This is a genomic window from Streptomyces ovatisporus, assembly GCF_042653885.1.
Lineage (GTDB): Bacteria > Actinomycetota > Actinomycetes > Streptomycetales > Streptomycetaceae > Streptomyces > Streptomyces ovatisporus.
This window is the reverse complement of record NZ_JBHSFH010000013.1, coordinates 229,938-451,655: the sequence shown is the minus strand read 5'-3', so window position 1 is coordinate 451,655 and position 221,718 is coordinate 229,938. Positions and strand designations below refer to the sequence as shown.

Sequence of the window (221,718 nt, the reverse complement as noted above, 5' to 3'; positions counted from 1 at the left end):
GCTAAGCCTTTCAGCGCCGATGGTACTGCATGCGGGAGCGTGTGGGAGAGTAGGACACCGCCGAACAATTCTTATGGGCCCGTGGCCCGCAGCGTGCATGCGCTGTGGGCCACGGGCTTTTTTGTTTTCAAGAGCGTCACTTGTGCGGGCGCGGCAGGATGAAGTGCTGTAACCGCAGACAGGAGTCACCCGATGTCCACCAATTCGCCTGACGATCGACCTGAGCGTCGTCCCAGCCAATCCGGTCCGCGTCGGGGCGACGACCGTCCTCGTGGTGGACGCCGGGACGACGGGGACGGACGCGGAGGCCGGAGCCGTGGCGAGGGTGCTCGTCGCGAAGGGAACGACCGGGACCGTCCGCGGAGCAACGACCGGGACCGGGACCGTCCGCGGAGTGGCAGCGGGCCGCGCCGGAGCGACGACCGGGGTGGCGGCTTCCGGCGGGGCCAGGGTGACCGGCCGCCGCGGGACCGGGACAGCCGTGACGACAGGGGAGAGCGTCGTGGCGGGGGGCGCGCGAGTGGCGGCCGCTTCGGCGACAAGCGTCCCGGCGATGCCCGGTCCGAGGGCAGGCGATTCGGCGGCGACAAGCGTCCCGACGACGGCCGGTCCGAGGGCAGGCGATTCGGCGGCGACAAGCGTCCCGACGACGGCCGGTCCGAGGGCAGGCGGTACGGCGGCGACAAGCGTGCGGAGGGCCGGCGGGACGACCCCCCACGGGGGCCTCGCAGGGGCGACGAGTCGGGTGGCGGCAGGCGTCCGTACGGACAGAGTGGTGGCCGAGGGCGGGACGAGCGGGACCGTGGCGGATTCCGCGGTCGGCGGGACGACAGCCGCGGTGCGCCGGGTCGCCGGCCCGGAGGTGAGCGCGGTGACCGGCGGGACGACCGCAGGGACGGCAGGCGCGACGATCGCCGGCAGGACCGGGAGCCGTTGAAGCGGCTGCCGATCGACGAGGACGTGACGGGAGCCGAGCTCGACAAGGACGTCCGGCAGGAGCTGATGAGCCTGCCCAAGACGCTTGCCGAAGACGTCGCCAAGAACCTGGTGATGGTGGCGAAGCTGCTCGACGAGGACCCCGAAGCGGCGTACGGCTACGCCAAGGTCGCGTTGAGGCTCGCGTCGCGCGTGCCGTCGGTGCGGGAGGCTGCGGGCTTCGCCGCGTACGCGGTGGAGAAGTACGCCGAGGCCCTGGCGGAGTTCAGGGCGGCCCGGCGGATGACCGGCCTGCAGCACCTGTGGCCCGTGATGGCCGACTGCGAGCGGGGGATGGGCCGTCCGGAGAAGGCACTGGCGATGGCCGGTGAGCCCGAGGTGCAGAAGCTGGACAAGGCCGGGCAGGTCGAGATGCGGCTCGTGGCGGCCGGCGCGCGGCGTGACATGGGGCAGGCCGAGGCGGCAGTCGTGACGCTGCAGAGTCCCGAGCTGGCTTCCCAGTCCCAGCAGCCGTGGACGGCTCGTCTTCGGTACGCCTACGCCGACGCGCTGCTGGAGGTGGGCCGTGAGGACGAGGCCCGCGAGTGGTTCGCGAAAGCGCTGGAGGCGGACCAGAACGGCGCCACCGACGCCTCCGACAGGCTGGCCGAGCTGGACGGGGTGGAGTTCGTCGATGCTCTCGATCCGGACGCCGAGGACGACGACGCTTCGGCGGAGGCCGTGGAGGCCGTGCGCGACGATGCCCCGGCTGTGGAGGCCGTGCGCGACGATGTCCCGGCCGTGGAGGGGACGTTCGGTCCCTCCGGCTCCGAGCACTGATACGGCCGAACCGGTCTGAGTACGCAAAGGGCGGGGCCCCGGAGAGGGGTCCCGCCCTTTCGTGGTCTCAGCCGGCGAAGCGCGCCAGCGGGTTCTCCAGGGTGCCGATCAGCTGGAGTGCGCCCGCGGGGTCCTGCAGGTCCACCATCTGCTGGTTGTTGCGCAGCTGGAGCCTGTTCAGGCAGGACAGCGCGAAGGACTCGGTGAAGAGGTCGTAGCGCTCGAAGCGGTCGGCGCGGTGCGGCGCGGACTTCTGGTAGTCGCGGACGCACTCGGCGACGGTCGACCAGAAGGTGTCCTCGTCGAGGGTGCCGCGGTCGGCGAGGATTCCGTTGAGGAAGCGCAGGAAGCAGTCGAAGACGTCGGTGAAGAGGGAGAGGATCTTCATCTCCTCGGGTACGTCGGCGCGGATGCGCTCGACCTCCGGAGGAAGCGGGGTGTCCTCGCTCATCACGGCGATCTCTTCGGCGATGTCCTTGAAGATCGCGCGCTTCGGAACGCCGTTCTCGTCGAGTACGAGGATGACGTTCTCGCCGTGCGGCATGAAGACGAGCTCGTACTCGTAGAAGCAGTGCAGGAGCGGCGTGAGATAGGTGTCGAGGTAGCGGCGCAGCCACGTCGCCGCGTCGAGTCCGGACTGCTCGATGAGGGCTGCCGCGAACGAGGAACCCTCACTGTCGACGTGAAGCAGCGACGCCATGGTGGCGAGCCGCTCGCCGGGCCCGAGGAGCGGGACCGGGCTCTCGCGCCAGAGGGCGGCGAGCATCTTCAGGTAGGGGGAGCCCTTGGGGGCGGCGGCCTCGTACGGGGCGGGGTGGTATCCGACGGCGGCACATTCGCGCAGGACGGCCAGACCGGAGCCGCGGAGCACCTCGTCCCCGGCGACGAGCTCGGCGAGCCAGTCGTTGATGGCGGGGGTCGCCTTCATGTAGGCGGCCGAAAGTCCCCGCACGAAGCCCATGTTGAGCACGGACAGCGCGGTCTTCACGTAGTGCTTCCGCGGGTCGGAGGCGTTGAAGAAGGTACGGATGGACTGCTGCGCCAGGTGTTCGTCGTCGCCGTGTCCGAGGCAGACGAGGTGCCGCTGGGCGATCTCGGCGGCGAAGGTGACCGAGAGCTTGTTCCACCACTGCCAGGGATGGACGGGTATGAGGAAGTAGTCGTCCAGGTCCAGGCCCGCCTCCGACATGGTGGCGGAGAAGCCCCGCAGGGTGCCTGCGGAGAGTTCGGACAGCAGCAGCTTGTCGTAGCCGAGGTCGGCGGAGGTGGTGAAGGTGGCGTGGCCGCGGTGCGCGGCGATCCAGATCAGCCGTACGGGTGCGCCTGCTTCGGGGGCGTACGCGCGGTACTCGGCGATGTCGAAGCCCAGGCGTCCGTTGTTCGCGACGAAGCACGGGTGACCTTCGGTCATGCCCGCTTCGATCTCCTGGAAGCCGCCGGAACGGGCGAGGCGGCCGGCGCTCACGTGCGGGCGTGTCAGCTTGAAGGCGGTGCTGGCCAGCGTCGAGCTGATCTCTTCCAGGTAGACGGGCAGGATCTCTTCGCCCAGTTGCAGGGACTCCCGCAGTTCGGTGATGAAAGCCAGTGCGTCCAGGGGGAGTTGAGCGCCCTCGCGGTGGCGGGTGATGCTGTCGGCGTCGATCTGCCAGTGGTCGAGGGACAACTTCCTCGCGGAGAAGCGGTATTCGGTGGCTCCGTCGTCACTGCGCACGGAGAAGCAGCCGCCGTCGCCTGCTTCTTCCCCGCGGATCGGCGTGGGGGACAGCAGCCGCTCGTGGGTGAACTCGGCGAGCGCCTTGCGTATCAGGAGCCGGCCGGCACGTTCCCAGTGCTCGGGGGTGAGGTGGGCCACGGCCTCGCGGGGCGTGAGGGCGGGTGGGGTGGTCATCGGCTTGTCTTCCCTCCTCGGGCCTCGCGTGCGGCCTCGAACTGGTCCCGTGTGCACATGCTCAGGTAGGCGTTCTTCTCGGGCTTGGCCAGAGTGCGTTCGATCCGGAAGCCGACGGCCTTGTTGAGGGCGTGCACGGCGGTGTTGCGTACGTCGGGTTCGACGACGACCCGCCGGGTGTGCGGATCGGCGAAGAGCATGTCCATCACCGTGGTGATGACCGCGAGCGTGAATCCGTGCACGGGCGTGTCGGTGGGGGCGCACAGGAAGTGCATGCCGACGTCGCCGGGCCGGGCTTCGTAGAGGCCCTTCAGCTCGACGTGTGCCGGGTCGTAGCGCTCCATGAGGAAGCTCGGCTCGCCCCGGTGCAGCCCGAGGAAGGCGTCGTGGTGCTCCGATGCGGCGATGCCCGTGAACTCCCGCTCCACGTCGGCCGGTCGAGCGTCCTGCAAGAGATAGAAAGCCGATTTGGGGTGGGTGACCCAGCGGTGCAGCAACTCCGTGTCGGCGACGGGGTCGACGAAGCGCAGGGCGAACTCGCCCAGGTCCGGGTCCGTACGGGTGTGCACGAAGTGCTGGTCGTACGTGCGGTGCGGGCCGGCGCTGCCGTTGCGGGCGCTGGTCATGCCGTCGGTACCTCCGTCCCGGGCGCCGAGGCGGTGTTCGTGTCCGCGTCCGTCACAGGAGCGGCGAAGTCCTGGAAGGCGATGGAGCGTTCGACGGGGTAGTACTCGCGGCCCAGCAGCTCGCGGATGATGCAGGAGTTGCGGTAGGCGGCCATGCCCAGGTCGGGAGTGACGAAGCCGTGGGTGTGCAGTTCGGCGTTCTGGACGAAGATCTCGTTGCCGGGCGAGGCTCCGCTGTCGATGCGGTAGTTGCGGCGGACGTCGAAGCGGCCCTGCTCGTCCCAGCCGATGAGGTCGGTGAGGGGCGAGAGGAATTCGGGCGTGCGGTAGCGGTAACCGGTGGCCAGGATGAGCCCTTCCGCCGTGAGGGAGAAGTCCTGCTTCTGCTCCTCCTGGCGCAGCCCGAGGGTGTACGAGCCGGACTCCGCGTCGTAAGAGGCGTCCGTGAGCGCCGTGTTGGTCATCAGCCGGGTCGGGCAGGGGCCGAGGCGGCTCTTCTGGTAGAGCAAGTCGAAGATGCCGTCGATCAGTTCGGTGTTGATGCCCTTGTAGAGGTTCTTCTGCGAGGCGTTGAGCCGGTCGCGGGTCTCCGAAGGGAGACCGTAGAAGTAGTCCACGTACTCGGGGGAGGTCATCTCCAGCGTGAGCTTGGTGTATTCGAGCGGGAAGAAGCGCGGGGAACGGGTGACCCACGTCAGTTCGTAGTCGTGGCCGTCGATGTCCTGCAGCAGGTCGTAGTAGATCTCCGCAGCGCTCTGGCCGCTCCCGACTACCGCGATCGAAGCCTTCTCCTGAAGCGCGGACTTGCTGTCCAGGTAACGGGAGTTGTGTATGAGGTCGCCGCCGAGGCCGCGGCACGGCTCCGGTATGTGGGGCGGGGTGCCGGTGCCGAGGATGAGTTTCCGCGCGCGGTACGTGCGCTGCGTGCCGTCCGCGCGGTCGTCGGCGTGCACGACGTAGGTCTTCTCTTGCTCGTCGAACTCGACGCGGGTGACGTGGTGGCTGAAGCGCACCGAGGTCAGTTTTCCGGCGGCCCAGCGGCAGTAGTCGTTGTACTCGGCGCGCAGGGGATAGAAGCTCTCGCGGATGTAGAACGCGTAGAGGCGGCCGATCTCCTTGAGGTAGTTCAGGAAGGAGAAGGGGGAGGTGGGGTCGGCCAGAGTGACCAGGTCGGACATGAACGGCGTCTGCAGGGTGCTGTCTTCGAGCAGCATCCCCGAGTGCCAGTCGAACTCCGGCTTGTCGTCCAGGAACAGGCCGTCGAGTTCGTCGACCGGCTCTGTGAGGCAGGCCAGCCCGAGGTTGAAGGGGCCGAGCCCGATGGCGACGAAGTCGTGGACGGTGGGGGTGTCTTGTGTGGACACGTCAGTCGGTCTCCGGATCTCCGGGTGCGGGCGGGTGGTCAGCCGGCGCGGCGGCTCAGTTCTGGGCCGCTCTGCGTGTGGCGCAGAGCAGCGCCGCCGGCCCGTCCGGCGGACTGGGCGGCTGACGGGTCGGTCCGGCCCGGCAGACCGTGCTGTTCGGTCAGGTGACGGCCGGCGTGTTCGGCGATGAGGTCGAGGACCGCGGCGATGTCGCTGAGGGAGGTCTCCGGGTTGAGCAGCGTGAACTTCAGGTAGTGGCTGCCGTCGACGACCGTCGATGCCACTACCGCCTCGCCCGAGGCGAACAGGGCTTCGCGGGCGTGCAGGTTGACCTCGTCGATGAGTGCCGTTCCCTCGGCCGGGTGCGGAACGTAGCGGAAGACGAGGGTGCTCAGCTGCGGCCGGGTGACCACCTCGAACCTCGGGTCCTCGCTGAGGAGCCGCCAGGCGTCGGCCGTCCGGTCCACGACCTCGTCGAAGAGTTCTCCGATGCCGTCGGCGCCCATGATGCGCAGCGTCAGCCACAGTTTGAGTGCGTCGAAGCGCCGTGTGGTCTGGATGGACTTGTCGACCTGGTTGGGAATGCTGTTCTCCGCAGCGCGCGCCGGGTTCAAGTAGTCGGCGTGGTAGGTGACATGACGCAGTGTGGTCTCGTCCCGGACCAGGACCGCACTCGAACTCACCGGCTGGAAGAAGGACTTGTGGTAGTCGACCGTCACCGAGTCGGCCCGCTCGATGCCGTCCAGCAGGTGGCGCCGCCGGGAGACGAGAAGTCCGCAGCCGTAGGCGGCGTCGACGTGCATCCACGTGCCGGCGCGCTCGCAGAGATCGGCGATCTCGGGCAGCGGGTCGATGCTGCCGAAGTCCGTGGTCCCGGCCGTGGCGACGACGGCCATCACGACCAGGTCCTCGCTCTCGCACCGTTCGAGTTCGGCCGCGAGAGCGGACGTACGCATCCTGCGGTTCCGGTCGCAGGGCACCGTGAGGACGGCCTCGGGACCGAGACCCAGCAGTGTGGCCGCCTTCTCGACGCTGAAGTGGCTGCACTCGGAGGTGAGGATGCGCAGCCTGGGCAGGATCTCCGGCTTGCGCAGGGGGGTGGTGGAGTTCTTCTCCGCCAGCCTGCACGCCTCGTCGCGGGCGAGCAGCAGTGCCTGGAGGTTGGACTGTGTGCCACCACTGGTGAAGATGCCGTCCGAGGCGCGTCCGAAACCGATGCGGTCCGTCGTCCACTTGATGAGGCGCCGTTCGATGAGGGTGCCGCCCGCGCTCTGATCCCAGGTGTCCAGCGAGGAGTTGACGGCGGAGAGCACCGCCTCGCCGAGAACTGCCGGGATGACGACAGGGCAGTTGAGGTGGGCGAGATAACGCGGGTGGTGGAAGTAGACGGCGTCGCGCAGGTAGACCTTCTCCAGTTCCTCCAGAGCAGCAGCCGGGTCGCCCAGGGGCTCCTCCAGGTTCACATCCGATACGACCGGGGCGAGTTGAGCCGGCGTGATACCGGTGAACGGCCGGTCGGCGCGGGCGATCCTCTGCGCCACTCTCTCGACACCGGCCGTGAGGGAGCGCCGGTAGGTCTCCGCCGTCCTGTCGTTGAGCAGGTGTGACCTGCTGCTCATGAACTGTCCTTCCTGACACGGACGTCAACTGCACCGCACGGGCCGCACGGTCAGGTAAGGGTAGCCTAACCGAAGTCGGATCAGGGGGGCACAGGGGTGGGTCCGTGCGTGATGAACATGACGTTTGCGTCCGGTGAACCGGGACCCCGGCGCTCCGGCGGGCGCAGCCACGGGAACCGCACGGGGCGGCGAGGACGCCTGCGCAAGCCCCGGTCAGGCGGCGCGGGCGGGCGAGCCGGCGGCGTGCGGGATCAGTGCGTCCCCTCGTCCAGAACGCGCAGCACGAGGCCGGTGGCGGGCTTGGGACCGAACGACGTGGACTTCCGGGGCATCGTGACGCCCTGCTCGGCCAGTTGACGCACGGTCTCCTCGCGTACCGGCCGCATCAGCACGGCGGTGCCGCCGAGTTGCGCTGCCTTGCCGACGGCGGCGGACGCGTCATGGATGTAACTGATGTCCTGCGGCCGGTCCGGGACGCGCCACACCGAGTCGAGCAGTACGGAGTGGAGCACGGCTGCGTCGAGCCGACGCCAGGAGGCGGGGTGCTGCGCGTCGAGCGCACTGTCCAGCAGACCCGGCGCGGGCCGGTCCAGGAGGTGGAGGGTGCCGCCGCCGTCCGCGAGCAGAAACGCGTTGCCGGGCGTGGAGTTGAGCGATTCGAGTGCCTGCGGCAGCGGAAGCGCGAGCGGAGTCACGCGGAAGGCCCGCTGCGCTTCGACGGCGTCCAGGGCCCGCTTCAGCGGCAGGCGGGGCAGCACGCGGTGGATCGCCTGGACGCGCAGCGGATAGCGCGCGGTGTCCACCAGAAGTACCAGGCCGTGGTTCCAGGGGGAGTCCTCGCCCGCGGCGGCGCTCCCGGAGTGTTCCCCCCGCAGGCGCAGATACGTCGCCCAGCGGTGGTGGCCGTCCGCGATCAGGGCCTGCTGCTGCGACAAGTCGGCGTCGATCTCGTCGAGTTCGGCCTGCTCCGTCACGGCCCACAGGCGGTGTGAGAAACCGTCCTCGGTGGTGGTGGACAGCAACGGGGGGCCGTGGACGGCCCGTTCGATGACGGCGGTGGCGCCCGTGGCGGTGCCGTCCCCGCGGTAGGAGAGCAGAAGCGGCTCCAGGTTCGCTCCCGTACCGCGCATCAGGGCGGCGCGGTCCTCGACCACCTCGTCTATCACGCCCTCGTGCGGCAGCACTCTGCCGTCCTCGGGCGGGGAGAGTTCCAGGGCGCCGATCAGGCCGCGTTGCAGCACGTCGCCGCGCCGCTGCTCGTAGACGTACAGAGCGGGCTGCGGGTCGAACGCCAGCACGCCCTCCGCCAGCCACCGCCGGAGCGTGCGGGCGGCCTTGGTCTGCCGGGCGGACTCGTCGTCGGCCTGCGGCAGGATCAGCCGGACGATGTTGTAGGGGTCGGCGGTCTCCAGGTCGCGTACTTCGTCGGGCCTGACCACGACGTCGTACGGCGGAGAGGTCACAGCGGCGAGACCGCTGACCTTCTCGGGGGCGTAGCGCAGCCCGCGGAAAGGGGAGAGCCGGAGGCCGTCACTGGTCATCCCTGCATGCTAAGCCGGGGCGAGGGAGGGGGCGGGAGAGGGTGCGGCCGGACGGGACGGGATGATCGGGGGAGGGACCACCGGCCCGGGGTCCTGGGGACGACCGGGCGGGGCGGCCGGGCCACCGGCCTGGGAGCAGGACCGTTGCGAGGAGAGCGAGAGATCATGCAGGGCACTGCGCGCACGCGCCCGTCCGGCAGCAGCCGGGCGCTGCGGGAGGCCTACGACACAGCGCTGCTCGACCTGGACGGGGTGGTGTACGTCGCCGGGGAGGCGGTGCCGCACGCCGTCCCGTCCCTGGAAGGCGCCCGCGCCGCCGGCATGCGGCTGGCGTTCGTGACCAACAACGCGGCCCGTACGCCCCGTTCGGTGGCAGACCACCTCAGCCGCCTCGGCGTGCCGGCCGAGGCGTCGGACGTGATCACCTCGGCGCAGGCCGTGGCCAGGCTGATCGCCGAGCAGCACCCGGCGGGGGCGCGGGTCCTGGCCATCGGCGGGGACGGGCTGAAGGAGGCGCTGCGCGAACGGGGCCTGGCCGTCGTGGAGTCGGCCGACGACGATCCGGCCGCCGTGGTCCAGGGCTACGGCGGGCCGGAGCTGCCCTGGGGCCGGCTGGGCGAGGCGGCGCTGGCGGTCGGCCGGGGAGCGGTGTGGTACGCGTCCAACGGCGACATGACGATCCCCGGCGACCGGGGCATACTGCCCGGCAACGGGGCGGCGGTGGAGGTCGTACGGGCGGCGACGCGGTGGATGCGGGATGCGCCCGAGCCGCAGATCGCGGGGAAGCCGCTGCCGCCCATGCACCGGGAGACGGTCCTGCGGACGGGCGCGCAGCGGCCACTGGTCGTCGGCGACCGGCTGGACACCGACATCGAGGGCGCCCACGTCGGCGGGGTCGACTCGCTGCTCGTGCTGACGGGTGTGACGGACGGTGCGCAGCTGCTGGCGGCACCGCCCGAACACCGGCCCGTCTACGTCGCCCGGGACCTGCGTGGACTGGCCGAGCCGCAGCCGGAGTTGACGGATCCGGAGGCGGGCGCGGGGACGAGGACGGCGAGCGGGACCCGCCCGCCTCATGTCGTCGGCTGCGGCGGCTGGCGCGCGTGGGCGGGCCCGGACGCGCTCGGACTCGAAGGTGAGGGCGAAGTGCTCGACGGGCTGCGGGCGTTGTGCGGTGCGGCCTGGAGCGCGGCCGGGGAGGGCAGGTGCCGGCTCGACGCCGGGCCCGCGCTGGCGCGGCTGGAGCTGTGAGGCCCGGCGGGCAGCCCGCCGGGCCGCTGTGCCCGCTCAGTCGCCGCCGGCTGCCGCCGCGCCCGAGACCGCTTCCTCGACGAGCTGCTCCTCCGTGGCGTCCGCCCGCCAGTAGCCGGTGAACTTGACGGTCCTGCGGTCGAACAGACGCTCCCGCACCAGGTGCCGCCGCAGCGCCTTGACCGTGCCGGCCTCGCCCGCGATCCAGGCGTAGGGAGTGCCTTCCGGGAGCCTCGCGGCGCTCAGGGAGCCGAGTACGAAGTCCGTACGGGGCAGAGCCGTGTTCTGCCTGACGAGCCAGGTGATGTCGGCGTCCGCCACCGTCGGAAGGTCCTGGATGTCGCCTGCCTGGGGCACTTCGATCCACACCTTCGCCGGAGTGCCGGGCGGCAGCCACTCGAGAATTCCGGCGACGGCGGGGAGAGCGGTCTCGTCCCCGCTGATGAGGACCCAGTCGGTGCCGGGCGGCGGCCTGAAGTCGACGCCGCCGTTGTCGTCCTCCACGGGGCCCAGGACGGTGACGCGGTCGCCGGGACGGGCGGTCGCGGCCCACCGCGACGCCGGGCCCGCCGGTACGAAGCCCGACTCGCCCGCGTCGGCGGGGTCGCCCACGCCGTGCAGTGCGAAGTCGACGTCCAGCTCCTCGCGGGGGAAGCGCCGCTGCTCGCGGACGGTGTAGGTGCGCATGATGCCGCGCACGTCCGGGTCCATGGCCCGCCAGACGGTGAACCAGGCGTCGCCCGCTTCGCTCGGCACGACCGGGGCGTCCTGGCCGGGATGCGGGAGGAAGAGTTTGATCCGCTGGTCGCGACCGCCCGAGGCGAACCTCCGCAGGGCGTCGCCGCCGAAGGTGATGCGCACCATCGAGGGGCTTGTGCGCCGGGCGGCGACCACGTGCACGTCGAAGAATTCGAACGGAACGGCGGGGGCGGGGGCTTCGGGGGCTGCGGTGCTCATGTTGCCGGCTCTCCTCCCGGAGTGCTGTACGGGTGCGGAAGCGGGTCCGTACGTTCTGGGCGGTTCGGGTGCCGTACGCGGGACCGGCGGCTGCGGTGTGGCTTCGCGCCGTGTGTGCGGTCCGCGCTCGGCGTCTGCGTCGTGGTGTTCGGTGGCGGGGCGGCCGGTGAGCGGCCGTCGGCTGATGCTGCCGGTCCGGCGGGCCGCGAACGGATCGCCGGACCGGCCTCGGGGGACGGGTCAGCGGACCTTCTTCGCTTCCTCGACGGCCTTCGCGAGCCCCTCCAGGAGAGGTGCGGCACCGGCGTAGGAGAAGCGCGGCTCGGCGTCCCACGTCGTCACCTGTCCCGCCTTGACCGCGGGCAGGTCGGACCAGGACGGCTTGGACTTCAGGGCGTCCGGCTGGAGTGCCTGCGTCCGGTTGTCGAGCATGATCACGTCTGCCTTGTACTTGTCGGCGTTCTCCCAGCTCAGCTCCTCGAAGAAGCCCTGCTTGCTGAGCTTCTCGGGGACGACGATGTCGACACCGAGCTCCTTGAAGTACTTCAGGTCCGCGTTGGCCGACGGGTCGGAGACGTACATGAGGTCCGGGGACCCGGAAGCGGCCATCACCTTCAGGCCGCTCGACTTGGCGGTCCTGCGCAGCTTCTCGGCCGCCTTCTCGAACCGCGCCTTGTCGTCGGCGACCTTCTTCGCCTTGAGGTCGGCGCCGAGCGCGCCGGCGAGTTCGGCGAAACGCTTGATGGACTCCAGCATCGAGGTCTCGGCGGTCCTGAGGGCCAGCGCGGGCGCCAGCTTGAGGATCTTCGACTTGCTCTCGTCCGGCACGTACCAGAGGGCGTCCTCGACGTACATGTTGGTGACGAGCAGCTGTGGCCGGGTCTTGGCGTACTTCTCGATGTCGAACTCGCCGTAGGCGTTGCCGATGATCTTGAGCTTGTCCACGTCCAGGTCGCCGGCGAGCACGTCCGGCTCGCCGTTCTTCTTCTTCGTCGGCCCGAAGACGCCGACGATCGCGTCCCCGGCGCCGAAGTCGTGCAGGGCCGCGGCGGTGCCGACGTAGGCGACGATGCGCTGCGGCTCGGCATCCAGGCTGATCTTCTTCTTCCGGTCGTCCGTGAAGGACCAGGCGCCGCCTTTCCCGGACCCGGAGCCCGAGCCGTCCTCGCCTCCGCAGGCGGTGAGCAGAGCGCCCAGGCCGACGGCGCCGCCGGCGGCCAGCAGGCCACGGCGGGAGAGGGTGGTGTACGCGGACGAGTTGGACATGACGCGCCTTCTCTTCTCGATGTCGTACGGGCGGCTGTGTGCCGAGATGCTGGTTAGGTTAACCTAACCAAAGTCCTAGTTGTCCAGTGGCCGGGGGTCCGCCCCTCCCGGCCCCGACCGGAGCCGGTACGTGACTCTCATCAAGTCCCGCCAGACGCACCGGGGTTCGGCCGCCCAACGGCCCGTGCCTCCCGGAACGCCCCCGGAACAGGGCCGGTTCGGCTCTCACGAGCAGCCCGGCGGTCCGGCCGGCAGCAACCGCCCGGCCCGGGAACGGAGTTCGGACAAGAAGGGCCCCGGCGCCTCTTACAGCGACCGCGGCCGTTCCGCCCTGCGTACCGCCGGACTGCTCGGCGCCGCTGCCCTCTTGGCGCTCGTGTGCGTCCTCAGCCTCGCCGTCGGTGCGAAGCAGCTGACGGCGGGTGAGGTGCTCGGCGGCCTGACCGACCCGGGCTCCTCCGCGTACACGGTCGTCCACGAGATGCGTCTGCCGCGGACCGTGCTGGGCCTGCTGGCCGGTACCGCACTCGGACTCGCGGGCGGTCTGATGCAGGCCCTCACCCGCAATCCCCTCGCCGATCCGGGCGTGCTGGGCATCAACGCCGGGGCGGCGGCGGCCGTCGTCACCGCGATCTCCCTCTTCGGCGTGACGGGTTACACCGGCTACATCGGCTTCGCCTTCCTCGGTGCCGCAGCGGTCTCGGTCGGCGTATACGCCGTCGGCGGCGGACGCGGAGCCACGCCGGCGCGGCTCGCACTCGTCGGCACGGCCCTCAACGCGGCGCTCGTCTCCTACGTCAACGCCGTGCAGCTCCTCGACACGGCCTCGCTCGACCGGATGCGCTTCTGGACGGTCGGCTCGCTCGCCAGGGCGCAGGACGACATCAACCTCAAGGCGCTGCCGTTCGTACTCACCGGCGTCGCGCTGGCACTGCTCCTCGCAAGGCCGCTGAACGCGCTCGCACTCGGCGAGGACGCCGCCCGTGCACTGGGCTCACGCCCCGAACTGACGCGCGGCGCCGTCATCGTCGCGGTGACGCTGCTGTGCGGTGCCGCGACCGCAGCGTGCGGGCCCATCGTCTTCGTCGGCCTGATGGTGCCGCACATGGTGCGTTCCCTGACCGGGCCGGACCTGCGCTGGATGCTGCCCTACTGCGCGCTGCTGGCGCCGGTGCTGATGCTCGGTGCGGACGTGCTGGGGCGGGTGCTGGGCAGGCCCGCGGAGCTTCAGGTCGGCATCGTCACGGTCGTGCTGGGCGGGCCGTTCTTCCTCTACTTCGTCCGTCGCCGGAGGGTGGCGCAGGCATGAGCGTCATACGGACGGCGAGCGGTCACTCCGTGGCGTTCCGGCCGCGGGCCCTGATCACGGGGACGGTGTGCGCGGCCCTCGCGTTCGCTGTGGCCGTCGTCGCGATCGGCAGCGGCGAATACCCCATGGGCCCGGTGGAGGTGCTGCGCACGCTCGCCGGCCGGGGCGACCCCGCCGACGCCTTCATCGTCAACGAACTCAGGCTGCCGCGCGCCGTCTCCGCTCTCGCGGTGGGCGCCGCCCTCGCGCTGGGCGGTGCCGTCTTCCAGGCGGTGGTGCGCAATCCGCTCGGCAGTCCGGACGTGCTCGGCTTCACCCACGGTGCGGCGACGGGCGCCCTGACCGCCATCGTGATCGTCGGCGGAGGCAGTGCGGCGCTCGCCGGCGGCGCGCTCCTGGGCGGGGTCCTCACCGGCATCCTCGTGTACGGACTGGCCTGGCGCCGTGGCATGCACGGCTACCGGCTGGTGCTCGTCGGGGTGGGCGTGGCCGCGATCCTCACCGGGGTCAACGGGTATCTGCTGACGCGAGCCCAGATCACCGAGGCCGGGCGGGCGGTGCTGTGGATGACCGGGAGCCTCAGCGGACGCGGCTGGGAGGACGTCGCGCCGCTGCTGGGCGGCATCGCCGTGCTCGTGCCCGTGGTGATGCTGGGGTGCGCCCGCGGACTGCGCATGATGGAAATGGGTGACGACGCCGCGTACGCCCTGGGAGTGCGGGTGGAGCGGGTCCGGCTGGCGCTGCTGGCCGCGGCCGTGCTGCTGGTGGGACTGGCTGCTGCCGCGGCGGGACCTGTCGCCTTCGTGGCCCTGACGGCACCGCAGTTGGCGAGGCGGCTGACCAAGTCGCCCGGCCCGAACCTGCTTCCGTCGATGTGCATGGGAGCCGCGCTGCTTGCCGCCGCCGACCTCGCCGCCCAACGGGCCTTCAGCGGGCACGAGTTGCCGGTGGGCGTGGTCACGGGCGTGCTGGGCGGCGGCTACCTGGTATGGCTGCTGGCGACCGAGCGCAGGGCGGGACGGATATGAGCGCGAGGGCGGATGCCTCCGCCACTGCCGGTACGGATGACGCCGGGCGGGCCGCGGAGGCCGGCGGGACGACGGATGCGACGAGCGCCAGTGCGGGTGCGAGGACCAGTGCCAGGACCAGTGCGAGGACCAGTGCGAGGACGACCGTGACGACACAGCAGAAACCGCAGACGGTGTCCGCGGAGGCAGAAGCAGAGGCGGCGGAGGAGACGGCGGCGGAGGCAGACGCGGCGGCGGAGGCAGATGCGGCGGCGGGGGCGGAGAAGGCGCATCCCGCGCCCTCCTGGGCACCGGACTCCGGGGCCGCCGCGAGGCTTTCGGGGGAGAAGCTCACCCTCGCCTACGACCGGCGGACCATCAGCGAAGGCCTGGACATCGCCGTGCCGGACAACTCCTTCACGGTCGTCGTCGGGCCCAACGCATGTGGGAAATCGACCCTGTTGAGGGCCCTCTCCCGGATGCTCAAGCCCGCCGCGGGCTCCGTCCTGCTGGACGGCGCCGACATCGGCGGCATGCCCGCGAAGAAGCTGGCACGCACGCTCGGTCTGCTTCCCCAGTCGTCCGTCGCCCCGGACGGGATCACCGTCGCCGACCTCGTGGCACGCGGCCGGTATCCGCACCAGGGGCTGCTGCGGCAGTGGTCGCGGGAGGACGAGCGCGTCGTACAGGAGTCGATGGCGGCGACGGCGGTCGAGGATCTGGCCGACCGCTTCGTCGACGAACTCTCCGGCGGGCAGCGGCAGCGCGTCTGGCTCGCGATGGCTCTGGCCCAGCAGACGCAGCTGCTGCTGCTCGACGAGCCGACGACGTACCTCGACATCGCCCACCAGATCGAGGTGCTGGACCTGTGCGCCGGACTCCACGAGGAGCAGGGCCGCACGCTCGTCGCGGTGCTGCACGACCTGAACCACGCGGCGCGCTACGCCACCCATCTCATCGCCATGCGCGGCGGCCAGGTCGTGGCGCAGGGCGCCCCCGGCGACATCGTCACCGCACAGCTGGTGGAGGAGGTCTTCGGCATGCCGTGCAGGGTGATCGAGGATCCGGAGACGGGAACGCCGCTCGTGGTGCCGGCCGCCCGGGAGCGTACGCGGGAGATGCGGACGGCGTGAGCCGCCCGGGTACGGGCGGGAGCCGGGGAGCGCACCGGAGGCGGTAGCGTCAGAGGCATGAGCGAGCCGATGCCGGGTCCGATTCCGGCGCAGTACGACGGGGGGCCCGCCGCCCCTGTGGAAGCAGCGGAGACCACGCAGCCGGCACCACCGGCACCGCCCCGGCAGGAAGTTCCGCTGCCGGCGGCCCCGGCCGCGGAGCACGCCGACGACCAGGCCGGGCCCGGAACCGCGGCGGAGGCCGGACCCGGGCCGGACGGGACCGAAGGACGGTACGACAGCCGGGAGGGGGACGAGAGCGGTGAGCCGGACGACGGCCCCCGCCCGCTCGGCCTGCGCACCGAGCCCACCGGACACTCACCGGTCGACGCCCGGTTGAGGCGTCTGGAGGACGCGGACCACCTGGCCGTCTCGGGGCATCTCGAGGTCTACGAGGACGTGCACCGCGGCCTGCGCGACACCCTCACGGCACTCGACCGTCCCGCTCCCGGACCCGCGCCCGCCCCCCGGGTTCCCGGGCACCCGCACCCGGGGAGCTGATCCGTGCCGCGACGCCGACTCGACGCGGAACTGGTGCGCCGCAAACTGGCCCGCTCCCGCGAGCACGCCGGCCGGCTCATCGCCGAGGGACGGGTGACCGTCGGCGGCAACGTCGCCGCCAAGAGCGCCACGCAGGTGGAGACGAGCGCCGCGGTCGTCGTCCGCGACGACGGGACCGACCCCGGCTACGTCTCCCGCGGAGGCCACAAACTCGCGGGCGCCCTCGGTGCGTTCGTGCCGCGCGGGCTGTACGTCCAGGGCCGCCGCGCCCTGGACGCCGGAGCATCGACCGGCGGCTTCACCGATGTGCTCCTGCGTGCGGGGGTCCGGGAGGTCGTCGCCGTGGACGTGGGCTACGGGCAGCTCGCCTGGTCGCTGCGGAGCGACGAGCGCGTCACCGTCAAGGACCGTACGAACGTACGGGAGTTGACGCTGGACGACGTGGACGGTGAACCGGTCGGTCTCGTCGTGGGCGACCTCTCCTTCATCCCTCTGGGACTCGTGCTCCCCGCCCTCGTACGGTGCGCCACCCCTGACGCCGATCTCGTGCTCATGGTCAAGCCGCAGTTCGAGGTCGGCAGGGAACGGCTCGGCAGCGGCGGTGTGGTGCGCAGCGCCGAACTGCGGGCCGGAGCAGTCAGTACGGTCGCCGCGCAGGCAGCCGCACTGGGCCTCGGGACGATGGGGGTGACGGCGAGTCCGCTGCCGGGGCCGTCCGGCAATGTCGAGTACTTTCTGTGGCTGCGCGCCGGTGCACCGGAGATCGACCCGGCCGCTGTCGAGCAAGCTGTGGCGGAGGGCCCGAAATGACGACATCGACCAGCGGACGCAGCGGCGCACAGGACGGCGAGGGCGGTGAAGGCGGCGGGGAACGCACCGTCTTCCTGCTCGCCCACACGGGCCGTCCCGCCGCCGTACGCAGCGCGGAACTCGTCGTACAGGGACTGCTCCGCAACGGGATCGGGGTGCGGGTCCTCGAGGCGGAGGCAAGTGATCTGCCGCTGCCGGACCCGGTGCGCAAGGTTCCCTCCACCTCCGACGCCGTCGAAGGCTGCGAACTGATCGTGGTTCTCGGCGGGGACGGGACGCTGCTGCGCGGTGCCGAGTTCGCGCGCGCCTCGGGCGTCCCGATGCTGGGGGTCAACCTCGGCCGCGTCGGTTTCCTCGCGGAGGCCGAGCGGGACGACCTCGACAAGGTGGTGCACCGGGTGGTCACCCGGGGTTACGAGGTCGAGGAACGCATGACGCTCGACGTGCTCGTACGCAACGACGGGCGCACCGTGCACCACGACTGGGCCATCAACGAGGCGTCGGTGGAGAAGGCGTCCCGCGAACGGATGCTGGAGGTCGTCACCGAGGTCGACAACCGGCCGGTGTCCCGCTTCGGCGGCGACGGGGTGGTCTGTGCCACACCGACCGGTTCCACGGCCTACGCCTTCTCGGCGGGCGGCCCGGTCGTGTGGCCGGAGGTGGAGGCGCTGCTCATGGTGCCGATCAGCGCGCACGCGCTGTTCGCCAGACCCCTGGTGACCGCGCCCGATTCGGTGCTCGCGGTGGAGGTGCAGCCGCAGACGCCCCACGGCGTCATGTGGTGCGACGGCCGGCGCAGCGTCGAACTCCCGGCGGGCGCACGTGTGGAGGTACGGCGAGGGTCCGTCCCGGTGCGCCTCGCGCGGTTGCACCACGCCTCGTTCACGGACCGCCTCGTCGCCAAGTTCGCGTTGCCCGTTGCCGGTTGGCGTGGAGCGCCGCACTGAGGGGTGAACTTCGCACTGCCCCGGGCGCGGTCCCGCCGGTCACGTTCCGCGCGCTCGTCCGCCTGTGAGCGAGGCGTCACGGTTCCCGCCGGGACGGGCCTGGGGTGGGGGTACCTCCGCGGACTGCGTATGGTCGTACCCGTGTTGGAGGAGATGCGGATCAGGTCCCTGGGCGTGATCGACGACGCCGTCGTCGAACTGTCCCCTGGTTTCACCGCGGTGACCGGTGAGACGGGTGCGGGCAAGACCATGGTCGTCACCAGCCTGGGCCTGCTGCTCGGCGGGCGCGCCGACGCCGCGCTCGTACGTGCCGGAGCGAAGGCCGCGTCCGTCGAGGGGCGGATAGTCGTGGCCCCGGCCTCGCCCCCGGCGCTGCGTGCGCGCGAGGCGGGCGCCGAGGTGGAGGACGGGGAGCTGCTCGTCAGCCGCACCGTCTCGGCCGAGGGCCGCTCCCGCGCCCACGTGGGCGGCCGTTCCGTGCCCGTCGGGCTGCTCGCGGAGCTCAGCGACGACCTCGTGGCCGTGCACGGCCAGACCGACCAGCAGGGCCTGCTGCGCCCCGCCCGGCAGCGGCAGGCGCTGGACCGCTTCGCCGGCGAGGCCGTCTCCGCACCCCTCGCCGCATGGACCGAGGCGTACCGGCGGCTGCGCAAGGTCAGCAGCGAACTCGACGAGATCACCACCCTCGCCCGCGAACGCGCGCAGGAGGCGGACATGCTCCGCTTCGGTCTGGAGGAGATCTCCGCCGCCGGACCCCAGGCGGGCGAGGATGCCGAACTCGCCGCCGAAGCCGAGCGGCTCGGCCACGCCGAAGCCCTCGCCTCCGCTGCCACCACCGCGCACGGCGCCCTGGCGGGCGATCCCGCCGACCCCGAGATCGTGGACGCCGGCGCGCTCGTCTCCGCAGCGCACCGCGCGCTGGAAGCCGTACGGGCGCACGACCCGGCGCTCGCCGCACTGGCCGACCGGCTGGGTGAGGTCTCGATCCTGATGGGCGACGTGGCGGGGGAGCTGGCCGGATATGCCGACAACCTGGACGCGGACCCGCTGCGGCTCGCCGCGGTCGAGGAGCGCCGGGCGGCGCTGACACAGCTCACCCGCAAGTACGGGGAGGACATCTCAGCCGTTCTCAGCTGGGCGGAGGTGAGCGCCGCACGCCTCACCGAACTCGAGGGCGACGACGAGCGCATCGGCGAACTCACAGCGGAACGCGACGCACTGCTCGCCGAACTGACCGTGCTCGCACAGCAGTTGACCGACGCTCGTACGGACGCGGCCAAACGGTTCGCCGACGCCGTCACCGAGGAGCTCTCCGAACTCGCCATGCCGCACGCCCGCGTGACGTTCGCTCTCCGGCGCGGCGACGCGGCAGAAGGCACCGAGGGCCTCCAGCTCGACGGCCGTGACGTCGCGTTCGGGCCGCACGGAACCGACGAGGTCGAGCTGCTGCTCGCGCCCCACCCCGGCTCCCGGCCCCGTCCGATCGCCAAGGGCGCCTCGGGCGGTGAGCTCTCCAGGGTGATGCTCGCCGTCGAGGTGGTCTTCGCCGGTTCCGACCCCGTGCCGACCTACCTCTTCGACGAGGTCGACGCGGGCGTCGGCGGAAAGGCAGCCGTCGAAGTCGGACGGCGTCTCGCACGGCTGGCCAGGTCCGCCCAGGTCGTGGTGGTCACACACCTCCCGCAGGTCGCCGCGTTCGCCGACAGGCACCTCGTGGTGGAGAAGACGGACGACGGGTCGGTCACGCACAGCGGCGTCAAGGCGATGGAGGGCGAGGACCGGGTGCGTGAGCTGTCCCGGATGCTCGCCGGCCAGGAGGACTCCCAGCTGGCGCGGGCGCACGCCGAGGAGCTGCTGGAGGCTGCCCGTACGGGCACCTGACCCGCACGCCGTGGCCGGACCCGGGGCGTCCGGCGTCGTGATCCGGCCAGTGGCCGCGTCCTCCGTGTGGGTGATAGCTGTACCGTGCAGACGCGTGGAGCCGCGCCGCCGGCGCAGGTATGGTCCGGGGGCCCCGCCACCGGCTGGCATGCTGGGCGCGGATCGGCCGTACGGGCGAGTCCCCGCCCTCCCGCCGTGCGTGCGCTCCCCGGCAGCAGCCGTGCAGTCCGTCCTCAGAAGTCGCTTTGGAGATCGACCAGTTGTGACCCGTCCCCCCACGCCTACTCCGCCGTCCCTGGGCCCGGCACCACCCCACGCCGTGCAGGTGGTCGACGGCGCCAGCGCGGGCACCGGCGCCCATGTGCGGTCCCTGGCCGAGGGGCTCGTGGCGCGCGGGCTTCGGGTCACCGTCTGTGCGCCGCCCGGCGCCGAACCCACGTACGGCTTCGAAGACATCGGCGCCCGCTTCGTGCCGCTCCCCGGCCGCAGCGAAGCGGAGGCGGCCGCGGCCCTGCGACGGGTCTGCGCCGACGCCGACCTGGTCCACGCGCACGGCGTCCGGGCCGCGCTGCCGGCCCTCTCCGCACTCGTCCTGACGGGGCGGCGGCGCGCGCCGTTCGTCGTCACCTGGCACCGCCGGGGTCACGCGTCGGGGGCGCGGGCCCACTGGAGACGGCTCATGGAGCGCAGGGTGGCCCGTGGCGCGACCGTCGTCCTGGCCGCGACGACGGACCTGGTCGACCGGGCACGGCGGCTGGGGGCGCGCGACGCGAGGCTCGCGCCGGTCGTGCTGCCGGGACGTGTCCGCCGGAGCGACGCCGCAGCGCCGGCGGAGCCGCACCGGTCGGCGGAGGAGCGGCGTCACCACAAGTCGCGTGCCGAAGTGGGCGCGGTGGGGCGCCCGTTGGTCTTCTCCGTGGGCCGCCTCGACGTCCACCACGGCTACGGCACCGTGCTGACGGCCGCACGCGCGTGGCGCGACCTCGACCCGCCGCCGCTGCTTGCCATCGCGGGGGAGGGGCCGCAGCGCGGGGAGCTGCAACGGCGCGTCGACGAGGAGGCGCTTCCGGTGCGGCTGCTGGGGCGGCGCGAGGACGCCTTCGAACTGCTGGCAGGAGCGGACGTCGCGGTGCTCACCGCCCGCTGGGAAGGCCGGTCCCTGCTGGCGGAGGAGGCGCTGCACGGCGGGGTGCCGCTGGTCGCCACCTCGGTCGGGGGCGTTCCCGAACTGGTCGGTGACGGCGCCCTGCTGGTGCCGTACGGAGACGCGGACGCGCTCGCCTCCGAGGTGCGCGGACTGCTGGCCGACCCCGTGAGGCGGGAACGGCTGGCCGCGGAGGGACGTGCGCGCGCCTCGGAGTGGCCGACCGAAGAGGCCACCGTGGCCCATGTGCTGAGCGTCTACGACGAGTTGACGAGCTGACGAGCTGACAGGCCGACGCGGGCAGGGCCCCGCTGACGGGCCGGTGCGCGGCGGACGGGCCGACCGGCAGGCGTGGCGGACCTCAGCTGGAGTCCCGCACGACCAGCGAGGCGGGCGTCACGACCGGTGCGGGCGGCGCCGCGTCGGGGATCAGGCCGATCCGCCCGAGAAGCAATTCGGCCATGATGCGGCCCATCCCTTCGACGTCCTGCCGCACCGTGGTGAGGGCGGGCTCCGACCATGCGGCGGGTTCCAGGTCGTCGTAGCCGACGACCGACACGTCCTGCGGCACCCGGCGCCCCTGGGCGCGGAGCGTACGGAGCGCCCCGGAGGCCATGAGGTCGTTCGCGGCGAAGACGGCGTCCAGGTCGGGTGCCGTGCGCAGCAGTTCGGCCATGGCGCGCTCGCCGCCGCCGGCGGTGAAGTCGCCCTGCGCCACGAGGGCCGGGTCCTTCTCGTGGACGCTGACGCCCAGGGCGTCGCAGTAGCCGTAGAGGCGGTCGAGTGCGGAGGTCTGGTCGAGGGGGCCGTTGATGAGAGCGATCCTGCTTCTGCCTCGCTCCTGCAAATGTGCAACGGCCTGGTGGGCCCCGCCCCGGTTGTCCGTGTCGACGTACAGCAGGTCCGGGTCGTCGTCCGCACCGGGCCAGCCGGGCCGGCCGCCGAAGACGGCGGGCAGCCCCGTGCGGGCGGCGATGTCAGGGAGGGGGTCGTCGCCGTGCAGCGAGAACATCAGGGCGCCGTCGACGTGCCCTGCCGACAGGTACCGTCCGATCCGTTCGTAGTCCTTGTGCTGTTCGAGCAGGATCAGCAGCAACTGCATGTCGTGCTCCGAGAGTTCGCGACTGATACCGCGCAACTGCTGGGCGAAGAACGGGTCTGCGAAGACGCGCCTCTCCGGTTCGGCGATGATCACGGCGATTGCTCCGGTGCGGCGGGTGACGAGGGTCCGGGCCGCGTTGTTGGGCACGTAGCCCAACTCCTCCACGGACTGCCGCACTTTCTCGCGGACCTCCGCCCGTACGCCCGCACCGCCGTTGACCACCCGCGACACCGTCGCACGCGAGACCCCGGCGTGGGCCGCCACGGCCTCCAGAGTCGGACGGGAATCGCGGAATGTGTGCACGGACAACTCCTTTTCTTTGCCTAGGTCTTGACCAATCACCAATCTATGGGCACCGTACAGGCCATGACGTGAGAGCGCTCTCACCCCCCACGAACGAGGAGCGTAAATCATGGTTTTGAAGAGCGACAGACGGCGCTGGGCACTCGCGGGTCTCGCGACGCTCGCCCTCTTCGGCGCCTGCATGGCGCCGAACGCGCAGGCGGACGAGGCGAATCCGGCGAAGGAGAAGGCCGCCGCCCTCCAGGAGGTCTGGCGTACGGACTTCGACGGCGCGGCGGGGTCACTGCCCTCCAGCGAGGACTGGATCATCGACAAGGGGCACAGTTACCCCGGCGGCCCCGCGAACTGGGGCACCGGCGAGATCCAGGAGTACACCGACAGCCCCGACAACCTTCAGCTCGACGGTGACGGGCACCTGAAGATCACGGCGTTGAAGAACGGCGACACCTGGACCTCGGCCCGTATCGAGACCCAGCGCACCGACTTCGCGGCCCCCGAGGGCGGCGTCATGCGGATCGAGGCGGGCATCAAGCTGCCCGAGCCCGCCGGGGAAGCCGCGCTCGGCTACTGGCCGGCGTTCTGGACCCTGGGCGAGGACTACCGCGGCAATTACCACAACTGGCCCGGGGTCGGCGAGTTCGACATCATGGAGAACGTCAACGGGCAGACCACCACCCACGGCGTGCTGCACTGCGGCGTCAACCCCGGAGGCCCGTGCAACGAGACCACGGGCATCGGCAAGGCCCACGAGTGCGCGGGCTCCTGCAAGACGGAGTTCAGCGAGTACGCGCTGGAGCTGGACCGCAGCGGTGAGACCGAGGAGCTGCGCTGGTACGCCGACGGCCAGCACTTCCACACCGTCAAGGAGACCGATGTGGACGCCCAGACCTGGGCGGACGCCACGCACCACGGTCATTTCATCCTGCTGAACCTCGCGATGGGCGGGGCCTTCCCCGACGGCGTCGCGGGCCGGCAGACCCCCACCGCCGCCACTCAGCCGGGCGGCTCCATGTCCGTGGACTACGTGTCCGTGGAAACCACCGGAGGTGCCGTCAAGTGATCAGCCGCAGGTCTCTCATCCGCGGTGCAGCCGCCGCAGCGATCGCCGCTCCGGCCACGGGCCTCCTCGTGACCGAGGCCGGAGGCGTCACCCGCAGGAAGACGGGCGGGAAAGCCGCAGCCATGCCGCTGAAGATCGTCAACAACAGCGGCGAGTACGGCAACGCCTCGATCCACGTCTACATCGTGGGCAACGACGGCACCAACCAGGTACGCGTCACCCCCGAGGGCGAGTTGAAGCCCGTAGCCATCGGCGACAACGGGTCCGACGGGTTCACCGACTACGCGATTCCGCTGGCGGGCAGCGGCGAGACGACTCTCCAACTGCCCGAGATGTCGGGCCGGATCTACTTCGCGCTCGGCGACAAGCTGAAGTTCAAAGCGGTCGAGGGAGGCGACGGCAAGGCCGCGCTGGCCTACCCGGCGGCATGGGTGGAGTCCGACCCCAACTTCGGGGTGCTGCACGACTGTGCGGAGTTCACCTACAAGGGCGGGGCCATGTACTGCAACACCACCATGGTCGACATGTTCAGCGTGCCGCTGTCCATCCAGCTCAAGGGCGACAAGGACCAGACGACCGGCACGCTCAAGGACGGTGCGCGGGCGAAGGTCTTCCAGGACCTCAAGGGCGCCGAGGCGTTCTCGAAGCTGGTCATCGACGACAAGCGCGTCATCGCCCCCGGCCACGGCATGGGTTCGGGCCTCTTCGCCGAGAACTACTTCGACGCGTACATCGACGAGGTGTGGAGCACCTACGCCGGCAAGGACCTGGTCGTCACCACGAACGCCGGCAAGTTCACCGGACGGGTCAGCGGCGACAAGCTCTCCTTCACCGGTCCGGCCGAGGTCTCCTTCGACAAGCCCAGCACGAAGGACGTCCTCTTCTGCGACGGCGCACTCGCCGCACCCAACGACGGGACCACCGGACCCGTCGCGGCGATCCTGGGTGCCGCGTTCAACCGCACCACGCTCGCCTCGGTCGCCGACCAGCCCACCACGGACCCCGCGGAGTTCTACAAGGGGGACTCGGCCCACCAGTACGTCAAGGCCATGCACGAGGCCACCGTCGACGGCAAGGCCTACGGCTTCGCCTTCGACGACGTCGCCGGGTTCGCGTCCTACATCGAGGACGGCGGCGCCAGCGAGATCACACTCACGCTGACCCCGTTCTGAGGGAGCCCCCGGCCGGGCACACCGCCCCGCTGGACTTCCCCCGCGCCGCCCCGCCAGGCGCGGGGGAAGCCGTCCCTCAACGCCACGCCCGCTGCCGGTGGTCCCCGGCAGCGGGCGTGGTTCCGTTCGTCCGCGCTCGACTCGCAGCTTCGCCGCTCCGCGGCTCAGGCGGCGGCGTCAGCCCCCGTACGCCCCCGAGGCCGTCAGGCGCAGGGCCGTGTCGATCAGCGGCACGTGGCTGAACGCCTGCGGGAAGTTGCCCACCTGGCGCTGCAGCTTGGAGTCCCACTCCTCGGCCAGCAGGCCCAGGTCGTTGCGGAGGGAGAGCAGCTTCTCGAAGAGCTTCCGCGCCTCCTCGACGCGCCCGATCATCGCCAGGTCGTCGGCGAGCCAGAACGAGCAGGCGAGGAACGCGCCCTCCTCGCCCTGGAGTCCGTCCACGTTGTCGCCGTCGAGCTGCGAGGTCGGGTAACGCAGCACGAAGCCGTCCTCCGTGGACAGCTCCCGCTGGATCGCCTCGACGGTACCGATGACGCGCTTGTCGTCGGGCGGCAGGAAGCCCATCTGCGGGATGAGCAGCAGGGAGGCGTCCAGTTCACGCGAACCGTAGGACTGCGTGAAGGTGTTGCGCTCCTTGTCGTACCCCTTCTCGCACACGTCGCGGTGGATCTCGTCCCGCAGGTCACGCCACCGCTCCAGCGGCCCGTCGACGTCACCGGACTCGATCAGCTTCACCGTACGGTCGACCGCGACCCAGGCCATCACCTTCGAGTGCACGAAGTGCCGCCTGGGGCCGCGGACCTCCCAGATGCCCTCGTCCGGCTCGTCCCAGTGGTCCTCCAGGTAGCCGATGAGCTTCAGCTGGAGCAGGGAGGCGTAGTCGTTGCGGGAGAGGCCCGTCATGTGGGCGAGGTGCAGCGCCTCGGTCACCTCGCCGTACACGTCCAGCTGGAGCTGGCCCGCCGCGCCGTTGCCGATACGGACGGGGACGGAGTTCTCGTACCCGGGAAGCCAGTTGAGCTCCGCCTCGCTCAACTCCCGTTCCCCGGCGATGCCGTACATGATCTGCAGATTCTCCGGGTCGCCCGCGACCGCGCGCAGCAGCCACTCGCGCCAGGCCAGCGCCTCCTGGTGGTAGCCGGTGCGCAGCAGCGAGGAGAGGGTGATCGCCGCGTCCCGCAGCCACGTGAAGCGGTAGTCCCAGTTGCGCATGCCGCCGATGCACTCGGGGAGCGAGGTCGTCGGCGCGGCGACGATGCCTCCCGTCGGCGCGTACGTCAGCGCCTTCAGCGTGATCAACGACCGTACGACCGCCTCGCGGTAGGGGCCGTGGTACGTGCAGTGGTCGACCCACTCACGCCAGAAGTTCTCGGTCGCCTCCAGCGCCGACTCGGAGTCCGGCTCGGCCGGCGGGCTCTTGTGCGAGGCCTGCCAGCTGATGGTGAACGCGACGCGCTCGCCCGGAGCGATTGTGAAGTCCGAGTAGGTCGTCAGGTCCTTCCCGTACGTGTCGGCCTCGGTGTCCAGCCACACCGAGTCGGGCCCCGCGACGGCGACCGTGCGGCCCTCGATCTGCTGCACCCACGGCACGACCCAGCCGTACGAGAAGCGCATGCGCAGCGCCGAACGCATCGGCACGCGGCCGCTCACCCCTTCCACGATCCGCACCAGCTGCGGCGCGTGCTGTTCGCGGGGCGGCATGAAGTCGATGACGCGGACCGTGCCGCGCGGGGTGTCCCACTCGGACTCCAGGATCAGTGAGTCGCCGCGGTAGCGCCTGCGGGCCGCCTTGGGCGGCTCATCCCCGTTGACCTGGGGGCCCACCCGCCAGAAGCCGTGCTCCTCCGTGCCGAGAAGACTCGCGAACACGGCATGGGAATCGAAGCGCGGAAGACAGTGCCAGTCCACCGACCCGTCCCTGCCGATCAGGGCGGCGGTCTGCATGTCCCCGATGAGTGCGTAATCTTCGATGCGCCCAGCCACGTGCATCTCCAGTCGAACTGTGGCTCGCCCCCGTGGGACGTGCGATGACCTGCGAATATCCGTACTGCTCAATCACATGTCCGATCGAGCGTCCGAGCAGGATACGACCTGGCGGAGCCTTGTGCCTCGCGCTCGCCACACTATGGATAAGCCGAAGAGGTGAGCTTGCGTCATACCCGCTCACAAGGCGCGACCGCACCCTCACGGTAGGGGACGGAAAGCCGGGTCCGAAGCCGCCCGCTCTGTGAGGCCGGACGCACTCCCGCACAGGCGAGGCACAGCCTCACGGCGTCGCTGATACCCTGGTGGCCCGTGGACCGGTGGGCGCGAGTTCCCGGATCCGTCCTCGGATTCCCGGCACGGAAGCCCCCCGAACCGCAGCGACGGTACCCCTGAGCATCTGCTGCGCACCGACTGCGTACGAAGTCAGGGCGCCGGTGCGCAGCCCACCTCGCGACCACGGGAGCACCTCTTGGCATTGCCGCCCACATCCATGACGACCAAGCACCTCTTCGTCACGGGGGGTGTGGCTTCCTCGCTCGGCAAGGGGCTCACCGCCTCCAGCCTGGGTGCGCTCCTCAAGGCGCGGGGCCTGCGCGTCACGATGCAGAAGCTCGACCCGTATCTGAACGTCGACCCCGGCACGATGAACCCCTTCCAGCACGGTGAGGTGTTCGTCACGAACGACGGCGCCGAGACCGACCTGGACATCGGCCACTACGAGCGCTTCCTCGACGTCGACCTCGACGGCTCGGCCAACGTCACCACCGGCCAGATCTACTCCTCCGTCATCGCCAAGGAGCGCCGCGGCGATTACCTGGGCGACACGGTGCAGGTCATCCCGCACATCACGAACGAGATCAAGCACCGCATCCGGCGCATGGCCACGGACGACGTCGACGTCGTCATCACCGAGGTCGGCGGCACCGTGGGCGACATCGAGTCGCTGCCGTTCCTCGAAGCCGTCCGCCAGGTCCGTCACGAGGTCGGCAGGGACAACGTCTTCGTCGTGCACATCTCGCTGCTGCCCTACATCGGGCCCTCGGGCGAACTGAAGACGAAACCCACCCAGCACTCCGTCGCGGCGCTGCGCAGCATCGGCATCCAGCCCGACGCGATCGTGCTGCGCGCCGACCGTGAAGTGCCGCGCTCCATCAAGCGCAAGATCTCACTCATGTGCGACGTGGACGACGCCGCCGTCATCGCCTGCAGGGACGCGCCCTCGATCTACGACATCCCGAAGGTCGTCCACGCCGAGGGCCTGGACGCCTACGTCGTACGGAAACTGGACCTGCCCTTCCGCGACGTGGACTGGACGCAGTGGGACGACCTGCTGCGCCGCGTTCACCAGCCCGACCACGAGGTGACGGTCGCCCTCGTCGGCAAGTACATCGACCTGCCCGACGCGTATCTGTCCGTCACGGAGGCGCTGCGTGCCGGCGGTTTCGCCAACAACGCCCGCGTGAAGGTCAAATGGGTCACCTCCGACGACTGCCGCACGGCGGAGGGCGCCCGCCGCCAGCTCGGGGACTGCGATGCGATCTGCATCCCGGGCGGCTTCGGCGAACGGGGCGTCGAGGGCAAGGTGTCCACCATCACCTACGCCCGCGAGAACGGCGTTCCGCTGCTCGGCCTCTGCCTCGGCCTGCAGTGCATCGTCATCGAGGCCGCCCGGCACCTGGCGGGCATCGAGGGCGCCAACTCCACCGAGTTCGAACAGGGAACGGCGCACCCCGTGGTCTCCACGATGGCCGAGCAGCTCGACATCGTCGCCGGCGACGGCGACATGGGCGGCACCATGCGGCTGGGCCTCTACCCGGCCAAGCTCGCCGAGGGCTCGATCGTGCGCGAGGTGTACGGCGGCGAGCCGTACGTCGAGGAACGCCACCGGCACCGCTACGAGGTCAACAACGCCTACCGGGGCGAGCTTGAGAAGAAGGCCGGCCTGGTCTTCTCCGGCACTTCGCCGGACAACAAGCTCGTGGAGTACCTGGAGTACCCGCGGGAGGTGCACCCGTACCTGGTCGCCACCCAGGCCCATCCCGAGCTCCGCTCGCGGCCGACGCGCCCGCACCCGCTCTTCGCGGGCCTGGTCGCGGCAGCGGTGGCCCGTCAGCAGAGCGGGGGCGGGGCATGACACAGCACGGGCCGAGGACGCGCACCGTCGGAAGCCGCATCGCCGACTCCCCGCAGGAATGGGAAGTCACCGCCACCGAGGTGCCGTTCGAGGGCAAGAAGACAAGCGTCCGCACCGACGACGTGGTCATGCCCGACGGTTCGGTCGTACGCCGCGACTACCAGGTCCACCCCGGTTCCGTGGCCGTCCTCGCCCTGGACGAGGAGGACCGGGTGCTGGTCCTCAGCCAGTACCGCCACCCGGTGCGCCAGAAGCTGTGGGAGATCCCCGCCGGACTGCTCGACGTCCCCGGCGAGAACCCGCTGCACGCGGCACAGCGTGAGCTGTACGAGGAAGCGCACGTGAAGGCAGGCGACTGGCGCGTCCTGACCGACGTGTACACCACTCCCGGCGGCTGCGACGAGGCCGTCCGCATCTTCCTCGCCCGTGACGTCTCCGTCGCCGAAGGCGAACGCTTCGAGGTCTCGGAGGAGGAGGCCGACATGGAGCACGCCAGGGTTCCGCTGCCCGAACTCGTACGGGGTGCGCTGGCGGGGGAGTTGCACAACAACTGCCTCGTGGTGGGCGCGCTGGCGCTGAGCGCCGCCCTGGCCGCACCGGGCGGCCCGGACGCGCTGCGCCCGGCCGACGCCCCTTGGCCCGCCCGTCCGTTCCGGCCGTAGCGGCGCCGCACACGGGGCCGCCGGACCTCCGGCGGTCCCCGCGGCGCGGCGCCGGCACGGTCCCGCCCCCCGGACGGCGGGCACGCGCCGCGCGCCACGCACCCGTCCGTCCGCGGTGAACTACGCTCTGTGCGTTCCCGCCCACTGTTGCGGCGGGCTCGTACAGGCGCAGGTGGACGGGAGCGTGGCCCGTGACGGAGCAAGCGGTGCAGCCCACAGGCGCGGACGCGTCCGACAGGCCGCCCACGCCGCGTACGGACCGGCCGCACTCCGCGGGAGGCCCGGCCCGTGGTGCCTCGGCGGATGGTGGCGAAGAGACCCCGCCGGGCGGCACGTTGCCGGGCCGCAGCCGCGAACTCGACGAGCTGCGGGCCGACATGGAACGTGCCGGACTGCACACTCTGTCCGGGCGCCCGGCCCCGCACAGCCGCGTGCTCCTGATCGCGGGGCGTCCCGGTTCGGGACGCACCGCTCTGGCCGAGGCCCTCGTCGCGCGGGCCGCGGGTGACTACGCGGACGGCGTGCTGCGTGCCCGGCTCACCGATCCCGGCGGCGCGCCCGTCCCCACGGAGCGCACCGTGCGCGACCTGCTCGCCGCCCTGGGGCCCGACCCCGTGCCCGCGGGCGCCGGGGACGACGAACTCACCGAGACGCTGCGGGCGGCGCTCGGCACGCGCCGCGTGCTGCTCTTCCTCGACGACGTGGCGAGCGCGGAGCAGGTGCTCGACCTGCTGCCCGACAACCGCGGCTGCCTCGTCCTCGCGGTGGCCTCCGGTCCGCTCACAGGCGTACCGGACGTCCGGCCGTGCACGCTCGGGGGGCTGGAGAGACCGGCGGCCGTCTCGCTCCTGGCATCCCGTGCCGGGGCGCCGCACCGTACGACGGTCGACCCGGGCAGCGCCGAACTCGTCGCCGAGGCGTGCGGGGACCTCCCCGCAGCGCTGGTGATGGTGGGCGGATGGCTCGCGGCGAGGCCGAAGCTCTCCGTGGCCGACGCCGCCAAGCAGCTCGGCCTCCTCCCGCACACCGACCCGCTGGAGCGGGCCTTCCGGCTCGTTGCCGACTCCCTCGCCAAGCCCCCCGCCCGCGTACTGCGGATGCTGGCCCTCGCGCCGGCCGGACTGGCGGACGCGCACACCGCCTCGTCCCTCGCCGGGTGCTCGGTCGCCACAGCGCAGAGCATCCTGGAGGAGTTCCTGCGGCTGGGAGTGGTGCACAAGAGCAAGCTCGCGCCCGGCTGTTACGAGGTGCCGCGCTGTCTCGACCCCCTGCTGCGAGCCGAACTCGCCGAGCGGGAAGGCCCGGAGGAGTCGATGCTCGCGCGGGCCCGCATGCTGGAGCGGACCGTACGGCAGCTGAGAGCCTGCCACGCGATCACCGAGCCCGAGGGCTCCGAGGCCCGCAAGAGGCTGGCGTTCCTGCCGCGTACGGTCCGTTTCGGGTCCCCGGCGGCGGCCCGGCAGTGGCTCGGGGAGCGCCGCCCGGCGATGATCGCCGCCGCCCGCCTCGCCGTCGACGAGGGCGAAGGCCGACTGGACGGCCTCGCCCGCCGGCTGATCTCCGCGCTCGCCCGCGCCTTCGACGCGCACCGCTCCCCGCAGGAGGCCGCCCCGGAGCTGTACCGGCTCCATGAACTGGTGCTCGACGTCGCCGAACGCGGCGGTCTGCAGCGCGAACGGGCGGCGGCACTGCTGAACTTGGGCGATCTGGACGCCCGTACGGGCAGGCACCCGCGCGCTCTCGCCCGGTACCGGGCGGCACTCGACGCCGCCCGCGACGGACGGACGGGACCCAGGGGCCGCAGGGTGCCGGACCACTTCGCGGCGGGGCGCGCCCTGGAGTCGATCGGCAGCACGTACGAGGACCTGAGCGACTGGGCACGCGCCGCCGACTGGTACGGCCGGGCTCTCGAACACCACCAGACGCGCGACGCGCAGGCAGCCGCGGCCCGTGTCCACGGCCGGCTGGGAGCCGTTCACACGTGCGCGGGACGGCTGGACGACGCGCTGCGCGAATGGCGCGCCGCAGCGGCCAACTTCCGCAGGCTCCAGGACGCCCGGGCGCACGCCCGCGCCTTGAGCGAGGTGGCGAGGGTGCAGGAGTACGCGGGCAGGCCGCAGGAGGCGGTACGCGCCTGCCGGCTCGCCATCCAGGCCGTCCGGCCCACCGGGGACGACAGGCTGCACGCCGCGCTGCTGCTGCGGCTGGCCGACGCCTGCGACCGGATCGGCGACGTGCGGGAGGGCCGCAGGCAGCGGCAGGCGGCCGATGAGCTGCTCCGATCGCACAATGGCGGGTATGACGCCGAGTCGGCCTGCGAAACCTATAGCTGATCCGGAAAAAATTGCTGCTTTGTAAGGCTGGACACGGAAGCATCCTTCATTAAACTGGCGGAGCCGTGGCTACCCGAGCAACATCCGGCATGCCTCACATCTGCCGCTGTAGTGGGATGTCGCCACGATCGCTTCCGTCGTCCACCGGCGCGGAAGGTTCCGAGAAAACCCAGAGTCAAGGACCGTGATCGACGTGAAGGTCGGCATCCCCCGCGAGGTCAAGAACAACGAGTTCCGCGTGGCCATCACCCCGGCCGGGGCGCACGAACTCGTACGCAACGGACACCAGGTCGTCATCGAGCGGGGTGCCGGCGTCGGCTCCTCCATCCCGGACGAGGAGTACGTCGCCGCGGGAGCCGGGATCCTCGGCTCCGCCGACGAGGTCTGGGCGACGTCCGACATGCTGCTGAAGGTCAAGGAGCCCGTCGCCGAGGAGTACGGGCGGCTGCGCAAGGACCAGACGCTCTTCACGTACCTGCACCTCGCGGCCTCCCGCGAGTGCACGGACGCCCTGCTGCAGTCCGGGACGACCGCCATCGCGTACGAGACCGTGGAGACGGGCGGGCGTTCGCTGCCGCTGCTGGCTCCGATGTCCGAGGTGGCGGGACGCATCGCACCGCAGGTCGGCGCGTACCACCTGATGCGTTCGGCCGGCGGCCGGGGCGTGCTCCCCGGCGGCGTGCCGGGTGTGCCCGCCGGGCGGGCGGTCGTCATCGGCGGCGGCGTCTCCGGCTGGAACGCCACGCAGATCGCCACCGGGCTGGGCTTCCACGTCACGCTGCTCGACAAGGACGTCAACAAGCTCCGCGAAGCCGACCGGATCTTCGGCACCAAGGTGCGCACGGTCACCTCCAACGCCTACGAGCTGGAGCGTGCCGTTCTCGACGCGGACCTCGTCGTCGGTGCCGTGCTGATCCCCGGTGCGAAGGCGCCGAAGCTCGTGAGCAACGAACTCGTCTCCCGCATGAAGCCGGGAAGTGTCCTTGTCGACATCGCGATCGACCAGGGCGGCTGCTTCGAGGACTCCCGGCCCACGACGCACGCCGAACCGACTTTCCAGGTCCACGATTCGGTCTTCTACTGCGTCGCCAACATGCCCGGCGCGGTGCCCAGCACGTCGACGTACGCCCTGACCAACGCCACGCTCCCGTACATCGTCGAACTCGCCAACCGCGGCTGGCGCGAGGCACTCCGGCAGGACGTGACGCTGGCCAAGGGCCTCAACGTCCATGAGGGAGAGGTCTATTACGGTCCCGTCGCCGAGGCGCACGGACTGCAGAGCCGCGAACTCGGCACGCTGCTGGGCTGATTCGGGACGTCGCACGGCAGAGTCAACCGCCGACGTCAATGCGGATGACCGCACGTCACCGGCCTGTTCCCGCACCCGGGGGGCAGGCCGGCGCCGTCGGATGGGCAGTGTGCCGGGGCGCTCAACTCGCCTTGCACGCAACCCTCTCGGCCGTTTCGCGCCGCACGCGGACGGGGTCCGTGGCGCTCATTGCCTCTTGACATCGGGGTGTTGGCTGCTCGACACATCGTGGCGTCTCCGGTGGATTGTGTTGCTGAGGACGCCCGACACGCCATAGAGTCGCCAAACGTCGGCATGGTGTCACGCTGACCTGTCTAGAAAGTTTCCTGGTCACCAAGGAGGTAGGACGACTTGTGAATGAGTCGACATTTTCTCCCGGGGGTGGTCGACCGGGAGCACCTGTGCGGGGCCAGGAGTCCTCGGGGTCCGAGGGTGTCGGCTCCGTCGCTGTCCGCACCTTCGCCGCCCACCGGAACGCAGCATCCACAACGACAGCCCACCAGAGCATGGACGGCCGCCAAGTGAACGCCATGGCCGGCAACTCCGCGGGCGACGAGTCCGCCGAACTCGCCGACTACAGTGACCCCCACCGCTTCGCCTACGGCGAGCTGCCCGAGGGGCACTTCTACGATCCGGACGCCGAGTACGAACCGGACCCCGAGTACGCGGCCACCCTCGCGCCCGACGCCGCACGGCAGCGCCGCGAACGCATCGGTCCCACCGGCCGCCCCCTTCCGTACTTCCCGATCCCCGGTCCGGTCAGCGAGCCCGGCCCGGCGAAGATCATCGCGATGTGCAACCAGAAGGGCGGCGTCGGCAAGACGACGTCGGCGATCAACCTGGGCGCGGCCCTGGCGGAGTACGGACGCCGTGTGCTGCTGGTCGACTTCGACCCGCAGGGCGCCCTTTCCGTGGGCCTCGGCGTCAACCCGATGGAGCTCGAACTCACGGTCTACAACCTGCTGATGGAGCGGGGGCTGGCACCCGACGAGGTGCTGCTGAAGACGGCGGTGGCGGGGATGGACCTGCTGCCGAGCAACATCGACCTGTCGGCCGCCGAGGTGCAGCTGGTCAGCGAGGTCGCACGCGAGTCGACACTTCAGCGCGCGCTCCAACCCCTGCAGAACGACTACGACTTCATCGTCATCGACTGCCAGCCGTCGCTCGGCCTGCTGACCGTCAACGCGCTCACCGCCGCACACAAGGTGATCGTGCCGCTGGAGTGTGAGTTCTTCGCCCTGCGCGGTGTCGCCCTGCTGACGGAGACCATCGAGAAGGTGCAGGAGCGGCTCAACCCCGAACTCGAGCTCGACGGCATCCTGGCGACGATGTACGACTCCCGTACGGTGCACAGCCGCGAAGTGCTGGCCCGCGTCGTCGAGGCGTTCGACGAGAACGTCTACCACACCGTCATCGGGCGCACGGTCCGCTTCCCGGAGACGACCGTCGCGGGCGAGCCGATCACGACCTACGCCTCCAACTCCGTCGGTGCCGCCGCATATCGCCAGCTCGCCAGGGAGGTGCTCGCCCGGTGCCACGCCGAGTGAGTCTCCCTGCAGCTGACGAACTGTTCCGCACGACCGGAGGGTCAGCCGTCCAGCCCTCGGCGCCCGCGTCCCAGCACACCGGCAACGGCGAAGACCCTGCCGGGAAGGAGACACCGGCGGCGGCACGCGTTCCCCCGCCGGCGTCGGAACTGGAGGAGGCGAACGCTGCCGGTGACACCGCCGAAGGCGCCGACCGGGCCGCCGCGGCGGCAGGCGACGACGACCGCGGCGAACACAGCGCCGTGGCCGAGGGGCAGGACCCCGGCAGCACGCAGGGCGGCACACCGCCGGGCGCGGACGGTCCCGCGGCTGGCGAGGGCGACGGAGAGCACTCGGGGCGGGAGAACACCGCACAGGGCAAGCAGACCGGCGGCCGGAGGCACACGGTGCCGGGTCAGAGCGGGCGCAGCCAGGGCGTACCGCAGAACGCGGGACGGGGCAGGGAGAACCCGGAAGGCGGCCAGGTCACGTCGGACGTGCCGCGCCTCGGCGGCCAGACGCAGGCCCAGCCGCTCCAGCCGGCCGCGGAGGTACGGGCGAAGGCACAGCCGAAGCCCAAGCCGGGCCGCGGCACCGAGCCGAGGACCCGGCAGGCCGCTGCACCTCGCCGCGGCCGTGGCGCGAACCGGCGCCCCAGCGGACGCGAACGTCACGACGAGAAGATCACCGTCTACGTCTCCGCGGAAGAGCTGATGGACCTGGAGCACGCGCGTCTCGTGCTGCGGGGCGAGCACGGACTCGCCGTGGACCGCGGCCGTATCGTGCGTGAGGCGGTGGCGGTCGTGCTCGCGGACCTGGAGTCGCGCGGCGAGGCGAGCATCCTCGTACGGCGGCTGCGGGGACGCTGACGGGTCCCGCGCCGGAAGGTGGCCGGGGTCGGCCGCGGCCCCGGGTCCCGGCGGACCACACGTGAAAGCACAGGCACATGAGTGAGCCGGAGCGCTTCCACAGGACCTTCCCCAGTACGCTGCCCGGCGATGCCCACTCCTGACCACGATGCCGACTCCGTACCCCGCGCCGCCCGCCGAAGCCTCGGGCGAGGGCCGGGGACTTCGTCGGCTCCGGGAGGCCCGGCCCCTGCTCCGCCGGCTGCGCCACACGAACCCGCAGCTCCTCCTCCGGAACATGTTCCGGAGGAGCAGGCTCCAGCGGAGTCGCTGCTCCCGGACGACGCCGCGGTGCCTGCCGGGCATCAGGAGCCCGAGGAGGCGGCGTCGGCTGTGGAGGCGGACGCCGGGCAGCCCCAGCCGGACGGCGACGCCCCACCGGACGCAGAGACCGGACCGGTCGAACCCGCCGAACCCGCCGAACAGAGCACACCCCCGCAGGGCGACGCTCCGCAGGAGGAGGAAGAGAAGGAGCAACAGGCCGCCGACGACGGGCGTTTCAAGGTCGTCCTCGACAATTTCGAAGGCCCCTTCGACCTCCTCCTGCAGTTGATCTCCAAGCACAAGCTCGACGTGACGGAGGTCGCACTCTCCAAGGTCACGGACGAGTTCATGGCCCACATCCGCGCCATGGGCCCGGACTGGGACCTCGACCAGACGACCGAATTCCTCGTCGTCGCCGCCACGTTGCTCGATCTGAAAGCCGCACGGCTGCTGCCCGCCGCCGAGGTCGAGGACGAGGCCGACCTGGCCCTGCTGGAGGCCCGCGACCTGCTCTTCGCCCGGCTGCTCCAGTACCGGGCGTACAAGGAGATCGCCGGAATCTTCGCCGGGCGCATGGCCGATGAGGCGCACCGTCATCCCCGTACCGTCGGACTGGAGCCGCACCACGCGGAGCTGCTGCCCGAGGTGGTCATCAGCATCGGTCCGGAGGGTTTCGCGCGCCTGGCGGTGAAGGCGATGCAGCCCAAGCCGAAGCCGCAGGTGTACGTCGAGCACATCCACGCGCCGCTGGTGAGCGTGCGGGAGCAGGCGGAAGTGGTGGTGGCGCGGCTGCGGGAGCTGGGAGAGGCCAGCTTCCTGCAGCTGACGGAGGACGCCGCGGACACCCTGACCGTCGTGGCCCGCTTCCTCGCCCTCCTGGAGCTCTACCGCGAGCGTGCCGTATCGCTGGACCAGGAGGAGGCGTTGGGGACGCTCACGGTCCGCTGGAGCGGCCCGGAGGACCTGGAGCCGCTGGTGACCGACGAGTTCGACCAGGAGCCCCCGCAGCCGGGAACGGAATCCGGAGCGGCGCCCGCCGCTGCTCCGGAGTCCGCGACCGGTCAGGACCCGGCGGGGTCCCCGGAGCCCGGAGAGGAGATCCGCGCATGAGCGAGGAGACGTACGAGGTCCAGGAAGCCCTCGAGGCGGACACCGCACGCGAGGCACCCGCGGAGCCGCAGGAGGACGGGAGCGGGCCGCAGGAGGGCGGCGTGGCGGAGCTGGAGCTCAAACCCGCCCTCGAGGCCGTGCTGATGGTCGTGGACGAGCCCGCCACGGAGGAACACCTGGCGAAGGTGCTCGGCCGCCGGCGCCGTCAGGTCTCGGACGCGCTCCGCGAACTGGCCGACGAATACGACCGGGAGCGGCGGGGCTTCGAGCTGCGCCTGGTGGCGGAGGGCTGGCGATTCTACACGCGGCCCGAATTCGCCGAAGCCGTCGAGAACTTCGTGCTCGACGGGCAGCAGGCGCGCCTCACGCAGGCCGCGCTGGAGACACTCGCCGTGGTCGCGTACCGCCAGCCCGTGAGCCGTTCAAGGGTCTCCGCCGTGCGCGGAGTCAACTGTGACGGCGTGATGCGTACGCTCCTCCAGCGCGGCCTGGTGGAGGAGGCGGGCGCGGAACCCGAGACAGGTGCGATCCTGTACAGGACGACGCATTACTTTCTGGAACGGCTGGGCCTCCGCGGTCTGGACGAGCTTCCGGAACTGGCGCCCTTCCTCCCTGAGGCCGAGGCCGTCGAGGGGGACTCCCAGGAAGGCATGCCGTCGTTCGACGTAGACGACAGCGGCGACGAAGTCCTTGACAGAACGCAGACGGATCATTGATGCGAAGCAGCGGCAGCAACACCGGCGGAAACCGACAGAACAGGGGCGGGGGCAAGAAGCCGTCACCCCGCGCAGCCGGAGGGGGCGCAGGAAAGCAGCAGCGGGCGGGACGCCCGCGGCCCGAGGAGCGCCGCTACGGAAAGGGCGAGGGGCAGGCGGAGGCCGGTGCGCGCAAGGCGGGCTCCCGGCCGGACGGGCGGGGGCAGCGGCCCGGGCAGGGCTCCCCGAAGAACTCCCCGAAGAGCTCTCCCAGGAACGCTCCGAAGGGCGCCCCCAAGGGGAGCGCGGGCAAGACCTCCGCGGGCGGTCCGAAGGGATCGGCGGCCAGGAGCGTCGCGGCGAGGAACGCCGCCAAGAGCGGTCCCGGGAAGGTGACGAAGTCCGGCGCTCCGAAGGCACGCGCCCGCAACGCCTCCGCTCCTGCCCGGCCCCGCGAGTACGACGCCCAGATCGAGGCACGCAACCGTGCCCGGCACAGCAGGCCGCCCCTGAAGCTGCCGAAGACCTTCGGCGAGCAGGAGGGCGAGCGGCTGCAGAAGGTCCTGGCCCGTTCCGGCATGGGCTCCCGGCGCGCCTGTGAGGACCTGATCGAGCAGGGGCGGGTCGAGATCAACGGAGCCGTGGTCGTCGAGCAGGGCGTCCGCGTCGATCCCGACAAGGACGAGATCAAGGTCGACGGACTGACCATCGCGTCCCAGTCCCACGTGTTCTTCGCGCTCAACAAGCCGGCGGGTGTGGTCGCGTCGATGGAGGACCCGGAGGGGCGCCAGTGCCTGGGCGACTACGTGCAGAACCGGGAGACCCGTCTCTTCCACGTCGGCCGGCTCGACACCGAGACCGAGGGCCTGATCCTGCTCACCAACCACGGTGAGCTGGCCCACCGCCTGACCCACCCCCGGTACGGGGTGAAGAAGACCTACCTCGCCGCGATACAGGGGCCCCTCCCGCGTGACCTGGGCAAACGGCTGAAGGAAGGCATCAAGCTCGACGACGGCTACGCGCGGGCCGACCACTTCAAGGTCGTCCAGAACACCGGCAAGAACTACCTCGTCGAGGTCTCCCTGCACGAGGGGCGCAAGCACATCGTGCGACGCATGCTCTCGGAGGCCGGTTTCCCGGTCGACAAGCTCGTCCGCACCCGCTTCGGGCCGATCGCGCTGGGCGACCAGAAGTCGGGGTGGCTGCGCCGCATGACGAATACGGAGGTCGGCATGCTGATGGACGAAGTCGGCCTCTGAACCGCCCCAGTCGGCGGGCCGGGGCGGTGCGGCCGACTTCAGGGTCCGTGTCCCGGGGCCGGGCCGCCCGCCCGGTCCTGAGCGGCGGCCCGTCCCCGCCGGTCGCGGCCGTCTCAGTGGGCGGTCCGCCCGTACGCGCGCACGGCGTGCGGATCTACGCTGGAGCGGGCAGCAGCACGTCGCACAGGGAGCGGAGCAGGCACGTGGCGGTACGAGCGGTGCGGGGAGCCGTCCAGCTGGAGCGGGACGAGGCCGGGCACATGCACGATCAGGTCTCGGCTCTCATGACGAGCGTGCTGGAACGCAACGGCCTCACTTCCGGCGACCTGATAAGCGTCTGGTTCACCGCCACCCCCGACCTGCACAGCGACTTTCCCGCGGCGGCCGCCCGCAAGCTCGGCATCGTCGACGTACCGCTCATCTGTGCCCAGGAGCTGGACGTCGCCGGAGCCATGCCGCGTGTGGTGCGCGTGCTCGCCCACATCGAGTCGGACCTGCCCAGGTCCGAGATCAACCACGTGTACCTCGGCGCCGCCGCCGCACTCCGCAAGGACATCGCCCAGTAATGCGTACAGCCCTCGTCGTCGGCACGGGCCTCATCGGCACCTCGGCGGCGCTCGCCATGACGGGCCGCGGCGTGCGGGTGCACCTCCGGGACAGCGACCCGCAGAGCATCCGTACGGCGGCGTCCCTCGGAGCCGGAACGGACAGCGAGCCGGAAGGCCCCGTCGACCTCGCGGTGGTGGCGGTGCCGCCCGCGCATGTGGCGCGCGTCGTCGTGGACGTGCAGCGCCGTGGCCTGGCACGCGGCTGCATCGACGTGGCCAGCGTGAAGGGCGGCCCGCGCCGGGAACTGCGCGAGCTGGGCGGCGATCACGCCGGCTACCTGGGCAGTCACCCCATGTCGGGCCGTGAGCAGAACGGCCCGCTCGCCGCCACCGCCGATCTCTTCGAGGGACGGCCGTGGGTGCTGACCCCGACGCCCGAGACGGACACCGAGGTGCTCAACCTCGCGCTGGAACTGATCGCGCTGTGCGGCGCCGTGCCCGTGGTGATGGACGCCGACGCCCACGACCGTGCCGTCGCGCTCGTCTCGCACACGCCGCAGCTGCTCTCCAGCATGATCGCGGCCCGCCTGGAATCGGCGGACGAGACGGCGGTACGCCTGTGCGGCCAGGGCATCCGGGACGTCACGCGCATCGCGGCGTCCGACCCGGGGATGTGGGTCGAGATCCTCGCCGCCAACCCCGGTCCCGTGGCGGACATCCTCGCCGAGGTCGCAGGCGACCTGGACGAGGCGGTACGGGCTCTCCGGGAGCTCGACTCGGCGGACGAGGAGAAGCGGGGCGCCGGCGTCGCCGGCATCGAGGACGTCCTGCGCCGCGGCAACACCGGCCGTGCCCGGGTACCCGGCAAGCACGGCCAGGCTCCCGCGGCCTACCGGACGGTGGCGGTGCTGATCAGCGACCGCCCGGGGGAGCTGGCGCGCATCTTCGCCGACGCCGGTGCCGCCGGCGTCAACATCGAGGACGTCCGGATCGAGCACGCCACCGGTCAGCAGGCCGGTCACGTACAGCTCATGGTGGAGCCGGGCGCCGCGGCGGTGCTGGAGTCGGCGCTGCGCGACCGGGGCTGGTCGCTGCGGCAGGTGTGAGGTCCGCACCGGCAGAACTGGGCGGTCCCGGCAGCCGGTAGCCTTGGCCCGTGGCCGTTCGGCCCACGCCTGCCCTGCCCGTGTAGAGAAAGGTCCTCCCCAGCGTGTCTGCAGTGATTGTCGCCATCGACGGCCCCTCCGGCACGGGCAAGTCCAGCACCTCGAAGGCGGTCGCAGCGGCGCTGGGGCTGAGCTACCTGGACACCGGCGCCCAGTACCGGGCGATCACCTGGTGGATGCTGACCAACGGCGTTCCCGTCGACGACGCGGAGGCGGTGGCGGCCGCCTCCGGCAAACCCGTGATCGTGTCCGGCACCGACCCGGCCGCGCCCGCCATCTCCGTGGACGGTGCGGACGCCTCGGGCCCGATCCGTACCCAGGAGGTCACCGCAGCGGTGAGCGCCGTCAGCGCGGTCCCCGAGGTGCGCACGCGCATCACCGGTCTCCAGCGTTCGATCGCGGCCGAAGCGGCGGGCGGCATCGTCGTCGAGGGCCGGGACATCGGCACCACGGTCCTTCCCGACGCCGACCTGAAGGTCTTCCTCACCGCTTCGCCGGAAGCACGCGCCTCCCGCCGCAGCGGCGAGCTGAAGGGCAAGGAGGCCACCGACCTCTCCACCACCCGCGAGGCGCTGATCAAGCGGGACGAGGCCGACTCCAGCCGCAAGGCGTCCCCGCTGAAGAAGGCGGACGACGCCGTCGAGGTGGACACCACGGAACTCACCCTGGACCAGGTCGTCGAGTGCGTGGTGACGCTCGTCGAGAAGGCGGCGGCGGAGAAGTCCCGCGGTGCCGGACCGGCCGAGGCGGCGACGGTGAACGAGAAGGCGGGGCAGATCTCCAAGTGACGTCGACCGGGGGAGCACCCGGCGCGCGGGGGGCCGCGACGGGGCGCCGTATCGGCCTCGGCCTGATGCACGGCCTGTGGCGTCCCCGCGTGCTCGGTGCCCGGCGTGTGCCGGCGAGCGGTCCCGTGATCCTCGCGGTCAACCACTCGCACATCATCGACGGGCCGATGCTGATGGGCATCGCACCCCGCCCCGTGCACTTCCTCATCAAGCGGGAGGCGTTCACCGGGCCGCTCGGCCCGTTCCTGCGGGGCATCGGGCAGATCGAGGTCGACCGCAGCACCGCCGACCGGGCAGCGGTCCTGCGGGCGCTGGCCGTGCTGGAGGGCGGCGGAGTGCTGGGCATATTTCCCGAAGGCACGCGCGGCCAGGGCGACTTCGCCTCGCTGCGCTCCGGGCTCGCCTACTTCGCCGTACGCTCGGGGGCGCCCGTCGTCCCGGTGGCGGTGCTGGGCAGCAACGACCGTCCCGGCAGGCTCGTCAAGGCACTTCCGGCGCTGCGCAGCCGGGTGGACGTGGTCTTCGGAGACCCCTTCGAGGCGGGAGACGGCAGCGGGCGGCGTACCCGAAAGGCGCTCGACGAGGCGACAGTACGCATCCAGCGGAGGCTGACGGAGCATCTGAAGGAAGCACGGCGGCAGACGGAACGCTGAGCCGACCCGGTGCCCGGCGGGCCACCGCACACAGCACCACGGGCCGTACGCCGGGGGAACGGCCGGCCCGGCAGACTTGCAGCAGCGAGCCGCGCGGAGACCTCCGGGCGGACGCGGATCACCTGAACAGGAACGACGAGGACGAGACGGCATGAACGACCAGAACCAGCACGGCGACGAGCCCGCGCACGAGCACGGTGAGCTCGGCGACGCCGAGTTCGCCCAGTTCATGGAACTCGCCGCAGAAGAAGGCTTCGAAGCCGAAGAGGTCGAGGGGGCCCTGGAGGAGGCCTCGCACGGTCCCCTGCCGGTGCTCGCCGTCGTCGGCCGCCCCAACGTCGGCAAGTCGACTCTTGTGAACCGCATCCTCGGCCGGCGCGAGGCCGTCGTCGAGGACCGTCCTGGCGTGACCCGGGACCGTGTCACCTACGAGGCCGAGTGGGCGGGCCGCCGTTTCAAGGTCGTCGACACCGGCGGCTGGGAGCAGGACGTGCTCGGCATGGAGGCGTCGGTGGCCGCCCAGGCCGAGTTCGCGGTCGAGGCAGCGGACGCCGTCGTCTTCGTGGTGGACGCCCAGGTCGGCGCGACGGACACCGACGAGGCCGTCGTACGGATGCTGCGCAAGGCCGGGAAGCCGGTCGTGCTCTGCGCCAACAAGGTCGACGGACCGACGGGTGAGGCCGACGCCGCCTACCTGTGGGGCCTCGGCCTCGGCGAACCGCACCCGGTGTCCGCCCTGCACGGACGCGGTACGGGCGACCTGCTCGACGTGGCGTTGGAGGCGCTGCCCGAGGCTCCGGAGCAGACCTTCGGGGCCGGCGGGGCCGGAGGCCCGCGGCGTGTGGCGCTCATCGGCCGTCCGAACGTCGGCAAGTCCTCTCTGCTGAACAAGGTCGCCAAGGAGGATCGCGTCGTCGTCAACGAGACGGCGGGCACCACCCGCGACCCGGTCGACGAGCTGATCGAACTGGCCGGCCGGACCTGGATGTTCGTCGACACCGCGGGTATCCGGCGCCGCGTGCACCTCCAGGAGGGCGCCGACTACTACGCCTCACTGCGCACCGCGGCGGCGCTGGAGAAGGCCGAGGTCGCGGTGGTGCTGATCGACGTGACGGAGTCGATCAGCGTCCAGGACCTGCGCATCATCACCATGGCCGTGGAGGCCGGGCGGGCACTCGTCATCGCCTACAACAAGTGGGACAGCATGGACGAGGAACGCCGGTTCTACCTGGAGCGGGAGATCGAGAGGGACCTCGTCCAGGTGCGCTGGGCGCCGCGGGTCAACATCTCGGCCCGTACCGGACGGCACATGGAGAAGCTCGTACCGGCCATCGAGACCGCGCTCGAAGGCTGGGAGACCCGCATCCCCACCGGGAAGCTCAACTCGTTCCTCGGTGAGATCGTCGCCGCCAACCCCCACCCCGTGCGGGGCGGCAAGCAGCCCCGCATCCTCTTCGGCACGCAGGCCGGTATCAGGCCGCCGCGGTTCGTGCTGTTCGCCTCGGGTTTCCTGGAGGCGGGCTACCGGCGCTTCATCGAGCGGCGGCTGCGCGAGGAGTTCGGCTTCGAGGGGACGCCCGTGCACATGTCGGTACGGGTGCGGGAGAAGCGCGGCAAGAAGAAGTAGCGGCCGTCACAGGCCGGTTCGGCGCCGCACTCGCAGTGGCGTGCGGCGCCCGGACGACGGCGGGGCCGTCGTCAGCGTCCGTACGTGTTTCCGTTGTGCTGGCCGGGAGGCAGCGCGGCAGGCTTGCTGCCGGTGCGCTTCGGCAGCAGCTCGTGAGGCCACTCGCCGCCGCTGCGCCAGCTGCCGCCGTCCAACTGGCGGGCGGCTGTGCCGTGCATCGTGCCGAAGCCCTCGAACCGCAGCTCCTCCTCGCCGGAACGGTCGCCGGGAAGCGTGCGGAAGAGCCTGCTGTACTCGGCGTACAGGGCGTCGTAGATGGGCGTGCCGGAGCCGGGTGAGGGCGATTCGCGGCTGTGGCGCATGCCGGGGATGAGTCCCTGGTCGCGGTACGGGTGGTGGGCTCGGGATGGTTCGTAAGGCTGCACGTCTGGCCAAACGACCGCGCCGCCCGGCGGATGCGGGGCGGCGCGGCGAATGACCTGTTCGCAGGGGTGGGTCAGGGGCGTACGTGCGAACGGGGCCCGCCCGGGACCGCCCGGCCTCCGGCCCGTCCGTCCGACTCGCCCGTCCGGCCCGTCCGGCCCGCCCGGCACGGCCCGGACGGACAGGGCGGTGCCGTCAGCCCTGGAGGGGCATCGCGGCGGCGACCAGCACTCCTCGCGCCGCGGCCTGAACCAGAGCCTCCCGCAGCAGGTCCTCGCGCGGCTGCCGGCCGATGGAGCCGGTGGGGGCGGCGTAGACGAGCACCGTCCCGTGCCGGTTCGCGGACTCCCGCCACTCCTCGGTGACGGGCAGTGCCTGGTGGGCCTGCCACCACGCCGTGGGCTGGAGGGCTCCGTCGGACGGCGGCTGGAGGATCGCGTGCAGCTGGCCCATGGCGACCAGCACCGACCAGCCGGCCACGGGTGCCGGCAGCTGTCTGAGGCCGGTGACCGGCTGGAAGCCCTGTTCGGCGAGGAGGGGGAGGAAGTCGTCGCCGGGGCCGCTCGCACCGGGGCGGGCGATGCGGGAGGTCGGTTCGACGACGACGGCGGCGTGGACGGTCTCCTCGATCAGGACCTGGCCGCAGGTCACGCTCAGCACGGCCCGCTCCGGGGTGGGAGGGCCGGTGCCGGCGGGCGCAGCAGGCCGGGGGGCCGCGCCGGTTGCGGCGGTGCCGCGCGCCATCCCGTGCGGGGCGGGAGCCGCCGGGCCGGCGGTGCCGGACGGGGCGGCGGCGTAGCCGGCAGGGGCCGGGACACCCGCGCTGTCCGGATAGCCGTACTCGGCGCCGTAGCCGCCTCCGTAGTGAGAACCCTGACCGGGACCTTGGGCGGGCCCTGGACCGGGACCCTGACCTGGGCCGGGGCTCTGACCGGGGCCGGACGCCCAGCCGTAGCCCCCGCCGTGGCCCGCGGCCGGCTCCGCGCCGTGACCGTGGCCGTAGCCGTACGCCGGGTCCGCGGAACCCGCCCCGGAAGGACCGGCGGACGCGGCCTCGGCGGTGATCGTGCGGACCGCCCCCTGCACCTGCTCCTCCGAGACCTTCACCACCTGCGAGGGGATGCAGACGGCGTGTGCGAAGGCGAGGACGGCGGTCTCCTCGCCCACGAACAGGACGGCAGTGGTGGGCACTTGACCGGTGTCGCCGGGAGTGCGGCACGAGGTGCAGTCGTAGGGGCCCGGGGCGTTCTCGCCGGCGAGCAGCCTGTCGGCTTCATCGTCGCCGATCTCGGCGCGTACGTCGTCGCTGACATCGAGCAAGGGGGACACGGGGGCTCCTGGCGTTCGGTTCTTGTCCCATGGACAACGGGAGATCCGTGGTCGCGGTCACGCGTAGGAGGAACCGGAATGCGCCGGGACGGGCACCGTGCCGTGATCGTGAGAATCATCAAACGGTGTAGTGGGCAGTCAAGTTCCAGGATCTTGTTCACAATGTCGGAACTGTTCTGGAACAGGTCCGTGATAGCACCCAACCATCACCGCCCCAATCGGGTCTAGCCATCGGCAGGCGGACAGCGGGGGACTGAACGCAACGAACGCGTGGGGGGCGGGGCAAATGCACATCGCGTTTCTGATCAACAGCGGGTACGGGATGGGCGGAACGATCCGCACCACCTACAACTTGGCGGCGAAGCTGGCGGAACAGCACGACGTGGAGGTCGTCTCCGTCTTCCGGTACCGGGACCGGCCCTTCTTCGACCCCGGCCCCGGGGTGCGGCTGCGGTCGCTCGTCGACATGCGGCGGCACAGCCCGCACTACGAGGGCCAGGACCCCGAACACGCCCTGCCCGCCCGCGTGTTCCCTGCCTGCGACGGCCGGTATCCGCAGTACAGCGCCCTGACCGACCGGCGCATCGGCGAGTATCTGGCGCGCACGGAGGCGGACGTCGTCATCGGAACCCGCCCCGGACTCAACGCACACATAGCGCGCCAGACACGTCGCGGACCCGCCCGGCTGGGCCAGGAACACCTCACCCTGGCAACGCACTCCGCGCGCCTGAAGCTGATGCTGCGGGACACCTACCCGCGGCTCGACGCGGTCACGACCGTCACCGAGGCCGACGCCCGCGACTACCGGCGGATCCTCCGTCTGCCGGGCGTACGCGTGGAGGCGCTGCCCAACAGCGTCCCCGAGCCCCACGTCTGCCCCTCGGACAGCAGCGGGAAGTGGGTCGTCGCCGCGGGGCGGCTCGCCCCGGCGAAACGCTACGACGTGCTGATCCGCGCCTTCGCCGGCGTCGTCACCGAACGCCCCGACTGGGGGCTGAGGATCTACGGGAACGGCAGGGAGCGGGACAAGCTGCGCGCTCTCATCGACCGACTCGGCCTGTACAACCACGTGTTCCTCATGGGACCGGCGCACCCCATCGAGGCCGAGTGGGCCAAGGGGGCCATCGGGGCCGTCACTTCGAGCCTGGAGTCGTTCGGCATGACCATCGTCGAAGCGATGCGGTGCGGCCTCCCGGTCGTGGCGACCGACTGTCCGCACGGTCCGGGCGAGATCATCCGCGACGGTTCCGACGGACTGCTCGTGCCGACGGGGGACGTACAGGCCGTCTCCGGTGCCCTGCTGCGGCTGATGAACGACGACGCCCTGAGGCAGCGCATGGGACAGGCCGCCCTCGTCTCGTCCGCACGGTTCGACCCCGCGCACGTGGCCGCGCGCTACGAGGACCTGCTGACGCAGCTCGTGAACCGCCGTGGAGCCACGGTCCACAGAGCGCGCGCCGCGCTGCTCGGCGGGGCGTACGCGGCCAAGGACGCGCTGCTGGCCGGCAGAATCGCATTGCAGGGAGGACAGGCATGACCACCCGAGTCACCGGCACACCGCGAGCGGCGGAACGCGGGGGAGAGGCAGCAGCAGGAGGTGGCCGCCTCCCGGCGAGAGGAGCCGGGGCGGACGGAACCGGAAGTGCGCCGGAGAGCCTGTCCGGCGCTGCCGGGGCAGCCGCGAGGGGAGGAGCCGGAGGCCGCCCCGCCCCGCTCGCATCCCCCGCCCCGGTTGCTTCCCCGGTCTCACCCGCCCCCGCGCACGCCCGTACGCCACTCCGGCAGCCGCTGCACGCACGGCCGCCGAAGACACCCAAGTCCCGTCGGCCGCAGGCCGATTGCACGGCGGACACCGCCGGCGGGGTCACCATCGACGTTCGCCTTCCCGACGAGCCGGCCGCCACCGCAGGCATGGCGCTCGCCGCAGCGGGGAGCGCGGCGCTGCTCCTGCGGCGCCGAGGGGGCGAAGGGCCGGCGGACACCGTCCGGCTGCCTCTCGGCCCAGCCGGGACGGAGAGCACGATGCGCGCCGTGCTGCCGAGCATCATGACGCTGCCCGAGGGCCGTTGGGACGCCTTCCTCGCCCTCGCCGAAGCGGAACCGCAACGGCTGCTGTCCGGACTGCACGACCTGCGTTCGCTCATCGACCGCGTACCGCGTCAGGGACGCACCTGGCTGGGCGTGCGCATCCCTTACGCCACCAAGTACGGGAATCTCACGGTGCGTTCGTGGCTGCGCTGGCCTCACGCGGAAGCGGGGCGGCTGTGTGTGGAGGACGGACGGGTGAGGCTGCGCGGAGAGCTCTTCGGCGCGCCGCTCGGCGGCACCGCCCGGATCGAGGTCCGTCCCCGCGACGCGGTGGACGCGCCCTCCGTGTTCCGGCCGGCGACCCGGGAGGTCCGTGTCCCCGGCCATCCCGGGAGCAGGGGCGCCCGGCAGTCCGAACCGGCCCCGGAATCGGCCACGGGTTTCACGGCCGAGCTGCCGCTGGCGGCCCTGACGCCCGAGCACCGGGTGTGGGACCTGTGGCTCCGTCCCGGAGCGGCCGCGGAGCCGGTCCGTATCGCGCGGATACTCGACGACGTACCCGACAAGAGGCAGATCTTCAGTTATCCGCCGCAGCGGGTGAGCGACGCCGCGGGGGACCGGACGGTGCGGCCGTACTACACGCTCGACAACGACCTGTCCGTACGGGTGTGCCCTTCGGAGGCGTAGAAGCAGGGAAGCTGGCAACTCGACGCCGTGGAGGTGTCGTTCACATGGTTCCTGTTCTGCTTGTACTGCTGCTGGCGCTGCTCCTCTTCGGAGCGGGTTTCGCGCTGAAGGCCCTGTGGTGGATCGCCGTCGCGGTCCTGGTGATCTGGTTGCTCGGCTTTCTGCTGCGCACCACCAACGCGGGTGGAGGCAAGGCGCGCTGGTACCGCTGGTAGGCGGCGACCGCGCCGGACGAGGAGGCAAGTGACTCCCAGCAACGCACTGTTACAGCAGCATACGGAGCAGGGGCCCGGCGGGAGCCGGGCCCCTGCGGACTGTGGCTGTCCGCAAGCGGTGGCAGACTCGGCAGCATGGTCGAGACCTCGGCACGGCTGCTGCGTCTGCTGTCCCTGCTGCAATCCACCCGCGAATGGTCCGGCGCCGAGCTCGCCGCGCGGCTCGGTGTCACGCCCCGCACCGTACGCAGGGACGTGGACCGGCTGCGCGGCCTCGGCTACCCAGTGCACTCCACCACAGGCACGGCGGGCGGCTACCAGCTGGGCGCCGGTGCCCAGCTGCCCCCGCTGCTGCTCGACGACGAGGAGGCCGTCGCCGTCGCAGTCGGTCTGCGCACCGCGGCGAACGGCGGCGTACAGGGCATCGAGGAGTCCTCGGAACGCGCACTGGCGAAGCTCGAACAGGTGCTCCCGCACCGTCTGCGGCGCAGGGTGAGCGCGCTCAACGCCTACACAGTGCCCATGATGTCGCCGCATCGTGGGCCGTCCGTCGAGGCGTCGGCCATCACCGAACTCGCCCACGCCTGCCGTGACCACCAACGGCTTCGCTTCGCCTACGAGGCACACGACGGGACGGCCACCCGCCGGGTGGTGGAACCCCACCGGCTGGTGAGCACGTACCGGCGCTGGTACCTGGTGGCCTGGGACGTGGACCGTGCCGACTGGCGCACCTTCCGCATCGACCGCATCACGCTCACGCCGCCCCACGGCCCGCGCTTCTCACCGCGAACGCCTCCGGCGGAGGACCTCGCCGCGTGGGTCTCGGAGGGCGTCTCCGTACGGGCGTACCCGGCGAGCGCCACGGTGCTGCTGCGAGTGCCGGTCGAGCGGGCCGCGGAGGTGGTCTCCCGTTCCTGGGGGACCCTGGAGGCGGTGGACGGGGAAAGCTGCCTCTTCCGTACCGCGGGGCCGTCGCTGGAGGTGCTCCTGCCGTACGTCCTCATGCTCGGCTTCGACTTCGAAGTGCGGGAGCCGGCAGGGCTGTTGCCGCTGGTCGAGACCTTGAGGGACCGGCTGGACCGGGCCCGGGGCGGAAGCTGACGGGACGGAAGCCGAGGTTCTGCTTCCGTTTTCGGGATCGGGCACTTGTCGCACCGGCAGTTAGGTGGTTCCGGTTTCAGGTGACGGTAATCGCATGATCAGTTACGCGCCGCGACTTCCTTCGAGCGGCAGGGTGCGTCGCGTTCGTTCCGCCGGGAAAGTTCGCGCGAGAGCATCGGTCTCGATTTCCCGCACGCCCGTGAGTTCGGCGAAATCCGGCCCCGGGGCGAATTCCCCTGAGGCACACGCTTTCTGACGGGGCGTCTGCGACGGAATTGAACGCGGAAAAGAGTGTGTTCCCCACCCCGGAAATTCAGTCCGCGTACATGCCTCGTACGAGTGACGTCGAGAAGCCCTGAGTTGCCGCGGACCGCTGTGACAAGAGTGTGACGAGGTGACGATACGTCCCGTACCTCCGGCGGTACGGTGGCGGCATGGCACCGGAATCCACCCCCCAGGGCACACCGCAGGACGAGCCGGAGAGCTACGTCGGACTCTCCGCCTCGGAGGCCGAGGAGCGCGCGTACGCACGTGGCTGGACCACGGTGCGGTCGCTGCCGCCGGACGCGATCATCACCATGGAGTACCTGAGCGGACGGCTGAATTTCTCCGTCGAGAAGGACACCGGGACAGTGGTGCGCTGCTGGCCGGGCTGACACCGCCGGACGCCGCGCGCGCCTGCGGCGAAGACGCGTGTGGCCCCGGAGCCCGAGAAGGGCTCCGGGGCCACACGCGTGCGGTGGGGCTGTGCGTACCGTCCGCTCGCCCGGCTGCCGGGCGGCTTCCTGCTCGGCAGCAGTGCCCGAGCCGGCCGCTCGTGCTTCCGTCAGTCCCGCCGTTGTCGTTCCCCCAGGGGCCCGCGGGAGTGCATCAGGGGGCTATTTCCCGCGGGGCCCGAGAGGTGCCGGGCGGGGCTGTGTGCGGTCCCCGTAGGGGCGCCGTGGCCCTGCGGGCGGCTGCGGGGTGACGGGCGCCCGCTCCGTACGCAACGGATGCTGCCGCCCCGGCGCATGGTGCAGCCGGGCCGCGCCCACGCCCGTGCCCGGGGAGGACGGGGCGGGCGCACGGCCGCCCACGACCGCGGTCTCGCTGTGCTGCGGCTCCTCCGCCGTCATCTCCTCGGCCGGGCGTGCCCTGCCCGACGGCAGCAGCGGCTGCCGCGTGACGGGGGAGAGCGGAGAGGGCGCCAGACCCGGGATCCGCGTGGTGCTCCTGCGGTCCCGCCAGGCGAGGACGTGTGCCTCCGCCGTGGCGATGGCCGGCTCGGCCCAGGGCAGCGCCAGCAGGATCAGCAGCCCCGCGGCCCAGCCGAGCAGCACGTCGCTCACCCAGTGCGTACCGAGATAGGCGGTCGTCGCGCCGACGCCGAGAGCGAAGAACGCGGCGACCACCGACAGCACGCGGCGGGCGCGCGGAGTGGTGGCGAGATAGGCGAGGATGCCCCAGGTCACGACGGCGTTGGCCGTGTGACCTGAGGGGAATATGTCGCCGCCGGCGAAGAGTTCGGCGGATCCGACCGAGGTCGCGTAGTGCGGACCGAGTCTGCCCAGGCCGATTTTCACGGCCCCCACAGTGATGTTGAGGGCGAGCAGGGACGTACCGAGCACCAGCAGAGGACGCAGGGTGCGCTGCCGCCAGGAGCGCCAGCCGAGCCAGGCCGCCACCAGCACGGCCGTGGGGCCGCGTTGGCCCAGCACGACGAAGTAGTCCAGGAACGCGTGCATTTCGGGCCACTGCTTGTACGGCCGGAAGAGCATGACCTGCCAGTCCAGCCGTACCAGATCCGTGCGGAACAGGACGGCTATGACAATCACCGCATAGAGCCCCGTTGTCGTGCCGAACAACAGCTTGCGGGTTCGGCTCATCCGCGGGACACCGCGGTTGCTCGGTCGCTCGGGCTCCTGTTCCAGCCGGGCGAGTAGTCGGTCGATACGCACCCAATCGACGTTACAACGGCTCTGAGAGATGCCTGCACACGTCAGGGGGTTCGTGATGACGATGTGATGTGGAGTGTGTCTCATGGTGGTGTTTGGCGGCATGAATTCCCGCAGCTTATCCGGGGTTTAGCTCGCGCATTACGGTTGCCCCTCGGGGGTTCCCGTACACCTTCGGGCCGAATTTCTGTTCACCGTCGGTTGCCAGGGAATTCCGCCGTGCTTTCCGGCTGTGTCCTCTTCCCGTTCCCCTTCCCGTTCCCCTCCGGATCCCCTCCCTGTTCCCGTTCCCCGCACGCCAGTTGACGACCCGACGGGCGCCGGTGCCGGTGCGCGTGGCGCTGCGGGGCTGCGTGCGACCGGTGCGCGGTGGTGACATGCGCCACGCGGTGCTCCGGCGGACTCGCGTACCCTGACGGCCACTCGCCCTTGTTGCTCCGGGCCCGACGACGTCCGTCTCCGCCGCGGCGGACAGCGGCCGTCGACCGCCGTCCGGCGCTGCCCCCACCGCCCAGGGCGAGCGCGAGAGGAGGTGTGCAGATGTCCGGGACGACCACGGCCGGCGCCGGAGAGCGAAAGGCGGAGGCTCCCGTGCAAAGGGCAGGACACCCTGCCGCTGCTGCCGCGTCCGGCGTGAACCGCTGGATCGTGCTCGTCGTCCTCTGCGCCAGTCTGCTGCTGGTCGCCATCGACGCCACTGTGCTGCACGTGGCCGTGCCGGCCGTCTCCGGCGACCTGCGGCCCGGGTCCGTCGAACTGCTGTGGATCGTGGACGCCTACCCGCTGGCCTGCGCCTCCCTGCTCATCCTCTTCGGCACGCTCGGGGACCGGGTCGGACGGCGCCGCGTCCTGCTCTTCGGTTACGCGCTCTTCGCGGTGGCCTCCGCCGTCGCCGCCTACGCACAGACACCGGGCGTACTCATAGCGGCGCGGGCCCTGCTCGGAGTCGGCGGCGCCATGATCATGCCCGCGACGCTGTCGATCCTGCGCCAGGTCTTCCCCGACCGGCGCGAGCGGGCGCTCGCCATCGGCATATGGAGTGCCGTCGCCGCTGTCGGCGCCGCCGTCGGTCCTCTCGTGGGCGGGGCGCTGCTGGAACACTTCTGGTGGGGCTCGGTCTTCATCGTCAACATCCCGCTGATGGCTGCGAGCCTGCCCGTCGGCCGCTGGCTGCTCCCGGAGTCCACGGGCAGCCGCGAGGGCCCGTGGGACGTACTCGGGGCGGCGATGGCCGCGGGAGGCCTCTTCGGCGTCATCCTCGGCGTCAAGGAAGCGGGCAGCGGGGACCCGCTCACGCCCCAGGCCGCCGTCCCGCTCCTCGCGGGCGCAGCGCTCCTCGCGCTCTTCGTACGGCGCCAGCGCCGGCGCACGTACCCCCTCATCGACGTCCGCGCAGTGGCACGCCGCGCATTCGGTACGGCGGTCGGCTGCATCGTCCTCACGGTCCTCGCGCTGGTCGGGCTGGCGCTGATCGCCGCCCAGTACCTCCAGCTCGTCCTCGGTCTGTCGCCCCTGGAGACCGGGCTGCGGCTGCTGCCCCTCTCGCTCGCGGCCATCGCCGCCGGTCTCGTCGGCTCGCGTCTGCTCGGGGTGCTGGGGCCGCGCACCATGGTCGGGCTCGGCTTCGTCCTCACCACACTCGCCGTGCTGCTCCTGACCGGAGTCGGCCAGAAGGACGAACCCGCGCTCCTCATAGGCGGGTTCGTGCTGCTGGGCTTCGGTCTGGAGACCACGCTCTTCGGCTGCTACGAATCCATGCTCAGCGAGGCGCCGGCCTCCAGGGCGGGTGGCGCGGCGGCGATCGGCGAGACGGCGTACCAGCTCGGGGCAGGCATGGGCATCGCTGTACTGGGGAGCGTGATGAATGCCGCCTACGCCCCCGGCGTACGCGAGGTCCCCGGCGTCTCCGGTGCGGCCAGTGCCAGTGCCGGACACTCGCTCGGTGAGGCGTACGGCATCGCCGCACGGCTGGGCGGGTCAGCCGGTGAGGCGCTCCGCTCGGCGGCTCGCGAAGCCTTCGTGCACGGCATGCACGTCACTCTGCTCGTCAGCGCGGGCCTGCTGCTCCTCGGTGCGCTCGCGGCCCTCAGGCTGCCGCGCACGATGGAGACGGGACGGGACGAGGCCGAGGAGAAGGCGGGCGGCGGTTCGGCGGAGGCCGCGGAGGCCGCCGTCGAGAACGACCCGGCGGAGGAGGACCGGCTGGAGGAGGACCGCGTCCGGCGTACCGGGGAGCAGGAGCCGGTCGCTCCGGCGGAGCTCGGCGCGGCAGGGTCGGCAGGTACGGCGGCAGGCAGGCTGCCGAGGCAGGCGGACCACCGTCGGAGCGCATCGTCCCCCGGCCCGGCCTCACCTCAGGCCGCCGACGGTGACGAAGCTCTGCTTCCGAGCGCCGGCACCCGGCCGTAGCGCCACGTCGCGGCGTCGGCCGCCGGCACCCGCGAGACCACCGACTCGCCCTGAGGCGGGGGCGGTCGGCGTCGCGGGGTCAGCTCTGGTTGAAGAAGCCCCCTTCGGCGGCGCGGCGGCTCTCGCCCCCCACGATCTTGTAGTCGTCGGGAGTCAGCAGGAACACGCGCGTCGCCACCCGTTCGATGGACCCGCGCAGGCCGAAGGTGAGCCCGGCGGCGAAGTCCACGACGCGCTTGGCGTCGGCGGACTCCATCATCGTGAGGTTGATGATGACGGGAACGCCGTCACGGAAGAGTTCGCCGATGCCGCGGGCGTCGCGGAACCCGTCGGGAGTGACCGTGGCGATACGGGTGCCCTGGTCCTGCGCTGCCTCGGCGGTCACTCTGACCCGCGGATCAGTCACCCAGGGCTCCTGTGCGGCGTCCCCGGGCTCCGGCCCCTCGGCGTAATCGTCGTCGTAGTAACGCATTTCGCTGTCGTCGACGAGGCCCAGCCAGGCACTCGCCTTGCGCACCGATCCCATGGACGCCTCCTCTCCTCTGCGCGGTCGTCCGCATTGCCATCGAGCGGCTCCGCCGCGGATCCGCATCCCTATCGTCGTCCATGATGCGGATGTTGCGCCAAGCGGATACCTGCCCAGAACGGGATTCGTGACGGTACTGGTGCAGAACATATGGCGCTCGGTCAGGGAAACAGTGGGGCCCGCGTGGTGACGGTGTGCAAGTTGTGCGGCCTGCCATGTGCAGGCCGGCGGTCGGGTCTGAGCTCGGGCAGAAGGATGCGGGCGGCCCGCACACCATGTTGGCCTGCCGATAAAGTGATGCCGCCGCACGACGCACGCGAAACACTGTGCGAGGGGTCAACGGGGAAGCGGGGGAACGTTGTTCGGAATCATACGGCCGTGCAGTCACCGGCTGGCCGGCCCATTGAAGACCGAGTGGATGGCGCACCTGTGCGGGCTCTGTCTCGCGCTCCGAGGGGCGAACGGTCAGTTCAGCAGGGTGGCCACCAACTACGACGGCCTCATCGTCTCCGTGCTCGTCGACGCCCAGTCGCGGCGTCCGGGCGCGGCCGACGGACGGCGGCGCACCGCGGGTCCCTGTCCGCTGCGTGGCATGCGCAGCGCACCCGTCGCCCAGGGCGAGGGCGCGCGCCTGGCCGCCTCCGTCTCCCTCGTACTCGCCTCGGCGAAGGTGCGGGACCATGTGACCGACGGTGACGGCATGTTGGGGCGCAGGCCCGTGGCCGCCGTGGCCCGGCGGGTCGCATCCGGCTGGGCGGAGGCGGGTGCACGTACGGGGGCGGAGCTCGGGTTCGACACGGCGGTCCTCGTCGACGCGGTCGACCGGCAGCAGGAAGCCGAACTCGCGGTCGCGCAGGGCGGATCGCTGCTGACGGTCACGGAGCCGACGGAGACGGCCACCGCGGCGGCCTTCGCGCACACAGCCGTGCTGGCGGGGCGCCCTTCGAACGCCGGACCCCTCGCCGAGGCCGGCCGCCTCTTCGGCCGGCTCGCCCATCTGCTCGACGCCGTCGAGGACTTGGGGGCCGACGAGGAAGCGGGGGTCTGGAATCCCCTCTCCGCCACGGGCACGGATCTGGCGGAGGCCCGGCGGCTGTGCGACGACGCCGTGCACGGCGTGCGGCTGGCGTTGCGCGAAGTCGACTTCGTGGACGGCGGATTGGCGCACGTACTGCTCGCGCACGAACTGAAGCGCTCCGTGCGGCGGGTCTTCGGCTCCGGTACGGGCGGCTGCGCGCACCTGCCCGGCGACGGGGTGCCGAAGGAGGCGCTGCTGCAGCACACGCCGGGACAGCGGCCTCCCGGCCAGTCTCCGTGGATCACCCGCGACCCTGCAGGTCCTCCCCCTCCGCCCCTGAGGCGCCGTGGCCTCCTCGCGGGCTGCGCGGTCTGGACGGGGCTCTGCTGCACCGGCCAGATCTGCTGCAAGGACCCGTACGACGACCCGTGGACCGGCAAGGCGCGCGAGGGCTGGTGTCACAAGTGCGACTGCTGTGACTGCGGCTGCGGGGACAGCTGCTCCTGCTGCGAGTGCGACGGCTGCTGCTGCGACTGCGGCTGAGGCCCGGCCGGAGAAGCGCAAGAACAGCAACGGGAGAGTGGCCGCCGAAACGGTTGTGAAAGCTCCGTGAAGAAAGCTCTCCGCGCGGAGGAGTTTCATCGGAATTAGTTTCCCGGACACCGCTGAGTTTCCGTGGATGAAATCCCGTGCATGGGTCGGCAATTGACGGACAGAACAGGACAAGTCCGCTTCTTGTGCCAGTTCAGCGCATGACTTTCCGTTATTGCCGCCATGTGCTCCGGCAATGGATCGACGCGCGTCACATTCGACTGGTGCGACTGCCTGCACCGGGCCAACTTTTCACCGGCAGAAGTGAAATCGGCCTTGTGTGACAACCGTCATTCTCGTAATACTCCTCAGTACGAGTTGGCATGGACGCGACTTCCTTCTGGGAAGGAACGGTGTGTCTGTACTTCCTCCGGGGCGCTCCCTCAGGTCCGGGTCGCCCCAACCCCCCACTGGAGGTTTTGAGTTGAGCGACAAGAAGCAGATAACGAAGCGACGGATGGCCATCGCGGGCGCGGGTGTTGCGGCACTGGTCGCCGGTTCGCTGACCTGGAGCGCCAGTGCGTCGGAGGACGCACCGAGCCTCAAGTCCCTCTCGAGCGCGTCGGCTTCGAAGCTTGCCTCGAAGCTCACGTCCGACATCAAGGGTGACGCCGGCTCCTACTACGACGCCAAGGCCAAGAAGCTGGTCGTCAACGTCACCGACGCCGACGCCAAGGAGCAGGTCGAGGCCGCCGGCGCCGAGGCCAAGGTCGTCCAGCACACGATGGCCAAGCTGAACTCGGTCAAGGACACCCTCACCAAGAACGACATGACGGGCACCGCCCGCGCCGTGGACGTGAAGTCCAACAAGGTCGTCATCACCGCCGACCAGACGGTCAAGGGCGGAAAGCTGGCCAAGCTGAAGAAGCAGGCCAAGGCGCAGGGCAGCGCGGTCGAGGTCAAGCGCAGCGCGGGCAAGTTCACCACCAAGATCGCCGGTGGTGACGCCATCCACGGTGACGGCGGCCGCTGCTCGCTCGGCTTCAACGTGACGCTCGACGGCAAGCCGGCATTCCTCTCGGCGGGCCACTGCACCACCGCGATCGCCAGCTGGTCGGAGTCCGAGGGCGGCCCGGTCATCGCCGAGAGCGGCGACGGCGAGTTCCCGGGTGCCGACTACGGCATCGCCACCTACACCGGCGACACCGCGCACCCGAGCGAGGTGAACCTCTACGACGGCGGCACGCAGGAGATCACCGCCGCCGCCGAGGCCGAGGTCGGCCAGCAGGTGACCCGCAGCGGCAGCACCACGCAGGTCCACGAAGGCACGGTCAAGGCACTCGACGCCTCCGTCTCCTACCCGGAGGGCACCGTCAACGGCCTCATCCAGACCGACGTCTGCGCCGAGCCCGGTGACAGCGGCGGCTCCCTCTTCGCCGGCGACAAGGCTCTCGGCATGACCTCCGGCGGCAGCGGTGACTGCTCCTCCGGCGGTGAGACCTTCTTCCAGCCGGTGACGACGGCCCTCGAGGCCACGGGCGCCCAGCTTCCCTGAAGCGGCTCCTCCCGGCACTGACAGGGCGCGCATCAGTGTGAACCCGCGCTGAGCACTGTCACAGAACACAGCGGACCCCCCGGGCACAGCCCGGGGGGTCCGTCGTTCTCGTACTGCTCAGGCCCGGCTTCGGCAGCCGGAAGAGCCCGAGGGGGTCACTCCGCCGCGACCAGCTCCGCGATCTGCACGGCGTTCAGTGCCGCGCCCTTGCGGAGGTTGTCGTTGGCGACGAAGAGCGCGAGGCCGTGCTCCACGGTCTCGTCGGCACGGATACGGCCCACGTAACTGGCGTCCTTGCCGGCTGCCTGCAGGGGCGTGGGGATGTCGGACAGCTCGACGCCGGGCGCCCCGGCCAGCAGTTCACGTGCCCGCTGCGGGGTGATCGCCCGCTCGAAGCGGGCGTTGACCTGGAGCGAGTGGCCGGTGAAGACCGGGACCCGCACGCAGGTGCCCGAGACCTTCAGACCAGGGATACCGAGGATCTTGCGGCTCTCGTTGCGGAGCTTCTGCTCCTCGTCGGTCTCGTCCAGCCCGTCCTCGACGATCGAGCCCGCCATCGGCAGCACGTTGAAGGCGATCGGCCGGTCGTACTTCTCCGGCTGGGGGAAGTCGACGGCGGCGCCGTCGAAGGTCAGCCGGGTCGCGTCGCTCTCGATCGCCTTGGACGCCTGCTCGTTCAGCTCGGCGACCCCGGCCAGTCCGCTGCCGGATACGGCCTGGTAGGTGGCGACGACGAGCCCGTTCAGCACGGCCTCCTCGTGCAGCGGACGCAGCACGGGCATGGCGGCCATGGTCGTGCAGTTCGGGTTCGCGATGATCCCCTTGGGTCGGCGCCGGGCCGCGTCGGGGTTCACCTCCGAGACGACGAGCGGGACTTCGGGGTCGAGCCGCCACGCGGAGGAGTTGTCGATGACGACGGGGCCCTGCGCGGCGACCTTCTCCGCGACGGCCTTCGACGTCGAGCCGCCCGCGGAGAAGAGAACGACGTCCAGTCCCGTGTAATCGGCCGTCGCGGCATCCTCGACGGTGACCTCACCGCCCTGCCAGGGCAGGGTGCGCCCGGCGGAACGGGAGGAGGCGAACAGCCGCAGCTGGTCGACGGGGAGTTTCCGCTCGGCCAGAATCTCCCGCATCACGCTGCCGACCTGGCCCGTGGCTCCGACGATCCCGATCCTCATGGGGCTCCTTCTGTGAGTGTCCTGTGCGTGAGTGATGTCCCGTTTGCGGTGTGCGTGCGGGAGGGGCGCTGGCTCTTCTACCCTGCCTTGCTGCCTCTACGATCTGCCAATTCTTTGACATCGGTCACACGGCGGCTCCGGCGGGGGCCGGGTGGGGGAACGTGGGGGAGGACACGGGGACTCGGGGACACGGGGAAACCGGGTCACGGGGCCTCGGGGAAACCGGGTCACCGTCCGCGCCCGTCCTGCGGCCCGAACGCGGCCAGGGCGTCCTCGGCGCTGTTCCGTGCATACACGTACTCGTCCGCCCACTCCGCGGTGCCCTCGAACGCGGACTCCGCGGCGATGCGCGCGCAGGCAGCCGCGCAGTCGTACGCGGTACGGCGCAGGGCCACCCCGTCCCCGGGGCCGAGCAGCGCCCAGTGCGCACCGGTCCGTCCGTACGGCATGCCGACGCTCCCGGGGTTGACCACCAGCAGCCCGTGGGTGAGCCGTACGAACGGCATGTGCGTGTGGCCGCACACGACGGTCCGTACGTCGCCGCCCTCCACGTCTGCCAGTACCTCGGCCCAGCGCCCGGGCCGGGAGTCGACGAGCACGGTCTCCGTGTCGTCGCGCGGGGTGGCGTGGCAGAAGAGCACCGGGCCCAGCCCGCCGACCTCCAGCCGCGCGTACCGCGGCAGCCCTGCCAGGAGCTCGACGTCCGGGGTGCGCAGCTGCGCGGCGGCCCATGAGCCCACGGGGGGGCGATCAGCAGGGTGGGGCAGGCTGGTCAGTCCTCCGCGTCGCGCACCACGAGTGCGATCTGCACCCGGTTCCCGACCGCCAGTTTGGCGAGCAGGTTGCCTGTGTGCGCCTTGACGGTCGCGACGCTGATGTGCAGCCGCTCGGCAATCTCCGGGTTGCTGAGCCCGTCCGCGATGGCCCGAGCGGTATCGAGTTCTCGTTCGGTCAGTATGGACAGCCGATTCCGCGCGGCTTCGCGGGACGAGCTGCGAGCCGCAGAGGACTGTGGCCCGGTGGCCGCGGCGATCACTCGTGCCGTGGCCGCTGGGGACAGCACGGGGTTCCCGTCCGCGACTGTCCGCACCGCGTCGGCAATCCGCGACGGCGGGGTGTCCTTGAGGACGAACCCGAGTGCTCCGGCGCGCAGTGCGCCGAGCACCAGATCGTCGGAGTCGAATGTGGTCAGCATGAGTACCCGCGGTGGCGCCGGCCGGGTGAGGAGTTCCCGGGTCGTGCTGAGACCGTCACGGCCGGGCATCCGCACGTCCATCAGCACGACGTCCGGTCGCTGCTCGTCCACCACGGTGATCGCGGCGTCCCCGTCGGCCGCCTCCGCGACGACGGTCAGGTCCGGTTCGCCGTCGATGACGAGTCGCAGCGCCATCCGCACCAGCTCCTCGTCGTCGACGATGACGACACGCACGGGCTCCCGCTCGCTGTCCACTCAAACTCTCTTTTCGTGGCTGTGGTTCGGCCAGGGCAGTTGCGCGGTGAGGAGGTATCCGTTGTCGGCTGTGGGGTGGTGGTCGAGTTTTCCGCCGGCAACGCTGATTCGTTCGGCGAGGCCGAGCAGGCCGAATCCTGATGCCGGCGGTTGAGTGGTTGTTGTCGTGGCTGGGGAGGCTGAGGAGGCCGGGGAGTTGCGGATACTGATGTGCAGTTCGTCGCCGGCTTTTCCTCCGAGGGTGATGTGTACGTGTGCTCCCGGGGCGTGTTTGGCGGCGTTGGTCAGTCCTTCTTGGACCATCCGATAGCAGGTCAGTCCGGCGATGTCGGATGGTTTTCCCGTCATGGTGGTGGCGAGCGTGACGTCCAGTCCGGATGTGCGGGCGTCGGCGACCAGTTGGGGGATTCGGTCGAAGGAGGGCTGCGGCGGTTCCGGGAGCCCCGGGTCGGCCCGGAGCACACCGAGGACGTCGCGTAGTTCTTCCAGCGCTTGGTGGGAGCCGTCGGCGATGCCGCGGAGGAGTACGCGGTTCTCCTCAGCTGTGAGGTCGCCGCGGTGGTCCAGCACTCCGGCCTGCATGGCGACCAGGGAGATCCGGTGTGCGAGCACGTCGTGCATCTCGCGGGCGATCCGGTTCCGTTCCAGGGCCCGTGCCTGCGCCGCTCGTGCGACCTGTTCCCGTTCCGCGCTCTCCGCCCGGTCTCGCAGGGACCGCACTTCGACACGCCGCGCGCCGATGGCCATGCCCACGGCCACCGCGATGCCCGCGCTCAGTGCCGGGAACGCGATCTGGACCCACAACGAGCCGGGCGGGCTCTGGACCGGGGAGAACCCGACGGCGAACTGTGATGCGGTCACGAAAGCCAGGCCGACGACACCGATCTCCACCGGACGGCGACGAGTGGAGATCGAGACCAGTGCCAGAAACGCAGCACCGGTGGCGAGTGCCGACGCGGTCGAGGCGATCGCGACCGTCATGGCCACGGTGAGCGGGAACCGACGCCGCCACAGAAGCGCCGTCAGGCAGCCCAAAGCCACCAGCGGATCACCGGTGAGGAACCAGGAGCCCGTTTCTGTCCCCTGCTCCCGTGACAGCAGCACGCCGGTGGAGAGCCAGACCGGTAGGCCCACTGCCGCAGCGGCCACCAGCCGCCAGGCCTGCTGCCACCCCCCGAGCCGTGGCGCCACGTCCAAGTTCACCTGGTCATTGTCGCAACACCGTGTGGCCGGGTGAGTCAGACCCGGGGCTGATGCGCCCTTGGCCCGGAGTCGAAGCACTGCCTCGCCCTGGGTCGAGGAAGGTTCGGGACGCCGGGCGGATGTGCCGGCCGCGCCGCACCGGAAGACTCGTTCACGTGCCGAGACAACCGGACACGAGACGGAGAAACGCGATGCGCAAGGGTGGCCGTATGGCATTAGAGGCGACCGGGATGGTGATCACAGCCCTGTCCGCCCCAGCGGTGATCCGCGGATTGTTCAACCAGGACTCCGATCCCCTGTGGGGCATCTTCAGCCGGGTCTCCGGCGGCCTTACCGGCCAGGTGATTCTCCTCGGCTTCAGCGCGCTCGTCGGAGCGGTATTCGGTGGCTGGGCACACACCCGCCAGAAGGCGGCCTCCGATCGGGCCGCTGATCCCGGGGGAGTCCACGGCCGAGGAGCGGCCTGACGACATCCGGGACCACGGATGCGCTCCTCCGGCATGTGCGCCGACGCGCCCCGGAGAGAGGACTTCGCCGTGCGCGCGCTCAGCCTGGCCGACCTCGACCTCTGCAACCCCGCCCGGACCGACGCGCCGGTCCGCGTGGACGCCCGGCGGCGGGACCCCGAGCCCGCCCGTTCCGGCGCCCCAGTGCGCCCCTTCAGGAGGACATCAGATGCGCAGAACGCTGTCCCTCGCCCTCGCCGCCACCGCGGTGGCGGCGACCGTGTTTCCGGGGGTGTCGGTGGCGACGCCGGACGCCGTGCGGTGGGGCCCATGTTCGGAGAAGGGCGGCTCACCCCGTAAGGCCGCCTCATCTCGTCTGGAGTGTTCGACACTCGAGGTCCCGCTGGACTACCGGAATCCGGACGGCCGTCAGATCGAGATCGGGATCTCCCGGATGGCGAGCAGGAAACCGTCGCAGCGCCGCGGCGTGCTGCTGACCAACCCGGGCGGCCCCGGCATCTCAGGACTCGGCTACCCGGCCGCTCTCGCCGCCTCGAAACTGCCGCAGAAAGTGCAGGACTCCTACGACGTGATCGGCTTCGACCCGCGTGGCGTCGGCCGCAGCACGCCGGTGACCTGCGATCTGACGCCGGAACAGCAGAAGCGCGGCAACATCCCGCCGTACGCGCACACCGCGGGCGATGTCGCGCGGGAGGCGAAGAACGCGCGGACCATCGCCAAGCAGTGCGCCACCTCACGGACGGCGTGGATGCTGCCGCACACCACCACCGCGAACACCGCGCGCGACATGGACCGGATCCGTACGGCGCTGGGCGAGCCGAAACTTTCGTACCTCGGCGCGTCCTACGGCAGCTACCTCGGCGCGGTGTACACGACGCTGTTCCCCGGGCGCAGCGACCGGATCGTGCTCGACAGCAACTTGGGCCCCGGCGGTTACGACGTCACGGCCATGCGGTCGCTCGCCCGTGGAATGGAGGACCGGTTCCCGGACTTCGCGGCGTTCGCCGTCGCGCACCCCGAGTACGGTCTGGGCACCACAACGGAGCAGGTGACCGCGGAGTTCTTCGACCTCGCGAAGCGGTTGGAGGCGAAACCGGTCCGGGGCATCGACGCGACATTGTTCCGCGGGATCACCTTCGACCGCCTCTACAGCGATTCGGATATGCCGCTGGTGGCCGAGATGTGGCAGGCGCTCGACAAGGACCGGCCGCTGCCGCCCAACACCCCGCCGGTGATGGAGAACATGGAGAACTTCATGTCTGCCCGTTTTTTTGTGCTCTGCAGTGATTCGCGCTGGCCGGGGACGGTCCGGGAGTATCAGCGCAATGTCGCGGCCGACCGGCAGAAGTACCCGATGCTGGGCGGGTCCTCGGCCGGCATCGGACCGTGCGCCTTCTGGCCGGACAAGCGGGTCGAGCCGCCGGTGCGCATCGGCGACCGGGGCCCGTCGAACGTACTCATGGTGCAGAACGAGCGCGACCCGGGGACGCCGCTGGCAGGCGCGAAGGAGTTGCGGCGGGCGTTCGGGAAGCGGGCCACGATGGTGACGGCCGACCAGGGCGGGCACGGTGTCTATCCGTTCGGCCCCAACACGTGCGCGAAAGACGCGGTGACGACGTTCCTGACCGCCGGGCAGCGCCCGGAACAGGACCTCGCCTGCCCGGCGGAACCGAGCGAGTAGCGGGAGGGGCTGAGGCATGTTCCAGGCATTGCGGCAGCGTCGGGCTGTGCAGCGGGTCGGGACCTTCACCTCGCCCGTTGACCTGCCGGCATGGGGCAACGCCGTGGTCGGGCTCGGCGCTGCGACGGCCAGCACGGAGCGGGCGCTCCGGCTGCGCTACAACTGGCTGCTCGACGGCGGGGCGGGCTGACCCGCGTCTTCGGACCGGTCGTTGTGAGAGTCATTCCGTCGCTCGCGGGACCGTCCCTGCTCGTCGGCGTCTGCGCCACCAACGTCCACGAAGTGACAGACATCGAGACCAAGTGACAACTGTCTCGACCAGCCGCACCCGTACCGGTGGTGAGCTGCGAAGAGTCGCGGGACACTGTTCGAACGCGGGTTCGACTGCTGGTCTATGGTGGGGAGGTATTCGGCAAGCAGGGATGCGGGTGCGGTGGGAGGTGCGTGCGATGCCTGGATTCGTGCATCTCCATGTCGCCTCCGGCTTCTCCCTGCGGTACGGGGCGTCGCATCCCGAGACGCTGGCCGAGCGTGCCCGCGAGCGCGGAATGGACGCGGTCGCGCTCACCGACCGCGACACCCTGGCCGGAGCGGTGCGCTTCGCACGGGCGAGCGCGAACGCCGGAGTGCGGCCCGTCTACGGGGCGGATCTGGCCGTGGCGGAGCGCCCGGAGCGCAGGAGCGCGGTACGCCGGCGCCGTACGCCGGTCCGGGGTGGTGCCTTCATCGACGAATCGGCACAGCGGGTCGTCTTCCTCGCGGCCAGGGGCGCCGTGGGGTGGGACGGGCTGTGCCGGCTGGTGAGTGCGGCACACGCCGGCGGAGGCGAGCGGCCTCAGCTGGAGTGGGACGACCTGGCGGCGCTGGGTGGCGCGTACGGGGGAGCGCTGACCGTACTGCTCGGGCCCGGGTCCGACGTGGGACGCGCACTCGCCGCCGGGCGTCCCGACAAGGCGGCACGGCTGCTGACCGGCTGGCGGGAGATCTTCGGTACGGCACTGCGGCTGGAGGTCGCGGGGTGCGTACCCCTGCGGGAGTCCGCGCGGATGCTGGGCCTCGCCGCAGAGCAGGGGGTCAAGCCCGTGCTGACCAACGCGGTGCGCTACGCCGATCCCAGTCAGGGGCCGGTCGCGGACGTACTGGACGCCGCGCGGCGTCTGGTGCCCGTCGACCCGAGGAAGGGCCTGGACGGCGGTGAGCGGTGGCTGAAGGGGCCGGAGGCGATGGAGACGGTCGCGCTGCGCGTCGCGGAGGCCGCGGGCTACCGGAGCGACGCCGCGCACCGGCTGCTGACGCTGACCGAGGAGACCGCCGGGGGCTGCCGGGTCGACCCCGAGGACGACATCGGCATCGGGCGGGTCCACTTTCCCGAACCGTGGCTGGTCGGCGCGGGTACGGACGGCGGGCACAGCCGCCGGGACGGCCGTCCCCGCGGCCCCGGCGGTTCTGCCGGACCTGCCGGACCTGCCGGGCCGCGGGGGAGCGGGGGAAGAACCGCCGAGCGTGTGCTGCGTTCGCGTTGTGCCGCGGGGATGGTCGCGCGGCGGTACGAGGGGCAGCGGGAGCGCTGGGAGCGGCTCGAACACGAACTGCGGATCATCGAGGGGCTCGGCTTCTCCTCCTACTTCCTCACCGTCGCGCAGGTCGTCCAGGACGTTCAGGCGATGGGCGTACGGGTCGCGGCGCGCGGCTCGGGGGCGGGGTCCCTGGTCAACCATCTGCTGGGCATCGCGCACGCCGACCCTCTCGAACACGGCCTGCTCATGGAGCGGTTCCTCTCGCCGCGCCGGGCGGCCCTCCCGGACATCGACATCGACGTGGAGTCCGCCCGGCGGCTCGATGTCTACCGCGCCATCTTCGAACGCTTCGGCGAGGAACGCGTCGCCACTGTCGCCATGCCCGAGACCTACCGGGTGCGTCACGCCATCCGCGACGTGGGCGCGGCGCTGAGCATGGATCCCGCCGAGACCGACCGGCTCGCCAAGGCGTTCCCGCACATCCGGGCGCGGGACGCGCGTGCTGCTCTCGACGAGCTCCCGGAGCTGCGCGGTGTGGACGTCGAGCGGTACGGCCCCCGCTTCTGGGATCTGGTCGAGTCGCTGGACGCTCTGCCCCGCGGGGTCGCCATGCACCCGTGCGGGGTGCTGCTCTCGGACTCCTCGCTCCGCGCCCGTACGCCGGTGATGCCCACCAGCGGTGAGGGCTTCGCCATGTCGCAGTTCGACAAGGACGACGTGGAGGAGCTGGGGCTGCTCAAGCTGGACGTGCTGGGGGTGCGGATGCAGTCGGCGATGGCGCATGCGGTCGCCGAGATCGAACGGGCGGCCGGGGAGAGGGTCGAGCTGGAGGAGGTGCCGGAGGGAGACCCGAAGACGTACGCGCTCATCCGGTCCGCCGAGACGCTCGGCTGCTTCCAGATCGAGTCGCCGGGACAGCGTGATCTGGTCGGCAGGCTTCAGCCGGAGAGTTTCCACCATCTCGTCGTCGACATCTCGCTGTTCAGGCCGGGTCCGGTCGTCGCCGACATGGTGCGCCCCTTCATCGAGGCCCGGCACGGGCGGCGGCCCCCGAGTTACCCGCACCCGGATCTGGAGCCCGCGCTGAGTGAGACGTACGGCGTCGTGGTCTTCCACGAGCAGGTCATCGAGATCATCTCGGTCATGACCGGGTGCGGCCGGGCGATGGCCGACGAGGCGCGGCGTGCGCTCTCGGACGAGGTGCGGCAAGGGAGGGTGCGTGCGTGGTTCACGCAGGAGGCGTCACGGCGCGGATATGCGGACGAGGCCGTCGAGCGGACCTGGCAGATCGTGGAGGCGTTCGGGTCCTACGGCTTCTGCAAGGCGCACGCCGTCGCCTTCGCCGTGCCCACCTACCAGTCGGCGTGGCTGAAGGCCCATCATCCGGCTGCTTTCTACGCGGGTGTGCTGGAGCACGATCCCGGGATGTATCCGAAGCGGCTGCTGCTGGCGGACGCCCGGCGGCGGGGGGTGCGGGTGCTGCCCCTGGACGTGAACAGGTCCTCGGTCGCCTATCGTATCGAACTGGTGTCTGATTCCAGGGTTGTTGAGGGCCCGTCGGACCCACCGGATTCTCCGGCTGCCCGGGCTCCCCGGGACGGCCCTCCGGGTTCCTCCGCTCCCGGCTCCGGGTGGGGCGTGCGCCTCGCTCTCGCCGAAGTGCAGGGCATCAGCGAGGCGGACGCGGAACGGATCGAGGCCGGACAGCCCTACGACTCGCTGGCCGATCTGTGGCGACGGGCCCGGCCGCCCCGTCCCGTGGCCGAAAAGCTCGCCCAGGTGGGGGCGTTGGACGCGTTCGCCCCCGACGGCAACCGGCGCGATCTGCTGCTGCACATCGCCGAACTGCACCGCGGGCAGCGTGCCGCGGCCGGAGCGCGCGAAGGGCAGCTGGCCCTGGATCACCTGACGGGGGGTGCCGCCGCACCCGAACCGGCCGGGCTGCCCGACCTCGACGCCGGCGAACGGCTGGGAGCGGAACTCGGCGTCCTCGGCATGGACACCTCCCGGCACCTCATGGACGATCACACCGCGTTCCTGCGGGAGTTGGGCGCGTACTCCGCGCGGGGCCTGCGGTCCGCCCGGCACGGCGAGACGGTCCTCGTCGCGGGCGCCAAGGCCGCCACCCAGACCCCGCCGATCCGGTCCGGACGGCGCGTCATCTTCAGCACCCTCGACGACGGCACGGGCCTGGTCGACCTCGCGTTCTTCGACGACGCCCACGCAGCCTGCGCCCACACCGTCTTCCACTCCTGGCTGCTGCTGGTGCGCGGGGTGGTGCAGCGACGCGGGCCACGCAGCCTCAGCGTGGTCGGTTCGGCAGCGTGGGACCTGTCGGAACTGGTCGAACTGCGCCGCACCGGCGGCCTGGACGCGGTCGCCGCACGTCTGTCGGAACCCCCGGAGGGACGCACCGGATCCGGTGACGGTCCGGAAGGGGGCGCGGAAGCGGGCAGGGGCACCGGGACGTCCGGGCGTACGGTCCAGGTGGCCAAGGGCTACGAGATGCACCCCTGGGCCGACCTGCGTCCCCCGGGCGACGCCGCCGACTCCCCGAAGGCCTTGCGCAAACTCTGGCACTCCAGCCCGGGGAGCGCGGGATGAGCGAGCAGCCGAGCGAACAACTCCACGTGCTGTACGTGCACTTCGAGGACGCCGGGAACCGGGCCGGCAGCGGCTCCCCGGCCGGAGAGGGGGCCGGTGTCCGCGCCGAGTTCCCCGAACTCCTCGGCCTCCTCGCCGACTTCACCCCCGTCGTCCAGGCGCTGCCGCCCGACGCCGCGCTCGCCGACGTACGGGGCGCGCTGCGCTACTTCGACCGTGACGCACCCGCGCTGGCCCGCCTCGTCCGCCTCCGTGCGCTGGCACTCCACGGCACCGACTGCACCGTCGGCGTCGCCGTCAACCCGCTCCTCGCGCGGATGGCCGCGCAGTCGGGGCCGCCGGGCACGGTCCGCGTGATACACCCCGGAGAGACCGCCGGCTTTCTCGCCGGCCGCCCTGTCGCCGCCCTGCACGGCATCGGCCCGTCGACCGCCCGTACCCTCTGCGCGTACGGTCTGGACACCGTCGGACGGGTCGCCGAGGCGGGACCCGCCACCCTCCAGCGGATACTCGGCGCGAAGACGGGGCGCCGCCTCCACGAGCGTGCCCGGGGCATCGACCCGACACCCGTGGTTCCCAGCGCCCCCGCGCGCTCCGTCGCTTCGGAGTACCGCTTCGACCGGGACGAACTCGACGCCGCCGGCCGCCGCCGTGCGCTGCTCACCCTCGCCGACGAACTGGGCTTCCGCATGCGTACGGAGGGCCAGGCCGCCCGCGCGCTGAGTCTCACCGTCCGCTATGCCGACCGCTCCACCACCACCCGTACCCGCACACTCGCCGAACCGACCGCGCACACACCGGCGTTGACCACCGTCGCCTACGCCATGCACGACGCCCTCGGGCTGCAGCGGGCCCGGGTACGGGCGGTCTCCCTGCGGGCCGAGGAGCTGATGCCGGCCGAACTCGCCTCCCGGCAGCTCTCCCTGGACCCCCGTGAGGAGAAAGCCCGGCGGGCCGAGGCGGCCGCGGACCGGGCCCGGCAGCGTTTCGGCGCGTCGGCCGCCCACCCCGCCGGACTCGCCGGCGATCCCGGTGCGGCATGAGCGGCTGTGCCGGGCGGTGTGGGCGGCAGGTCCGGTGCCGGCCGCGCAGATGCCCGGCCTCGGTGCGGCCGGCGGTACTGGAGAAACGCAGGACGGCCGGATGCGGGTGGCCGCTGCGTCTGTCGGCGGCGACGACGCCGACTGGCGACTGCCCAGCAGTTCCTGGAGGCCCCGTCTCAGTCAGTTCCGTCCTGCGGCGCGTGCTGCGGCGATGCGCTGGCGGGACACTTCGTAGAGCACGGCGGTGGCGGCGCCGGCGGCGTTGAGCGAACTGGCCGATCCCGCCATCGGGATACGCACCGTGCGATCGCACAACTCGCGCCAGGCCGCGCTCAGTCCCTTGGTCTCGTTCCCGACGAGCAGCAGTACGGGCCCGGTGAGGTCCGCGTCGAAGAGCTCGGCCTCGCCGCCCTCGTCGGTGCCGACCACCGCGATGTCCAGCCCGCGGGCCCGCCTCGCCTCCAGCCACTGCACGACCTCGCGGTGCGAGGGCACGCGGACGGCGGGCAGCGCGAAGAGCGAACCGGTGCTGGCCCGCACCGACTTGGGGTCGTAGACGTCGGCGGCGTGGCCGGTCACGATCAGCCCGTCCGCGCCGAACGCGTCGGCGGAGCGGATGACCGTTCCGATGTTCCCGGGGCCCGAGGGCCGGTCGAAGAGCACGCCGAGGAAGTCGCTGCCCGCGTCGATGCGGGAGAGGTCGTCGGGGGGCATCCGGACCACCGCGACGACCTCGGGGGCGGCCTCGTTCTTCTCGCCCAGCTCGGCGAGGAGCCGGGGGTCCATCGCCACGCGTTCAGCGCCGGCGTCTCGCAGCAGATCCTCCGCCCAGCGTGACAGCGGGCGCTCCGTCGAGTGGACCAACGTCAGTACGGGCCAGCCGCGTTGGACCGCGATGCTGATGGGGCGTACGCCCTGGACGAGGAACTCACCAGCTCTCTGGCGCTTGTTCCGGTTGCTCAGCAGCGACTGCCACTGCTGGAAACGGGCGTTGCGGGAGGTGATCCGCTGAACCACGCGTGTCCTTCCGCTCCTGGTCCGCCGGTGAATGGGTGCCGCGGCAGCCTACACGGACCGACGCCGTCACCGAATCTTCACAAGCAGGCCTATGGCCCTCCCATGTTACCGCTACGTAAATTGACGGGGCTTCGGCAATGTGACCCAGGTCACCCCCTGTACCCCCCGTGCAACCCCCAGTAACCCCCACGGCCCCACGAGGCAACGTCCCTCTCCACCCCCACGAGGAGACGGCATGAAGCTGTCCTGGAAACACGCCCGCACGCCCGCCGCCGCAGCGGCGGTCGCCATCGCTGTGGCCCTGCCGGTCAACTCGGCCGGTGCTTCGGCGGCGGAACCCTCCACACCGGCCCCCGCCGCCGAGACAGCGCAGGAGAAGGAAGCCGCGACGAAAGCAGCAGAGGGCGGCTGGAACGACTACGACTGCAAGCCGTCGGCCGAACACCCCCGGCCCGTCGTCCTCGTCCACGGCACGGGAGGCAACGCCGTCGACAACTGGCTCGGTCTGGCCCCCTACTTGAAGAACCGCGGCTACTGCGTCTTCTCCCTCGACTACGGCAAGTACAACGGCATTCCGCTCGTCTACGGCCTCGGTCCGATCGAGAAGTCGGCCGAACAGCTGGCGGCGTACATCGAGAAGGTGCGTGGCGCGACCGGTACCGACAAGGTCGACATCGTGGGCCACTCGCAGGGCGGCATGATGCCCCGCTACTACCTCAAGTTCCTCGGCGGCGCGGACAAGGTGAACGCTCTGGTCGGTCTCGCACCGAGCAACCACGGCACGACCCTGAGCGGGCTCACCAAACTCGTCGACCTCATCCCGCCGTTGGGTGACGCGATCGAAGACCTCGGTCCGTCGCTGATGCAGCAGAAGGAGGGCTCGGACTTCATCAACCGCCTGAACGAGGGCGGGGACACCGTGCCCGGCGTGAAGTACACGGTGATCGCCACCAAGTACGACGAAGTCGTCACGCCGTACAAGACGCAGTTCCTGGAGGGTCCGGACGTCAAGAACGTCGTGCTGCAGGACCTCTGCCCTGCCGACATCTCCGAGCACCTCATGGTGGCGCTGACCGACAGGGTGGCCTGGCACGAGACGGCCAACGCCCTCGACCCGGAGAACGCGACCGAGACGACCTGCTTCTCCTAGGCCCCCGAGGAACCCCGCGCGGCGGCGGCGCCCCGCGGGAAGGAGCACTACGGCTCCTCGTACAGCCTCTCGGCGTACGAGGAGCCGTAGTGCTCCTCCAGCACCTCCAGCGGCTCGTCCTGCCTCTCCAGCGCCTTCGAGATCCGGGCCCGGCCCGGCAGCGCGTCCGGCTGCCAGGTCAGGGGGTTCCAGGCGCTGGAGCGCAGGAACGCCTTGGAGCAGTGGTGGAAGATCTCTTCGATCTCCACCACGAGCACCACGGCGGGCCGGTGCCCCTCGACCGTCATGTCGTCCATGAACGGCGCCTCGCGCACGATGCGTGCCCTGCCGTTGATCCGCAGGGTGTCGCCCCGGCCCGGCAGCAGGTGGATGAGGCCGACGTGCGGATTGACGAGGATGTTCCTGAAGCCGTCGATCCGCTTGTTGCCGGGCCGGTCGGGGACGGCGACCGTGCGGTCGTCGAGCACCTTGACGAAGCCGGGCGGATCACCCTTCGGGGAGACGTCACACGTCCCGTCCCTTCCCGAAGTGGCGATCAGGCACAGCGGCGAGTGCGCGAGCCACTCACGGTCGACCGCGTGCAGAGAGGTCCGTGCCTTCTGCGCGGCGTAGGGGGCCGGAGTGCCCAGCAGTTCGACCAGTTCGGCCTCAGAGGTGACTTCCCGCACCGGCGTGGGCGGCCCCAGCGGTTCCATCCGGAATCCCCCGTCCCGTACACCGCGTACGAGTCCCGTACGCCCGGTTGGTACCCGCATTTTACGAGCACGGGTCAGCCCTTGCCACGGCCGGCGGCCCGGCGGCGAAGACCCGCGAACATCAGCGCGCCGCCCAGGAGGAGCACGGACCCTCCGGCGACGGCGAGGGTGCCGGTGTGCGTCCCGGAGCCGGTGTCGGCAAGCTGCGTCTTCGGGGCGGTGGCCGCGGGGGAGGGCGTCCCGGCCTCCGGGGCGCTGCCGGACGTGCCCTCCTTGTGCGCGCCGTGGCCGTGGGCACCCGAGTGGCCGCCGCCCCGGCCGTCGTTCTCGACGGTCGACTTCTCGAACCCGTCGGAGACCTGCTTGCCGTCGGGCACGGTCGGTGCCTTCGTCGAGGACGTCGTGGGGGCGCCGCCGGCGCTGCCGGTGCCGCCCTCTCCGCCGCCGAAGGTCACATCGGAGCAGGTGTAGAACGCCTCAGGGCTGTCGGACCGCTGCCAGATGCCGAAGATGAGATGACGGCCGGTCCGCCCGGGAACCGTCCCCTTGAACTTGTAAGCGCCGCCCTGCAGTTGAGGGTCGGTCGTCTTGGCGAAGGGCTCGGACTCCAGGTCCGACCACTTCAGCGGCTTCGACGGGTCGTAGCCAGACCTGGTGATGTACAGCTCGAAGGAACCTTTGTGCGGCGCGGTCGCCTGGTAGGAGAACGCATGCTCCCCGGCGCTCATCCTGGAGGCCGGCCAGTCCTTGCGGGGCAGGTCGAGGCCCTTGTACTTGTCCCGGCCGGCGCTGCACAGCTTCCCGTCGGGAATGATCTCCTTGTGCCTGCCCGCGGCGTCGGGGATGTTGACCTCGTTCCAGTCGTAGAACGCCTGGGTGCCGCTCGCCTCGACAGCCGCCTTGCACGCAGCCGACCGGGGGTTCTCGGGGCCTTCCGCGAAGCAGGTCGAGACCCGGCTGACGGGGTCGGTCATGGATCCGTGTGCCTCAGCGGGGACCGCACTCAGCATGGTGAGTGCCATGGGCGCCGCGCCCAGGGCCGCTATGCGCGCCACCGTACGACGAGCAGACATCTTGTGACTCCTGAAGGTGGGGGGTTGACGCATGCGGCCCCGGCCTCCCCGTGGGGGCACGGAGGCCGGGGCCACTTGCAAGCTAACCCCGCTCAGCTGCCGTTTCAGCAGTTGGAACGCTCAACTGCCCATCCTTATGGTCCGCTTAAGGAGCGGCTCACGATCGGTTAAAGCTCGTGCGCCCGGTCGGGCTGCGGAGCCGCACCGCACGCCGGCTCCGGGCCGGGCGGGGCGCTCTCGCCGAACTGCACCGAACGCTTGGCCAGTCCGGCCCAGAAACCGTCGATGACGGTGCGCGCCCCGGTGAGATCCGCCTCGCCCGCGCCGAGCGCGACGAACAGCGGCGCGAAGTGCTCGCTGCGCGGATGGGCGATCCGGCCGGCGGGCGCCTTGTGCTCGAAGTCGAGCAGCGCGTCCACGTCGCCGCGGGCCAGGGCCTCCCGGCCCCAGTCGTCGAACTCCCTCGACCAGCCCGGGGCTTCGTCCACCGCACTGCCCCACCGCAGGCCGCTCAGGTTGTGAGTGAAGAATCCGCTTCCGACGACGAGGACCCCTTCGTCGCGGAGCGGGGCGAGCTTCCGGCCGATCCGCAGCAGCTGTGCCGGTTCGAGTGTGGGCATGGACATCTGGAGCACCGGTACGTCGGCGTCCGGGTACATCTCGACGAGCGGAACATACGCGCCGTGGTCGAGGCCGCGTCCGGGTGCCTCGTGGACGGCCTCGTGGACGGACGAGCCGGGGCCCGCGAGCAACGCCCGTACGCGTGCGGCCAGCCGGGGAGCGCCGGGCGCCGGGTAGCGCACCCGGTAGTAGCGCTCCGGGAAGCCCCGGAAGTCGTACACCAGCGGCAGGGTCCGCGTGGCCGAGAGGGCGAGCGGTGCGGACTCCCAGTGCGCGGAGACCATGAGAACTGCCTTGGGCCGCGGCAACCGGGCGCTCCACGCGGCGAGTTGGGACGTCCACAGGTCGTCGTCGGCCAACGGCGGTGCACCGTGGCTCAGATAGAGCACGGGCATGCGGACGCCTCTCGCCGCGGGGCCTGCGGTGCTGCTCGCGTCCGCCTCCGCGGCGACGCCCGTACTGCGGGGACCTGCGTCATGCGTCACGGTGCTGTGTGGCAGGCGTGTGATGGCGGTTCAGCCTCCTCGATACTCGGAATCCGGCCGGACGGTGCGCGGTCCTCTGGTGGTGCGGCGGGCCGTCGGTGAGCCTCAGCCGCGGAGCAGCAGGACGACCGCTGCCGCCGCTCCTGCCCCACCGATGTGCGCGGCGTGTTCGCGGTGCTCACGGACGAGGGCCGGCGGGTTCTGGACGAGGCCGCGCCGGGCCACGTCGCAGCCGTGCGGGAAGCCCTGATCGACGTGCTCGACAGGGAGGAGCTGAGACTCCTCGCCGAAGGGCTGGGACGGGTCGCCCGCCGCCTGGACCCCGACCGTCGGACGGCTGGAGACCGGAGCGAACAGGAGTGACGAAACGGGTCGAGGGGGCAGAAGAAGGGCAGTGACCGCGAATCACCGCGGACCGTCCCGGCTGTGCCCGGTTCTGGAACCAACCGCGCCTTGTTCGGCGTTGTGTTCAACAACATAGGGAAAGCGGAAGGGCGGCCAGGGCACAATCACAGGCGCGTCCGCCGGACGGGAGCGGACGCGGGCAGGCCGGGCGAGTGGGCGGAAGGGGTGCACGGTGAACCTGCTGGATGTGTTGCTGCTGCTCGCAGTGGTGGTCTTCTCCGTCTCCGGTTATCAGCGCGGCCTCGTCGCCGGTTTCGTCTCACTCGCCGGATTCGTGGGCGGAGCCGTCATCGGCGTGTGGCTCCTGCCCTTCGTGCTGGAGAAGGTGACGCCGGGCACCACCGAGGCCACCGTCGTGGCGCTGCTGACCGTCCTCGTGCCCGCCGCCGTGGGCCAGGCCATCGCGTCCCCGCTGGGGTGGCGGCTGCGCGGCTCCCTGAGCTGGACGCCCGTGCGCTGGGCCGACGGAGCCGGGGGAGTGGCCGTCAACGCGGCTGCTGTCCTCGTCGTCGGCTGGGTCGCAGCGAGTGCCCTGGCCGTTTCGCCTTCGCCCGTGCTCAACCAGGAGATCCGCGGCTCCCAGATCCTCGGCATGGTGCAGGACCGCATGCCCGACCAGGCTTCCACCTGGTTCAACGACGCGGCAGGAGCGCTGACCACGGCCGGGTTCCCCCCGGTGTTCAATCCCTTCGAGAACGAGCCGGGCGCGACCGTCGCGAAGCCCTCGGGCGACTCCGTCACCCGTGCGGCGACCGAGGCGGCCAAGCGCAGCACCGTCAAGGTCGAGGGTGTGGCCGACGTGGACGGAGGCGCACGCGGCCAGGAGGGCAGCGGCTTCGTCTACCGGAGTCAGCACGTGATGACCAACGCGCACGTCGTGGCCGGCGTCGACGAACCGACGGTGCGTGTCGGCGGCGTCGGCACACGCTACGAGGCGAGAGTCGTGGTCTTCGACGCCGCCACCGACGTGGCCGTGCTCGCCGTACCGGGACTGCAGGCACCCGCCCTGGAGTTCGCGGGAGACGCGTCACGCGGCGCTCCGGGCGTCGTCGCGGGCTACCCGCAGAACGGCAGCCTCGACCTGCGGGCGGCGGCCGTGGCCCAGCGGGTGCAGGCGCAGGGCCAGGACATCTACGGCGACAACCTCAGTACGCGCGACATCTACGCCATCCGCTCCACCGTCCGTCCGGGCAACTCCGGAGGTCCGCTGCTGAGCAAGGACGGCAAGGTGCTCGGCGTCGTCTTCGCCCGTTCCACCAGTGATGCCGGCACCGGCTACGCCCTCACGGCCGACCAGGTCGAGGGGCATGCCCAGAGAGGCATCCACAACAACCAGCCGGTGGACACCGGCAACCGCGCGGCACTCTGAGCACCGGCCCGCCCGGTGCGGCCGCAGTGCGTGAGCGGTGCAGCGGGCCGAACCTGAAGGCGCCGAACCCACCCGTCTCCTCCGTGTGCTCGGGACGGCACTCTTCCGGCCGTCCGCGGTGTCGTGGCACCGCGCAGTACGCCGCGCGAGTCGGCCGGCTCCCGATCGCCGCACGGTCTGGGAGAGAATCGGCACCGCGTCCTCGCGCTCGACCGCGCTCAACCAGGCGTGGCCCGCGCCGCCGTTCAGCGCTCATTCGCCCGAACAGATCCGGAGAACACGTGCCGTTGCAGATCGTCATCGACCCCGAGGCGCCGGACGCCCCCTACGAGCAGTTGCGCGCCCAGATCTCCGATCAGGCACGCAGCGGCAAGCTGCCGACGGGCTGCAAACTGCCGACAGTCCGCGGACTGGCCGAAGACCTGGGGCTCGCGGCGAACACGGTCGCCAAGGCATACCGCGCGCTGGAGTCGGACGGCGTGATCGAGACCCGTGGACGGCACGGCACGTTCGTCGCCGCGGCCGGTGACGCCGCGGCCAGAGAGGCGGCGGAGGCGGCCGAGTCGTACGTACGGCGAGTGCGGCGGCTCGGGCTCGACCGTGCCGTCGCACTCGCCGCCGTCGAGGACGCGCTGCGCGCGACGTACGGCTGACCGGCGAGCGGCGGGCCGCACCGGGCTCCCGGCCCGGAACGGCCCGGAACGGCCCGGAACGGCCCGGGGCCGACCGTCAGTCGAGCTTGTCGACGGCCGTTCTGGTCGTCTCCTTGAAGGCGGTGACGGGGGCCTGTCCGAGGTTGCCCATCTCGCCCCAGCGGACGACGGTCACGGTCTTCCCGTCGCGGCCGACGGCGAACAGGTGCACGCCGGGCTCGGACTCGGGCATCGAGGTGTGCACCCCGTAGACGCGGGCGCCGTCGCCGACTGCCACCTTGCCGTACTTCTCCCAGGAGGCCGTCCCTCCCGGAGTCTCACGGAGCCAGTCCGCAGCGCATGCAGCGACCTTCTTCTCCAGGGCACGTGCCAGTCTTGCCGCGGCCGTCGCGTTGGCGGAGACGACGGCGACCTGTGTGGCGTTGGTGTCGTAGTCCGTGTGGTACTCGCGGTGGTGGCTGCGCGCGGAGGGAAGCGCGCCGTCGACGCAGAAGGGCCCGGCGTCGGGCAGGCCCGCGGTGACCTTCCCCGCCCACCAGGGAGAGGAGGGGTGAGGAGGGAGATCGGCCGGTGCGAGGAAGCCCGGCGCCCGGGTCTTCTTCGCCGGCTCCGCGGCGACTCCCGGGCCGCTCGCGGCGAGCGTGAGACCCAGGGCGGCCACTGTCGCGAGACCGCCGACGGTGGCGGAACGGAAGGGCTGTGTGCGCATGTCGGAACCTTTCCCCCGTATATGTGCTGTCGCCCCATCAGACCTGCGAGCCGGTGAAGGGTTGTATCCCCACGGAAAGGGAGAAGCGGACCAAGCGGTCAACTGGCCGCGTACCGCGTGCAGTCCGACGTGGTGACCGTGCTCGTCCTGTGCCGCGGCCCGCGGGGATCGCGCAGTCGGCCCTGATCACGGGACGCGGACTGCGCGGATCAGGCGGGCACGGGCCGCCGGGGCGTGACGTGCTCGTCCTGCAAGGTCATGACGGTGAGGCCGTCCGAGTGAGCAGCCTCGTGCGCGCCTCCATGAGCGCGAAGCCCAGCAGGTTGAGTCCCCGCCACCGGGCGGGGTCGCGGAGCCGCTCGTCGTCGGTGGACAGGCCCACTCCCCACACCCTGTCCAGCGGGCTCGCCTCGACCAGTACGCGGCTGTTGGTGCCCAGCAGGTACTCGCGCAGCTCGGCGTGGTGCTCGAACTTCCGCGCGTTGCCCTCGACCACGATGCCGTAGCGCTCGCGCTCCCACACCTCCTGGTCGAATCCCCGCACCTTGCGTCCCACTGCCTTCGCCTGCCGCGGGCCGGGAGCCGCGATCGCACGGCGCTCCGCCTCCGCGTCGCCGAAGAGACGAGCCTTGCGGGCCATCATCCAGTGCTCTGCCGTGGCGTACTCCACGCCCTCGGCCGTGAAGGGCGCCGGCCACCACTGGCTCAGGCAGCCCTTGCCTGCGCTGCCGTCCCGCCGTGGCTGATGTCCCCAGAAGTAGAGGTACTTGAAGCGTTCTCCCCGCGCTGAGCGCTCCACGATTTCCGCGACGTTGTCGACCATCCGGTGATTCTGGCAGTGGCCACCGACATCGCTCGACTGGTTATCGCCAGTGTGTGCGACGCGGCGGTCTCCCGTACCCCTGCGCCGACGCGTGCTGAGACGCGCCGCCCCGGGGACTTGTTCCCATGTCGACACCGGCCCCCCGGTGCGTGCCCGTCACAGGTAGAGGCCCGAGCCCACGCCGTCGGGAGGGGACACCGATGTCGGGGAGATCCCCTTGCGCAGCGCGAACAGCTCGGCCAGCGTGGCCCCTTCGCGTCCCACACCCTCCGAGGTGCCGAGCCATTCGACCGCCTCGTCACGGTCCAGCGCGCCGACTTCGATACGGGCGAGGCAGCGCCCGGGGCGTACGACCGCGGGATGCAGACGCTCCAGGTCCTCGTTGGTGGTGACTCCCACCAGCACGTTGCGGCCCTGGCCCAGCAGCCCGTCCGTCAGATTGAGCAGGCGGGACAGGGCCTGGCCGGCCGCGTGCTTGGCCTCGCCGCGGATCAACTCGTCGCAGTCCTCCAGCAGAAGGAGCCGCCAGCGCTGCTGCTCGGTCTCCGAGTCGTCCGCGCCGATGGCGATGTCCATCAGATAGCCGATGTTGTTGAACAGATGCTCCGGGTCGAGGACGCAGTCCACCTGGCACCACTCCCGCCATGCACGGGCGAGCGTGCGCAGCGCGGAGGTCTTGCCGGTGCCCGGCGGTCCGTGCAGAAGAAGCAGGCGTCCCGAGATCTCGTCGGGCGTGATCTTCATCAGGCCGTCCATGGCGTCGGCCACCCGTGCTGTGTAGTTGGGGCGCACCTCTTTCCAGGTCGCCGCCGTGATCGCACGGGTGGAGCGCCGGGGGCCGCGCATCGGGGAGTGGTACCAGAACCCCATGGAGACCTTGTCCGACTGCGGCTCCGGTTCGTCCTCCGCCCCGTCGACGGCCTCACCCAGGCGCTTCTCGGCCAGTTCGTCGCTGACGGCGGTCAGTGTGACGTCCGCCCCCTGGTTCCAGCGGGAGACCGCGGCCGTCCAGCCCTCGCCTTCGGCGAGAATCGCGTGCTGCCCGTCCGCCCGTGCCTCGCGCAGCACAGTCGCCCCGGGAGGCAGCAGTGTCCGGCCCTTCTTGACGCGGCTCACGGAGCGGCTGCGGGAGAAGGGCTGCTCGCCGCTGGTGAATCGGCCGAGGAGGAGGGCGTCGATGACGTCGGACGGTGAATCCGTGTGGCCGAGATTGAGCCGTACCGGGAGGGTGGCCTCGGGGGTCTCCGGCACGGAGGGGGTCTCACTCCTGTCGGTGCTGGGGGGCGCCGGGCGGCGGTCGACTGACATGAACGCCATGATCCGGCATCACCGGCGCGGGCGCACGCAGGTTTCGAGGCGGTTCCGCGTCGCCGGGACCGCCGGGCCGAAAGGCGACGGAGCGGGTCCGAGCGGACATGTGTGGCGCCTGCGGTGTTCGTCAACGCCGTTGTGGGGCAGGTGAATCCTGTGACCGGGATACACGCGAGTAGCGGTCGGGCGATAGGGTTACTCTGCCCGGGCCGAGTGCCCTCGTACGGGTGGGGAGTGTCATGGAACAGATAACAGTGAGCGGCAGGGCGCGAGTGCCTGCGATCAAATGCGGTACGGGCGCGACGAGTTCGCGTCTCGACCGGCATCTGTCTGTGCTCGCGGGTCCCGCCGTGCCGCAGCGCCAGACGGAAGAAGCGACGACGCTGATGCGCGAGATCACGCGACGTGACACCGCGCGGCACCGGTCCACGAGCCGGAGTGCGCGCGTTTCGCTGTTCGCACCGCTGCGCAAGCTGCGCCGTACGTTGTTCGGTGGGCGCGGCTGAGAGTGCTTTCCTAGACCTCCCCTGCGCTCCGGGACGGTGGCCGTCGTACGGCTGCCGTCCCAGGCTCGTTTCCAGGGGGTTTCCCGCCGCGCCGGCACCCGTCACGTCCCCGTCGCCGCAGGTGCCTCTCACAGCAGCGCGAGTTGACCTCCGGGGCCCTCTTCGGCCAGATCGAGCACCGATGCCGGCCGGCGGGCCACCGCCGGCGGCGGAAGCAGTCCCACGCTCTCCAGTTCGGAACGCCCGATGCCCGCACCGGCTCCGGGGCCGGTGGCCGTGCCGCGCCCGGCCGCCCCCTGTGTCCGCTCCTCCTCCAGCTTCATCGCCAAGTCCCGCTGTTCGGTGCGCAGTTCGGCAAGCATCGTCAGCACGGTGATCAGCTCCAGCAGTTCCGACGCCCCTTCCTGCGGCCGGCCGCGCGGCCGTACAGCCGCCAGAGTTCCCGGCGCCGCCGGTTCCGCGCGCCGTGCGAACCACTCCTCCAGGACCTGTACGCCGCCGACTTCGAACTCCCACGCCGAGCTGTCGACCGGGGCCACTCGCCCCCCGGCCACGTGCAGGGCGCGTTCCCCGGCGTCGTAGCTCACTTCTCCCGGCCCGCAGGCAGCGGGCAACGGCGCCCGCACGTAAGGGCGGTGCCCTCCGGGCAGCCGCGGCCTGTCCGTGCCGTCGGGCCCCGGCCCGCAGCGCGCTCCCCTGGTGTGGATCCAGACCGTTCGGCGGCCGAGAGACACCCCCCGGGTCCACAGTGCGGCGTCCGAAGTCAGCGGTACGACACGGCCGTTCGGGCCCCCACGGACGGCGGCGGCGGTCCATGCCAGCACGTCCTCCGCCTCGACCGTGACGCCGAGACGGCCCGAGAGGTGCTCCAGCAGCCCGGGAAGGACGTTGGGCTCACAGCCGCCGGGACGCCGGTGGAGGGGCCGGATACGCCCGGGGCGCCCGGCGGGGGAGTGGCCGTCGGGAAGCAGCGTGGTGAAGGTGAGCAGCGGTCCGGACCGGCCCGGGTCGTGCGCAGTCTCGACCAGGTGCGTCTGATGTGCGTCGCTCACCCGCCACAACTGGGCCCGTGCGCTGTCGATGAGGCGGTGATCGGGGATCAGCCACTGCTGGTCGTACGGTCCGTGGAGCAGCCGGACAGGCTCGGGACAGCTGCCCTGCTCGTGCGCGAGCAGGCAGTCCGGAGCGGCTCTGCCGGGCAGCGGGGCGACCGCACTGCGCAGCGTGCGCGAACGGCTCGGCTCGAAGAGCGCGGCGCGCTCGCCCTCGTCCTCGGTCCGGGTCAGCGTCTTCCAGCGAGCCTTCAGCCAGGCCGGGTCGGGCGCCCGCGCCCAGGACCGTCCCAGCCGCAGCGGCGGCACGGACCAGGGCATCACCTCGTCGAGCAGGGGTGCGTCGAGGAGAGTGGTGTCCGTGGTGCCGGGTCGGTCTGCGCTCACCGCTCGATGCTACGAGCGTCCGCGGTCCGCCGTCATGGGGGAGTTCGTCCGCACATCGGGGTGAGGTGTCAACAGGCTTGCGTCTGTGCTCAGTTGCCGAGCTGGGCTTCGACGGTCACCGAGAAGGAGAAGCGGTCGCCGCGGTAGTGGATCAGTGCGACGTCGACGACCTGCCCGTCCTGGTCGTAGGTGACGCCCGTGTAGTGCATGATCGGGCTGAGCAGCGGCACGCCGAGGAGCTTCGCCGTCCCGGGATCCGCGAGACGCGCCTCGACGGTGTCGGTGATCCGGCTGATCCGTACGCCGGCACGGTCGCGCAGCACCTTGGTCATCGGCCAGCCGCGTTCGAGGTCCGCGGGATCGATCCGGGGAGCCGTCCCCGGATGAATGAAGTTCTCGGCCCAGTTCGTCGCCTCGCCGGTGTCGGGGTCGTGCCGCAGCCTGCGGTACGCCGTCGTCTCCGTGATCTGCGGGAAGTATTCGGCCAGTTCGGGCGGTACGGCCGCCGGGCCGTGGCCCAGCAGCGTCGTACGCTCCCCGGACTGCTGGGCCACGATGGTGTCCACCGAGCCCAGCAGCCGGACCGGCCGGGACCTGCGGGCGTCGGGTTCGATGAACGTCCCGCGCCGTCTGTGCCGGGAGATGAGCCCTTCCGTCTCCAGCTCCTTCAGCGCCTGCCGCATCGTCAGCACGCTCACTCCGTAGTGCTGCGCGAGCCGCTCCTCGGTCGGCAGGCGCAGCGGAGCTCCGGGCGCGCGGCCGAGTATGGAGGCGCGCAGCGACTGCGAAACCTGGTACCACAGCGGCAACTTGCGATTGAGTTCCAGCGAGTCGGGAGCGAAGACGGTCACGGTGCCTCCGGGGTGCTCCGGCCACGGGTGAGGATCAAGGACGGAAGTTGCGCTGCAGACCCTGCCACACCTCGTCGTACCGGGACTGCAGGTGGGCCGCTTCGAGGGACTGCGCGGTGGGGAGGACCGGCCAGCGGGTCTCGAACATGAACGCCAGGCCGTCGTCCACCTTGTGCGGCTTCAACTCCGCGGCGCTGGCCCGCTCGAACGTCTCCCGGTCGGGTCCGTGCGCGGACATCATGTTGTGCAGCGAGCCGCCACCCGGCACGAATCCCTCCGCCTTCGCGTCGTAGGCGCCCTCGATGAGGCCCATGTACTCGCTCATCACGTTGCGGTGGAAGTAGGGCGGACGGAAGGTGTCCTCGCCCACCAGCCAGCGCGGTGCGAAGACCACGAAGTCCACGCCGGCGAGGCCCGGGGTGTCGGACGGGGACGTGAGCACCGTGAAGATCGAGGGGTCGGGGTGGTCGTAGCTGATGGTGCCCAGCACGTTGAAGCGCCGCAGGTCGTAGACGTACGGGACGTGGTTGCCGTGCCAGGCGACCACGTCCAGCGGCGAGTGGTCGTAGCGGGCGGCCCAGAGGTTGCCGCAGAACTTGTTGACGACCTGGACGGGACGGTCCGCCTCCCCCTCGTCGAAGGCCGCGACCGGAGCCATGAAGTCCCTCGGGTTGGCGAGGCCGTTGGCGCCGATGGGGCCCAACTCGGGCAGCACGAAAGGCTGTCCGTAGTTCTCGCACACGTATCCGCGTGCGGCCTCGTCCAGCAGCTCGACCCTGAAGCGCACCCCGCGCGGGATCAGCGCCACATGGCCGGGTTCCGCGCGGAGCAGTCCGAACTCCGTACGCAGCAGCAGGCCGCCGTGTTCGGGCACGATCAGCAGTTCACCGTCGGAGTCGCACAGCACCCGGTCCGTCATGGGGGTGTTCGCGGCGTAGAGGTGGACCGCCATGCCGGAGCGCTGCGCCACGTCGCCGTTGCCGCCCAGCGTCCACAGTCCGTCGAGGAAGTCGGTGCCCCCCGGCGGGTCCGGCAGCGGGTTCCAGCGCAGCCGGTTGGGGTCCGGCGCCGTATCGGTGAAGGGGGCGCTGCGCAGGCTGCCGTTGCCGATGCGTTCGAAGCGTGGATGGGCCGCGGAGGGCCGGATGCGGTAGAGCCACGAGCGGCGGTTGCTCGCGCGGGGCTCGGTGAACGCGGTACCGCTCAGCTGCTCCGCGTAGAGGCCCAGCGGTGCGCGCTGCGGGGAGTTGCGGCCCACGGGGAGCGCTCCGGGCACTGATTCGCTGCTGTGCTCGTTGCCGAAGCCGGAGAGGTAGGTCAGACCCTCCGCGGTCCTCCGCGCCCGCTCACGGTTCCGGCCGTCCCGGGGGCTCACGCCCTCCTGTCCGTGCCGGCCGTCCTGGTCGCTGGTGCCGCTGCTCAGACCGGTGCCGAGGCCCATCACATGCTCCCGCCGCTCATCGATCCCCCTGTATTCCTGCGCATGACCATAGGAATGCCCGCTCTCCGCGTCAATCACGCCTCCGTACGGCGAGTTCGCCGTACGGACGCCTGCGCGTACCGGTCCGTTGCGGCGGTGGTAACCCCCGTCACGTTCCCTGGCAGGCCTGTGAAGTCCGCCCGGGCAGGCCCTACAGTGCGTGGCACGGAGTGACAGCACCGTCCGAGGGAGCGCGATGTCCGCGACCGGCACGACCAGCCCGTCCGGCGGAAACGCCGAGGCCGACCCGTCCCCCGCCGACGTGACGACGGCGCTGCGCATCTGCCCCCTGTGCGAGGCGACGTGCGGACTGTCCGTCACGGTCACCGGCGGCCGGATCACCGGCGCTCGCGGCGACCGCGAGGACGTCTTCAGCCAGGGCTTCGTCTGCCCCAAGGGCGCGTCCTTCGGTGAACTCGACGCGGACCCGGACCGGTTGACGCGTCCCCTGGTACGCGACGCGAACGGCACCCTGGCCGAGGCGAGCTGGGACGAAGCGTTCGCCGCCGTCGCCGCCGGGCTCGGCACCGTGCTCGCCGACGGAGACCGGGACTCCGTGGCCGTCTACCTGGGAAACCCCAACGTCCACACCATGGCCGGGGCGCTCTACCCGCCCCAGCTCCTCGGCGCGCTGCGCACCCGCAACTTCTACACGGCCAGCACCCTCGACCAGATGCCGAAGCACGTCTCCTGCGGACTGCTCTACGGCGACCCGCAGGCCATCCCCGTCCCCGACGTGGACCGCACGGACCACTTGCTGATCCTGGGCGCCAACCCGGTCGACTCCAACGGCTCGCTCGCCACCGTCCCCGACTTCCCCGGCAGGCTGAAGAAGCTGCGGCGCCGCGGCGGCCGGCTGACCGTCGTCGACCCGCGGCGCACCCGTACGGCGAAACTCGCCGACAGGCATGTGGCGATCCGCCCGGGGAGTGACGCCTTCCTGCTGATGGCGATGGTCCACGTGCTCTTCGACGAGGGCCTCACGGACCCCGGTCCACTCGGAGAGCACCTGTCCGGCGTGGACGAAGTACGGGCGCTGGCCGCCGACTTCGCGCCGGAAGCCGTCGAGGACGCGTGCGACGTGACCGCGGAGGAGATCCGGTCCCTCACGAGGGAAGTCGCCGGCGCGCCGAGTGCGGCCGTCTACGGGCGGGTCGGCTCCTCCACCGTCGAGTTCGGGACGCTGACCAACTGGCTGGTGGACGTCGTCAACGCCCTCACCGGCAACCTCGACCGGGCCGGCGGCGTCATGTTCCCCCTCTCCGCGACCGCGCGTGCCCCGCGAACTCCCGCACCCGGCAAGGGATTCGCGCTCGGACGCTGGCGCAGCAGGGTCAGCGGGCATCCGGAGGCCAAGTCGGAGCTGCCGGCCGCCGCGCTCGCCGAGGAGATCAGCACCCCGGGGGAGGGGCGGGTACGTGCGCTGATCACCGTCGCCGGCAATCCGGTGCTCTCCGCCCCCGACGGCGAGAAGCTCGAACGTGCGCTGGGCGGACTGGACTTCATGGTGAGTCTCGACCCCTATCTGAACGAGACCACACGCCACGCACACGTCGTGCTGCCGCCCGCCAGGCCCAGCCGCACCGCGCACTTCGACTTCGCCTTCAACGCGCTGCCCGTACGCAACCAGGTCCGTTACACGCGGGCCGTCGTCGAACCGGGCGGGGACGAGCCGACCGAGAGCGAGATCATGGCGCGGCTCATGCTCTGCCTCGGCGGCAGGCCGGACGCGGCACCGGAGACGGTGGACGCGGCAGTCGTCGACCGGACGCTCGGCAAGGCGGTCGCCGATCCCGGATCGCCGGTCCACGGCCGCGACCCCGCCCTGCTCGCCGCGGAGTTGACGGGCCGGGACAGCGTCGAGCGGCGGCTGGACATGATGCTGCGACTCGGCCCGTACGGAGAGGGCTTCGGAGCCCGTCCCGACGGTCTTTCCCTGGCGAAGCTCCTCGCCCACCCGCACGGCATCGACCTCGGTCCGCTGCGTCCGCGGCTGCCGGAGGTGCTCCGCACCAGGTCGGGGAGGGTCGAACTCTGCCCCGAGCCGCTGGCCCTGGACGTCGGCCGGCTGCGTGGCGCGCTGGAGCGGCGGGCCTCGCGGGACGGTCTCGTACTGGTGGGACGCCGCCACCTGCGGTCGAACAACAGCTGGATGCACAACGTCACTTCGCTGCGCGGCGGCACCAACCGCTGCACCCTGCAGGTCAATCCCGGCGATGCCGCCCGCCTCGGACTGGAGGCGGGCGCGTACGCCCGCGTCCAGGGGGCCGGCGGCGAGGTGACCGCCCCGGTGGAGGTGACCGACGCCGTGCGTACCGGGGTCGTGAGCCTGCCGCACGGCTGGGGCCACGACCGGCCCGGTACGCGGATGCGGGTGGCCGCGGCCGAACCCGGTGTCAACGTCAACCAGCTCCTCGACGGAAGCCTGCTCGACCCTCTCTCGGGCACTGCCGTGCTCAACGGCTTTCCGGTGCAGGTCACAGCGGTCACAGCGGGCAACGCGGTCACGGCGGCGGCTGTGGCGGGCGGGGCGGTCACGGCTCCGGCCACGGCACCGGCTCCCGCCACGGCGGACCGGGTTCCGCGAACACCCCCGGAGGCCGGGAGGACGTGAGCGGCGAAGGCACCGGAACCGGCACCGGCAGCGGACGATGGCTGCTGCGGCTGGTCGTGTCCTTCGCCTTCGCGCAGGGGGCGGTGTCGATGGGGCGTCCCGCGGTCTCCTACCACGCGCTCGAGCTCGGAGCCGACGCCGGCGCCGTCGGCGTCGTCACCGCGGCGTTCGCGCTGCTGCCGCTGGCCGTCGCCGTACCACTGGGACGGCGTACGGACCGGGCGCGGTGCGGACCGCTGCTGCCGGCCGGTGTCGCCCTGATCGCGGCGGGATGCGCACTGGCCGGGACGGCACCCTCGCTGCCGCTGCTCGCCGCCTGGAGCGCACTGCTGGGCCTGGGCCATCTGGTGTTCGTCATCGGCGCCCAGTCACTGGTCGCGCGGCAGAGCGGACCTCACGAACACGACCGCAACTTCAGCTACTTCACCATCGGCGGCTCGATGGGCCAGCTCGTGGGGCCCGTGCTCTCGGGCTGGCTGGTGGGAGGCGCGGGCTCCGGCTGGCCGAGCGGGCAGAGCAGTGCGGTGGCGCTGTTCGCCGCGGGGGCGACGAGCGTCTGCGCGTACGCGGCACTGTGGCGGATCGAGGACGTGCGGACCGCGCAAGGGACGCGTCGTACGGGACGCGGCGACGAGGCCGGGGCGGACGGGGCGGACGGGGCGGCAGCGACCGGGAGCACAGTGCCGGTCTCGCGCATCCTGCGTGCGCGCGGCGTCCCCGCGGGCATCTTCACCTCTCTCGCGGTGCTCTCCACCACGGACGTGCTCACCGCCTACCTTCCGGTTCTCGGCGAGGAGCGGGGCATCGCGCCGGGCATGGTCGGTGTGCTGCTCAGTCTTCGCGCAGCCGCGTCCGTCCTCTCGCGCGTCGCCCTGCCGTCGATGACGGCCTGGCTGGGCAGGCAGATGCTGCTGGTGGTCAGCTGCCTGACCGCGGGTGCTCTGTGCGCCCTGCTGGCCGTGCCCATGCCGGTGTGGACGCTCGCCCTCGCGCTGGTGGTACTCGGCTTCGGCCTGGGCGTGGGCCAGCCACTGACCATGAGCACGGTCGTACAGGCCGCACCCGACAGGGCACGCTCCACGGCGCTGGCGCTGCGGCTGACGGGCAACCGTCTGGGCCAGGTCGGTGCACCGGCCGGGGCGGGGCTGCTCGCCGGGGCGGCAGGCGCGGCGGCGCCCTTCGTACTGCTCGGGACCCTGCTGCTGGGCGCGGCCCTCACGGCGGGTGCGACGAGGGCTCCCGCCCGTACGCAGCCGGCGCCCGGCACGGAAGGCGGGAGCGGGAGCGAGCGGACCGGCGCGGGGGCCGAAGCGCGGACGGGATGAGCGGCGGACGAGCCTTCCGGCCGAGCCGCCGGTGTGAACTGCCGCTGCACGCAGCAGTTCACATCGGCCGCTGCACGCAGCGGTTCACATCGGCCGCTGCACGCAGCGGTTCACATCGGCCGCTGCACGCAGCGGTTCACATCGGCCGCTGCACGCAGCCGCGTATCCACCGCACGTGAGCCACGGCACGTGACGCCGTGCTGACACCCCAAACTAGCGGCGCTAGTTTGGGTCCATGCAGGCACACGACGGTATGTACATCGACGGCGCATGGCGGCCCGCGGCCGGGCCCGACAAGATCGAGGTCGGCAACCCCGCCGACGGCACGCTCCTCGCCACGGTCCCCGCGGGAAGCGCGGAGGACGTGTCCGCGGCGGTGGCGGCGGCACGAGCGGCGTTCCCGGGCTGGTCCGCCACCCCGCCCGCCGAACGCGCGGCCCTCCTCGGCGCGCTGCACGCGGCCCTGGAGTCACGCAGGGAGGAGATCGCCGGGACCGTCACCGCGGAACTCGGCTCGCCGCTCGGCTTCTCGCGGGCGGTGCACGCGGCCGTGCCCGTCGCGGTCTGCGCCGGTTACGCGAAGCTGGCAGCCGAGCACCCCTTCGAGGAGGAGATCGGCAACTCCCGCGTCTTCCACGAGCCGGTCGGCGTGGTCGGCGCCATCACGCCCTGGAACTACCCGCTGCACCAGATCGTCGCGAAGGTCGCTCCCGCCCTCGCCGCAGGATGCACGGTGGTGCTCAAACCGGCGGAGGACACCCCGCTCGTCGCCCAGCTGTTCGCCGAGGCCGTGCATGAAGCGGGTGTGCCCGCAGGCGTGTTCAACCTCGTCACAGGGTTCGGCCCGGTGGCCGGTCAGGCCCTGGCCGAGCACGAAGGCGTGGACCTCGTGTCGTTCACCGGGTCCACCGCGGTGGGACGCAGGATCGGGGCCGTCGCGGGAGGCGCTGTCAAGAACGTGGCGCTCGAACTGGGGGGCAAGTCGGCCAACGTCATCCTGCCCGGCGCCGATCTGACCAAGGCCGTCAAGGTGGGAGTCGCCAACGTGATGGCCAACTCGGGCCAGACGTGCAGCGCCTGGACCCGGATGCTCGTCGACGCCGAACACCACGACGAGGCCGTGCAGCTCGCCGCCGCGGCCGTCGCGAAGTACGTCCCGGGCGACCCGAAGGACGAGAACACGCGCATCGGGCCGGTCGTCAACGCCAAGCAGCGGGACCGCGTCACCGGTTACATCAAGCGGGGCATCGACGACGGGGCGACGCTGGTCGCCGGCGGTCCCGACGCTCCGCGGGGATTCGAGCACGGCTGCTACGTGCAGCCCACCGTGTTCGCCGGAGTGACCCCGGAGATGGCCATCGCCCAGGAGGAGATCTTCGGGCCGGTGCTCTCCATCCTGAAGTACGAGGACACCGAGGACGCCCTCCGGATCGCCAACGGCACCGTCTACGGGCTCGCCGGCGCCGTCTGGTCGGAGGACGAGGAGGAAGCCGTCGCCTTCGCCCGCCGTCTGGAGACCGGACAGGTCGACATCAACGGCGGACGCTTCAACCCGATGGCGCCGTTCGGCGGTTACAAGCAGTCCGGGGTCGGCAGGGAACTGGGCAAGCACGGACTGGGGGAGTACCTGCAGACCAAGTCGCTGCAGATGTGAGGCGGCAGGGGCGGCCGGGCCCGGGCGTTTCGCTCGCCTGCGGCGGCAGCCGCCCCACGCCACCTCGTGAACACCTGTCAGCCCGAACCCGTTTCCCATGGCCCCGAGCCGCAGGCCCGACGTTCCGCCAACCGGCCGGCTGGGCACGGAAGTTCACCGGCACTTCCGCTCTCCGGCCCCTTCCCGTCCCTCCGCTCACCCCTTCACGCCAGGAGCCCCCGCATGGTCCGCGCCGCTGTACTCCCCGCCGTCGGAGCCCCGCTCGACATCACCGAGATCGACCTTCCCCAGCCGGGCCCCGGGCAGGTGCGGGTCCGGCTCGCCGCCGCAGGCGTGTGCCACTCGGACCTGTCCCTGTCCAACGGCACGCTGCGCCAGCCCGTACCGGCGGTGCTCGGCCACGAGGGGGCCGGCACGGTCGTCGCCGTCGGCGACGGCGTGGAAGGGCACGCACCGGGCGACCGCGTAGTCCTCAACTGGGCGCCCTCGTGCGGAGAATGCCACTTCTGCGCCCAGCTGTCCGAGCCGTGGCTCTGCATGAACGCGAACGCCGGCACCACGGTCCCCTACGCCCGTACCGGGAAGGGTGAGGACCTGTATCCCGGACTGGGCGCAGCCGTCTTCGCGGAGGAGACCGTCGTACCGGCGGGCGCGCTCCTGCCGCTTCCCGGGGGAGTGCCCCTCACGGACGCCGCGCTGCTCGGCTGCGCCGCCCTGACCGGATACGGCGCCGTGCACCACAGCGCCCGGGTACGCAGCGGCGAATCGGTGGCGGTCTTCGGGGTCGGCGGCGTCGGACTCGCCACCGTCCAGTCCGCGAAGCTGGCCGGGGCCGGAACGGTCGTCGCTGTCGACGTCTCACCGGAGAAGGAGGAACTGGCGCGGAGGGCGGGCGCGGACGAGTATCTGATCGCCTCGGAGACGACCGCGAAGGAGATCCGGAAGCTCACCGGCGGTTTCGGCGCGGACGTCGCCGTCGAATGCGTGGGGCGGGGCGAGACCATCCGCACAGCATGGAACTCGACGCGGCGCGGCGGCCGTACGACCGTCGTCGGCATCGGGGGCAAGGAACAGCAGGTGCAGCTCTCCGCACTGGAGATCTTCCACTTCGCCCGGACGCTCACGGGCTGCGTCTACGGCAACTGCGACCCGGCGCGGGACCTGCCCGTGCTGGCGGACCACGTACGGGAAGGCCGGCTCGACCTGGGCGCGCTGGTCACCGAACGCATCGGTCTGGACGGCATTCCCGCGGCGTTCGACGCGATGCTGGCGGGACGCGGGGGCCGGGCCCTGGTGGTCTTCGAGTAACCGGCCCTCCGGGCACGTCCGTTCACCGCCCGGCCGGTCCGCCTCCCGGGCGGTGCAAGCAGCACACCACCCGGGAGGCGGAACCGGCCTCGCCGTCAGCGGTGCTTCTCTCCGGCCGCCGGCCCCGTGACGAGAACCTCGATACCGTCCAGGATCCGTTCGAGGCCGAAGCGGAAATCCTCGTCGGCGTCCTCGGCGGTCTCGTCGAAGATCCCGGCCTCCAGAACCTCCCGCAGCGCGGGGAACTCCACCGGGTCGGTGAGCATGGCGAGTTGTCTGCTGTAGCCGCGCAGGAAGGTCTCGTCGGTGTCCCCGCTCGCGTGCATCGCTGCGGCGAGCTGGCTCTCCAGCAGCGCCTGGCTCCGTACGAACTGGCTGACGAGCAGCAGCGAGGCCATCTGCTCACCGGGTCCGAGCCCCGCGGCGCGCAGGCACTTCAGCCCCGCCTCCATCCATCTGACCGAGTTCGGTGCCGTGGGCGGCCCGCTGATCGAGATCTCCGTGGACCACGGATGGCGACGCGCGACCGCCATGTACTCCGAACCCCAGCGGACCAGCCCGGCCCGCCAGCCCTCGTCCTCGGCCGCCGCCGGGACGGGAGCGAACACCGCGTCCGCCATGAGCGTGACGAGCTCGTCCTTGGCCTTCACGTAGCGGTAGAGCGACATGGTCGCGACGCCGAGCTCCTGGGCGACCCTGCTCATCGAGACCGATCGGAGTCCCTCCGAGGCGGCGACCGCGACGCCGGCGTCGACGATCTCGGAGAGCGTCAGCGCGCGCTTGGGCCCCTTCTTCGGCTGCTCACGGAAGCCCCACGCCAGTTCGATGCTGGCGGGCAGCCCGGTCCTCGTGCTCTCGCTCATGGCTCCGATCCGTGAGGACGTTGACAGACACGCTTCTGCGTATAGCCTACACAGTAGGTAATGCGTATGAGATACGCAGAAAAGGCGGTGGGGTCCTTGAACAGAGCGATCGACGCGGTGGGTGTGACGAAGTCCTACGGCGCGGTCCGCGTCCTCGACGGAGTGGACCTCGCGGTGCGGGCGGGCAGCGTCTCCGCACTGCTCGGACCGAACGGCGCGGGCAAGACGACGATGGTCCGCATCCTGGCGACGCTGACTCCTCCGGACTCGGGACGTGCGGCGGTGGCCGGCTGCGACGTGACACGGGAACGCGGCGGAGTGCGGCGCAGCATCAGCCTCACCGGTCAGTACGCGGCGCTCGACGACCTGCAGACCGGTGCGGAGAACCTGCGGATGATGGCCAGGCTCGCCGGCATGAGCAGCCGGGGGGCGAAGGCGCGCGCCGCGCAGCTGCTCGGGCAGTTCGACCTCACCGGCGCCGCCCGGCGGAGGGTCCGCACGTACTCGGGCGGCATGCGCCGCAGGCTCGACATCGCCGCCGGGCTCGTCGGCGAACCCTCCGTGGTCTTCCTCGACGAACCGACCACAGGGCTCGACGTGCGCAGCAGGCAGACGATGTGGTCCGTGATCTCGGATCTCGCACGCTCCGGGGTGACGGTGCTCCTGACCACCCAGTACCTGGAGGAGGCCGACCGCCTCGCAGACCGGGTCGCGGTGCTCGACGGAGGACGGATCGTCGCGGAAGGAACTCCGGCAGAGCTCAAACAGCAGGTCGGCGGGCACAGGCTGGACCTCACGGCGTCCGGCCGTGGCGCGTTCGACCGGCTGCGCGCCGGACTGGGATCAAGAGTGCTCCACGCGGACGCCGAGGAGCGCAGGCTGAGCGTCGCGACCGACGGCACGGCGGGCGAAGTGCGCCGACTGCTCGACGAGTTCGACCCGGCGTGCGACCTCGTCGAGCGCTTCGGAGTCCACGGAGCCTCGATGGACGACGTGTTCATCTCGCTGACCGGGAACACCGCCGCCTCCCTCGCGGACGGCGGAACCGTCGGAACCAGGGCAACCGGCGGAACGAGCGGGGAGGCGGCCCGTGTCTGAGCTGCTGGAACCGCGCGTGTCCGCCCGCCCCCCGGCCGGTGCCTCCCGGCTGCCGGCGCTCCTCCGCGAGACCGTCACCATGTCGCAGCGCAGCGTCAGGCTGACGATGCGGGAGGTCGACGGACTGCTCACCGCACTCATCCTGCCCGTCCTGATCATGCTGCTGTTCGTCTACCTGTTCGGCGGTGCTATCCGGACGCCGACGGAGCAGTACGTGGACTACGTGCTCCCCGGTGTGCTGCTGATGTGCACGGGATTCGTCTCCGCGCTGACCGCCACGAGTGTCACCAGGGACATGCAGGAGGGCATCGTCGACCGCTTCCGTTCCATGGGCGTGGCGGGCGGCTCGCTGCTCACCGGGCACGTCGTCTCGAGCATGGTGCGGTGCGGATGCGCGTCGGCGCTCATGCTGGCCACTGCGTTCCTGATCGGATTCCGGCCGGCGGCGGACGCGGCCGGATGGATCGCGGCGGCAGGCGTACTGATGATGTTCGTGTGGGCCCTGTCCTGGCTGGCCGCGGTCTTCGGGCTGCTGGCCCGCACGCCCGAGGGCGCGAGCGGATTCAGCTTCGTCATCATGTTCCTGCCCTACGCCAGCAGCGGCTTCGTGCCGGTCGAGTCGATGCCGGGCTGGGTGCGGGGGTTCGCCGCGAACCAGCCGGTGACTCCCGTGATCGAGACGTTGCGCGCCCTGCTGCACGGCACTCCGGTCGGAGCGGACGGCGCGGCGGCCGTGGCCTGGTGCGCGGGTGTCACCGTGGTGTCCGTCGCCCTGGCCGCGGTCCTCTTCCGTCGCCGCACCGCCTGAGGGGAGTCCGGCCCCGGTCCGGTCACACCGGACCGGGCGCTGGAGCGGCCTCTCCCGGGTGGCGCGCGGCCAGTCCGTCGACGAGGGCGCGCAGACCGGTCTCGAACGCGCCCTCGTCCACCCGCTGCTGGTGCTCCGCCAGGAGGTGCGCCTGGTCGAGGTGCGGGTAGTCGCGGGTGTAGATCTCCGCGTCGTCGATGAAGCCCCGCGCGAACGAGCCGAGCGCGGAGCCCGCCACGAAGTAGCGCATCAGGGCGCCGATGTGGGTGGCCTGCGCCTTGGGCCAGCCCGCGTCGGTCATCCCGCCGAACACCGCGTCGGCGATGCGCAGTTGACTCGGGCGTCGCCCGGGGCCCTGCGCGAGGAAGGGCACGATGTTGGGATGGGCGGAGAGCGCGGCCCGGTAGGAGCGGGCCCACTCCAGCAGCGCCTGCCGCCACTCCGTGCCGTCCGAGAACATCGACACGTCGACCTGCTCGCACACGGTGTCCGCGACGGCGTCGAGGATCTCGTCCTTGTTGCGGAAGTGGTTGTACAGGGACGGTCCGCTCACGCCGAGTTCCGCCGCGAGGCGCCGGGTGGAGACCGCCTGCAGCCCTTCGGCGTCCACGAGGGCGAGGGCGCAGGCGACGATACGGCCGCGGTTCAGCAGGGGTTTCGACGGTCGGGGCATGCGCCACATGGTAGAGCGCGGCGGACCGAAAACTAGCGCCGCTAGTCCCGGATCTCCCCTCCGGACGCCCGGCCTTGGTGCGGCAGGCACGGGAAGCACCGCTCCCGGCCAGACCTAAGCATCTGCTCAGTGCCCGTTGTATGGTGTTCGCCGGTCGAAGGGAAGGGCGGGGCGCGATGGCAGCGGAGACGGGATCCCGGGTCGCGAAGACCGCGGAGGAGGACCCGGCGGTGGCCGACGAGTCCTTCGAGGGCGTCACTCCCGACGCCGCCCGGCGCCTGCTGCTGGGAGCCGTGGAGGCATTCGCCGAGCGCGGCTTCCACGCCACCACGACCCGCGACATCGCGGGGCGCGCCGGCATGAGCCCCGCCGCGCTCTACATCCACTACAAGACGAAGGAAGAGCTGCTCTTCCAGATCAGCAAGGTCGGCCACGAGCGTTCCGTGAGCGTGCTGGCCGAGGCCGCGGAGGGCGGCGGCGACGACGCGGACCGGCTGGCACGCGCGGTGCGGTCGTTCGTCCGCTGGCACGCGGAGCACCACACCACCGCACGCGTGGTGCAGTACGAACTCGCCGCCCTCGGTGCGGAGCACTACGAGGAGATCGTGGGACTGCGCCGGCGCAGCGAGGAGATCCTGCGCGGGATCCTGGAGAGCGGCGACGCCTCGGGCGAGTTCGAGGTGGCCGACATCCGCGGTACCACGCTCGCGGTGATGTCGCTGTGCATCGACGTCGCCCGGTGGTACAGCCCCGCCGGCCGCAGGACCCCGGACCAGATCGGCGGGCTCTACGCCGATCTGGTGCTGCGCATGGTCGCGTCTGCCGGCCCGTCCGGTCCGGCGCGGGCGGAGTGACCCGCCCGCGCGGCCGCGGCCGCGAACCCGGCCGACCGCGGGCAGCGGCAGCCGGCATCCACCTCACCGCGGGCGGCACCGTCCTGCGAGTACGTACCGACAGGCGAAAAGCGCGTCACCAGAAGTAGCGGCTGAGGGTCTCCGCGACGCACACCGGCTTTTCGCCGCCCTCCCGTTCGACCGTCACCTTCGCCGCGACCTGGACGCCTTCTCCGGCCTCGCTGACGTCCACGAGTTCCGCACGTGCCCGCAGGCGCGAGCCGACCGGCACGGGCGCGGGGAAACGGACCTTGTTCACGCCGTAGTTGACGCCCATCCGGACGCCCTCGACGCGCATGATCTGCGGCACGAGGTCGGGCAGGAGGGAGAGTGTGAGGTAACCGTGGGCGATGGTCGTCCCGAAGGGGCCGTCCTTCGCGCGGGCCGGGTCGACGTGGATCCACTGGTGGTCGCCCGTCGCATCGGCGAACAGGTCGATCCGCTTCTGGTCGATCTCCAGCCAGTCGCTCACGCCGAGATCCTGGCCGACCGCGGCCACCAGCTCGTCGGTCGAGGTGAAGACCCGGGGCTCCGACATCCGTACAACCTCCCGCACACGTCTCGCGCCGCCGCATGCTAAGCGCTCGCTCAGCATGCTGGGCGCTGCCGACGCCTGTCAACGCCGCCGGGAGCGGGCGCGCGGCCAGGCAGTGCCTGTGCCGCGCGGCGGGTGCCGGCGGAAGAGTGCGGCCGGGAGGCCGGTGTCGAGGCCGGGGTGATGCCCGGCCCGCGTCGGGGTCAGCCTCGCGAGGTGGCCATCGGTTCCAGCTCCTGCCGCGGACCGCGGCTGCTGGCGAGGCGGATGACGTTCTTGCCCACGTCCTTGTCCATGGCGCTGATCATGCGGCGCAGCACGTCCGCCAGCCGCGGTGTGGGCGGCGTCGCGGGGTCACACGGCAGCAGGGACCTGCCGCCCCACGTCAAGCGGTGCCATTCGTCGTGCGGCGCCGGCTGTCTGATTCCGTGCCGTTTCTCGGCTCTGCGCCGGGACGCCACCTGCTCCTCGTACCGGAGCCACACCTCGCGTGCCTCCTCCAGCTCCTCCAGCGCGGAGATCAGCAGCTGCGGGTCGGGCTCGCGGTCGTCCGGGCTGAATCCCGCCCGGGCGCAAAGGTGTTGCCATGTCGCGCGGTGCCCGTAGGGAGCGAAGCGCTCCAGACACTTACGCAGCGCCTGGCGGCGCTGGGACGGTGCCCTGTAGGGATCGCGCACCTGTTCTGCGAGGGCTCTGAAACCGGCCAATAGTCCCACCTCCGACGGACTGGACCCGACTCGTCGGCGATGTGACGTAACTGCCGCGCAATCGGATCCCCCCCGTTACGAAGTACATGACTTTCCAGTTGTGCCGGGCCGCTGTCGTGCACCGGCCGTCCAGGTCCGGTCAACTACCCCCGCCCGGCGGGGAGCACGCCCCGGGGGAGGGATTCTCACCGGGCTCTCATGACTTCTCACAGATCTCTCATCGCTCGTGAAGACCTCGCAACGACGAGTACCGGTGGGTCATGTGAGCCCGCTTCCGGCCCGGGTCCGAGCGTTTCCGCTGCACGTCCGGGAGCGCAAGACGCCTCGGCCGTCCCACACCGCTCCTCCCAACACGTTCTCGCTTCCCACACGCGCTCTCCGCTCGCTCCCTCCTCCTGCGCCCGCTCAACGGGCCACGTCGGAGGGCGAGTCCGCGTCGTGGCGGGGCGGCGAGCGAGCAGGCGGCGGGGGAGTGCGGGCGACGCCCTACACGTCCGGGCGGCACGCCGTAGGGTTGGGACTGAGAAGCCGGTGTGGCGGCCGACGCGTTCACTGCAGCGACGGGGAGATGATCACGATGGCGGACGAGCGGCCCGTTCCGGATCCGGAGCTGCTTGCGAAGATCGACTCCACTGTTCCGCACTCGGCCCGCATCTGGAACTACTGGCTCGGCGGGAAGGACAACTACCCCGTCGACCACGAGGCGGGGGACGAATTCGCCAGGATCTTCCCCGGCATCGTCGACGCCGCTCGCGGCTCGCGGTACTTCCTCGCCCGCGCGGTCCGCCACCTCACCGCCCAGGAGGGCATCCGGCAGTTCCTCGACATCGGCACCGGCCTCCCCACCGTCGACAACACGCACGAGGTCGCCCAGCGTCTCGCCCCCGATGCCCGGATCGTGTACGTCGACAACGACCCCCTGGTGCTGGTGCACGCCCACGCGCTGCTGTCGTCGACCCCCGAGGGCGTCACCGACTACGTCGACGCGGACGTGCGCGAACCCTCGGTGATCCTCGAACGGGCCGCCGCCACACTGGACTTCACCGAGCCCGTCGGCCTGATGATGCTCGGCATCATGGGCCACATCCCCGACGACGACCTCGCCGGCTCCCTGGTCCGCCGCCTGCTCGACGCACTGCCGTCGGGCAGCTTCCTCACACTCAGCGACGGCACGGACATCAGCGCTGTCCGTCAGCAGGCGCACGAGAAGTACAACAGCAGTGGCGCGGTCCCCTATCACCTGCGCAGCCCCGAGCAGCTGGGGCGTCTCTTCGACGGGCTGGACCTGCTGGAGCCGGGGCTGGTGCCGGTCACGCAGTGGCGTCCCGACCACACTCCGTTCCCGGTCACACCGGTGACGACGTACGGCGGTGTGGGCCGCAAGCCCTGAACCGCGCGGCTGTCCCTCAGGCGGGAAGATCCGGCCCGCTCTTCCCCCATGACATACCGACTGGTTAGTCTGCCGCAGCGGGGGAGAGACCGTGCGGAGCATCGAAGGGGAGTTGCCGGGATGGATTCTTTGCGCGACAGCGGCGTCGTCGTGACCGGCGGGGGAGGCGGCATCGGCGCGGCACTCGCGCGGCGCTTCGCCGCCGAGGGCGCCCGCGTGGTGGTCAACGACCTCGACGCGGGCAAGGCCCGGGCCGTGGCGGAGGAGATAGGCGGAACGGCGGTGCCCGGCGACGCCTCCACGATCGTGCCGGCCGCCCGCGAGGCGCTGGGCGGAAGGATCGACACCTTCTGCGCCAACGCCGGCGTCGCACCGCACGGTGGTCCGGAAGCGGCGGAGGAGCTGTGGGAGACCGCCTGGGACGTCAACGTGATGGCGCACGTACGGGCCGCGCGGGAGCTGGTGCCCGACTGGCTGGCCGCCGGCGGCGGCCGGTTCGTCGCCACCGTCTCGGCTGCCGGCATCCTCACGATGCTGGGTTCGGCGCCGTACAGCGTGACCAAGCACGCCGCCCTCGCCTTCGCCGAGTGGCTGTCGGCCACCTACCGTCACCGCGGGATCGATGTGCACGCCGTATGCCCCCAGGGCGTACGCACGGACATGCTCGCCGGCACGGGTCCGGCGGGGGACCTCGTACTGGCCGAAACGGCCATCGAACCGGAGGCCGTCGCGGACGCCCTCTTCGCAGCGATGGAGGAACGACGCTTCCTCGTCCTGCCGCACCCCGAGACCGCCGGCTACTACGAGGCGCGTGCCGGCGACCCGGACCGCTGGCTGGGCGGCATGAACAAGATGCAGCGCAAGCTCGAAGCCGTCCTGGAGCAGGCGGACGGGGCGGCGGCAGCGGGGCGGGCCGACGGGCCGAAGGGGGCGGCGCGTTGACGGCGACGTACGAGGACAAGCCCTGGCTGAAACAGCTCAACGAGGCGCAGCGTGCCCCGGTGGACCCGCCCGAGACCATCCTGCACGCCTTCCGTGCCGCGGTACGCGCCGTACCCGACCGGACCGCCCTGGCCTACTTCGACGGACGGATCAGCTACGGCGAGGCCGACTCCCTCTCCGACGGTGTGGCCGCTCATCTCGCCGCACGCGGCCTGGGCAAGGGCGACCGGCTGGCGCTGATGCTGCAGAACAGCCCGCATTTCGTGATCGCGCTGCTGGGTGCGTGGAAGGCCGGGGCCACGGTGGTGCCGGTCAATCCCATGTACAAGAGCGGCGAGGTCGCGCACGTCCTCGACGACGCCGGAGTGTCGGCGCTGGTGTGTGCGGACAGGGCGTGGGAGACGTACCTGCGTGAGACGGCGGCGGCCTCGCCCGTACGGATCGTGCTGACGGCGTGCGAACTCGACCTGCAGTCCCGCGACGACGAGCGCGTCCTCGACTTCGCGCGGTCCGGACCCGCGGACGACGCGGACGACCTCCTCGCCGTCGCGCGCAGCGGGGCGAGCGCCCCCGCGGGCCGTGAACCGGCGGGTGCCGACGTCGCGTTGATCAGCTACACCTCGGGCACCAGCGGCACCCCCAAGGGCGCCATGAACACCCACGCCAACATCGCCTACAACGCGGAACGGCAGCACACGGGCCACGAACTGCCCGACGGCTCCTGCATCTTCGTGCTCGCCCCGCTCTTCCACATCACCGGCATGGTGTGCGAACTGGCCGCCTGCATCGCGGGAAGAGGCACACTCGCGCTCGCCTACCGGTTCGAGGCGGGCGTCGTACTGGACGCGTTCCTGGAGCACCGTCCGGCGTTCACCGTCGGTCCCTCGACCGCCTACATGGCACTGGCCGCGCGCCCCGAGGCCGCCCCGGAGCACTTCTCCTCGTTCCGCATCCTCGCCTCCGGCGGTGCTCCGCTGCCGCCCGCCCTCGTGGACAAGCTGGGCGAGACGTTCGGCCCGTACCTGCGCAACGGCTACGGGCTGACCGAGTGCACCGCTCCCTGCGCGAGCGTCCCGCCCGGCCGCGTGGCGCCCGTCGATCCCGCATCGGGCACCCTGGCGGTCGGCGTGCCGGGGCCGGACACGGTGGTGCGCATCGTCGACGACGAGGGCAGGCCGGTGCCCCTGGGCGAGCACGGTGAGATCACCGTGCGCGGACCGCAGGTCGTCCCCGGCTACTGGCGCCGGCCGGAGGACTCCGCCGCCGCGATCCCCGACGGCGAACTGCGCACCGGCGACATCGGGTTCATGGATGCCGACGGCTGGCTCTACGTCGTGGACCGGAAGAAGGACATGATCAACGCCTCCGGCTTCAAGGTCTGGCCCCGGGAGGTGGAAGATGTCCTGTACAGCCATCCCGCTGTGCGGGAGGCGGCGGTCGTCGGAGTGCACGACGCCTACCGGGGCGAGTCCGTCAAGGCGTACGTCAGTCTCCGGCCGGACGCCTCGGCCGCGCCCGGGGAGCTCGTCGGCCACTGCAAGGAGCGGCTGGCGGCGTACAAGTATCCGCGGGAGATCGAGATTCTCGCGGAACTGCCCAAGACGACCAGTGGGAAGATCCTCCGGCGGGAACTGCGTTCCCGCGGTGGCAGCGGCGACGCGAGCGCCGGCGTGAGCGCGTAGTACGCAGTACGTACCGAGCCGTGCGCCGGCGCACGGAAGAGAGGCAGGTGAGGGCTCATGGCCACGCCGAGGACGACGACCCGGAGCGGCGTCAAGGACAAGGGCGGTCCGGGCGGCGTTCCGCCCGTCCCGCAGCGGCTGATGGCCGCCGCCACCCGCCTCTTCTCCGAGCGCGGATACGACCGTACGTCCGTGCAGGAGATCGTCGAGGCGGCAGGGGTGACGAAGGGGGCGCTCTACCACTACTTCGGCTCCAAGGACGATCTCCTGCACGAGATCTACGGGCGGCTGCTGCGACTCCAGCAGGAGCGGCTGGACGCCTACGCGGACGCCGACGAACCCGTCGAGCAGCGGCTGCGGCGGGCCGCCGCCGACGTCGTGGTCACCACCATCGAGAACCTCGACGACGCGAAGATCTTCTTCCGTTCCATGCACCAGCTCAGCCCCGAGAAGCAGAAGCAGGTGCGGGCGGAGCGCCGCCTGTACCACGAACGGTTCCGCGATCTCGTCGAAGAAGGGCAGCGGGACGGGGTCTTCCACGCGGAGACACCGCCGGACCTGGTGGTGGACTACCACTTCGGGTCCGTCCACCACCTGAGCCACTGGTACCGGCCCGACGGGAAGCTCACGCCGCAGCAGGTCGCGGACCATCTCGCGGACCTGCTGCTGCGGGCGCTGCGGCCGTAGGGCGGTACGAGTCGGAGCGGGCGGGGCCGAGACCCGGACCCGGGGCCCTGCTCCGGGACCGTCATACGAGCACGCTGCCCGGGTAGGGGCGAGCACCGGGCACGGTTCACGAGCCCGCACGCACGACGAGCGAACACAGGCATCCACGTTCTACGTTCCGGAGGTAGCACCGTTGAAGGCATGGCGCGTCCACAGCAACGGCGAGCCGCGCGAGGTGATGCGGCTGGAGGACATCCCCGATCCCGAACCCGGTCCGGGCGAACTGCTCGTCCGGGTGCGCGCCGCGAACGTCAACTTCCCCGACGCGCTGCTGTGCCGAGGCGAGTACCAGGTCAAGCCGCCTCTGCCGTTCACACCCGGAGTGGAGCTGTGCGGCGAGGTGCTGGCGGCGGGGGAAGGCACCCAGGACGCTCCGGCGGCCGGTACCCGGATCATCGCCCAACCCGCCCTGCCCGCGGGCGGATTCGCGGAACGCACCGTCGTACCGGCGGCGAGTGCGCGTAAGGCGCCCGAGGCGCTGGACGACGCCGAGGCGGCAGCCCTGCACATCGGCTACCAGACGGGCTGGTTCGGTCTGCACCGCAGGGCCCGGCTCCAGCCGGGCGAGACGCTGCTCGTGCACGCGGCGGCGGGGGGTGTGGGCAGCGCGGCAGTCCAGCTCGGCAAGGCGGCGGGCGCGCGCGTGATCGGCGTGGTCGGCGGTCCGGCGAAGGCAGAGACGGCACGGGAGCTGGGCTGCGACATCGTCGTGGACCGGCGGCAGGACGACATCGTGGCTGCCGTGAAGGAAGCGACGGACGGGCGCGGTGCGGACGTCGTCTACGACCCGGTGGGCGGCGACGCATACGCCAAGTCCGTCAAGTGCATCGCCTTCGAAGGGCGCATCGTCGTCGTCGGTTTCGCGAGCGGCGCCGTGCCGACACCCGGCCTCAACCACGCGCTCATCAAGAACTACGCGATCCTCGGCCTGCACTGGGGCCTGTACAACGCCAAGGACCCGGCCGCCGTGGACGCGTGCCACCAGGAGCTGAGTGCGCTCGCGGCGGACGGTGCGGTGAAACCGCTCGTCAGCGAGCGGGTGCCGCTGGAGGAGGGTGCCGCAGCCGTCCAGCGCGTCTTCGACGGCATCACGACGGGCCGGGTCGTCATCGAACCCTGATGCCACATCGGCCGGTTCGCACCCTCCGGCGGCGGCGGGGTGCGAACCGGCGGGGGACGTGTGCGTTCGCCGGAAGCGCCTCCGGCGGGCACAGAGTCTGCACATCACAGCCGTGGACCCCGCGCTGTGACCTGGCCATCATGGCTGTTCACCGTTGCGGCCGTGCCGGGCCGTTGTTCGGGGCGTCGCCCACGCGTGATGTCGGCTCTCCGGTGTGCGCTCCGGCCGACCGCATTCGTGTGCCTGCTGAGCAGTTCGCCCGCGGTTCGACCGTCCAGGTCCGTCGAGAGGATGCCCATGGCCACGCACCGTGACTCGCCGGACCCGGAGGACGCGGGGGCGGACGCCGGAGAGGACGGCACCAGCCGCCGCCGGTTCGTCGGGTATCTGCTCGCTGCGCCCACCCTCGTGGCCGCGGCGGAGGTCGGTGTGCAGGCGGTGAACCCCCGGCAGGCCGCGGCCGCGGTGCCCAGTCCGCCGCAGCCTCCGGAAGTGCTGGACCTCAACGATCTGCTGACCCTCGCGGCGAAGCCCACGGCGAATCTCATCTCCGTCCGGGTGCACCAGGACGGCACGGTCTCCTTCGACCTGCCGCGGGCCGAAGTCGGGCAGGGCATCACGACGTCGAGCGCGATGATCGTGGCCGAGGAGATGGACGTCCCCCTGGAGAAGGTGCGGGTCACGCTGGCCGACGCCCGTCCTGAGCTGCTGTTCAACCAGCTCACCGGCGGCTCGAACACGACGATCTCGACGTTCACACCGATCCGGGTCGCGGCGGCGATCGCCAAGGGCCGGCTGCTGGAGGCCGCCGCGCTCGAACTGGGGGAACTCGTCTCGGAGTTGACGACCCGTGCCGGGGTGGTCCTCTCGTCGGGAGGGAAGCGCGTCACGTACGGCTCGCTGGCGGAGAAGGCCGCGAGCGCGGAGAGCAGGCAGGTCTCCGTAAAGCTCAAGGAACGCTCGGAGTTCACGGTCGTCGGCAGGCCGCAGAACCGCATCGACGCTCTCGACGCCGTCACCGGACGCAAGAAGTTCGCCATGGACCTGGACGTGCCGGGCGCGGCGCCGGCGATGGTGTGCCGGCCGCCGACGATCAACGGCAAGGTCCGGTCGGTGCAGAACGAGGCAGCCGTGAAGGCGATGCCCGGCATCACCGACGTGGCGGTCGTCTCCACCGGCGTGGCCGTGCGGGGCCGGACCTTCGGGCAGTGCATCGACGCGGTCCGTGCCCTGGACGTGACGTGGGACGGCGGTACGGCGGAGGGCAAGTCCGACGAGGACGTGCTGCGCGAACTGCGCAAGGCCGAGATACCGCTCGCCGTCCCCGACTCGGGACCCCTCACGGGGACTGTCGACGCGGACTTCACCTTCTGGTTCGCCAGCAACTCGGCACTGGAGCCCAACTGCGCCGTGGCGGACGTCCGTTCACACCGGGCGGAGATCTGGGGCGGGCTGAAGTCACCCGTCGTCGCCCAGCAGGAGATCGCCGCGAAGCTGGGTCTGCCGCAGGGCGCCGTCACCGTGCACGTGACGGAGGGCGGTGGCTCCTTCGGCCGCAAGCTCTTCTACGACGCGGCGCTCGAAGCCGCCGAGATCTCGCAGAAGATGGGCAAGCCCGTCAAGCTGATGTGGCACCGCACCGACGACTTCCGGCAGGGTCGCACCCACCCCATGTCGACCTCCCGGGTCCGGGCGAGCTACCTCCCGGGCAACGTCCTCACCTACGAACAGCGGCACACGAGCGTCGCCACGGACTTCGGCCACGGCCTGGGCGAGATCATCACGTCCCTGTCGGCGAAGCTGCCCGTCGGCGATCTGACGTTCTCCGAGACCGTCTTCTCCCTGACCCAGCAGTCGCCGTACGACTTCGGTGTGACGACCCAACTGCTCAGCGAGGTCGACAAGGGCTTCAACACCGGCAGCATGCGCAACATCTATTCGCCGAACGTCAGGTGCGCGCAGGAACTCGTCGTCGACGAGCTGGCGAAGAGGATGAAGAAGGATCCCTGTGACTTCCGCCGCGAATTCCTCAAGGACGAACGGGCGTCGGCCGTACTGGAGAAGGTCGCGGAGAAGGGCGAGTGGGGACGCAGCATGCCGGAGGGCACGGCGCAGGGCATCGCCGTCCACCCCGAGTACCACGGTGTCGTCGCCGTTCTCGCCGAGATCGACTGCCGGCCCGGGACGGCCGGGCGGGAGGTCCGGGACGCCCGCACCGGGCCGCGGGTCACGAAGGCCGTCTGCGCCGTCGACGTGGGTCTCGCCGTCAACCCCAGGGGTCTGGAAGCCCAGATGATGGGCGGAATCATGGACGGCATCGCCCACGCTCTGACGTCCAGCCTCCACCTGAAGGACGGCCGCTTCCTCGAAGGCAGCTGGGACAACTACTTCTACACGCGCCAGTGGAACGTGCCGCCCGAGCTGGAGATCATCGTGATGCCCCCGACGACGGGCAGGCCGGGCGGAGCCGGTGAACTCGCCGTGGCCGCGGCCATGGCGGCCGTCGCCTGCGCCTATGGGCGCGCCACGGGCAGGATGCCGACCGAGTTCCCCGTCAGCCACAGCGGCGACCTCGGCTTCGAGCCGCTGCCGACCGTCCCCCCGATCCCGCAGTCACCGACCGACGGCCTGGACCACGCCCACTGAGGAGCACCCCGTGCCTACCCACACCTTCACTCTCAACGGCGAGAAGGTCACCGTCGAGGCCGAGGACGACGTGCGGCTCCTGTGGGTGCTGCGCGACCTGCTCGGCGTCACCGGACCCAAGTACGGATGCGGCATCGAGGTCTGCAGGGCCTGCACGAGCCACATCAACGGCAAGGCGTTCAACCCCTGTTCCGTACCGGTCGGGGACATCGCCGACAGCGACGAGGTCACCACGATCGAGGGGCTGCCCGCGACGGCCGGCGGGGAACTGCACCCGATGCAGGAGGCGTGGCTGGAGCGCGACGTCACCCAGTGCGGCTACTGCCAGCCCGGCCAGATCATGACGGCCGTCGCGAAAGTCAGGCAGGCCAGGGACGAGGGCCGCGAAATCGGCGACGACGACCTGGACGAGATCCGCAACATCTGCCGCTGCGGCACGTACAACCGCATCCGTGAGGCGATCGTGGACGGCGCCCGGAAGATGTGAGCTCCGGCGGCCGTGGCGGGGTCACCGGGGGCGTCGTCCCATGAGGCGCGCCGCGGTGTCGGTGGCCGGTGCCACCATGTCCCCGACTCGACCAAGGAGGCGTGGTGCCGGACCCGTTGACCCGTTTTCGCTGGCTGGAGGGCGACTGCCCGCTGGATGAGATCTTCTGCGTCTCCTTCTTCCACGGGCTGGAGCCGGCCGGAGTGCTGTCACGTCTCGGCGTCGATCCCCGCTGGACACGGCGGATGAGCTTCGAGGAGTTCGGGGACTTCTTCGTCCACGTCGACGAGAACGTGGCCGGCACCGCCGACGGGAGCGGTTGTTTCGGTGCGCTGAAGGCGGGCGACTGGAGCGCCGTCGTCGAGCCGATGGGATGGAAGGGGGCTTCGCTCGACGCTCCGGGACTCTCGCGGGACACCACACACCTCGCCGTCCTCCGTCACGACTACGCCGAGCACGATTTCGTGTACGCGGTCGACGGCTCCGTGCTCACCAGGTTCGATCCGCGGATGCCGGACATGAGGCACGGCGAGGAACCGGACGTGCTCAACTCCCGCATGCGGGCAGCCGGGCTGAACCCCCGGGCCGACGACGAAGAGGACTGGCCGGACGAGCCGGTGGCGTCCTCGTTCGCGCTGATGGCCGACGTCACCGGCGTGCCGTTCACTCCCGGCCTGCTGGAACAGCCCTTGCTCGCCGGCTGCGTGGCCGGCGAGCGGGCCTTCGCCGGGTGGGGAGCGGCCGCGCGTGCCGAGCCGTCGGCCGGGCAGGGAGCTCGGGGCCCGGCCGGGGCTTGAGCACGAGATGATGCGGGTGCGCTGATCCGGGGGAGTCCTCTTCCCCCGGATCAGCTTCCGGCCCGGGGCGTGATGCCGTCAGGCCCTCAGGCGGTCATCAGGCCGGAGCCAGGCTGAACCGCTGCTTCTCGGGGTCGATCGCGAGGATGCGGACCGAGACGCGGGTGCCGACGGGCCAGGACTGCTGGTACGCGAGACCGGTGCAGCCTTCGGATTCGACGAACGAACCGAACGGCACTTCCTGCGTCACCACGCCCTCGATGAGGTCTCCGACCTCGTGTTCGTCGAGGAATTCCTGCCAGCTCATGTATGTCACCTCCTTCCGTTACGAGTGGCGGTACGCACTTCCCGTAACGGAGGCGGGCCTCTCGCCCGCGCGGTGATCAAACGATGGCCGGGTACCCGTTCTGTGTGCGGCGCTCGGCCGACCCGGCAGTCATGAGCGCGATTCTAGCGCGGCGACCGGAGAGATTCACCGGCTCGTGACGCCCGGCACGGCACCTCGCCGCGTTGCCGGAGTCGCCCGAGTAGGCCCAGTACGCCCAGTACGAGGACGATCCTCCGCCTCGCGGTGGCACCGCACCCGGAGGCGTCAACTGCCGTTCGACGGCGGTCCGTCGAGCCCCGCGTCGGGACCGTCGGCGGCCGCCAGCGCCGCATCGAGCCCGTCGTACCGCAGCACCGCGGTGACGCGGTCGTCCTGGAGCCGGAAGAGGGTCGCCATGCGGATCGGTGCCGCCTCCGGATCCGCCTGAGGGTGCCGCGGCCACGTCGCGTCCTGCACGACGACGACGTTCGAGTCGTCCACGGGATGCCAGGAGACGGGGCGGAGGTGGATTCCCGAGTGTTCGATCCACTCGACGAACGAGGCGACGCCGGCCGTCTCACCCTTCGGCCCGGCCATGACGATCGCCTCCGCCGCCACCGCTCGCGCAGCAGAGACGTCGCGCTCGTTCACGGCCCGGTGCCACTCACGTACCGGAGCCCAGTCGGCTGCCATGAGATCCCCTTTCCTATGCGATACGCATACACTGTATAGGCACATCGCATACGGCGTGCAGAGGGAGGCAGTGGTGAGCGAGAGTGCGCAGCCCGGCCGGACGCTCTTCCGGTTCGTGAGGTTCTGGGCGCGGCGGTGGACGGGTGCCGGGTCCGGCATCGAGGCCGAACGGGGGCGGGACGTCATGGTCACCGAGGCGGTCGCGGCACTGGCGGACGGAGGCGGCGCCTCCGTCAACGACGTGGCGCGCGAGCTGGGGATCGACCAGTCGGGAGCGAGCCGTATGGTCTCTCAGGCAGCCGGGCGCGGGTACCTCGTGAAGAGCCACGCGGCTGATGCGCGCCGTCGCGCCGTGGACGTCACCGAAGCCGGCCGTGAGCTGATCGCTGCGGCGCACGAGTGGCAGGAGGCGACCTTCGCCGAACTGACCGCGGACTGGACCCCGGGCGAGGTGGCCCAGTTCACCGGGTACATGGAGCGCCTCGTCGCGGGCCGTGAGCCGGACGCGTGAGGTGAGGCGGGACGGGCCGAGCGGGTGGCGGAGCCGGCCGAACTGCTGCGGGTGCGGCGCGAGTTCCAGCAGGCCAGGTCCACGGCGCGGGCCCGGGCGGGCGGCCGGGAACCCCGAAGAGGGCGGCGTACGCCGACGTGGTGCCGGCATACGCCGCCCTCGGGCGGGACGAGCTGTGGGAGCGCGCCCGCGCGCTGGGTGGGGCTACTTCGGATCGCGGTTGAAGACCGCCTTCGACCAGAAGTAGCCGAGCGCGGAGAGAGCCAGGCACCAGGCGACCGCGAGCCACCAGTTGTCGCCGATCCCGGTGCCGAGCAGCAGGCCGCGCAAGGTCTCGATGGCCGGAGTGAACGGCTGGTACTCGGCGATCGGCTGGAACCAGCCCGGCATCGCGTCGACCGGGACGAAGGCGCTCGAGATGAGCGGCAGGACGATCAGCGGCAGCGCGTTGTTGCTGGCCGCCTCGGCGTTGGGGCTGACCATGCCCATCCCGACGGCGATCCATGTGAGCGCCATGGCGACCATCGCGAGCAGCCCGAACGCCGCCAGCCACTCCAGAGCCGTGGCATCCGTGGACCGGAAGCCGATGGCCACCGCGACGGCGCCCACGAGGAGCACGCTCATGACCGACTGCAGCACGCTGCCGACGACGTGCCCGATGATCACGGACCCGCGGTGGATCGCCATGGTGCGGAAACGGGCGATGATGCCCTCGGTCATGTCGGTGGAGACGGACACCGCGGTCCCCACCACGGTGCCGCCGATGGTCATCAGCACGATGCCCGGGACGACGTAGGCGATGTACTCGGAGCGGTCGGCGCCGCCGCCGCCGATGCCCGCGCTCATCACGTCGCCGAAGACGTAGACGAAGAGCAGCAGCAGGATGATCGGCGTGAGCAGCAGGTTCAGGGTGAGGGACGGATAGCGCCGCGCGTGCAGGAGGTTGCGGCGCAGCATCGTGTTCGAGTCGCGTAGGGCGAGGGAGATCCGGGTCGGGCGGGCGGGAGCCAGGGGGGTGCTCATCGGACGGTCTCCTTGGGCTGGTCGGGGACGTTGCCGCCGCCGGTCAGGGCGAAGAACACGTCGTCGAGGTCGGGGGTGTGCACGGTCAGCTCGTCCGCCTCGATGCCGGCGGAGTCCAGCCAGTCGAGGATGGAGCGCAGCTCACGCTGGCTGCCGTCGTTGGGGATCTGCAGGGTGAGGGACTCGTCGTCCGTGGTGACCTCGCGCAGCGCGAAGGCGGCGCTCCGGTACGCGGACGGGTCGGAGAAGCGGAGCCGGACGTGGCCGCCGGGGATGAGCCGCTTCAGCTCCTCGGCGGTGCCCTGGGCGGCGATCTTGCCGTTGTCGAGCACCGCGATCCGGTCGGCGAGCTGGTCGGCCTCCTCCATGTACTGGGTGGTGAGGAAGACTGTGACGCCGTCGGAGACCAGCTCGCGGATGATCTGCCACATGTTGTGGCGGCTGCGCGGGTCGAGGCCGGTGGTCGGCTCGTCGAGGAAGATGATGCGCGGGTCGCCGACCAGGGTCATGGCGATGTCGAGGCGGCGCTTCATGCCGCCGGAGTAGGTGGAGGCTGGCTTCTTCGCGGCCTCCACCAGGTCGAAGCGCTCGAGGAGCCCGGCGGTGACCCGCCGCCCCTCGCGTTTGGACAGGTGGTGCAGGTCCGCCATGAGGAGCATGTTCTCCTCACCGGTGATCAGGCCGTCGACGGCGGAGAACTGCCCGGTGACGCCGATCGCGGCACGCACCCCGTCCGGTGACGAGGCGACGTCGTGGCCCGCGACCTGGGCCTGCCCGCCGTCGGCGGCGACGAGCGTGGACAGGATCTTCACGGCGGTGGTCTTGCCGGCGCCGTTGGGCCCGAGCAGCGCGAACACGGACCCGGCCGGGATACGCAGATCGATGCCGTCGAGGACGGTCTTGTCGCCGTACGACTTGCGCAGTCCGGCGGTGGAGACGGCGGCCGGTGAAGTGCGACCGTCGCCCCTGGGCGTGGGCATGACAAAAGAAGGCATGGGCCCTCCCGTTCGGAGGCTGAAGTGACTGAGGGAGTGAGTGAGTTGATGCCGGTGTGCTTCCGGGGGTCAGACCTTGGCGCGGCGGACGTCGATGTTGCCCCATCGGGTACGGGCGCGGACCTCGACGGTGTCCTCGGTCTTCTCCGGGGTCTCGGACGCGGTGAGCGTGTTGCGCACCTGGCCGTGGTTCGAGCGGACGTCGAGCCAGGCGGCCGTGCCCTCGCGGACGCCGACCTCGATGGCGCCGTAGGAGGTCTCCAACTGGACGGTGCCACGGGCCACTTCGCCCACACGCAGGGTGCCGTGGGCTGTGGACGCGGCGACCGTGCCCTCCGCGCGTGTGATGTCGATGTCCCCGTTGGCGCCGCTCACCCGCAGGTCGCCGGTCACGGCGCCGACGGTCGTGGTGCCGTGCGAGTTCTTCAGGACGGCGGGACCGTCGACGAGGCCGACGCGCAGGCTGCCGGAGCTGGTGGTGATCTCGGCCGTGCCCTCGACCCGGTCCACGGTGATCGAGCCGTGCGACGCGGTCAGCTGCAGCGGGCCGGTCGTGTCGAGGCGGACGTCACCGGACGAGGTCTTCACGCGGCTCTGGCCGAGCCGGCCTTCGCCGAGCACCTGGGCCCAGGCGCCGGTCATCTCGATCCGCGAACCCGTGGGCAGCCCGACTGTCACGTCGACGGTGCCGGTGCGGCCGATGAGATAGCGCGGCTTGGGCGTCCTGACGGTCAGTACGCCGCTCGCGTACGTGACCTCGGTCTGGTCGGCCGCGCGGACGTCCTGGTCCCGCTCCGGGTCGCGGGGCGTAACCTCGACGACCGTGTCGAGGCGGTCGCTCGCGGTGAACCGGATGGAACCGGCCTCCACGCGTGCCGTGGCCGAGATCGGTTCCGGGGTGTCGAAAGCAGGCATGGCTGTCCCGTCCTCTTGGGTCTTCGGGGCGTCCCTGCTGGTGGGACGTGATGTGGGTGGAGTGGGGCGGGCGGGGCGCGGCTAGCGCACCCAGCCCGTGAAGCTCTGGCCGATGGTGTGGGTCCTCTCCGTCGTGCGCGGCCGCGTGCCGCCGTCGACCGCGACCGACACGGCGCGCACGAGCCACGCGTTGACCGACAGGCCCTCTCGGGCCGCGGCCTCCTCGGCGCGCGCCTTGAGGTGGGCGGGCAGCCGCAGATTGACGCGGGCGGTGCCGCCCTCGTCACCGTCGGCGGGTGCCGGGGCCGTGGCCTTGAGCGGTTCGGTGGGCGCGCCGGTCTCTTCGTACGGGTCGTTGCCCTGTGGTGGTGTCACCACGAAGTCGGGGTCGAGCCCGTGCAGCCGCACGTCGACCGAGCCGGGAGCCAGCTCGCGGGTGACCTCGGCCATCGCGGCGGAGAGCACGTTGAGCATGGTCAGCCGCGTCGCCGACTCCAGCGGAGCGGTGAGCCGCTCGGCCAGCTCGCGGGCGTCTTCCCCGCCGGCTTCGGCGGCCACCGCGAGTTCGCGGCGCAGGGTGTCGACATACGGCGTGAGGTCCATGACGCCATAATGGCACCATCATGGCGTCACATGCAAGCCTGGGCGGCGCCTCGTGTGGAATGAGCCTGAAGGGAAGCCCCTCAGCTGCGGAAACGTGAAGAGTGCGCCCCAGGGGCATGGTGGCGCCAAGTGCGCTCAGGTGCCTTCTGGGGTGTGGAGTGGCACCGATTGGCGCCGAGTGGTGTCATGTGGCGCCGACTGGTGTGCCATCCGGTGCCATGTGATGTCCAAGGGGGGCGGCCCGTCGAGCGGACGCATCCCCGGACCGCCCGACCGCCCGACCGCCGACCGGACCGCCGGCCGGGCCGGCAGCCGGTCGGCGACGCCTGGCGCAGGCACCGCCGCCCGGCGGCAGCGCGGCAGCCGTCGCATGTCCGCTGTCAGCGCCGGATCCGGCACGCGGACCGTATCGGACTCATGGCCGACGGCGGGCCGCGCCGCTGCGGGAACGTCCGGGCGGCGCGGAACCGGACTCCCCGGGCCGCCGGCGATCCTGGGGAGCGGCGGCGGCCCGGGAGGCACGCAGGCGGTTCAGCCTGCGCCCGGGATCACTCGGCGGCCGTGGCGTAGGGCTTCAACTCCCGTCGCGCCAGCGACCGTTGGTGCACCTCGTCGGGGCCGTCCGCCAGCTGGAGCGTGCGGGCCGCAGCCCACAGCTCGGCCAGCGGGAAGTCCTGGCTGACGCCGCCCGCACCGTGCAGCTGGACCGCGCGGTCCAGGATGCCGACGACTGCGCGCGGAGTGGCGATCTTGATGGCCTGGATCTCGGTGTGTGCGCCCTTGTTGCCGACCGTGTCCATGAGCCACGCGGTCTTGAGGACAAGCAGCCGCAGTTGCTCGACCTCCACCCGCGCGTCCGCGATCCACTCCCGTACGACGCCCTGCTCGGCGAGCGGCTTCCCGAAGGCCGAACGCTGCACCGCCCTGCGGCACATCAGCTCTATGGCACGCTCCGCCATGCCGATGAGCCGCATGCAGTGGTGGATCCGGCCCGGCCCGAGGCGGGCCTGGGCGATGGCGAAGCCGCCGCCCTCCTCGCCGATCAGGTTCGACCTGGGGACCCGTACATCGTCGAAGACGACCTCGGCGTGCCCGCCGTGGTAGTGGTCCTCGTACCCGTAGACCTGCATCGCCCGCCGGATCTCGAGACCGGGGGTGTCGCGCGGCACCAGCACCATCGACTGCTGGCGGCGGATGTCGGGGCCGTCCGGGTCGGTCTTGCCCATCACGATGAAGATCTTGCAATCGGGGTTCATCGCGCCGGAGATGTACCACTTGCGGCCATTGATGAGGTAGTCGTCGCCGTCCCGCCGGATGCGCGTCTCGATGTTCGTCGCGTCGGACGAGGCCACGTCCGGTTCCGTCATGGCGAACGCGGAACGGATCTCGCCGCTCAGCAGCGGCTCCAGCCACTGCCTGCGCTGCTCCGGATTGCCGAACTCCGTGAGAACCTCCATGTTCCCCGTGTCCGGAGCGGCGCAGTTGACCGCGGTGGGTGCCAGGCGCGGACTGCGGCCGAGGATCTCGGCGAGAGGCGCGTACTGGAGGTTGGTCAGTCCGGCTCCGTACGTGCGGTCGGGCAGGAAGAGGTTCCACAGTCCGTGCTTGCGTGCCTTGACCTTCAACTCCTCCACCACCGGCACCGTCTGCCAGGGTGAGTCCTGCTCGGCGCGCTGTGCGTCAGCGACAGCTTCGGCCGGATAGACGTGCTCGTCCATGAACGACGTCAGCTGCCGGCGCAGTTCTTCCGTACGTCCGTCGAATGCGAAGTCCATCAGACCTCATCCCTTCCGCAGCGTGGTGAGTCCGTTGTCGATGAAGACCGGGACGAGGTCGCCGATCCGGTCGAAGCCAGGGCCGACGGTCTGGCCGAGCGTGTAGCGGTAGTGGATGCCTTCGAGGATCACCGCGAGCTTGAACCAGGCGAACGCGGTGTACCAGTTGATCCGCGAGACGTCGCGTCCGGAGGCTGCCGCGTAGCGCTCGACGAGTTCACCGGCCGAGGGGTGGCCGGGAGCCTCGGCCGTCGTACTGATGGGCGCGTCGGGGATGTCGAGGCGTTCGCTGTACATCACGAGGAGCCCGAGGTCGGTCAGCGGGTCGCCGAGCGTGGACATCTCCCAGTCGAGGACTGCGGCGATCCGGTCGTCGGCCGTCGCCAGCACGTTGTCGAGCCGGAAGTCGCCGTGCACGACGGTGGGCCGGGGAGAGTCGGGCAGCTGTCCGCCGAGCGAGTCGCGGAGTTCGTCGATCCCGGTGAGCTCCCGGCTGCGGGACGCCTCCAGCTGCTTGCCCCAGCGGCGCAACTGTCTCTCCAGGAAGCCTTCCGGGCGTCCGAAGTCGCCGAGACCGACACTGTCCGGGTCGACGGCGTGCAGAGCCACGAGCGTGTCGGGGAGTGCGAGAGCCAGGGCCCGTGTGCGCTCCGGCCCGAGTTCGGCCAGTTCCCCGGCCGTACGGTACGGGGTCCCTTCGACCTGTTCCATCACGTAGAACGGCGCCCCGATCACGTCGGGGTCCTCGCACAGCAGCACCGTTCCCGGCACAGGCACGTCGGTGCCGCGCAGCGCCGTGATCACGCGGTACTCGCGCGCCATGTCGTGGGCAGTGGCCAGCACATGGCCGAGCGGTGGGCGCCGTACGACCCAGCGGCTCTCCCCGTCGGTCACCCGGTACGTCAGGTTGGAACGGCCACCCTGGATGACCTCGGCGCTGAGCGGCCCCCGCACCAGCCCGGGGTGCTCCCGGTCCAGATGTCCGGCGAGCCGCCCGAGATCGAGACCGGGTGGATTCTCCTTGGTCATGCCTGCGCGCTCCTCTGCGTGATCGGGGACGCCACTGTTCGGACGGGACGGTCAGGACGGACTCGTGCGGGCGGGCCCGTCCCGGGGGAGGGGCGGGGCCACACCGACAAGCTGCCCCTCCACGGGCGGCGAACAACGGACGACCGGCAGTGGCATCGATCATGCCGACTAGTCGGTATGGCGTCTAGGGGTGGACGGCCCCGGACCGTGCCGAGAGCCCCGCATGTGACGAGACCCACGCACGCGTGGGGGCGCACCCGCACGCGCACGGAAGTGCCACGTCCGGGCAGGCCGCGCCCCGCGAGTGCCCGGCCGGCGGGAGCACGGCCCGGCGGGCCGCCTGCCGCTCCGGGGCGGCAGGCGCCGGTCACGCGTGGCACGCGACCGGCCTGCCGCCGTTCATCTGCTCCATGTCGGCCCACACGGCGAGGATGTCGAGGGGTTCCCCCTGCGGACGTCCGGCCAGTTCGGCGTAGGCGCGGTGCACGTTCGCCACCAGCCGCTCGCTCTCGGCCAGTTCCGCGAACTCACCCGGACCGGCCTGCCGGGCCGCCTCCAGCGGTGAGAGACCCCGGGCGTACGCCTCGCGGGACAACCGTTCCACGTAACGCAGATAGCGCTCCACGGTGTCGTAGACCTCCGGTCCTCCCAGCGGGCCGTGGCCGGGGACGACAGTGCGCGCACCCAGCGCGCGCAGCCGGTCCAGCGCGTGCAGCGATCCGCTGAGCGAACCCATCGGGATGAAGGGGGTCCCGTTGCGGAAGACGATGTCGCCGGTGAAGACGACGCTCTGCTCCGGCAGCCACACGACTGTGTCACCGGTGGTGTGCGCCACTCCCGGATGCAGGAGCCGTACCTCCGTCTCACCGACGTGCACCGTCAGTTCGTCGCGGAAGGTGAGCGCCGGGGCAGTGACCCGTATGTCGCCGAACTCCACCTCCGGCCAGATCACGTGCAGTTGGCGTCCCGCGCGCAGAGCCTCCGCGCGGCACGACTCGTGTCCGATCACCGTGGCGCCGGGGCTGAAGACGGCGTTGCCGTAGGTGTGGTCGCCGTGGTGGTGGGTGTTGACGACGGTGGAAGGCGCGGGCGCGCCGCTCGCCAGCAGTGCCTCACGCAGACGCTGCGCACGCAGTTGCGTCGCGGCGGTGTCGACGAGCAGCGTCGAACTGCCGTCGCTGACCCAGCCGGCGTTGTTGAGGCACCAGCCGCCGTCAGGCTGGATGTAGGCGTGTACGCCGTCAGCCACCTGCTCGGTGTACGGCTCTCCGGGCGGCGGTCCGCTTCCGTCCTCTTCCACTCCTGACGCAGACGCCATCCGTGGTTCTCTCCCTCGTCGTCCCTGTCGGCGGGAACTCCCCCCGACCGTCCGGGCCTTACGGCTCCCGGTGGCGCCAAGGCTGTCAGGCTCCGGTGCCGCCCGGCTACGCCGTCAGCGCGGCGAGTGCCTCATCCGTGACTTCTTCCGGACGTCCTCCGACGGGCACCGTCGCGCCCAGCTCGTCCCCCTCCAGCGGTTCGAGCGTCTCGAACTGCGAGCGCAGCAGCGCCGGCGGCATGAAGTGTCCCTTGCGGGCTGCCATGCGTGCGGAGATCAGCTCCTCGGACCCTTCGAGGTGGACGAAGAACAGCCGCGTACCGCTCTGCCCGCCGAGCCGGTCGCGGTAGCGGCGGCGCAGGGCGGAACAGCTCACCACCCCGCCCTGCTCGGCGTGTTCGGACAGCCACACCGCGATCGCATCGAGCCAGGGACGGCGGTCCTCGTCGTTCAGCGGTGTACCGGCCGACATCTTCGCCACGTTCGCCGGAGGGTGGAAGTCGTCCGCCTCCGCGTACTCGACGCCCAGGCGCCGCGCGATCATCGAACCCACAGTGGACTTCCCGGACCCGGCGACGCCCATCACGACCACCAGCGGCACCGGAGGCACCGGAGCCTTCGCCTGTCGTTCCTGCTCCTCGTTCACCACAGCAGCACCACTCCCACCATCGCCATAGCCAGTGTGCACAGCACCGCGGCCTGCACCACCCCCGGGCCCGCAGCAGCCGGACGGTCCGCGGCCATCGCGGCGATCCGCCGGTGGGCGAGCGCGAGGAACGCCAGCCAGGCGAGTACGCCCCCCGCCGCGGCAGCCGCCTCGACCGGTGACGCTCCGCCGCTGCCGTAGAGCACTCCCCGTACGGCCAGTGCGACAGCCACCGCGAACGTGAGGGTGGTGCGCCGCCACGCGAAGCGGGTGCGTTCGGGCTGCGCCGCCGGGTCACGGGTCCGCTGCCCGCGTCCGCCGCTCAGCTCCCCGCTCCCAGCGCGACGGCGACGAGCACCAGCACCGCCGCCACACCGGTCGCCGTCGCCAGCAGCACCGGGAAGCGGGAGACCGGCAGGTCCTCGCCGCGCCGCATGGCGCGCTCGCAGCGCATCCAGTGGTTGACGGCGCGGAACGCGCACGCCGCCGCGCACGCCAGGACCGCCGCGGAGACGGACGTACGCACGGCCCACCGCAGACCCGTCAGGAACTGGTCCACAGCGATGCCGCCCGCGACGAGCGCCAGTGCCGTACGGATCCACGCGAGGAACGTGCGCTCGTTGGCCAGTGAGAAGCGGTAGTCAGGGGTGGAACCCTCCGTCCGCAGGCGCTGGGGGGCGAACCACAGCCGGAGCGTCGCCAGGAACCGGTCGATCATGCCGACGAGCCTACGGCCCCGGGGCAGGTGCGTGACCCGTCTGCCGCCCGGCTCGGAGGGTGAGGCCCGCAGCGTGAGCCCGGCGGCACGGCACGGACGTCCGGCGGTACGGGCGGTTCAGCGCTGAGCACCGCCGCCCGCGCGCCAGGCCTGCAGGCGCCGGTGACACTCGAGTCCGTCCGGTACGACGTCCCAGCCGGGCAGCCGGCGCTCCAGTTCCTCCTCCGTGAGGAAGTCCCACCAGTCGACCTCTTCGGGCTGCGGCCGTACGGGCAGGTCGCACACCAACTCGTATACGCGCACGAACCAGTGGTGCTGCGGCGACTCGAAGAGGAAGGTGAACCGCGGCTCCGGCCGCGGGAGCCCCGCCACGCCCAGTTCCTCCCCGGCCTCCCGCAGCGCGCCCTCGTCGTAGCTCTCTCCCGCGCCGACGACACCGCCGACCACGACGTCGTACATCGACGGGAAGACCAGCTTGCCGGGCGTGCGGCGGTGGACGAAGATCCGTCCGTGCGGATCGCGCACCTGGACCGACGTGCAACGGTGCCGCAGCCGTCGCGCTGTCGCCTCGCCGCGTGGGGCCTGCCCGGTCACCCGGTCCTCGGCGTCGACGATGTCGAGCAGTTCGTCCTCCGGCCCTGGCCGCCCGCTCATCGGTTCTCCCTCATGGCCCCATTCCATCACCGGGTTCCCTCACCTGCCGCAGGGTGCCGCCGGCGTCGGCAGAGGGCTACTCTCCGGTCACGAGATCTTCCGGGAACGTCCGGGCGCTCAGCCGGGTGTGGAACAGGTGGGACGCAATGGCGTACGACGCCGATGTCATCGTGATCGGAGCAGGCCTCGCCGGGCTCGCGGCGACGGCCGAACTGGCCGACGCGGGCCGCAAGGTGATCCTCCTCGACCAGGAACCCGAGCAGTCACTGGGCGGTCAGGCCCACTGGTCCTTCGGGGGTCTCTTCTTCGTCGACTCGCCGGAACAGCGCCGGCTGCGCATCCGCGACAGCCGCGAACTGGCGTGGCAGGACTGGCAGGGCACCGCCGGCTTCGACCGCGAGGAGGACCACTGGCCGCGCCGCTGGGCCGAGGCGTACGTCGACTTCGCGGCCGGGGAGAAGAGGGCGTGGCTCCGGCAACAGGGCCTGAAGATCTTCCCCATCGTCGGCTGGGCGGAACGCGGCGGATACGGCGCGAGCGGCCACGGCAACTCCGTGCCCCGCTTCCACATCACGTGGGGGACGGGGCCGGGACTCGTCGCGCCCTTCGAGCGGCGCGTGCGGGCCGGGGTGGAGCGGGGGAACGTCGAACTGCGCTTCCGGCACCGGGTCACGGGGCTCGGGCGCAGCGCGGGAACAGTCGACACGGTGAGCGGCGAGATCCTCGAACCCAGCGACGTGGAACGCGGTGTCGCCAGCAGCCGCGACGTCGCCGGCCACTTCGAACTGCGGGCCCAGGCCGTCGTCGTCACGTCCGGGGGCATCGGCGGCAACCACGACCTCGTACGTGCCAACTGGCCGCAACGGCTGGGCACTCCGCCCGCGCGCATGCTCTCGGGTGTGCCCGCCCACGTCGACGGGCTGATGCTCGGCGTCACCGAGAAGGCCGGCGGGCGCATCATCAACCGCGACCGGATGTGGCACTACACCGAGGGCATCGAGAACTGGAACCCGATCTGGAACCTGCACGGCATCCGCATCCTGCCCGGCCCGTCCTCGCTCTGGCTGGACGCCACGGGCAAGCGGCTGCCCGTGCCGCTCTACCCGGGGTTCGACACCCTCGGCACGCTCGACCACATCATGCACACGGGTCACGACCACACCTGGTTCGTGCTCAGCCAGAAGATCATCGAGAAGGAGTTCACGCTCTCCGGGTCCGAGCAGAACCCCGACCTGACGGGGAAGGACGTACGGGGCGTGCTGGGGCGGGCGAGCGGTGGTGCGCCGGGGCCGGTGCAGGCGTTCATGGACAACGGCACGGACTTCGTCATCGAGCGTGAACTGGGCCCGCTCGTACGGCGGATGAACGAGTTGACCGGCGAGAACCTCATCGACGAGACCGCCCTGCGGCGGGAGGTCGAGGCCCGTGACCGGGAGATCCTCAACCCGTTCACGAAGGACTCCCAGGTGACGGCGGTCCGCGGCGCGCGGAAATACCTCGGGGACAAGCTGATCCGCGTCGCCGCGCCCCACCGGCTCCTCGATCCGAAGGCGGGGCCGCTGATCGCCGTACGGCTCAGCATCCTCACCCGCAAGTCGCTCGGCGGCCTCGAGACCGATCTCGACGCGCGGGTCCTCGCCGAGGGCGGCGACCCGCTGCCGGGCGTGTACGCGGCGGGGGAGGCCGCGGGCTTCGGGGGCGGCGGTGTGCACGGCTACCGGTCCCTGGAGGGGACGTTCCTCGGTGGGTGTCTCTTCTCGGGACGTACGGCCGGGAGGGCCGCGGCGAAGGCGGTCGGCTGAGAGCCGCGGGACGCCCGCCGGCCCGTCGGCGCCAACCGGCCTGGTGCACGGGCGAGCCGGCCCCGGCCGGGGAGCCGGGACGCCGTCCCGCCCGGTCCCCGGCGGCGGTCCGCTACTCGTGCTCCTGCGGGGACTTACCGGCTGCCAGCCGCGCAAGCAGGTCACGGCTCGCCGCCGCCACGCTGGGCTGGACGCCCAGTTCGGCGAGCATGTCCGCGGCGGCGGCCATCTCAGCGGTACGGCGCACCGCGTGCCGGTGAGTGCCCTCGACGAGACGTTCGACTGTGCCGGAGTCCGCCTGGCTGAGCTCGCTGACGATGTTCTCCCGGACCCACTCCTCGCAGCCCGCCGCGCGGCCTGCTTCGAGGGCTTCGACCACAGCCGCTGCGAGGCCCTTGAAGAACACGCTGCGCAGCAGCTTCCGTTCGGCGGCCCGGCCCGGCGGTCCCTCGATGAGTTCGACGGACGCGCCCAGGTCCGAGAGCAGCCGCGCCGCCCCCGCGGCGCCGGGCCCGGCGGCGAGCATGGGGACACGCAGACCGCGGCGGGGGACCGGCGCCATGATGGCGAAGTCCGCGAAGTCCACGCCGTGTTCGGCGGCGGTACGGGCCAACTCCCGTTTCGCGCCCGGCGACGCCGTGTTGAGGTCCGCCCACACCGCTCCGGGACGCACCGAGCCGGCTCCGGCGAGGAGCGCCGCGTGCGCCGCCGAGGCGCTGTTCACGCTGAGCACGACGTCCGCGCCTGCCGCTGCTTCGGCCTCGCTGCCCGTTCTGGTCACGCCTTCCGGTACTTTCACGGCGGCAGGGTCGTAGCCGCGTACGGTGGCGCCGGCGCTCGCCAGGTCCCCGGCGAGGGAGCCGCCTGCTTCACCCAGACCGAGGACTGCGACCACGGTCTGCGGGTCTTCTTCCGATGAGGTGTCCGAGGGCATGCCGCTACACTAGGCTCGGACAAAATTGTTGACAATATCGGTGTGCATTTGTGGTGCGGAGAGGAACCGGGGAGATCGTGGCAGAGGACGGGGCGCGCAACGAGGCCGGGGTGCCGCTGGTGGAAGCCATTCGCGAGGCGATCATCAGGGGTGAGTTCGTGCCCAACCAGCGGCTCGTGGAAGCCGATCTTTCCACGCAGTTCGGCGCGAGCCGTGCCGCCGTCCGTTCCGCGCTGCTGGAGCTGACGAACGAAGGGCTGGTCGAGCGGATACAGAACCGCGGCGCCCGGGTGCGCGCGGTCCCGCTGGACGAGGCCATCGAGATCTCCGAGGTCCGGATGGTGCTGGAGGGGCTCTGTGCGGCCAAGGCCGCCGAGGCCGTCACGGGCGAGGAGGTCCGCGAGCTCCAGGGCATCGGCAGGTCCATGCGCGAGGCGGTCTCGGGTGGGGACCTGCTCGGATACTCCGCGCTCAACCAGGAGCTGCACCGCCGTGTGCGGGAGATCGGCGGCCAGCAGACCGCCTCGCGGGTGCTGGAACGGCTGCGCGGTCAGAACGTCCGTCACCAGTTCCGGCTCGCGATGCACCCCGGGCGGCCCGCTGTCTCGCTGCCCGAGCATCTGGCGATCATCGACGGCATCTGCACGCACGACCCGGAGGCCGCGGAGCGCGCCGCCCGTGCGCATCTGCGCAGCGTCATCGAGGCGCTCCGCGAGGTCGACGCCCAGGGTCCGGGTCACAGGCTCTGACGCTCGCGCCGCCGGCTCCGGCCTGCCCCCGTGTGGGCTCCTCGGCCCCGGGAGCACCCGCTCAGTTCTGAATCGGGTGCCCCCGGGGCTTTCTCGTTCTTCCGCCCAGGGGTCCGTCCGGCAAGGCTCCTGGCCCCCTCTTCTTCGCTTCGGCTGTGAGCAACCCCTTGACTCCTGTAGCCAAGATTGTTGACAATCTGCACGGAGATTATGGCTGCAAAGGATCGCAAGGGAGAGACATGGCCGATCACCCCCAGCCGTCCGACCGTGCCAGGGAGCTGGTCCGAGGTGCGTACGACGTGCACATCCACGTGGCACCGGATGTGATGCGCCGACGCATCGACGACGTGACGCTCGCCGAGCGGTTCGCGGCCGTAGGTCTGGCCGGCTTCGTCCTCAAATCGCACTACGCCCCGACCGCGGAACGGGCCGCCGTCGTCCGCAGAGCCGCGCCGGGAGCCTCCGCGCTGGGGGCGATCACGCTCAACGCCTCTGTCGGTGGGCTCAACCCCGTCGCCGTCGAGATCGCCGGCCGTGGGGGTGCGAAGTTCGTGTGGCTCCCCACGGTCGACAGCGCGAACCAGCGCCAGTGCCAGGCCGCCGAGCCCGAAGGTGCGACGCCTCCGATGTGGGCGAAGCTCCAGGACGATCTGCGCGCGGACGGCATGGCGGCCGAGCCCGTCGAGGTCGTGGCGCCGGACGGCACGGTGGTCGAGGCCGCGCGGCAGGTCTTCCGTCTGATCGCACGGCACGGCATGGTACTGGCCACCGGCCATCTGCACGCGGACGAGATCTCCGCCGTCGTCGACGCCGCCGCGTACGAGGGCGTCGAGCGGATCGTCGTCACCCACCCGGAGTTCACCTCGCAGCGCGTCGCCGTCGAGCGCCAGCAGCAACTCGCAGCGCGAGGCGCCCTGTTGGAGCGGTGCTTCACCACGCCCTACACCGGCAAGGTCGAGTGGGACGTCTGGTTCCGAGCCGTCGGAGAGGCCGGGCCCGAGCATTCCGTGATCTCCAGCGACCTCGGTCAGCCTTTCAATCCGCCGGTCGAGGACGGGCTCGCGCTGTGCGCGGACCGCCTGCTCGCCGAAGGGTTCGGCGAGGCAGAGATCCGCACCATGACGGTGCACAACAGCCGGTGGCTCGTCGGGGCCGAACCGCTGCCCGACGCCCCCGCCCGTCACCGGGAGGCGAGCACGGCATGACTGAACGACGCATGCTGGTCGTCGGTGCGCACAGCGCCGACTTCGTCTGGCGGGCCGCGGGTGCCGTCGCCGCGCACACGGCGGCGGGCGGCGAGGCGCTGGTGGTCGCGCTCTCCTATGGAGAGCGCGGCGAATCCGGAGTGCTGTGGAAGCAGGAGGGCCAGACCGAGGAGAACGTCAAACGGATACGGCACGAAGAGGCTGCGAAGGCCGCCTCGGCCGTGGGTGCCGGCTTCCGCGCGTTCGACCTCGGCGACTACCCGCTGCACGTCACCCCGGAGGACGTCGAGCGGCTGGCGGAGCTCATGCGCGACTTCGCGCCGCACGTCGTGCTCACCCACCCGGAGAAGGACCCCTTCAACCCGGATCACCCCGTGGCGCACCAGTCGGTCGCCCGCGCAAGGCTGCTGACCTCCGGTGCGGGGGTCGCCAGCGGATTCCGCACCGCGCCGCCCTCGGAGTTCCTGGTCTTCGAACCGCACCAGCCTGAGCTGTGCGGTTTCACACCCACCGTCTACGTGGACATAACGCCCGTATTCAAACGTAAGGTCGACGCCATGAGCTGCATGGCTGCTCAGCAGTATCTCCAGGAGTACTACGCGCAACGCGCCGATCAGCGCGGCAACCACGCACGCAAGGTGACCGGCGACCAGGACATCCGCCAGGCGGAAGCCTTCCAGCGTCTGCTGCCCCACGTGGTCGGTGCGCTGTGAGCGCCGCAAGCACGGCTGCGCCGCCGACCGACGCCGCGCTCGCCGAACTCGCCGACGCCGGAGTGGCGACGGTCTACGAGGCGTACGGGCGCCGCGGCCTGCTCGACACCGACTGGACGCCGCTGACCCCGGGACGTCGCACCGCGGGCCCCGCGCGCATCGCGTTCTGCGGCCAGGGCGACAACCGGGCAGTGCACGAGGTGATGCCGTACCTGCGGCCCGGAGAGGTCCTCGTGCTGACCATGCCCGATCCGGAGCCGGTCGCCCTCTTCGGCGACCTCCTCGCCACCCAGGCCGCCGCCTGCGGAGCCGCGGCCGTGCTGGTGAACGCGGCGGTGCGGGACAGCGCCGACCTGGCGCGGCTGGACTTCGGGACATGGACGCGCTGGCGCCGTGCCCGGGGCGCCACCAAGAGCGAACGCGGCAGTGTGAACGTACCGGTCGAGATAGGCGGCACGAGAGTCGAACCGGGCGACGTGATCGTCCTCGACGACGACGGGGTCACCGCGGTGGCCGCCGCCGACGTGGCGGAGACCGTCCGGGCCGTACGGGGGCGCGTCGCCAAGGAGGACGGGCTGCGCAGGCGCTGGGCAGCGGGCGAGTTCAGCTACGACGCCTACGGGATGCGCGAGGCCGACGAACGGGAGACCGCACAGCCGGAGGTATCTCCGGGCGCGACTCCGGGAGCCCCGTCATGACGGTCGTACTCGCCGCGGAGCGGCTGACCAAGCAGTTCGCCAAGGACGATCAGGCGATCGTCGCCCTGCGGGACTTCACCCTGAGCGTCGAGGAAGGCAGCTTCGTCACCGTCCTGGGCCGCAGCGGCTGCGGCAAGTCGACGATGCTCAACCTCCTCGCCGGGCTCACGGAACCCAGCGAGGGCGTCGTCTCCCACCGCGGGGAGAAGCTGACCGGGCCGGACATGGACATCGGCTACCTCACCCAGTCCGACACGCTCATGCCCTGGCGGGACGTGCAGCGCAACGTCGAGATGCCGCTGGAGATCCGCGGCGTGGGGGCGGAGGAACGCCGCGGCACAGCGGCCGCGCTCCTGCAGCGCGTCGGTCTCGCAGGCTTCGAGAAGCACTATCCGCGCGAACTCTCCGGCGGCATGCGACGCCGCGCCAGCCTGGCCCGCATGCTCGCCGGCACTCCGCGGACACTGCTGATGGACGAACCGTTCGGCGCACTCGACGCACAGCTGCGCACCGAACTGCAGGAGGAACTCCTGCAGTTGTGGCAGGGCAGCGGCCAGACGGTGGTGTTCGTGACTCACGACATCGAAGAGGCACTGCTGCTGGGCGACCGCATCGTGGTCCTCGGCCGGCTCGGGCGCATCGTGACCGACCAGAAGATCGACCTGCCCAGGCCCCGTGCGCTGGACACGCTGCGCGTCGACCCCGCATTCGTCGGACTGCACACGGCGATGGCCGCCGCTCTCAAGGAGGGCTCCTCATGACGGAACAGCTCGTGAGCCCGGAGCGGCAGGCACCCGGGGGCGGCCCCGTCCGGATCCCCGTGGAGCGCACCTGGTGGCAGCGGCACGGCCGTACCACGACCGTGTGGGCGCTGCGTCTCCTGCTGGTCGTGGTGCTGCTGACCGGCTGGCAGATGGCGGCGGGCAGCCTCTTCGACATCACCTTCACCAGCAAACCCAGCGCCATCGCCGAACGTCTCGGAGAGTGGTCCGCGGACGGCACGCTGTGGACGCACAGCCTGGTGACCATCCAGGAGATCGTCTACGGCTTCCTGCTCGGTGCGGCGACGGGCGCACTCGTCGGTTTCCTGCTGGCGTCCCTGCAACTGGCGTACCGGGTGATCGACCCGTTCATGATGGCGCTCTACTCGATCCCGAAGGTGGCGCTGGCCCCGCTGTTCATCGTGTGGTTCGGCATCGGCATGCACATGAAGGTGCTGCTCGCCGCCGCGACCGTCTTCTTCCTGGTCTTCCTCAACACCGCCGCGGGCGTACGGGAAGTGGACCGCGGACTCGTCGACGCAGTGCGCCTGATGGGCGGCAACCGCCGCGACATCGCGCTCAAGGTCGTGCTTCCGTCCTCGATGACCGGAGTCCTCACCGGTCTGAAAGTGGCGATCCCCTACGCCCTGATCGGCGCGGTCATCGGGGAGCTGGTCGCCTCCAACCAGGGGCTGGGTTACCTCATCAACGACGCCGCGGCACAGTTCGACACCGCCGGAGTGTTCGCGACGCTGGTCGTGCTCAGCGTCATCGCGGCCGTCCTGAACGTCCTCGTCGGCCTCATCGGCCGGCGGGTCAACCGGTGGAAGCCGGTCGAAGCACAAGGCTGACCGATCGACGTACAAGGCCGACCGCCGACTCGGCAGTCCGCCCCGATCCCCCGATCCCCTGATCCCCTGATCCTCTGATCCGCTGCGAACTCGGCGACTGGAGCTGCAGACATGAACTCACCCATCGAGCGCAGGGCGCTGCTGAAGTCGTTCGCGGCGGCCCCCGTGCTTCTCTCCCCCCTGGCCGCCGGCTGCGCCAAGCACGGTTCCGCCACCAAGGCCGGCACGCTCAACATCGGCCAGATCAGCAACTCGGTGGCCTTCTTCCCGCTGTTCGTCGCGGAGGAGAAGGGCTACTTCGAGGACGAGGGCATCAAGCTCGGTGACCGGCCGCGGCTGGGTACCGGTGCGAAGGTGGCGGCAGCCCTCAAGTCCGGTTCCATCGACCTCGGAGCGGGAGTCCTCACCGATGCGTTCAACCTCGCCCAGAACGACCCGGGCGCCCGCGTGCTCTCCAGTCTCGTCACCGAGTACTACGTGGACATCGTGGTGGGCAAGTCCTTCGACGGGCCGGACGAGGGAGCGAGCCTGAAGGAGCGCACCAGGTCGCTCGTCGGCAGGAAGATCGGCATCACGGGGCCCGGCAGCGGTACGGAGGCCCTGGTCAGCCATCTCTTCGAGGGCATCGGCAAGAAGGCGGAGACCGACGCGACGCTCGTGAACCTCGGCAGCGCGGCGACCTCGGCGATCGGGGCGCTCAAGTCCGGCCGCGTCGACGCCCTTTCGTTCTTCCAGCCGATCGGGCAGCAGGCAGAGGCCGACGGCACCGGCCGGATCCTGATATCCCCGGCCGCGGGCCATGTGCCGGACATGAAGGGCGCGCTGCACGGCGTCGTCTTCTCCACGCAGAAGCTGCTGGAGAAGAAGTCCAAGGAGGCCGACGGTTTCCAGAGCGCGATGAAGCGCGCACAGGCAGACGTGCACGGCGACCCGGACAAGGTGCGGGAACTGCTGGAGAAGTACCTCAAGGACACCGACGCCAAGGCACTGGACGCCCTGGTGCCGATCCTCCAGAAGGAGATGCCGCGATCACCGTCGGTCGAGCGCGGGCCGTACGAGACGGCGCGGCGCTTCCATCAGGCCAGCGGACTGGTGGAGAAGGCCCCGAAGTTCGCGGAGATCGAGGCGGACGCCTGACCCCGGCCCGTCCGGCGGGAGCGGTGCGGGCCGTCGGCGTGGTGCCGCACACGGAGCGCCGCGCCGCTCACGCCGGCTGCCCGCGCCCCGGCCGCGCCCGCCACTCCGGTGCGAGCACCGACCAGATCTCGATGTCGTGCCGCTCGCCGCGACGCAGGTAACTCTCCCGCAGGACGCCCTCCTTCGTCATGCCCAGCCGCCGCGCCACCGCGATGCTGGCCTCGTTCGCCGCCGAGACCACCCACTCCACGCGGTGGATGCCGCGCTCCTCGACGGCCCAGTCGATGATCACGCCGACCGCGGTGGTCACCAGCCCCCTGCCCACCGCCGAAGGCTCCAGCCAGCAGCCCGCCTCGGCTGTGCCCTGCTCGACGTCCATCGTCCGGAAGAGGACGCCGCCGACCAGTTCGCCGTCCGTCCAGATGCCGTAGATCCGCCCGGCATCTGCCGCAGCCTTCTCCGCGTACGACTTCAGGAAGGCGCGGCTCGACTCCAGGTCCTCGACCACGTCCGGAAGTCCGACGTACCGCCCGATGAACTCCCGTCCCCGGTCGATGTGGGCCAGGAATTCCGCGGCCTGCTGCGGCTCCAGGGGGCGCAGCTGCGCGCCGTCGTCACTCAGCGGTACGGAGAACACCGTGACCTCCACGGTCGAGTCGGGTGCGCGTCGACGGCCGGTCGTGTGCGCGAGAAACGTGTTCCACCGGTGGGCTCACCGGTCTTCATGCTTCTCCCGGCAACGTCTCGATGAGCTCCGGTGAATCCTGGGGCGTGAGAGCTTGCGCGCGGATGATCCCACAACGGCTCTCCACCGCGCGCACCCATTTCCGCCTGGAGAACGGCACGTCCCGGCCCTGGACTTCGCCGTGAGCGAGGGAACCGGCCGCCGCGGCCGGCCGTCCCGGTCCGTGTGAAGAGAATCCGGGGGAGCGGGCGCAGCCGTGCGACGGCTGTGGTGGTCATGTTGCTGGCGGCCCAACTGGCCGCACTGGCATGGCCCGCGTACGCGTGCGGATGCGGCGGGATGGTCACCCGCGACCGGTCACGCATCGCGGTCGAGCACGAGACCTCGGCCGTGAGCTGGGACGGGCGCACGGAGCAGATCCTGATGAGCCTCAAGGTCAGCGGCGACGCCGAAGAGGCGGCGTGGATCATGCCGGTGCCGCAGAGGGCGACCGTCCGGCTCGGCGGCCCGCGGCTGTTCACGCAGTTGGGGCGGCTGACCGCCCCGGTCCACCGTGACCGGCACCACTTCTGGCCCCGGTCCGGTGACTGGCCCTACGACGACGAGGACGGCGCCGCCGCGCCGGGCGGGGCGGTGGATGTCGTCGGCTGGAAGAGGCTGGGGCCCTTCGACGTCGCCACGCTCACCGCGACCGATCCGGACGCGCTCGAAGACTGGCTGGACGACAACGGGTTCGCTCTGCCGGAGCGTCTCGGCCGGGAGCTGAAACCGTACGTCGAGCGCCGATGGGAGTACGTCGCAATCCGGCTGGCGCCCGGCAGCAACGAGCGAGGGGACGTGCTCGGCGGCACCCTCGAGCCGCTGCACCTCACGTTCGAGTCCGAGCAGTTCGTCTACCCGATGCGGCTCTCCCGCGCGGCGAGCAAGCCGCAGTATCTCCGGCTGTACGTGCTGGCTGCGCACCGGATGCGCCCGGTCAGCGCCATCGGCGGCGACGAGCCGCGTCTGCGGTTCGCCGGACGGGTGGACCGGCCGTCGGATGCTGTCCGCCGCTTCGCCGGGGGAACCGGGGGCGGAGCCGCGCAGGAAGACGTCTTTCTGACTGCGTACGACCAGTACTTCCCGGTGCCCGGCCGGATCAGCGGTGACCACGAACTGCGCCGCGCCCGCTCGGATTCCGCCTTCCGCACCGTCGTGTACGACGATCAACTCCTCACCTGGGGAGGCGTGCCGGCCTGGCTGGTGACGGCGGGGGTCGTGCTGTTCGCCCTCGTGTGGGCCGTTCTCCGGCGGGCCAGGGCCCGGCGGCCGCTGCCCTTCTCCTGAACGCCCGTCGGCACGGCACGACTCCGGCCGTGTCCGCGCTCGTCGTCTCTCCGGACCGGCGTCGAACCGGGCGGGACGCAACGGCTGCGAAGGCGGTTTCGTACGCGGTGGGACTTCGGTAGCCCGGGCTGCCGTGCGGCCGGTGGACGTTGTACCCAGCTCTCGCTGAACTCGAAGATCACCGAGTGGCCGGCCACCCGCGGTGTCAGAGGCCCGAAAACCGATGGAGCCGCGCCGCTGCGCGCCGCTACCGTGCTGCCGCACGTTGCCGTCTTGCCGAGGGAGGGCCGTTGTACACCGCGTGAGACACCCCGAGCGCTGATTCGTCGCGCGTCGCCGCTGTGCGCCGCGCCCCTTTTCGCTGCGGTCTTTCTCACCGGACTGGTGTACACCTGTGCTCAGCACCTGGGTGGTCGTGCCCACCTGCCTTCCTCTCATCGTCCGCCGTTGCCACGCGTGCTCGTCCGAGCGCTTCCGGGCAAGCGGCAGATTTCGCGTCAACGCAAGCCACAAGGTCCTCGACGCCTGGCTCCTCGCGCTCTGTACCGCTTGCGGGGAGACCACGAAACTCACTGTCCTGGAGCGGGTACACGTCCGCTCCCTGCGCCCGGAGCTGCTGGACCGGCTGCATGACAACGACCCCGGCCTGACAGCGGAACTGCTCCAGGACCCGGGGGTGCGGCGCCGTAATCGCATCGCCCTCGACTGGGCCGACGCCTGGCGCCTCGACACCGGCGGGCCGGAGCCCGTGGACGGCGAGGTCCTCGACGTCTCGGTCCGCTTCGCGGCGCGCATCCCCGTCCGGCCCGTCCGGCTGATCGCGACAGGGTTAGGTCTTTCGCGAGCCGAGGTCGGGCGACTGATCACCGAGGGGAGGCTCGTTTCGGCGGACCGGCTGAACGGCAAGACCTCCGCCGGCTTCACCTTCATGCTCAAGCTCTGAGACGTTCCAGGACCACGGCCTGTCCGGCACGATCCGCCGGACAGGCCCGGCCGGCCCGAGCCGGATATTCGTCGGCAGTACGCGGGGCCCACGAACCCGTCAGGCGACGTGTCGGAGAGTCCTTACGGCTCGGGTGCGGTGCGCGTGGCCGGATCCGGTGCGCCCTGCGGCACCCCGGGCGGCGAAACCGTCTGCTGCGGCACGGACTTGGCGCGCAGCCGGTCCATCTGCCGCCATTCGGGGCGCAGTCCGGCGAGGCTGGTGGTCAGGAAGTACACGACGCCACCGGCCACCAGGGCCGGTACGAGCCCGAAGGAGGCCACTGCCGCTCCGGCGGCCATCCCGCCGAGGGGTATGCCGCTCCAGGCCACCGAATCGCCCAACGCGTTGACGCGGCCCAGCAGTCGACGCGGCACTCGCTCGAAGGCGATCGCCCCGAGGATGGGATTGAGGAAGCCCGCGCCGAACCCCGCGACGGCGAACACCGTCAGCACCGCCCATCCCGGCACGTCCGCCGCCAGGACGAGGAATCTCGGCGCTCCCGCGAGCAGGAAACCGGCGAAGAAGACCAGACGGCGCCGGAGACGGTGAGCCACCGCCGCGGCGATGAGGCTTCCGCCGACGGCTGCGATCCCCATGACGCTGCTGTTCAGCCCGATCGCGCTCGGACCGTTCCCGGACTCCTTCGCCCAGACCGGCATCAGCACCGTGGCGAACGCCGCGTCCAGCAGGTTGGTGATCCCGACCATGACGATGACGGTGAGCAGCAGCGGCTCGCCCCGCAGGAACCGGAAGCCCTGGCCGAAGCGCGTCCAGTAACCGGGCTGCCGGTCGCCGGGGCCGGGTGCGGCTGGGACTCCCATGCCGCGGGGGAGCGCCAGTGCGATGACTGCCGACCCCGATGCGAAGCACACCCCGATGACGACGAGGCCCGCCATCGGGCCGAGCAGCGCCACGAGCGAGCCGCCTGCCGCCGGGCCGACCGTCGAGGCGAGCCGTTCGGTGACGCCGGAGAGCCCGGTCGCCCGCTCCAGCGGCACGTGGGCGCGTTCGGCCGCCTCCGGGATCATGATCTCCTTCGCGAGATCGCCGGGGCCCCGGGCTGCGCCGATCAGCGCGACGAGAGGCAACAGCAGCCAGAAGGAGAGCCTGTCCAGGCTGTGGAGCAGGGGGATGGAGAATGCGGTCGCGGCACTGACCACGTCGGTCGACCAGGAGATGACGCGGGGACCTGTCCTGTCCACCAGCGGACCGGCGAACGCCTTGACCGCCACATACGGAGCCATCTCGCAGAAGGCCATCAGGCCCGTCTGCGTGGCGCTTCCGGTCGTGACGAGCACGAACCACGGCAGGGCGATGACCGAGATGCGGGTGCCGGTCAGCGCCACCCCCATCGCGGCGAGCACAGCGGCGAGGGGCCTGTAGCGGCCTGCTCCGGGCGGGCGGCCGAGGGCCGGGTCGTGTGCTCTCACTCTGCTCCTGCCGGACCCGGAAGGTCGCCTCGAACCCCCGGCGAACTCGGTGACCTGAACGCGGAGCACCGGTGCGCCGCGGCCGGGCCCGCCGTCAGCAGCTTACGCGGCGCCCCGGTACGCACCCGGGCCCCGTGGGGACGGGAGGCACGTGGGGACGCGGGGCCCCGGGGGAGCGGGCCATCTCAGCCCGAGGCCCGGCCCCTCCAGTCGCTCGCTCAGTCCTCGGCCTTGCTGTCGCCGTCGCCGTCGCCCTCGCCCTCGCCCTCGGCCCCGGTCCGGTCCCCGCTGTCCCGGCCGGTCGACGCCTCGTCGTCGGCTTCCCGCTCGCCGTTCTCGTCGGCCCGTACGCCCTGAAGCGGATCACCCGCGCCGGTGCCTCCGGGGGAGTAGCCCTCCGAACCGCTGGCGACGCCGGGAACCACGTGCGGCCGGGCCTGCTGCTCCTGCCCGGAGTGGGCGCCGGGGCCCCGGTCCGCGGGGTCGGCGCGGCGCGTCGTTCCCTGGCCCTTCCTCCCGGCCTGATCCTTCTCAGCCATGGATCTCCTCTTCCGCCGACGGTCGGCCGTCCCACGTCCGTACGACCTGACGGGCACGGTCACGGGTACGGGCACGCTGCGAATGCACGGCGCAAGTACCCGGGCCCGGGGCCGGGAAACGGCCCCCTTGGCCGACCAGCCGGCCAGCCGGCCAGCCGACCGCGTGCGGCCCCCCCCGCCGAATGCACCGGCCGCGGGCCGCGGACGTTTCCGGCGCGGGACCGCGCCGTCGTCCCCAGCACCGGCGGTGGCAGGCCGGGCCGTCGGGAGCACCCCGCCGGGGCGGGCCGTCAGCGGGCCGTGCGGGCCCCGGCCGACAGCAACGCCTCTTCCCCCGGCGCGCAGTTCTCGCGCAGCGCCGCGAGTTCGTCCCCGGGAAGCCGCAGCGCGGACCCCCGCCGGCCGGTGCCGTCGATGATCTGGTCGCCCTCCTCCAGCCACTCGGCGAACGGCTGGACGCCGACGAAGTCGGCCAGCCGGGCCAGCTCCTGGCGGGGCGCGTCGAGGAGCTTCTCGTAGCTGAGAGTCATGCGCTGCTCCGCGGGTACGGCGGCAAGCTGCCCGAGACCTTCGCAGACGAGCTCCGACCACAGCGTGCCGAACTCCGGTACGGGCATCGGGCGGTCGAGGACGAGAGCCGGGTCGTACTTCGGTTCGAGCAACTGCAGCAGATCCTCGGGGAGTTCTTTGCGCTGTTCCTCCGTCAGCTCGTCGGGCGACCCGGCCCAGCCGGCGCCCGTGCGGCGATGGATGTCCCGCAGCAGGGCGATCATCCGGTAGCCGTTGTGGCGGCTCATGGACAGGGCGCAGTCGGGGCCGTCCCGGAAGAGGTGCACGAAGCGGGCGTGGGGGAAGAGCTGGTGCAGCAGTTCCACCCGGTGCAGCGAGTAGCCGGAGCGTTCGACGGCGGCCTCCCGTCCCCCGATCCGGGCCGCCAGTGCACCGAAGAACGCCTCCCACTGCTGGGGCGCGGGGCGCTCGGGCCAGGCCGTCACCTCGGGTTCCAGCGCGTCGAGGAGCGCGTCGGGGTCGTCGGTCAGGTGCGGCAGCGCCATCATGCTGACGGCGGGGATGCCGGTCGTCTCCGCCGAGTAACGCCACTCGGGGTGGCGGTTGTAGAGGAACTCCGGCAGCGGCGTGCCGCTGCGGACCATACGGTCGAAGACCTCCATGGGTTCCCTGAGGCACCGCCAGAACTCCCGCCCCGTGAGCGGCTGCCGGCTCAGGGCCGGCGGGCCGTCGATACACGAGTACAGCTCGTTGAGGCTGAGTACGTCCGGATGCAGCCGGAGCACCCCGGACAGCGCCGTGGAGCCGCTTCGGCCGGTGCCGACGACGAAGGTCAGGGTCTTGATGCCCGTACGCACAGTTCTCCTCCCCCGCGACCCTCCCCGGCCGCTCGCTTCCGATTGCACCCCCTCCCTACCCGCGCGCACATTGATCGACCCGGGACGGCGGACGATCACGCGAAGGAGTGGTGAGGCGCGCGGAGCCCGCGAGGATGCGGCGGGCGTCACGCCAGCAGGGAGGCGATCTCCTCCGTGCAGGCCAGCAACGCCGGTACGTACGCGTGCAGTTCCTCCCTGGAGGTGAGGACGACGGCAGCCCCGAGGGAGACCGCCATCCGCGGCCTGCGCGAGCCGTCGGCGTGGGGCACGGCGGCGGCGACGGAGCGGACGCCGACCTCGTTCTCCTCGTCGACCTCGGCCCAGCCGCGCGCCCGTACGCGCGCCACCTCCCCGCGCAGCACCTCCGGGTCCGTGAGGGTGCGGGAGGTGGTGGGGGCCAGCTCACCCGCGAGGAGGGTCTCGATCTCGGCGGGCGGCAGGGTCGAGACCAGGGCCTTGCCCATGGAGGTCGCGTGCCACGGGTTGCGGGTGCCTTCGGCACTGCGCAGCTGAAGATGCTGGCTGCCCTGGACGCTCAGCACGAGCAGCACCTCGTCGCCGTCCAGGATCCCCGCGATCGCCGGCAGTCCCGTACGGGCGGCCAGCCGCCGCATCGGGTCGGCGGCGGCGGAGTAGCCGGCGGGGGAGCGCTGGAAGCCCCGGGAGAACTCCAGCACCCGCACGCCCAACGCGTAGCGGCGGGTGTCCTCGTCGTAGGCGACGAACCGTTCGGAGGCCAGGCGTCCCAGCAGGCGGTGCGCGCTGCTGACGGGCAGCCCGGCGATGCGCGCCGCGGCGCTGACACCCAGGCCCGAAGGGTTGTCGGCCAGTACGGTCAGCAGGCGCAGACCCCGGCTCAGCATGTCGTCGCCGGGCGGTGCGGTCACCGTCGGTGCTCCCTCGATGATCGTGCGCGGCACGTCAGCCGTGTCGGTTGCCGGCCGCAGGTGCGGGCTGGTCAACGCTCACCGTACCGGCGGCGGCGACTGCCGCCCGCGGTTCCTTCACGCCGAACATGAGCGCCGAGGAGAGCAGCGTGCACCCGGCCATGAACCCGAAGGCTCCGGCGTCGCCGAGATCCGTGCCACGGACCCAGCCCACGAGATAGGTGCCGGCGAACGAGCCCAGCGCACCGAAGGAGTTGACCGCCGCCACGGCGGCGCCGGCCACCCCGGCCGGGGCCAGTTCGGAGACGAGCGCGAAGTACGGGCCGTAGGGCGCGTACATGCACAGGCCCGCGACGACGAGGAGCGTCATCGCCAGCGGGAAGTTCGAACCGGCCAGATACGAGGCGTACAGCGCCAGGGCACCCGCGCTCAGCCACGGCCACACCGCGATGCGGCGGCGCATGGTGCGGTCGGAGACACGGGAGTTGAGCATCATGGCCACGACGGCGAAGGCGTACGGGATGGCGGAGAGCAGCCCGGTCGCGCCGATGCCTTCGCCGGAGCCCTGCTTGACGATGGAGGGCAGCCAGAAGACGAAGCCGTACATGCCGAACGACCAGAAGAAGTACTGCGTGGCGAGGACGACGACGGGCCTGGAGCGCAGCACCCTGGCGTAGTCGCCTGCCGTCGCCCGAGGTGCGTCCGCGGTGGTCGCCCGGGCGCCGGGGCCGGTCTCCTCGCCGGGGGAGCGGGGCGTACCGGCCTTCACGTCGGCGGCGGTCAGGGCCGAACCGGGGGCGGCGGTGGCGGCACGCTGCTCGGCGGCGAGATCCGCGCGCAGTTTGTCGTGCTCCGCCCGGGGGAGCCAACGGGCCTCGCCCGGACGGTCCTTGATGACCCGCAGGCACACCAGACCCCAGACGACCGAGGGCAGCCCCTCGATGACGAACATCATCCGCCAGTCCGACACCTCGATCAGCCATCCCGAGAGCACCGACAGCCACATCACGGTGATCGGATTGCCCAGGATCAGCAGGGAGTTGGCGCGACCGCGCTCGCCCTTGGTGAACCAGCGGCTCAGCAGCACCACCAACGACGGCAGCACCGCGCCCTCGACGACGCCGAGCGCGAAGCGCACCGGGATGAGCTGTTCCGGGCTGCTGAGCAGGCCCTGCGCCGTGGCGAGCAGGCCCCAGGCGATCGTCGATCCCGCGACCAGCCGGCGGATGCTGCGCTGCTCGGCGTAGATCGTTCCCGGGATCTGGAAGAAGAAGTAGCCGAGGAAGAAGGAGGCGGCGATGAGCGAGTCGGTCCCCGCCGAGAGGTTCAGCTCCTCGGCCATGCCGCCCGCCGAGGCGATCGCGTAGTTGGACCTGTCGAGGTAGGCGAGCGAGTAGGTGACGAACGCGATCGGCATCAGATAACGGGCTCGGGTCGAGGACCAGAAGCCCCCGCCGCCGAGGCGGGATGAAGACGACCCTGTCATTCCCGACCCCCCTTTTTCCGTGAGATGGAAAGTGTTTCACTGGGCGGGAAGGACGTTACGAGTGTGTGCCCGGTGGGTCAACAGTTGCGGGCGTGGCCGACCCCACAGACCGCTCACGCCCGTCCGCCCGTCCGCCGTGTACCGAGAACGAATGAGAGGCCGCGCACCGATGCCCGAGACCCACGCGAACCCCGGTTCCGCCTCCGCTCTCGACGTGCTCCTGCCCTGGGGCGACCTCGACGAGAGGCACGGGCCCTGGCCGTCCGGCGTGCGCGTCCACGTGTGGGACGGACTCACGCCCGAGGACGAACTGCCCCCGCAAGTGCTGGAGTCGGCCGGCTTCTGGGTGATGCCCTACGCGGTTCCGGGCGTCGAACGCCTGCTTCCGCGGTTCCGCGGCCTCCGCGCCGTGCAGTCGCTCAGCGCCGGTGTGGAGAAGGTGCTGCCGCTGCTGCCCGGGGGAACGAGCCTGCACAACGGGCGGGGGCTGCACGACGCCAGCACCGCCGAACATGCCCTCGGTCTGATCCTCGCCGCGCAGCGCGATCTCCCGCGATGGGCCGAGGATCAGCGACAGGGCCGCTGGGAACCGCATTTCACCCGCTCCCTCGCCGACTGCCGAGTCGCCGTGATCGGTTACGGATCGATAGGCGCGGCTCTCGAACGGCGGCTGCTGGCGTGCGAGGCGGAGGTGGTGCGCGTCGCTCGCAGGGCCCGTCCGGAGGAGGACGTGCACGCCGTCACCGATCTGCCGAAGCTGCTTCCCGACGTCGGGATCGCGGTGCTCGTGCTGCCCGAAACCCCCGCCACCGAGGGGCTGTTGGGCGAGGCAGAGCTGGCTGCGCTGCCTGACGGCGCGCTCGTCGTCAACGTGGGCCGAGGACGTACGCTCGACACGCAGGCACTGGTCGCACAACTGCGGGCGGGTCGCCTGCGGGCCGCACTCGATGTCACCGATCCCGAACCGCTCCCCGCGGACCACCCGTTGTGGCAGTGTCCCGGTGCGCTGATCACGCCGCATGTGGCGGGCGGTTCCGCGGCGTTCCGTCCGCGCGCCGAACGTCTGATCGTCGAGCAGGTCCGCCGCTACGCCGCGGGCGAGCCGCTGCTCAACGCCTTTCCCCGGGCCTGATGCCGGACGTCCGCCGACGGCGCGCCTGTCTCCGGCGGGAAGGGCGGAGCGCCGACTGCGGGAAGTCCAGGGGCTGATGGAGCTTGGTGAGCCGTGCCCGTCGCGGCGAGCCGGACCTCACGCGGGCGTGGCGCTCGGTGAACCCGCGCGGGGCAGCTGAGCAACTCGCCCGCACCGCCCGGGCCGTACGGCAGCTTCACCGCCGGCCCGGGCGTCCGTGTGCGAGGGTCGGCCTCATGCCCTTCGACCACAACGACCACTACCACCGGCTGCTGCTGCGCCAGGTACCGGGCGGGAGCGGTGCCGCCCTGGACGTCGGGTGCGGGACCGGCCGGTTGGCGCGGCGGCTCGCACGGCTGGGTCTGGACGTCGACGCGGTCGACACATCCGAAGAGGTGATCGCCCACGCCCGCGCCCTGTCGGCCCGCAACCCGGGCCTCCCCGCTCCGCGTTACCGCCAGGCCGATGTCACGGCGCTCGAACTGCCCCCGCGGCACTATGACTTCATCTCGTGCCTCGCGAGCATCCACCACGTGTCGTTCTCCACGGTCGCCGCGCTGCGTGACGCCCTCGCGCCCGGCGGGGTCCTGGTGATCCTGGGCTGCTACCCGGAGACGACCTGGCCGGACCGGGCCTGGAGCCTGGCGGCCGTACCCGTCAACGCCGTGACCCGGCTTGCCGTCGCCGTGCGGGAGCGGCTCGGGCCTGCACCGGGCGCCAGCGGCCCGTCCGGCGCCGGGCGCGTCACGGCCCCCATCCGGCGGCCGGAACTGACGCTGCCGCAGATCCGCCGTGAGGCTGCCGTCCTGCTGCCCGGCTGCCGCATCCGCAGACTGCTCTTCTGGCGCTATCTGCTCGTCTTCCGCAACAGCGGCTGAGTAGCCGCCGGTTCGGGTCCGCCCGCACCGATCGGGGGGCCGCCGGACACGGTCAGAAGCCGTCCGCGTCCAGGATGCGTTCCGCGACCCGTACGGAATCCACCAGCGGGTGCAGGGCGAGCGCCCTCACCGCCGCGCGGCGTGAACCGTCCGCCGCCGCCTCGATCGCCGACCGCTCCACAGCCTTGACGGAGAGCATCAGCCCGAGCTGGTCCGGGGCCACGGCCCCGGCCGACAGCGGCCGGGCGCCGCCCGCGTCGACCAGGCAGGGCACCTCCACCACGGCGTCCTCGTCCATGCCCGGAACGGCCCCGCGGCTGGGCACGTTGAGGATCAGCTTCGTGCGCTCGTTGCGCGAGATCGCCCGCATCAGGGCGAGCGCGACACGGTCGTAGCCGCCGCCTTCCAGGTCGCAGCTGTCGCGCTGCCAGCCGCCCGTGGCCTCGCGGCTCTCGGCCATGTACGTCTCCTCGCGCTCCCGCCTGGTGCTTTCCCAGGCCGCGTACGCCTCGGCGGGCGAAGCCGAGCGCCGCGACACCTCGTAGAAGCGGGCCTGCTGCTGCCGCAGGAACTCACCCCGGGTGGCCTCCGCGTCCCGCATCGCGGCCACCGCCTCCCGGTTGAAGTAGTAGTAGTGCAGATACTCGTTGGGCACCGCACCCAGGGTGCGCAGCCACTCGGCGCCGAAGAGTCTGCCCTCCTCGAAGGACGTCGACCGGTCCCCGTCCGCGAGGAGTCCGGGGAGCCGGTCCCGTCCGTCCACGACGACGCGGCGCAGCCAGCCCAGATGGTTCAGGCCCACGTAGTCGTAGTCGGCCCGGTCCGGGTCCACCCCGGCGGCGCGGGCGGTGCGGCGGCACAGCCCGACGGGGGAGTCGCAGATGCCGATCACCTTCTCGCCCAGGCCCCGTTGGCGGAAGGTCCTGTTCATCGCCTCGGTGACCATCCCGGCGGGGTTGGTGAAGTTGACGATCCAGGCGTCGGGGGCGACTTCGGCGACACGCTCCGCGATGCGCACCGCCACGGGGAGCGTGCGCAGGCCGTAGAGGACGCCGCCCGCGCCCACCGTCTCCTGCCCCAGCACACCCTCGGCGAGGGGAATGCGTTCGTCGCGCGTCCGGCCCTCCAGCCCGCCGACCCTGATGGCGGAGAAGACGAAGTCCGCGCCGCGCAGGGCCTCGTCGAGGTCGGTGGTGGCACGTACGGCCAGCGGCGGCGAGCCGTCCGGACGCCGGCCGGACCCGTCCCGCCGTGCCGCGTGCTGCTCCGACTGGTGGGCGAGGACGGCCTGTACGGCGTCCAGCCGGGCCTGTCCGGTGTCGTGGAGGACGAGTTCGGTGACGCGTCCGGCCGGGTCGCCGGTGTCCTCCAGCAAGGCCCGGTGGACCAGCGGTACACGGAATCCGCCACCGCCCAGCACGGTCAGCCTCATGGCCCGGCCACCTCCACAGCTACCTCCACTCCGGCTTCGCGGAAGACCGCGAGGGTGCCGGGGTCGGACGCCTGACCCGTGATCAGTACGTCGATGTCCTGCGGCCCGCAGATACGGGCCGTCCCCTTGCCGGGGAACTTCCGTGCGGTGGCGAGCAGCACCACCTGCCGGGCGGAGCCCAGCATGGCCTTCTTCACGGGCACTTCGACGTCCGTGGTGTCGAGGACGCGGCCGTCCGGGAGTACGCCGCTGGTGCCGAGGAAGAGCCGGTCGGCGTAGAGGCTCCGCAGGCTCGCCTCGGTCAAGTGACCTACGAGAGAGCGGTAGTTGCGGCGTACCTGCCCGCCGAGGAGAACGAGGGAGACGTCGGGGTCGTCGCGCAGTTCCTCGTAGACGGCAAGGTTGCTGGTCGCCACGGTGATCTCCCGTCCGTGGAGCTGACGGGCGAGCTGAAGTGTGGTGGTGCCGATGTCGAGCAGCACCACCTCGCCGTCCTCGACCGTGGCGGCGGCACGGCGCGCGACGGCCTCCTTGTCCGCGAGATCGTCGACGGCCTCCTCCTCGAAGGGCCGCTCGGCGGGCTGCCGGGCCACCGCGCCGCCGTAGACCCGCGTCAGCCTGCCCGCCCTGCCGAGGTCGTTCAGGTCGCGGCGCGCGGTGGCCTCGCTGATGTCGAGGCGTTCGGCGATCTGCCCGACGGGCAGCACACCCTCCTCGCGGAGGAGCCGCAGCAGCTGTTCGTGCCGGTGCTCACGCAACATGCACGGCAATGTAGCGCGCGTGAGCGACTATGCGCGAGTGTGACCGGCCTCTTGCACTTTCAGGGTCTGACGTGCAAGGTACCGCTCAACACGTGACGCCGGGAGCGGCGGAGAACCCCTCTCCGGGAGCTCCGGGAGCTCCGGGAGCTCCGGGAGCTCCGGGAGCTCCGGGAACTCCCGGGCGTCGCGGCGGCAAGTCGGCACGAGGGGCGGGAAGAGCAGTGAGTACGACCGGGAGCGCACAGCCCGCGCCGACGCCGGCGGCCCTGGACCCGCTGGCGGCGCTGCGCGACGACGGCGGCCCGGAGCAGGACGTCTTCCTCACCGGCACCGTCTTCCTCGACATCGTCTTCACGGGGCTCGACCACGCCCCTGTGCGCGGCACCGAGTCCTGGGCGCGCGGCATGGGCTCCAGCCCCGGCGGCGTCGCCAACATGGCCACCGCGCTGCGCCGCCTCGGGCTGCGCACCTCGCTCGCCGCGGCGTTCGGCGACGACGTGTACGGCGACTACTGCTGGGAGTCCCTGGCCGACAACGAGGGCATCGACCTCGCGCCCTCCCACCGCGCCCCCGGCTGGCACTCGCCGGTGACGGTCTCCATGGCCTACGAGGGCGAGCGGACGATGGTCTCGCACGGCCACGAAGCACCGGCACCCTGCGTGAGCGTCGCCCAGCGTCCGCGCTCCCGCGCCTGCTTCACCGCGCTGACGCCCGGCCGCATGGAGAACTGGGCGCGTGACGCGTACGAAGAGGGCAGCAAGATCTTCGCCGACGTCGGCTGGGACGACACGGGCGCCTGGGACCCCGACACCCTCGCCGACCTCTCCTACTGCCACGCGTTCCTGCCCAACGCCGCCGAAGCCCAGCACTACACGCGTACCGGCTCCCCCGAGGAGGCGGTACGGGCGCTGGCCGAGCTCGTCCCCATCGCCGTGGTCACCAAGGGTGCGGGCGGCGCGGTCGCCGTCGACTCGCTCACGGGCGAGAGCGCCGACGTGCCGGCGCTGCCCGTCCAGGCGCTCGACCCGACCGGTGCGGGCGACGTCTTCGTCGCCGGATTCATCAGCGGGACGCTCGCGGGCTGGCCCCTCGCGGACCGGCTCGCCTTCGCCAATCTCACGGCAGCCCTGTCCGTACAGCACTTCGGGGGCTCGCTGTCCGCTCCCGGCTGGCCCGAGGTCGCCGCCTGGTGGCAGTACGCCACCCGCTGCGGGGGGCAGAGCGAGGACGTGATGCGGCGCTACGGCTTCCTGTCCGGTCTGCTGCCCGGCGCCGACCGGGGCTCGGCCCTTCGCCGGGCCACTCCCACCATCGGATTCCGCCCGTCCTGACCGCCGCTCCTGACACACCGACCTGACACACGACCGACAGTCCGTTCCTGACACACCGTCCTCCGTCCCGGCACAGACGGCCGCCACGGGCGAGGCGCGGCCCGCGCACCGCGGGACGCCGAGAGGAGACCCCATGCGCTCTGTGAGCCCGACGGCCCGCGCGAGTGTCTTCGGCCGCGGAACCACGGCGCCGCCATGCCGGCGGGGCCTGCGGGCCGCCCGCCGGACCGCGGCGCTCGCCGCCGCCCTCGCCACCGCCCTCCTCGCAGGCGCCTGCGTGCCCGGCACGGACGGCTCCGCCGCACCCGGCGCCGGCGGGTCGGGCGCCGCCGCGAGTGCCGTGCCCGATCCCGCGAAGGCCGGCAAGGCGACGCTGACGGTCTGGGACCAGGAGATCCGCGGCGGCCAGAACGAGGAACTGGAGCGCCTCAACGGGGAGTTCGAGGAGAAGTACCCCAACGTGCGCATCAAGCGCGTGGCCCGCAGCTTCTCCGACCTGAAGACGACCCTGAAGCTGGCCATATCCGGCAACAAGCCGCCGGACGTCATCCAGGCCAACCAGGGCTACCCCGACATGGTCGCCTTCGTGAAGGCCGGCCTGCTGCGCCCGCTCGACGACTACGCGGGAATCTACGCCTGGAACACCCGCTACCCGGCCACCCTGCTCAACCTCAACCGCGTCTCGGCCGACGCCCGCAACTTCGGGACGGGACGTCTCTACGGCATCTCCCAGACGGGCGAATACATCGGCGTCTACTACAACAAGGACGTCCTCGACGACGCCGGTCTCGAACCGCCCGAGACCTGGCAGGACCTGACCGACGCCCTGCCCGAGCTCAAGGACGAGGGTCATCTGCCCGTCCAGTTCGGCAACTTGGACAAGTACCCGGCGATCCACTCGTTCGGTGTGCTCCAGAACCAGGCAGGGGGAGCCGAAGAGTCCCGGGAGAGCGTCTTCGGACGTGGGAAGGGCTTCGACAACGACCCGACGCGGGAGGCCGCCCGTACGCTCGCCGACTGGAAGAAGCGCGGCTACATCCCCGGGGGCGCCAACGGCACGGGTTACGACGACGCGGCGAAGAAGTTCGCCGACGGCGAGGGCGCCTTCCTCATCACCGGCACCTGGCAGCTCGCGGACCTGAAGAAGTCCATGGGCGGCAAGCTCGGATTCATGCCGCCGCCACCGGCCGAGGAGGGAAGGCCACCGGTCACGACGGGCGGACAGGGGCTGGCCTGGTCGGTCACCTCACGTGCCAGGCACCCCGAAGTGGCCGCCGCCTACCTCGACTTCATCACCAGCGCGCACGCAGCCGACGTGATGACCGAGGAAGGCGTGCTGCCCGCCCTTCCCGGCAAGGCGGCCCGCCGACTGCCCGAAGGCAGCGTCGACGCTCAAATGGTCGACGGCTGGCGGCAGTTGAACGCCGACGACGGACTCGTCCCGTATCTCGACTACACCACGCCCACCTTCTACGACTCCCTCTCCGCCGACCTCCAGGGCGTCATCGACGGAAGAATCACACCCGAGGAGCTCTCCACCCGCATGCAGCGGTCCTACGCCGCCTTCCAGGAGAAGCAGACCGGCAGGAAGCCGAAGCCGTGAGCGCCGTGCCCGCCGGAGACCGTCCCGGCAAGCAACCGTCCCGGCCCGGCGGGCGTGTGCGCGTGCGCGTGAAGGCACCGGCCCGCGCGGCCGGGCGGTACCGCCGCCGGGCGCCGGGCAGGCCGCGCGCCGTCGGCTACCTCTACGTGCTGCCGGCCTTCGCCCTCTACGGGCTGTTCCTGCTCGTCCCCCTCGGCCAGACGGCGTGGCTGTCGCTGCTGCACTGGGACGGCCTGACAGCGGCCACCTGGGCGGGACTCGACAACTACAAGGGCCTGTTGACCGACCCGTCACTGCGCGGGCCCTTCCTGCACGCTCTCTTCCTGCTGCTCTTCTACGCCGCCCTGCCCGTGGCGCTCGGCCTGCTGCTGGCTTCGGCGCTCTCCCGGTTCCGCCTCCGGGGGGCGACCTTCTTCCGTACCGTGCTCTTCCTGCCGCAGGTGCTCGCGATGGTCGTCGTCGGTGTGGCCTGGCGTTCGATCCTCGCCCCGGACGGACTGCTCAACGACGCTCTGACGGCCGTCGGACTGGAGTCGCTGACGAGATCCTGGCTGGGTGACTACACCTGGGCCCTCCCCGCCGTCGGCGCGGTCGGCACCTGGGTGGAGACCGGCCTGTGCGTGGTGCTCTTCCTGGCAGGCACCCAGCGCATACCGCGGGAGCTGTACGAGGCGGCACGCATGGACGGAGCCGGCCCCGTCCGGGAGTTCTTCGCCGTCACCCTGCCGGGGCTGCGCGCCGAGATCGCGGTCGCGTTGACGCTGACCATCATCGCGGGGCTGCGCAACTTCGACCTGATCTACATCACCACCGGCGGCGGACCCGGCAACGCCACCTCGGTCCCCGCGTACGAGGTGTACCACCGGGCGTTCGAGACCAACGAGGTCGGCTCGGCCGCGGCCATGGGGATGGGGCTGACCTTGCTGATCTTCACGCTGACCGTCGCCGTGTCCCGCCTCGTGGAAGGGCGGAACCGATGACCGGACGTCTCGAACGCACCGTCACCTACGGCATTCTCGTCCTCTTCGCCGCCGTGAGTCTCACACCCGTCGTCGGCATCCTCTCCAGCGCCTTCGGCCGGCAGTCCTCCCCGAACACCGGCTTCTCCCTGCCCGACGGCCTCAACTGGGCGAACTTCGCGGACGCCTGGACCCGCGGCCACTTCGGCACGTACCTCACCAACTCGGTGCTGGTCGCCGTGGCGGTCGTCCTCACGACGTCCCTGCTGGCGCTTCCGGCAGCCTATGCCTTCGGGGTGATGCGCTTCCCCGGTTCGAACCTCCTCTTCTACGCCTTCGTGCTCGGCCTCACGCTGCCGCAGGAAGCTCTCGTCGTACCCCTGTACTTCGATCTGCGGTACTGGCAACTGACCGACACCTATTGGGCGTTGATCCTGCCGCAGACCGCCCAGTCCCTCGCCTTCGGCGTGTTCTGGATGCGCGGCTACTTCCGCAGCGTGCCGAGCTCCGTCATCGAGGCGGCCCGGCTCGACGGTGCGTCCAGCTGGGGCACGCTGTGGCGCGTCCTCGTGCCGATGGGGCGCCCGGCCGTCTCCACCATGGTCGTCATCGTCTTCATGTGGACGTGGAACGAGTTCCTGATGGCGCTGGTGATGGTCAGCGACGAGGCACACCGCACGGTCCCGCTCGGACTCGCGTTCTTCCAGGGCCGGAACACCTCCGAGACGGCGCTGCTCGCGGCGGCCTCGGTGCTCATCGCCCTGCCGGTCGTGGTCGTCTACTTGGCGCTGCAGCGCCGTTTCGTCGAAGGAATGCTCACGGGTGCGGTGAAGGAGTGAGCGCGGCCGGACCGCACCGCCGTGCGGCCCGGCCGCGGGCTCGCCGCTGACCCGGAGGGGACCGGAGAGCCGGCCCTACGCGTCCACCCGCTCCTTCCTCCCGCCGGCGGGTTTGCGCAGCGCCTTCTCGATCTCCTCGAGCGTCCGTCCCCGCGTCTCGGGGACGCGTCGCAGCACGAAGATCCAGCAGGCCGCGTTCATCAGCGCGTAGACCATGAAGGTGGCCGTGCGACCGAACGTGTCCACGGCCGTCAGCGCGGTCAGCGCGATGACCAGGTCGAAGCCCCACACGGCGGTCGTGGCCAGACTCATGGCCGGCCCGCGCACCGCCAGCGGCAGGACCTCGGGGCCGATGAGCCACACGACGGCCTGCATGCTCGCCCCGTTCAGGAAGATGTAGGCGAACAGCGAGAGGATGACCGTCCACTTCTGTCCCTGCGAGCCCCCGGCGCCGAGGAACGCCAGCGCGAGTACGGCCATGGCGAGCCCCGATCCGGGCAGCAGCCACAGCAGCAGCCGGCGCCGTCCCGTCCGGTCCACGAGGAGCGTGCCGGCGATACCGGCGAGGACGAGCATCACGCCGATCCCGACGCCCGTGAGCAGCGCGGTGCTGTCCCCGAATCCGGCGTCCGTGAGCAGCTTCGGCGCGTAGTAGACCATCGCGTTGATGCCGGTCAGCTGCGAGAACGCGGCGATGCCCAGCGCGACGACCAGCGCCGGACGCACCCAGCTGCCGCGCAGCGCACGCCAGCCCGCGCCGCTCTCCCGGGTGCGGACCTCCTCGATCTCGGCGATCTCGCCGCCGATGTCCGAGCCGGGCACGCGCAGCTTGGTGAGGACGGCGGCCGCCTCGTCCGTACGTCCCTTCCCGACGAGCCAGCGGGGACTCTCGGGCAACGGCAGCATGCCGACGGCGAGCACCACAGCGGGGACGGCGGCGAGGGCGAACATCCACCGCCAGCCCCCGGGGCCGGCCAGGGCGTATCCGACGAGGTAGGAGATCAGCTGACCGATGGCGACCATGAGCTGGAAGAGCACCATGAGCCGGCCGCGTACCGCTGCGGGCGCGGTCTCTGCGATGTAGACGGGGACGGTGTTCGAAGCGGCACCGACGGCCAGCCCGAGGACGAAACGGGCGGCGATGAGCGTGCCTGTCCCGGGAGCGACGGCCGCTGCCACGGCGCCCACGGCGAAGAAGACGGCGACGCCGGTCACGACGGGCTTCCGTCCGTGGCGGGCGACGAGCGTCCCGGAGACCGGCGCGCCCACCATGGCGCCCACGAGGATGGCGCTGACCACGATCTCCTGGGCCCGTGAGGAGAGATGGAGGTCACGCCCCAGGTCGAGCAGGGCGCTGGAGATGATGCCGGTGTCGTAGCCGAACAGCAGACCTCCGAGGGCGGAGATCGCGGCGACGGCGTAGAGCAGTGGAGGCTGCCTCACGGGTGCGGCGGAATCGGCGGTCTGCCCTGGCGCGGGGGAGGTCACGTGCGGTACTTCCTTCGTCTTGCGGTGGTTCACGGCGTCACGGACTCAGCGCTCGCCGCCGGCGGTCTCTTCGGGGGCGGTGCCGGCCGTACCGGTGCCTGCCGCGCCGTCGTCGTCGGGGGAGTCGGGCTCCGCGTCGCCCATGACCAGGCCCTCGATCGTGTGCTTCTGCGTGATGGGGGTGAGAGAGTCGACGACCGGGCAGTGCAGGTGCGCGCGCACGCGCTCCGGAAGGGTCTCCCAGTACTCGCGGGTGACGGCCATGTCGTGATGGGCGTCGTTGCCCGCGCCGGGGGCGTCCACCCCGAGCACGAGCACCGGCCGGGAGAGACCGGAGCGGTTTGCGGTGCCGCGGTGGATGGTCAGCGCCGAGCGTACGGAAACGTCGCCGCGCTGCGGAAACTTGCGTACGCCGAGTTCGCGGTAGCGGGCGTAGTCCTCCCGGGGCGGGAACATGGAGTGCTCGAAACCGTCGTCCGCGTCCCACTGCGTGCCGGGCGCGATCTCGAAGGGACCCATGTCCTCGGTGGTGTCGACGCCGGTCAGGTTGAAGGCGAGGGAGTTCAGCCGGCGCTGCTCACGGGTGACGTCCGGCATGGGGAAGTCCCGGTGCCAGGGCTGGTTGACCGCTCCGGCGAAGGGGATGTCGAAGCCCAGCTCGACGATCGAGTAGTCGGGGCCGAGTACGGCCTCGCACACCGCCCGCACCCACGGGTGGTCGACGAGGTCGACGAAGCCGCGCAGCTGCTCGGGGTGTATCTCCACGTAGTAGCGGTCGGGGCCGCGCCCCACGGCCCCGCCGGGCCGTTGCCGTGCTTCTGCGAAGGCGTGCTCGATGTCCTCGCGCATGCGGTCCGCCCACTGGGGGGTGAAGGCCCCTTTACATGCGCTGACGCCGTCGGTGTAAAGGTCCCGTACGACGTTGCCGACGGTCGCGAAATCGACCTGCGGGGCCTCGCTCCGGGCGGTTCCCGGAGTCTCCGCGGCCCGGTTCCCACCCGCCGGGTGGGTGCTCACGGTGGTCACTGTGTCGCTCTCCTCTCTCGATGCGGCTGCCGGTGCCGGCCACACGACCTGCCACTTTGCAACGTTGCATGCATCGTGGCAACAGGATGGAACAAACTTTCTTCGAGCCGGGCGCGGCGTGGGATGATCGGGTCCGCCCGTGACGAGGGACGCGGGACGAGGCAGGCGGAAGGAAAGGTTCCAGGTGGCGGCGAAGCTCAAGGACGTGGCGGCCCGCGCCGGAGTGTCCGTGCGGACCGTCTCCAACGTGGTCAACAACGCACCCGCTGTGGCGCCCGCCACGCGGGAACGCGTCCTGGTCGCCATAGACGAGCTCCAGTACCGCCCCAACCTCGCGGCCCGGAATCTGCGCCAGGGCCGGACGGGTCTGATCGGCCTGGCGGTCCCCGAGGTCAGCTCCCCCTACTTCGGCGAGATCGCGGAGCTGCTCATCGACGCGGCGCAGGACCGCGGCTGGACCGTGCTCATCGACCGTACGGACGGCACGGCCGCGCGTGAACGCCGTCTGCTGGAGGGCTCGGAGCGGCACACGGTGGACGGCATGATCATGAGCCCGTGGTCGCTGACGCCCGAAGAGCTCGGCCGGCACAGCGCCACGATGCCCTTGGTCGTCCTCGGCGAGCAGGAGACCGGCGGCACTGCCGACCACGTGGCCATCGACAACGTCACGGCCGCCGGTGAAGCGACCGCCCATCTGGCGGGGCTGGGCCGTCGCCGGATCGCCGCCGTCGGTCTTCAGCCGCAGCTGTCCAACGGCACGGCCGAGCAACGCGCGCAGGGTTACCGGGAGGCCCTGACCGCTGCGGCTCTGCCCGTCGAACCGTCGCTGATGAAGTCCGTCGCCTCGCTCCACCGTGACGAGGGTGTCCGTGCGATGCGTGAACTGCTCGCCGCGGAGCCTGTGCCGGACGCCGTCTTCTGCTTCAGCGACGAACTCGCGCTCGGCGCGATGCGCGCCATCAGCGATCACGGTCTGCGCGTTCCGGCGGACGTCGCAGTGATCGGCTTCGACGACATCGAGGACGGACGCTACTGCGTACCGTCCCTGGCCACCGTCTCACCGGACAAGCCCCAGATCGCCGAACGCGCGCTGCAGTGCCTCGCCGACCGTGTCTACGGGCGGCTGGGTCATCTCCCGGCCCGTCAAGTCACCGTCCCGCACCGGCTCGTCGTCCGCGAGAGCGCCGTCTGACCTGGGGCTCCGCCTGGGGCACGTCGTTCGGAGCTCTTGCCCCGCGCCGCGTACGGGCGCGTCCGCCGGGTCGGCCCGCGGGCGTCCAACTCCCTTTCCTGCGGCGGCTGTTGAGCCCCATGACGTCCGTCTACGACGACCAGACGTGACCCCGGGGCAGTGTGATGTGCGCCAAGCGTTGCGCATAGGTCCGCGCCCCAAGGGCACCCAACCAGACCTCTCGCCTTTCACGGCGAGATCCGGAACACACGTATATAGCCCAACCGAACGGAAAGAGGTGAGGACATGGCGACAACTGGTGACAAAACCAATGAAGACGGTCGAAAGAGTAAGGAAGAGAAGCAGGCCAGGAGCACAGGCGCACAGAACGGCCGTGTCCCCATCGCCGAGGCGATGCGACTGGCCGCCGGCCAGCTCGCTGAACTCCTTCAGTGCGAACCCGGTTCGGTCTCCTCCGTCAAACCCACCGACGAAGGCTGGACGGCCGACGTCGAAGTGGTCGAGGTCGAGCGTGTGCCGGAGACCACCAGCGTCATGGGCTCCTACCGCGTGCAGTTGGACGGTCGGGGACACCTGCTCGGTTACGAGCGGACCCGCCGTTACGCACGCGGGCAGATCGATCAGCGGAACTGACAGACGCCCGGTGATCCGTGTTCTCCGGTCACCGGTGCATCCGCTGCGCGCACCAATCCGAAAGGGAGAAAGAGCGTGACTGTAGTACCGCAGACGAATTCCCAGCCGAGCGCCGGTGCCGGTGGAGGGAACCTCTACGACATCCTCGAACTCATCCTGGACCGCGGTCTCGTGATCGATGCGTTCGTCCGCGTTTCCCTCGTCGGCATCGAACTGCTCAAGATCGACGTCCGGGTCGTCGTCGCGAGCGTCGACACCTACCTGCGTTTCGCCGAGGCGTGCAACAGGCTGGACCTCGAGGCCGGCCGCAAGGCTCCGACCCAGCTCACCGACATCGTGGGCGAATCGATGGAGAGCGGCGCCAGGGGCAAGTCCAAGGGCGCGCTGACCGGCGCCGTCGAGGCGTTCAGCGAATCCCTCCAGCGGGGCCGCGACGGTGAGGAGGACGAGCGGGAGCCGCGGAAGGCGTCGTCCAGCTCTGCCGGCCGCCGTACCGCCCGCCGTAAGGAGGACTGAACGTGTCGACCTACATCTACGCCATCACGGCAGCCGGCCACCCGCAGAAGCTCGACGGCCTGACGGGAGTCGGAGACCCGGCAGGGCGGCTGCGGACCGTCAGGACCAAGGCCCTCAGCGCTGTGGTCAGCGACGCGCCGGAGGACCTGCGGGCCAAGCGCCGTGATCTTGCCGCGCATCAGGCCGTCCTGGAGACGCTGATGGCAGACGGAGCGACACTGCCGATGCGCTTCGGCCTGGTCGGTCCCGACGACGCCTCCGTCACTTCCGTGCTGGAGGAGAACGAGGAGGGGTACACCCAGCGGCTCTCGGAGCTCGACGGCTGCCTGGAGTACAACCTCAAGGCGGCGCGGGAAGAGGACGACCTGCTGCGCGAGATCATCACCGAGTCCGAAGAGATCAGCCGTCTCCGGGAGTTCACCAGGGAGCACCCCGAGGCCCAGGACGAGAAGATGCGCCTGGGTGAGCTGGTCAGCAACGAGGTCCAGGCCCGCCACGAAGCGGACGGCAAGGATCTGGTGGAGCGGCTGGCAGGCGGCGCCCAGCGGTACAGCGTCGCCGAGCCGACTCAGCAGCACTTCCTGAACGCCTCGTTCCTGGTGCGGCGCGACGAGGCAGCTGCCTTCTCCCAGGCCGTGGACGAGGAGTCGCGGCGGCGTGGCGAGGCGTACAGCCTCAGCCTCTACGGACCGCTGCCCCCGTACAGCTTCGTCTGAGAAGACGTGATCGGAGAGCCTGGCAATGGGCCTCATCACCCAGCTCCTGACCCTGCCGCTCGCCCCTGTGCGGGGAGCGGTATGGGTCATGGACCAGGTCGTTCTCACTGCGGAGCAGCAGTACTACGACCCAGAGCCCGTACTCCGGCAACTCGCCGAGCTGGAACAGGAGTTGCTCGACGGCCGGATCGCGGAGGAAGAGTTCGACCGGCGCGAGGACGAACTGCTGGACGAACTCGAGTGGCGTCAGGCGTACCAGCGTCAGATGCGGGGGTGCTCATGAACAGCCACAGACGATTCCCCGCGCGTACGGGGAGACCGAGGTGACCGAGAGATGAACGACAACGGCAGGATAGGCATGGCCCTGGTAGGCGGATACCTGCTCGGGCGCACGAAGAAGGCCAAGCTGGCCGTCGGCCTGGGAATGTTCCTGGCCGGCAGGAAACTCAGCCTGAATCCGCAGCAGTTGGCGAAGATGGCGGCGGACTCGCCGGTCATCGGCGGATTGAGCGACCAGGTTCGCAAGGACCTGATGAACGGTACGAAGTCCGCCCTGACTTCGGCGGTGACCAGGCGCGCCAACAGCCTCGCCGACTCCCTGCACGAGCGGACCCTGGACATCAACGACCCGTCCGGGCGCCGCCGCAGGTCCGAGGCCGAGGACGGCGGAGACGGCGGGGACGACGAGGACGACAGGTACGACGAGGACCTGCCCGGGGACGAGCGCGCGGACGACGCCGGGGACGAGGCCGGGGACGTGCCGGAGGACGACGAGCCGCAGGAGCGGCCGCGGCCGCGTCCGCGCCGCAAGGCGCCGGCCTCGGCCCGGAAGCCCGCCGGGGCCGCGAAGACGGCCAAGTCCGCTGCGGGGAGCCGGAGTGCGAAGAGCACCGCGGGCAAGGCGGCGAAGCCCGCCTCCGGCGGCCGTGCGGGCGGGAGTGCACGTGAGCGGGCCGCCTCCGGGGCGCGCAAGGCCACCGGCCGGGGAGGACGCAATGGCTGACTCCACCCTGAGCGGACTCAAGGACGAGGTGGCGAAGAACCCGGCGACCGACCGTCTGAAGGAAGAGCTTCAGGCGTATCTCCAAGCGCGTGCGTTCCAGGCAGTCACCGATCTCGGCACGAAACTCGGCGACAGCGTCAACAAGCTCGCCGACCCGCGCCAGGGCCCTCCGGGCGGCCGGCTGGCGGGGAGCCTGGCGAAGGGCGGAAAGGCCCTCGGCGAGGGGAAGTCCCCGGCGCAGGCCGCGATGGCGGTGGGCTCGTCGCACGTGAAGGAGCTGCTCAAGGACAAGGTCAGGGGATTGTTCGGCAAGGGACGCAAGAGCGGCGGCGGCAAGTCCAGGAGCGTGACGATCGTCGAGGACATCGACGTGGGCGTGCCTGTCCGCGAGGCATACGACCAGTGGACCCGGTTCCAGGAGTTCAGCACCTTCGCCAAGGGCGTCGTGAGCGTGGAGAAGGCCGACGACGTCAGCAGCAACTGGAAGGTGAAGGTCGCCAAGTCCACGCGGAGCTGGAGGGCGCACGTCACCGAGCAGATCCCGGACGAGCGCATCGCGTGGGCCACCGAAGGCGCCAAGGGCACCGTCAAGGGTGTGGTGACCTTCCACCGCATCACCGGCGATCTGACCCGGGTGCTGCTGGTCCTGGAGTACTTCCCCGGGGGGCTCTTCGAGAAGACCGGCAACATCTGGCGGGCCCAGGGCCGCCGTGCCCGGCTGGACCTGAAGCTGTACCGCAAGTTCATCATGATGCGCGGTGAGGCGACGGACGGCTGGCGCGGTGAGATCCGGGACGGCGAGGTCGTCTTCGGCCACGACGAGGCCGTCGAGGCGGAAGAGGCAGAGGAGCACGGCGAGGCCGACGACGAGTACGAGTCCGACGAGGATGCCGGGGATGCCGGGGACCTCGAAGAGTCCGACGAGTACGACGAGGCCGACGACGAGTACGAGGCCGAGCACGAGTACGACTACGACGAAGACGACGAGGTAGAAGCGGAGGAGGACCCCGAAGCCGAGTACGACGGCTTCGAGGCCGATGACGCGGAAGCAGCCGAGGAGGAAGAAGATGACGATCGTCGTACCGCCGCCGCGGGCCGCTGACCCTCTCGGGGCCGGGCCCGGCACGCCGGTACGGAGGCCACCGTTTCCCAGCAGGCAGGGCTGATGCCCCGTGTCCGATTCACTGGCCGGACAGATGGGACCGTCCTCCACCAGGGCCGTCCCGTACGGGCAGCAAGGCACCTCCGCCAACCTGGCGGACATCCTTGAACGTGTGCTCGACAAGGGTGTCGTCATCGCGGGCGACATCCAGATCAATCTGCTCGACATCGAGCTGCTCACCATCAAGCTGCGTCTGCTGGTCGTCTCCGTGGACAAGGCGAAGGAAATGGGGATCGACTGGTGGGAGAGCGACCCGTCGCTCTCCTCGGGGGCACGCGAGCTCCGGCGGCAGAACAACGCCGTGGTCTCCGGCGAGCCGGACGGACAGGGCGAGCTGGCCGAGGAGAACGAGCGCCTGCGCAAGGAGATCGAACGGCTGCGCGCACAGTCCGAGTTGCCCGCCGCCGAAGAGCGCTCCGGGGACGGGACGAGCGCCGGGAAGTCCGGCGGCAAGGCGGCAGCATCCGGCGACGACCGCAAGCGTGGAGGACGGAATTGATGGCGGTGCCAGGCCCCGGCGCACAGCAGGAGCAGAGTGCCACCCAGGTCTGCTACGTCTTCGCGGTCGGCCGCGCGGACGCACCGCTCCGGGCGGCGGCACAGGGCCTGACCGGACCGGCGGATGCCGAGGTCCGGCCGGTGTACGCAGCCGGGCTGGGCGCGCTGGTCAGCAGCGTTCCGGCGGGACTGTACGACGAGGAGGGGCTCAAGGCCCAGCTGGAGGACATGGAGCGGCTGGAGGCGCTCGCCCGTGCGCACCACGCCGTGGTCGCCGCCGCCTGCGCGCACACGACCGTGCTGCCCATGCGGCTGGCCACGGTCTATCTCGACGACGGACGCGTCGAGGCCATGCTGGCCGAGCGCAAGGACGAGTTCGACGCTCTCCTGGGCCGCCTGGAGGGGCAGGTGGAATGGGGCGTCAAGGTGTACGCCGATCCCCGTGGGGCCTCGGCGGCGACGCCCGCGGAGACGTCCGGCGCTCCGGCCGGGGCAGCCCCCGGTCCGGCCTCCCCCTCGGAGAGCAGCCCCGGGCGGGCCTATCTGCAGCAGCGCAGGAAGCAGCGCAACACTCACCGTGACACCCATCGCGCTGCCGGAGCGGTCGCCGAACAGGTCACCGTACTGGCCGACGGCATCGCGACCGCGAAGGTGTCCCACCGGCCCCAGCAGGGCGAACTGGCCTCCGGGCCGGGCGAGAACATCGTCAACGACGCCTACCTCGTTCCCGCCGGGCGCAGCGAGGACTTCCGTACGGCGGTCGGCGGCCTCGCCGAGGACGTACCGGGTGTACGGGTGGAGCTGACGGGCCCCTGGGCGCCGTACTCCTTCGCCACTCCGCCCTCCGCTCCGCAGCGGCCGGGCGGATTCCGGGAGCCGGACGACGATGGAACCTGAGCTGCCCGGCAAGGATTTCGCCGACGCCGTGGAGGCCGGGGCACGTTCGGCCTCGAACGGCTTCGCCGAGGAGGAGTCCCTCGCCGGCCGGCAGGTCGCTCTCATCGACCTGCTCGACCGGCTGCTGACCGGCGGGGCCGTCCTGACCGGCGATCTCGTGCTGTCCATCGCCGACGTCGACCTCGTACGCGTCAACCTGCGCGCGGTCATCCACTCGGTCACACCGGACGACCCGGCGCCGTGGTGACGTCCGACGGGCCGCCCGGCGTCCGGAGGACGGTCTGCGGCGTGCGGGAGAGGAGCAGCAGCCATGACGGACGAGGCTGAACAGCAGCAGGACGCGCGGCCCCCGGAGCAGCTCCCCGAGGCGCTCTCGTCCGGGAGCAGGCTGGACGACGTCGCGCGCTCGGCGGCCCGCGCTTTCGACCTGCTCCCCCCGGGTCCGGACGAGGCCGGGCCCCGGGGGGAGGGGAAGCTGGCCCAGCGGCTGAGGACGGATCCCGACACTGTGGAGCGGGACCTGATGAAACTCGTCCTGACGATCGTGGAGCTGCTGCGTCAGCTCATGGAACGCACCGCGCTGAACCGGGTCGACCAGGGAGACCTGACCGAGGACCAGGAGGAGCGCATCGGCATGACGCTGATGATCCTCCAGGAGCGCATGACGGAACTGTGCGAGCGCTACGGCCTGACCATGGCGGACCTCAACCTCGATCTGGGGCCGCTGGGTTCGCTGCTGCCGCGTGACGAGGGCTGACGTGCGGCGTGGTCCCGTCCCGTCCGGGGAACGGCCACAGCAGCCACCGCAGTACAGGACGTTTCAAACGCGCCACTCTCGGCAACCCGTTGGCCATGACTGACAACGGCAAGAGCACACGTACCGCAGGAAAGGCCGCGAACGCCACCAAGAAGCCCGCCGAGGCAGGCGACAAGGCGGGACGCGGGATCAGCAAGGCCGCCGAAAAGACCGGCGCGGCCACCCACTCCGTGGGCGAGGCCGTGGAGGGCGGCGGCCGCAGCGTCGGCGCGGCCACCAAGCGCGTCGGCAGTGTCGCCGGCCACGGTGCCGAACTGGGGCGCAAGAAGCTGGCGTCCGTTTCCAGCACCGCCGCCACGGCTGCGTCCGCGACCTGGACGGTCGTCAAGAACCGCCGCGGCATCGTGGCCGGCATCGGGACCGGAGCCGTCACGGCGGTCGCCGCCTCCTTCGCCGCCGGGCGTTACTCGGCGAAGCGGCAGGCCGGCCCGTTCACCCGGCTGACCGGCGGGCGGCTGTAAGCACAGCCCCATCGGCTCTCCGTCCCTGTCCGGCGAGGGGCGGCCCCGGCCGCCGCGGCGAGTCCGCCGGTGTCGGTCAGAGGGTGAGGGGAAGCCCAGGGGGCGGTCAGGGCTGCGGTCGGGACGCCGTCAGACGACGGGCCAGATCCCGTGCCGGCTGGGGGATTTCGCCGAAGTCCTCGTCGTCGTCCGCCACCGGAAGACGGTGGATGACGCTCTCCAGCGCATGCGGCAGCCGCGGATGACCGCCCCCGTGACATTCACTGAGCAGTCCGTGCAGAACACCGTCGGGAAGCAGGGGCTGTGGAGTGCGGGGCGGGCGCGGCGGGCCGGCGGGCCGCTGGTGCCGCGCCAGCCGCTCCGACTGCGCACGCCAGTAGGTCGCGTCGCGGAACTCGCCGTGGCGGCGGTGGAGCAGACACAGGCAGAAGGCGGCCGTACGGGATCCGCCGCCGGCCGCGAACTGCCACCAGAACTGGGCGGCTTCGCGGTACCGGGCGAGGTGCAGCAGGCAGCCGAAGACCAGAGCGCCCTCCGGCGCCGCGCACTCCTCGTCGTCGACGAAGCGCGAAAGACTCGCCGCCGCCTCGGGTGCGTTGAGCACCAGGGAGACCGCCAAGTCAAGGTCGTGGGCTGCCTGTTCGCAGTCGGTCGAGTACTGCGGCGCGCGGGCGGTCGAGGGGTTCACGGCGGCGTCGCCGGTCCCGGCACGCGGGGACGACCCGGAACCCGTGGAGCCGCGCGGCGCCGAAGAGACAGGCGAGAGCGTCGGATCGACCAGCACCCGGTCCCAGATGGCCGTCACGTCGCGCTCGTCGTAGTCCTCGGCGAGGACTTCCGCTTCGTTCAACAGCGCGTCGATGGTGCGGTGTTCGTGCCGCCCCCGCATCAACCGTTCCCCGTCCCGGGCCCGGGAGGGGTACGCAGTTCCCGGGCGAGTTTCCGTTTCGCATAGCGTATGTGGGAGCGCACCGTCGCGGTCTCGAAACCGAGATAGTCGGCGACCTCTTCCTCGGTGCACCCCAGTACGTACCGCAGCACGACGGCGTCGTACTGCCGCTCCGGAAGCCTGGCGATGGCGGCGTAGAGTCCCATCTCGCCTTCCAGCACGGCGAATTCGTCACGTAATTCGAAGAGCAGCGCCTTGCGGAACGCCGCGTGGAAGGCGGCCGTCTCGGCCAGCCGGGGCCGATGCCGGTGCTCGGCCAGCCATTTTGCGACGTGTTCCTTGAGCACGGTCCACGCGTAGCCGGGGAGCGACTCCTGGCGCAGGGCGTGTTCCCAGTGCTCCAGCAGGTGCCGGCAGGCGTCCTCGACGACGCTCTGCGCGGCCTCCCGGCTGCCGACCTGCGTGTGCGCGTAGCGCAGCCACAGCCGGTGGTGCGCGGTGTCGAACGCGTCGAAGGAGAGCAGCAGCCGGCGACGGACGTCGTAGGACTGGGCGTCCGCCTCGGTCAGGCCTCGGGGTCGGTCGTCCTCGGCGCCCATGAAGGAGCCCTCTCGCGGCAGAAGTTGTATATCGGACTGCCGGCCTCGCTGACGCTCCCTCAGCAGTCCGGTGGAGGTCCGGGAAAATACTACACAGGGTGAATGCGTGGCTACCCCGCCACCCCTGCGCCCTCGCTGCTTCACCATGCCCCGGCGTGGCCTGACTTCCCCCTTCCCAGGGGCCCGGAGTGGGCAAGCCGGCCGGAATGACGCACCATGACGGCCCCATCCGTTCGGTGAGACGAGAGAGGCGGGCCCCGTGGCCGCTGACGAAGGCGCTGTGGACCTGGAGCTGGACCGGGCCCATTCGGCGCGGATGTACGACTACTTCCTCGGAGGCACCACGAACTTCCCCGCCGACCGGGAACAGGCGGGCCGCGCGATGGCCGTCTTCCCGGCCGTCCTGGTCGCCGCGCGGGCGAACCGCCAGTTCATGCACCGGTCCGTACGCCACCTCGCGCAGTTGGGCATGCGTCAGTTCCTGGACGTGGGCACCGGCATACCCACCTCGCCGAACCTGCACGAGGTTGCCCAGCAGGTCGTACCGGAGGCGCGAGTCGTCTACACCGACAACGACCCCATCGTGCTCACCCACGCCCAGGCACTGCTCCGCAGCCGTCCCGAGGGACGCACCGCCTACTCGCAGGGGGACGCCCGGGATCCCGAAGCGCTGATGAAGTCCCCGGAGCTGACGGAGACCCTCGATCTGAACCGCCCCGTCGCGCTCAGCCTCATCGCGCTCCTCCACTTCATTCCCGGCGAGCGCGCCGCGCACGAGATCGTCGAGTACTTCAAGGACGTCCTGCCCTCCGGCAGCACCCTCACGATCAGCCACGTGACGCCCGACTTCGACCCCGACGCCATCGCGAGCACGGTACGCACCTACAAGGCCGCCGGTTCGCCCGTCCAGGCCCGCAGTCGCGAGGAGTTCACCCGCTTCTTCGACGGCTGGGAGCTGCTGGATCCCGGGGTCACCGTCACCCACCGCTGGCGTCCCGACGCCGAGCACGACCTCTCCCAGGTCACCGACGCGGAGGCCGCCTGCTACGGAGCCGTGGCCCGTAAGCCCTGAGGGTTCCCGGCACTTGTCGCACGTTCAACCTTTTCGCCGGGTCCGATTGCGGATGTGTGTGCCGTTTCGCACGGGGTTGTTAGCAAACGGGCTGGAGGGGTAATCGGGAGCTGATTTCCGGAACGGAACAGGAGGAGTCATGCCTGCAGGATCGAACCCCAAGCGCGAGAGGCAGTACGAGCACATCAAGGAGGGCGCCGAGAAGCGCGGTGCCTCCACCGGCCGGGCCAAGGAGATAGCCTCCCGCACCGTCAACAAGGAACGGGCGCGCACCGGCGAGGCCGACCGGAAGAGCCGTACGTCCCTGAGGGGGAAGTCCGCGGCGGAACGCGGAGGAAAGCGCTCCGGGAACCGCATGCCCCCCAAGAGCGGCCCGACCCGCGAGCAGCTCTACAACGAGGCGAAGCAGCGCGGCATCGAGGGACGCTCCTCGATGAACAAGCGGCAACTCGAGAAAGCGCTCGGACGCTGATCGGCTACGCGAGCGAAGCGAGGAGGCCGGGAGTGCGCTCCGGAGTCGCTCCCGTGCACGGTGCGCCGTGCTGGGTGAGCCTGGCGACGGCCGACATGGAGTCCGCACAGCGCTTCTACGCCGAGGTGCTCGGCTGGTCCTTCCGGCCGGGAAGTCTCGGTGAGAACTTCAGCGTGGCCTACTCGGGCGACGTCCCCGTCGCCGGGATGGGGGCCATCGCCCGCACGATGGGGGTGGCAGTCCAGTGGACGCCCTTCTTCTCCGTGCCCGACGCGGACACCGCGTCCGCGCGGGTGCGTGAGCGGAGTGCGACCGTCGCGGTCGGCCCCATCCGCATGGGGGAGGGACGCACCGCGCTGGCCGCCGATCTCGCCGGTGCCACGTTCGGCTTCTGGGAGGGTCTGGTGCTGTCCGCCTGGGACGCCGCCCGGATCGCCCCGCCCGCACGGCTGGAACTGCGCACACGCGACGCCTTCGCGGCGGCCATCTTCTACGCCGAGGTCTTCGACTGGGCGTCGGAGACCGGACGCTGCGAGGTCGACTACCAGTACGAGGCGGTGGTCGTACGCGTCGACGGGCGTGCCGTCGCCACGATCCGCGGCGGAGCCGTGGAGTCGGCCCCGGACCCGCACATCCGCCCCCGCTGGCATGTGTCCTTCTACGTCCACGATGTCGACGAGGCGGCCAAGACCGCCGTCTCGGCCGGCGGCGCCGTCGCGATGAGCCCCGACGACAACCCCTTCGGACGGACAGCTCGCCTCTTCGATCCCGAGGGCGGCCTGTTCACCGTGCACTCCCACGCACGGACCTGACGCGCGGCCGTGCGCCCGCCGTACAGCACGAAGCGCGGTGCCCGTGGAGAAACCGACGTGGCACCGCGCTTCGTGCTCTCTGCGTCCGGCCCCTTCGCGGGCCCGCGTCGCGCTACATGGTCTTCATCTTGAAGTAGCGCACTGCGTCCGGTGCGCTGGCCGCAGCCATCGCGACGACCGCCACGGTCACGGCGCCCACGACGATGCGTACGGCCGACGCCGGAACGAAGATCCCTCGCTTCATGCCCTCAACTCCTCACTGTCCGCCTGCTCAGATCACCACTCGGGTCGCGCAGCAGCTCGCCGGTGAGCTCCTCCAGCAGCACGACCGCCTCACCGACCGCCTCTCTCACCTGTTCGCTCAGCCCGACGACGACATCGGGCTCGTCGCCGCGCATCCGCACAGCGGGTTCACATCCCAGGACGACGACACGCGGCAGCCTCTCGCCGCCGAGCTGCCCGGCCAGCGCGAGGACCTGGACAGGGTCCATGCCGTGCGCCTCCGGCAGACCCTGCTGCCGAGCGGCGCCGGGCTGCCCGGCCTCCGCGCCCGCGTCGGTCGGGTCTTCGGCCTCGATGACGTAGAGCGTCCCCGGGGTGCCTCCCCGTGGGGCCGCGTCGACCAGGACGGCCACGTCGTACCCGTCCTGCAGCCGGTAGGCGAGGTCCATGCCGCGGATGCCGAAGTCGGCCACGTGCACCCCGGCCGGTACCTCCCGGCCGCGCATCGCCGCGACGACCTCGGGTCCGAAGGCGTCGTCGGCGAGGAAGACGTTGCCGATCCCCGCGATGAGGATCCGCGGCCCCGCGCGCCCTCCCGCGACCGGCTCGACCTCCTCCGGCGAGAAGAAGAACCGGTGCCCGAGGCCGGTGCGGAAGTCCCGCCCGTCGTCCCCCTCCAGCGTGACGACGAGGTGGACCCGCCCCTCCAGGTCCTCCTCCACCGCCTCGACCTCGGCGGTACGGCCGCTCAGTTCGAGGTCGAAGATGTCGGACGGCCGGCCGGGCCGCAGCCGGACCCGGCTGCCGCGGCCCACCTCCACGCCACCGGCGAGCACCGTGCGGTTGCGTACCTCGTTCATCTCTCCTCCAGGACGGGGCGGAAGCCGCGGATGGTGCCGTGCAGCGCGGCCAGTTCGCCGGGGCCGAGGGCGGCGCAGCGGTCCAGGATCTCCCGCGCACGGGGATCGGTGGCGCGGGCCTCCTCCTGTTCCTCCGGCGTGAGGCTGAGAATGCCGAGGATGAGGAGCTGATCGATCTCGCCCCCGTCGAACATGTCTCCCGGGCTCTCGGGGGCCACTGCCGGATAGTCGTACAGCGTGATCGGCGAGGAGAGCACATCGCGTGCACGGTGCGGACTGTTCTTCGCCGCATCCGGGTCGTCGGAGACGAGCACGGGCCAGGCGCCCTCGTTGCGGCATGCCGCGGCGGTCTCACGCAGCTCGTCGGGAGGGTCGATCAGCGAGACGAACGCGCCGGTGTCGGTGTGCAGCACGGTGTGCGTGGAGACGAAGGCGTACGGAGCCGCTGCGTCCCTTGCGCCCCGCGCACCGGCGGAGGGGACCGGGCAGGGTGAGGTGTTCTCGACGTCGACGGTCACCCGCAGCACCTTGTCGGTGACTGCCTCCGTCTCCAGCCGCACCTTTCCGGTGAGCCGCTTCCACCCCCGTACCAGCGTGCCCGCGACGCTGCCCGACTCGGCACGCAGCGCCTCGCGGTCCGTGCCCGCCGCGATGTCGACGCTGGACGTGCGGGGACCGCGGCGGGGCGACCACGGGGGGCACACCCAGCGCCGCTCGGTCGCCTCCTGCCAGGTGAGGTGCCTCTCTCCCGCGACGCGCAGCTCGTCCACGGGGACGGGACCGGAGCGCCCGTGCCTGAACACCTGACGGTCGACGACCTGCAGAAACCGCAGATGCACGGTCAGCCTCGCCGCCGGGCCGGCCTCCAGCAGCACCTGGGTGCGCATCCGTGCGGGCTCGCCGAGCACGTCTGCGCAGCCCCGGGGGTAGACACCGCCGAACGTCCAGCGCTGTGCGTTCTTCAGCGCGGCCCTGCGGTAGGGCCAGAGCAGGTATCCCTCGTAGAGGCAGGTGCGGGCGATCTTCTCTACGGCGTCCACGTGGCTCCCCGTACCGCTCTGTGCCCGGCCCGGTCGGTCGTCTCCGCGCGGGCGAGCAGATCTCTGACCGTCTCCTCCCAGCCCGCCAGTGCGTGCCGGTCACGGTGTGCGACGAGTGCGTCGTGGGCGTCGGAGGAGAGCGGGACCCAGCTGGTGCCGGATCCGTAGCGGCCCAGGGTCTCGTGCCACAGGCCGGCGGGCAGCCGGTAGCCGGCCTCCTTCGTCCAGGAGATCTGGGCGGTGCGCAGCCTGCCCTCCGGGCCCTCGTAGAAGACCGTTCCGTTGAAGAGGAAGTCCAGCGGTACCTCCCCGTCGCGTACGCAGTGGAAGTAGGAGGTGACCGCCAGCTCTGTGTCCCTCGTGCAGGGGACCGGCAGATCGGTCTCTGTCCGCGTGTGGAAAGGCGGCACGACGGTCGTGACCCTGGCCCAGGTGAGCGGCTGCATGCTGGTCGCCCACTGCTCGGGCTGCCCGAACAGCCGGGCCATGGTCAGCAGGTCCGCGTGCTCGTACCGGCGCCGCGCCACGGCGATCCGCACCGTCGTGGTGAGACTGAGCGAGCGTACGGGCCCGCCGCCGGTGCGGGTGACGGCGAGCCGGAACGCCACTGTCGGCAGGGCCTGGCCCGGCATCGGGTGTGCCGAGGTGACGGCGAAGTCCAGGTCGGGGCCCTCTTCGCACACCCCGGCAGCGCCGCCCGGGGCGGAGGCCGCAGCAGTCGCCTTCACGCGGGGGAGAGCCGGGGCATGCCGGGCATGATCGGGTCCATGTGCTTCGGGCTGATGCCCGTGGACCGGCGTGCCGTGGAGGTGTCGTCGGGCAGGTGGCCGGGCTGGTGCTTGAAGCCGCCCTCGTGGTTGCCCTGCCGTACGCCCGGTGTGTGCGCGCTCTTGTCGAGTCGAACGTCCGGTTTGCCGATCGCGATGTCGCCCATGCCAACTCCTCGGTTGTACGTGTTCAGTCCTTCTCGGACAGTCCGGCGAAGAAGGCGCCGATGCGGTCCCACACCTCGGAACCGCCCGACAGCCCCCGCCAGTGGGTGCGGACCAGCGCGACGAGCCGGTAGCAGTCGTCCAGCGGGACGATCCAGTGCTCCTGGGCCGTGCCGGACCGGTGCACCAGCAGTGCCTCCACGTCGTCCGCGAGATCCACGGGACCCGGGTACCCCTGCAGCACCTGCTCCCAGACCTGCGGATCGACGGTGGCCCGCGTGGCGCCCAGCGGGCTGGGATAGCCGACGCCCACCTCTCCGGCGGCTCCGTCGCGGACGAAGAACGCGAGACCGACGGGCACCCCGAGGGCCGCCCACAGTGCGTCGTCGATGCGCAGGCCGCTCAGCTCGGTCCGCCGCTCCGGCAGCAGCCGGTAGTGCCTCCCGCCTGCCGCGCTCTGGTCGAAGAGCAGCGAGCAGGCCCGGCACGTGCACAGCACCGCGTTCCGAGCCACGTCCAGCATGTGGCGGTGTGCCTCCGGCAGCGCCTCGGAGCACAGGTCGCACCGCTCGGGCGTCGGCCGGGATCCGGCTCGCGGTCTGCGCAGCAGCTCCCGCAGGCCGCCGGGACCGCCGCTGCCTGCGGCGTCCTCCGGAGCGAACGAAGCCTCCCGGCTCACCCCGTCCACCCCGTCCACCCCGTCCACCCTGCTCACCCCGTCCACCCTGCTCACCCCGTCCACCCCGTCCACCCTGCTCACCGGTTTCCGGCAGGCTGCGGCGGCCCGCGGAACAGCGAGTCCACCGGAATCAGGGTCTGCGTCTCCGGTGCCGCCTTCTCCGTCTCCACCCGCTCGATCTCGGGTGCGGCCCAGGCCACTGCGTCCCGTACGGCACTCTCCAGCTGCTCCTCCGAGGGGGCGCCGCAGCCTTGCGGACGCAGAGAGACACGGACCACCGGCTCCTCCACGCCCAGCAGTGTCACTCCCGGGAGACCGTCGAGCGCCCGTTGCACGCGTTCCCCGACCGGGTCGGGGTGCAGGTCGTGCACCAGAAGCAGATGGCCCACCAGCTCGTCGGCCGCGACAGCACCGGCCGTCTCCTCGTCCGCGCAGTGCATCACCCTGGCGAGGCACTCGCCGTACAGCTCCGCCAGGGCGTGCAGCGCGTCCAGCGCCTGCTCGCGGGCGCCGGCGTCGGCGATCCCGCCGAGGCCGGACAGCAACTTCTCGGTACGGACCACGTGTTCACGTGCTTCGCGCTCTTCCCAGACCATCGCGGCGCCGCCCTTACGCCAGCGCGCCGAAAGTGGGGGAGTGGTGCTCGCGCACCGTGCGGCCCCCGCCGAGGTACATGTGCACGCCGCACGGGAGGCAGGGGTCGAAGCTGCGCACTGTGCGCATGATGTCGATGCCCTTGAAGTTCTCGGGGCTGTTCTCCTCGAAGATCGGCATCCCCTGCACGGCGTCCTCGTAGGGGCCGGGCGTCCCGTAGTGGTCACGCGGGCTGGCGTTCCACGGGGTCGGCGGGTACGGGTGGTAGTTGGCGATCTTGCGGTCGCGGATCACGAGGTGGTGGGAGAGGACGCCGCGCACCGCCTCGTGGAAGCCGACGCCGATGGCCTCCTCGGGGACCTTGAAGTCCTCGAAGACCTTGGTGTGCCCTGCCCGTACCTCCGCCAGGGCCCGCTCCACGAAGTACATGGCCATACCGGCGGCGTAGGCGACGAAGTACATGCGGGCGCGGTTGCGCTCCAGGGTGTTGGGGAAGGGCGGCGGAGTCCACTCCAGATGCGTCTCGGGCGTCGAGGGGGTCTTCGGCAGGTCGATCTGCACGCTGCGCCCGGTCGAACGTACGTAGGGAGTGCTGACCTTGCCGGCCAGCGCCGTCGACCACAGCCGGGCGATGGGGCCGCCGCCCGTGTCGAGGGCGAGGTGGTCGCCCGTGCGCTTGTCGTACCAGCGGGGGCTGACGACCCAGCTGTAGTTGCCGCCGTCGAGGTCGCGCTTCTGCGGGGCGGGCAGCGTCGTCTGGTTCCACGGGTGGCGCTTGTCGACCGGATTGCCGAGCGGGTCCCTCTCCACGTAGGTCTCCTCGCTCGCCCAGTCCTCGTAGTAGCTGCTGCCCAGCAGGATCCGCATGCCGAGGTTGATGTCGACGAGGTCGGTGGTGACCAGCTCGTTGTCGACGATGATGCCGGGGGTGACGAACATGGAGTTCCCCCACGTGTTCATCGTCCGGTAGTCGTAGTCGACGACGTCGGGGTCCTGGAAGCAGCCCCAGCATCCGAGCATGGTGCGCCGCCGGCCGACCTCCTCGTAGCCGGGGAGGGCCTCGTAGAAGAAGTCGAAGACGTCGTCGTTCATGGCGACCGCGCGTTTGACGAAGTCCATGCAGCGCATCAGCCGTACGAGGTAGTCGGTGAAGAGCTGCGGGGTCGCGACGGTGCCCACGCCACCCGGGTAGAGCGTCGACGGATGGACGTGACGTCCCTCCATCAGGCAGCACATCTCGCGGGTCAGCCGGCTCATCACCAGCGCCTGCTTGTACGTCTCGCCCTCGAACGGGTTGAAGGACCGCATGATGTCGGCGATCGTGCGGTGCCCGTGCTGCTCGCCGCGGGGCGCCGGAGTGCGTTCGGCACGCTCCAGCACTTCGGGGTTGGTCTCCCCGACCATCCGCTCGCAGTAGTCGACGAAGACCATGTTGTCCTGGAAGATCGTGTGGTCGAACATGAACTCGGCCGCCTCGCCGAGGTTGATGATCCAGTCGGCCAGCGGCGGCGGCTTCACCCCGTACGCCATGTTCTGGGCGTAGACGGAGCAAGTGGCGTGGTTGTCGCCGCAGATGCCGCAGATACGGCTGGTGATGAAGTGCGAGTCCCGCGGGTCCTTGCCCTTCATGAAGACGCTGTAGCCGCGGAAGATGGACGAGGTGCTGCGGCACTCCACGACTTCACGGCCGGGAAAGTTGATCTTCGTGTAGATGCCGAGGTTGCCGATGATCCGGGTGATCGGGTCGAAGGCCACTTCGGTCAGCTCGCGCTGGTCCGGGCCGGACGCCTTGGCAGTGTCCTGAGCGGTCGCCACTGGTCGTTCCTCTCGCAGTCAGCTTCGTGTCAGTTGCGGCCGGTCCAGCGGCGCTGGTAGCCGGAGGTCAGGGCGGGTTCGTTGTGCCGCCACTTCGGTTCGCGGTTGGCGGACCGGTTGGTGATCGAGCGCATGCTGCGGATGAAGGGCCCGTAGAGGCTCATCAGCGAGGACGAGAGCGTGCCGCCGGGAGGCTCGTCCATGAACGGCATGAACTTGTCGGGGAAGCCGGGCATCGTGCAGCCGATGCAGATGCCGCCCACGTTGGGGCAGCCCCCGATGCCGTCCATCCAGCCGCGCTTCGTGACGTTGCAATTGACGACCGGGCCCCAACAGCCGACCTTCACAAGACACTTGGGGGAGTTGTAGTCCTTGGCGAAGTCGCCCTGCTCGTAGTAGGAGCCCCGGTCGCAGCCCTCGTGCACCGTCTTGCCGAACAGCCACGTGGGCCGCAGGTTCTCGTCGAGAGGGATGGTCGGTGCGAGCCCGGCGGCCTGGTGCAGCACCCACAGCAGCGTCTCGGTGAAGTTGTCGGGCTGGACGGGGCAGCCGGGCACGTTGACGATCGGCATGCCTCCGGCGGAGCGGTAGTCCCAGCCGAGATAGTCGGCCAGGCCCATGCAGCCGGTCGGGTTGCCCGCCATGGCGTGGATGCCGCCGTAGGTCGCGCACGTGCCGATGGCGACGACCGCCCAGGCGTGCGGGGCGAGGCGGTCGATCCAGGTGTTGAGAGTGATCGGCTCGCCCGTGTCCGGGTCGTTGCCCATGGACGTCCAGTAGCCGTCGCCGTTGATGTTCTCGTTGGGGATGGAACCCTCGACGACGAGGATGAAGGGCCCGAGCTCGCCGCGGGCCCCCTTGCGGAAGGCCTCGACGAAGTCCTCTCCGGTCTCGTAGGCCAGCACCTTGTTGTGCAGGTGCACCTTCGGAAGGCCCGGGACGGACCCCAGCAGCACGTCCTCGAGGCTGGGCAGCGACGCCGCCGTCACCGAGACCGTGTCGCCGTCGCAGCTCATGCCTTCCGAGGTCCACAGGATATGGATCTCGTCGAATCCCTTTGCTGACGCCTCGTCGTCCATGCGAACGGTCCCTTCCACGGCCGGTCGCCGACCGGCGCAGACAGCTGTCAGAGCATTGCCGATAAATCTGACATATAGCCTCATACGTCACAACGGCACCGCGCCGGGGCGGGTGAGCCGAACGGACCACCTTGCTCCCGGGGGCGGCGTGTCAGGGAAGCGCCCGGAGGGGCCCGCTCTGTAATGAACCGCGAGCGGAGGGACCCCGGATGCATGAGATGTCCATCGCCGTGGCGATGGTGGAGCAGGTCACGGAAGCAACCGGCAACGAGGGCTCCTGCACCGTCTCCGCCGTACGACTGCAGCTGGGCGAACTGGCCGGTGTGGTACCCGATTCGCTGCACTTCTGCTTCTCGCTCGCCTGCACGGGAACCGCCCTGGACGGTGCCGAACTGCTCATCGACCACGTACCCGGCCGCGCCCGGTGCCTGCCCTGCGGCGCGCAGTGGGCCACGGGCATGCCGCCGCAGCTGTGCTGTCCGCAGTGCGAGGGCGGCACCGCCGAGCTGGTGTCGGGACGCGAGCTGCAGATCACCGGCGTCCGCCGGGCCGGGGACGAGCCCCGCGCCGACGCCCGTCCCGCATCAGTACAGGCCATCGAGGAGAGCTGAGAGAACATGTGCCGTGTCGTCGACCTGCAGCAGGCGGTGCTCGCCAAGAACGACGAGCGCGCGGGGACACTGAGAGAGGAACTGGCCGCACGCGGGACCGTCGTGGTCAACCTCCTCTCCAGCCCCGGCAGCGGCAAGACGGCCCTGCTGGAGGCCGAGCTGACCCTCGCAGCGGCCCGTGGGGTGCCGGTGGCGGCGCTGACGGCCGATCTCGCCACCGAGCACGACGCGCAGCGTCTCTCCCGTGCGGGCGTTCCGGTCAAGCAGGTGCTCACCGACGGGCTGTGCCATCTGGAGGCCGACATGCTCCGGGGGCACCTGGAGGGCTGGCTGCCCGACGGCGTCCGGCTGCTGTTCGTGGAGAACGTCGGCAACCTGGTCTGTCCGGCCTCCTACGACCTGGGGGAGTCGCTGAGGGTGGTGCTGGCCTCCGTCACCGAGGGAGAGGACAAGCCGCTGAAGTACCCGACCGCGTTCGGGCTGGCGCAGCTGGTCGTCGTGACGAAGGACGACATCGCCGAGGCCGTCGGCTTCGACGAGGAGGAGTTCCGCGCCAACGTGCGGCAGGTGAACCCCGGCGTCGAGGTGCTTCTCACCTCGGCACGGCGCAACCAGGGGGTCGGCCTGCTGCTGGAGCGTGCCGAGGCCGTCGCGGAGGGGGCCGAGGTGCACCGGCCGGTGATGGCACGTGCCGGCGCGGCGGCGGAGGACGGTCACACGCACACGCATGCGCCCTCGGCCCCGCTCTCCCACGGGAGCGTGCACTCGCACACCGGCGTGCGTTCGCCCGGCGGCGCGCCCGTGCAGGCTCACATGTCCGACGTGCCTGTCCGCAGCCACCCGTGAGCGGGCAGCAGAGCACGGCCGTCGTCACCGCCGAGGCGCAGCGCCGCCGGGTCACTGTGCGCGGGGTCGTGCAGGGTGTCGGATTCCGGCCGTTCGTCTACGCGCTCGCCGGTGAGCTGGGTCTCTCGGGACACGTCTCCAACACCGGCGACGGTGTCGTCGCCGAGGTCGAGGGGAACCCCGGGGCGCTCGCCGCCTTCTGCGGACGTGTCGGCTCCGACGCCCCACCTCTGGCAGTGGTCCAGTCGGTGACCCACGAGCCGGTTCCGGCAGCCGGGACCAGCGGATTTACGATCGCCGCCTCCCGCACGGGCAGCGCCACGGCACGTACCCTCGTCGCCCCCGACACGGCGACCTGCGCGGACTGCCTGGCTGAACTTCGCGATCCGGCCGACCGGCGGTACCGGCATCCCTTCATCACATGTACGCACTGCGGCCCGCGTTTCACCATCGTGACGGGGCTCCCGTACGACCGTGAGCACACGACGATGGCCCGCTTCCCGATGTGCCCCTGCTGCGAGAAGGAGTACGGCGACCCGGGCGACCGCCGCTTCCACGCACAGCCGCTCTCCTGCCACGACTGCGGTCCGCGGCTGCGGCTGCGGGTGTCCGGCGCCGCTGCGGACTCAGGTCCGGGCCATGCCGAACCTGTCGCCGCAGCACGGCAGTTGCTCGCCGCCGGGGCCGTCGTCGCGGTGAAGGGGCTGGGCGGGTACCACCTGGGGTGCGACGCCTCGAACGGGGCGGCCGTCCGCCTGCTTCGGCAGCGCAAGGCACGCGGCGACAAGCCCTTCGCGCTGATGTGCCGGGACATCGACGACGTGGGGCGCCTCGTACATCTCGACGCCGTGGCACGTGATCTGCTGACGGGGGGCCGGCGCCCCATCGTGCTGCTGCGCAGGCGTACGGGTGTCGAGCTGAGAGCGCCCGAGCTGGCAGTGGCAGCCGAAGTGGCGCCGCACAGCGCCGACTTGGGCGTCATGCTGCCGTACACGCCGCTGCACCACCTGCTGTTCGGGCTGCCCGGTGACCCGCCCGGGCCGCGGCTGCTGGTGATGACGAGCGGCAACCTCGGCGGTGAGCCCATCGTCACCGACGACGACGAAGCGCTCTCCCGGCTCGCGCCCCTCGCCGACGCGTGGCTGCTGCACGACCGGCCCATCCATGTGCCGTGCGACGACTCGGTCGTACGGGTCGCGAACGGGGAGCAGCTGCCCGTACGGCGCTCACGCGGCTACGCGCCCTTCCCCGTGAATCTGCCGCGGCCCGTCACCGCCGCGCTGGCCCTGGGCGGCGACCTGAAGAACACCTTCTGCGTGGGCGAGGGCCACCACGCCTGGCTCTCCGCGCACATCGGCGACATGGACGACCTGGCCACGCTCACCGCGTTCGGGAAGGCCGAACGGCAGATGGAGCAGATCACCGGAGTACGGCCCCGGCTTCTCGCCGCGGACCGGCACCCCGGATACCGCTCGGTGGGATGGGCCCTGCGCAACGCGGGGAAGAGGCCGCTGCGGCGCGTCCAGCACCACCACGCACACATCGCCTCGGTCATGGCCGAACACGGACTGGACGGCCGCGCAGCGGTGATCGGCGTCGCCTTCGACGGGACGGGCTACGGCGACGACGGTGCCGTGTGGGGCGGAGAGTTCCTGCTCGCGGACTACGACGGCTACCGGCGCTTCGCGCACCTCAGCCCGGTCAAGCTGCCCGGGGGCGATGCCGCCGTGCGGCGTCCGTACCGGATGGCGCTCGCTCATCTGCATGCGGCGGGCATCGCGTGGTCCCCTGCTCTGCCGTGCACGGCGGTCTGCCCCGAGCCCGAACGCAGGGCGCTCTCCGTCCAGTTGGAGCGGGGTGTGGGCTGTGTGCCGACCACCAGCATGGGGCGTCTCTTCGACGCGGTCTCCTCGCTGTCCGGGGTGTGCCACCACGCCGGGTACGAGGCACAGGCCGCCATGGAGCTCGAAGCGGCCGCAGCCGGCTGTCACGACGAACAGGACGTTGCCGGCTACGAGTTCGCCCTGCGCGCCACCGCGGAGGGCGCCCTGGCCGGTGACCCGGCGCCGATGCTGGCGAGGATCAGCGCAGACGTACAGGACGGTGTGCCCGCCGAGTTGATCGCCGCGCGGTTCCACCGCGCGGTGGCGGAACTCGTGCGGCAGGTCTGCGGCGCCGCACGCGAGCGGCACGGGCTGGAGACGGTCGCGCTCAGCGGCGGCGTGTTCGCCAACTCCCTGCTCTCCGCCGCCTGCGCCCGTGCGCTCGGCAACGACGGGTTCACCGTGCTGCGGCACCGCCTCGTCCCGCCCAACGACGGGGGCCTGGCGCTGGGCCAGCTGATGATCGCGGCGAGGCAGGACCTGCCGGACGGTCCGGACCGGACGGCCGCCGGCCGACGCCCGGGACCGGAGCAGCGCGGTGAGAGCGAGCCGGACCGCGGCCACGCGACGGCCACCCCCTGAGACGACGCAGAGCGAGGAGCAGACCATGTGCCTGGCGGTACCGGGAAAAGTGCTGGACATCGAGGAGCGGGACGGCACCCGCATGGCCACCGTCGACTTCGGCGGGGTGGCCAAGGAGGTGTGCTGCGAATACCTGCCCGACCTGCAGGTCGGTGAGTACACCATCGTCCATGTCGGCTTCGCGCTGCAGCGGCTGGACGAGGACTCGGCGCGGCAGACGCTCGCGCTGTTCGAAGAACTCGGGTTGCTGGAAGAGGAGTTCGGCGACCCGTGGGAGCTGGCTGCACGGGAGGCGACGAAGTGAAGTACATCGACGAGTTCCAGGACCCGGAGCTTGCGCGCAGACTGCTGGACGACATCCAGGCGATCGTCACGCGGCCCTGGGCCCTGATGGAGGTGTGCGGCGGTCAGACGCACTCCATCATCCGGCACGGCATCGACCAACTGCTCCCCGATGGGATCGAGTTGATCCACGGGCCCGGCTGCCCGGTGTGCGTCACGCCGCTGGAGGTCATCGACAAGGCCCTGGAGATCGCATCCCGCAAGGACGTGATCTTCTGCAGCTACGGCGACATGCTGCGGGTACCCGGCACCGGCCGCGACCTCTTCCAGGTGCGCAGCGAGGGCGGGGACGTCCGCGTCGTCTACTCGCCGCTGGACGCCCTGCGTATCGCCCAGCAGCACCCGGAACGCCAAGTCGTCTTCTTCGGCATCGGGTTCGAGACGACGGCGCCGCCGAACGCCATGACCGTGCACCAGGCGCAGAAGCTGGGCATCGAGAACTTCAGCCTGCTCGTCAGCCACGTGCGCGTGCCTCCCGCGATCGAGGCGATCATGCAGTCCGAGTCCTGCCGGGTCCAGGGCTTCCTCGCCGCGGGCCATGTGTGCAGCGTGATGGGCCTCGGCGAATACCCGCCGCTGGCCGAGCGGTTCGGGGTGCCGATCGTGGTGACGGGATTCGAGCCGCTGGACGTGCTGGAGGGCGTGCGGCGCACGGTGCGGCAGCTGGAGCGCGGTGAGCACACCGTCGACAACGCCTACGCGCGCGTCGTGCCTCCGGAGGGGAACCCCGCCGCGAAGGCCATGCTCGCCGACATCTTCGAGGTCACCGACAGGGCCTGGCGCGGGATCGGGGTCATCCCCGGCAGCGGGTGGCGACTCTCCGAGCGCTACCGGAAGTTCGATGCCGAGCACCGTTTCTCCGTCACCGGGATCGACACGCGGGAGCCCGTCGAGTGCCGCAGCGGCGAGGTCCTGCAGGGCCTGATCAAGCCGCACGAGTGCGAGGCGTTCGGGACGGTGTGCACTCCCCGTACGCCCCTCGGCGCGACGATGGTCTCCAGCGAGGGCGCGTGCGCCGCGTACTACCTCTACCGCAGGCTCGGCACCACCGGCGGAGCGGTGATCCCGGGCGGAGCCGGCGCCAGAGGCACCGGCACCACCGGGAACGTGATCAGCACGTCCGCGACCGCACCGCTGGAGGGGAGCCCCGTTGTCTGAGATCACCGACCTCGCCGGACCGAGACCGGCAGCGCCGGACTTCACGGGGGCGACCTGCCCCGCTCCGCTGCGCGACCAGCCGCGGGTCGTCATGGGGCACGGAGGCGGCGGAGCGCTTTCCTCCGAGCTCGTTCAGCACATCTTCGCCCCGGCCTTCGGCGGTGACCTGCTCGCCGGGCTCGCCGACTCCGCGGCGTTCACACTCGGCGGCGCACGTCTCGCCTTCTCCACCGACTCCTTCGTCGTACGGCCGCTGTTCTTCCCCGGCGGCAGCATCGGCGACCTCGCCGTCAACGGGACGGTCAACGACCTCGCCATGAGCGGCGCACGCGCGGCGTACCTCTCCTGCGGCTTCATCCTGGAGGAGGGCGTCGAGGTGCCGCTGGTCTCACGCGTCGCCGAGGCTCTCGGTGCCGCCGCCCGAAGCGCCGGGGTGGAGATCGCCACCGGTGACACCAAGGTGGTGGAGGCGGGGCGCGGAGACGGCATCTACCTCAACACCGCGGGGATCGGGCTCATCCCCGACGGTGTCGACATCCGGCCCCAGCGCGCGGAACCGGGCGACGTCGTCATCGTCAGCGGCGCGATCGGCGTGCACGGGGTGGCGGTCATGAGCGTGCGGGACGGGCTTGAGTTCGGCGTGGAGGTGGAGAGCGACTGCGCCGCGCTGGGCGGCCTCGTCGAGGCGATGCTGAGCGTCACACCGGACCTCCACGTGCTGCGCGACCCGACGAGGGGCGGCCTGGCGGCGGCACTGAACGAGATCGCGGTCGCCGCGACGGTCGGTGTCGTCATCCAGGAGCACGCCGTACCGGTGCCGGCCCCCGTGGCCAACGCGTGCGCGATGCTCGGCCTGGACCCCATGTACGTCGCCAACGAGGGCAAGCTCGTCGCCTTCGTTCCCCGTCGGTACGCCGACGCGGTGCTGGCCGCGATGCGTGAGCACCCTCTGGGGGCCGAGTCGGCGGTGATCGGCGAGTGCGTCGAGGCGCACCCCGGCATGGTCGTCGCCCGCACCGGGCTGGGCGGCACACGGGTCGTGGACCTTCCCGTCGGGGAACAGCTGCCGCGCATCTGCTGAGTCTGCGGGGCGGGCCGGAGCAGGTCCGGGCGCTCAGGACGAGCCCGCCGGTACGTTCCGGCCGCCCCGCACGCCGTGTTCGGCCAGCGGACCTACGCTCAGCCCGGCGGCACGGCACCGCATCACCAGGCGCGGCAGCGCGTCCAGTGCCGAGTGCCAGGCACCCGGGACGCTGGAGCGGTCGGTGTCGTGCAGCAGGACGGTCGCTCCGCCGCACAGTCGCCGGTCCAGCTCGTACAGCACGCTCTCGGCGTCAGCCCGCGAGGTCCAGTCGCGGCCCCAGGCCGTCCACAGCACCGGCTGGAGCCCGAGCTTCCGCGCGGCGCTCAGGCGGGTCGCGGTGAGCACACCGTACGGCGGCCGGTACCAGCGCGGGCGCCGTCCGGCCGTACGCTCCACGGCCCTGATCGTGTGGGCCAGGTCACGCCGGTCGGCGAGGGGTCTCGGGTGCCAGAACTTCTCGTGCTGCCAGCCGTGCACGGCCAGCTCGTGCCCTCCAGCGACGATGCGCCGGCCCAGCTCCGGATACCGCTCGAGCTGGCTGCCGAGGACGAAGAACGTGGCCCGTGCGCCGAGCAGGTCCAGCTCCCGCAGGAAGTGGGGGGTGGTGCGCGGGTCGGGTCCGTCGTCGAAGGTGAGGGCCACGTGGCCCGGGTCGCCGCGGCCGTCCAGCGCGGGGCTGATCACGCGGCGCAGGCCGGGCAGCCAGGTCGCCGCGGGACCCAGATGCCAGGCGGCCGTGGCCAGGGCGGCAGCCGCCGCCCAGGCACCGCCGATGACAGCCGTACCCGCGCGGCCCCCGTCTGCGGCGGTGCGTGTGCGGCGGTGAGCGGGTGCCTTCACCACACCTCCTCCTGTTCCTTTCCCGAGACCTCGGGCGTACGGGCCAGCTGCACGCTCCCCGCGCCGACCAGGGCGAGGGCGACGAGTTCCGGCACGACGAACCACCCGAGGGTCAGCTTCTCGTCGAAGAGCACCGCACCCAGCACGACGCTCGTCAGCGAGTCCCCCAGAGTGAGAGCCGGCTGGGAGGCCACCAGGGTCCCGGCCCGCAACGTCACCTGGAGCAGCAGGAAGCTGATCAGGCCGAGTACGGCGACGCCGTACGTCTGCCATGCCGTCAGCAGCGCGACCAGTCCGTCGGACAGGCGTGCGATGGCGTCCTTCATCAATGCCGCTGTTCCGGAGAATCCGATGGCTGTGGCCGCCCCGAGCACCGTGGCGCGCGGCGCCGACGGCAGACGGGCCGCGATCACCAGCAGCGCGATCACGACGGCGAGCAGTCCCGCTCCGGCCGCCAGCCATTTGCCCACCGGGACGCGGGTCGTGCCCGCGGTCGGATGGACGAGGACGAGGAAGACCGCCAGCCCGACGACCATCGCCAGGAACGCCCACCATGCCCGGGTGTCCGGACGCCGGCGGAAGAAGACGCTGCCCACCACCAGGGTGAAGAGCAGCTCCGTGGCCATCACGGGCTGGACGACGGCGAGGGGCCCCGCCGCAAGGGCACCGGCCTGGCAGATGCCCGAGACCCCGAGCATCGCCGACCCCCACATCCACACCGGGCGGTGCAGGAGATGGGTGAGCCAGGAGAACCTCCTGCCGGTGGAAGCCGCCTTCTCCGTCGCAGCGGCACGCCGCTGAAGCACCGACGCAGCGGCGTTGGCGAGCGCTGCCATCAGCGCCAGCACGACAGAGACGATCAGCAGCAACACGTCGTATTGACTCCTAGCCGAAGCGCTGGGCGAGGCTGCGGAAGAGGCCGGGGGCGAGCCCGTGAAGGCGGGCGGGCATGCTCAGCCAGCCCGGCACATACGTATCGGCGCGCCCGGAGACCAGCGCCCTGCGTACGACGGCTGCGACCTGCCCGGCAGGCACCGGGCGGGGCCGGGACCGTCCGTAGGGAACGCCGCGACGGCTGAAGAAAGGGGTGTCCACGGCGCCCGGCATCACGACCGAGACCCGCACGCCCGAGCCGGCCAGCTCGTAGCGCAGGCTGTCGGCGAAAGCGATCAGTCCGCCCTTCGTGGCCGCGTAGACCGCCTCGTCACGCACCCCCACCGAGCCGGCCACCGAGCCGATCAGCACCACGCGGCCCCTGCGCCGGGCGATCATGCCGGGCAGCACGAGGCGCACCAGATGCACCACGGCGGTGAGATTGATCTCGAGCAGCCGGTCGATCGACTCGACGGGCATCTTCGCGAAGGGACCGGCCCAGCCGATGCCCGCCCCGGCGACGAGCGCGTCGACGCGGCCTCCGTGCGCCAGCGCCTCACGGGCCAGCCGGGCACGGGCCTGGGGGTCGGTGATGTCGGCGGCCAGTGCGGTTCCACGGGTACGGACTGCGACGTCCGAGAGCCGCTCCTCGTCCCGCCCGTTCAGCAGCAGGCGCCAGCTGCCCTCCGAGGCGAGCTGTTCGGCGACGGCAGTGCCGATGCCCGAGGAGGCACCGGTGATGAGCGCGACCGGTCTCTGCGCTCCGTTCCGCACTTGCCGCCCAGAACTGTCGTACATGACACCCTCCGGGTGATCAGGAGCAGGACTCTCAGCATGCTGGCTGTCGGCTTGCGCCGCCTCTGCGCGGGAGTCCGCGCAGCAGCCCCGATCACCCGATCGGGCCCGGTTCGCCGGTGCCGTACCGCGGCACCCAGCCACTCGGAACGGGCGTGCGGGCCGCGGCCCGGCGCTGAACCATCCGACTTCTGGAGCCTCATGCGGCAACGGTTCCTGCTGCTCAGCGCAAGCATGGGCGCCGGCCACGACGCGGTGGCGGGAGAGCTCGCCGCCAGGCTGCGGGCGCGCGGTCACCTGGTGCGGACCGAGGATGTGCTCGCACTGCTCCCCTCGGGGGTAGGGGCGGCGCTGCGTGCTGCCTACCGGGGCACGGTGCGCCGGGTGCCCGCGCTGTACGGGGCGGTCTACCGGGGCTTCCTCGACCCGGAGCCGGAGCGGGGGACACGCGGTGAGTCGGTTGCACGGCCGGGCAGCGCACCGCTGGCGCTGCTCGCCGAACGTCCGCTGATGGAGGCCGTCGGCAAGTGGCAGCCTGATGGGGTCGTTTCGACCTTTCACCTCTCCGCGCAGGTGACCGGGAGACTGCGGAAGCGCGGCGTGCTGCGGGTGCCGAGTGTGGTGAGCGTCATCGACTTCGGTGTGCACCGCGGCTGGCTCCATCCGGGCAACGACGCGCACCTGTGCGTCACCGGGGCGGCGGCCCGTACGGCCGGTGCGGTCACCGGCAGGCATGCCGAGGCGACGGGGCCGGTGGTGCCCGCCGCTTTCCTGCGCGTGGGGGACGGGGGCGCGCCGGGGGAGACCGGGCCGGCCGGGGAGGGGCAGGCATGGCGTGGCGAACTCGGGCTCCTGGCACCGGGCCGCCGTGTCGTCCTGGTATCCGCGGGCGCCTGGGGCGTGGGCTCCGAACTTCTCAGCACCGTACGGCAGTTGGCGGACGGTGCCGACGTGCTGCCTGTCCTGCCCGTGCTGTTGTGCGGCCGTGACGAGCGGCTGCGGCGCCGTGCGGCACGGCTGCCCGGGGTGCTGGCGCTGGGCTGGGTGGCCGACATGGCGGAACTGATGTCGGCGGCCGACGCCCTGATCGACAACGCGGCGGGACAGACGGCGGCGCAGGCACTGGCCGCCGGCCTGCCCGTGATCGGGCACCGGCCGCTGCCCGGACACGGAGCCCAGGGTGTTCGGGCGATGGCCGATGCCGGGGTGTCCGAACTCGTCGGTGACCGCGGTGACTTGACGGCCGCGCTGCGACGGGTGCTGGAGCCCGGCCCGGTGCGCGAGGAGCGCATCGCACGCGGCAGGTCGCTCTTCCGTACGGACGCCGCGCAGCGCATCACGGAACTCGCCCTGGCGGGGGTGCGGACCTGAGCCCCGCCTGCGCCCCGGCATGCCGGTCGTCGATGCCGGAGACGACCTGGGGACCCCCACACATTGTCGTCCCGGACCTCGGGTCGCAGCACAGCCTGGTGGAAGTCGTCGCGCACGCCTGCCACTTGGTCCGTGGGGTCGAGACCGTGGGGTCGAGCGCCTGACCGCCCTGGGTCTGGTCGATCGCCGTGCCGTCGACCTCGAAGACGCCGGGGCCGGAGCCGGGTCGGCGGTGCGGCAACGCCTGTCCGTCATCTGAACCGCTGTGCCCGCGGCCGGTGTTGGAGCCGCACCCGGTGGAGGTGAGGGCCGCCGCGGCAGCGACGCTCCCTGCGGTGAGGAAAGTCGCCTGCCGGTCGGCATCCCGTGTCCCTCCCGCTGCCCGCCGGTTGCCGCGGGGGCACGGTACGGCGCGGCAGCCGATCGCGCAGGCGGGAGTCGGCCTCCCGGGTTGTCACCTCTGCCGCCCGTTTCGCTCCGCGGCGGCCGGGAACGCGGGCCCGATGAGCGAACACGAGCGTTCCCGCACCGTGGCGGCCCCTCCGGAGGAGGTCTTCGACCAGGCATGCGACGTCGAGCAGATCGACACGTGGCTGCCGAGGGAGCTGCACGTCCACCCGGAGGAGATGCCGGCCGTCACCGTCCACGACGACGACACCGGACGGGACGAACCCGCGCTGCTGCGCGCCAGGCGGGAACAGCTCCGCCTGGAATGGGGGACGCGCGACGACGGGCGCTACGCGGGCTGGCTCCAGGTCGAGGGCATCGGCGGCGGTGCCAGCGCGGTCACGGTGCACCTGTCGTTCTTCGACGAAGGGGACGCCCCGCCGGACCACAGGATCACCGTGGCACTGGACGAGAGCCTGGACAGGCTGGCCGAACAGGTCAGGATCCGGGCGGACAAGGCGGGCTGACCGGAACCCGGGCGGCCGGAAACCGTCCCGACCGGAACCGACCGAACCCGTCCCGGCCGGACCGACCCGGCCCGAGCTGCGGCGCTGCCACCGGGTGATCCGGGGCCCGTCAGGCGCGCTCCGCCTCGTCCTCGTCGTCCGCCTCGCCTTCGTCCGCGACCAACGCAACCCAGCCGTAGGGGAGTTCTTCGCCGTCGACCGTCACGGCCTCGACGGTGCGGGTGCGCGGATCGATATCGGCCTCGACGCCTTCTCCCGCGTAGCGCGGGTAGCCGGTCTCACCGCGTGCCCCCGTCGCCCGCACGCTCATGACGCGCAGGACGGGGCCGTGCACCGGATGCCCCTCGGCGTCGGCGGTCTGCGGCTTGAGGACGATGTCGTAGTGCGGTTCACCTGCGCGCATGCCTCGACGATAAGCCCGCACACGGAAGCCCGCCTCCGGGGCACGAGGCCGGACCGCGGACGGCGGGCGGACCGGCGGGCGGGCCGGAAGCCCGGCCGGGAGAGCGCGGGTGGCGCCGGGGCCTGACCGGGTCGTCCGGCCCGGGAAGTGGTGCTCGCACAGCTCGGAGGCGATGAGGTTCCCACGAATCCCGTCACGCCCTCGCCGACGACGAGCGGCGGTGGAGCGTCGCGGAAGCCGGAGACTGCAACCCCCTTTGCGTCCGGCCTCAACCCCCTCGCGACCGGCCTCACTTCGTCGTCGACGGAATGGCCGACGGCGCGTACGGCGAGGCGATCCAGCTCGGACGGACGGCTGAAGTGCCCATCGGGGCAGGCACCTTGAGCAGGCACCTTGATCACAGGACACGTCAACGGGCAAACCGGTGGGGCGGAAGGTCCGACGTCAGACGACCGAGTCCGCCCGCAACGCCGCCACCGCGTCCGCCGAGTGGCCCAGCTCGGCGAGGACGGCGTCGGTGTGCTCGCCGACGTCCGGCACCGGGTCCATGCGCGCGCTCGTACCGGCGATGTCGACCGGTGGCAGCAGCGCCTGGACCGACGCACCCGGAACGCCCACCTCGCGCCAGCGGTCACGCCCGCTCAGGACGGGGTGTTCGAGGAAGTCCGCCACCGTGTTCACCTCGGCGTAGGCGATGCCGATGCGGTCGAAGACCTCGGTGACGGCGTCGGCGCCGGAACGGGCGAAGCGTGCCGAGACGAGGGAGTTGAGAGCCTCGCGGTTCGCGACGCGGGCCGAGGAGGTGGCGAAGCGCGGATCGTCCCGCACCTCCGGCTGCTCCAGGAACTCCGAGCACAGCGCATCCCATTCACGTTCGTTCTGGATGGAGAAGAGGACGTCCCTGCCGTCGGCGGCGGTGTACGCCCCGTACGGGGCGATGGTGGGGTGCTGGGTGCCGATGCGCGGCGGCTGCGCCCCCGAGTGCCCTGTGTAGTACGCGGGTTGGCCCATCCATTCGGCGAGCGCCTCGAAGAGCGAGACCTCGACGGGCCGGGCGACGCCGGTGGTGGCACGGGTGAACAGGGCCGTCAGAACGCCGCTGTACGCGTACATGCCGGCCGCGATGTCCGCGACGGACACCCCGACGCGGGCGTACTCCGCTCCGGTGCCGGTGAGGGAGACGAGACCGGTCTGGCACTGTACGAGCAGGTCGTAGGCCTTGCGGTCCGACCACGGCCCGCTCGTCCCGTACCCCGAGACGGTGCACGGGATCAGGCGGGGGTGCGCGTCCGACAGCTCCGCGGGGGAGAGCCCGAGGCGGCCTGCCGCGCCGGGCGCGAGGTTGTTGACGAACACGTCGGCCCTCGCGAGGAGTTGGTCCAGGACGGCGCGGCCTCGTTCGTCCTTCACGTTGAGGGTGAGGGACTCCTTGGAGCGGTTGAGCCAGACGAAATAACTGGAGTGTCCGTGGACGGTCGTGTCGTAGCGGCGGGCGAAGTCACCACCGCCGGGACGTTCGATCTTGATGACGCGGGCGCCGAGGTCGGCGAGCTGGCGGGTGGCGAAAGGGGCGGCCACCGCCTGTTCGAGACTCACGACGGTGATGCCCTCCAGCGGTCGCTCGGCCATCCTCACAACTCACCTCCCGGTCTGCGTCGGGGCGCCGCTCCCTTCACGGCGGAGGGAAGACGGGCGGCGCCCCCGCGGCTCCGAGATTTGTACGGCCCGATCCGATGCGTGTCAACGCCGGTCTGAACTGCGGAAACCCGCCCTCGGCTTGACGCCTCGGTGCGCGTGTCAACACAATGCCCTGGATTTGTACGTACTCTGCGCCGCCCTGTCCTTCCAGCTCCGCACGCGGCTGTCGGCCCGGTGCGAAGGAGGAGAGTCCGTGTCCCAGCCCGCCAGCGCACCCGGCGAGGTCCTCCACCAGGTGGCGCGCACGTGGCGCCCCGCTCCCACGCGGAGCTTCGATCCGCTCGATCCCGGACCGAGCGCCGCCCTGTCCGCGGTGCTCGACCTGCCGGCACCCGCCGCCGAGGCGGGCGCGCGGCTCCCGCCGCTGTGGCACTGGCTGCACTTCCTGCAGTGGCCGCGCCACAGCGAACTCGGCAGCGACGGGCACCTCCGCGACAGCCACTTCCTGCCGCCGATCCCGGACAGGCGCCGGATGTTCGCGGGCGGACGACTGGAGATCCACACACCGCTGATCGTGGGGCGTCCGGCAGAACTCACCAGCTCCGTGGCGGCGGTCGAGGTGAAGGAGGGACGGAGCGGCGAGCTGCTCTTCGTGACCGTGCGCGGGGACTTCCGGCAGGACGGCGGGCCGAGCGTCACCGAGGAGGTGGACCTGGTCTACAGAAGCGGCGGCCAGGCACCCGTCCCGCCGGGGCTCACCCTGGACACGGCCGCCACGCCCACCGCCGGCGCTCCCTGGCAGCAGAGCTGGCAGACCGACCCCGCGCTGCTCTTCCGCTTCAGCGCGCTGACGGCCAACGCGCACCGGATCCACTACGACGAGCCCTACGCCACCGCCACAGAGGGATACCCCGGCCTGGTCGTGCACGGGCCGCTGCTGGTGCTCTCCATGCTGGAGCTCCTGCGACGGGAGGCTCCGGGGCGTACGGTACGGCGGCTCTCGTACCGGCTGCGTCAGCCCGTCTTCTGCGGTGAGCGGCTCCTCACGTGCGGGGAGAGCAGCGGCGGCGACGAGGTGCGGCTGCGGGTGGCCGGCTGCCGTGCGGACGCGCACGCCACGGCAGAAGCGACCCTCGCATGAGCGGCGGCACGGGACGTGCCCGTGCCGCGTACCGCGGCCTCGCGGACGATCTGCGCGCGGACATCCTCGGCCGGCGCTACCCCGAGGGCGTACGGCTGCCCACGGAGGCCGAGCTGGCCCGTACGTACCGGGTCAGCAGACAGACCGTGCGCAGGGCGTTCCAGGACCTGGTCGCCGAGGGGCTGGTGCACAGGGTGCCGGGACGGGGCACGTTCACGGCGCCGCGGGGCGGCCGGTATCTGCGGCAGTTCGGCTCGGTCGAGGACCTGATGAGCCTGTCCGTCGACACCACCATGCAACTGACCGGCCCCCTGCGCCGCCAGGTCGATCTGGACGCCGCCGGCAGGCTGGGACTGGAGAGCGACGTCGTGCACACGCTCTCCTTGCGGCGCCTCCACGACGGTGTGCCTTTCTGTCACACCTCGGTGTGGCTGCCGCCGGAGGCGGGCGAGACGCTCCAGGCGCTTCCGGAACTCACCGAGACCGGTGCCGTCAGTACCGTCACCGTCATCGGACTGCTCGACGGACGGCTCTCGTCCCCGATCACCGACGCCGAGCAGAGCATCACGGTGTCGCCCGCGCCCGAGGCCGTCGCCCGGGAACTGCAGTGCGGGCCGGATCATCCTCTGCTGCGCATCGACCGCCTGTACGCGACGGCGACCGGGCAGCGCGTCGAACTGGCGATCAGTCACTTCCTGCCGGAGCAGTACTCGTACCGCGTGCGGCTGCGCCGGGGCCCGCACTGAGGCAGGGCGACCCCTCGCAGCAGTGGTCGCCCCCCGCGGCAGCGGTCAGGGTGTCGGCACACCGGCCGGGCGTGAAGGGCGCGAGAACCGCACGGGGACGCCGGGCGAGTACAGCACGCTCACCGGCTCCCCGGACGGCTGTGCCAGCCCCGCCGCAGTGATCAAGTCCTCGTCGCACTCGGTCAGTTCGGCCCGGTGCAGCGCCCAGCGCGGATGGTCGTTGGGCAGATACACCGAGCGTCCGAAGAACGTGTTGTGCATGCCCCAGCGGGCGGTCAGGAAGTGCTCCAGCTCCGTCGGCTGCGAGATCCGTTCCCCGATGCGTACGGACATCCGGCAGCGCACCCCCCGGGGCCCCGGCCACCGCCGGGTGCTGGTGTAGCCGACGTGGTCTCCGTGGCGGCGCACGGACATCCGGGACCACCGGTAGGGCATGCGGAAGAGGGCGAGCGCGACCGTCACGGGAATCAGGCGCGAGGCGTCGAGCGAGCGGAAGACGACACCGCGCCGCCCGTGCCCGTCCACGGAGTACAGCCGGACGTTCGTCTCGGGGAAGCTGCCCAGATACGGGATGCCGGGCAGCCGGAACCACCCCACACGGTGCATGCGGAAGGCGACCAGACCGACGTACGTCCTGCCGTCCAGGACATCGGGGACGGTGCCCGGCGGCAGCAGCGGCGCCACGTCTTCGGGATCGGCGGCCCAGTGCACGAAGGCCAGGTCGAGCCACGACTGCGTCAGCAGCGGGCGGGCCGTCCGGTGCGGGGGGTCCGCCGTGACGGGCTGGGGCTCCGGAGGAGGGAGCGGATCGCGGGGCGTGAGCGGCACCGGGTCAGCATCGCAGACGGCTGCCGGAAGGTTCCTCCCCCCTGCGGCCCGCCGACTGCGGACCGTCCGGACGCCCCACGACCCGCCGGGTGCGGCGGACGCGGCGCGGGCGGCGCGGCGGCCGACAGGCAGACCGCCGCCGCGTACCGGCGCCGCTTTCGGGCGGACACCCCGTGTCCGCGCGCACCCGGCGACCCGGCGGATGCGGCCGGGGCTTCGGCACGACCGCATCCGCCGGATCACGGCTGCTGCATCAGTTCAGCAGCCGCTTCCAGGCGGTCTCCGTGAGCGCGTCGAGGGAGGGTGCCTTGCCCCGCTTGCTGCGCAGCAGGGTGCCCACGGCCTCCTCGATCTCGCCGCCTTCGGGCGTACGGTCGGCCGGCGTGAGCAGCGGCCAGATGTCGGACCCGAGGTAACCCGTCTCGTCGACCTTGCTGTGGTGCATCGCCGAGCAGGTGTGACGGTCGATGTTGTGCGTGTCCGCCAGCTCCGCCACGGCGCGCTTCGTGGACGTCCCGAAGACGCCGTCGACCGGCACCGCGTAACCCTTGGCGCGCAGCAGGTGCTGAGCGGCGCGTACCTGCGGGCCCACCGAACCGGGCTTGAGCAGCGGCCAGTTGAGGAGTTCGCCGACGGAGGCGAGACCGAGGGCGTTGCCGACGGCGTCGCGCAGCTCCTGCAGGCGGCCGTAGAGGACCTCGCCGGGGCACTCGGTGGAGTTGAAGTCCCGGTGCCCCTTGATGTTCGCCAGGTCCGTGCCGTACTGCGCGGCGATCCAGGCGACCAGCTGGACGAGGGAGTCCCACAGGGCCTGCGGTACGTCCACCTCGGTGTAGAGGCCCTCGTTCTCGATCCCGATGACTTCGCTGTTGTGGCCGCCGACGTTGGCGCCCTGGACGTGCTGGGTGCCCCCGCGGACCACTTCGAGGCTCCGGTGACGGCCTTCGAGGCGGAAGCCGCCACGGCTGTTGGTGAACTGCTGGCCGGTGTCGGACCAGCCGTTGCCGTCCATGTGGAAGTTCTGGATGTCCCGGCAGATCTTCTTCGCGTGCTCCAGCGAGTAGTCCTCGCTGTTGCCGGGCTCGGCGGTGTGGTGGACGACGATGAACGTCGGGCGGTGGTCCTCGACGACGATCGCGCTGGACGGGGCACGCGCGCCCCACTCCTCCGTGCTGTAGATGCGGGGTTCGGCGGCGCGGGCGCGTGCGGCGCCCAGGGAGCCGGCGGGTGCGGCGGCCGTTCCGGCGGCGTTGGCGGTACCGGCGGTGCTGAGGCCGATGGCGCCCGCGGCGGTGGCGGCCACGCCACCGCGTAGCAGCGAGCGGCGGTCGAAACCTGGCTGTGCAGCCATCTCGATCTCCTTCAGGACTGGCAACGGCGGCTCGCTCGCTCGGAGTTCCGTCACCGATGGGTGGGGGGACCCGTGCGGGGAGGGGCAGGTTCGCCCCTCCCCGCACGGGCTGAAATCGGGTTCCGCGCCCGGCCAGTAAATGCAGTCCGCCATGAACGCGACAACCCCAAGGAGGCGATGCGTCGCGACTTTCTCGGAATCTGAAAGAACGACGGGCCCACGAATCACCTGTAGCAGAGCGAACCGGGCTCCGCCTCCCGTGGTACGCCCAGTGAAAGTGACAACAAGCTTGCGCGGCACCGCAGTTCGCGACGGCACGGCGTTCGCCGCTGCTGCTCCGTCAGGTGACGCGGCGACAGGCGCCGGTCGCTGCCAGCACGGCTCGCCACTGGGCCGAACGGCGGCTGTCCGTTTCTCCTGCCGCCCGCTCCGCCATGCGGGCGGCACCGCAAAGCGCGGCAGGTACGGTCCTCCTGCCCGCAACTCACGCAGACGATGCCTCTCCGGCACAGGGGAGCTGTGCCAGCTCCGCGAAGCGTGCCGCAGCCCGCTGGGCCGTGACGAGGTCCTCGGTCGCGCCACTCACGCCCGTCCTGGGCGGCCTGCCCCGGGTGACCATGGCGTGGAAGGCCACGAGTTCCTGCTCGAACGCCTCCACGACCGAACGGTATTCGGCGCGCATCTCGGTGCCGCCGACGTTGTCCGTGGCTGTCAGCACCGTCGCGGCGTTCATCAAGTAGGGAGAGGGAAAGGCGAGTTCGAGCGTGCCGCCCTCGTGGTGCACAGCGACGGTCTCGCGGTACGCGGCGTGCCCCGGCAAGTAGTGCCACCGGATGCTGTAGCGGGCGGGACCCGGCAGCCGCCCGGACAGCTCCAGGGAGCCCGGGCCGGCGGCCTTCCCCGGCCAGTGGGCTGCGAAGTCGACGGACGCGGGGCTGCCGATGAAGCTCCGCAGCAGCGAGAACTCATGGCAGACGGAGGAGTTGACGGTGTCGTACAGGTCGCGTACCGGCCCCGGCGCGTCCGGGCCCAGTGCCTCGGCCGTGAGCTCGGCGTTCCGCGCGCGCAGCGCCGAGAGCGCTTCCGGGTCGGCGTCCGGGACGGGGGCGGGCAGGTGGGCGAACTCCAGCTGCGCCTCGCCCGCGGGGTGCAGCACGCACACCTCCACGGAGCGTACGTCCGCGGCCCCGCCCGCCTGTTCGAGCAGCTGCGCGAGACGCACGGCGGCAGGGTCGTACTGCTTCATGTAACCCACCATCAGGCGGGGACCGCGCCCCTGCTCGCGCTCTGCGGCGGCGACCCGGGCGGCCTCCGCGCGCGTGCAGGCGAGCGGCTTCTCGCACAGCACCGCGTAACCCGCGCGCAGGGCCGCCTCGGCGTCGTCGCCGTGCGACCCGGACGTCAGCAGCAGCACGGCGTCGAAGCCGCCCCGTCCGAGGAGTGAGGCGGTACTGGTGTGCCGGTGCTCTGCGGGGATCCCGTATCTGGTGCCGAGCTCGTCGAGGGCGCTTCGGGAGAGATCGCACAGCGCGGTGACCTCGAACAGGTCGCGCCGCCTCTCCAGCAGGGGCAGATGCGCGGTGCGGGCGATGGCGCCCAGTCCGGCGACGGCGAGGCGGGGCCGGGTCCGTATGTGTCCGGGGCGCCGGTCGTCGGTCATGGCGGACACTCCTTCGTCGCGGAGGTGGCAGCGGGCGGGACGTGGCGGTGGCCGGGAGGGGGCGTGGTCGGGAGGGGGCGGACGATCCGTGACGGGGAGATCCTTCCCGGCAGCGGAGGCGTCCGGCGCGAAGTCGTCGCCTTCTCGCCCGGCCGCCGTCCGCCCAGCGCGACGCACCGTGAGCCGTTCGCGAGCGTGCGCGCCACGTGCAGCAGGCAGCTCCGCGCACGGCGCGGCACGCCGGGGGCGGCCGTCCGCGACCCGGGGTACGAGAGGGGTGCCCGTTCCCACCCTGACGTCGGCGTCAGCGCGTGGCCCCGAGGGCGAACGCGTCGAGGCCGGTGAGCTCCGCGGAGAGTGACCAGAGACGCGCCGCCTGTTCCGGATCGACCGCGTGGCCCTGGACGCCGCCGGCGGGGGCGGCCGGGCTGCCGGAGGAGCGTCCGGCGATGTCGCAGTCCTCGCAGTACACGCCGCCCATGCCGGCCAGCAGGGGGGACGTCGCCGCCCACACCTGGGTGGCGGCGCCCTGCTCGGGCGTCTTGAACGAGGGGTCGAGCGGGGCGCCGTCCTCGTCGATCCACCCCGCGGCGACCATCTCCTCGGGGGGAAGGTGGCGCTGCAGCGGCGTGAGGATGCCGCCGGGGTGCAGCGAGAACGCCCGTATGCCCTGGTCGCGGCCCAGTGCGTCGAGCTGGACCGCGAACAGCGCGTTCGCCGTCTTCGCCTGCCCGTATGCCTTCCACTTGTCGTAGCCCTGCTCGAAGTGCACGTCGTCCCAGCGGACCGGCGAGAGACGGTGTCCGGCGGAGGACACCGAGACGACGCGGGCGCCACCGGGCTCGAGCGCCGGACGGAGCCGGTTGACCAGCGCGTAGTGCCCCAGGTGGTTGACCGCGAACTGAGCCTCCCAGCCGGGGCCCACCCGGGTCTCCGGGCAGGCCATGACGGCAGCACTGTTGATCATGATGTCGATGCCGCGGCCGGTCCGCAGGAACCGGTCGGCGAAGGTGCGCACCGAGTCGAGGTCGGCGAGATCGAGCGTGTCGATCTCCACGCCGCTGATCGCCCCGACCTTCTCCCGCGCTGCCTCGCGCCGCCTCGCCGGCACGACGACATGGGCGCCCGCGGCGGCCAGCGCGCGCGTCGTCTCCAGGCCGAGTCCCGAGTAGCCACCGGTGACGACGGCCAGCTTTCCGGTCAGGTCGATGCCCCGCAGAACGTCTGCGGCGGTGCTGCGGGCCCCGAAGCCCGAGCCGATGCTGTGCTGAGGTGTGGTCATGCCCGGAACGCTACGAATTGGAGCGCGCTCCAAGGCAAGCAGACGGGGGAGGGGTACGCCGCCCGTACGGCTCCGCAGTGGGACGGCGCACTCACCCCCCGGGGATGTTTCAGCTGGTGAGGAAGTCGGCCGCTCCGGCCTTGGCTCCCTGGATGAATGCGTTGATCTCTTCGGGGGTGTAGAGCAGGGCGGGCCCTTCCGGGTCGGTGGACTGGCGCAGGGCCACGTGTCCGTCGGGCAGCTTCTTCGCCTCCAGGCAGGCGCCTCCGTTCTGTCCGCTCCAGGGCTTGTGCCAGCCCTCGGCGCCCAGTTCTCGGGCGGGCATGCCGTTGTACACACGGCCGGTGGTGGGGTCGGTGACGGCCTCGGGGTTCATCGTTCGGACTCCTTACGGAGGTGAATCGTTACGGCCGGGGGTTCGGCGCGCACAGGAGCAGGCCGCTCATCAGCCGGAAGTGCTCAACACAGCCAATTTCTTTGCGACTTACCGTTGAAATTATCAGAACGATGCTTGCGGCCTGAAGGCCACAGGGACATAGTGGCTCCGTGATGCTCTTCACCGGCGTGCGGAAACGAGCACGGGAGCCTTCCGCCGCCGAGCCGGGGATGGGGGCGTGCGGGGTCGCACTACAGGGGAGTGCGACCCCGCGCACGCCCCCCGGTCCGGCCCTGGCCCGGGAACCCCGCCGTTCGGCACGTCACCGGCCGCCCCCGGAGCGCACGTACCGGCAGCCTCGGCGCCGCCCCTCACCGACTCTCCTCGCACATGGACGGACTCCGCGTTGACAGGCCAGGACGAAGCCTCCGAAGCCGCCTCCATCGACCCGGAGGTGCCCCACTCCGCCCGGATCTTCGACTTCTGGCTGGGCGGCAAGGACCACTTCGAGGCCGACCGCAGCGCCGGCGAGCAGGTGCTTGCCGCGTTCCCCGGCATGACGGAACTCGCCCGCGCCTCACGGGAGTTCGTCGGCCGCGTCGTACGCCACCTGATCGAGGAGGAAGGCGTACGGCAGTTCCTCGACGTCGGCACGGGGCTGCCCACCGCCGGCAGCATCCATGAGGTCGCGCAGCAACTCGCCCCCGAGGCGCGCATCGTCTACGTCGACCACGACCCCCTGGTCCTGGCGCATGCGGGCCGGCTGCTGACCTGGTCGCCCGAGGGCGCCTCGGCCTGTCTCCACGCCGACGCCCGCGACCCGGACCGCATCCTGGCCGGGGCGTCCCGGACGCTGGACCTGGACGAACCCGTCGGGGTGATGCTCATGGGCCTCCTCGCCCACATCGAGCGCTACACCGAGGCCCGGGCGATCGTGCACCGCCTGATGCAGGACCTCCCCCCGGGCAGCTGCCTCGCGATCCGGGACGGTACGGACACCGACGAGGCGTACAGCGCCGCCATGCGCCGCTACGGCGAGTCCGGTGCGCTTCCCTGCCGGCTGCGCTCCCCGGAAGAGATCACCCGCTTCTTCTCCGGACTCGAACTGGTCGAACCCGGTGTCGTTCCCGTCCCGCTGTGGCGTCCTTCCGCCCGGCAGCCCGCTGCGGGCGGCGCAGGTCTTCCCGTGCTGGGCGGCGTGGCACGCAAGTTGTGGTGACGCCCCGGGGGATGAGGGTGGTCACGCCGTGTGACGAGCCCGCACGGACAGCAGTGACGGCGGGCCCCCGGACTGCGGCGGCAGGCAGCGGGTACGGTTCACCAGAACAACTTCGGGCCCGCACCCGGCAAGGGCCGCCGCCGCGCAGGCAGGACGGCCAACTCGCTTTCGTGCAGGGCTCGTTGACGGGGCACGACCCGGGGATACCGACCAGCGAACGAGGGCTCGGAAGATGCGGATCCTGATCATCGGTGGCGGTATCGCCGGAAGTGCAGCTGCGCTCGCCCTGGACAAGGCCGGCATCGCGGCCACAGTTCACGAGGCGCATCCCGAAGAGGGCGCGGACATCGGCGCCTTCCTCACCCTGGCGAGCAACGGCATGCTCGCGCTCGCCCAGTTCGACGCCGCGGAAGCCGTCTCCGAGGTCGGTTTCGACCTGACCACGATGCGCATCACGGGCGACACGGGAACAGTGGTCTCCACGGTTCCGCTGGGCGAGGTCGACGACCCGCTGCGGCGCTACCGCTGCCTGCGCCGCGCCGAACTCGCCGCGGCCCTGCGGGCGGAGGCCGTCCGCAGAGGGATCCGCGTCGAGCACGGCAAGCGGTTCGTCAGCGCGGAGGAGGACGAGGACGGCGTCACCGCCGTCTTCGCCGACGGCAGCACCGCCCGCGGAGATCTGCTGCTGGGGGCCGACGGCATCCACTCCGTCGTACGTTCCCTCACCGACCCGGAGGCCACCGCACCTCGCTACGCGGGCCAGCGCGTGTTCTACGGCTACACCGCCGATGCGGCGCCGCCCAGCGAACCGGGGCGGATCGACATGCTCCGCGGCAGCTCCGCCGCGATGGGATACGCGGTCTCCCCCCAGGGGGAGACTTACTGGTTCGCCCGCGTCTCCGGCGAGGAACTCACCCGGGCCGAGATCGCCGGGACCACCCCCACGCAGTGGCGCGACCACCTCCTGCCGATGCTGCGGCCGGACGCGACGGCCGCGGCCGAGATCGTCGCAGCCACGGGGGAGCGTCTGACGGTGACCAACGCCAGCGACCTGTCGACGGTCACGCGGTGGCGTACGTCCCGGATGCTGCTCATCGGGGACGCCGCCCACGCCGCCTCGCCCGCCACGGGACAGGGCGCGTCCATGGCGCTCGAGGACGCGGTGGTGCTGGCGAAGTCGCTGCGGGACGCCCCCAGCACCGACGCCGCCCTGGAGACCTACGAGCAGCTCCGCCGCCCGCGCGTCGAGCGCAACACGGTCAGCAGCGCCCGGCTCACGACGCGCAAGGCGCCGAACCGCCTCCGGCGGACCGTGCGCAACTACCGGGACCGCTTCCGGCGGCCGGGGCCGCCGCCGTCCCAGGCGGACGACCTGCTGACCGTGCAACTGGACTGGGAGAGCCCGCTGCCCGTTGCCGCGCCTTCCGGAAACTGAGCAGCCAGGACCACGGCCGCCCCGCCGCCGCACCGGAGGAAGAGATGGCAACTCGGAAAGCCCTCGTACGCGCGCCCAGTTCACGTCTCGCGGAGGGCCTCGTCACACATGTGGAACGGGTGCCGGTGGACCGGGGGCGCGCGGTGCGGCAGTGGGAGGAGTACGTCGCGGCACTGCGGGACCACGGCTGGCGGATCCTCCGGGTGCCGCCCCGGGACGACTGCGCCGACAGCGTGTTCGTCGAGGACACCGTGGTCGTGCTCCGCGACGTCGCGCTGGTCTGCCGCTCCGGCGCTCCGACGCGGCGGGCGGAGACGGCGGCGGTCGAGGAGGCGGTCCGGGCGCAGGGTTACACCGTCCGGCGTCTTCACGCCCCGGCCACGCTCGACGGCGGCGACGTGCTCAAGACCGGCGACACCGTGTACGTGGGGACCGGCGGACGCACGAACCAGGAAGGCGTACGGCAGCTGCGCGCGGCCTTCGAACCGCTGGGCGCACGGGTCGTGCCCGTGCCGCTCACGCAGGTGCTGCATCTGAAGTCCGCCGTCACCGCCCTCCCCGACGGCACCGTGGTGGGGCACCCGGCGCTGACCGGTTTCCGTGAGCTCTTCCCCCGCTTCGAACCCGTACCGGAGGAGGCCGGAGCGCACGTCGTGCTCCTCGGCGACGACAGGCTGCTGATGGCGGCGAGTGCGCCGAGGACCGCGGAGCTCTACTCGGGATGGGGCTACGAGCCGGTCGTCGTCGACATCGGTGAGTTCGAGAAGCTGGAGGGCTGCGTGACCTGCCTGTCGGTACGCCTGCGGGACGCGCCCGCCGCCCCCTGACACCGGACCCGGCGGCGCGTCGCATGCGGGAAGGACGTGTGCCGGGCCGCGCCTGTTCACTCCACGGCGTCGGCGACGGTCCCGGACGGCAGGGAACGGAGCGCGACCTGGCGGATCTTCCCGTCGAGGGCCGCCGCGGGGTCGTCGGTGAAGCGGTGCAGCGCGACGGCCGCGGTGAGGATGACGTCGCACAGCTCGTCCGCGACGTCCGCCGCCGTGTGGGTGCGCCCCTTGCGCGGGTTCTGCCCGGCCGTACCGATGTACGCCTGCATCACCTCGCCCGTCTCCTCGCCCAGCTTCATCAGGCGCATCGCCGTCTCCTGCTCGCCGTGGCCGTTGGCGGTGTCCAGCCAGTCGACGAGGCGGCGGACAGTGGCCCACTGCTCGGGGGTCATCGGTCTCGTCCTCTCGGAGCGCGGTGGCGGCCGCACGCAGCTGCGGGACCAAGTCCGGCTCGGTCCCGCACCTCGGGTCCTCGGGCCGCCTGCCGCATCTCCACCGGGGAGGCTCACGGGGACATGCGCGGGGGCGGGCAGGTGTCAACTCACCGGCGCCGTCTCCTCGTTGTAGGCGTCCTCCAGCTCCCGCACGTCGATCTTCCGCATCCTCAGCATCGCCTTCATGACGCGTGCGGACCGGGCCGGGTCGGGGTCCCTCAGCAGGTCGGGCAGTGCCCTGGGGACGATCTGCCACGACAGCCCGTACTTGTCCTTCAGCCACCCGCAGGGTCCCTCCTCGCCGCCTTCCCCGAGCTTCGCCCAGTATCTGTCGACCTCGTCCTGGTCGGCGCACTCCACGTAGAGCGAGACGGCCTCGTTGAAGCTGAACTCCGGACCGCCGTTGAGCGCGATGTAGCGCTGCCCCGCCAGTTCGAAGGTGACGGTCATGACGGTGCCGGGCTCGCCGGGCCCCGCCTCTCCGTAGCGCTGCACGTCGAGCACCCGGGAGTCGGGGAAGACGGAGGTGTAGTGCTGCACCGCTTCTTCGGCCTGACTGTCGAACCACAGATGCGTCGTGATCTTCTGCATGTGCCGCCTCCTTGGCCGCCGTGCCCGTTCGTCTCGCCGGAGTGGACCGGCCGTCGCGCCGGTTCTCGTCACGTCACGGACCGGACGGCGTACGCCGCCCGGCCATCCGTCATCGCCAGGAGTCGGGGCCGCCACCGCGCCACTCGATCAGGTTCGGGTCGTCGAGCTGGATCTCGTCCTCGCTCAGGCCCGCATGCCGCAGGAACTCGGCGACGTCCTCCAAGCGGTACGCCACTCCCAGCTGCTCGGCGTGGGCCGTCACCCGTCGGCCGCCCTTGTCCGACGGAGGATGCACGACGATCGGAGGTGTCATGCCTTCCAGGCTGCTCCCACCCACGCGGAAACGCATCCCGGCGGGGCGGTCCGGGTGCTCTGCTCCGGGGACGGAGGGCCCGGGGCCGGACGCGAGGGGCCCTGTTGACCCGCTGTGAGCGGGGGCTACAGACTTCCAGCCATGACGATCACCAGACGGCCCGCACGGCAGAGAATCATCGGCGCCGCAAGAGCAGCGGCCTCGCGAGCCGTCAGCCCGGACGGCCGGGGGCGCGGCTCCCTCGTCGCCTTCGGCGCGCTCGCCGCTGCCGACCTCGCGGCGGTCGCGGGCGGCCGGCACCGCGGGATGAGCCGGGCGGCGAAACCCCTGCTGATGCCCGCGCTGGCCTCCTACGCACTGCGCCGGCGCACCGGCCAGGACGCGGAGGTGCCCAAGACGCTCCTCGCGGGGCTCGCCTGTGCGACGGCCGGAGACACCGCGCTGCTCTTCGACGAGCACGAGCCGGCCTTCCTGCTGGGCATGGCCGCCTTCCTGGGCACCCAGGTCAGCTACACGGCCGGCTACACCCGTCTCGGTGCGCTGCGCTCGGTCCGCCGGAAGCCGTGGCCGGCCGTCGGCTGTCTCGCCGGATGGGCCGCGGTGAACGCCGTGCTCGGTCCCTCACTGGAGAAGCGGCTGCGGATTCCCGTGGCCGGCTACAGCCTCGCCCTGACGCTGATGGGTGCCGCCGCGCTCGGCGTGGGCGGCCGGGTCGGAGCGGGCGCCGGTGCGTTCCTCGGGTCGGACCTGCTGATCGGGCTGCAGGCCGCCGGCCATGAGCTGCCGTCGCAGGAAGTGCTGATCATGGCGGGATACATCCTCGGTCAGTACCTCATCGTCACCGGCTGGCTGGATCGTCAGGGCGGCTGAAGCCGCCTGCCGGCCCGCCGGGGGACACGTTCCCCGGGGGGCTTCGAAGACCGCGGCCTCAGGGCCGCTTCCGGTTGCGCTCGCGTGCCACGACCTCGTCCAGATCGTGGATGCGGCTCAGGTTCCGCAGCTGCGGTGCCAGCCGCCAGTTGTCCGCGAGCCGCTCCTCGTTGCGGGCGAGGAACCACCAGTACCCGGCTGTGTACGGGCACGCGTCGTCGCCTGAGCGGGCCGTGGGCCGGTAGACGCAGTCATGGCAGAAGTCGCTCATCCGGTTGATGTACGCGCCTCCGGCCGCGTAGGGCTTCGTGGTGATCCGGCCGCCGTCCGCGTACTGGGACATGCCGATGACGTTGGTGGCCATGACCCATTCGTAGCCGTCGACGAAGCAGCGGTGGAACCAGTCGCTGAGGGCGGCCGGGTGCCACCCGCGCTGCAGGCCGTAGTTGCCGAGGATCATCAGCCGCGGGATGTGATGGGTCCAGCCCCGGTCGCGTACGTCCCGCAGCACGCTGGAGAGGCAGTGCGCCCGGACGTCGTCGGCGTCGAGTTCCGCGAACCACTCCGGCAGCCGCCGCCGCGCCCGCAGCGCGTTGCTCCGGGCGTACTTCCGCCCGAAGTGCCAGTACGTGTGCCACATGTAGTCGCGCCAGCCGATCAGCTGCCTGACGTACCCCTCGGCGCTGCGCAGCGGGACCCTGCCCGCGCGCCAGGCCGCCTCCGCGGCGGCCGCGCACTCGACGGGGTCCAGCAGGCCGAGATTCATGGCCGCCGAGAGAAGGCTGTGGCTCATGGCCGGGTCGCCGGCGAGCATCGCGTCCTCGTACGGTCCGAAGGCGGCCAGCCGGTGCTCGACGAAGTGGTCCAGCGCAGCCAGGGCCTCCGCGCGGGTCGCGGGGAACTGCCGTGGTCCGTCGCGGCCCACGAAGGAGAGTTCGCCGGCTGCCTCGGCCGCGTCGAGGTCGGCGCGTACCTCCTCGTCGATCTCGTCCTCTTCCGGACGGTAGGGCCCGGGCAGCGGAAGCCGCCCGTCCTGGGGCGGAGGCTCGCGGTTCTCCTTGTCGAGGTTCCACTTCCCGCCGGCGGGTGCGTCGTCGCCGTCCATGAGCGTGCCCGTCAGCGTGCGGGCCCTGCGGTAGAAGTGCTCCATCAGCAGTGAGCTCCCGCTCCGCCGGGCCGCCCACTCCTCGAACTCCTCGCGGGAGGTGGCGAATCCGCGGGAGGGCAGCACCGTCACCCCGTCGAGCCCCCGCACGAAGTCGGCGGCGGCCCGGGACGTCGGTCCGCAGACGCTCAGCGGTTCGCGTACGCCGCCGAGGGCTTCGCGGTAGGTCCCGGTGCGCAGGAAGTACGCCTGCTCGCCCAGCTCGGCCGCCCTGTGGCGCAGCGCGGACAGCAGCAGGTGTGCCTTCTGCCGGTGGAAGCGGCGACGGCGCAGCACCGCCCTCGACTCGATCAGCAGGACCGGCTGGTCCTCCCTGTCGAGGAAGTGCGGGCCGAGCTGGTCGGCGAAGCACCAACGCCGTTCTGCGTCTGCCATCCGTCCACAGTGCGGCAGCATGTCCGCTGCCGCACCGCGGGCTGAGCCGCCTGCGGGGAGCCGGCCCGGTACGGCTGACCGGTACGGCCGGCGGCCCGGTACGTCACGCCAGGCGGCCGAGCAGGCGCAGCGCCGCCGAACGGCCGGTCACGGGCACGGACCACAGCGGATGCCCCCGCAGACCCCAGGTCTCCAGCAGCGCGTTGGCGGCCTGGAACCCGGTGGTCGCCGCGCGTTCCATCAGGGCGACCGGCAGTTCGGTGCGGACCGCGTCTCCCGCGACGACGAGCCGGGCGTGGTTCGTGCGTACGGCGGGCCGGTGCTGATACCCCCCGACGGGGAAGTGCGGGCAGTCCGCGCGCCATTCGTGGCGTACGTCGAGAGCGGCGGCCCGCGCCGTCTCCGGGTAGATCCGGTCCAGCTCCTGCCTCATGCGTGCCTCGACGCCCCTGCGGTCGCACCCGGCGGGGAGGGCGTAGGCGTGAACTTCCACGACGGAGCCGCCGGTTCGTCCGGCCCAGCGTGCGGCTTCCCCCTCCCACCGGTCGAGGACGCTGACGTTGTCGACGGGTCCGTAGCCGCTCGTACCGAGGAATCCCGGCCTTCCGGACGCGACGGGACGGTCCAGCCAGTAGCGGGAGACGAGGAAGGGCGGGGCCTGACGCAGCCGGGCGACGCCCGCACGCCAACTCGCGTCGCCGAGGCCGGGGGAGGCGTGCACGAGACTCTGGAGTCCGCGGCTGTCGAGCGCGAGGACGGCGGCGTCGTAGCGCGCGTCCTCCTGGCCGCCGTCGCCCTGTGCGGTGGCGGAGGACAGCGCGAAACCCGCACCGTCGGGCACCGCCCGGTGCACGCGCCTCCCGGTGCGGATCGTGACGCCGAGACCTTCGAGGTGACGGGCGAGGGGTTCCCAGAGGGCAGCGGGGAACGGTTCGCCCGGAACGTCGAACAGCAGTCCTTCCGCCGATCCGAGGAAGTAGATGTGGAACATCAACACCAGCTCTGCGGCGGAGAGTTCACGCGGATCGGCGAAGAAGCTGCGGGAGAAGACCTCGAAGGCCAGATCGCGGGCCTCCTCGGGGAATCGCACCCGGTCCAGGAAGCTGGCCGCGCTGACGCCGTCGAGCTGCCGGTAGACCTCCGGAACGCGTACGTCCAGCAGCGCGAGAGCAGCCCGGGGGTTCATCCCCGCCATGCCGGAGAGCGTGAACGTGGGGCTTTGGGCGACGAATCCCAGCAGGTTCCACGGCGGGGTACGCGGCACTCGCCGGAAGCTGTCGCGGGAGCCGCCGCTGCGCTGCAGCGGGTAGTCCTCCAGGGGAACGAGTGCCGCGGACCCGGACCCGTGCCCCCGCCGCAGCAGGCTGCGCAGGTTGTAGTACTGCCGGAAGAAGGCGTGGAAGCCGCGGCTCATGGTCACGGTGGTGCCGTCGGAGAGCTGCGTGGGCCACCCGTTGAGGCGTCCTCCCAGCGTGTCGCGTTCCTCCAGCAGGTCGACGCGTACGCCCCGTTCGGCCAGGGCGGTCGCCGCGGCGATGCCGGCGATGCCGCCGCCCACGACGGCCGCATGCGGAACGGGATCCCCGGCGCGTGCGGCACCCGGCGCCGCCGGCCACAGGACGGCACGCCGGTCGCGGACGTGCGGCGGACGCGGTACGCCGCCGGATCTGCGCGTCACCGCCGGGCCTCCCCGGGATCGGAACGCGCGGCGTGCTCCGCCTCTCCGGGCGGGACGCCCGGCCCGGCAGGAGAGGTGTCCTCGGGCGGGCCGGGCATGACGGCCGTGGGCTGTCCCGGACGGCGCGGCACGAAGGGGAGGCCCGCCAGCGTGCGCAGCATGGGGACGACGGGTGTGCGCAGGCCGATCGCCCACTCCTCGGCCGCAGTCGAGCGGCCGTCGAGGAAACGCACCACCGTGTCCAGGGAGTTGCGGCGGAAGAGATCCGTGAAGAAGCCGGCCCCGTCGACGCGTCCCTCCGCGAGCGCTCGCAGCAGCACCGCGTCCATGGCGCGGTGCCGCCGGCTGTGGGGGTCCGGCGGCACCGGCGTACGTCCAGCGCGCAGGGACGCCGCGACGGCGGCGGTCTGACGCTGGATCGCGGCGAAGGTGTATCCCGTCGAGGGCCGTGTGGCGCCCCCGGCGGCACCGATGCGCAGGACCGACCTGCCCGCCCGGCGCGGAAAGTCTCCGTCGGTCATCGGGATGACGCCCTGTTCGGCCGCGGTGACCTCGCAGGAACCGAGGCCGCGGGTCTCCTCGACGTAGCGGCGCAGGGCCCCGTCGTACGCGTCCGCAGGCAGCAGCGACGAGGAGAAGACCGTGTACTCCACGAGCGCTTCGTCTGCGGCCAGCGGCAGCAGGTAGACGAACGCGAGTCCCCGGTGCGGCTGTCCGGTGCGGAAGTCCATCAACTCGGCTGCGGACGCGTCGAACCGGGGCCGTCCCGTCCGCAGGAACCACCCGCGGAAGTGCTGCAGCAGCGTGGTACGGGCGGGCGGCAGCCGCCGGGGCGGGCGGGAGTCGAAGACCCACCTGCCGCGCACGCGGAACGGCCTGCCGCCGGCGTCCACCGCGGCGACCTCCGCACCGCCCGGCACGTCGTACGCTTCGCCGGCCGTCCCGGTCACCCGTCGCACGCGGTCCGACTCCGCGAGACACGCCTCCAGCCGTCGGGTGTAGTCCCCCGAGCGGATCATCTTGTACGTCGCCCCGCAGGTGCCGGACGTCGACCGCCCGTCCCCGTCCGTGACGGACAGGCGCGTCCAAGAAGCGGTGACCAGGTCGTCGAACTCACCGGGCCCCTCCTCCCAGAAGCACCACGTCCGTGCCGGACTGCGCACCGGCCCCGACGGTGGCTCGATGAGCAGCACGTCCGGCGTACGCCCGGCCGCGGACCGGGCTCCGGCACCGCTCCCCGCGCCCGGCGTCCCGGTCACCAGCCGCCAGGCCAGCGACAGCCCGGCGGCACCGGCGCCCACCACCACGACCTCCGCGTCCACCACCGGGTCCGTCCCCGCTCCCGCTCCGTGCACCGGCTCCGGCACCGGGGTCCTTCCGGCCGCGGTCATCCCGGGAACCTGCCCTCACTGCGCAGCTGTCGGCGCCGCTCGGCGTACGCGAGGTCGTCACGCCACAGCCGCGCGGCGGCGCGCTTCACGAGCGGCCGCAGCAGCGGCGCCATACGGCGTGCGGCGTCGAAGCCCCGCCGCTCCGACGTGGCGAGCACCGCCTCGACCACCGCCGTACGGGGGCGGGGGTGTCCCGGTGGCGTCAGGGGAGTCGCGTGGGTCTCCACCACGGAGGTCGCCCCCTCTCCCTCCAGGATGTGCATCACGACGGTGCGGGGCTCCGGCGCGGTGAAGGCGGCGCGCACGGGGATCCCGGTGCCCGCGGGGAGCCGGTAGGCGACGTCGACGACGAAGCGGTCGCCGTTGTTCGGATCGGGCTCCTCCAGCACCGTGAGCCGGGTGAAGGCATAGGGGTGGAACCACGAGCCGTGCCACGGGTCGAGGCGGTTGGCCACGACGTCCTCGGGCTCGCAGCGGCCCGCCTGCGTGGTCACCGCGTCGAGCGTACGGCCGGGCTGCGGACGGGCCGGCAGCAACGGCGCGGGCGTGGGCGCCTCACCCCCCGCCCGGTCGAGACGCACCCATGCCAGGACGCCGTCGTCGTGAGCGGGGAAGGGCTGCCAGTCGCCGAGGCCGTCCTCGCCGAGGGCCAGGCCGTGCCAACGGCAGACGAGGCGTCCCCCGCACAGCGCGCTCTCGCGCAGCGGAGCCCCCAGGTGCGGGCAGGCGCCGGGGGCGGCAACCAGCGCACCGGAGGCGTTGCGCCACGCGACCAGCTCGACTCCCGCGACCGTACGGCCGGTCGGCCGGCTCGCGGGGATGTCCCGCGAGGCGCCGATCACGTACCAGTTGCCCGAGGGCCGGTTGACGGCTCGCTTCAGCGCGTCCGCGATGAGGGAGGGACGGGCGGCCTGCCACGTCGGCGACTGCCGTTCCCAGGGCGGTGCGGGGGGCAGCCGCAGGGGGCCGCGCCGGCTCGGGTCCTGCTTCATGACATCACCTTCTTCTCCGGTGCGCCGCCGTCCCCGTCGCCGTCCCAGCCGCCGCCTCCGCCGTCCCCGTGGCGGGCGGCGAGCGGTCGGGGCGTGCGCCGGGCGTCGCTCCACGGAGGCGGCGTCGGCAGGGGCTCGTGCAGCGCGTGCCTCGCACGCAGCGCGACGATCCGGGCGAGCGCGGGCACCACCGCCCGCGCTCTGCGCCGGCGCGGAACGACGGTGCGCCGGTGGATGATCGCGCAGTCCGCCTTCTCGATCTCGTCGAGGATCGCCCGGTAGAGGACCAGGGCGGTGCCCACGCACGGGCGGGAGACGGGGTGGAGCATGGGGATGCCGTGCGCGGCGTGCCCGTAGATGCGACGTGTCGTGGCACTGAGCTCCCGCAGAGCTGCCCGTACCCGTTCGTCGGTGCGGCGGTGGAGCCGGCACCAGCGCAGCAGTGCCAGGTCCACGCCGTGCGCGCCGAGCAGGTCCTGCGGAAGATAGACGCGGTCGCGGTCGAGGTCCTCGCCCACGTCCCGCAGGAAATTCGTCAACTGGAAGGCCAGGCCGAGGGATTCGGCATGCGGTGCCGCTTCTCCCAGGGGCACGACCGTGCCGAGGACCGGGAGCACCTCCAGGCCGATGACGGCTGCCGAGCCGTGCATGTAGCGGCGCAGGTCCTCGAAGGTTCCGTACTCGGTGACGTGCAGGTCCATGCGCATCGAGTGCATGAAGTCGGTGAAGTGCTGCGGGTCGATGCCGTACCGGGTGACGGTGTCGGCGAGCGCTGCGACGACGGGGTGGTTGCTGTGTCCGGTGCGCAGTGCCGCCCGCAGTTCGGAGTCCAGCCGCATGAGCCGGGCGGCTCGTTCCTCGGGGGTGAGCGCCGGATCGGAGGCGTCGACGATGTCGTCCGCCCAGCGTGCGAAGCCGTACAGGGCGTGGACCGCGGGCCGCTGACTCGGCGTCAGCAGCCGCGTCGCGAGGAAATACGTCTTGCCGTGACCGGAGTTCAGTTCCCGGCACCGTGCATATGCGGAGCGCAGCGCGGGGTCCTCGATGCCGGCGGCGCTCAGCTCACGCGAGGTCATGGGCACCTGCCTTTCGCGTGGCGGAGACCGCCGGTGCGGCCGGGGCGTGCGCCGGTGCGCCCGCCGGCGTGCGGCGGTGGACGCCCGTGACGCGGGCCGCCGCCAGCTTCCCGGAGATGATCACGGTGGGTACGCCGACGCCGGGAGTGGTGCCGCAGCCGGCGAGCACGACGTTGTCCCACCCGGCCGGGAGGTTGCGCGTCCGGAACGGGCCCGTCTGCGCGAAGGTGTGAGCGGCGGAGAAGGGAGTGCCCGCCGCGTGGTGCTGTGCGGCCCAGTCGGCGGGCGTGACCAGACGGTCGACCTCCAGGTCGTCGCCGAAGCCGTCCAGCCCGCGGCTCTGCAGCACGGAGACCAGGCTGTCGCGGTAACGGGACGCGATGGCGGACCAGTTGTGCGGTCCCGTCGCGAGGTTGGGGCAGGGTGCCAGCACGTAGTGCAGATGACGGCCCTCCGGTGCGAGGGACGGGTCGGTGGCGGTGGGGCAGGTGACCAGCAGTGAGGGGTCGCTCATCAGCTCGCCGGAGCGGGTCAGTTGGCGGAACGTCCGGTGCCAGGCGTTTCCGAAGGAGAGGGTGTGGTGGGCCAGGCCGGGCCAGTTCCGCCGTCCCCCCGTGTGCAGCACGACGGCTGACGGCGCGTAGCGCAGCGGCACGGCACGCCGCGGTGCGCCGCCCAGCAGACGGTGGGCCACCGGGAGATCGCAGGTGAGGACCAGCGCGTCGCACACGTAACGCTCACCGTCCGCCGTACGCACGGCGCTCGCCCGCCCGGTCGCCGAACGCTCGACCGTGGTGACGGTCGCGCCGTAGCGGAACGTGACACCGGCCCGCTGCGCGGCGGTAGCCATGCCGCGGGGCACGGCGTGCATTCCGCCCCGCGGGAAGTGCACACCGGCGACGGTGTCCATGTAGGCGATGACGGCGTAGGCGGCCAGAGCGCGGGTGGGCGGCACCCCGGCGTAGAGCGCCTGGAACGAGAAGATCCGGCGCAGCCGCTCGTCCTGTACGAACCGTGCGACCCGCCCGTACCAGGTGCCGAAGCCGCCCAGGGCGGCCAGTCTGGCCAGGTCGGCCGTCAGCAGACCGAAGGGCGAGTCGAAGTTGGCGTCGATGAAGGACCGCATCTGCACGCGGTACACCTGCTCCAGCCACTGCCGCAGCCGCCGGTAGCCCTCCGCCTCCCGTCCGCCCGCGGCCCTGCGGACCTCGGCCTCCATCGCCTCGGCGTCGGTGTGCACGTCGATGTGCGAGCCGTCGGCGAACCGGCCGCGGTAGGCGGGATGCAGCGGGACCAGCTCGATGTGATCGGACATCCGCGACCCGGCTGCTGCCATGGCCTCCTCGATGAGGTGCGGCATGGTCAGCACGGTGGGTCCGGTGTCGAGGCGGTAGCCCCGGAGCTCGATGCGCCCCGCACGCCCGCCGGGTTCCGCCGCGCGCTCCAGCACCGTGACGTTCCGGCCCGCACCCGCGAGGTGCAGCGCAGTCGAGAGTCCGGAGAGGCCCGCGCCCACGACGACGACACGGTCCGTACGTCCGCGGAGCGTCCTCATCGGCGCGCTCCGGTCAGGGGGGACGTCGCCCGGGCGGGGCCCGGAGGCCGGGGAGGTCGGGTCCCGGCGGGGCCCGGAGGCCGGGGCGGACGGGGCGGACGGGAAGCGCACGGGAGGCAGGAGGGGCGTGCGGAACCGTCGGCGGTGCCGATGGGAGATCTGGTGGGTTGATGCCTCACGACGACTCCTTCCCAGCGGGTGCGCTGGAGACGACAAGCCGGGCTCTCTCCGCCGCACCGCCCGGCCGCGGAGGGTTCTGCGTGCGACCGGGGAGGGCCGGTGCGGGACCGGGAGTCCACCGTGGCTCCTGGCGCGGCCGAGGCCCGCCGATGGCGCGCCGGTGGGCGGGTGAAACGAGTGAGGAGACATCCACCGGCCTGCCGCGGACCCCGCCCCGGACGTCACGCACACGGGTGAGCCGGCGGCCGCAGGGCGTGAGCGGGGAAGCGGGGGGAACCCGGCCGCCCGCGACCCAGTGGCTCCGAGGAGAAGGAAGGTCCGCGATGAGGCACGACGAGTTCCTCGCCCAGGTGCGCGAGCGCGGTGAGTACCACGACCAGAAGGAGGCCGAGGAGATCACCGCGGCCGTCCTCGGCGTGCTCGCGTCCCGGATCAGAGGCAGCGAGGCGACGGACCTGGCCGCACAGCTGCCCGAGCCGCTGGACCGGCCGCTGCTCGACGAGTCCGCGGCGGAATCCGGGAACTTCGGCGTGGAGGAGTTCCTGCAGCGGGTGGCCGGACTGACCGGCGCACGGCCGCGGACCGCCGAATGGGACGCAGGCGCCGTGCTCTCCACGCTCGGCGAAGCGGTCTCCGGGGGAGAGCTGAACCAGATCATCAGCCGGCTGCCGTCCGGATACGCGCCCCTGTTCGGCAAGCCGGAGCTCAGCGGCTAGCCGGCGTCGCGGCCCCGAGAAGACCGGCCGGACACCTCCCGGCCGGCGACTGCTCCGCAGCAGTTCCCCGGACCCGCCGGGTCCCTCACGGCACGGCCGGGCGGCCGCCGCCCGGTCATCAGCCTCGGCGGCCGAACGGGCAGTGCCCTCCCTCTCCACGGACCGAGAAGGGGCAGCGCGTGCCGGATGTTCCCCAGCCTCTCGCCGACCTCGCCCGGCGCCGCCGCGACCCCGCGTTCGTACAGACGGTCCGTTCCACCGCAGCCGCCGTCCTCAGCTACCTCGCCGCACTGTGGCTGAGCGATGCGAAGGTTCCGCTGCTCGCACCCCTGACCACCCTGCTCGTCGTCCAGGTCACGCTCTACGCCACCCTCACCCGCGGCATCCGCAGGGTGAACGCCGTCGTCGCCGGCGTACTGGTGGCCGTCGGATTCAGTTCCCTGGTCGGACTGAGCTGGTGGTCGCTGGGGGTGCTCATCCTCGCCTCCCTGACCGTCGGCCACCTCGTCCGCGTCAAGGAGTTCGTCCCCGAGGTCGCCATCAGCGCGATGCTCGTGCTGGGCGTCAGCGTGACGCGTGTGGCGGACACGGCGCTCGACCGCGTGCTGGAGACCGTGATCGGCGCGGTCGTCGGGCTGCTCTTCAACGTCTTCTTCGTCCCGCCGGTCTGGACGCAGAGCGCGGGGGAGTCCATCGAGGATCTCGGCGCCCGGCTCCGCCACCTTCTGCGTCTCATCGGTGAGGAGCTCGACAGTCACAGGCCGGTCGAGGACGCCGCCGACCGGCTGGCGGAGGCCCGCCGTCTCGACCACGACGTCGTGGAGGTGGACGCCGCTCTCGTCCAGGCCGAGGAGAGCATGAAACTCAACCCGCGGGTCAAGGAGGGCCTGCTCTCCCGGGTCGTCCTGCGCACCGGCCTGGACACCCTGGAGATCTGCGCGGTCGTCCTGCGCGTCATGGCCAGGACGTTCACGGACCTCGCCCGCACGCACAAGACGAAGCACCTCGTCACGGAGCAGGAAGCCACCGTCCTCGGCGAGGTGTACTCCCATCTGGACGGTGCGCTGCGGGCGTTCACCGTGCTCGTCACCACCGAGGTCAGCTCCCAGGCGGACACCGCGGAGGCCCGGCTGGTCGAGGAGCTCTCGGGCGCTCATCTCGCCAGGGACCGGCTCGCCCTGCTGCTGCTGGACCGCGTACGGCGCGACCCGGAGCAGTGGCAACTGCGCGGTGCTCTGCTCGCCCAGATCGACCGCGTCCTGGACGAGCTGTCCGTGGAGAACCGCTCGCAGCGCCTCGCGGAGGAACTGGACCGCTACACCCGCGAGCAGTCCCCGAAGCTTGCGCGGATCGTGCAGTTCATCCCGTTCCGCAGCCGTCCGAGCCGCCGGCGCAAGGAGAGCTGACTGCGGGCGCAGCCCGACCGGCCGGGCGGGGCAGCCCGTCGCCGCGCCCCGCCGGGTATGCCCGCCTTGCCCGATCTCAGGCCCTCCGCGTCCGCGTTCTGCGCGATCAGTGGCGCACGACCCCTTCCCAGGTGCCCGGCAAGGGCAGCACAGTGCCCGTCACGACGGTCCGCCACGGCGCAGCAGTCGCCTACGGACCCCACGGAGTCGCGACGCCGAATTGGAGCACCTGCATGGAAGCGATCGAGCCGGCATACGGCACGGCCACGCTGCTGCTGATGGCCGCGGGAGCAGTCGCCCTGCTGCTGTTCCTGATCATGAAGGTGAAACTGCACGCCTTCATCGCTCTGGTCCTCGTCAGTGTGGTCACGGCCCTGGCGGTCGGCTTCCCGCTCGCCGACATACCCGACGCGATGATGTACGGCTTCGCCGACACGATCGGGCCCGTGGCGCTGCTCGTGGCCTTCGGCGTCATGCTGGGCCGGCTGCTGGAGGTCACCGGCGGCGCGCAGGCCCTGGCCGACACGCTGATCACCCGCTTCGGCGAGAAGCGCGCACCGCTGGCACTCGGCGTGGCCTCGCTGCTCTTCGGCTTCCCGATCTTCTTCGACGCAGGACTGGTCATCTTCCTCCCGATCATCCTGACCGTGGCGCGGCGCTTCGGCGGCTCGCTCCTCCTCTACGCGCTGCCCGCCGCGGGGGCCTTCGCCGCCATGCACGCCATCGTCCCGCCGCACCCGGGGCCGGTCGCGGCTGCGGAGGCTCTCGGGGGCAGCATCGCCGTCACGATGCTGGTGGGCATCCCCATCGCCGTGGTGGCCTGGTACGTGGGCGTGATGCCCGTCGCGCGGTACCTCGGCGCGCGTATCCAGGTCTCCGTGCCCGAGGCGCTCTTCGGTGAGATGAACGACGGCCGGGACGACGCGGCGGAGCAGGACGCCGAGGAGGGAACCGGCCCGGGCCGGGGGACTCCCGCCTTCGGCACGGTTCTGCTTCTTCTGCTGCTGCCGCTCGTGCTCATCTCGCTCGGCACGGTCATGGAGACCCTCGTCACGGCCAAGTCCGTCGACAAGGACGCCGCCTGGGTCGCCTTCCTCAGCCTGCTCGGCGACACCCCGGTGGCCCTGATGACCACCGTCCTCGTCGCGATCGTCGTGCTGGGACGCCCCCGCGCGTCCCTGTCGAAGATCACCAAGCTGCTGGACGACGCCCTCGGTCCGGTCTGCTCGATCATCCTGATCACCGGCGCCGGCGGCATGTTCGGCGGAATCCTCGAACTCAGCGGTATCGGGGACGCGTTGAGCGGATCGCTCGCCGGCCTCGGCATGCCGCTGATCGTCCAGGCGTTCATCATCTCCACGCTGCTGAGGGTCGCCCAGGGCTCCGCCACGGTCGCACTCACCACCACCGCGGGACTGATCAGCGGAGCTGTCGGGGAGGCGAACCTGGGAGACTTCCAGATCGCCCTCCTCGTCGTCGCCGTCGCCGCAGGCGCCACCGTGCTCTCCCACGTCAACGACTCGGGCTTCTGGCTGGTCAGCCGCTTCTTCGGGATGGACGAGAAGACCACGCTGAAGACGTGGACGGTGATGGAGACGACACTCGGCCTGACGGCCTTCGTCGTCGCGGCCGCTCTGTGGACGGTCACCTGAGGCGTTTCCCGCGCGGGGGCGCCGTGGACGCCCCCGCGTCACGCAGCGCCGCCGGAACGGACGGAGCGGGAGCCGCGGGTCGCCACGGCCCTCCTGGTCACCCGCCCCAGACGGTCGTCCACCCCGTCACTGCGAAGGTCACGGCCGTCGCCGCGCAGATCACCGCGTTCATCGGGACCAGCCGGTCCGTCAGACGGACGTCCCAGGCCCCGACGTCCCCCGAAGCGAGCCGCACCACCGGTGACAGGGCGCGTCCCAGACTGAAGCCGATGCCGCCGGCGACCGCCGTCAGGATCCCGTCCCCCGCGAGCAGCACACCGAGCGCGATCACGTACGGCGCACTCGCCGACACGTAGGTGCGCACACCCGTGCCGAGTTCGAAGCCGAACTGCAGGGTGCCGCGCATGAGGTCGCGCTGCAGGACGTCCTGCGGGATCTGCCGGGCGTTCTGCGGCATCGGGAACCGGAGCACGCCCGTGTCACGCAGCAGCGCCACCAGGGCCGCTACGACGATCATCCCGTGCCGCCACTCCGGCGGGACAGGTGAGAACAGACCGGAGAACAGCCAGAGCACCGTCGCCGACAGCAGAGCGCCGAGGAGCAGACCCGCGGTGAGAACGGCAAGCACGGTGGCCTGCCGGTGAAGTGCCCGCCAACCTGGCGTGGCCAGCGCGTACGCGCTGTTCCGCGTTCAAACGGACCCGGAGAGCGAGAAGCCCGCGAGGCCGCCGGTGACCGCCCAGGTCAGCGCGGGTGAGTACAGGGCCGCACAGACGGCCGCCACAGCCATCACCGCAGTCACCGCTGCCGGGTCGGTCGACCGCTCGCGCCAGGCTCCGACGGCGTCACCGGTGCGCTCGGCACGGTCGGCCATCAGGCGGAGCCCGTCATGGTGCGCCACGTCTCCGGTCCGACGATGCCGTCCGCGTCGATCTCGTGCCGGGTCTGGAACTTGGTGACACCGTCCTGGGTGGCCGGACCGAAGACGCCGTCGACGGCCACGTCGTAGCCGTGCTTCTTGAGCTGCTGCTGCGCTCCGCGCACCGCGTGGTTGCTGTCGCCGTTCCGCACGGTCACCGCCAGTTCGGGCCACGTGGCGGCGTCCACCGTGCCGGAGTCCCCGAGCCCGGCGGCGAGTTGGAACGCCTTGACCTGGGCCTCGGTGTCCGCGCCGAAGATGCCGTCGGCCTCGGTGGTGAAGCCGCCCTGGGTGAGCAGGTGCTGCACCGTGAGGACGTCGGGGCCCTTGGCGCCGCTGGCCACCTTCGGCCACGTGACGCTGCCGGGGCAGCCGCAGTCGGTGGTGTAGCGGCAGATGGACCGTACCCATCCCGACTCCGTGCTGCGGTAGCCGTCGTGGCAGCGGCGCTCGATACCGCAGCCACAGCTGCCGCACGGGCCGGTGAACCGCCACAGCCAGCCGTCGTAGGTGCCCGAGTAGCACTGGTTGGGGCGCAGGGTCCAGGTCACGCCGTCGTTCTTGTGGAAGCCGGCGTGCTCGCCGCTCTCGACACAGGCCTCCGCGAACACGGTGCTCGGGCCGCAGCCCGGTGAACAGTCGTGGTCGGAGGCGTACGACGGGCAGTCGCCGGTCCAGATGTCGTACCCGTCGGCGTACGCCTCGCGGGTCACCGAGAAGACGCCCAGCGCGGCGAAACCGACGGCGGTCGCGGCCTGGACGAAGCGTCGCCGCGGCAGAGCGAATCCGGCAGGGGTGCGCACGCGGCTCCACGACCCCCGGGGCCGGGAGGCGGGAGCGGATGCGGCCGGACCGCCCGGCCGGCGCAGCATCGGGATGTCGTCGAGGGAGGGCATCAGGAGCTCCTTACCGGGCCGGGAAGTTCGGGATTCAGCAACTCCAGCAGCGCCGAGGGGGAACCCACCGGCTCCGAACGCGCCACGCGTCCGGCCGTGTCGACGATCACGGCGTACGGGGTCGCGAGGGCGTCGTACGCCTCGAAGAGATCCACGCGGCCGGCCAGGACCGGTACGGCGGAGCCTGCGGCGCTTACCGACGGCTCGGCGTAGACGGCCCGTACCGCGGGTCCGTCGCCGCCTGCACCCTCGACCCAGTCGTTCGCCACCGCCAGCACCTGCTCGCAGGTGCTGCAGGTGTCGCTGAGGAAGAGGAGGACGGCAGTCCTGCCCTCGCCGGCGATCTCACCGATTCCGGGTGCCGGACGGCCGGGCTCGATGCCCGCCCGCTGCGGGGGAGCACCTCTGCCGCCCGTCCCGGACCTGGACAGCTGGTGAACCTGACGGACGAGTCCCGCGACCACGAATGCCAGCAGGGCGATCGCGATCCAGGAGGCGATGAGCGCGCTGGTCACGAAGTCCACGGTGACGTGTCTCCTTCGGCCGGATTGTGCAGGGCGAGCGGCAGGAACCACAGCAACCCGGTGAAGGTGAGGGTCGCGAGCGCCACCGTGATCAGCTCGGCCGGGTCGGCGAGCAACGGAACGGCCGACTCCGCCAGAAGGGCGCCGACGGCGGCGAGCAGCGCGTAGACGAGCGCGCGGCCTGCCGCCCAGCCACTGACGGGAATGTCCGTCCGGGAGCACCCGCAGGGGCCGCCGCGACCGGTGGACAGGACGTACCGGAGGTAACCCGCGTAGGCGCCGAACAGCGCCGCGCTCGCGGTCATCACGGCCACGAAGCCGGTCCGGCTGCCCCCGGCCACCGCGGCCAGGCCCGCAGCGCCCAGGAGCCCTTCGGCCACGGGCACGGCCGCGGTCACGACGGGGACCGCGCGACGGGGCAGGACCCGGTGCAGGCGCAGCGCGTCACGCAGTGCGGCGGGACCGGTCACATGGGCGGTGCAGCCGGTGAGCAGGCTGAGCAGCACGATGCCGGCTGCCACGGGGGCGAGGAATGTCGTCATGCGGTCAGTCCGCGATGCGCAGGGTGAGTTGGCCGACCCGGTCGGGTACGCGTTCGACGTCGGTGTGCGCCAGCGGGACGACGGTCGCCCACACCTCGGGGGCGGCCAGGACGAAGAACGGCTTGCCGTCGGAGAGCGTGTCGCGGTACAGCTCACCGTCCCCGACCGTGACGCCCTTCCAGGGCGGAAGCTGCGCGGTGTGCTCCGCCGTCACCCTGGACATCTCGACGAGGCCGAGGCCCGGGACTTCCTTGATGATGCTCGCCGGGCCGGCGAACCGGCTGCCTGCGGCCGGTTCCGGGGTCAGGGTGATGCCTTCGTCGTGTTCGGCGATGTGGAGTGTCCGCAGCATTCCGAGCACGTCGCGCACAGTCAGCCGGTACAGGCGGGTCACCAGGCAGAACCGCTTGCCCTGCCACACCACCAGCATGGGCTTTTCCACGGTCTTGGACTGTGCGTCGTATTCGCTCTTGACCGCTGTGCGCAGTGTCCCGCCCTGGAAGGACAGTTCGGAGTCGAACTCGGTGATGCCGAGGGACGCGGCGATGTTCTCACCGAGTCCGGCCGGTCCGGCGGTCAGCTCCACCAGCCTGCCGTCGACGGTGACTTCGGCGACGGAGGTGAAGGGCAGTTCCAGGTCGAGTGCGCTCGCGAGACGGTACGCGGTGCCGTCGAGGGCACGATGGTCGACGGTGGCAGCCGATGCCATGTCCCTCCCCTGTCACGATTGTTGGGCGGAGGGTAATGACGCCGCTCAGTCTTTGTCAATGTACAGTCAATTTCTGGCCCGCCGGCGGCCCCGCACGACGAGCGGGTGGCGCCCGCGGGGGCGCACCTCCCCGATGACGGGATGCCCCGGCAGCTCTCCCGCGAGCAGCAGCCCGCCGGAGGTCTGTGCGTCGGCCAGCAGCAGTCGTTCCTCGCCCGAAGCGGACCCGAAATCCGTGAACGGGGTGATCCAGTCGAGATTGCGCCGGGTGCCGCCGCTGACGAAGCCGTCGGCGACGGCCTCCCGCGCACCGGCGAGACAGGGCACCGCGGAGGAGTCGACGACCACGGTCACCTCCGCCGCACGGGCGATCTTGTACGCATGGCCCAGCAGCCCGAATCCCGTCACGTCCGTACCGGACCTGATGCCGCGTTCCACGGCGGCCCGCGAGGCGTCACGGTTGAGGGCCGCCATCGTCTCGACCGCCTCCGGAAAGACCGTGCCCGTGGCCTTGTGGCAGGCGTTGAGGACGCCCGTCCCCAGCGGTTTCGTCAAGGTCAGCGGCAGACCGGGGGCCGCGGCGTCCAGGCGCAGCATGCGGTCCGGGTGCACGACGCCGACGACGGACATGCCGTACTTGGGCTCCGGGTCGTCGACGCTGTGCCCGCCCGCCACATGGCAGCCGGCGGAGTGAGCGACGTCCCGCCCCCCGCTCAGCACCCGGGCCGCCACATCGAGCGGCAGCGCGTCCCGTGGCCATCCGAGCAGGTTGACGGCGGTGACCGGTGTACCGCCCATCGCGTAGACGTCGGAGAGCGCGTTCGCGGCGGCGATGCGGCCCCAGTCGTACGGGTCGTCGACCACCGGTGTGAAGAAGTCCGCCGTGGTGACGATCGCGCGTTCACCGTCGAGCCGTACCACCGCCGCGTCGTCACCGCCCCCGTCGAGGCCGACCATCAGCTCCAGGGCCGGGTCCACGGCAGCCCCGTGACGTCCCGACAACGACGACACCAGCGAATCCAGCTCGCCCGGCGGGATCTTGCACGCGCAGCCGCCGCCGTGAGCCAGCTGAGTCAGTCGTGGCATGTCGTCGGATCGCAGCTCGTCCATGGGCGGTCAACCTACTGGGGTCTCCGCCGGCACGGGAGGGACGCCTCCGCCGACTGCCCTCGGGGGACGCGTCCCGTCGGCCCGGGTGGCCGCGGTGGACCGTGCCTCCACGAACGGCGCGCGCTGCGGCGGCAGTTGAGGGACGCTCCGCCGCGGAACCTATACTGCCCGGCGGAGGCGGGCAGGTGCCTGGTGGCCCTCACGGTCTTCAACACCGATGTGGCCGGGAACCCCGGCCAGGCGGGTTCGATTCCCGTACGCCTCCGCCGGAGGTCGGATGGACGACGACAGAAGACGAGTGCCCCGTACAGACGCCGTACTCGCAGACCCACGAGTCGCGGCCGCATGCGACCGGCTGGGCAGGACCCTGGTGAAGGAGGCCGTCACGGCCGCGCTGGGGCTGGTCCGCCAGGGCCGTCTGGATGCCGGACTCGCTGCGGAGACGGCCCTGTCCATGCTGCCCCCGACCGCCGCCCGGCTGCTGCCGGTCATCAACGCCACAGGCGTCGTCGTCCACACCAACCTCGGGCGCGCGCCCCTGTCCGCTGCGGCGCGTGAGGCGCTGGCAGCCGCGGCAGGATGCACCGACGTCGAGTTCGATCTTGCGGCCGGGCGGCGAAGCCGGCGCGGGGAAAGCGTCACGGCGGCTCTTGCAGAGGCGGTCGCCGACGCGGAAGCGGTACACCTCACCAACAACAACGCCGCGGCCCTGGTGCTCGCCGCGACCGCACTGGCGCAGGACCGGGAGATCGTCATCAGCCGAGGCGAACTCGTCGAGATCGGGGACGGGTTCAGGATTCCGGAGCTGCTGGAGTGCACCGGAGCCCGCCTCCGTGAGGTGGGCACGACCAACCGGACCCATCTCGACGACTACGCCGCCGCGATCGGCCCGGCCACCGCCTTCGTCCTCAAGGTGCACCCGTCCAACTTCGCGACGACCGGATTCGTCTCCTCCGTAGGAGTCGGCGAACTCGCCACCCTGGGCGTTCCGGTGGTCCACGACATCGGCTCCGGCCTGCTGAGGCCGCACCCCGTCCTGCCGGACGAACCCGACGCCACCTCCGCGTTGCGTGCCGGTGCGAGCCTTGTCACCGCCAGCGCCGACAAGTTGCTGGGCGGCCCTCAGGCGGGGCTGGTCCTGGGCAGCGAAGCCCTGGTCGCCCGGCTGCGGCGGCATCCGCTGGCCAGGGCCCTCCGCGTGGACAAACTGGCCCTGGCCGCACTGGAAGCCACTTTGCGCGGGCCGGCCACTCCCGTCGAACAGGCGCTCACCGCAGATCCCGCCCGGCTGCACGCACGGGCGGAATCTCTCGCGAACACGCTGCGCGGCAAGGGCATCGACGCCACCGCCACCGCGACGGAGGCGCGTGTCGGCGGAGGGGGAGCTCCCGGCGCCGTCCTGCCGAGCGCAGCGGTCCGTCTGGCCCCTGAGCTGGCCGCACCCCTGCGGACCGGGCGCCCCGCCGTGGTCGGACGGCAGCACGGCCGCAAGCTGCTGCTCGACCTTCGGACGGTCCAGCCGCAGGACGACGACGCGCTGGTGGCCGCGGTGCTGGCCGCGCAGCCCGGGACCCACTGACGCCGTGTTCGTCGTCGCCACGGCGGGTCACGTCGACCACGGCAAGTCCAGCCTGCTGCGTGCCCTCACCGGCACCGATCCCGACCGCCTCGGCGAGGAACGCAGGCGCGGCCTGACCCTCGATCTGGGCTTCGTGTGGACCCGGCTGCCGGACGGACAGCCCCTGGCGTTCGTCGACGTGCCGGGCCATCAGCGATTCATCGCCAACACACTCGCCGGAATCGCCACCGCACCCGCCGTCCTCTTCGTCGTGGCGGCGGACGAGGGCTGGATGCCCCAGTCCCAGGAACACCTCGCCGCCCTCGACGCGTTCGGTGTCCGCACGGGTCTGCTGGCGGTGACCCGCGCCGACCTCGCCGATCCGGACGCCGCCCTCGCCGACGCCCGGGAACGCCTCGCGCTCAGCAGCCTCGGGGAGGTCGACGCGGTGGCGGTGAGCGCACGCACGGGCACCGGCCTCGACGAGCTCCGGCACCGGCTGCGGGCCCTGCACGACGGCGGCCCGCCGGCGGACGCCGCCGCTCCCGTACGGCTGTGGCTCGACCGGGTGTTCACGGTCGACGGTGCGGGCACCGTCGTCACCGGCACGTTGACCGCCGGCCGGCTCACTGTGGAGGACCAGCTCGAACTCGCCCCCGAGGGCAGACCGGTCACCGTACGGGGGCTGCAGTGCCTGGGCGCCGAAACGGACACGGTGGCCGCACCCGCACGCGTCGCCGTCAACCTGCGCCGCACGCCCCGCGAGGCGGTGAAGCGGGGCAACGCCCTTGTCACTCCCGGGGGTTGGTGGCGTACGGACGTGGTGGACGTCCGCCTGGACGGGGGCGAGGCAGTGCTCCCGGCCGAACCGCTGGTCCACTGCGGAACGGCGGTGACCAGCGCCCGGGTGCGGCCCCTGGGGCCGCGAGCCGCCCGGCTCCGCCTGCGGACGCCGCTGGACCTGCACATCGGCGACCGGCTGCTGATACGTGACCCGGGGTCCCGGGTGCTGACCGGCGCGGTGGTGCTGGACGTCGCTCCGCCGGAGCTGACTCGCAGGGGTGCGGCGGCAGCCCGCGCCCGGCGGCTGGCGGCCATGACGGAGAGCACCGATACGGCCGTACAGCTGCGGCGCGTGGGCGTGGCCCACCGGGACGACCTGCGCGCGATGGGCATCACGGTGCCCGAGTCCGGAGCCGTGCTCCGTCCGGATCCCGGCAGCGCGGAACCGGGCGCGGAGCCCGGCGGCGCGGAACCGGGCGGCTCCGCCTCGAACAGACCGTCCCCAGGCGTGCCGGCTGCCGGAGAGTGGCTCATCGACCCCGGGCATGCGGCCGAGCTGCGGACGAGACTCCACGACGCCGTGTCCGCGCACAGCCGGGCACAACCCCTCGAACCCGGCCTCCCGGTGGCCGAAGCACAGCGGGAGCTCGGCCTCCCGGCGCCGGCGCTGGTCGAGGCCCTGGCGGGAGAGCGACTGCTGGTGCGCAACGGCAGGCTGTACCGACGTGACGCCCCGGACCGCCTGCCGGCCGCCCTGCGGGAAGCCGCCAGGGAACTCCGCGCCGACTTCGACGCCGCGCCGTTCCGGGCGCCGACGGAAGCGCGCCTGAGGGAACTCGGCCTGACCCGCCGGGCGCTGGCCGCACTGGTCCGCGAGGGCGTGATCGCACGCTACGGCGATGTGTGTCTGCCGCCCGGAGCGGCGGACCTGGCGGTGGCCGGACTGCGTTCCCTCCAGGGGCCGTTCACCGTGGGGGACTGCTGCCGGGCGCTGGGTACCAGCAGGCGGGTGGCCGTCCCGCTGCTCGAGCACCTCGACCGAACGGGCGTGACCGAACGCGGCGCCACCGGCCGCCGTACGCTCAAGGACGCCTGACCGTACGAGTCGGCGAGTGCCGCTCCGCCCGGGACATCCCTCGCACCGGCACGGATCGGCGCGGCTTGCGAGCCCTGGGGAGAGGGGCCGGCTCAGGGACCGGTGCACACAGCGGACGCCCGCCCGGCGAGAGGCACCGGGCGGGCGTCGCGACATGGAACTCGGCGCGGGGGCTTCGGATCAGATGCCGCAGCTGGGCGCCGACCAGAAGCGGCCGTCGCCGCCCGCGACGTGGGTGTGGTCGTCGTGACCCGGGTAGCCGGGGCCGAGGATCTCCGTGAAGCCGTGGTTGCGGGCCGCCTGGGCCAGGGCGCAGAAGCCCTGCGAGCCGGCGCCGAGGTCGGCCGCGTGTCCGTACATGTGGCGGCTGTTGGCCGCGCCGCCGACCGCGCTGTTGCAGGCGACGCTGCGGAAACCGCCGTTGACGGTGATCGGCTTGTCGCCCATGGCGTGCCTCATGGCCTGGAGTTTCCACATGGTGACCAGGGCGTTGGCGCGGGCCGTGGCGGCGCTGACCTTGCCTCCGGACCAGTCGGAGTTGCAGTTGTTCAGCTCGCCGTAGGTGAAGTTGACGGGGGTGCAGTCGTCGTCCTGCAGTTCGTAGAGCTTGTTGAAGGTCTGCGGGCCGGCGACGCCGTCGGCGGACAGGCCGTAGGCCGACTGGAAGCGCTGCACCGCGGCCTTGGTGGCCGGGCCGAACTGGCCGTCGATGGCGAGCTGGCTGCCGGTCCCCGGATACCCGGCGACCCTGATCTGCAGCTGCCGCACCGCTTCACCCGACGCGCCTTCACTGAGCGTTCCGTTCCAGGTGTAGCAACCGTCGGTGACGGCGACGTCAGCGGCTGCGACAGGTGCGGAGCTTGCGATCGCCGGCACGGCTGCGGGGGAGGCGAGCACCATGCCCGCACCCGCGAGTACCGACAACAGCACTCTGACAGAACGTGAACTCATGTGGGGTTGCCTCTCCTTGAACGGTGGCACCGAATAGGAAGGCATGAGAGTGGCCGCTTTCATAGCCATTGTCAAGAACACGTCAAGAACGAGTCAAGAAGCAGGGAAACCGTCATTGGGCGGTCGAGTCGGGAAAATGCGCCCCGGTCATGACATTGCGTGGCGGTCCCGCCCGGGCTGGAGGGATCTCCGCCCGGCGGGGGAGCGCAGGACGTTCTCCGCCGGTACTTCGACGATCCGTGCTCGCGGAATCCTGGAGCAGGCTCTCCGGCCCGACCTGAACAAGATCGTCCGATTTCGGTCACGTGGTGCTGTGCACGGCACGGCGGGAGGTGAAAATCCCTGGCCGACAGGGTCTTTCTGGTGTCGGGAGGGGGACTTGAACCCCCACGCCCTGTAAAGGGCACTAGCACCTCAAGCTAGCGCGTCTGCCATTCCGCCACCCCGACAAGGTGCACCGCCCGCCATCGGCTTGCGGCCGACACAACTTTAACACCCGATCGGAGCTCGCCGATCACGTCGCCCTCCCGCCCCTTGGGGCCCTGCCGGGGAAGCGGGAGTATGGGAACGGACCCGTGCTACGAGGAGGCAGTGTGAACCAGTCGAGCCCTTCCCCGACCGGTGACGGCGGGAACGCCGAGAGCGAGGTCGTCGACCTCTGCCGCGATCTCATCCGGATCGACACCAGCAACTACGGCGGCAACGAGGGCCCGGGCGAACGTGCCGCCGCGGAGTACGTCGCGGAGAAGCTCGCCGACGTGGGCCTGGAGCCGGAGATCTTCGAGTCCAGCCCCGGCCGGGCCTCGACGGTCGCACGCATCGCCGGTGAGGACTCCTCCCGTCCCGCCCTTCTCATCCACGGCCACACCGACGTGGTGCCCGCCAACGCCGACGACTGGACGCACCACCCCTTCTCCGGCGAGATCGCGGACGGCTGCGTCTGGGGCCGCGGCGCCGTCGACATGAAGGACATGGACGCGATGACCCTGGCCGTCGTGCGCGACCGGCTGCGCAGCGGCCGCCGCCCCCCTCGCGACGTGGTGCTCGCCTTCCTCGCCGACGAGGAGGCCGGCGGTCTGTACGGGGCGCGGCACCTCGTCGACAACCACCGCGACCTCTTCGAGGGCGTGACCGAGGCGATCGGCGAGGTCGGGGGCTTCTCCTTCACCGTCAACGAGAACCTGAGGCTGTACCTGGTGGAGACCGCCCAGAAGGGCATGCACTGGATGCGCCTCACCGTGGACGGCACCGCGGGCCACGGTTCGATGACGAACAAGGACAACGCCATCACCGAACTGTGCGAAGCGGTGGGCCGGCTGGGCCGCCACAAGTTCCCGGTGCGCGTGACGAAGACCGTACGGTCCTTCCTCGACGAACTCTCCGACGCGCTCGGCACGGAGCTCGACCCCGAGGACATGGAGGAGACCCTCGCGAGGCTCGGCGGCATCGCGAAGATCATCGGCGCGACGCTGCAGAACACGGCGGCACCCACCCAGCTCGGCGCCGGCTACAAGGTCAACGTCATTCCCGGGCAGGCCACGGCGCACGTCGACGGACGTTTTCTGCCGGGCCACGAGGAGGAGTTCCTCGCCGACCTGGACCGTGTCCTGGGCCCGCGGGTGCGGCGCGAGGACGTGCACGCCGACAAGGCCCTGGAGACGAGCTTCGACGGAGCCCTCGTGGAGGCCATGCAGACGTCCCTCAAGGCCGAGGACCCCGCCGCCCGCGCCGTGCCGTACATGCTGTCCGGCGGGACCGACGCGAAGTCCTTCGACGATCTGGGAATCCGCTGCTTCGGATTCGCCCCCCTGAAGCTGCCGCCCGAGCTCGACTTCGCCGGAATGTTCCACGGTGTTGACGAGCGAGTGCCCGTGGACGGACTGCAGTTCGGTGTGCGTGTGCTGGACCGATTCCTCGACCAGTGCTGAAATGCGGTAGCAGGTAAGGAAGTTGAACGGCACGTCCCGTGAGGGGCGTGCCGTTCGCTCTTTGTGCGGCCTATTCGGGCGACTGTGCGTAAGTCCCCGGAACGAGTGAATGGCTGCGTCCACTCGTACCCGCGTTACTCCGTCCTCGTTACAAGTGATGCGGTTCGCGGCTTGAACCGCGATGCCAACGAGGAGGAATCATGATCAAGAAGGTCGCCGCAGTCGCGGCTGCCGCCGGAGGCCTGATGCTTGCCGGAGCAGGCGTGGCCGTCGCCGACGGCACCCAGGTCTCCAAGGGGCCCGGCGTGCTCAGCGGCAACAACGTGCAGGTGCCCGTCGACATCCCCGTCGAATTGTGCGGCAACACGATCTCGGTGCTCGGGGACATGAACCTGGCGGGCGGCACCTGCGCCTGAAGCCGATTCCTCAACGCGGGAGAAACGAAGCCGTAAGGCCGGAGTGTGTGCGCACCTCCGGCATGAAGGCTTTTCCCGGGCGGCGCGAAGAAAGGCGCCGCCCCCGTTGAGCGCCCTTGAAACACCCACTGGCAGAAAGCAAGGCAGGGGAAGAAACACATGCGACAGGTCACAAGGAAAGGCCTGATCACCGTGGCCGCGGCGGGCGGAGTGCTCGCTGCGTTCTCGGGAGGTACGGCGTACGCGGACGGGGCCCAGTCGGCCTCCGGCTCAGGGATCGGCTCGGGCAACAATGTGCAGGCGCCCGTCGACGTCCCCGTGAACGTGTGCGGCAACACGATCACCGTTCTCGGTGCCCTCAACTCGGCATCCGGCAACTGCGCGGGCTCCGGCGACGGCGGCTCCGGGCAGGTGAGCGACACCGGCAGCGGTACCGGCATCGCCTCCGGCAACAACGTCCAGGCTCCGGTCAACGTGCCGGTGAACGTGTGCGGCAACACCGTGAGCGCTCTCGGAAGCGGCAACGGTGCGGGGGACTGCGGAGGCTCGGGCGACGCGCCCGTGGACCCGCCGGAGACTCCCGGCGAGCCGGGTGACCCGGAGGAGCCGGGCACCCCGGACGAGCCGGGTACCCCCGATGAGCCCGGCACCCCGGACGAGCCGGGCACGCCCGGCGAGCCCGGCGGCGAGGAGGGGGGCATCACCCCCGACTCCGAGACGGACGTCCGTGCGGAGTCGGAGCCGGTCGGCGAGCTGGCCCAGACCGGGTCGGACAGCCTCGGCATCGCCGCGTCGGCGAGTGCGGGTCTGCTGATCGGCGGATTCGTCCTCTACCGGCGGGCCCGGGTCGCGTCACGACGCTGACCTGGAGCGTCTGAAGAAGGCGGAGCGGGCACCCCACGGGTGGTGCCCGCTCCGCTGCTTGTTCTCTTGTCCGCTCCTGCGCTCACCAGGTGGCGCGGAGCTGGCGGATGATCCGGCGGCGCAGCCGCACCCTGCGGCTGCCGTCGGGGTAGAGCCGCGTACGGGCCAACTCCCAGTGCCCGTACTCGGCATGGTCGGTCAGCAGTCTGGTCGCAGCCTTGCGGGAGACCCCGCGAGGAACGTACACGTCACGAAATTCGTATTCCGGCATCCCATCTATTGTGCGGGCAGAGGACGGATGCGGATAGCGTCTGCACTATGTCTGATGCTGCGCAGCCCACCGCTGCCGACGTACGTGCCGCCGCCGATGCAGTGAAAGCCGCGCTCGACCGGCATCTGGAAGCGGTCGAACGACGCGCGGAAGGTGCCACGGAAGGCAGCGAGGAAGGTGCCCACGACACCGCTGTCTACGCGGCGTTCGACGAGCTCGCCGCTGCCGGTGAGGCCTACGACGAGCTGCTGTACGAGAGGTACGACGAAGTCACGCCTTTCGAGATCCCGGGCGGGGACTCGATGCCGGCGTACACCGGCCCCGAGGTGCCCAGCGCCCTGACCGTGCTGATCCGGCGGGACTACACCGTCGTGGAGCCGCAGCGGCTGCTCGCGCAGGCACAGCGCGTCACTGACCTCGATCCCGACTCGGCCGACGACGAGACAGCCGGGACGTCGGCGGGCAGCAGTGTGCACGCGGCGCTCGGCGTCCTCTTCGGGGAGTACGAGGCGGACGAGATCGCCACCCGGCACAAGGAGTTCGGCCTGGACGAGGGCGATTCGACGCTGTGGGTGTCGGCGGGCGACGAACCGAGCGAGCCGGGGGAGTGGCTCAGCGCACCGTTCGACCAGGCGGACCCCGAGCGCGTCGTCTGCCGCTTCGACGTCAGCGCCGTCTTCGACGAGACCGACTTCGAGGCGTTCGACGAGGACTGACGGAGCGCGGGGTGGACGCCCCCGCAGCGGCCCGCCCGTGTCGGGGCCGCGTCACCGGGTGAGTGCCTGCGGGTGCTGTGGCCGGGAAGGTTCACCGGGCGTCGCGTGCCGGCGAACCTGCCCGTCCACATCGTCAGTCAGGCGTCCGGCCCGGCCGCGTCCGTACCGGTGTCCCCGCCGCCCTCCTCCCGCGTCTGCTCTCCGGAGGGCGGCGCTGCGGCGGCGGCAGCCTGCTGCGCGGACTGCTTCAGCAGCGTACGGAGCCGCGTCGTGCGCTCGGGGGCTGTGACCGAGGCGACCGCCCGCGGCAGGGCGTCCTCGGCGCCGTGGACCACCGAGAGGTGCCGTTCACCGCGGCCGAAGGCCGTGTAGACCCACTCACGCGTCAGCGCCCCTGTGGCGTCCCCCGGCAGTACCACCACAGCCGCGGGCCAGCGCGTGCCCACCGCCTGATGGGCAGTGACCGCCCAGCCGTGGCGGACCGTGCCGGCCACGCGCTCACGCGCCACGAGGACGCTCTCACCGGTGCCCGTGTACTTCACGCGCAGCCCCTCCTCGTCGCCCGAGACGACCACCGCGGGCGACGCCAGGCCCGGTGCGGGGGTGTGGACCACCCGGTCTCCCGGGTCGAAACCGCCGAAGCGGCCGGGGCCGGGATGCAGCCGTTCCTTCAGTGCGGCGTTCAGCGCCCGGGTGCCTGCCGCGCCGCCGTGCCCCGGGGTGATGACCTGCGTCTCGCCCGCGGGAACGCCCAGCGCCCGGGGAACGGAGTCGGCGACGAGCTGGACGGTGCGGTGGACGGCTTCCGGGGCGTCCCGTACGGGCACGATGACGACCTCTTTCCCGGGGGCCTCGACCTGGGTCAGCTCTCCGATCCCGATGCCGGAGACGAGCTCGCCGACGGGGCCGGGGTCCGGCGTCCGGGAGGCGATGCGGGGGCACGCCCCGGACGACAGCACGTCGGCGAACACCTGGCCGGGGCCTGCCGACCCGAGCACATGGGGGTCTCCGCTGAGCACGAGCCGTGCACCGTCGGGGAGGGACTCGACGAGAGCCGCAGCCGTCTCGGCGTCCAGTTGTGGAGCGTCGCAGACGATCAGCAGATCGAGTGACCACGCGCCGTCCTCGTCCCTCGCGGGACCCTCACGGCCTTCGAGCAGCCCCGCGACGGTGACGACGCAGGCGCTCGCGTCCCCGCCGCTTGAGCCGTCCCCGCCTCCGTGTTCGCCTGAGCCGGCGTCACCGCCTGAGCCGTCCCCGTCGGCGGGGACGAGCCGGGCCAGGCGGGCCCGCCCGTCGTGACTGTGCGCCGCCGCGTACGCCCTCAGCCCCGACCGCCGGGCGGCGGCGAGGAGTGCGGCGGGTTCGGCGCGGGCGGCGTCGCCGCCGGTGTGGACGGTCAGGCCGTGCCCGGCGACCGTCCGGATCAGCTCGGCAGCCGAGGGGGAGGGAGCGGAGGAGGCGGCGGCCTCCCATGACTCGGGGCTGCCGGGCCCGCCGCCGGTCCCGCCCCCGGAAGTCACCGCGCCCGAGGCGTCGCCGTCGCCGGTGGCGCTGCCCGTCCCCCGCTGCTGGTGGGCCCCGATCACGCGGGCGAGACCGTCCGCCAGGCTCTCCTCCGCGAGTGCGTACCGGTCGAGCCCGAGCAGCAGCTCGACGGGGCGTTCCTCCCCGGCCCCGTCGGCCGGTCCGTCCGCCCCGCCGGTCTCGGCGGGGGCGCCGCGTCCCCCGCCGGGCATGGCGTCGAGTGCGTCCTCGAAGACGAGAACGGCGCCCGAGTCGACGGCAGTGCGGACCGCCTCGTCCGGCTCCGGAACTCCGTGCTGCGAAAGGCCCTTGGCGAGCGCCGCAGGCTCCAGCGCCGTGTGCCCGGCGAGCGCCGCACGCTCCAGCAGCCACACGACGAGCGCCTGGGCGCGACGTTCGTCGCCCGGCCCGCACTCCCCGCCCAGCAGGGTGCGGGCGAAACCGTCGGCCTGCTCCGGACGGACACCGGGGGTGGCCAGCAACTGCCACGGGTCGGTGCGCAGCAGCTCCGCCGCGGCCTCGCCGAGCGCCTCGACGACCTGTACGGCCATCCCCTCCGGTGCTCCCCCCTCCGCGAGGACCGCGCGCAGGTCCTCCGGCACGCTCACGGGGCCGCTTCCCGCGGGCCCTGCGGAGGCCGGACGGCCCGCGGACGCGGCGGGCGGCGCCTGGCGCGGTGCGCGCCGCGCGGGTGCGGCCTGCGGTCCGGAATCGGCGAAGAAGGACGCGGCGGAGCGCTCGCCGCTCTCCACCGCCCTTACGGCCGCGAGGAGTTCGGCTGCCTTGTCGTCCGTCACAGCTCGCTCCAGTCCTGGTCGGGGTAGCGGTGCACCGGCGCCGACACGTCGTCGAGCGCTCGGCAGATCTCGTCAGGAAGGCTAAGGCCCTCCACTGACAGAGCCTCCGTGAGCTGCTGCGACGTACGGGCACCGACGATCGGGGCCGTGACGCCCGGCCGGTCCCGCACCCATGCCAGGGCGACCTGCAGGGCGGAGACAGCCAGGCCGTCGGCGGCCGTGGAGACGGCGTCGACGATGCGGTCGGCGGTCTCGTCCAGATACGGGGCGACGAAGGCCGCCAACTGCTCCGAGGCGCCGCGGGAACCGGACGGCGGCGCGGCCCGGCGGTACTTGCCCGTCAGCACGCCGCGGCCCAGGGGGGAGGAAGGCAGCAGGCCCAGGCCCAAGTCCGTTGCTGCGGGCAGGAGTTCACGTTCGACACCGCGCTGGAGCAGGGAGTACTCCATCTGCGTGCTCGCCAGCGTCGTGCGCGTCCCGGGGGCGGCGAGCTGCCAGGTGGCGGCCTTGGCGAGCTGCCAGCCGCTGAAGTTGGAGACCCCCACGTACCGTGCCCGCCCGCTGCTGACCGCGATGTCGAGTGCCTGAAGGGTCTCTTCCAGCGGTGTGCCCGGGTCGAAGGCGTGCACTTGCCACAGGTCGACGTAGTCGGTGCGCAGCCGTTCCAGGGACGCGTCGAGAGCGGCGAGGAGATGGCCGCGTGAGCAGTCGAAACGCCGGTCGGGGTCGGGCACGCTGCCCGCTTTCGTGGCGATGACGAGATCGCGCCGCGGCACGAGCCCTTCGACGAGCCTGCCGAGGAGGTATTCGGCGCCTCCGTCCGCGTAGACGTCCGCGGTGTCGACGAGTGAACCGCCCGCCTCCCAGAACGTCTTGAGCTGATCCGCGGCGTCCCGCTCCCCCGTGTCACGGGCCCAGGTGAGAGTGCCGAGGCCGATTCGCGATACGCGCAGGCCGGTGCGGCCCAGATGCCTTGCCTCCATGGGCGTTGAGGTTACTTGCGGGCGCACGTTACAGTCCCTCGGACAGAGACGTTACTGATCAGTAAGGGGACCACATGCGGCTCGGTATCAACCTCGGCTACTGGGGCGCGGGGATGGACGCGGACAATCTCGCCGTCGCCAAGGAGGCCGACCGTCTCGGGTACTCCGTGTGCTGGGCCGCGGAGGCGTACGGATCCGACGCCCCCACGGTCCTCTCCTGGGTGGCCGCGCAGACCGAGAACATCGACGTCGGCTCGGGCATATTCCAGATCCCCGCCCGTACGCCCGCCATGACGGCCATGACCGCCGCCACCCTCGACTCGCTCTCCGGCGGGCGCTTCCGGCTCGGCCTCGGCGTCTCGGGGCCGCAGGTCTCCGAGGGCTGGTACGGGGTGAAGTTCGACAAGCCGCTGTCGCGCACCCGGGAGTACGTCGAGATCATCCGCAAGGCCATGTCCCGCGAGCGTCTCAGCCACGAGGGGCAGCACTGGACCCTGCCGCTGCCCGACGGGCCGGGAAAGCCCATCAAGCTCACCGTGCACCCCGTACGTGAGGAGATCCCGCTCTACATAGCGGCGATCGGCCCGAAGAACCTGGAGCAGACAGGTGAGATCGCCGACGGCGCCCTGCTGATCTTCTTCTCCCCGGAGCACGCCGAGGAGACCACGCTCCAGCATCTGCGCGCGGGGCGCGAGAAGGCCGGCAAGGGCCCGGGGCTCACCGGCTTCGACGTCTGCCCGACCGTGCCCATGGCGGTGGGGGAGGACGTTCCGGCGCTGGCCGACCAGTTCCGTCCGTACACCGCGCTGTACGTCGGCGGCATGGGCAGCCGCAAGCAGAACTTCTACAACCGCCTTGCGCAGCGCATGGGTTACGAGAAGGAGGCCGCCGAGATCCAGGAGAAGTACCTGGCCGGCGACAAGGAGGGCGCGGCGGCGGCCGTACCGCACGCACTCATCGACTCCACCACGCTCGTCGGTCCCGTCGAGCGCATCGCCGAGCGCATGCGTGGCTACGCCGAAGCAGGTGTGACGACGCTCTCCCTCGCGCCCGCCGGGTTCACGCTCGACGAGCGGATCAGCGGGCTGCGGGCGGGAGTCGAGGCGCTGGAGCGTGCGGGAGTGGCGTCCTAGCTGCGGGCCGCCGGGACAGCGTTCCGGACTTCCGCCGCGAGCCCCGGGTGCCGGAGTGGCCGGGGTGCCGGACATGCCTGCGGCCGTGGTGGGGGCTCGGGGGTCTTCCCCGCCACGGCCGTCACGCAACTCAACGTCACGCGTGCAGAACGGTTACGCCTCCACCGCGGACGCCCCCTCGCCGGAGCAGTCCGCCGCGGCCGCTTCCCCGCAAGCTCCCGTTTCCGCGTCGGCGTTCCGTCACATCCAGCCACGGTGCTTGAAGAAGCGGAAGAGCATCAGGCACGCCGTCACGATCAGCGCGATCGTGGCCGGATACGCCCACACCCAGTGCAGCTCCGGCATGTGCCGGAAGTTCATGCCGTACACACCGGCGATGGCCGTCGGGATGGCGAACATGGCGGCCCAGGCGGAGATCTTGCGCATGTTGTCGTTCTGCCGGACGCTCATCTGCGCGAGATTCGCCGAGAGCATGTCGGACAGCAGCCGGTCGAGGCTGTCGGCCTGGTCGTGGACGCGGGTCAGGTGGTCGCTGACGTCGCGGAAGAACGGGCGGGACTCCTCGTGCACGAAGGGAACGCCTGAGCGCGTCAGCCGTTCCAGGGGTTCCGCCAGCGGCCCGGTCGCCCGCCGGAAGCCCAGAACCTGCCGCTTGAAGCCGTAGATGCGGCTCGCGGTGTCCCGTGCGGAGTGGCCTTCGGGGGCGAAGACGTCCTCCTCCAGGCCCTCAAGGCTGACCTGCAGATCGGCCGCGACCTCCATGTACTGGTCCACGACGGCGTCGCTGACGACGTACATCACCGCCGTCGGACCGTGCCGCAGGA

At 71.5% G+C, this 221,718-nt stretch carries 210 protein-coding genes, 2 tRNA genes and 3 pseudogenes (1 of these 215 cut by a window edge); 117 read left to right on the top strand and 98 right to left on the bottom strand.

Annotated elements, in window-relative coordinates; translation table 11 throughout:
* The first annotated feature begins 802 nt into the window (after window positions 1-802).
* Together ACFPA8_RS23365 and ACFPA8_RS23360 are read left to right on the top strand one after the other, a co-directional pair.
* Window positions 803-937: a hypothetical protein gene (locus ACFPA8_RS23365; RefSeq protein ID WP_386451478.1), complete on the top strand. Its 135-nt coding sequence runs from the start codon at window positions 803-805 to the stop codon at window positions 935-937.
* Window positions 934-1,755, top strand: coding sequence for a tetratricopeptide repeat protein (locus ACFPA8_RS23360; RefSeq protein WP_386451477.1), 822 nt, complete (start codon window positions 934-936; stop codon window positions 1,753-1,755). Before ACFPA8_RS23365 ends, ACFPA8_RS23360 begins: the two co-directional genes overlap by 4 nt.
* 67 nt (window positions 1,756-1,822) lie before the next feature.
* On the opposite strand, the gene ACFPA8_RS23355 is transcribed toward ACFPA8_RS23360, so the two are convergent.
* From ACFPA8_RS23355 to ACFPA8_RS23335, 5 genes are all read right to left on the bottom strand, one after another.
* Window positions 1,823-3,643 (bottom strand): IucA/IucC family protein, encoded by a 1,821-nt coding sequence (locus ACFPA8_RS23355; protein WP_386451475.1) that lies wholly within the window; start codon window positions 3,641-3,643, stop codon window positions 1,823-1,825.
* Complete coding sequence (locus ACFPA8_RS23350; protein WP_386451473.1) at window positions 3,640-4,269, bottom strand: GNAT family N-acetyltransferase; 630 nt, start codon at window positions 4,267-4,269, stop codon at window positions 3,640-3,642. The genes ACFPA8_RS23355 and ACFPA8_RS23350 overlap by 4 nt, the downstream gene beginning before the upstream one ends.
* Window positions 4,266-5,633: a lysine N(6)-hydroxylase/L-ornithine N(5)-oxygenase family protein gene (locus ACFPA8_RS23345; RefSeq protein ID WP_386451472.1), complete on the bottom strand. Its 1,368-nt coding sequence runs from the start codon at window positions 5,631-5,633 to the stop codon at window positions 4,266-4,268. Before ACFPA8_RS23345 ends, ACFPA8_RS23350 begins: the two co-directional genes overlap by 4 nt.
* Window positions 5,634-5,671: 38 nt before the next feature.
* On the bottom strand, window positions 5,672-7,252 hold the full coding sequence (locus ACFPA8_RS23340) for a pyridoxal phosphate-dependent decarboxylase family protein (RefSeq protein WP_386451470.1): 1,581 nt from the start codon (window positions 7,250-7,252) through the stop codon (window positions 5,672-5,674).
* A 251-nt stretch (window positions 7,253-7,503) separates the two neighbouring features.
* The gene (locus ACFPA8_RS23335) at window positions 7,504-8,793 is read right to left on the bottom strand and encodes a DUF1015 family protein (protein WP_386451469.1); all 1,290 of its coding nucleotides are present in this window, start codon (window positions 8,791-8,793) and stop codon (window positions 7,504-7,506) included.
* 165 nt (window positions 8,794-8,958) lie between these two features.
* Here ACFPA8_RS23335 and ACFPA8_RS23330 point away from each other — a divergent pair, with 165 nt between their 5' ends.
* On the top strand, window positions 8,959-10,044 hold the full coding sequence (locus ACFPA8_RS23330; RefSeq protein WP_386451467.1) for an HAD hydrolase-like protein: 1,086 nt from the start codon (window positions 8,959-8,961) through the stop codon (window positions 10,042-10,044).
* A gap of 36 nt (window positions 10,045-10,080) precedes the next feature.
* Here the strand turns inward: ACFPA8_RS23330 and ACFPA8_RS23325 are convergent, their stop codons facing one another.
* Complete coding sequence (locus ACFPA8_RS23325; protein WP_386451465.1) at window positions 10,081-11,001, bottom strand: siderophore-interacting protein; 921 nt, start codon at window positions 10,999-11,001, stop codon at window positions 10,081-10,083.
* A gap of 240 nt (window positions 11,002-11,241) precedes the next feature.
* Window positions 11,242-12,267, bottom strand: coding sequence for an ABC transporter substrate-binding protein (locus tag ACFPA8_RS23320; RefSeq protein WP_386451464.1), 1,026 nt, complete (start codon window positions 12,265-12,267; stop codon window positions 11,242-11,244).
* 130 nt (window positions 12,268-12,397) lie between these two features.
* Between ACFPA8_RS23320 and ACFPA8_RS23315 the strand changes: the two genes are divergently transcribed.
* From ACFPA8_RS23315 to ACFPA8_RS23280, 8 genes are all read left to right on the top strand, one after another.
* Window positions 12,398-13,576 (top strand): FecCD family ABC transporter permease, encoded by a 1,179-nt coding sequence (locus tag ACFPA8_RS23315; RefSeq protein WP_386451462.1) that lies wholly within the window; start codon window positions 12,398-12,400, stop codon window positions 13,574-13,576.
* Window positions 13,573-14,604, top strand: a complete 1,032-nt coding sequence (locus ACFPA8_RS23310; RefSeq protein WP_386451460.1) for a FecCD family ABC transporter permease — start codon at window positions 13,573-13,575, stop codon at window positions 14,602-14,604. Before ACFPA8_RS23315 ends, ACFPA8_RS23310 begins: the two co-directional genes overlap by 4 nt.
* A 356-nt stretch (window positions 14,605-14,960) precedes the next feature.
* Complete coding sequence (locus ACFPA8_RS23305; protein ID WP_386451532.1) at window positions 14,961-15,716, top strand: ABC transporter ATP-binding protein; 756 nt, start codon at window positions 14,961-14,963, stop codon at window positions 15,714-15,716.
* A gap of 57 nt (window positions 15,717-15,773) precedes the next feature.
* Complete coding sequence (locus ACFPA8_RS23300) at window positions 15,774-16,256, top strand: hypothetical protein (protein WP_386451458.1); 483 nt, start codon at window positions 15,774-15,776, stop codon at window positions 16,254-16,256.
* 3 nt (window positions 16,257-16,259) lie between these two features.
* The gene (locus tag ACFPA8_RS23295; protein WP_386451456.1) at window positions 16,260-17,066 is read left to right on the top strand and encodes a TlyA family RNA methyltransferase; all 807 of its coding nucleotides are present in this window, start codon (window positions 16,260-16,262) and stop codon (window positions 17,064-17,066) included.
* Window positions 17,063-18,013, top strand: coding sequence for an NAD kinase (locus ACFPA8_RS23290; protein ID WP_386451454.1), 951 nt, complete (start codon window positions 17,063-17,065; stop codon window positions 18,011-18,013). The genes ACFPA8_RS23295 and ACFPA8_RS23290 overlap by 4 nt, the downstream gene beginning before the upstream one ends.
* A gap of 129 nt (window positions 18,014-18,142) precedes the next feature.
* Complete coding sequence (gene recN, locus ACFPA8_RS23285; RefSeq protein ID WP_386451453.1) at window positions 18,143-19,894, top strand: DNA repair protein RecN; 1,752 nt, start codon at window positions 18,143-18,145, stop codon at window positions 19,892-19,894.
* Window positions 19,895-20,156: 262 nt separating this feature from the next.
* Entirely contained in the window at window positions 20,157-21,317 is a 1,161-nt protein-coding gene (locus tag ACFPA8_RS23280) for a glycosyltransferase family 4 protein (protein WP_386451451.1), read from the top strand.
* Window positions 21,318-21,399: 82 nt separating this feature from the next.
* Here the strand turns inward: ACFPA8_RS23280 and ACFPA8_RS23275 are convergent, their stop codons facing one another.
* On the bottom strand, window positions 21,400-22,443 hold the full coding sequence (locus ACFPA8_RS23275; RefSeq protein WP_386451449.1) for a LacI family DNA-binding transcriptional regulator: 1,044 nt from the start codon (window positions 22,441-22,443) through the stop codon (window positions 21,400-21,402).
* Between the two features lie 109 nt (window positions 22,444-22,552).
* Between ACFPA8_RS23275 and ACFPA8_RS23270 the strand changes: the two genes are divergently transcribed.
* Together ACFPA8_RS23270 and ACFPA8_RS23265 are read left to right on the top strand one after the other, a co-directional pair.
* Window positions 22,553-23,503: a glycoside hydrolase family 16 protein gene (locus ACFPA8_RS23270; protein ID WP_386451448.1), complete on the top strand. Its 951-nt coding sequence runs from the start codon at window positions 22,553-22,555 to the stop codon at window positions 23,501-23,503.
* The gene (locus ACFPA8_RS23265; protein ID WP_386451446.1) at window positions 23,500-24,675 is read left to right on the top strand and encodes a beta-1,3-glucanase family protein; all 1,176 of its coding nucleotides are present in this window, start codon (window positions 23,500-23,502) and stop codon (window positions 24,673-24,675) included. The genes ACFPA8_RS23270 and ACFPA8_RS23265 overlap by 4 nt, the downstream gene beginning before the upstream one ends.
* 177 nt (window positions 24,676-24,852) lie before the next feature.
* On the opposite strand, the gene ACFPA8_RS23260 is transcribed toward ACFPA8_RS23265, so the two are convergent.
* Entirely contained in the window at window positions 24,853-26,664 is a 1,812-nt protein-coding gene (locus ACFPA8_RS23260) for a glycoside hydrolase family 15 protein (RefSeq protein WP_386451445.1), read from the bottom strand.
* Window positions 26,665-27,151: 487 nt separating this feature from the next.
* Between ACFPA8_RS23260 and ACFPA8_RS23255 the strand changes: the two genes are divergently transcribed.
* The 14 genes from ACFPA8_RS23255 (at window position 27,152) to der (ending at window position 43,643) form a co-directional block, all read left to right on the top strand.
* Window positions 27,152-28,795, top strand: a complete 1,644-nt coding sequence (locus ACFPA8_RS23255; protein ID WP_386451443.1) for a CTP synthase — start codon at window positions 27,152-27,154, stop codon at window positions 28,793-28,795.
* Window positions 28,792-29,457, top strand: coding sequence for an NUDIX domain-containing protein (locus ACFPA8_RS23250; RefSeq protein ID WP_386451441.1), 666 nt, complete (start codon window positions 28,792-28,794; stop codon window positions 29,455-29,457). Before ACFPA8_RS23255 ends, ACFPA8_RS23250 begins: the two co-directional genes overlap by 4 nt.
* A 191-nt stretch (window positions 29,458-29,648) precedes the next feature.
* Entirely contained in the window at window positions 29,649-31,790 is a 2,142-nt protein-coding gene (locus ACFPA8_RS23245; RefSeq protein WP_386451439.1) for an NB-ARC domain-containing protein, read from the top strand.
* A gap of 193 nt (window positions 31,791-31,983) precedes the next feature.
* Window positions 31,984-33,099: an alanine dehydrogenase gene (gene ald, locus ACFPA8_RS23240; RefSeq protein WP_386451531.1), complete on the top strand. Its 1,116-nt coding sequence runs from the start codon at window positions 31,984-31,986 to the stop codon at window positions 33,097-33,099.
* 353 nt (window positions 33,100-33,452) lie between these two features.
* Entirely contained in the window at window positions 33,453-34,646 is a 1,194-nt protein-coding gene (locus ACFPA8_RS23235) for a ParA family protein (RefSeq protein WP_386451438.1), read from the top strand.
* Window positions 34,643-35,494 (top strand): hypothetical protein, encoded by an 852-nt coding sequence (locus ACFPA8_RS23230; protein WP_386451436.1) that lies wholly within the window; start codon window positions 34,643-34,645, stop codon window positions 35,492-35,494. Before ACFPA8_RS23235 ends, ACFPA8_RS23230 begins: the two co-directional genes overlap by 4 nt.
* 129 nt (window positions 35,495-35,623) lie before the next feature.
* On the top strand, window positions 35,624-36,907 hold the full coding sequence (locus ACFPA8_RS23225) for a segregation and condensation protein A (protein WP_386451435.1): 1,284 nt from the start codon (window positions 35,624-35,626) through the stop codon (window positions 36,905-36,907).
* Window positions 36,904-37,623 (top strand): SMC-Scp complex subunit ScpB, encoded by a 720-nt coding sequence (gene scpB / locus ACFPA8_RS23220; RefSeq protein ID WP_386451433.1) that lies wholly within the window; start codon window positions 36,904-36,906, stop codon window positions 37,621-37,623. Before ACFPA8_RS23225 ends, scpB begins: the two co-directional genes overlap by 4 nt.
* Window positions 37,623-38,861 carry a pseudouridine synthase gene (locus tag ACFPA8_RS23215; protein ID WP_386451431.1) on the top strand — a complete coding sequence of 413 codons (1,239 nt, stop codon included), beginning with the start codon at window positions 37,623-37,625 and terminating at the stop codon, window positions 38,859-38,861. The genes scpB and ACFPA8_RS23215 overlap by 1 nt, the downstream gene beginning before the upstream one ends.
* A 203-nt stretch (window positions 38,862-39,064) precedes the next feature.
* A complete protein-coding gene (gene aroH, locus ACFPA8_RS23210; protein WP_386451429.1) occupies window positions 39,065-39,427 on the top strand; it encodes a chorismate mutase in 363 nt (120 codons plus the stop codon).
* Entirely contained in the window at window positions 39,427-40,515 is a 1,089-nt protein-coding gene (locus ACFPA8_RS23205) for a prephenate dehydrogenase (RefSeq protein WP_386451427.1), read from the top strand. The genes aroH and ACFPA8_RS23205 overlap by 1 nt, the downstream gene beginning before the upstream one ends.
* A gap of 104 nt (window positions 40,516-40,619) precedes the next feature.
* Window positions 40,620-41,363, top strand: coding sequence for a (d)CMP kinase (gene cmk, locus ACFPA8_RS23200; protein ID WP_386451425.1), 744 nt, complete (start codon window positions 40,620-40,622; stop codon window positions 41,361-41,363).
* 65 nt (window positions 41,364-41,428) lie between these two features.
* Entirely contained in the window at window positions 41,429-42,016 is a 588-nt protein-coding gene (locus ACFPA8_RS23195) for a lysophospholipid acyltransferase family protein (RefSeq protein WP_386451529.1), read from the top strand.
* Window positions 42,017-42,167: 151 nt separating this feature from the next.
* Window positions 42,168-43,643, top strand: a complete 1,476-nt coding sequence (der, locus tag ACFPA8_RS23190; RefSeq protein WP_386451423.1) for a ribosome biogenesis GTPase Der — start codon at window positions 42,168-42,170, stop codon at window positions 43,641-43,643.
* Between the two features lie 71 nt (window positions 43,644-43,714).
* On the opposite strand, the gene ACFPA8_RS23185 is transcribed toward der, so the two are convergent.
* Together ACFPA8_RS23185 and ACFPA8_RS23175 are read right to left on the bottom strand one after the other, a co-directional pair.
* Window positions 43,715-44,005, bottom strand: coding sequence for a hypothetical protein (locus tag ACFPA8_RS23185; protein ID WP_386451421.1), 291 nt, complete (start codon window positions 44,003-44,005; stop codon window positions 43,715-43,717).
* Between the two features lie 1,087 nt (window positions 44,006-45,092).
* Window positions 45,093-45,386: pseudogene (locus tag ACFPA8_RS23175) on the bottom strand (hypothetical protein); the annotation flags it as partial.
* A gap of 295 nt (window positions 45,387-45,681) precedes the next feature.
* Here ACFPA8_RS23175 and ACFPA8_RS23170 point away from each other — a divergent pair.
* The 5 genes from ACFPA8_RS23170 to ACFPA8_RS23150 all read left to right on the top strand — a co-directional run bounded on the left by ACFPA8_RS23170 (window position 45,682) and on the right by ACFPA8_RS23150 (window position 50,082).
* Window positions 45,682-46,932 (top strand): glycosyltransferase family 4 protein, encoded by a 1,251-nt coding sequence (locus ACFPA8_RS23170; RefSeq protein ID WP_386451420.1) that lies wholly within the window; start codon window positions 45,682-45,684, stop codon window positions 46,930-46,932.
* Window positions 46,929-48,110 (top strand): hypothetical protein, encoded by a 1,182-nt coding sequence (locus ACFPA8_RS23165; RefSeq protein WP_386451418.1) that lies wholly within the window; start codon window positions 46,929-46,931, stop codon window positions 48,108-48,110. The genes ACFPA8_RS23170 and ACFPA8_RS23165 overlap by 4 nt, the downstream gene beginning before the upstream one ends.
* Before the next feature lie 44 nt (window positions 48,111-48,154).
* The gene (locus tag ACFPA8_RS23160; RefSeq protein WP_386451416.1) at window positions 48,155-48,325 is read left to right on the top strand and encodes a hydrophobic protein; all 171 of its coding nucleotides are present in this window, start codon (window positions 48,155-48,157) and stop codon (window positions 48,323-48,325) included.
* A 135-nt stretch (window positions 48,326-48,460) separates the two neighbouring features.
* Entirely contained in the window at window positions 48,461-49,426 is a 966-nt protein-coding gene (locus tag ACFPA8_RS23155; RefSeq protein WP_386451414.1) for a helix-turn-helix transcriptional regulator, read from the top strand.
* A 434-nt stretch (window positions 49,427-49,860) separates the two neighbouring features.
* Window positions 49,861-50,082, top strand: a complete 222-nt coding sequence (locus tag ACFPA8_RS23150) for a proteinase inhibitor I78 (protein ID WP_386451413.1) — start codon at window positions 49,861-49,863, stop codon at window positions 50,080-50,082.
* Window positions 50,083-50,304: 222 nt separating this feature from the next.
* On the opposite strand, the gene ACFPA8_RS23145 is transcribed toward ACFPA8_RS23150, so the two are convergent.
* On the bottom strand, window positions 50,305-51,363 hold the full coding sequence (locus ACFPA8_RS23145) for a phosphatase PAP2 family protein (RefSeq protein WP_386451411.1): 1,059 nt from the start codon (window positions 51,361-51,363) through the stop codon (window positions 50,305-50,307).
* Between the two features lie 537 nt (window positions 51,364-51,900).
* Here ACFPA8_RS23145 and ACFPA8_RS23140 point away from each other — a divergent pair.
* On the top strand, window positions 51,901-53,769 hold the full coding sequence (locus ACFPA8_RS23140; protein WP_386451409.1) for an MFS transporter: 1,869 nt from the start codon (window positions 51,901-51,903) through the stop codon (window positions 53,767-53,769).
* Window positions 53,770-53,848: 79 nt separating this feature from the next.
* Here the strand turns inward: ACFPA8_RS23140 and ACFPA8_RS23135 are convergent, their stop codons facing one another.
* On the bottom strand, window positions 53,849-54,295 hold the full coding sequence (locus ACFPA8_RS23135; RefSeq protein WP_386451407.1) for a cell division protein SepF: 447 nt from the start codon (window positions 54,293-54,295) through the stop codon (window positions 53,849-53,851).
* Window positions 54,296-54,653: 358 nt separating this feature from the next.
* Here ACFPA8_RS23135 and ACFPA8_RS23130 point away from each other — a divergent pair, with 358 nt between their 5' ends.
* Both ACFPA8_RS23130 and ACFPA8_RS23125 read left to right on the top strand, forming a co-directional pair.
* Complete coding sequence (locus ACFPA8_RS23130; RefSeq protein WP_386451406.1) at window positions 54,654-55,856, top strand: DUF5685 family protein; 1,203 nt, start codon at window positions 54,654-54,656, stop codon at window positions 55,854-55,856.
* Window positions 55,857-56,361: 505 nt separating this feature from the next.
* Window positions 56,362-57,399, top strand: a complete 1,038-nt coding sequence (locus tag ACFPA8_RS23125) for a S1 family peptidase (protein ID WP_386451525.1) — start codon at window positions 56,362-56,364, stop codon at window positions 57,397-57,399.
* 155 nt (window positions 57,400-57,554) lie between these two features.
* On the opposite strand, the gene ACFPA8_RS23120 is transcribed toward ACFPA8_RS23125, so the two are convergent.
* From ACFPA8_RS23120 to ACFPA8_RS23105, 4 genes and pseudogenes are all read right to left on the bottom strand, one after another.
* Entirely contained in the window at window positions 57,555-58,577 is a 1,023-nt protein-coding gene (locus ACFPA8_RS23120) for an aspartate-semialdehyde dehydrogenase (RefSeq protein WP_386451404.1), read from the bottom strand.
* A 227-nt stretch (window positions 58,578-58,804) separates the two neighbouring features.
* Window positions 58,805-59,365: pseudogene (locus ACFPA8_RS23115) on the bottom strand (metallophosphoesterase family protein); the annotation flags it as partial.
* Window positions 59,350-60,027, bottom strand: coding sequence for a response regulator transcription factor (locus ACFPA8_RS23110; protein WP_386451402.1), 678 nt, complete (start codon window positions 60,025-60,027; stop codon window positions 59,350-59,352). The gene ACFPA8_RS23110 and the pseudogene ACFPA8_RS23115, both read right to left, overlap by 16 nt.
* The gene (locus tag ACFPA8_RS23105) at window positions 60,028-61,230 is read right to left on the bottom strand and encodes a sensor histidine kinase (RefSeq protein WP_386451401.1); all 1,203 of its coding nucleotides are present in this window, start codon (window positions 61,228-61,230) and stop codon (window positions 60,028-60,030) included.
* A 209-nt stretch (window positions 61,231-61,439) separates the two neighbouring features.
* Here ACFPA8_RS23105 and ACFPA8_RS23100 point away from each other — a divergent pair, with 209 nt between their 5' ends.
* The 5 genes from ACFPA8_RS23100 to ACFPA8_RS23080 all read left to right on the top strand — a co-directional run bounded on the left by ACFPA8_RS23100 (window position 61,440) and on the right by ACFPA8_RS23080 (window position 68,542).
* On the top strand, window positions 61,440-61,697 hold the full coding sequence (locus tag ACFPA8_RS23100; RefSeq protein WP_386451399.1) for a hypothetical protein: 258 nt from the start codon (window positions 61,440-61,442) through the stop codon (window positions 61,695-61,697).
* 208 nt (window positions 61,698-61,905) lie between these two features.
* Window positions 61,906-63,378, top strand: coding sequence for an alpha/beta hydrolase (locus tag ACFPA8_RS23095; RefSeq protein WP_386451397.1), 1,473 nt, complete (start codon window positions 61,906-61,908; stop codon window positions 63,376-63,378).
* 16 nt (window positions 63,379-63,394) lie between these two features.
* Window positions 63,395-63,568 carry a hypothetical protein gene (locus tag ACFPA8_RS23090; protein ID WP_386451395.1) on the top strand — a complete coding sequence of 58 codons (174 nt, stop codon included), beginning with the start codon at window positions 63,395-63,397 and terminating at the stop codon, window positions 63,566-63,568.
* A gap of 259 nt (window positions 63,569-63,827) precedes the next feature.
* The gene (locus ACFPA8_RS23085) at window positions 63,828-67,499 is read left to right on the top strand and encodes a DNA polymerase III subunit alpha (RefSeq protein ID WP_386451393.1); all 3,672 of its coding nucleotides are present in this window, start codon (window positions 63,828-63,830) and stop codon (window positions 67,497-67,499) included.
* Window positions 67,496-68,542, top strand: coding sequence for a DNA polymerase Y family protein (locus ACFPA8_RS23080; RefSeq protein ID WP_386451391.1), 1,047 nt, complete (start codon window positions 67,496-67,498; stop codon window positions 68,540-68,542). The genes ACFPA8_RS23085 and ACFPA8_RS23080 overlap by 4 nt, the downstream gene beginning before the upstream one ends.
* A gap of 180 nt (window positions 68,543-68,722) precedes the next feature.
* Here the strand turns inward: ACFPA8_RS23080 and ACFPA8_RS23075 are convergent, their stop codons facing one another.
* A complete protein-coding gene (locus tag ACFPA8_RS23075; RefSeq protein WP_386451389.1) occupies window positions 68,723-69,559 on the bottom strand; it encodes an RNA methyltransferase in 837 nt (278 codons plus the stop codon).
* Between the two features lie 235 nt (window positions 69,560-69,794).
* Here ACFPA8_RS23075 and ACFPA8_RS23070 point away from each other — a divergent pair, with 235 nt between their 5' ends.
* Entirely contained in the window at window positions 69,795-70,709 is a 915-nt protein-coding gene (locus ACFPA8_RS23070; protein WP_386451387.1) for an esterase/lipase family protein, read from the top strand.
* Between the two features lie 47 nt (window positions 70,710-70,756).
* Here ACFPA8_RS23070 and ACFPA8_RS23065 read toward each other — a convergent pair whose 3' ends face one another.
* The 3 genes and pseudogenes from ACFPA8_RS23065 to ACFPA8_RS23055 form a co-directional block, all read right to left on the bottom strand.
* Window positions 70,757-71,404, bottom strand: coding sequence for a pyridoxamine 5'-phosphate oxidase family protein (locus tag ACFPA8_RS23065; RefSeq protein WP_386451523.1), 648 nt, complete (start codon window positions 71,402-71,404; stop codon window positions 70,757-70,759).
* Between the two features lie 74 nt (window positions 71,405-71,478).
* Complete coding sequence (locus ACFPA8_RS23060; RefSeq protein WP_386451385.1) at window positions 71,479-72,477, bottom strand: lytic polysaccharide monooxygenase auxiliary activity family 9 protein; 999 nt, start codon at window positions 72,475-72,477, stop codon at window positions 71,479-71,481.
* Between the two features lie 239 nt (window positions 72,478-72,716).
* Window positions 72,717-73,493 (bottom strand): annotated as a pseudogene (locus ACFPA8_RS23055) (dioxygenase family protein); the annotation flags it as partial.
* A gap of 255 nt (window positions 73,494-73,748) precedes the next feature.
* Here ACFPA8_RS23055 and ACFPA8_RS23050 point away from each other — a divergent pair.
* The 3 genes from ACFPA8_RS23050 to ACFPA8_RS23040 all read left to right on the top strand — a co-directional run bounded on the left by ACFPA8_RS23050 (window position 73,749) and on the right by ACFPA8_RS23040 (window position 76,010).
* On the top strand, window positions 73,749-73,946 hold the full coding sequence (locus tag ACFPA8_RS23050; RefSeq protein ID WP_386451384.1) for a hypothetical protein: 198 nt from the start codon (window positions 73,749-73,751) through the stop codon (window positions 73,944-73,946).
* 214 nt (window positions 73,947-74,160) lie between these two features.
* Window positions 74,161-75,357 (top strand): MarP family serine protease, encoded by a 1,197-nt coding sequence (locus tag ACFPA8_RS23045; protein ID WP_386451382.1) that lies wholly within the window; start codon window positions 74,161-74,163, stop codon window positions 75,355-75,357.
* 281 nt (window positions 75,358-75,638) lie between these two features.
* The gene (locus ACFPA8_RS23040) at window positions 75,639-76,010 is read left to right on the top strand and encodes a GntR family transcriptional regulator (protein WP_386451380.1); all 372 of its coding nucleotides are present in this window, start codon (window positions 75,639-75,641) and stop codon (window positions 76,008-76,010) included.
* Window positions 76,011-76,086: 76 nt separating this feature from the next.
* Here ACFPA8_RS23040 and ACFPA8_RS23035 read toward each other — a convergent pair whose 3' ends face one another.
* The 3 genes from ACFPA8_RS23035 to ACFPA8_RS23025 form a co-directional block, all read right to left on the bottom strand.
* Window positions 76,087-76,719 (bottom strand): hypothetical protein, encoded by a 633-nt coding sequence (locus ACFPA8_RS23035; protein ID WP_386451378.1) that lies wholly within the window; start codon window positions 76,717-76,719, stop codon window positions 76,087-76,089.
* 256 nt (window positions 76,720-76,975) lie between these two features.
* A complete protein-coding gene (locus ACFPA8_RS23030) occupies window positions 76,976-77,542 on the bottom strand; it encodes an NADAR family protein (RefSeq protein ID WP_386451376.1) in 567 nt (188 codons plus the stop codon).
* Window positions 77,543-77,698: 156 nt separating this feature from the next.
* Complete coding sequence (locus tag ACFPA8_RS23025; protein WP_386451374.1) at window positions 77,699-78,850, bottom strand: DUF5925 domain-containing protein; 1,152 nt, start codon at window positions 78,848-78,850, stop codon at window positions 77,699-77,701.
* Window positions 78,851-79,092: 242 nt separating this feature from the next.
* Between ACFPA8_RS23025 and ACFPA8_RS23020 the strand changes: the two genes are divergently transcribed.
* Window positions 79,093-79,359 (top strand): hypothetical protein, encoded by a 267-nt coding sequence (locus tag ACFPA8_RS23020; RefSeq protein ID WP_386451372.1) that lies wholly within the window; start codon window positions 79,093-79,095, stop codon window positions 79,357-79,359.
* Window positions 79,360-79,487: 128 nt separating this feature from the next.
* On the opposite strand, the gene ACFPA8_RS23015 is transcribed toward ACFPA8_RS23020, so the two are convergent.
* From ACFPA8_RS23015 to hmgA, 3 genes are all read right to left on the bottom strand, one after another.
* Window positions 79,488-80,732: a type ISP restriction/modification enzyme gene (locus ACFPA8_RS23015; RefSeq protein ID WP_386451521.1), complete on the bottom strand. Its 1,245-nt coding sequence runs from the start codon at window positions 80,730-80,732 to the stop codon at window positions 79,488-79,490.
* A 155-nt stretch (window positions 80,733-80,887) separates the two neighbouring features.
* Complete coding sequence (locus ACFPA8_RS23010) at window positions 80,888-81,649, bottom strand: GntR family transcriptional regulator (RefSeq protein WP_386451370.1); 762 nt, start codon at window positions 81,647-81,649, stop codon at window positions 80,888-80,890.
* A 34-nt stretch (window positions 81,650-81,683) separates the two neighbouring features.
* Window positions 81,684-83,090, bottom strand: a complete 1,407-nt coding sequence (gene hmgA, locus ACFPA8_RS23005; RefSeq protein WP_386451368.1) for a homogentisate 1,2-dioxygenase — start codon at window positions 83,088-83,090, stop codon at window positions 81,684-81,686.
* A 235-nt stretch (window positions 83,091-83,325) separates the two neighbouring features.
* Between hmgA and ACFPA8_RS23000 the strand changes: the two genes are divergently transcribed.
* The 4 genes from ACFPA8_RS23000 (at window position 83,326) to ACFPA8_RS22985 (ending at window position 90,030) form a co-directional block, all read left to right on the top strand.
* Window positions 83,326-85,743, top strand: coding sequence for a molybdopterin-dependent oxidoreductase (locus ACFPA8_RS23000; protein WP_386451367.1), 2,418 nt, complete (start codon window positions 83,326-83,328; stop codon window positions 85,741-85,743).
* Window positions 85,740-87,068: an MFS transporter gene (locus ACFPA8_RS22995; protein ID WP_386451365.1), complete on the top strand. Its 1,329-nt coding sequence runs from the start codon at window positions 85,740-85,742 to the stop codon at window positions 87,066-87,068. Before ACFPA8_RS23000 ends, ACFPA8_RS22995 begins: the two co-directional genes overlap by 4 nt.
* A 235-nt stretch (window positions 87,069-87,303) precedes the next feature.
* Window positions 87,304-88,722, top strand: coding sequence for an aldehyde dehydrogenase family protein (locus ACFPA8_RS22990; RefSeq protein WP_386451363.1), 1,419 nt, complete (start codon window positions 87,304-87,306; stop codon window positions 88,720-88,722).
* Window positions 88,723-88,944: 222 nt separating this feature from the next.
* Entirely contained in the window at window positions 88,945-90,030 is a 1,086-nt protein-coding gene (locus tag ACFPA8_RS22985) for a Zn-dependent alcohol dehydrogenase (protein WP_386451361.1), read from the top strand.
* 95 nt (window positions 90,031-90,125) lie between these two features.
* On the opposite strand, the gene ACFPA8_RS22980 is transcribed toward ACFPA8_RS22985, so the two are convergent.
* The gene (locus ACFPA8_RS22980; protein ID WP_386451359.1) at window positions 90,126-90,893 is read right to left on the bottom strand and encodes a TetR/AcrR family transcriptional regulator; all 768 of its coding nucleotides are present in this window, start codon (window positions 90,891-90,893) and stop codon (window positions 90,126-90,128) included.
* 66 nt (window positions 90,894-90,959) lie between these two features.
* Between ACFPA8_RS22980 and ACFPA8_RS22975 the strand changes: the two genes are divergently transcribed.
* Both ACFPA8_RS22975 and ACFPA8_RS22970 read left to right on the top strand, forming a co-directional pair.
* Window positions 90,960-91,991 carry an ATP-binding cassette domain-containing protein gene (locus ACFPA8_RS22975; RefSeq protein ID WP_386451357.1) on the top strand — a complete coding sequence of 344 codons (1,032 nt, stop codon included), beginning with the start codon at window positions 90,960-90,962 and terminating at the stop codon, window positions 91,989-91,991.
* A 79-nt stretch (window positions 91,992-92,070) separates the two neighbouring features.
* Complete coding sequence (locus ACFPA8_RS22970; RefSeq protein WP_386451519.1) at window positions 92,071-92,799, top strand: ABC transporter permease; 729 nt, start codon at window positions 92,071-92,073, stop codon at window positions 92,797-92,799.
* A 22-nt stretch (window positions 92,800-92,821) separates the two neighbouring features.
* Here the strand turns inward: ACFPA8_RS22970 and ACFPA8_RS22965 are convergent, their stop codons facing one another.
* On the bottom strand, window positions 92,822-93,481 hold the full coding sequence (locus ACFPA8_RS22965; protein WP_386451356.1) for a TetR/AcrR family transcriptional regulator: 660 nt from the start codon (window positions 93,479-93,481) through the stop codon (window positions 92,822-92,824).
* Window positions 93,482-93,648: 167 nt separating this feature from the next.
* Between ACFPA8_RS22965 and ACFPA8_RS22960 the strand changes: the two genes are divergently transcribed.
* A complete protein-coding gene (locus ACFPA8_RS22960) occupies window positions 93,649-94,326 on the top strand; it encodes a TetR/AcrR family transcriptional regulator (RefSeq protein WP_386451354.1) in 678 nt (225 codons plus the stop codon).
* A gap of 115 nt (window positions 94,327-94,441) precedes the next feature.
* Here the strand turns inward: ACFPA8_RS22960 and ACFPA8_RS22955 are convergent, their stop codons facing one another.
* Together ACFPA8_RS22955 and ACFPA8_RS22950 are read right to left on the bottom strand one after the other, a co-directional pair.
* On the bottom strand, window positions 94,442-94,903 hold the full coding sequence (locus ACFPA8_RS22955; RefSeq protein WP_386451352.1) for a MaoC family dehydratase: 462 nt from the start codon (window positions 94,901-94,903) through the stop codon (window positions 94,442-94,444).
* 200 nt (window positions 94,904-95,103) lie between these two features.
* The gene (locus ACFPA8_RS22950; RefSeq protein ID WP_386451350.1) at window positions 95,104-95,607 is read right to left on the bottom strand and encodes a hypothetical protein; all 504 of its coding nucleotides are present in this window, start codon (window positions 95,605-95,607) and stop codon (window positions 95,104-95,106) included.
* Between the two features lie 577 nt (window positions 95,608-96,184).
* Here ACFPA8_RS22950 and ACFPA8_RS22945 point away from each other — a divergent pair.
* The 8 genes from ACFPA8_RS22945 (at window position 96,185) to ACFPA8_RS22910 (ending at window position 105,397) form a co-directional block, all read left to right on the top strand.
* Entirely contained in the window at window positions 96,185-96,997 is an 813-nt protein-coding gene (locus ACFPA8_RS22945; RefSeq protein ID WP_386451517.1) for an SAM-dependent methyltransferase, read from the top strand.
* 120 nt (window positions 96,998-97,117) lie between these two features.
* Window positions 97,118-97,939, top strand: coding sequence for an SDR family oxidoreductase (locus tag ACFPA8_RS22940; protein ID WP_386451348.1), 822 nt, complete (start codon window positions 97,118-97,120; stop codon window positions 97,937-97,939).
* Window positions 97,936-99,621 (top strand): AMP-binding protein, encoded by a 1,686-nt coding sequence (locus ACFPA8_RS22935; RefSeq protein WP_386451346.1) that lies wholly within the window; start codon window positions 97,936-97,938, stop codon window positions 99,619-99,621. The genes ACFPA8_RS22940 and ACFPA8_RS22935 overlap by 4 nt, the downstream gene beginning before the upstream one ends.
* A gap of 57 nt (window positions 99,622-99,678) precedes the next feature.
* On the top strand, window positions 99,679-100,308 hold the full coding sequence (locus ACFPA8_RS22930) for a TetR/AcrR family transcriptional regulator (protein WP_386451344.1): 630 nt from the start codon (window positions 99,679-99,681) through the stop codon (window positions 100,306-100,308).
* Between the two features lie 172 nt (window positions 100,309-100,480).
* Complete coding sequence (locus ACFPA8_RS22925; protein ID WP_386451342.1) at window positions 100,481-101,467, top strand: NADPH:quinone oxidoreductase family protein; 987 nt, start codon at window positions 100,481-100,483, stop codon at window positions 101,465-101,467.
* A 297-nt stretch (window positions 101,468-101,764) separates the two neighbouring features.
* Window positions 101,765-104,113: a molybdopterin cofactor-binding domain-containing protein gene (locus tag ACFPA8_RS22920; protein ID WP_386451340.1), complete on the top strand. Its 2,349-nt coding sequence runs from the start codon at window positions 101,765-101,767 to the stop codon at window positions 104,111-104,113.
* A gap of 10 nt (window positions 104,114-104,123) precedes the next feature.
* On the top strand, window positions 104,124-104,600 hold the full coding sequence (locus ACFPA8_RS22915; protein ID WP_386451338.1) for a (2Fe-2S)-binding protein: 477 nt from the start codon (window positions 104,124-104,126) through the stop codon (window positions 104,598-104,600).
* Between the two features lie 104 nt (window positions 104,601-104,704).
* Window positions 104,705-105,397 carry a DUF6461 domain-containing protein gene (locus tag ACFPA8_RS22910; protein ID WP_386451337.1) on the top strand — a complete coding sequence of 231 codons (693 nt, stop codon included), beginning with the start codon at window positions 104,705-104,707 and terminating at the stop codon, window positions 105,395-105,397.
* Between the two features lie 97 nt (window positions 105,398-105,494).
* Here ACFPA8_RS22910 and ACFPA8_RS22905 read toward each other — a convergent pair whose 3' ends face one another.
* Entirely contained in the window at window positions 105,495-105,704 is a 210-nt protein-coding gene (locus tag ACFPA8_RS22905) for a hypothetical protein (protein ID WP_386451335.1), read from the bottom strand.
* 285 nt (window positions 105,705-105,989) lie between these two features.
* The gene (locus ACFPA8_RS22900; protein ID WP_386451333.1) at window positions 105,990-106,397 is read right to left on the bottom strand and encodes a nuclear transport factor 2 family protein; all 408 of its coding nucleotides are present in this window, start codon (window positions 106,395-106,397) and stop codon (window positions 105,990-105,992) included.
* Between the two features lie 73 nt (window positions 106,398-106,470).
* Between ACFPA8_RS22900 and ACFPA8_RS22895 the strand changes: the two genes are divergently transcribed.
* The gene (locus ACFPA8_RS22895) at window positions 106,471-106,908 is read left to right on the top strand and encodes a MarR family winged helix-turn-helix transcriptional regulator (protein WP_386451331.1); all 438 of its coding nucleotides are present in this window, start codon (window positions 106,471-106,473) and stop codon (window positions 106,906-106,908) included.
* A gap of 204 nt (window positions 106,909-107,112) precedes the next feature.
* Here ACFPA8_RS22895 and ACFPA8_RS22890 read toward each other — a convergent pair whose 3' ends face one another.
* The 11 genes from ACFPA8_RS22890 to ACFPA8_RS22840 form a co-directional block, all read right to left on the bottom strand.
* The gene (locus ACFPA8_RS22890; protein WP_386451330.1) at window positions 107,113-107,931 is read right to left on the bottom strand and encodes an ABC transporter permease; all 819 of its coding nucleotides are present in this window, start codon (window positions 107,929-107,931) and stop codon (window positions 107,113-107,115) included.
* Complete coding sequence (locus ACFPA8_RS22885) at window positions 107,928-108,926, bottom strand: ATP-binding cassette domain-containing protein (protein WP_386451328.1); 999 nt, start codon at window positions 108,924-108,926, stop codon at window positions 107,928-107,930. The genes ACFPA8_RS22890 and ACFPA8_RS22885 overlap by 4 nt, the downstream gene beginning before the upstream one ends.
* 69 nt (window positions 108,927-108,995) lie before the next feature.
* Window positions 108,996-109,841 (bottom strand): DUF4097 family beta strand repeat-containing protein, encoded by an 846-nt coding sequence (locus ACFPA8_RS22880; RefSeq protein ID WP_386451326.1) that lies wholly within the window; start codon window positions 109,839-109,841, stop codon window positions 108,996-108,998.
* 81 nt (window positions 109,842-109,922) lie between these two features.
* Window positions 109,923-110,444 (bottom strand): toxin-antitoxin system HicB family antitoxin, encoded by a 522-nt coding sequence (locus tag ACFPA8_RS22875; RefSeq protein WP_386451325.1) that lies wholly within the window; start codon window positions 110,442-110,444, stop codon window positions 109,923-109,925.
* Window positions 110,445-110,992: 548 nt separating this feature from the next.
* Entirely contained in the window at window positions 110,993-112,219 is a 1,227-nt protein-coding gene (locus ACFPA8_RS22870) for an acyl-CoA dehydrogenase family protein (protein WP_386451323.1), read from the bottom strand.
* A 6-nt stretch (window positions 112,220-112,225) separates the two neighbouring features.
* Complete coding sequence (locus tag ACFPA8_RS22865) at window positions 112,226-113,248, bottom strand: phosphotransferase family protein (RefSeq protein WP_386451321.1); 1,023 nt, start codon at window positions 113,246-113,248, stop codon at window positions 112,226-112,228.
* A 367-nt stretch (window positions 113,249-113,615) separates the two neighbouring features.
* Window positions 113,616-114,566, bottom strand: coding sequence for an MBL fold metallo-hydrolase (locus ACFPA8_RS22860; RefSeq protein WP_386451319.1), 951 nt, complete (start codon window positions 114,564-114,566; stop codon window positions 113,616-113,618).
* Between the two features lie 106 nt (window positions 114,567-114,672).
* On the bottom strand, window positions 114,673-115,149 hold the full coding sequence (locus ACFPA8_RS22855; RefSeq protein WP_386451515.1) for a gluconokinase: 477 nt from the start codon (window positions 115,147-115,149) through the stop codon (window positions 114,673-114,675).
* Between the two features lie 59 nt (window positions 115,150-115,208).
* The gene (locus tag ACFPA8_RS22850) at window positions 115,209-115,538 is read right to left on the bottom strand and encodes a DUF202 domain-containing protein (RefSeq protein WP_386451514.1); all 330 of its coding nucleotides are present in this window, start codon (window positions 115,536-115,538) and stop codon (window positions 115,209-115,211) included.
* Window positions 115,535-115,930, bottom strand: a complete 396-nt coding sequence (locus tag ACFPA8_RS22845; protein WP_386451317.1) for a YidH family protein — start codon at window positions 115,928-115,930, stop codon at window positions 115,535-115,537. Before ACFPA8_RS22845 ends, ACFPA8_RS22850 begins: the two co-directional genes overlap by 4 nt.
* 117 nt (window positions 115,931-116,047) lie before the next feature.
* Complete coding sequence (locus tag ACFPA8_RS22840; RefSeq protein WP_386451315.1) at window positions 116,048-116,584, bottom strand: NUDIX domain-containing protein; 537 nt, start codon at window positions 116,582-116,584, stop codon at window positions 116,048-116,050.
* Window positions 116,585-116,730: 146 nt separating this feature from the next.
* On the opposite strand from ACFPA8_RS22840, the gene ACFPA8_RS22835 reads away from it, so the two are divergent.
* Window positions 116,731-118,386 carry an FAD-binding dehydrogenase gene (locus ACFPA8_RS22835; RefSeq protein ID WP_386451314.1) on the top strand — a complete coding sequence of 552 codons (1,656 nt, stop codon included), beginning with the start codon at window positions 116,731-116,733 and terminating at the stop codon, window positions 118,384-118,386.
* A 112-nt stretch (window positions 118,387-118,498) separates the two neighbouring features.
* On the opposite strand, the gene ACFPA8_RS22830 is transcribed toward ACFPA8_RS22835, so the two are convergent.
* Window positions 118,499-119,320 (bottom strand): NAD(P)-dependent oxidoreductase, encoded by an 822-nt coding sequence (locus ACFPA8_RS22830; RefSeq protein ID WP_386451312.1) that lies wholly within the window; start codon window positions 119,318-119,320, stop codon window positions 118,499-118,501.
* Between the two features lie 77 nt (window positions 119,321-119,397).
* Here ACFPA8_RS22830 and ACFPA8_RS22825 point away from each other — a divergent pair, with 77 nt between their 5' ends.
* The 7 genes from ACFPA8_RS22825 to ACFPA8_RS22795 all read left to right on the top strand — a co-directional run bounded on the left by ACFPA8_RS22825 (window position 119,398) and on the right by ACFPA8_RS22795 (window position 125,434).
* Window positions 119,398-120,069: a GntR family transcriptional regulator gene (locus tag ACFPA8_RS22825; RefSeq protein WP_386451310.1), complete on the top strand. Its 672-nt coding sequence runs from the start codon at window positions 119,398-119,400 to the stop codon at window positions 120,067-120,069.
* 239 nt (window positions 120,070-120,308) lie between these two features.
* Window positions 120,309-121,274: a DUF6282 family protein gene (locus ACFPA8_RS22820; protein WP_386451309.1), complete on the top strand. Its 966-nt coding sequence runs from the start codon at window positions 120,309-120,311 to the stop codon at window positions 121,272-121,274.
* A complete protein-coding gene (locus tag ACFPA8_RS22815) occupies window positions 121,271-121,987 on the top strand; it encodes a PIG-L deacetylase family protein (protein WP_386451308.1) in 717 nt (238 codons plus the stop codon). The genes ACFPA8_RS22820 and ACFPA8_RS22815 overlap by 4 nt, the downstream gene beginning before the upstream one ends.
* A complete protein-coding gene (locus ACFPA8_RS22810; RefSeq protein WP_386451306.1) occupies window positions 121,984-122,685 on the top strand; it encodes an RraA family protein in 702 nt (233 codons plus the stop codon). The genes ACFPA8_RS22815 and ACFPA8_RS22810 overlap by 4 nt, the downstream gene beginning before the upstream one ends.
* Window positions 122,682-123,446 carry an ABC transporter ATP-binding protein gene (locus ACFPA8_RS22805; protein WP_386451304.1) on the top strand — a complete coding sequence of 255 codons (765 nt, stop codon included), beginning with the start codon at window positions 122,682-122,684 and terminating at the stop codon, window positions 123,444-123,446. Before ACFPA8_RS22810 ends, ACFPA8_RS22805 begins: the two co-directional genes overlap by 4 nt.
* Window positions 123,443-124,297: an ABC transporter permease gene (locus ACFPA8_RS22800; protein ID WP_386451302.1), complete on the top strand. Its 855-nt coding sequence runs from the start codon at window positions 123,443-123,445 to the stop codon at window positions 124,295-124,297. The genes ACFPA8_RS22805 and ACFPA8_RS22800 overlap by 4 nt, the downstream gene beginning before the upstream one ends.
* A gap of 111 nt (window positions 124,298-124,408) precedes the next feature.
* Window positions 124,409-125,434 (top strand): ABC transporter substrate-binding protein, encoded by a 1,026-nt coding sequence (locus ACFPA8_RS22795; RefSeq protein ID WP_386451301.1) that lies wholly within the window; start codon window positions 124,409-124,411, stop codon window positions 125,432-125,434.
* 67 nt (window positions 125,435-125,501) lie between these two features.
* On the opposite strand, the gene ACFPA8_RS22790 is transcribed toward ACFPA8_RS22795, so the two are convergent.
* Window positions 125,502-126,071, bottom strand: a complete 570-nt coding sequence (locus ACFPA8_RS22790) for a GNAT family N-acetyltransferase (RefSeq protein ID WP_386451299.1) — start codon at window positions 126,069-126,071, stop codon at window positions 125,502-125,504.
* Window positions 126,072-126,395: 324 nt separating this feature from the next.
* Here ACFPA8_RS22790 and ACFPA8_RS22785 point away from each other — a divergent pair, with 324 nt between their 5' ends.
* Window positions 126,396-127,445, top strand: a complete 1,050-nt coding sequence (locus tag ACFPA8_RS22785) for a DUF2330 domain-containing protein (RefSeq protein ID WP_386451297.1) — start codon at window positions 126,396-126,398, stop codon at window positions 127,443-127,445.
* A gap of 394 nt (window positions 127,446-127,839) precedes the next feature.
* Window positions 127,840-128,388 carry a DUF1062 domain-containing protein gene (locus ACFPA8_RS22780; RefSeq protein ID WP_386451295.1) on the top strand — a complete coding sequence of 183 codons (549 nt, stop codon included), beginning with the start codon at window positions 127,840-127,842 and terminating at the stop codon, window positions 128,386-128,388.
* Window positions 128,389-128,510: 122 nt separating this feature from the next.
* Here the strand turns inward: ACFPA8_RS22780 and ACFPA8_RS22775 are convergent, their stop codons facing one another.
* From ACFPA8_RS22775 to ACFPA8_RS22755, 5 genes are all read right to left on the bottom strand, one after another.
* Complete coding sequence (locus ACFPA8_RS22775; RefSeq protein ID WP_386451293.1) at window positions 128,511-129,860, bottom strand: MFS transporter; 1,350 nt, start codon at window positions 129,858-129,860, stop codon at window positions 128,511-128,513.
* Window positions 129,861-130,078: 218 nt separating this feature from the next.
* A complete protein-coding gene (locus ACFPA8_RS22770; protein ID WP_386451292.1) occupies window positions 130,079-130,399 on the bottom strand; it encodes a hypothetical protein in 321 nt (106 codons plus the stop codon).
* A 290-nt stretch (window positions 130,400-130,689) separates the two neighbouring features.
* Window positions 130,690-131,766, bottom strand: coding sequence for a sulfotransferase (locus tag ACFPA8_RS22765; protein ID WP_386451290.1), 1,077 nt, complete (start codon window positions 131,764-131,766; stop codon window positions 130,690-130,692).
* A 146-nt stretch (window positions 131,767-131,912) separates the two neighbouring features.
* Entirely contained in the window at window positions 131,913-132,674 is a 762-nt protein-coding gene (locus ACFPA8_RS22760) for an IclR family transcriptional regulator (protein WP_386451288.1), read from the bottom strand.
* Between the two features lie 34 nt (window positions 132,675-132,708).
* Window positions 132,709-134,160: an MFS transporter gene (locus ACFPA8_RS22755; RefSeq protein WP_386451286.1), complete on the bottom strand. Its 1,452-nt coding sequence runs from the start codon at window positions 134,158-134,160 to the stop codon at window positions 132,709-132,711.
* A gap of 169 nt (window positions 134,161-134,329) precedes the next feature.
* Between ACFPA8_RS22755 and ACFPA8_RS22750 the strand changes: the two genes are divergently transcribed.
* Together ACFPA8_RS22750 and ACFPA8_RS22745 are read left to right on the top strand one after the other, a co-directional pair.
* Window positions 134,330-135,292: a 2-hydroxyacid dehydrogenase gene (locus ACFPA8_RS22750; RefSeq protein ID WP_386451284.1), complete on the top strand. Its 963-nt coding sequence runs from the start codon at window positions 134,330-134,332 to the stop codon at window positions 135,290-135,292.
* Window positions 135,293-135,528: 236 nt separating this feature from the next.
* On the top strand, window positions 135,529-136,170 hold the full coding sequence (locus ACFPA8_RS22745; protein ID WP_386451282.1) for a class I SAM-dependent methyltransferase: 642 nt from the start codon (window positions 135,529-135,531) through the stop codon (window positions 136,168-136,170).
* 52 nt (window positions 136,171-136,222) lie between these two features.
* On the opposite strand, the gene ACFPA8_RS22740 is transcribed toward ACFPA8_RS22745, so the two are convergent.
* Both ACFPA8_RS22740 and ACFPA8_RS22735 read right to left on the bottom strand, forming a co-directional pair.
* The gene (locus tag ACFPA8_RS22740; RefSeq protein WP_386451281.1) at window positions 136,223-137,602 is read right to left on the bottom strand and encodes a 6-phospho-beta-glucosidase; all 1,380 of its coding nucleotides are present in this window, start codon (window positions 137,600-137,602) and stop codon (window positions 136,223-136,225) included.
* Entirely contained in the window at window positions 137,599-138,363 is a 765-nt protein-coding gene (locus tag ACFPA8_RS22735; protein WP_386451280.1) for a DeoR/GlpR family DNA-binding transcription regulator, read from the bottom strand. Before ACFPA8_RS22735 ends, ACFPA8_RS22740 begins: the two co-directional genes overlap by 4 nt.
* A gap of 221 nt (window positions 138,364-138,584) precedes the next feature.
* On the opposite strand from ACFPA8_RS22735, the gene ACFPA8_RS22730 reads away from it, so the two are divergent.
* From ACFPA8_RS22730 to ACFPA8_RS22715, 4 genes are all read left to right on the top strand, one after another.
* Complete coding sequence (locus ACFPA8_RS22730) at window positions 138,585-139,694, top strand: carbohydrate kinase family protein (RefSeq protein ID WP_386451279.1); 1,110 nt, start codon at window positions 138,585-138,587, stop codon at window positions 139,692-139,694.
* 133 nt (window positions 139,695-139,827) lie between these two features.
* On the top strand, window positions 139,828-141,297 hold the full coding sequence (locus tag ACFPA8_RS22725; protein ID WP_386451278.1) for an extracellular solute-binding protein: 1,470 nt from the start codon (window positions 139,828-139,830) through the stop codon (window positions 141,295-141,297).
* A 68-nt stretch (window positions 141,298-141,365) separates the two neighbouring features.
* Window positions 141,366-142,277: a carbohydrate ABC transporter permease gene (locus ACFPA8_RS22720; RefSeq protein WP_386451512.1), complete on the top strand. Its 912-nt coding sequence runs from the start codon at window positions 141,366-141,368 to the stop codon at window positions 142,275-142,277.
* Window positions 142,274-143,095 carry a carbohydrate ABC transporter permease gene (locus ACFPA8_RS22715; protein ID WP_386451277.1) on the top strand — a complete coding sequence of 274 codons (822 nt, stop codon included), beginning with the start codon at window positions 142,274-142,276 and terminating at the stop codon, window positions 143,093-143,095. Before ACFPA8_RS22720 ends, ACFPA8_RS22715 begins: the two co-directional genes overlap by 4 nt.
* A gap of 75 nt (window positions 143,096-143,170) precedes the next feature.
* On the opposite strand, the gene ACFPA8_RS22710 is transcribed toward ACFPA8_RS22715, so the two are convergent.
* Together ACFPA8_RS22710 and ACFPA8_RS22705 are read right to left on the bottom strand one after the other, a co-directional pair.
* Entirely contained in the window at window positions 143,171-144,583 is a 1,413-nt protein-coding gene (locus ACFPA8_RS22710) for a sugar porter family MFS transporter (RefSeq protein ID WP_386451276.1), read from the bottom strand.
* Window positions 144,584-144,628: 45 nt separating this feature from the next.
* Entirely contained in the window at window positions 144,629-145,609 is a 981-nt protein-coding gene (locus ACFPA8_RS22705; RefSeq protein WP_386451275.1) for a phytanoyl-CoA dioxygenase family protein, read from the bottom strand.
* A gap of 184 nt (window positions 145,610-145,793) precedes the next feature.
* Here ACFPA8_RS22705 and ACFPA8_RS22700 point away from each other — a divergent pair, with 184 nt between their 5' ends.
* From ACFPA8_RS22700 to ACFPA8_RS22645, 12 genes are all read left to right on the top strand, one after another.
* Window positions 145,794-146,801 carry a LacI family DNA-binding transcriptional regulator gene (locus ACFPA8_RS22700; protein ID WP_386451274.1) on the top strand — a complete coding sequence of 336 codons (1,008 nt, stop codon included), beginning with the start codon at window positions 145,794-145,796 and terminating at the stop codon, window positions 146,799-146,801.
* 285 nt (window positions 146,802-147,086) lie between these two features.
* On the top strand, window positions 147,087-147,434 hold the full coding sequence (locus tag ACFPA8_RS22695) for a gas vesicle protein GvpO (protein WP_386451273.1): 348 nt from the start codon (window positions 147,087-147,089) through the stop codon (window positions 147,432-147,434).
* A gap of 75 nt (window positions 147,435-147,509) precedes the next feature.
* Window positions 147,510-147,950 carry a gas vesicle structural protein GvpA gene (locus tag ACFPA8_RS22690; protein WP_386451272.1) on the top strand — a complete coding sequence of 147 codons (441 nt, stop codon included), beginning with the start codon at window positions 147,510-147,512 and terminating at the stop codon, window positions 147,948-147,950.
* 2 nt (window positions 147,951-147,952) lie between these two features.
* A complete protein-coding gene (locus tag ACFPA8_RS22685) occupies window positions 147,953-148,666 on the top strand; it encodes a GvpL/GvpF family gas vesicle protein (RefSeq protein WP_386451271.1) in 714 nt (237 codons plus the stop codon).
* Between the two features lie 25 nt (window positions 148,667-148,691).
* Window positions 148,692-148,949, top strand: a complete 258-nt coding sequence (locus ACFPA8_RS22680) for a gas vesicle protein GvpG (protein WP_386451270.1) — start codon at window positions 148,692-148,694, stop codon at window positions 148,947-148,949.
* Between the two features lie 51 nt (window positions 148,950-149,000).
* Entirely contained in the window at window positions 149,001-149,669 is a 669-nt protein-coding gene (locus ACFPA8_RS22675) for a hypothetical protein (protein ID WP_386451269.1), read from the top strand.
* Complete coding sequence (locus ACFPA8_RS22670) at window positions 149,662-150,771, top strand: SRPBCC family protein (protein WP_386451268.1); 1,110 nt, start codon at window positions 149,662-149,664, stop codon at window positions 150,769-150,771. Before ACFPA8_RS22675 ends, ACFPA8_RS22670 begins: the two co-directional genes overlap by 8 nt.
* A 70-nt stretch (window positions 150,772-150,841) precedes the next feature.
* Complete coding sequence (gvpJ, locus tag ACFPA8_RS22665; protein WP_386451267.1) at window positions 150,842-151,330, top strand: gas vesicle protein GvpJ; 489 nt, start codon at window positions 150,842-150,844, stop codon at window positions 151,328-151,330.
* Window positions 151,330-152,226: a GvpL/GvpF family gas vesicle protein gene (locus ACFPA8_RS22660; protein ID WP_386451266.1), complete on the top strand. Its 897-nt coding sequence runs from the start codon at window positions 151,330-151,332 to the stop codon at window positions 152,224-152,226. Before gvpJ ends, ACFPA8_RS22660 begins: the two co-directional genes overlap by 1 nt.
* The gene (locus ACFPA8_RS22655; protein ID WP_386451265.1) at window positions 152,216-152,473 is read left to right on the top strand and encodes a gas vesicle protein; all 258 of its coding nucleotides are present in this window, start codon (window positions 152,216-152,218) and stop codon (window positions 152,471-152,473) included. The genes ACFPA8_RS22660 and ACFPA8_RS22655 overlap by 11 nt, the downstream gene beginning before the upstream one ends.
* Before the next feature lie 63 nt (window positions 152,474-152,536).
* Window positions 152,537-152,983 carry a gas vesicle protein K gene (locus tag ACFPA8_RS22650; RefSeq protein WP_386451264.1) on the top strand — a complete coding sequence of 149 codons (447 nt, stop codon included), beginning with the start codon at window positions 152,537-152,539 and terminating at the stop codon, window positions 152,981-152,983.
* A gap of 95 nt (window positions 152,984-153,078) precedes the next feature.
* Window positions 153,079-153,504 carry a hypothetical protein gene (locus ACFPA8_RS22645; RefSeq protein WP_386451263.1) on the top strand — a complete coding sequence of 142 codons (426 nt, stop codon included), beginning with the start codon at window positions 153,079-153,081 and terminating at the stop codon, window positions 153,502-153,504.
* A gap of 106 nt (window positions 153,505-153,610) precedes the next feature.
* Here the strand turns inward: ACFPA8_RS22645 and ACFPA8_RS22640 are convergent, their stop codons facing one another.
* Together ACFPA8_RS22640 and ACFPA8_RS22635 are read right to left on the bottom strand one after the other, a co-directional pair.
* Window positions 153,611-154,393: a hypothetical protein gene (locus tag ACFPA8_RS22640; protein WP_386451262.1), complete on the bottom strand. Its 783-nt coding sequence runs from the start codon at window positions 154,391-154,393 to the stop codon at window positions 153,611-153,613.
* Entirely contained in the window at window positions 154,393-154,992 is a 600-nt protein-coding gene (locus tag ACFPA8_RS22635; RefSeq protein WP_386451261.1) for an RNA polymerase sigma factor, read from the bottom strand. The genes ACFPA8_RS22640 and ACFPA8_RS22635 overlap by 1 nt, the downstream gene beginning before the upstream one ends.
* Before the next feature lie 259 nt (window positions 154,993-155,251).
* On the opposite strand from ACFPA8_RS22635, the gene ACFPA8_RS22630 reads away from it, so the two are divergent.
* The 3 genes from ACFPA8_RS22630 to ACFPA8_RS22620 all read left to right on the top strand — a co-directional run bounded on the left by ACFPA8_RS22630 (window position 155,252) and on the right by ACFPA8_RS22620 (window position 157,348).
* Window positions 155,252-156,064 (top strand): SAM-dependent methyltransferase, encoded by an 813-nt coding sequence (locus ACFPA8_RS22630; protein WP_386451260.1) that lies wholly within the window; start codon window positions 155,252-155,254, stop codon window positions 156,062-156,064.
* A 139-nt stretch (window positions 156,065-156,203) separates the two neighbouring features.
* Window positions 156,204-156,536 carry a plasmid stabilization protein gene (locus ACFPA8_RS22625; RefSeq protein ID WP_386451259.1) on the top strand — a complete coding sequence of 111 codons (333 nt, stop codon included), beginning with the start codon at window positions 156,204-156,206 and terminating at the stop codon, window positions 156,534-156,536.
* Window positions 156,537-156,631: 95 nt separating this feature from the next.
* Window positions 156,632-157,348 (top strand): VOC family protein, encoded by a 717-nt coding sequence (locus ACFPA8_RS22620; protein ID WP_386451510.1) that lies wholly within the window; start codon window positions 156,632-156,634, stop codon window positions 157,346-157,348.
* Between the two features lie 112 nt (window positions 157,349-157,460).
* Here ACFPA8_RS22620 and ACFPA8_RS22615 read toward each other — a convergent pair whose 3' ends face one another.
* From ACFPA8_RS22615 to ACFPA8_RS22575, 9 genes are all read right to left on the bottom strand, one after another.
* Window positions 157,461-157,592: a DUF6893 family small protein gene (locus tag ACFPA8_RS22615; RefSeq protein WP_386451258.1), complete on the bottom strand. Its 132-nt coding sequence runs from the start codon at window positions 157,590-157,592 to the stop codon at window positions 157,461-157,463.
* A gap of 4 nt (window positions 157,593-157,596) precedes the next feature.
* Window positions 157,597-158,430 (bottom strand): hydrogenase maturation protease, encoded by an 834-nt coding sequence (locus tag ACFPA8_RS22610; RefSeq protein WP_386451257.1) that lies wholly within the window; start codon window positions 158,428-158,430, stop codon window positions 157,597-157,599.
* Complete coding sequence (locus ACFPA8_RS22605; protein ID WP_386451256.1) at window positions 158,427-159,470, bottom strand: hypothetical protein; 1,044 nt, start codon at window positions 159,468-159,470, stop codon at window positions 158,427-158,429. Before ACFPA8_RS22605 ends, ACFPA8_RS22610 begins: the two co-directional genes overlap by 4 nt.
* On the bottom strand, window positions 159,458-160,198 hold the full coding sequence (locus ACFPA8_RS22600) for a DUF6084 family protein (RefSeq protein WP_386451255.1): 741 nt from the start codon (window positions 160,196-160,198) through the stop codon (window positions 159,458-159,460). The genes ACFPA8_RS22605 and ACFPA8_RS22600 overlap by 13 nt, the downstream gene beginning before the upstream one ends.
* A complete protein-coding gene (locus ACFPA8_RS22595) occupies window positions 160,195-160,404 on the bottom strand; it encodes a hypothetical protein (protein WP_386451254.1) in 210 nt (69 codons plus the stop codon). The genes ACFPA8_RS22600 and ACFPA8_RS22595 overlap by 4 nt, the downstream gene beginning before the upstream one ends.
* A 23-nt stretch (window positions 160,405-160,427) precedes the next feature.
* Window positions 160,428-161,135 carry a DUF5947 family protein gene (locus ACFPA8_RS22590; protein ID WP_386451253.1) on the bottom strand — a complete coding sequence of 236 codons (708 nt, stop codon included), beginning with the start codon at window positions 161,133-161,135 and terminating at the stop codon, window positions 160,428-160,430.
* 23 nt (window positions 161,136-161,158) lie between these two features.
* Window positions 161,159-161,677: a NifU family protein gene (locus ACFPA8_RS22585; protein WP_386451252.1), complete on the bottom strand. Its 519-nt coding sequence runs from the start codon at window positions 161,675-161,677 to the stop codon at window positions 161,159-161,161.
* Between the two features lie 13 nt (window positions 161,678-161,690).
* Entirely contained in the window at window positions 161,691-163,430 is a 1,740-nt protein-coding gene (locus ACFPA8_RS22580; RefSeq protein WP_386451508.1) for a nickel-dependent hydrogenase large subunit, read from the bottom strand.
* An 89-nt stretch (window positions 163,431-163,519) separates the two neighbouring features.
* Window positions 163,520-164,569 (bottom strand): NADH-quinone oxidoreductase subunit B family protein, encoded by a 1,050-nt coding sequence (locus ACFPA8_RS22575; RefSeq protein WP_386451251.1) that lies wholly within the window; start codon window positions 164,567-164,569, stop codon window positions 163,520-163,522.
* 209 nt (window positions 164,570-164,778) lie between these two features.
* On the opposite strand from ACFPA8_RS22575, the gene ACFPA8_RS22570 reads away from it, so the two are divergent.
* The 6 genes from ACFPA8_RS22570 to hypE are packed head-to-tail and all read left to right on the top strand — an operon-like array spanning window position 164,779 to window position 171,072.
* On the top strand, window positions 164,779-165,180 hold the full coding sequence (locus ACFPA8_RS22570; RefSeq protein WP_386451250.1) for a hydrogenase maturation nickel metallochaperone HypA/HybF: 402 nt from the start codon (window positions 164,779-164,781) through the stop codon (window positions 165,178-165,180).
* Between the two features lie 6 nt (window positions 165,181-165,186).
* Window positions 165,187-166,026 (top strand): hydrogenase nickel incorporation protein HypB, encoded by an 840-nt coding sequence (gene hypB / locus ACFPA8_RS22565; protein ID WP_386451249.1) that lies wholly within the window; start codon window positions 165,187-165,189, stop codon window positions 166,024-166,026.
* The gene (gene hypF / locus ACFPA8_RS22560; RefSeq protein WP_386451248.1) at window positions 166,023-168,491 is read left to right on the top strand and encodes a carbamoyltransferase HypF; all 2,469 of its coding nucleotides are present in this window, start codon (window positions 166,023-166,025) and stop codon (window positions 168,489-168,491) included. Before hypB ends, hypF begins: the two co-directional genes overlap by 4 nt.
* 25 nt (window positions 168,492-168,516) lie before the next feature.
* Window positions 168,517-168,795, top strand: a complete 279-nt coding sequence (locus ACFPA8_RS22555) for a HypC/HybG/HupF family hydrogenase formation chaperone (RefSeq protein WP_386451247.1) — start codon at window positions 168,517-168,519, stop codon at window positions 168,793-168,795.
* A complete protein-coding gene (hypD, locus tag ACFPA8_RS22550) occupies window positions 168,792-169,991 on the top strand; it encodes a hydrogenase formation protein HypD (RefSeq protein WP_386451506.1) in 1,200 nt (399 codons plus the stop codon). The genes ACFPA8_RS22555 and hypD overlap by 4 nt, the downstream gene beginning before the upstream one ends.
* Window positions 169,984-171,072 (top strand): hydrogenase expression/formation protein HypE, encoded by a 1,089-nt coding sequence (gene hypE / locus ACFPA8_RS22545; RefSeq protein ID WP_386451246.1) that lies wholly within the window; start codon window positions 169,984-169,986, stop codon window positions 171,070-171,072. Before hypD ends, hypE begins: the two co-directional genes overlap by 8 nt.
* A 33-nt stretch (window positions 171,073-171,105) precedes the next feature.
* On the opposite strand, the gene ACFPA8_RS22540 is transcribed toward hypE, so the two are convergent.
* The 3 genes from ACFPA8_RS22540 to ACFPA8_RS22530 form a co-directional block, all read right to left on the bottom strand.
* Complete coding sequence (locus tag ACFPA8_RS22540) at window positions 171,106-171,849, bottom strand: polysaccharide deacetylase family protein (protein WP_386451504.1); 744 nt, start codon at window positions 171,847-171,849, stop codon at window positions 171,106-171,108.
* Between the two features lie 62 nt (window positions 171,850-171,911).
* Window positions 171,912-172,781 carry a DMT family transporter gene (locus tag ACFPA8_RS22535; protein WP_386451502.1) on the bottom strand — a complete coding sequence of 290 codons (870 nt, stop codon included), beginning with the start codon at window positions 172,779-172,781 and terminating at the stop codon, window positions 171,912-171,914.
* Between the two features lie 19 nt (window positions 172,782-172,800).
* On the bottom strand, window positions 172,801-173,586 hold the full coding sequence (locus tag ACFPA8_RS22530; RefSeq protein ID WP_386451245.1) for an SDR family NAD(P)-dependent oxidoreductase: 786 nt from the start codon (window positions 173,584-173,586) through the stop codon (window positions 172,801-172,803).
* A gap of 198 nt (window positions 173,587-173,784) precedes the next feature.
* Here ACFPA8_RS22530 and ACFPA8_RS22525 point away from each other — a divergent pair, with 198 nt between their 5' ends.
* Together ACFPA8_RS22525 and ACFPA8_RS22520 are read left to right on the top strand one after the other, a co-directional pair.
* Entirely contained in the window at window positions 173,785-174,954 is a 1,170-nt protein-coding gene (locus ACFPA8_RS22525; protein ID WP_386451244.1) for an MGDG synthase family glycosyltransferase, read from the top strand.
* A gap of 503 nt (window positions 174,955-175,457) precedes the next feature.
* Window positions 175,458-175,868: an SRPBCC family protein gene (locus ACFPA8_RS22520; protein ID WP_386451243.1), complete on the top strand. Its 411-nt coding sequence runs from the start codon at window positions 175,458-175,460 to the stop codon at window positions 175,866-175,868.
* Window positions 175,869-175,977: 109 nt separating this feature from the next.
* On the opposite strand, the gene ACFPA8_RS22515 is transcribed toward ACFPA8_RS22520, so the two are convergent.
* Together ACFPA8_RS22515 and ACFPA8_RS22510 are read right to left on the bottom strand one after the other, a co-directional pair.
* A complete protein-coding gene (locus ACFPA8_RS22515) occupies window positions 175,978-176,271 on the bottom strand; it encodes a hypothetical protein (RefSeq protein WP_386451242.1) in 294 nt (97 codons plus the stop codon).
* Between the two features lie 444 nt (window positions 176,272-176,715).
* The gene (locus tag ACFPA8_RS22510) at window positions 176,716-177,900 is read right to left on the bottom strand and encodes a CaiB/BaiF CoA transferase family protein (protein WP_386451241.1); all 1,185 of its coding nucleotides are present in this window, start codon (window positions 177,898-177,900) and stop codon (window positions 176,716-176,718) included.
* A gap of 262 nt (window positions 177,901-178,162) precedes the next feature.
* On the opposite strand from ACFPA8_RS22510, the gene ACFPA8_RS22505 reads away from it, so the two are divergent.
* Together ACFPA8_RS22505 and ACFPA8_RS22500 are read left to right on the top strand one after the other, a co-directional pair.
* Window positions 178,163-179,050, top strand: a complete 888-nt coding sequence (locus ACFPA8_RS22505) for an HTD2 family dehydratase (RefSeq protein WP_386451240.1) — start codon at window positions 178,163-178,165, stop codon at window positions 179,048-179,050.
* On the top strand, window positions 179,047-179,796 hold the full coding sequence (locus tag ACFPA8_RS22500; RefSeq protein WP_386451239.1) for a GntR family transcriptional regulator: 750 nt from the start codon (window positions 179,047-179,049) through the stop codon (window positions 179,794-179,796). The genes ACFPA8_RS22505 and ACFPA8_RS22500 overlap by 4 nt, the downstream gene beginning before the upstream one ends.
* A 45-nt stretch (window positions 179,797-179,841) precedes the next feature.
* On the opposite strand, the gene ACFPA8_RS22495 is transcribed toward ACFPA8_RS22500, so the two are convergent.
* From ACFPA8_RS22495 to ACFPA8_RS22475, 5 genes are all read right to left on the bottom strand, one after another.
* Window positions 179,842-180,624 carry a YqjF family protein gene (locus tag ACFPA8_RS22495; protein ID WP_386451238.1) on the bottom strand — a complete coding sequence of 261 codons (783 nt, stop codon included), beginning with the start codon at window positions 180,622-180,624 and terminating at the stop codon, window positions 179,842-179,844.
* A 253-nt stretch (window positions 180,625-180,877) separates the two neighbouring features.
* Entirely contained in the window at window positions 180,878-181,975 is a 1,098-nt protein-coding gene (locus tag ACFPA8_RS22490; RefSeq protein ID WP_386451237.1) for a peptidoglycan recognition protein family protein, read from the bottom strand.
* 484 nt (window positions 181,976-182,459) lie between these two features.
* Window positions 182,460-183,635 (bottom strand): Gfo/Idh/MocA family protein, encoded by a 1,176-nt coding sequence (locus ACFPA8_RS22485; RefSeq protein WP_386451236.1) that lies wholly within the window; start codon window positions 183,633-183,635, stop codon window positions 182,460-182,462.
* Between the two features lie 304 nt (window positions 183,636-183,939).
* The gene (locus ACFPA8_RS22480; protein WP_386451235.1) at window positions 183,940-184,917 is read right to left on the bottom strand and encodes an SDR family NAD(P)-dependent oxidoreductase; all 978 of its coding nucleotides are present in this window, start codon (window positions 184,915-184,917) and stop codon (window positions 183,940-183,942) included.
* Between the two features lie 109 nt (window positions 184,918-185,026).
* Window positions 185,027-185,293 (bottom strand): DUF397 domain-containing protein, encoded by a 267-nt coding sequence (locus ACFPA8_RS22475; protein ID WP_386451234.1) that lies wholly within the window; start codon window positions 185,291-185,293, stop codon window positions 185,027-185,029.
* A gap of 406 nt (window positions 185,294-185,699) precedes the next feature.
* On the opposite strand from ACFPA8_RS22475, the gene ACFPA8_RS22470 reads away from it, so the two are divergent.
* The 3 genes from ACFPA8_RS22470 to ddaH all read left to right on the top strand — a co-directional run bounded on the left by ACFPA8_RS22470 (window position 185,700) and on the right by ddaH (window position 188,774).
* Window positions 185,700-186,512: an SAM-dependent methyltransferase gene (locus tag ACFPA8_RS22470; RefSeq protein ID WP_386451233.1), complete on the top strand. Its 813-nt coding sequence runs from the start codon at window positions 185,700-185,702 to the stop codon at window positions 186,510-186,512.
* Between the two features lie 232 nt (window positions 186,513-186,744).
* On the top strand, window positions 186,745-187,947 hold the full coding sequence (locus ACFPA8_RS22465; RefSeq protein ID WP_386451232.1) for an FAD-dependent monooxygenase: 1,203 nt from the start codon (window positions 186,745-186,747) through the stop codon (window positions 187,945-187,947).
* Window positions 187,948-187,991: 44 nt separating this feature from the next.
* Window positions 187,992-188,774, top strand: a complete 783-nt coding sequence (ddaH, locus tag ACFPA8_RS22460; protein ID WP_386451231.1) for a dimethylargininase — start codon at window positions 187,992-187,994, stop codon at window positions 188,772-188,774.
* 56 nt (window positions 188,775-188,830) lie between these two features.
* Here the strand turns inward: ddaH and ACFPA8_RS22455 are convergent, their stop codons facing one another.
* The 3 genes from ACFPA8_RS22455 to ACFPA8_RS22445 all read right to left on the bottom strand — a co-directional run bounded on the left by ACFPA8_RS22455 (window position 188,831) and on the right by ACFPA8_RS22445 (window position 190,115).
* Window positions 188,831-189,169, bottom strand: coding sequence for a MazG-like family protein (locus tag ACFPA8_RS22455; RefSeq protein ID WP_386451230.1), 339 nt, complete (start codon window positions 189,167-189,169; stop codon window positions 188,831-188,833).
* Between the two features lie 144 nt (window positions 189,170-189,313).
* On the bottom strand, window positions 189,314-189,802 hold the full coding sequence (locus tag ACFPA8_RS22450) for a VOC family protein (RefSeq protein WP_386451229.1): 489 nt from the start codon (window positions 189,800-189,802) through the stop codon (window positions 189,314-189,316).
* 109 nt (window positions 189,803-189,911) lie between these two features.
* The gene (locus ACFPA8_RS22445) at window positions 189,912-190,115 is read right to left on the bottom strand and encodes a death domain-containing protein (RefSeq protein ID WP_386451228.1); all 204 of its coding nucleotides are present in this window, start codon (window positions 190,113-190,115) and stop codon (window positions 189,912-189,914) included.
* A gap of 141 nt (window positions 190,116-190,256) precedes the next feature.
* On the opposite strand from ACFPA8_RS22445, the gene ACFPA8_RS22440 reads away from it, so the two are divergent.
* Complete coding sequence (locus ACFPA8_RS22440; protein WP_386451227.1) at window positions 190,257-190,985, top strand: lysoplasmalogenase; 729 nt, start codon at window positions 190,257-190,259, stop codon at window positions 190,983-190,985.
* A 58-nt stretch (window positions 190,986-191,043) separates the two neighbouring features.
* Here ACFPA8_RS22440 and ACFPA8_RS22435 read toward each other — a convergent pair whose 3' ends face one another.
* The 6 genes from ACFPA8_RS22435 to ACFPA8_RS22410 form a co-directional block, all read right to left on the bottom strand.
* Window positions 191,044-192,525, bottom strand: coding sequence for a cryptochrome/photolyase family protein (locus ACFPA8_RS22435; RefSeq protein ID WP_386451226.1), 1,482 nt, complete (start codon window positions 192,523-192,525; stop codon window positions 191,044-191,046).
* A gap of 103 nt (window positions 192,526-192,628) precedes the next feature.
* Window positions 192,629-194,203 (bottom strand): FAD-dependent oxidoreductase, encoded by a 1,575-nt coding sequence (locus ACFPA8_RS22430; protein ID WP_386451225.1) that lies wholly within the window; start codon window positions 194,201-194,203, stop codon window positions 192,629-192,631.
* Window positions 194,200-195,528 (bottom strand): lycopene cyclase family protein, encoded by a 1,329-nt coding sequence (locus ACFPA8_RS22425; protein WP_386451500.1) that lies wholly within the window; start codon window positions 195,526-195,528, stop codon window positions 194,200-194,202. Before ACFPA8_RS22425 ends, ACFPA8_RS22430 begins: the two co-directional genes overlap by 4 nt.
* A gap of 62 nt (window positions 195,529-195,590) precedes the next feature.
* Window positions 195,591-196,586 (bottom strand): DUF5914 domain-containing protein, encoded by a 996-nt coding sequence (locus ACFPA8_RS22420; protein ID WP_386451224.1) that lies wholly within the window; start codon window positions 196,584-196,586, stop codon window positions 195,591-195,593.
* Window positions 196,583-197,662: a phytoene/squalene synthase family protein gene (locus tag ACFPA8_RS22415; RefSeq protein ID WP_386451223.1), complete on the bottom strand. Its 1,080-nt coding sequence runs from the start codon at window positions 197,660-197,662 to the stop codon at window positions 196,583-196,585. Before ACFPA8_RS22415 ends, ACFPA8_RS22420 begins: the two co-directional genes overlap by 4 nt.
* Window positions 197,649-199,217: a phytoene desaturase gene (locus tag ACFPA8_RS22410; RefSeq protein WP_386451222.1), complete on the bottom strand. Its 1,569-nt coding sequence runs from the start codon at window positions 199,215-199,217 to the stop codon at window positions 197,649-197,651. Before ACFPA8_RS22410 ends, ACFPA8_RS22415 begins: the two co-directional genes overlap by 14 nt.
* A gap of 503 nt (window positions 199,218-199,720) precedes the next feature.
* On the opposite strand from ACFPA8_RS22410, the gene ACFPA8_RS22405 reads away from it, so the two are divergent.
* The 3 genes from ACFPA8_RS22405 (at window position 199,721) to ACFPA8_RS22395 (ending at window position 203,171) form a co-directional block, all read left to right on the top strand.
* A complete protein-coding gene (locus ACFPA8_RS22405) occupies window positions 199,721-200,113 on the top strand; it encodes a DUF2267 domain-containing protein (RefSeq protein ID WP_386451221.1) in 393 nt (130 codons plus the stop codon).
* A gap of 179 nt (window positions 200,114-200,292) precedes the next feature.
* Window positions 200,293-201,519 (top strand): FUSC family protein, encoded by a 1,227-nt coding sequence (locus ACFPA8_RS22400; protein WP_386451220.1) that lies wholly within the window; start codon window positions 200,293-200,295, stop codon window positions 201,517-201,519.
* 233 nt (window positions 201,520-201,752) lie between these two features.
* Window positions 201,753-203,171, top strand: a complete 1,419-nt coding sequence (locus ACFPA8_RS22395; RefSeq protein WP_386451219.1) for a GntP family permease — start codon at window positions 201,753-201,755, stop codon at window positions 203,169-203,171.
* Between the two features lie 97 nt (window positions 203,172-203,268).
* On the opposite strand, the gene ACFPA8_RS22390 is transcribed toward ACFPA8_RS22395, so the two are convergent.
* The 7 genes from ACFPA8_RS22390 to selD form a co-directional block, all read right to left on the bottom strand.
* Window positions 203,269-203,799, bottom strand: a complete 531-nt coding sequence (locus ACFPA8_RS22390) for a hypothetical protein (RefSeq protein ID WP_386451218.1) — start codon at window positions 203,797-203,799, stop codon at window positions 203,269-203,271.
* Window positions 203,800-203,862: 63 nt separating this feature from the next.
* Window positions 203,863-204,045 (bottom strand): hypothetical protein, encoded by a 183-nt coding sequence (locus tag ACFPA8_RS22385; RefSeq protein WP_386451217.1) that lies wholly within the window; start codon window positions 204,043-204,045, stop codon window positions 203,863-203,865.
* Window positions 204,045-204,986 (bottom strand): peptidoglycan-binding domain-containing protein, encoded by a 942-nt coding sequence (locus ACFPA8_RS22380; RefSeq protein WP_386451216.1) that lies wholly within the window; start codon window positions 204,984-204,986, stop codon window positions 204,045-204,047. The genes ACFPA8_RS22385 and ACFPA8_RS22380 overlap by 1 nt, the downstream gene beginning before the upstream one ends.
* Window positions 204,986-205,510, bottom strand: a complete 525-nt coding sequence (locus ACFPA8_RS22375; RefSeq protein ID WP_386451215.1) for a hypothetical protein — start codon at window positions 205,508-205,510, stop codon at window positions 204,986-204,988. The genes ACFPA8_RS22380 and ACFPA8_RS22375 overlap by 1 nt, the downstream gene beginning before the upstream one ends.
* A complete protein-coding gene (locus ACFPA8_RS22370; protein WP_386451214.1) occupies window positions 205,498-206,052 on the bottom strand; it encodes a MauE/DoxX family redox-associated membrane protein in 555 nt (184 codons plus the stop codon). The genes ACFPA8_RS22375 and ACFPA8_RS22370 overlap by 13 nt, the downstream gene beginning before the upstream one ends.
* Window positions 206,053-206,056: 4 nt before the next feature.
* Window positions 206,057-206,761: a hypothetical protein gene (locus ACFPA8_RS22365; protein ID WP_386451213.1), complete on the bottom strand. Its 705-nt coding sequence runs from the start codon at window positions 206,759-206,761 to the stop codon at window positions 206,057-206,059.
* 66 nt (window positions 206,762-206,827) lie between these two features.
* Window positions 206,828-207,871, bottom strand: coding sequence for a selenide, water dikinase SelD (gene selD, locus ACFPA8_RS22360; RefSeq protein ID WP_386451212.1), 1,044 nt, complete (start codon window positions 207,869-207,871; stop codon window positions 206,828-206,830).
* A 173-nt stretch (window positions 207,872-208,044) separates the two neighbouring features.
* On the opposite strand from selD, the gene ACFPA8_RS22355 reads away from it, so the two are divergent.
* From ACFPA8_RS22355 to selB, 3 genes are all read left to right on the top strand, one after another.
* Window positions 208,045-208,137, top strand: a tRNA-Sec gene (locus ACFPA8_RS22355).
* A gap of 11 nt (window positions 208,138-208,148) precedes the next feature.
* Window positions 208,149-209,450 (top strand): L-seryl-tRNA(Sec) selenium transferase, encoded by a 1,302-nt coding sequence (gene selA, locus ACFPA8_RS22350; protein ID WP_386451211.1) that lies wholly within the window; start codon window positions 208,149-208,151, stop codon window positions 209,448-209,450.
* A 4-nt stretch (window positions 209,451-209,454) separates the two neighbouring features.
* Window positions 209,455-211,308, top strand: a complete 1,854-nt coding sequence (gene selB, locus ACFPA8_RS22345) for a selenocysteine-specific translation elongation factor (protein WP_386451210.1) — start codon at window positions 209,455-209,457, stop codon at window positions 211,306-211,308.
* 180 nt (window positions 211,309-211,488) lie between these two features.
* Here the strand turns inward: selB and ACFPA8_RS22340 are convergent, their stop codons facing one another.
* Window positions 211,489-212,259: a D-Ala-D-Ala carboxypeptidase family metallohydrolase gene (locus tag ACFPA8_RS22340; RefSeq protein ID WP_386451209.1), complete on the bottom strand. Its 771-nt coding sequence runs from the start codon at window positions 212,257-212,259 to the stop codon at window positions 211,489-211,491.
* 361 nt (window positions 212,260-212,620) lie between these two features.
* A tRNA-Leu gene (locus ACFPA8_RS22335) sits at window positions 212,621-212,708 on the bottom strand.
* 144 nt (window positions 212,709-212,852) lie between these two features.
* On the opposite strand from ACFPA8_RS22335, the gene ACFPA8_RS22330 reads away from it, so the two are divergent.
* The 3 genes from ACFPA8_RS22330 (at window position 212,853) to ACFPA8_RS22320 (ending at window position 215,467) form a co-directional block, all read left to right on the top strand.
* Entirely contained in the window at window positions 212,853-214,187 is a 1,335-nt protein-coding gene (locus tag ACFPA8_RS22330; protein WP_386451208.1) for a M20/M25/M40 family metallo-hydrolase, read from the top strand.
* A gap of 200 nt (window positions 214,188-214,387) precedes the next feature.
* On the top strand, window positions 214,388-214,603 hold the full coding sequence (locus ACFPA8_RS22325; protein ID WP_386451207.1) for a chaplin: 216 nt from the start codon (window positions 214,388-214,390) through the stop codon (window positions 214,601-214,603).
* Between the two features lie 159 nt (window positions 214,604-214,762).
* Complete coding sequence (locus ACFPA8_RS22320) at window positions 214,763-215,467, top strand: chaplin (RefSeq protein WP_386451206.1); 705 nt, start codon at window positions 214,763-214,765, stop codon at window positions 215,465-215,467.
* 82 nt (window positions 215,468-215,549) lie between these two features.
* Here the strand turns inward: ACFPA8_RS22320 and ACFPA8_RS22315 are convergent, their stop codons facing one another.
* Window positions 215,550-215,738: a DUF5703 family protein gene (locus ACFPA8_RS22315; RefSeq protein ID WP_386451205.1), complete on the bottom strand. Its 189-nt coding sequence runs from the start codon at window positions 215,736-215,738 to the stop codon at window positions 215,550-215,552.
* A gap of 47 nt (window positions 215,739-215,785) precedes the next feature.
* On the opposite strand from ACFPA8_RS22315, the gene ACFPA8_RS22310 reads away from it, so the two are divergent.
* Complete coding sequence (locus tag ACFPA8_RS22310; protein ID WP_386451204.1) at window positions 215,786-216,454, top strand: hypothetical protein; 669 nt, start codon at window positions 215,786-215,788, stop codon at window positions 216,452-216,454.
* Between the two features lie 137 nt (window positions 216,455-216,591).
* Here ACFPA8_RS22310 and ACFPA8_RS22305 read toward each other — a convergent pair whose 3' ends face one another.
* On the bottom strand, window positions 216,592-218,778 hold the full coding sequence (locus tag ACFPA8_RS22305) for a helix-hairpin-helix domain-containing protein (protein ID WP_386451203.1): 2,187 nt from the start codon (window positions 218,776-218,778) through the stop codon (window positions 216,592-216,594).
* Window positions 218,775-219,761 (bottom strand): aldo/keto reductase, encoded by a 987-nt coding sequence (locus ACFPA8_RS22300; protein ID WP_386451202.1) that lies wholly within the window; start codon window positions 219,759-219,761, stop codon window positions 218,775-218,777. Before ACFPA8_RS22300 ends, ACFPA8_RS22305 begins: the two co-directional genes overlap by 4 nt.
* Window positions 219,762-219,835: 74 nt before the next feature.
* Between ACFPA8_RS22300 and ACFPA8_RS22295 the strand changes: the two genes are divergently transcribed.
* A complete protein-coding gene (locus ACFPA8_RS22295; RefSeq protein ID WP_386451201.1) occupies window positions 219,836-220,894 on the top strand; it encodes an LLM class F420-dependent oxidoreductase in 1,059 nt (352 codons plus the stop codon).
* Between the two features lie 240 nt (window positions 220,895-221,134).
* Here ACFPA8_RS22295 and corA read toward each other — a convergent pair whose 3' ends face one another.
* Window positions 221,135-221,718, bottom strand: partial view of a magnesium/cobalt transporter CorA gene (gene corA, locus ACFPA8_RS22290; RefSeq protein WP_386451200.1) — the 3' portion only. It continues 400 nt past the right edge of the window; only the last 584 of its 984 coding nucleotides appear in the window; its start codon lies off the right edge, out of view; it ends in the stop codon at window positions 221,135-221,137.

Bases quoted from the DNA above. Each gene is read 5' to 3' on its own strand.
- ACFPA8_RS23355 (WP_386451475.1), bottom strand. From the start codon at position 3,643: ATGACCACCCCACCCGCCCTCACGCCCCGCGAGGCCGTGGCCCACCTC.
- ACFPA8_RS23350 (WP_386451473.1), bottom strand. From the start codon at position 4,269: ATGACCAGCGCCCGCAACGGCAGCGCCGGCCCGCACCGCACGTACGAC.
- ACFPA8_RS23340 (WP_386451470.1), bottom strand. From the start codon at position 7,252: ATGAGCAGCAGGTCACACCTGCTCAACGACAGGACGGCGGAGACCTAC.
- ACFPA8_RS23335 (WP_386451469.1), bottom strand. From the start codon at position 8,793: ATGACCAGTGACGGCCTCCGGCTCTCCCCTTTCCGCGGGCTGCGCTAC.
- ACFPA8_RS23330 (WP_386451467.1), top strand. From the start codon at position 8,959: ATGCAGGGCACTGCGCGCACGCGCCCGTCCGGCAGCAGCCGGGCGCTG.
- ACFPA8_RS23325 (WP_386451465.1), bottom strand. From the start codon at position 11,001: ATGAGCACCGCAGCCCCCGAAGCCCCCGCCCCCGCCGTTCCGTTCGAA.
- ACFPA8_RS23320 (WP_386451464.1), bottom strand. From the start codon at position 12,267: ATGTCCAACTCGTCCGCGTACACCACCCTCTCCCGCCGTGGCCTGCTG.
- ACFPA8_RS23310 (WP_386451460.1), top strand. From the start codon at position 13,573: ATGAGCGTCATACGGACGGCGAGCGGTCACTCCGTGGCGTTCCGGCCG.
- ACFPA8_RS23300 (WP_386451458.1), top strand. From the start codon at position 15,774: ATGAGCGAGCCGATGCCGGGTCCGATTCCGGCGCAGTACGACGGGGGG.
- ACFPA8_RS23290 (WP_386451454.1), top strand. From the start codon at position 17,063: ATGACGACATCGACCAGCGGACGCAGCGGCGCACAGGACGGCGAGGGC.
- recN (WP_386451453.1), top strand. From the start codon at position 18,143: ATGGTCGTACCCGTGTTGGAGGAGATGCGGATCAGGTCCCTGGGCGTG.
- ACFPA8_RS23270 (WP_386451448.1), top strand. From the start codon at position 22,553: ATGGTTTTGAAGAGCGACAGACGGCGCTGGGCACTCGCGGGTCTCGCG.
- ACFPA8_RS23260 (WP_386451445.1), bottom strand. From the start codon at position 26,664: ATGCACGTGGCTGGGCGCATCGAAGATTACGCACTCATCGGGGACATG.
- ACFPA8_RS23255 (WP_386451443.1), top strand. From the start codon at position 27,152: ATGACGACCAAGCACCTCTTCGTCACGGGGGGTGTGGCTTCCTCGCTC.
- ACFPA8_RS23250 (WP_386451441.1), top strand. From the start codon at position 28,792: ATGACACAGCACGGGCCGAGGACGCGCACCGTCGGAAGCCGCATCGCC.
- ACFPA8_RS23225 (WP_386451435.1), top strand. From the start codon at position 35,624: ATGCCCACTCCTGACCACGATGCCGACTCCGTACCCCGCGCCGCCCGC.
- scpB (WP_386451433.1), top strand. From the start codon at position 36,904: ATGAGCGAGGAGACGTACGAGGTCCAGGAAGCCCTCGAGGCGGACACC.
- ACFPA8_RS23215 (WP_386451431.1), top strand. From the start codon at position 37,623: ATGCGAAGCAGCGGCAGCAACACCGGCGGAAACCGACAGAACAGGGGC.
- ACFPA8_RS23205 (WP_386451427.1), top strand. From the start codon at position 39,427: ATGCGTACAGCCCTCGTCGTCGGCACGGGCCTCATCGGCACCTCGGCG.
- ACFPA8_RS23195 (WP_386451529.1), top strand. From the start codon at position 41,429: ATGCACGGCCTGTGGCGTCCCCGCGTGCTCGGTGCCCGGCGTGTGCCG.
- der (WP_386451423.1), top strand. From the start codon at position 42,168: ATGAACGACCAGAACCAGCACGGCGACGAGCCCGCGCACGAGCACGGT.
- ACFPA8_RS23185 (WP_386451421.1), bottom strand. From the start codon at position 44,005: ATGCGCCACAGCCGCGAATCGCCCTCACCCGGCTCCGGCACGCCCATC.
- ACFPA8_RS23170 (WP_386451420.1), top strand. From the start codon at position 45,682: ATGCACATCGCGTTTCTGATCAACAGCGGGTACGGGATGGGCGGAACG.
- ACFPA8_RS23165 (WP_386451418.1), top strand. From the start codon at position 46,929: ATGACCACCCGAGTCACCGGCACACCGCGAGCGGCGGAACGCGGGGGA.
- ACFPA8_RS23160 (WP_386451416.1), top strand. From the start codon at position 48,155: ATGGTTCCTGTTCTGCTTGTACTGCTGCTGGCGCTGCTCCTCTTCGGA.
- ACFPA8_RS23155 (WP_386451414.1), top strand. From the start codon at position 48,461: ATGGTCGAGACCTCGGCACGGCTGCTGCGTCTGCTGTCCCTGCTGCAA.
- ACFPA8_RS23150 (WP_386451413.1), top strand. From the start codon at position 49,861: ATGGCACCGGAATCCACCCCCCAGGGCACACCGCAGGACGAGCCGGAG.
- ACFPA8_RS23140 (WP_386451409.1), top strand. From the start codon at position 51,901: ATGTCCGGGACGACCACGGCCGGCGCCGGAGAGCGAAAGGCGGAGGCT.
- ACFPA8_RS23135 (WP_386451407.1), bottom strand. From the start codon at position 54,295: ATGGGATCGGTGCGCAAGGCGAGTGCCTGGCTGGGCCTCGTCGACGAC.
- ACFPA8_RS23125 (WP_386451525.1), top strand. From the start codon at position 56,362: ATGGCCATCGCGGGCGCGGGTGTTGCGGCACTGGTCGCCGGTTCGCTG.
- ACFPA8_RS23120 (WP_386451404.1), bottom strand. From the start codon at position 58,577: ATGAGGATCGGGATCGTCGGAGCCACGGGCCAGGTCGGCAGCGTGATG.
- ACFPA8_RS23100 (WP_386451399.1), top strand. From the start codon at position 61,440: ATGGCATTAGAGGCGACCGGGATGGTGATCACAGCCCTGTCCGCCCCA.
- ACFPA8_RS23095 (WP_386451397.1), top strand. From the start codon at position 61,906: ATGCGCAGAACGCTGTCCCTCGCCCTCGCCGCCACCGCGGTGGCGGCG.
- ACFPA8_RS23090 (WP_386451395.1), top strand. From the start codon at position 63,395: ATGTTCCAGGCATTGCGGCAGCGTCGGGCTGTGCAGCGGGTCGGGACC.
- ACFPA8_RS23085 (WP_386451393.1), top strand. From the start codon at position 63,828: ATGCCTGGATTCGTGCATCTCCATGTCGCCTCCGGCTTCTCCCTGCGG.
- ACFPA8_RS23080 (WP_386451391.1), top strand. From the start codon at position 67,496: ATGAGCGAGCAGCCGAGCGAACAACTCCACGTGCTGTACGTGCACTTC.
- ACFPA8_RS23070 (WP_386451387.1), top strand. From the start codon at position 69,795: ATGAAGCTGTCCTGGAAACACGCCCGCACGCCCGCCGCCGCAGCGGCG.
- ACFPA8_RS23065 (WP_386451523.1), bottom strand. From the start codon at position 71,404: ATGGAACCGCTGGGGCCGCCCACGCCGGTGCGGGAAGTCACCTCTGAG.
- ACFPA8_RS23060 (WP_386451385.1), bottom strand. From the start codon at position 72,477: ATGTCTGCTCGTCGTACGGTGGCGCGCATAGCGGCCCTGGGCGCGGCG.
- ACFPA8_RS23035 (WP_386451378.1), bottom strand. From the start codon at position 76,719: ATGCGCACACAGCCCTTCCGTTCCGCCACCGTCGGCGGTCTCGCGACA.
- ACFPA8_RS23030 (WP_386451376.1), bottom strand. From the start codon at position 77,542: ATGGTCGACAACGTCGCGGAAATCGTGGAGCGCTCAGCGCGGGGAGAA.
- ACFPA8_RS23025 (WP_386451374.1), bottom strand. From the start codon at position 78,850: ATGTCAGTCGACCGCCGCCCGGCGCCCCCCAGCACCGACAGGAGTGAG.
- ACFPA8_RS23020 (WP_386451372.1), top strand. From the start codon at position 79,093: ATGGAACAGATAACAGTGAGCGGCAGGGCGCGAGTGCCTGCGATCAAA.
- ACFPA8_RS23015 (WP_386451521.1), bottom strand. From the start codon at position 80,732: ATGCCCTGGTCCGTGCCGCCGCTGCGGCTGGGACGGTCCTGGGCGCGG.
- hmgA (WP_386451368.1), bottom strand. From the start codon at position 83,090: ATGGGCCTCGGCACCGGTCTGAGCAGCGGCACCAGCGACCAGGACGGC.
- ACFPA8_RS23000 (WP_386451367.1), top strand. From the start codon at position 83,326: ATGTCCGCGACCGGCACGACCAGCCCGTCCGGCGGAAACGCCGAGGCC.
- ACFPA8_RS22990 (WP_386451363.1), top strand. From the start codon at position 87,304: ATGCAGGCACACGACGGTATGTACATCGACGGCGCATGGCGGCCCGCG.
- ACFPA8_RS22985 (WP_386451361.1), top strand. From the start codon at position 88,945: ATGGTCCGCGCCGCTGTACTCCCCGCCGTCGGAGCCCCGCTCGACATC.
- ACFPA8_RS22980 (WP_386451359.1), bottom strand. From the start codon at position 90,893: ATGAGCGAGAGCACGAGGACCGGGCTGCCCGCCAGCATCGAACTGGCG.
- ACFPA8_RS22975 (WP_386451357.1), top strand. From the start codon at position 90,960: ATGAGATACGCAGAAAAGGCGGTGGGGTCCTTGAACAGAGCGATCGAC.
- ACFPA8_RS22970 (WP_386451519.1), top strand. From the start codon at position 92,071: ATGTCGCAGCGCAGCGTCAGGCTGACGATGCGGGAGGTCGACGGACTG.
- ACFPA8_RS22965 (WP_386451356.1), bottom strand. From the start codon at position 93,481: ATGTGGCGCATGCCCCGACCGTCGAAACCCCTGCTGAACCGCGGCCGT.
- ACFPA8_RS22960 (WP_386451354.1), top strand. From the start codon at position 93,649: ATGGCAGCGGAGACGGGATCCCGGGTCGCGAAGACCGCGGAGGAGGAC.
- ACFPA8_RS22955 (WP_386451352.1), bottom strand. From the start codon at position 94,903: ATGTCGGAGCCCCGGGTCTTCACCTCGACCGACGAGCTGGTGGCCGCG.
- ACFPA8_RS22945 (WP_386451517.1), top strand. From the start codon at position 96,185: ATGGCGGACGAGCGGCCCGTTCCGGATCCGGAGCTGCTTGCGAAGATC.
- ACFPA8_RS22940 (WP_386451348.1), top strand. From the start codon at position 97,118: ATGGATTCTTTGCGCGACAGCGGCGTCGTCGTGACCGGCGGGGGAGGC.
- ACFPA8_RS22930 (WP_386451344.1), top strand. From the start codon at position 99,679: ATGGCCACGCCGAGGACGACGACCCGGAGCGGCGTCAAGGACAAGGGC.
- ACFPA8_RS22920 (WP_386451340.1), top strand. From the start codon at position 101,765: ATGGCCACGCACCGTGACTCGCCGGACCCGGAGGACGCGGGGGCGGAC.
- ACFPA8_RS22905 (WP_386451335.1), bottom strand. From the start codon at position 105,704: ATGAGCTGGCAGGAATTCCTCGACGAACACGAGGTCGGAGACCTCATC.
- ACFPA8_RS22900 (WP_386451333.1), bottom strand. From the start codon at position 106,397: ATGGCAGCCGACTGGGCTCCGGTACGTGAGTGGCACCGGGCCGTGAAC.
- ACFPA8_RS22890 (WP_386451330.1), bottom strand. From the start codon at position 107,931: ATGAGCACCCCCCTGGCTCCCGCCCGCCCGACCCGGATCTCCCTCGCC.
- ACFPA8_RS22885 (WP_386451328.1), bottom strand. From the start codon at position 108,926: ATGCCTTCTTTTGTCATGCCCACGCCCAGGGGCGACGGTCGCACTTCA.
- ACFPA8_RS22880 (WP_386451326.1), bottom strand. From the start codon at position 109,841: ATGCCTGCTTTCGACACCCCGGAACCGATCTCGGCCACGGCACGCGTG.
- ACFPA8_RS22875 (WP_386451325.1), bottom strand. From the start codon at position 110,444: ATGGACCTCACGCCGTATGTCGACACCCTGCGCCGCGAACTCGCGGTG.
- ACFPA8_RS22870 (WP_386451323.1), bottom strand. From the start codon at position 112,219: ATGGACTTCGCATTCGACGGACGTACGGAAGAACTGCGCCGGCAGCTG.
- ACFPA8_RS22865 (WP_386451321.1), bottom strand. From the start codon at position 113,248: ATGACCAAGGAGAATCCACCCGGTCTCGATCTCGGGCGGCTCGCCGGA.
- ACFPA8_RS22860 (WP_386451319.1), bottom strand. From the start codon at position 114,566: ATGGCGTCTGCGTCAGGAGTGGAAGAGGACGGAAGCGGACCGCCGCCC.
- ACFPA8_RS22855 (WP_386451515.1), bottom strand. From the start codon at position 115,149: ATGGGCGTCGCCGGGTCCGGGAAGTCCACTGTGGGTTCGATGATCGCG.
- ACFPA8_RS22845 (WP_386451317.1), bottom strand. From the start codon at position 115,930: ATGATCGACCGGTTCCTGGCGACGCTCCGGCTGTGGTTCGCCCCCCAG.
- ACFPA8_RS22840 (WP_386451315.1), bottom strand. From the start codon at position 116,584: ATGAGCGGGCGGCCAGGGCCGGAGGACGAACTGCTCGACATCGTCGAC.
- ACFPA8_RS22835 (WP_386451314.1), top strand. From the start codon at position 116,731: ATGGCGTACGACGCCGATGTCATCGTGATCGGAGCAGGCCTCGCCGGG.
- ACFPA8_RS22830 (WP_386451312.1), bottom strand. From the start codon at position 119,320: ATGCCCTCGGACACCTCATCGGAAGAAGACCCGCAGACCGTGGTCGCA.
- ACFPA8_RS22820 (WP_386451309.1), top strand. From the start codon at position 120,309: ATGGCCGATCACCCCCAGCCGTCCGACCGTGCCAGGGAGCTGGTCCGA.
- ACFPA8_RS22815 (WP_386451308.1), top strand. From the start codon at position 121,271: ATGACTGAACGACGCATGCTGGTCGTCGGTGCGCACAGCGCCGACTTC.
- ACFPA8_RS22805 (WP_386451304.1), top strand. From the start codon at position 122,682: ATGACGGTCGTACTCGCCGCGGAGCGGCTGACCAAGCAGTTCGCCAAG.
- ACFPA8_RS22800 (WP_386451302.1), top strand. From the start codon at position 123,443: ATGACGGAACAGCTCGTGAGCCCGGAGCGGCAGGCACCCGGGGGCGGC.
- ACFPA8_RS22795 (WP_386451301.1), top strand. From the start codon at position 124,409: ATGAACTCACCCATCGAGCGCAGGGCGCTGCTGAAGTCGTTCGCGGCG.
- ACFPA8_RS22785 (WP_386451297.1), top strand. From the start codon at position 126,396: ATGTTGCTGGCGGCCCAACTGGCCGCACTGGCATGGCCCGCGTACGCG.
- ACFPA8_RS22770 (WP_386451292.1), bottom strand. From the start codon at position 130,399: ATGGCTGAGAAGGATCAGGCCGGGAGGAAGGGCCAGGGAACGACGCGC.
- ACFPA8_RS22755 (WP_386451286.1), bottom strand. From the start codon at position 134,160: ATGACAGGGTCGTCTTCATCCCGCCTCGGCGGCGGGGGCTTCTGGTCC.
- ACFPA8_RS22750 (WP_386451284.1), top strand. From the start codon at position 134,330: ATGCCCGAGACCCACGCGAACCCCGGTTCCGCCTCCGCTCTCGACGTG.
- ACFPA8_RS22745 (WP_386451282.1), top strand. From the start codon at position 135,529: ATGCCCTTCGACCACAACGACCACTACCACCGGCTGCTGCTGCGCCAG.
- ACFPA8_RS22740 (WP_386451281.1), bottom strand. From the start codon at position 137,602: ATGAGGCTGACCGTGCTGGGCGGTGGCGGATTCCGTGTACCGCTGGTC.
- ACFPA8_RS22735 (WP_386451280.1), bottom strand. From the start codon at position 138,363: ATGTTGCGTGAGCACCGGCACGAACAGCTGCTGCGGCTCCTCCGCGAG.
- ACFPA8_RS22725 (WP_386451278.1), top strand. From the start codon at position 139,828: ATGCGCTCTGTGAGCCCGACGGCCCGCGCGAGTGTCTTCGGCCGCGGA.
- ACFPA8_RS22715 (WP_386451277.1), top strand. From the start codon at position 142,274: ATGACCGGACGTCTCGAACGCACCGTCACCTACGGCATTCTCGTCCTC.
- ACFPA8_RS22695 (WP_386451273.1), top strand. From the start codon at position 147,087: ATGGCGACAACTGGTGACAAAACCAATGAAGACGGTCGAAAGAGTAAG.
- ACFPA8_RS22680 (WP_386451270.1), top strand. From the start codon at position 148,692: ATGGGCCTCATCACCCAGCTCCTGACCCTGCCGCTCGCCCCTGTGCGG.
- ACFPA8_RS22675 (WP_386451269.1), top strand. From the start codon at position 149,001: ATGAACGACAACGGCAGGATAGGCATGGCCCTGGTAGGCGGATACCTG.
- ACFPA8_RS22670 (WP_386451268.1), top strand. From the start codon at position 149,662: ATGGCTGACTCCACCCTGAGCGGACTCAAGGACGAGGTGGCGAAGAAC.
- ACFPA8_RS22660 (WP_386451266.1), top strand. From the start codon at position 151,330: ATGGCGGTGCCAGGCCCCGGCGCACAGCAGGAGCAGAGTGCCACCCAG.
- ACFPA8_RS22655 (WP_386451265.1), top strand. From the start codon at position 152,216: ATGGAACCTGAGCTGCCCGGCAAGGATTTCGCCGACGCCGTGGAGGCC.
- ACFPA8_RS22650 (WP_386451264.1), top strand. From the start codon at position 152,537: ATGACGGACGAGGCTGAACAGCAGCAGGACGCGCGGCCCCCGGAGCAG.
- ACFPA8_RS22645 (WP_386451263.1), top strand. From the start codon at position 153,079: ATGACTGACAACGGCAAGAGCACACGTACCGCAGGAAAGGCCGCGAAC.
- ACFPA8_RS22640 (WP_386451262.1), bottom strand. From the start codon at position 154,393: ATGCGGGGGCGGCACGAACACCGCACCATCGACGCGCTGTTGAACGAA.
- ACFPA8_RS22635 (WP_386451261.1), bottom strand. From the start codon at position 154,992: ATGGGCGCCGAGGACGACCGACCCCGAGGCCTGACCGAGGCGGACGCC.
- ACFPA8_RS22625 (WP_386451259.1), top strand. From the start codon at position 156,204: ATGCCTGCAGGATCGAACCCCAAGCGCGAGAGGCAGTACGAGCACATC.
- ACFPA8_RS22620 (WP_386451510.1), top strand. From the start codon at position 156,632: ATGGAGTCCGCACAGCGCTTCTACGCCGAGGTGCTCGGCTGGTCCTTC.
- ACFPA8_RS22615 (WP_386451258.1), bottom strand. From the start codon at position 157,592: ATGAAGCGAGGGATCTTCGTTCCGGCGTCGGCCGTACGCATCGTCGTG.
- ACFPA8_RS22610 (WP_386451257.1), bottom strand. From the start codon at position 158,430: ATGAACGAGGTACGCAACCGCACGGTGCTCGCCGGTGGCGTGGAGGTG.
- ACFPA8_RS22595 (WP_386451254.1), bottom strand. From the start codon at position 160,404: ATGGGCGACATCGCGATCGGCAAACCGGACGTTCGACTCGACAAGAGC.
- ACFPA8_RS22585 (WP_386451252.1), bottom strand. From the start codon at position 161,677: ATGGTCTGGGAAGAGCGCGAAGCACGTGAACACGTGGTCCGTACCGAG.
- ACFPA8_RS22575 (WP_386451251.1), bottom strand. From the start codon at position 164,569: ATGGACGACGAGGCGTCAGCAAAGGGATTCGACGAGATCCATATCCTG.
- ACFPA8_RS22570 (WP_386451250.1), top strand. From the start codon at position 164,779: ATGCATGAGATGTCCATCGCCGTGGCGATGGTGGAGCAGGTCACGGAA.
- hypB (WP_386451249.1), top strand. From the start codon at position 165,187: ATGTGCCGTGTCGTCGACCTGCAGCAGGCGGTGCTCGCCAAGAACGAC.
- ACFPA8_RS22555 (WP_386451247.1), top strand. From the start codon at position 168,517: ATGTGCCTGGCGGTACCGGGAAAAGTGCTGGACATCGAGGAGCGGGAC.
- ACFPA8_RS22530 (WP_386451245.1), bottom strand. From the start codon at position 173,586: ATGTACGACAGTTCTGGGCGGCAAGTGCGGAACGGAGCGCAGAGACCG.
- ACFPA8_RS22525 (WP_386451244.1), top strand. From the start codon at position 173,785: ATGCGGCAACGGTTCCTGCTGCTCAGCGCAAGCATGGGCGCCGGCCAC.
- ACFPA8_RS22520 (WP_386451243.1), top strand. From the start codon at position 175,458: ATGAGCGAACACGAGCGTTCCCGCACCGTGGCGGCCCCTCCGGAGGAG.
- ACFPA8_RS22515 (WP_386451242.1), bottom strand. From the start codon at position 176,271: ATGCGCGCAGGTGAACCGCACTACGACATCGTCCTCAAGCCGCAGACC.
- ACFPA8_RS22510 (WP_386451241.1), bottom strand. From the start codon at position 177,900: ATGGCCGAGCGACCGCTGGAGGGCATCACCGTCGTGAGTCTCGAACAG.
- ACFPA8_RS22500 (WP_386451239.1), top strand. From the start codon at position 179,047: ATGAGCGGCGGCACGGGACGTGCCCGTGCCGCGTACCGCGGCCTCGCG.
- ACFPA8_RS22490 (WP_386451237.1), bottom strand. From the start codon at position 181,975: ATGGCTGCACAGCCAGGTTTCGACCGCCGCTCGCTGCTACGCGGTGGC.
- ACFPA8_RS22485 (WP_386451236.1), bottom strand. From the start codon at position 183,635: ATGACCGACGACCGGCGCCCCGGACACATACGGACCCGGCCCCGCCTC.
- ACFPA8_RS22480 (WP_386451235.1), bottom strand. From the start codon at position 184,917: ATGACCACACCTCAGCACAGCATCGGCTCGGGCTTCGGGGCCCGCAGC.
- ACFPA8_RS22475 (WP_386451234.1), bottom strand. From the start codon at position 185,293: ATGAACCCCGAGGCCGTCACCGACCCCACCACCGGCCGTGTGTACAAC.
- ACFPA8_RS22465 (WP_386451232.1), top strand. From the start codon at position 186,745: ATGCGGATCCTGATCATCGGTGGCGGTATCGCCGGAAGTGCAGCTGCG.
- ddaH (WP_386451231.1), top strand. From the start codon at position 187,992: ATGGCAACTCGGAAAGCCCTCGTACGCGCGCCCAGTTCACGTCTCGCG.
- ACFPA8_RS22455 (WP_386451230.1), bottom strand. From the start codon at position 189,169: ATGACCCCCGAGCAGTGGGCCACTGTCCGCCGCCTCGTCGACTGGCTG.
- ACFPA8_RS22450 (WP_386451229.1), bottom strand. From the start codon at position 189,802: ATGCAGAAGATCACGACGCATCTGTGGTTCGACAGTCAGGCCGAAGAA.
- ACFPA8_RS22445 (WP_386451228.1), bottom strand. From the start codon at position 190,115: ATGACACCTCCGATCGTCGTGCATCCTCCGTCGGACAAGGGCGGCCGA.
- ACFPA8_RS22440 (WP_386451227.1), top strand. From the start codon at position 190,257: ATGACGATCACCAGACGGCCCGCACGGCAGAGAATCATCGGCGCCGCA.
- ACFPA8_RS22435 (WP_386451226.1), bottom strand. From the start codon at position 192,525: ATGGCAGACGCAGAACGGCGTTGGTGCTTCGCCGACCAGCTCGGCCCG.
- ACFPA8_RS22420 (WP_386451224.1), bottom strand. From the start codon at position 196,586: ATGAAGCAGGACCCGAGCCGGCGCGGCCCCCTGCGGCTGCCCCCCGCA.
- ACFPA8_RS22415 (WP_386451223.1), bottom strand. From the start codon at position 197,662: ATGACCTCGCGTGAGCTGAGCGCCGCCGGCATCGAGGACCCCGCGCTG.
- ACFPA8_RS22410 (WP_386451222.1), bottom strand. From the start codon at position 199,217: ATGAGGACGCTCCGCGGACGTACGGACCGTGTCGTCGTCGTGGGCGCG.
- ACFPA8_RS22405 (WP_386451221.1), top strand. From the start codon at position 199,721: ATGAGGCACGACGAGTTCCTCGCCCAGGTGCGCGAGCGCGGTGAGTAC.
- ACFPA8_RS22395 (WP_386451219.1), top strand. From the start codon at position 201,753: ATGGAAGCGATCGAGCCGGCATACGGCACGGCCACGCTGCTGCTGATG.
- ACFPA8_RS22385 (WP_386451217.1), bottom strand. From the start codon at position 204,045: ATGGCCGACCGTGCCGAGCGCACCGGTGACGCCGTCGGAGCCTGGCGC.
- ACFPA8_RS22380 (WP_386451216.1), bottom strand. From the start codon at position 204,986: ATGCCCTCCCTCGACGACATCCCGATGCTGCGCCGGCCGGGCGGTCCG.
- ACFPA8_RS22370 (WP_386451214.1), bottom strand. From the start codon at position 206,052: ATGACGACATTCCTCGCCCCCGTGGCAGCCGGCATCGTGCTGCTCAGC.
- ACFPA8_RS22365 (WP_386451213.1), bottom strand. From the start codon at position 206,761: ATGGCATCGGCTGCCACCGTCGACCATCGTGCCCTCGACGGCACCGCG.
- selD (WP_386451212.1), bottom strand. From the start codon at position 207,871: ATGGACGAGCTGCGATCCGACGACATGCCACGACTGACTCAGCTGGCT.
- selA (WP_386451211.1), top strand. From the start codon at position 208,149: ATGGACGACGACAGAAGACGAGTGCCCCGTACAGACGCCGTACTCGCA.
- ACFPA8_RS22340 (WP_386451209.1), bottom strand. From the start codon at position 212,259: ATGAGTTCACGTTCTGTCAGAGTGCTGTTGTCGGTACTCGCGGGTGCG.
- ACFPA8_RS22325 (WP_386451207.1), top strand. From the start codon at position 214,388: ATGATCAAGAAGGTCGCCGCAGTCGCGGCTGCCGCCGGAGGCCTGATG.
- ACFPA8_RS22320 (WP_386451206.1), top strand. From the start codon at position 214,763: ATGCGACAGGTCACAAGGAAAGGCCTGATCACCGTGGCCGCGGCGGGC.
- ACFPA8_RS22315 (WP_386451205.1), bottom strand. From the start codon at position 215,738: ATGCCGGAATACGAATTTCGTGACGTGTACGTTCCTCGCGGGGTCTCC.
- ACFPA8_RS22310 (WP_386451204.1), top strand. From the start codon at position 215,786: ATGTCTGATGCTGCGCAGCCCACCGCTGCCGACGTACGTGCCGCCGCC.
- ACFPA8_RS22300 (WP_386451202.1), bottom strand. From the start codon at position 219,761: ATGGAGGCAAGGCATCTGGGCCGCACCGGCCTGCGCGTATCGCGAATC.
- ACFPA8_RS22295 (WP_386451201.1), top strand. From the start codon at position 219,836: ATGCGGCTCGGTATCAACCTCGGCTACTGGGGCGCGGGGATGGACGCG.